220 protein-coding genes, 2 tRNA genes and 2 pseudogenes (2 of these 224 cut by a window edge) are annotated in these 228,412 nt (G+C 62.0%); 94 read left to right on the top strand and 130 right to left on the bottom strand.

Translation table 11 applies throughout. From position 1 onward, the window contains the following. The 3 genes from BM083_RS00860 to BM083_RS00870 all read right to left on the bottom strand — a co-directional run. Positions 1-12: the start of a hypothetical protein gene (locus BM083_RS00860; protein WP_089864531.1), read on the bottom strand. It extends 1,341 nt beyond the left edge of the window; 12 of the gene's 1,353 nt are visible here — the first part of the coding sequence; the start codon lies at positions 10-12; its stop codon lies off the left edge, out of view. Between the two features lie 183 nt (positions 13-195). Continuing rightward, positions 196-267: transfer RNA gene (locus tag BM083_RS00865), tRNA-Thr, on the bottom strand. A 158-nt stretch (positions 268-425) separates the two neighbouring features. Next, complete coding sequence (locus tag BM083_RS00870; protein ID WP_089864534.1) at positions 426-1,085, bottom strand: DUF7114 family protein; 660 nt, start codon at positions 1,083-1,085, stop codon at positions 426-428. A gap of 60 nt (positions 1,086-1,145) precedes the next feature. Here BM083_RS00870 and BM083_RS00875 point away from each other — a divergent pair, with 60 nt between their 5' ends. Further along, positions 1,146-1,838 carry an enoyl-CoA hydratase/isomerase family protein gene (locus BM083_RS00875; RefSeq protein ID WP_089864537.1) on the top strand — a complete coding sequence of 231 codons (693 nt, stop codon included), beginning with the start codon at positions 1,146-1,148 and terminating at the stop codon, positions 1,836-1,838. Between the two features lie 24 nt (positions 1,839-1,862). Here BM083_RS00875 and BM083_RS00880 read toward each other — a convergent pair whose 3' ends face one another. Then, positions 1,863-2,696 carry an NAD+ synthase gene (locus BM083_RS00880; RefSeq protein WP_089864540.1) on the bottom strand — a complete coding sequence of 278 codons (834 nt, stop codon included), beginning with the start codon at positions 2,694-2,696 and terminating at the stop codon, positions 1,863-1,865. A gap of 118 nt (positions 2,697-2,814) precedes the next feature. Between BM083_RS00880 and BM083_RS00885 the strand changes: the two genes are divergently transcribed. The 3 genes from BM083_RS00885 (at position 2,815) to BM083_RS00895 (ending at position 3,914) form a co-directional block, all read left to right on the top strand. Next, a tRNA-Gly gene (locus BM083_RS00885) sits at positions 2,815-2,885 on the top strand. A 409-nt stretch (positions 2,886-3,294) separates the two neighbouring features. Next, entirely contained in the window at positions 3,295-3,477 is a 183-nt protein-coding gene (locus BM083_RS00890; protein WP_009733040.1) for a hypothetical protein, read from the top strand. 56 nt (positions 3,478-3,533) lie between these two features. Then, entirely contained in the window at positions 3,534-3,914 is a 381-nt protein-coding gene (locus BM083_RS00895) for a secondary thiamine-phosphate synthase enzyme YjbQ (protein ID WP_009733039.1), read from the top strand. Positions 3,915-3,995: 81 nt separating this feature from the next. Here the strand turns inward: BM083_RS00895 and BM083_RS00900 are convergent, their stop codons facing one another. From BM083_RS00900 to BM083_RS23045, 5 genes are all read right to left on the bottom strand, one after another. Further along, on the bottom strand, positions 3,996-4,604 hold the full coding sequence (locus BM083_RS00900; protein WP_089864543.1) for a hypothetical protein: 609 nt from the start codon (positions 4,602-4,604) through the stop codon (positions 3,996-3,998). Between the two features lie 38 nt (positions 4,605-4,642). Continuing rightward, on the bottom strand, positions 4,643-5,371 hold the full coding sequence (locus BM083_RS00905) for an Nmad3 family putative nucleotide modification protein (protein WP_089864547.1): 729 nt from the start codon (positions 5,369-5,371) through the stop codon (positions 4,643-4,645). Between the two features lie 68 nt (positions 5,372-5,439). Further along, on the bottom strand, positions 5,440-5,751 hold the full coding sequence (locus BM083_RS00910) for a DUF7577 domain-containing protein (protein ID WP_089864550.1): 312 nt from the start codon (positions 5,749-5,751) through the stop codon (positions 5,440-5,442). Positions 5,752-5,898: 147 nt separating this feature from the next. Further along, a complete protein-coding gene (locus BM083_RS00915; RefSeq protein WP_049894198.1) occupies positions 5,899-6,819 on the bottom strand; it encodes an acyltransferase in 921 nt (306 codons plus the stop codon). 121 nt (positions 6,820-6,940) lie between these two features. Next, positions 6,941-7,108 carry a hypothetical protein gene (locus tag BM083_RS23045; RefSeq protein WP_177197503.1) on the bottom strand — a complete coding sequence of 56 codons (168 nt, stop codon included), beginning with the start codon at positions 7,106-7,108 and terminating at the stop codon, positions 6,941-6,943. 82 nt (positions 7,109-7,190) lie between these two features. Between BM083_RS23045 and BM083_RS00920 the strand changes: the two genes are divergently transcribed. Further along, positions 7,191-8,249, top strand: coding sequence for an aldo/keto reductase (locus tag BM083_RS00920; RefSeq protein WP_089864554.1), 1,059 nt, complete (start codon positions 7,191-7,193; stop codon positions 8,247-8,249). Between the two features lie 8 nt (positions 8,250-8,257). Next, on the top strand, positions 8,258-8,446 hold the full coding sequence (locus BM083_RS00925; protein WP_089864557.1) for a hypothetical protein: 189 nt from the start codon (positions 8,258-8,260) through the stop codon (positions 8,444-8,446). Between the two features lie 9 nt (positions 8,447-8,455). Here the strand turns inward: BM083_RS00925 and BM083_RS23050 are convergent, their stop codons facing one another. Beyond that, the gene (locus BM083_RS23050; RefSeq protein WP_009733030.1) at positions 8,456-8,602 is read right to left on the bottom strand and encodes a hypothetical protein; all 147 of its coding nucleotides are present in this window, start codon (positions 8,600-8,602) and stop codon (positions 8,456-8,458) included. A gap of 61 nt (positions 8,603-8,663) precedes the next feature. Beyond that, entirely contained in the window at positions 8,664-10,193 is a 1,530-nt protein-coding gene (locus tag BM083_RS00930) for a heme-binding protein (RefSeq protein ID WP_089864558.1), read from the bottom strand. Between the two features lie 92 nt (positions 10,194-10,285). Between BM083_RS00930 and BM083_RS00935 the strand changes: the two genes are divergently transcribed. The 4 genes from BM083_RS00935 to BM083_RS00950 all read left to right on the top strand — a co-directional run bounded on the left by BM083_RS00935 (position 10,286) and on the right by BM083_RS00950 (position 14,026). After that, positions 10,286-11,137, top strand: a complete 852-nt coding sequence (locus tag BM083_RS00935; RefSeq protein ID WP_089864561.1) for a formate/nitrite transporter family protein — start codon at positions 10,286-10,288, stop codon at positions 11,135-11,137. 50 nt (positions 11,138-11,187) lie between these two features. Beyond that, the gene (locus BM083_RS00940) at positions 11,188-11,718 is read left to right on the top strand and encodes a PadR family transcriptional regulator (RefSeq protein WP_089864564.1); all 531 of its coding nucleotides are present in this window, start codon (positions 11,188-11,190) and stop codon (positions 11,716-11,718) included. A 70-nt stretch (positions 11,719-11,788) separates the two neighbouring features. Next, on the top strand, positions 11,789-12,208 hold the full coding sequence (locus BM083_RS00945; RefSeq protein ID WP_089864567.1) for a hypothetical protein: 420 nt from the start codon (positions 11,789-11,791) through the stop codon (positions 12,206-12,208). A gap of 153 nt (positions 12,209-12,361) precedes the next feature. Further along, positions 12,362-14,026 carry a bacterio-opsin activator domain-containing protein gene (locus BM083_RS00950; protein WP_089864570.1) on the top strand — a complete coding sequence of 555 codons (1,665 nt, stop codon included), beginning with the start codon at positions 12,362-12,364 and terminating at the stop codon, positions 14,024-14,026. 120 nt (positions 14,027-14,146) lie between these two features. Here BM083_RS00950 and pan2 read toward each other — a convergent pair whose 3' ends face one another. Then, entirely contained in the window at positions 14,147-15,373 is a 1,227-nt protein-coding gene (pan2, locus tag BM083_RS00955; RefSeq protein ID WP_049894195.1) for a proteasome-activating nucleotidase Pan2, read from the bottom strand. A 102-nt stretch (positions 15,374-15,475) separates the two neighbouring features. After that, on the bottom strand, positions 15,476-17,278 hold the full coding sequence (gene pepF, locus BM083_RS00960) for an oligoendopeptidase F (RefSeq protein WP_089864573.1): 1,803 nt from the start codon (positions 17,276-17,278) through the stop codon (positions 15,476-15,478). Positions 17,279-17,406: 128 nt separating this feature from the next. Here pepF and BM083_RS00965 point away from each other — a divergent pair, with 128 nt between their 5' ends. Next, complete coding sequence (locus BM083_RS00965) at positions 17,407-18,741, top strand: M28 family peptidase (RefSeq protein ID WP_089864576.1); 1,335 nt, start codon at positions 17,407-17,409, stop codon at positions 18,739-18,741. Positions 18,742-18,842: 101 nt separating this feature from the next. Here the strand turns inward: BM083_RS00965 and BM083_RS00970 are convergent, their stop codons facing one another. From BM083_RS00970 to BM083_RS01020, 11 genes are all read right to left on the bottom strand, one after another. Beyond that, the gene (locus BM083_RS00970) at positions 18,843-20,846 is read right to left on the bottom strand and encodes a hypothetical protein (RefSeq protein ID WP_245756810.1); all 2,004 of its coding nucleotides are present in this window, start codon (positions 20,844-20,846) and stop codon (positions 18,843-18,845) included. A gap of 492 nt (positions 20,847-21,338) precedes the next feature. Continuing rightward, positions 21,339-23,252: a midas domain-containing protein gene (locus BM083_RS00975; protein WP_089864582.1), complete on the bottom strand. Its 1,914-nt coding sequence runs from the start codon at positions 23,250-23,252 to the stop codon at positions 21,339-21,341. Positions 23,253-23,568: 316 nt separating this feature from the next. Further along, positions 23,569-24,411, bottom strand: a complete 843-nt coding sequence (gene truA, locus BM083_RS00980; RefSeq protein WP_089864584.1) for a tRNA pseudouridine(38-40) synthase TruA — start codon at positions 24,409-24,411, stop codon at positions 23,569-23,571. Between the two features lie 87 nt (positions 24,412-24,498). Continuing rightward, positions 24,499-24,936 carry a universal stress protein gene (locus BM083_RS00985; protein ID WP_089864588.1) on the bottom strand — a complete coding sequence of 146 codons (438 nt, stop codon included), beginning with the start codon at positions 24,934-24,936 and terminating at the stop codon, positions 24,499-24,501. Positions 24,937-24,979: 43 nt separating this feature from the next. Further along, positions 24,980-25,411, bottom strand: a complete 432-nt coding sequence (locus BM083_RS00990) for a universal stress protein (RefSeq protein ID WP_009733014.1) — start codon at positions 25,409-25,411, stop codon at positions 24,980-24,982. A gap of 80 nt (positions 25,412-25,491) precedes the next feature. Further along, a complete protein-coding gene (gene hisS, locus BM083_RS00995; RefSeq protein ID WP_089864592.1) occupies positions 25,492-26,790 on the bottom strand; it encodes a histidine--tRNA ligase in 1,299 nt (432 codons plus the stop codon). 117 nt (positions 26,791-26,907) lie between these two features. Further along, positions 26,908-27,789 (bottom strand): DMT family transporter, encoded by an 882-nt coding sequence (locus BM083_RS01000; protein ID WP_009733012.1) that lies wholly within the window; start codon positions 27,787-27,789, stop codon positions 26,908-26,910. A 181-nt stretch (positions 27,790-27,970) separates the two neighbouring features. After that, on the bottom strand, positions 27,971-28,561 hold the full coding sequence (locus tag BM083_RS01005) for a DUF7411 family protein (protein WP_089864595.1): 591 nt from the start codon (positions 28,559-28,561) through the stop codon (positions 27,971-27,973). Beyond that, positions 28,561-28,914: a DNA-binding protein gene (locus tag BM083_RS01010; protein WP_009733010.1), complete on the bottom strand. Its 354-nt coding sequence runs from the start codon at positions 28,912-28,914 to the stop codon at positions 28,561-28,563. Before BM083_RS01010 ends, BM083_RS01005 begins: the two co-directional genes overlap by 1 nt. A gap of 96 nt (positions 28,915-29,010) precedes the next feature. Further along, positions 29,011-29,466 carry a 30S ribosomal protein S19e gene (locus BM083_RS01015; protein ID WP_049894344.1) on the bottom strand — a complete coding sequence of 152 codons (456 nt, stop codon included), beginning with the start codon at positions 29,464-29,466 and terminating at the stop codon, positions 29,011-29,013. 39 nt (positions 29,467-29,505) lie between these two features. Further along, positions 29,506-30,543 carry a lysylphosphatidylglycerol synthase transmembrane domain-containing protein gene (locus tag BM083_RS01020; protein WP_089864597.1) on the bottom strand — a complete coding sequence of 346 codons (1,038 nt, stop codon included), beginning with the start codon at positions 30,541-30,543 and terminating at the stop codon, positions 29,506-29,508. A gap of 233 nt (positions 30,544-30,776) precedes the next feature. Here BM083_RS01020 and BM083_RS01025 point away from each other — a divergent pair, with 233 nt between their 5' ends. The 3 genes from BM083_RS01025 to BM083_RS01035 all read left to right on the top strand — a co-directional run bounded on the left by BM083_RS01025 (position 30,777) and on the right by BM083_RS01035 (position 32,435). Beyond that, positions 30,777-30,974 (top strand): hypothetical protein, encoded by a 198-nt coding sequence (locus BM083_RS01025; RefSeq protein WP_089864600.1) that lies wholly within the window; start codon positions 30,777-30,779, stop codon positions 30,972-30,974. Positions 30,975-31,084: 110 nt separating this feature from the next. Beyond that, positions 31,085-31,969, top strand: a complete 885-nt coding sequence (thiL, locus tag BM083_RS01030; RefSeq protein WP_089864603.1) for a thiamine-phosphate kinase — start codon at positions 31,085-31,087, stop codon at positions 31,967-31,969. 73 nt (positions 31,970-32,042) lie between these two features. Next, a complete protein-coding gene (locus tag BM083_RS01035; protein ID WP_089864606.1) occupies positions 32,043-32,435 on the top strand; it encodes a hypothetical protein in 393 nt (130 codons plus the stop codon). Here the strand turns inward: BM083_RS01035 and BM083_RS01040 are convergent. The 3 genes from BM083_RS01040 to BM083_RS01050 all read right to left on the bottom strand — a co-directional run bounded on the left by BM083_RS01040 (position 32,421) and on the right by BM083_RS01050 (position 35,275). Then, positions 32,421-33,647 carry a site-2 protease family protein gene (locus BM083_RS01040; protein WP_089864609.1) on the bottom strand — a complete coding sequence of 409 codons (1,227 nt, stop codon included), beginning with the start codon at positions 33,645-33,647 and terminating at the stop codon, positions 32,421-32,423. The two genes, BM083_RS01035 and BM083_RS01040, sit on opposite strands and share 15 nt — an antisense overlap. A gap of 222 nt (positions 33,648-33,869) precedes the next feature. Beyond that, the gene (locus BM083_RS01045) at positions 33,870-34,133 is read right to left on the bottom strand and encodes a DUF7123 family protein (protein WP_009733004.1); all 264 of its coding nucleotides are present in this window, start codon (positions 34,131-34,133) and stop codon (positions 33,870-33,872) included. Between the two features lie 338 nt (positions 34,134-34,471). Beyond that, entirely contained in the window at positions 34,472-35,275 is an 804-nt protein-coding gene (locus BM083_RS01050) for a molybdopterin synthase (RefSeq protein ID WP_089864612.1), read from the bottom strand. Positions 35,276-35,404: 129 nt separating this feature from the next. Here BM083_RS01050 and pyrH point away from each other — a divergent pair, with 129 nt between their 5' ends. After that, positions 35,405-36,124 (top strand): UMP kinase, encoded by a 720-nt coding sequence (gene pyrH, locus BM083_RS01055; protein ID WP_089864614.1) that lies wholly within the window; start codon positions 35,405-35,407, stop codon positions 36,122-36,124. Next, entirely contained in the window at positions 36,121-37,809 is a 1,689-nt protein-coding gene (gene lysS / locus BM083_RS01060; protein ID WP_089864617.1) for a lysine--tRNA ligase, read from the top strand. Before pyrH ends, lysS begins: the two co-directional genes overlap by 4 nt. Before the next feature lie 114 nt (positions 37,810-37,923). Here lysS and BM083_RS24090 read toward each other — a convergent pair. Continuing rightward, positions 37,924-38,568: pseudogene (locus BM083_RS24090) on the bottom strand (helix-turn-helix domain-containing protein); the annotation flags it as partial. 40 nt (positions 38,569-38,608) lie between these two features. Then, on the bottom strand, positions 38,609-39,448 hold the full coding sequence (locus BM083_RS01070) for a TrmB family transcriptional regulator (RefSeq protein ID WP_245756811.1): 840 nt from the start codon (positions 39,446-39,448) through the stop codon (positions 38,609-38,611). Between the two features lie 248 nt (positions 39,449-39,696). Between BM083_RS01070 and BM083_RS01075 the strand changes: the two genes are divergently transcribed. Next, a complete protein-coding gene (locus tag BM083_RS01075; RefSeq protein WP_089864623.1) occupies positions 39,697-40,494 on the top strand; it encodes a TrmB family transcriptional regulator in 798 nt (265 codons plus the stop codon). Positions 40,495-41,079: 585 nt separating this feature from the next. After that, positions 41,080-41,484: a nuclear transport factor 2 family protein gene (locus BM083_RS01085; protein WP_089864629.1), complete on the top strand. Its 405-nt coding sequence runs from the start codon at positions 41,080-41,082 to the stop codon at positions 41,482-41,484. 62 nt (positions 41,485-41,546) lie between these two features. On the opposite strand, the gene BM083_RS01090 is transcribed toward BM083_RS01085, so the two are convergent. Beyond that, positions 41,547-42,092, bottom strand: coding sequence for an LURP-one-related family protein (locus BM083_RS01090; protein ID WP_009732999.1), 546 nt, complete (start codon positions 42,090-42,092; stop codon positions 41,547-41,549). 209 nt (positions 42,093-42,301) lie between these two features. On the opposite strand from BM083_RS01090, the gene BM083_RS01095 reads away from it, so the two are divergent. From BM083_RS01095 to BM083_RS01110, 4 genes are all read left to right on the top strand, one after another. Continuing rightward, complete coding sequence (locus BM083_RS01095) at positions 42,302-42,511, top strand: hypothetical protein (RefSeq protein WP_049894189.1); 210 nt, start codon at positions 42,302-42,304, stop codon at positions 42,509-42,511. 66 nt (positions 42,512-42,577) lie between these two features. Further along, positions 42,578-44,389 carry a site-2 protease family protein gene (locus BM083_RS01100; protein WP_089864632.1) on the top strand — a complete coding sequence of 604 codons (1,812 nt, stop codon included), beginning with the start codon at positions 42,578-42,580 and terminating at the stop codon, positions 44,387-44,389. 72 nt (positions 44,390-44,461) lie between these two features. Then, entirely contained in the window at positions 44,462-44,968 is a 507-nt protein-coding gene (locus BM083_RS01105) for a pyruvoyl-dependent arginine decarboxylase (protein ID WP_089864635.1), read from the top strand. A 77-nt stretch (positions 44,969-45,045) separates the two neighbouring features. Beyond that, a complete protein-coding gene (locus BM083_RS01110) occupies positions 45,046-45,429 on the top strand; it encodes a DUF5811 family protein (RefSeq protein WP_009732994.1) in 384 nt (127 codons plus the stop codon). Between the two features lie 96 nt (positions 45,430-45,525). Here the strand turns inward: BM083_RS01110 and BM083_RS01115 are convergent, their stop codons facing one another. Both BM083_RS01115 and infB read right to left on the bottom strand, forming a co-directional pair. Then, a complete protein-coding gene (locus tag BM083_RS01115; RefSeq protein ID WP_089868267.1) occupies positions 45,526-45,774 on the bottom strand; it encodes a DUF8015 family protein in 249 nt (82 codons plus the stop codon). Positions 45,775-45,882: 108 nt separating this feature from the next. Continuing rightward, on the bottom strand, positions 45,883-47,694 hold the full coding sequence (gene infB / locus BM083_RS01120; protein ID WP_009732992.1) for a translation initiation factor IF-2: 1,812 nt from the start codon (positions 47,692-47,694) through the stop codon (positions 45,883-45,885). Between the two features lie 194 nt (positions 47,695-47,888). On the opposite strand from infB, the gene BM083_RS01125 reads away from it, so the two are divergent. From BM083_RS01125 to BM083_RS01135, 3 genes are read left to right on the top strand one after another with little or no spacing between them, the layout of a single operon-like run. Further along, positions 47,889-48,137 (top strand): PRC-barrel domain-containing protein, encoded by a 249-nt coding sequence (locus BM083_RS01125; RefSeq protein WP_009732991.1) that lies wholly within the window; start codon positions 47,889-47,891, stop codon positions 48,135-48,137. Between the two features lie 4 nt (positions 48,138-48,141). Continuing rightward, positions 48,142-48,600, top strand: a complete 459-nt coding sequence (locus tag BM083_RS01130; protein ID WP_009732990.1) for an NOB1 family endonuclease — start codon at positions 48,142-48,144, stop codon at positions 48,598-48,600. Between the two features lie 9 nt (positions 48,601-48,609). Further along, positions 48,610-48,840 carry a hypothetical protein gene (locus tag BM083_RS01135; protein WP_089864638.1) on the top strand — a complete coding sequence of 77 codons (231 nt, stop codon included), beginning with the start codon at positions 48,610-48,612 and terminating at the stop codon, positions 48,838-48,840. Between the two features lie 19 nt (positions 48,841-48,859). Here the strand turns inward: BM083_RS01135 and BM083_RS01140 are convergent, their stop codons facing one another. Then, on the bottom strand, positions 48,860-49,594 hold the full coding sequence (locus BM083_RS01140) for a CPBP family intramembrane glutamic endopeptidase (protein ID WP_089864641.1): 735 nt from the start codon (positions 49,592-49,594) through the stop codon (positions 48,860-48,862). A gap of 237 nt (positions 49,595-49,831) precedes the next feature. Between BM083_RS01140 and BM083_RS01145 the strand changes: the two genes are divergently transcribed. Together BM083_RS01145 and BM083_RS01150 are read left to right on the top strand one after the other, a co-directional pair. Next, complete coding sequence (locus BM083_RS01145; protein ID WP_089864644.1) at positions 49,832-51,253, top strand: FAD-binding oxidoreductase; 1,422 nt, start codon at positions 49,832-49,834, stop codon at positions 51,251-51,253. A 49-nt stretch (positions 51,254-51,302) separates the two neighbouring features. Beyond that, positions 51,303-51,593 (top strand): hypothetical protein, encoded by a 291-nt coding sequence (locus BM083_RS01150; RefSeq protein ID WP_089864648.1) that lies wholly within the window; start codon positions 51,303-51,305, stop codon positions 51,591-51,593. 39 nt (positions 51,594-51,632) lie between these two features. Here BM083_RS01150 and BM083_RS01155 read toward each other — a convergent pair whose 3' ends face one another. Next, positions 51,633-52,919, bottom strand: a complete 1,287-nt coding sequence (locus BM083_RS01155) for a glucose-6-phosphate isomerase (protein WP_089864651.1) — start codon at positions 52,917-52,919, stop codon at positions 51,633-51,635. Between the two features lie 261 nt (positions 52,920-53,180). Here BM083_RS01155 and BM083_RS01160 point away from each other — a divergent pair, with 261 nt between their 5' ends. Continuing rightward, positions 53,181-53,723 (top strand): DUF8056 family protein, encoded by a 543-nt coding sequence (locus tag BM083_RS01160; protein ID WP_089864654.1) that lies wholly within the window; start codon positions 53,181-53,183, stop codon positions 53,721-53,723. Positions 53,724-53,808: 85 nt separating this feature from the next. Beyond that, positions 53,809-54,288 (top strand): DUF5812 family protein, encoded by a 480-nt coding sequence (locus BM083_RS01165; protein ID WP_089864656.1) that lies wholly within the window; start codon positions 53,809-53,811, stop codon positions 54,286-54,288. Positions 54,289-54,304: 16 nt separating this feature from the next. Here BM083_RS01165 and BM083_RS01170 read toward each other — a convergent pair whose 3' ends face one another. Continuing rightward, the gene (locus BM083_RS01170; protein ID WP_089864658.1) at positions 54,305-54,679 is read right to left on the bottom strand and encodes a DUF7968 family protein; all 375 of its coding nucleotides are present in this window, start codon (positions 54,677-54,679) and stop codon (positions 54,305-54,307) included. A 209-nt stretch (positions 54,680-54,888) separates the two neighbouring features. Here BM083_RS01170 and secF point away from each other — a divergent pair, with 209 nt between their 5' ends. The 5 genes from secF to BM083_RS01195 all read left to right on the top strand — a co-directional run bounded on the left by secF (position 54,889) and on the right by BM083_RS01195 (position 58,474). Continuing rightward, positions 54,889-55,797 (top strand): protein translocase subunit SecF, encoded by a 909-nt coding sequence (secF, locus tag BM083_RS01175; protein ID WP_089864662.1) that lies wholly within the window; start codon positions 54,889-54,891, stop codon positions 55,795-55,797. Next, on the top strand, positions 55,797-57,383 hold the full coding sequence (locus BM083_RS01180; RefSeq protein WP_089864665.1) for a preprotein translocase subunit SecD: 1,587 nt from the start codon (positions 55,797-55,799) through the stop codon (positions 57,381-57,383). The genes secF and BM083_RS01180 overlap by 1 nt, the downstream gene beginning before the upstream one ends. Positions 57,384-57,429: 46 nt before the next feature. Further along, positions 57,430-57,708 (top strand): hypothetical protein, encoded by a 279-nt coding sequence (locus tag BM083_RS01185; RefSeq protein WP_089864668.1) that lies wholly within the window; start codon positions 57,430-57,432, stop codon positions 57,706-57,708. A gap of 178 nt (positions 57,709-57,886) precedes the next feature. After that, entirely contained in the window at positions 57,887-58,129 is a 243-nt protein-coding gene (locus tag BM083_RS01190; RefSeq protein WP_089864670.1) for a DUF7511 domain-containing protein, read from the top strand. A gap of 93 nt (positions 58,130-58,222) precedes the next feature. Then, entirely contained in the window at positions 58,223-58,474 is a 252-nt protein-coding gene (locus tag BM083_RS01195) for a hypothetical protein (protein WP_089864673.1), read from the top strand. Positions 58,475-58,477: 3 nt separating this feature from the next. Here BM083_RS01195 and rnhB read toward each other — a convergent pair whose 3' ends face one another. Both rnhB and BM083_RS01205 read right to left on the bottom strand, forming a co-directional pair. Then, on the bottom strand, positions 58,478-59,134 hold the full coding sequence (gene rnhB / locus BM083_RS01200) for a ribonuclease HII (RefSeq protein WP_089868269.1): 657 nt from the start codon (positions 59,132-59,134) through the stop codon (positions 58,478-58,480). Between the two features lie 144 nt (positions 59,135-59,278). Next, positions 59,279-60,568 carry a tRNA pseudouridine(54/55) synthase Pus10 gene (locus BM083_RS01205; protein ID WP_089864676.1) on the bottom strand — a complete coding sequence of 430 codons (1,290 nt, stop codon included), beginning with the start codon at positions 60,566-60,568 and terminating at the stop codon, positions 59,279-59,281. Positions 60,569-60,775: 207 nt separating this feature from the next. Here BM083_RS01205 and BM083_RS01210 point away from each other — a divergent pair, with 207 nt between their 5' ends. Further along, entirely contained in the window at positions 60,776-61,792 is a 1,017-nt protein-coding gene (locus BM083_RS01210) for a DMT family transporter (protein WP_089864679.1), read from the top strand. 703 nt (positions 61,793-62,495) lie between these two features. Here the strand turns inward: BM083_RS01210 and BM083_RS01215 are convergent. The 4 genes from BM083_RS01215 to BM083_RS01230 all read right to left on the bottom strand — a co-directional run bounded on the left by BM083_RS01215 (position 62,496) and on the right by BM083_RS01230 (position 64,447). After that, positions 62,496-63,137 carry a class I SAM-dependent methyltransferase gene (locus tag BM083_RS01215; RefSeq protein WP_089864684.1) on the bottom strand — a complete coding sequence of 214 codons (642 nt, stop codon included), beginning with the start codon at positions 63,135-63,137 and terminating at the stop codon, positions 62,496-62,498. Between the two features lie 103 nt (positions 63,138-63,240). Next, the gene (locus BM083_RS01220; protein WP_089864687.1) at positions 63,241-63,765 is read right to left on the bottom strand and encodes a DUF4112 domain-containing protein; all 525 of its coding nucleotides are present in this window, start codon (positions 63,763-63,765) and stop codon (positions 63,241-63,243) included. A gap of 62 nt (positions 63,766-63,827) precedes the next feature. Next, positions 63,828-64,019 (bottom strand): hypothetical protein, encoded by a 192-nt coding sequence (locus BM083_RS01225; protein ID WP_009732968.1) that lies wholly within the window; start codon positions 64,017-64,019, stop codon positions 63,828-63,830. A gap of 116 nt (positions 64,020-64,135) precedes the next feature. Next, a complete protein-coding gene (locus tag BM083_RS01230; protein ID WP_245756812.1) occupies positions 64,136-64,447 on the bottom strand; it encodes a hypothetical protein in 312 nt (103 codons plus the stop codon). Positions 64,448-65,212: 765 nt separating this feature from the next. On the opposite strand from BM083_RS01230, the gene BM083_RS01235 reads away from it, so the two are divergent. From BM083_RS01235 to BM083_RS01255, 5 genes are all read left to right on the top strand, one after another. Next, positions 65,213-66,358, top strand: coding sequence for a PstS family phosphate ABC transporter substrate-binding protein (locus BM083_RS01235; RefSeq protein ID WP_049894183.1), 1,146 nt, complete (start codon positions 65,213-65,215; stop codon positions 66,356-66,358). 96 nt (positions 66,359-66,454) lie between these two features. Beyond that, entirely contained in the window at positions 66,455-67,525 is a 1,071-nt protein-coding gene (gene pstC / locus BM083_RS01240; RefSeq protein WP_089864690.1) for a phosphate ABC transporter permease subunit PstC, read from the top strand. Further along, a complete protein-coding gene (gene pstA / locus BM083_RS01245; RefSeq protein ID WP_089864693.1) occupies positions 67,522-69,144 on the top strand; it encodes a phosphate ABC transporter permease PstA in 1,623 nt (540 codons plus the stop codon). The genes pstC and pstA overlap by 4 nt, the downstream gene beginning before the upstream one ends. Continuing rightward, on the top strand, positions 69,141-70,061 hold the full coding sequence (gene pstB / locus BM083_RS01250; protein WP_089864696.1) for a phosphate ABC transporter ATP-binding protein PstB: 921 nt from the start codon (positions 69,141-69,143) through the stop codon (positions 70,059-70,061). Before pstA ends, pstB begins: the two co-directional genes overlap by 4 nt. Before the next feature lie 6 nt (positions 70,062-70,067). Beyond that, positions 70,068-71,072, top strand: coding sequence for a phosphate signaling complex PhoU family protein (locus BM083_RS01255; protein ID WP_089864698.1), 1,005 nt, complete (start codon positions 70,068-70,070; stop codon positions 71,070-71,072). Between the two features lie 21 nt (positions 71,073-71,093). Here the strand turns inward: BM083_RS01255 and BM083_RS01260 are convergent, their stop codons facing one another. Then, complete coding sequence (locus BM083_RS01260) at positions 71,094-71,678, bottom strand: hypothetical protein (RefSeq protein ID WP_089864701.1); 585 nt, start codon at positions 71,676-71,678, stop codon at positions 71,094-71,096. A gap of 192 nt (positions 71,679-71,870) precedes the next feature. Between BM083_RS01260 and BM083_RS01265 the strand changes: the two genes are divergently transcribed. Beyond that, positions 71,871-72,821: an ABC transporter ATP-binding protein gene (locus tag BM083_RS01265; RefSeq protein ID WP_089868271.1), complete on the top strand. Its 951-nt coding sequence runs from the start codon at positions 71,871-71,873 to the stop codon at positions 72,819-72,821. Then, positions 72,818-73,603, top strand: a complete 786-nt coding sequence (locus BM083_RS01270) for an ABC transporter permease (protein WP_009732958.1) — start codon at positions 72,818-72,820, stop codon at positions 73,601-73,603. The genes BM083_RS01265 and BM083_RS01270 overlap by 4 nt, the downstream gene beginning before the upstream one ends. Positions 73,604-73,678: 75 nt before the next feature. Here BM083_RS01270 and BM083_RS01275 read toward each other — a convergent pair whose 3' ends face one another. Continuing rightward, a complete protein-coding gene (locus BM083_RS01275; RefSeq protein WP_089864705.1) occupies positions 73,679-73,867 on the bottom strand; it encodes a DUF7501 family protein in 189 nt (62 codons plus the stop codon). Positions 73,868-74,130: 263 nt separating this feature from the next. Here BM083_RS01275 and BM083_RS01280 point away from each other — a divergent pair, with 263 nt between their 5' ends. The 4 genes from BM083_RS01280 to BM083_RS01290 are packed head-to-tail and all read left to right on the top strand — an operon-like array spanning position 74,131 to position 80,586. Continuing rightward, positions 74,131-77,013 carry a transglutaminase domain-containing protein gene (locus tag BM083_RS01280; protein ID WP_089864707.1) on the top strand — a complete coding sequence of 961 codons (2,883 nt, stop codon included), beginning with the start codon at positions 74,131-74,133 and terminating at the stop codon, positions 77,011-77,013. Then, complete coding sequence (locus BM083_RS22660) at positions 77,010-77,651, top strand: DUF7269 family protein (RefSeq protein ID WP_143085646.1); 642 nt, start codon at positions 77,010-77,012, stop codon at positions 77,649-77,651. Before BM083_RS01280 ends, BM083_RS22660 begins: the two co-directional genes overlap by 4 nt. Beyond that, positions 77,648-78,964 (top strand): DUF58 domain-containing protein, encoded by a 1,317-nt coding sequence (locus tag BM083_RS01285; protein ID WP_143085647.1) that lies wholly within the window; start codon positions 77,648-77,650, stop codon positions 78,962-78,964. The genes BM083_RS22660 and BM083_RS01285 overlap by 4 nt, the downstream gene beginning before the upstream one ends. Continuing rightward, positions 78,961-80,586 (top strand): DUF7519 family protein, encoded by a 1,626-nt coding sequence (locus tag BM083_RS01290; RefSeq protein WP_089864711.1) that lies wholly within the window; start codon positions 78,961-78,963, stop codon positions 80,584-80,586. The genes BM083_RS01285 and BM083_RS01290 overlap by 4 nt, the downstream gene beginning before the upstream one ends. Positions 80,587-80,592: 6 nt before the next feature. Here the strand turns inward: BM083_RS01290 and BM083_RS01295 are convergent, their stop codons facing one another. Beyond that, positions 80,593-81,549 (bottom strand): AAA family ATPase, encoded by a 957-nt coding sequence (locus tag BM083_RS01295; RefSeq protein WP_089864713.1) that lies wholly within the window; start codon positions 81,547-81,549, stop codon positions 80,593-80,595. Between the two features lie 225 nt (positions 81,550-81,774). Continuing rightward, positions 81,775-82,212, bottom strand: coding sequence for a DUF7504 family protein (locus BM083_RS24200; RefSeq protein ID WP_449404997.1), 438 nt, complete (start codon positions 82,210-82,212; stop codon positions 81,775-81,777). Between BM083_RS24200 and BM083_RS01305 the strand changes: the two genes are divergently transcribed. Continuing rightward, a complete protein-coding gene (locus BM083_RS01305) occupies positions 82,143-82,721 on the top strand; it encodes a histidine phosphatase family protein (RefSeq protein WP_089864720.1) in 579 nt (192 codons plus the stop codon). The two genes, BM083_RS24200 and BM083_RS01305, sit on opposite strands and share 70 nt — an antisense overlap. A gap of 119 nt (positions 82,722-82,840) precedes the next feature. Here BM083_RS01305 and BM083_RS01310 read toward each other — a convergent pair whose 3' ends face one another. After that, positions 82,841-83,632 (bottom strand): DUF2270 domain-containing protein, encoded by a 792-nt coding sequence (locus BM083_RS01310; RefSeq protein WP_177197504.1) that lies wholly within the window; start codon positions 83,630-83,632, stop codon positions 82,841-82,843. Positions 83,633-83,781: 149 nt separating this feature from the next. On the opposite strand from BM083_RS01310, the gene BM083_RS01315 reads away from it, so the two are divergent. Then, a complete protein-coding gene (locus BM083_RS01315; RefSeq protein ID WP_089868273.1) occupies positions 83,782-84,741 on the top strand; it encodes a transcription initiation factor IIB in 960 nt (319 codons plus the stop codon). A 187-nt stretch (positions 84,742-84,928) separates the two neighbouring features. Here BM083_RS01315 and BM083_RS01320 read toward each other — a convergent pair whose 3' ends face one another. Continuing rightward, entirely contained in the window at positions 84,929-85,834 is a 906-nt protein-coding gene (locus BM083_RS01320) for a DICT sensory domain-containing protein (RefSeq protein WP_245756813.1), read from the bottom strand. 408 nt (positions 85,835-86,242) lie between these two features. On the opposite strand from BM083_RS01320, the gene BM083_RS23055 reads away from it, so the two are divergent. From BM083_RS23055 to BM083_RS01335, 3 genes are all read left to right on the top strand, one after another. Next, on the top strand, positions 86,243-86,701 hold the full coding sequence (locus BM083_RS23055) for a hypothetical protein (protein WP_089864725.1): 459 nt from the start codon (positions 86,243-86,245) through the stop codon (positions 86,699-86,701). 113 nt (positions 86,702-86,814) lie between these two features. Next, positions 86,815-87,168, top strand: coding sequence for a hypothetical protein (locus BM083_RS01330; RefSeq protein WP_218148915.1), 354 nt, complete (start codon positions 86,815-86,817; stop codon positions 87,166-87,168). A gap of 85 nt (positions 87,169-87,253) precedes the next feature. Continuing rightward, positions 87,254-88,075 (top strand): undecaprenyl-diphosphate phosphatase, encoded by an 822-nt coding sequence (locus tag BM083_RS01335; protein WP_089864732.1) that lies wholly within the window; start codon positions 87,254-87,256, stop codon positions 88,073-88,075. A 15-nt stretch (positions 88,076-88,090) separates the two neighbouring features. Here the strand turns inward: BM083_RS01335 and BM083_RS01340 are convergent, their stop codons facing one another. Further along, the gene (locus BM083_RS01340; RefSeq protein WP_009376966.1) at positions 88,091-88,324 is read right to left on the bottom strand and encodes a DUF7120 family protein; all 234 of its coding nucleotides are present in this window, start codon (positions 88,322-88,324) and stop codon (positions 88,091-88,093) included. A gap of 199 nt (positions 88,325-88,523) precedes the next feature. On the opposite strand from BM083_RS01340, the gene BM083_RS23710 reads away from it, so the two are divergent. Together BM083_RS23710 and BM083_RS01350 are read left to right on the top strand one after the other, a co-directional pair. Continuing rightward, positions 88,524-88,733 (top strand): hypothetical protein, encoded by a 210-nt coding sequence (locus BM083_RS23710; RefSeq protein ID WP_089868276.1) that lies wholly within the window; start codon positions 88,524-88,526, stop codon positions 88,731-88,733. Next, a complete protein-coding gene (locus tag BM083_RS01350; RefSeq protein WP_089864735.1) occupies positions 88,733-89,056 on the top strand; it encodes a DUF8028 family protein in 324 nt (107 codons plus the stop codon). Before BM083_RS23710 ends, BM083_RS01350 begins: the two co-directional genes overlap by 1 nt. An 83-nt stretch (positions 89,057-89,139) precedes the next feature. Here BM083_RS01350 and BM083_RS23060 read toward each other — a convergent pair whose 3' ends face one another. The 13 genes from BM083_RS23060 to BM083_RS01410 form a co-directional block, all read right to left on the bottom strand. Then, on the bottom strand, positions 89,140-89,301 hold the full coding sequence (locus BM083_RS23060; protein WP_177197505.1) for an HVO_A0556 family zinc finger protein: 162 nt from the start codon (positions 89,299-89,301) through the stop codon (positions 89,140-89,142). A gap of 102 nt (positions 89,302-89,403) precedes the next feature. Continuing rightward, positions 89,404-90,102, bottom strand: coding sequence for a helix-turn-helix domain-containing protein (locus tag BM083_RS01355; protein WP_089864738.1), 699 nt, complete (start codon positions 90,100-90,102; stop codon positions 89,404-89,406). 331 nt (positions 90,103-90,433) lie between these two features. Further along, complete coding sequence (locus BM083_RS01360) at positions 90,434-91,153, bottom strand: urease accessory protein UreF (protein ID WP_089864742.1); 720 nt, start codon at positions 91,151-91,153, stop codon at positions 90,434-90,436. Beyond that, a complete protein-coding gene (locus tag BM083_RS01365; protein ID WP_218148916.1) occupies positions 91,146-91,793 on the bottom strand; it encodes an urease accessory protein UreE in 648 nt (215 codons plus the stop codon). The genes BM083_RS01360 and BM083_RS01365 overlap by 8 nt, the downstream gene beginning before the upstream one ends. Further along, positions 91,790-92,764: an urease accessory protein UreD gene (locus tag BM083_RS01370; protein ID WP_089864745.1), complete on the bottom strand. Its 975-nt coding sequence runs from the start codon at positions 92,762-92,764 to the stop codon at positions 91,790-91,792. The genes BM083_RS01365 and BM083_RS01370 overlap by 4 nt, the downstream gene beginning before the upstream one ends. Next, entirely contained in the window at positions 92,765-93,382 is a 618-nt protein-coding gene (ureG, locus tag BM083_RS01375) for an urease accessory protein UreG (RefSeq protein WP_089864748.1), read from the bottom strand. Then, positions 93,379-93,696 (bottom strand): urease subunit gamma, encoded by a 318-nt coding sequence (locus tag BM083_RS01380; RefSeq protein ID WP_009376956.1) that lies wholly within the window; start codon positions 93,694-93,696, stop codon positions 93,379-93,381. The genes ureG and BM083_RS01380 overlap by 4 nt, the downstream gene beginning before the upstream one ends. A gap of 18 nt (positions 93,697-93,714) precedes the next feature. Then, the gene (gene ureC, locus BM083_RS01385; protein WP_089864751.1) at positions 93,715-95,421 is read right to left on the bottom strand and encodes an urease subunit alpha; all 1,707 of its coding nucleotides are present in this window, start codon (positions 95,419-95,421) and stop codon (positions 93,715-93,717) included. Between the two features lie 2 nt (positions 95,422-95,423). Beyond that, complete coding sequence (locus BM083_RS01390; RefSeq protein ID WP_089864754.1) at positions 95,424-95,804, bottom strand: urease subunit beta; 381 nt, start codon at positions 95,802-95,804, stop codon at positions 95,424-95,426. A 275-nt stretch (positions 95,805-96,079) separates the two neighbouring features. Next, a complete protein-coding gene (locus BM083_RS01395; RefSeq protein WP_089864756.1) occupies positions 96,080-96,901 on the bottom strand; it encodes an energy-coupling factor ABC transporter ATP-binding protein in 822 nt (273 codons plus the stop codon). Further along, entirely contained in the window at positions 96,898-97,722 is an 825-nt protein-coding gene (gene cbiQ, locus BM083_RS01400) for a cobalt ECF transporter T component CbiQ (RefSeq protein ID WP_089864759.1), read from the bottom strand. The genes BM083_RS01395 and cbiQ overlap by 4 nt, the downstream gene beginning before the upstream one ends. Next, positions 97,719-98,030, bottom strand: a complete 312-nt coding sequence (locus BM083_RS01405; protein WP_089864762.1) for a PDGLE domain-containing protein — start codon at positions 98,028-98,030, stop codon at positions 97,719-97,721. Before BM083_RS01405 ends, cbiQ begins: the two co-directional genes overlap by 4 nt. After that, the gene (locus BM083_RS01410; RefSeq protein ID WP_089864765.1) at positions 98,027-98,668 is read right to left on the bottom strand and encodes an energy-coupling factor ABC transporter permease; all 642 of its coding nucleotides are present in this window, start codon (positions 98,666-98,668) and stop codon (positions 98,027-98,029) included. Before BM083_RS01410 ends, BM083_RS01405 begins: the two co-directional genes overlap by 4 nt. 92 nt (positions 98,669-98,760) lie before the next feature. Here BM083_RS01410 and nikR point away from each other — a divergent pair, with 92 nt between their 5' ends. Further along, positions 98,761-99,171: a nickel-responsive transcriptional regulator NikR gene (nikR, locus tag BM083_RS01415; RefSeq protein WP_009376949.1), complete on the top strand. Its 411-nt coding sequence runs from the start codon at positions 98,761-98,763 to the stop codon at positions 99,169-99,171. A gap of 62 nt (positions 99,172-99,233) precedes the next feature. Here the strand turns inward: nikR and BM083_RS01420 are convergent, their stop codons facing one another. The 3 genes from BM083_RS01420 to BM083_RS01430 all read right to left on the bottom strand — a co-directional run bounded on the left by BM083_RS01420 (position 99,234) and on the right by BM083_RS01430 (position 102,712). After that, positions 99,234-99,668, bottom strand: coding sequence for a universal stress protein (locus tag BM083_RS01420; protein WP_089864768.1), 435 nt, complete (start codon positions 99,666-99,668; stop codon positions 99,234-99,236). A gap of 479 nt (positions 99,669-100,147) precedes the next feature. Then, positions 100,148-100,294: a hypothetical protein gene (locus tag BM083_RS23065; RefSeq protein WP_009376947.1), complete on the bottom strand. Its 147-nt coding sequence runs from the start codon at positions 100,292-100,294 to the stop codon at positions 100,148-100,150. Between the two features lie 312 nt (positions 100,295-100,606). After that, positions 100,607-102,712, bottom strand: a complete 2,106-nt coding sequence (locus tag BM083_RS01430) for a bacterio-opsin activator domain-containing protein (RefSeq protein WP_089864775.1) — start codon at positions 102,710-102,712, stop codon at positions 100,607-100,609. A gap of 203 nt (positions 102,713-102,915) precedes the next feature. Between BM083_RS01430 and BM083_RS01435 the strand changes: the two genes are divergently transcribed. Next, the gene (locus tag BM083_RS01435; RefSeq protein WP_089864777.1) at positions 102,916-103,296 is read left to right on the top strand and encodes a hypothetical protein; all 381 of its coding nucleotides are present in this window, start codon (positions 102,916-102,918) and stop codon (positions 103,294-103,296) included. A 421-nt stretch (positions 103,297-103,717) separates the two neighbouring features. Next, the gene (locus tag BM083_RS01440; RefSeq protein WP_089864780.1) at positions 103,718-104,485 is read left to right on the top strand and encodes an HFX_2341 family transcriptional regulator domain-containing protein; all 768 of its coding nucleotides are present in this window, start codon (positions 103,718-103,720) and stop codon (positions 104,483-104,485) included. 34 nt (positions 104,486-104,519) lie between these two features. Here the strand turns inward: BM083_RS01440 and BM083_RS01445 are convergent, their stop codons facing one another. Further along, a complete protein-coding gene (locus BM083_RS01445) occupies positions 104,520-104,789 on the bottom strand; it encodes a hypothetical protein (RefSeq protein WP_089864783.1) in 270 nt (89 codons plus the stop codon). Between BM083_RS01445 and BM083_RS01450 the strand changes: the two genes are divergently transcribed. Continuing rightward, positions 104,790-105,497 (top strand): SprT-like domain-containing protein, encoded by a 708-nt coding sequence (locus BM083_RS01450; RefSeq protein WP_245756814.1) that lies wholly within the window; start codon positions 104,790-104,792, stop codon positions 105,495-105,497. Here the strand turns inward: BM083_RS01450 and BM083_RS01455 are convergent. From BM083_RS01455 to BM083_RS01470, 4 genes are all read right to left on the bottom strand, one after another. Beyond that, positions 105,443-105,664: a DUF8147 domain-containing protein gene (locus tag BM083_RS01455; RefSeq protein WP_143085648.1), complete on the bottom strand. Its 222-nt coding sequence runs from the start codon at positions 105,662-105,664 to the stop codon at positions 105,443-105,445. The genes BM083_RS01450 and BM083_RS01455 overlap by 55 nt on opposite strands. A 65-nt stretch (positions 105,665-105,729) precedes the next feature. Beyond that, a complete protein-coding gene (locus BM083_RS01460) occupies positions 105,730-106,641 on the bottom strand; it encodes a DMT family transporter (RefSeq protein ID WP_089864789.1) in 912 nt (303 codons plus the stop codon). A 59-nt stretch (positions 106,642-106,700) separates the two neighbouring features. Then, entirely contained in the window at positions 106,701-108,521 is a 1,821-nt protein-coding gene (gene ggt / locus BM083_RS01465) for a gamma-glutamyltransferase (protein ID WP_089864792.1), read from the bottom strand. Between the two features lie 115 nt (positions 108,522-108,636). Then, positions 108,637-109,674, bottom strand: coding sequence for an NADP-dependent oxidoreductase (locus BM083_RS01470; RefSeq protein WP_089864795.1), 1,038 nt, complete (start codon positions 109,672-109,674; stop codon positions 108,637-108,639). 210 nt (positions 109,675-109,884) lie between these two features. Between BM083_RS01470 and BM083_RS01475 the strand changes: the two genes are divergently transcribed. Both BM083_RS01475 and BM083_RS01480 read left to right on the top strand, forming a co-directional pair. After that, entirely contained in the window at positions 109,885-110,319 is a 435-nt protein-coding gene (locus tag BM083_RS01475; RefSeq protein ID WP_218148917.1) for a response regulator, read from the top strand. A gap of 82 nt (positions 110,320-110,401) precedes the next feature. Beyond that, entirely contained in the window at positions 110,402-112,150 is a 1,749-nt protein-coding gene (locus BM083_RS01480; protein ID WP_089864802.1) for an ABC1 kinase family protein, read from the top strand. A 106-nt stretch (positions 112,151-112,256) separates the two neighbouring features. Here BM083_RS01480 and BM083_RS01485 read toward each other — a convergent pair whose 3' ends face one another. Beyond that, entirely contained in the window at positions 112,257-112,604 is a 348-nt protein-coding gene (locus tag BM083_RS01485; RefSeq protein ID WP_049894169.1) for a hypothetical protein, read from the bottom strand. A 210-nt stretch (positions 112,605-112,814) separates the two neighbouring features. Between BM083_RS01485 and BM083_RS24045 the strand changes: the two are divergent. Further along, positions 112,815-112,913: pseudogene (locus BM083_RS24045) on the top strand (sporulation protein); the annotation flags it as partial. Between the two features lie 85 nt (positions 112,914-112,998). Here the strand turns inward: BM083_RS24045 and BM083_RS01495 are convergent. Beyond that, positions 112,999-114,420, bottom strand: coding sequence for an MATE family efflux transporter (locus BM083_RS01495; protein WP_089864805.1), 1,422 nt, complete (start codon positions 114,418-114,420; stop codon positions 112,999-113,001). Beyond that, positions 114,417-115,037: a TetR/AcrR family transcriptional regulator gene (locus BM083_RS01500; RefSeq protein WP_089864808.1), complete on the bottom strand. Its 621-nt coding sequence runs from the start codon at positions 115,035-115,037 to the stop codon at positions 114,417-114,419. Before BM083_RS01500 ends, BM083_RS01495 begins: the two co-directional genes overlap by 4 nt. 207 nt (positions 115,038-115,244) lie before the next feature. Between BM083_RS01500 and BM083_RS23070 the strand changes: the two genes are divergently transcribed. Continuing rightward, complete coding sequence (locus tag BM083_RS23070; RefSeq protein ID WP_089864812.1) at positions 115,245-118,217, top strand: hypothetical protein; 2,973 nt, start codon at positions 115,245-115,247, stop codon at positions 118,215-118,217. Between the two features lie 45 nt (positions 118,218-118,262). Here BM083_RS23070 and BM083_RS01510 read toward each other — a convergent pair whose 3' ends face one another. Continuing rightward, positions 118,263-118,805 (bottom strand): DUF7282 domain-containing protein, encoded by a 543-nt coding sequence (locus BM083_RS01510; RefSeq protein ID WP_089864814.1) that lies wholly within the window; start codon positions 118,803-118,805, stop codon positions 118,263-118,265. A gap of 195 nt (positions 118,806-119,000) precedes the next feature. On the opposite strand from BM083_RS01510, the gene sod reads away from it, so the two are divergent. The 5 genes from sod to BM083_RS01530 all read left to right on the top strand — a co-directional run bounded on the left by sod (position 119,001) and on the right by BM083_RS01530 (position 122,820). Continuing rightward, on the top strand, positions 119,001-119,603 hold the full coding sequence (gene sod / locus BM083_RS01515) for a superoxide dismutase (RefSeq protein WP_089868282.1): 603 nt from the start codon (positions 119,001-119,003) through the stop codon (positions 119,601-119,603). Positions 119,604-119,753: 150 nt separating this feature from the next. Next, positions 119,754-120,611, top strand: a complete 858-nt coding sequence (locus BM083_RS01520; RefSeq protein WP_089864817.1) for a hypothetical protein — start codon at positions 119,754-119,756, stop codon at positions 120,609-120,611. Between the two features lie 139 nt (positions 120,612-120,750). Further along, on the top strand, positions 120,751-120,912 hold the full coding sequence (locus tag BM083_RS22680; protein WP_143085649.1) for an ArsR family transcriptional regulator: 162 nt from the start codon (positions 120,751-120,753) through the stop codon (positions 120,910-120,912). Positions 120,913-121,190: 278 nt separating this feature from the next. After that, the gene (locus tag BM083_RS01525) at positions 121,191-122,462 is read left to right on the top strand and encodes an RNA-guided endonuclease InsQ/TnpB family protein (RefSeq protein WP_089864820.1); all 1,272 of its coding nucleotides are present in this window, start codon (positions 121,191-121,193) and stop codon (positions 122,460-122,462) included. Positions 122,463-122,601: 139 nt separating this feature from the next. After that, positions 122,602-122,820 carry a hypothetical protein gene (locus BM083_RS01530; protein ID WP_089864824.1) on the top strand — a complete coding sequence of 73 codons (219 nt, stop codon included), beginning with the start codon at positions 122,602-122,604 and terminating at the stop codon, positions 122,818-122,820. A 6-nt stretch (positions 122,821-122,826) separates the two neighbouring features. On the opposite strand, the gene BM083_RS01535 is transcribed toward BM083_RS01530, so the two are convergent. Together BM083_RS01535 and BM083_RS01540 are read right to left on the bottom strand one after the other, a co-directional pair. Then, complete coding sequence (locus BM083_RS01535) at positions 122,827-124,131, bottom strand: polysaccharide deacetylase family protein (RefSeq protein ID WP_089864826.1); 1,305 nt, start codon at positions 124,129-124,131, stop codon at positions 122,827-122,829. A gap of 109 nt (positions 124,132-124,240) precedes the next feature. Then, positions 124,241-125,845, bottom strand: a complete 1,605-nt coding sequence (locus BM083_RS01540) for a coiled-coil domain-containing protein (RefSeq protein ID WP_089864829.1) — start codon at positions 125,843-125,845, stop codon at positions 124,241-124,243. Between the two features lie 228 nt (positions 125,846-126,073). Between BM083_RS01540 and BM083_RS01545 the strand changes: the two genes are divergently transcribed. Further along, positions 126,074-127,216, top strand: a complete 1,143-nt coding sequence (locus BM083_RS01545) for a PrnB family protein (RefSeq protein ID WP_177197506.1) — start codon at positions 126,074-126,076, stop codon at positions 127,214-127,216. Positions 127,217-127,294: 78 nt separating this feature from the next. On the opposite strand, the gene BM083_RS24205 is transcribed toward BM083_RS01545, so the two are convergent. The 4 genes from BM083_RS24205 to BM083_RS01560 form a co-directional block, all read right to left on the bottom strand. Continuing rightward, complete coding sequence (locus tag BM083_RS24205) at positions 127,295-127,441, bottom strand: DUF7563 family protein (RefSeq protein WP_449404998.1); 147 nt, start codon at positions 127,439-127,441, stop codon at positions 127,295-127,297. Positions 127,442-127,594: 153 nt separating this feature from the next. Next, entirely contained in the window at positions 127,595-127,945 is a 351-nt protein-coding gene (locus tag BM083_RS01550) for a DUF7344 domain-containing protein (protein ID WP_089864834.1), read from the bottom strand. A gap of 58 nt (positions 127,946-128,003) precedes the next feature. Further along, positions 128,004-128,369: a DUF7344 domain-containing protein gene (locus BM083_RS01555; protein WP_089864837.1), complete on the bottom strand. Its 366-nt coding sequence runs from the start codon at positions 128,367-128,369 to the stop codon at positions 128,004-128,006. Between the two features lie 182 nt (positions 128,370-128,551). Then, positions 128,552-132,442: a PAS domain S-box protein gene (locus tag BM083_RS01560; RefSeq protein WP_089864840.1), complete on the bottom strand. Its 3,891-nt coding sequence runs from the start codon at positions 132,440-132,442 to the stop codon at positions 128,552-128,554. Between the two features lie 330 nt (positions 132,443-132,772). Between BM083_RS01560 and BM083_RS01565 the strand changes: the two genes are divergently transcribed. Then, entirely contained in the window at positions 132,773-133,354 is a 582-nt protein-coding gene (locus BM083_RS01565; protein ID WP_009376883.1) for a helix-turn-helix domain-containing protein, read from the top strand. Between the two features lie 424 nt (positions 133,355-133,778). Here the strand turns inward: BM083_RS01565 and BM083_RS01570 are convergent, their stop codons facing one another. The 3 genes from BM083_RS01570 to BM083_RS01580 form a co-directional block, all read right to left on the bottom strand. Next, positions 133,779-134,120 carry a DUF7964 domain-containing protein gene (locus BM083_RS01570; protein ID WP_089864843.1) on the bottom strand — a complete coding sequence of 114 codons (342 nt, stop codon included), beginning with the start codon at positions 134,118-134,120 and terminating at the stop codon, positions 133,779-133,781. Positions 134,121-134,184: 64 nt separating this feature from the next. Further along, complete coding sequence (locus tag BM083_RS01575) at positions 134,185-135,438, bottom strand: digeranylgeranylglycerophospholipid reductase (protein WP_089864846.1); 1,254 nt, start codon at positions 135,436-135,438, stop codon at positions 134,185-134,187. Between the two features lie 161 nt (positions 135,439-135,599). Further along, on the bottom strand, positions 135,600-136,826 hold the full coding sequence (locus BM083_RS01580; protein ID WP_089864850.1) for an RNA-guided endonuclease InsQ/TnpB family protein: 1,227 nt from the start codon (positions 136,824-136,826) through the stop codon (positions 135,600-135,602). Positions 136,827-136,960: 134 nt separating this feature from the next. On the opposite strand from BM083_RS01580, the gene BM083_RS01585 reads away from it, so the two are divergent. Beyond that, positions 136,961-137,335 carry a CBS domain-containing protein gene (locus BM083_RS01585; RefSeq protein WP_089864852.1) on the top strand — a complete coding sequence of 125 codons (375 nt, stop codon included), beginning with the start codon at positions 136,961-136,963 and terminating at the stop codon, positions 137,333-137,335. 211 nt (positions 137,336-137,546) lie between these two features. Here BM083_RS01585 and BM083_RS01590 read toward each other — a convergent pair whose 3' ends face one another. The 17 genes from BM083_RS01590 to BM083_RS01670 form a co-directional block, all read right to left on the bottom strand. Continuing rightward, entirely contained in the window at positions 137,547-138,908 is a 1,362-nt protein-coding gene (locus BM083_RS01590; RefSeq protein ID WP_089864855.1) for a PQQ-dependent sugar dehydrogenase, read from the bottom strand. A gap of 90 nt (positions 138,909-138,998) precedes the next feature. Further along, positions 138,999-139,472: an FKBP-type peptidyl-prolyl cis-trans isomerase gene (locus tag BM083_RS01595; RefSeq protein WP_089864858.1), complete on the bottom strand. Its 474-nt coding sequence runs from the start codon at positions 139,470-139,472 to the stop codon at positions 138,999-139,001. 88 nt (positions 139,473-139,560) lie between these two features. Then, positions 139,561-141,867, bottom strand: a complete 2,307-nt coding sequence (locus BM083_RS01600; protein ID WP_089868284.1) for a pentapeptide repeat-containing protein — start codon at positions 141,865-141,867, stop codon at positions 139,561-139,563. A 154-nt stretch (positions 141,868-142,021) separates the two neighbouring features. After that, positions 142,022-142,972 carry a DUF8108 domain-containing protein gene (locus BM083_RS01605; RefSeq protein WP_089864861.1) on the bottom strand — a complete coding sequence of 317 codons (951 nt, stop codon included), beginning with the start codon at positions 142,970-142,972 and terminating at the stop codon, positions 142,022-142,024. Further along, positions 142,969-143,457 carry a DUF2617 family protein gene (locus tag BM083_RS01610; RefSeq protein WP_089864864.1) on the bottom strand — a complete coding sequence of 163 codons (489 nt, stop codon included), beginning with the start codon at positions 143,455-143,457 and terminating at the stop codon, positions 142,969-142,971. The genes BM083_RS01605 and BM083_RS01610 overlap by 4 nt, the downstream gene beginning before the upstream one ends. Positions 143,458-143,459: 2 nt before the next feature. After that, entirely contained in the window at positions 143,460-145,217 is a 1,758-nt protein-coding gene (locus BM083_RS01615; protein ID WP_089864867.1) for a spermidine synthase, read from the bottom strand. Between the two features lie 117 nt (positions 145,218-145,334). Continuing rightward, complete coding sequence (locus tag BM083_RS01620) at positions 145,335-146,027, bottom strand: hypothetical protein (protein ID WP_089864870.1); 693 nt, start codon at positions 146,025-146,027, stop codon at positions 145,335-145,337. A gap of 116 nt (positions 146,028-146,143) precedes the next feature. Beyond that, positions 146,144-146,521: a hypothetical protein gene (locus BM083_RS01625; RefSeq protein ID WP_089864873.1), complete on the bottom strand. Its 378-nt coding sequence runs from the start codon at positions 146,519-146,521 to the stop codon at positions 146,144-146,146. Next, positions 146,518-148,920: a penicillin acylase family protein gene (locus tag BM083_RS01630; RefSeq protein ID WP_089864876.1), complete on the bottom strand. Its 2,403-nt coding sequence runs from the start codon at positions 148,918-148,920 to the stop codon at positions 146,518-146,520. The genes BM083_RS01625 and BM083_RS01630 overlap by 4 nt, the downstream gene beginning before the upstream one ends. A 481-nt stretch (positions 148,921-149,401) precedes the next feature. Next, the gene (locus BM083_RS01635) at positions 149,402-150,172 is read right to left on the bottom strand and encodes an IclR family transcriptional regulator (protein WP_089864879.1); all 771 of its coding nucleotides are present in this window, start codon (positions 150,170-150,172) and stop codon (positions 149,402-149,404) included. A 71-nt stretch (positions 150,173-150,243) separates the two neighbouring features. Continuing rightward, positions 150,244-151,629, bottom strand: a complete 1,386-nt coding sequence (locus tag BM083_RS01640) for an MmgE/PrpD family protein (RefSeq protein WP_089864881.1) — start codon at positions 151,627-151,629, stop codon at positions 150,244-150,246. A 153-nt stretch (positions 151,630-151,782) separates the two neighbouring features. Then, complete coding sequence (locus BM083_RS01645) at positions 151,783-153,171, bottom strand: MmgE/PrpD family protein (RefSeq protein ID WP_089868287.1); 1,389 nt, start codon at positions 153,169-153,171, stop codon at positions 151,783-151,785. Between the two features lie 10 nt (positions 153,172-153,181). Further along, positions 153,182-153,886: an ABC transporter ATP-binding protein gene (locus tag BM083_RS01650; RefSeq protein ID WP_009376860.1), complete on the bottom strand. Its 705-nt coding sequence runs from the start codon at positions 153,884-153,886 to the stop codon at positions 153,182-153,184. Continuing rightward, positions 153,879-154,640: an ABC transporter ATP-binding protein gene (locus tag BM083_RS01655; protein ID WP_089864884.1), complete on the bottom strand. Its 762-nt coding sequence runs from the start codon at positions 154,638-154,640 to the stop codon at positions 153,879-153,881. Before BM083_RS01655 ends, BM083_RS01650 begins: the two co-directional genes overlap by 8 nt. Then, positions 154,640-155,725 (bottom strand): branched-chain amino acid ABC transporter permease, encoded by a 1,086-nt coding sequence (locus BM083_RS01660; protein ID WP_089864887.1) that lies wholly within the window; start codon positions 155,723-155,725, stop codon positions 154,640-154,642. The genes BM083_RS01655 and BM083_RS01660 overlap by 1 nt, the downstream gene beginning before the upstream one ends. Continuing rightward, the gene (locus BM083_RS01665; RefSeq protein WP_089864889.1) at positions 155,722-156,687 is read right to left on the bottom strand and encodes a branched-chain amino acid ABC transporter permease; all 966 of its coding nucleotides are present in this window, start codon (positions 156,685-156,687) and stop codon (positions 155,722-155,724) included. Before BM083_RS01665 ends, BM083_RS01660 begins: the two co-directional genes overlap by 4 nt. Before the next feature lie 137 nt (positions 156,688-156,824). Then, complete coding sequence (locus tag BM083_RS01670) at positions 156,825-158,150, bottom strand: ABC transporter substrate-binding protein (RefSeq protein WP_089864893.1); 1,326 nt, start codon at positions 158,148-158,150, stop codon at positions 156,825-156,827. A gap of 137 nt (positions 158,151-158,287) precedes the next feature. Between BM083_RS01670 and BM083_RS01675 the strand changes: the two genes are divergently transcribed. After that, positions 158,288-159,073, top strand: coding sequence for an SDR family NAD(P)-dependent oxidoreductase (locus BM083_RS01675; protein ID WP_245756818.1), 786 nt, complete (start codon positions 158,288-158,290; stop codon positions 159,071-159,073). Positions 159,074-159,116: 43 nt separating this feature from the next. Here BM083_RS01675 and BM083_RS01680 read toward each other — a convergent pair whose 3' ends face one another. Next, complete coding sequence (locus tag BM083_RS01680; RefSeq protein ID WP_089864899.1) at positions 159,117-160,547, bottom strand: FAD-dependent oxidoreductase; 1,431 nt, start codon at positions 160,545-160,547, stop codon at positions 159,117-159,119. Between the two features lie 107 nt (positions 160,548-160,654). Here BM083_RS01680 and BM083_RS01685 point away from each other — a divergent pair, with 107 nt between their 5' ends. The 8 genes from BM083_RS01685 to BM083_RS01720 all read left to right on the top strand — a co-directional run bounded on the left by BM083_RS01685 (position 160,655) and on the right by BM083_RS01720 (position 168,229). Continuing rightward, positions 160,655-161,026 carry a nuclear transport factor 2 family protein gene (locus BM083_RS01685; RefSeq protein WP_089864902.1) on the top strand — a complete coding sequence of 124 codons (372 nt, stop codon included), beginning with the start codon at positions 160,655-160,657 and terminating at the stop codon, positions 161,024-161,026. Beyond that, positions 161,023-162,018: an LLM class flavin-dependent oxidoreductase gene (locus BM083_RS01690; protein WP_089864905.1), complete on the top strand. Its 996-nt coding sequence runs from the start codon at positions 161,023-161,025 to the stop codon at positions 162,016-162,018. The genes BM083_RS01685 and BM083_RS01690 overlap by 4 nt, the downstream gene beginning before the upstream one ends. A gap of 63 nt (positions 162,019-162,081) precedes the next feature. After that, entirely contained in the window at positions 162,082-162,741 is a 660-nt protein-coding gene (locus tag BM083_RS01695; RefSeq protein WP_009376838.1) for an isochorismatase family protein, read from the top strand. Then, on the top strand, positions 162,738-164,147 hold the full coding sequence (locus BM083_RS01700) for a dihydroorotase (protein WP_089864908.1): 1,410 nt from the start codon (positions 162,738-162,740) through the stop codon (positions 164,145-164,147). Before BM083_RS01695 ends, BM083_RS01700 begins: the two co-directional genes overlap by 4 nt. A 104-nt stretch (positions 164,148-164,251) precedes the next feature. Continuing rightward, on the top strand, positions 164,252-165,457 hold the full coding sequence (locus BM083_RS01705) for a CaiB/BaiF CoA transferase family protein (RefSeq protein WP_089864911.1): 1,206 nt from the start codon (positions 164,252-164,254) through the stop codon (positions 165,455-165,457). Further along, on the top strand, positions 165,454-166,422 hold the full coding sequence (locus tag BM083_RS01710; RefSeq protein ID WP_089864914.1) for a hydroxymethylglutaryl-CoA lyase: 969 nt from the start codon (positions 165,454-165,456) through the stop codon (positions 166,420-166,422). The genes BM083_RS01705 and BM083_RS01710 overlap by 4 nt, the downstream gene beginning before the upstream one ends. Further along, positions 166,419-167,732: a 3-isopropylmalate dehydratase large subunit gene (locus BM083_RS01715; protein WP_089864917.1), complete on the top strand. Its 1,314-nt coding sequence runs from the start codon at positions 166,419-166,421 to the stop codon at positions 167,730-167,732. The genes BM083_RS01710 and BM083_RS01715 overlap by 4 nt, the downstream gene beginning before the upstream one ends. After that, a complete protein-coding gene (locus BM083_RS01720; RefSeq protein ID WP_089864920.1) occupies positions 167,729-168,229 on the top strand; it encodes a 3-isopropylmalate dehydratase small subunit in 501 nt (166 codons plus the stop codon). Before BM083_RS01715 ends, BM083_RS01720 begins: the two co-directional genes overlap by 4 nt. A gap of 143 nt (positions 168,230-168,372) precedes the next feature. Here the strand turns inward: BM083_RS01720 and BM083_RS01725 are convergent, their stop codons facing one another. Further along, positions 168,373-169,497 carry an MFS transporter gene (locus BM083_RS01725; RefSeq protein WP_089864923.1) on the bottom strand — a complete coding sequence of 375 codons (1,125 nt, stop codon included), beginning with the start codon at positions 169,495-169,497 and terminating at the stop codon, positions 168,373-168,375. Positions 169,498-169,890: 393 nt separating this feature from the next. Further along, entirely contained in the window at positions 169,891-170,556 is a 666-nt protein-coding gene (locus tag BM083_RS01730; protein ID WP_089864926.1) for a helix-turn-helix domain-containing protein, read from the bottom strand. A gap of 133 nt (positions 170,557-170,689) precedes the next feature. On the opposite strand from BM083_RS01730, the gene BM083_RS01735 reads away from it, so the two are divergent. From BM083_RS01735 to BM083_RS01745, 3 genes are all read left to right on the top strand, one after another. Continuing rightward, positions 170,690-172,036, top strand: coding sequence for a cytochrome P450 (locus tag BM083_RS01735; RefSeq protein ID WP_089864929.1), 1,347 nt, complete (start codon positions 170,690-170,692; stop codon positions 172,034-172,036). A 209-nt stretch (positions 172,037-172,245) separates the two neighbouring features. Next, positions 172,246-173,652: a GntP family permease gene (locus BM083_RS01740; RefSeq protein ID WP_049894325.1), complete on the top strand. Its 1,407-nt coding sequence runs from the start codon at positions 172,246-172,248 to the stop codon at positions 173,650-173,652. A gap of 151 nt (positions 173,653-173,803) precedes the next feature. Next, positions 173,804-174,157, top strand: coding sequence for a hypothetical protein (locus BM083_RS01745; RefSeq protein WP_089864932.1), 354 nt, complete (start codon positions 173,804-173,806; stop codon positions 174,155-174,157). A gap of 192 nt (positions 174,158-174,349) precedes the next feature. Here the strand turns inward: BM083_RS01745 and BM083_RS01750 are convergent, their stop codons facing one another. The 5 genes from BM083_RS01750 to BM083_RS01770 form a co-directional block, all read right to left on the bottom strand. Beyond that, on the bottom strand, positions 174,350-175,618 hold the full coding sequence (locus BM083_RS01750) for a DUF6498-containing protein (RefSeq protein WP_089864935.1): 1,269 nt from the start codon (positions 175,616-175,618) through the stop codon (positions 174,350-174,352). A gap of 106 nt (positions 175,619-175,724) precedes the next feature. Continuing rightward, positions 175,725-177,170: an ethanolamine ammonia-lyase reactivating factor EutA gene (locus BM083_RS01755; RefSeq protein ID WP_089864938.1), complete on the bottom strand. Its 1,446-nt coding sequence runs from the start codon at positions 177,168-177,170 to the stop codon at positions 175,725-175,727. Positions 177,171-177,181: 11 nt separating this feature from the next. Then, complete coding sequence (gene eutC, locus BM083_RS01760; RefSeq protein WP_089864941.1) at positions 177,182-177,910, bottom strand: ethanolamine ammonia-lyase subunit EutC; 729 nt, start codon at positions 177,908-177,910, stop codon at positions 177,182-177,184. Next, a complete protein-coding gene (locus BM083_RS01765; RefSeq protein ID WP_089864944.1) occupies positions 177,907-179,313 on the bottom strand; it encodes an ethanolamine ammonia-lyase subunit EutB in 1,407 nt (468 codons plus the stop codon). The genes eutC and BM083_RS01765 overlap by 4 nt, the downstream gene beginning before the upstream one ends. Before the next feature lie 1,342 nt (positions 179,314-180,655). Continuing rightward, positions 180,656-181,858, bottom strand: a complete 1,203-nt coding sequence (locus BM083_RS01770) for an MFS transporter (RefSeq protein WP_089864947.1) — start codon at positions 181,856-181,858, stop codon at positions 180,656-180,658. Positions 181,859-182,075: 217 nt separating this feature from the next. On the opposite strand from BM083_RS01770, the gene BM083_RS01775 reads away from it, so the two are divergent. Continuing rightward, positions 182,076-182,849: a YihY/virulence factor BrkB family protein gene (locus BM083_RS01775; protein WP_089864950.1), complete on the top strand. Its 774-nt coding sequence runs from the start codon at positions 182,076-182,078 to the stop codon at positions 182,847-182,849. A gap of 173 nt (positions 182,850-183,022) precedes the next feature. On the opposite strand, the gene BM083_RS01780 is transcribed toward BM083_RS01775, so the two are convergent. Then, positions 183,023-185,215, bottom strand: a complete 2,193-nt coding sequence (locus BM083_RS01780) for an alkaline phosphatase PhoX (RefSeq protein WP_089864955.1) — start codon at positions 185,213-185,215, stop codon at positions 183,023-183,025. A gap of 102 nt (positions 185,216-185,317) precedes the next feature. Then, complete coding sequence (locus BM083_RS01785) at positions 185,318-185,746, bottom strand: hypothetical protein (protein WP_089864958.1); 429 nt, start codon at positions 185,744-185,746, stop codon at positions 185,318-185,320. Positions 185,747-186,622: 876 nt separating this feature from the next. On the opposite strand from BM083_RS01785, the gene BM083_RS01790 reads away from it, so the two are divergent. Then, a complete protein-coding gene (locus BM083_RS01790) occupies positions 186,623-187,267 on the top strand; it encodes a bifunctional 4-hydroxy-2-oxoglutarate aldolase/2-dehydro-3-deoxy-phosphogluconate aldolase (RefSeq protein ID WP_089864961.1) in 645 nt (214 codons plus the stop codon). 81 nt (positions 187,268-187,348) lie between these two features. Here the strand turns inward: BM083_RS01790 and BM083_RS01795 are convergent, their stop codons facing one another. The 7 genes from BM083_RS01795 to BM083_RS01825 form a co-directional block, all read right to left on the bottom strand. Beyond that, the gene (locus BM083_RS01795; RefSeq protein WP_177197507.1) at positions 187,349-188,140 is read right to left on the bottom strand and encodes an SDR family NAD(P)-dependent oxidoreductase; all 792 of its coding nucleotides are present in this window, start codon (positions 188,138-188,140) and stop codon (positions 187,349-187,351) included. After that, positions 188,134-189,282, bottom strand: a complete 1,149-nt coding sequence (dgoD, locus tag BM083_RS01800) for a galactonate dehydratase (RefSeq protein ID WP_009376791.1) — start codon at positions 189,280-189,282, stop codon at positions 188,134-188,136. The genes BM083_RS01795 and dgoD overlap by 7 nt, the downstream gene beginning before the upstream one ends. A gap of 4 nt (positions 189,283-189,286) precedes the next feature. Continuing rightward, positions 189,287-190,405 carry an ABC transporter ATP-binding protein gene (locus tag BM083_RS01805; RefSeq protein WP_089864967.1) on the bottom strand — a complete coding sequence of 373 codons (1,119 nt, stop codon included), beginning with the start codon at positions 190,403-190,405 and terminating at the stop codon, positions 189,287-189,289. A gap of 2 nt (positions 190,406-190,407) precedes the next feature. Continuing rightward, positions 190,408-191,292 (bottom strand): carbohydrate ABC transporter permease, encoded by an 885-nt coding sequence (locus BM083_RS01810; RefSeq protein WP_089864970.1) that lies wholly within the window; start codon positions 191,290-191,292, stop codon positions 190,408-190,410. Continuing rightward, complete coding sequence (locus BM083_RS01815; protein ID WP_089864974.1) at positions 191,285-192,295, bottom strand: carbohydrate ABC transporter permease; 1,011 nt, start codon at positions 192,293-192,295, stop codon at positions 191,285-191,287. Before BM083_RS01815 ends, BM083_RS01810 begins: the two co-directional genes overlap by 8 nt. Before the next feature lie 10 nt (positions 192,296-192,305). Continuing rightward, a complete protein-coding gene (locus tag BM083_RS01820) occupies positions 192,306-193,664 on the bottom strand; it encodes an ABC transporter substrate-binding protein (RefSeq protein ID WP_089868289.1) in 1,359 nt (452 codons plus the stop codon). A 113-nt stretch (positions 193,665-193,777) separates the two neighbouring features. Continuing rightward, a complete protein-coding gene (locus BM083_RS01825; RefSeq protein ID WP_089864977.1) occupies positions 193,778-195,799 on the bottom strand; it encodes a beta-galactosidase in 2,022 nt (673 codons plus the stop codon). 98 nt (positions 195,800-195,897) lie between these two features. Here BM083_RS01825 and melA point away from each other — a divergent pair, with 98 nt between their 5' ends. Both melA and BM083_RS01835 read left to right on the top strand, forming a co-directional pair. Continuing rightward, a complete protein-coding gene (gene melA / locus BM083_RS01830; RefSeq protein WP_089868291.1) occupies positions 195,898-197,205 on the top strand; it encodes an alpha-galactosidase in 1,308 nt (435 codons plus the stop codon). A 467-nt stretch (positions 197,206-197,672) separates the two neighbouring features. Continuing rightward, positions 197,673-198,422 carry an IclR family transcriptional regulator gene (locus BM083_RS01835; RefSeq protein WP_089864980.1) on the top strand — a complete coding sequence of 250 codons (750 nt, stop codon included), beginning with the start codon at positions 197,673-197,675 and terminating at the stop codon, positions 198,420-198,422. Positions 198,423-199,684: 1,262 nt separating this feature from the next. Here BM083_RS01835 and BM083_RS01840 read toward each other — a convergent pair. The 4 genes from BM083_RS01840 to BM083_RS01855 all read right to left on the bottom strand — a co-directional run bounded on the left by BM083_RS01840 (position 199,685) and on the right by BM083_RS01855 (position 205,380). Then, on the bottom strand, positions 199,685-200,920 hold the full coding sequence (locus BM083_RS01840; RefSeq protein WP_089864983.1) for an ABC transporter permease: 1,236 nt from the start codon (positions 200,918-200,920) through the stop codon (positions 199,685-199,687). Then, positions 200,920-202,029, bottom strand: coding sequence for an ABC transporter permease (locus tag BM083_RS01845; RefSeq protein WP_245756819.1), 1,110 nt, complete (start codon positions 202,027-202,029; stop codon positions 200,920-200,922). Before BM083_RS01845 ends, BM083_RS01840 begins: the two co-directional genes overlap by 1 nt. Positions 202,030-202,144: 115 nt before the next feature. Beyond that, positions 202,145-202,906 carry an ABC transporter ATP-binding protein gene (locus tag BM083_RS01850; RefSeq protein WP_089864988.1) on the bottom strand — a complete coding sequence of 254 codons (762 nt, stop codon included), beginning with the start codon at positions 202,904-202,906 and terminating at the stop codon, positions 202,145-202,147. A gap of 194 nt (positions 202,907-203,100) precedes the next feature. Continuing rightward, positions 203,101-205,380: a PGF-pre-PGF domain-containing protein gene (locus BM083_RS01855; RefSeq protein ID WP_143085650.1), complete on the bottom strand. Its 2,280-nt coding sequence runs from the start codon at positions 205,378-205,380 to the stop codon at positions 203,101-203,103. Positions 205,381-205,518: 138 nt separating this feature from the next. On the opposite strand from BM083_RS01855, the gene BM083_RS01860 reads away from it, so the two are divergent. Both BM083_RS01860 and BM083_RS01865 read left to right on the top strand, forming a co-directional pair. Further along, positions 205,519-206,604, top strand: coding sequence for a hypothetical protein (locus tag BM083_RS01860; protein ID WP_143085651.1), 1,086 nt, complete (start codon positions 205,519-205,521; stop codon positions 206,602-206,604). A gap of 77 nt (positions 206,605-206,681) precedes the next feature. Beyond that, positions 206,682-207,224 carry a metal-dependent hydrolase gene (locus BM083_RS01865; protein ID WP_089864998.1) on the top strand — a complete coding sequence of 181 codons (543 nt, stop codon included), beginning with the start codon at positions 206,682-206,684 and terminating at the stop codon, positions 207,222-207,224. 390 nt (positions 207,225-207,614) lie between these two features. Here the strand turns inward: BM083_RS01865 and BM083_RS01870 are convergent, their stop codons facing one another. Together BM083_RS01870 and BM083_RS01875 are read right to left on the bottom strand one after the other, a co-directional pair. Then, positions 207,615-208,676 (bottom strand): DUF1616 domain-containing protein, encoded by a 1,062-nt coding sequence (locus BM083_RS01870; protein WP_089865001.1) that lies wholly within the window; start codon positions 208,674-208,676, stop codon positions 207,615-207,617. A gap of 122 nt (positions 208,677-208,798) precedes the next feature. Next, positions 208,799-210,919, bottom strand: a complete 2,121-nt coding sequence (locus BM083_RS01875; RefSeq protein ID WP_143085652.1) for a hypothetical protein — start codon at positions 210,917-210,919, stop codon at positions 208,799-208,801. Positions 210,920-211,101: 182 nt separating this feature from the next. Here BM083_RS01875 and BM083_RS01880 point away from each other — a divergent pair, with 182 nt between their 5' ends. Genes BM083_RS01880 through BM083_RS01890 form a run of 3 tightly spaced genes read left to right on the top strand, consistent with a single transcriptional unit; the run spans position 211,102 to position 213,871 of the window. After that, positions 211,102-212,499 (top strand): DUF58 domain-containing protein, encoded by a 1,398-nt coding sequence (locus BM083_RS01880; RefSeq protein WP_177197508.1) that lies wholly within the window; start codon positions 211,102-211,104, stop codon positions 212,497-212,499. Further along, on the top strand, positions 212,496-212,984 hold the full coding sequence (locus tag BM083_RS01885; protein WP_143085653.1) for a DUF8163 family membrane protein: 489 nt from the start codon (positions 212,496-212,498) through the stop codon (positions 212,982-212,984). Before BM083_RS01880 ends, BM083_RS01885 begins: the two co-directional genes overlap by 4 nt. Continuing rightward, on the top strand, positions 212,981-213,871 hold the full coding sequence (locus BM083_RS01890; protein ID WP_089865012.1) for a DUF7982 domain-containing protein: 891 nt from the start codon (positions 212,981-212,983) through the stop codon (positions 213,869-213,871). Before BM083_RS01885 ends, BM083_RS01890 begins: the two co-directional genes overlap by 4 nt. Positions 213,872-213,924: 53 nt before the next feature. On the opposite strand, the gene BM083_RS01895 is transcribed toward BM083_RS01890, so the two are convergent. The 6 genes from BM083_RS01895 to BM083_RS22685 form a co-directional block, all read right to left on the bottom strand. Then, positions 213,925-214,356: a VOC family protein gene (locus BM083_RS01895; protein WP_218148918.1), complete on the bottom strand. Its 432-nt coding sequence runs from the start codon at positions 214,354-214,356 to the stop codon at positions 213,925-213,927. 174 nt (positions 214,357-214,530) lie between these two features. Continuing rightward, complete coding sequence (locus BM083_RS01900; protein WP_089865018.1) at positions 214,531-215,505, bottom strand: AAA family ATPase; 975 nt, start codon at positions 215,503-215,505, stop codon at positions 214,531-214,533. A gap of 73 nt (positions 215,506-215,578) precedes the next feature. Continuing rightward, entirely contained in the window at positions 215,579-216,514 is a 936-nt protein-coding gene (locus BM083_RS23720; protein ID WP_089865021.1) for a DUF4350 domain-containing protein, read from the bottom strand. A gap of 1 nt (position 216,515) precedes the next feature. Beyond that, positions 216,516-216,791 carry a DUF8044 family membrane protein gene (locus BM083_RS01910; RefSeq protein WP_089865024.1) on the bottom strand — a complete coding sequence of 92 codons (276 nt, stop codon included), beginning with the start codon at positions 216,789-216,791 and terminating at the stop codon, positions 216,516-216,518. A gap of 66 nt (positions 216,792-216,857) precedes the next feature. Next, complete coding sequence (gene tnpA, locus BM083_RS24095) at positions 216,858-217,274, bottom strand: IS200/IS605 family transposase (RefSeq protein ID WP_089865026.1); 417 nt, start codon at positions 217,272-217,274, stop codon at positions 216,858-216,860. 222 nt (positions 217,275-217,496) lie between these two features. Continuing rightward, complete coding sequence (locus BM083_RS22685) at positions 217,497-217,979, bottom strand: DUF7282 domain-containing protein (protein WP_143085654.1); 483 nt, start codon at positions 217,977-217,979, stop codon at positions 217,497-217,499. Positions 217,980-218,197: 218 nt separating this feature from the next. On the opposite strand from BM083_RS22685, the gene BM083_RS01920 reads away from it, so the two are divergent. From BM083_RS01920 to BM083_RS01930, 3 genes are read left to right on the top strand one after another with little or no spacing between them, the layout of a single operon-like run. Beyond that, positions 218,198-218,950 (top strand): glycosyltransferase family 2 protein, encoded by a 753-nt coding sequence (locus tag BM083_RS01920; RefSeq protein ID WP_089865029.1) that lies wholly within the window; start codon positions 218,198-218,200, stop codon positions 218,948-218,950. Continuing rightward, positions 218,902-220,428, top strand: a complete 1,527-nt coding sequence (locus BM083_RS01925) for a sulfatase (RefSeq protein ID WP_245756821.1) — start codon at positions 218,902-218,904, stop codon at positions 220,426-220,428. Before BM083_RS01920 ends, BM083_RS01925 begins: the two co-directional genes overlap by 49 nt. 59 nt (positions 220,429-220,487) lie before the next feature. Next, positions 220,488-222,212 carry a hypothetical protein gene (locus BM083_RS01930; protein ID WP_143085655.1) on the top strand — a complete coding sequence of 575 codons (1,725 nt, stop codon included), beginning with the start codon at positions 220,488-220,490 and terminating at the stop codon, positions 222,210-222,212. A 4-nt stretch (positions 222,213-222,216) separates the two neighbouring features. Here BM083_RS01930 and BM083_RS01935 read toward each other — a convergent pair whose 3' ends face one another. Both BM083_RS01935 and BM083_RS01940 read right to left on the bottom strand, forming a co-directional pair. Continuing rightward, positions 222,217-223,368: a glycosyltransferase family 4 protein gene (locus BM083_RS01935; RefSeq protein ID WP_089865038.1), complete on the bottom strand. Its 1,152-nt coding sequence runs from the start codon at positions 223,366-223,368 to the stop codon at positions 222,217-222,219. Positions 223,369-223,411: 43 nt separating this feature from the next. Continuing rightward, complete coding sequence (locus BM083_RS01940; protein WP_089865042.1) at positions 223,412-224,581, bottom strand: glycosyltransferase family 4 protein; 1,170 nt, start codon at positions 224,579-224,581, stop codon at positions 223,412-223,414. 300 nt (positions 224,582-224,881) lie between these two features. Here BM083_RS01940 and BM083_RS01945 point away from each other — a divergent pair, with 300 nt between their 5' ends. Beyond that, positions 224,882-228,412: the 5' portion of a heparinase II/III domain-containing protein gene (locus tag BM083_RS01945; RefSeq protein WP_089865045.1), read on the top strand. The gene runs 369 nt beyond the window's last position; the window shows 3,531 of its 3,900 coding nt (coding positions 1-3,531); its start codon is at positions 224,882-224,884; the stop codon falls past the right edge of the window.

Genomic DNA, 228,412 nt, shown 5'->3' on the forward strand with positions numbered 1-228,412 from the left:
GTCGAGGGTCATGGGTCGTCAGCACCCGAGTTCGGGTGTGGTGTGTTACCACTACGCGAGGAATCAGTATAGTTCAGTCGGGGGGTGAGAGTGTCGACGTTCGGCTCACAGGTGTAGTCTTACGACCGGTTTGGTGTCGGTCGAAGCCGACGCTGACGAGTCTCGGTCGTCGGCGAATTCGAAGAGAACGGAAGAAGCCTAGGCCGGGATTTGAACCCGGGCTCTCGTCCTTACCAAGGACGCGCTTTACCGCTAAGCTACCCAGGCACGTCGGGCGTTATTCCCGCGTACCGCCTTCTGCATCCAACGATACTGCAGTACGGTATATATATGTGGTGAAATGCGCCGCGGATGGCGTGAGGTGGCGTACCACAACCCGGCCGCTGGAGGCGACTTTCGTGCACTGTCGACTACCGCGAGAAGTGTTACTGGTCTGTCGCCGACGACGGCACTCGGTCGTCACCGGAGAGCGTGGCAATCTGTTCGGCCGTCGTCTCGGGGAGCGCAACTGCTGCTGGCGGGAGGTCACCCTCGTACTCGCGGGCGAGACTCGCGACGTACTCCAGCAGGGCAGTCGGTGCGTCGGTGCCGACGGCAGTCGTCCCGGCGACGACGGCGAGTTCGAACACGTCGGCTTCGAGATTCCGGTCGAGCGTCTCGCTGTCTCCACCGCCCGTCTCCCGCCGCGTCTGGTCGCGACCGAACGCCCGAACCGTCTCGACGGCGCGGGCCGCCGCTTCGGTTCGAGCGAGGAGGTAGAAGCCGCGAGAGACGAGTACGTCGGCGGCGAGGATGTCGAGGTCGGCGTCGATATCGTTGCCAGCGTCGTCGACCCACGGTTCGTCGTGTGCCAGCGTTCGCGTCAATCGCAAGCCTTCGTAGATGAGCTGCACTCCGGCGGCCCGCTCGGCGATTCCGTCGAGGTCGACCCCCGACTCCAGTGCTCGCGCGCTCGTGAACGTGAGGACACCGGGAGACATGGAGGCGTCGACGAGTCGGTCGTCGAGTGTCTCGTGTAACTGTGGGGGTTCGATGTCGGCGAGTGCCTCACGCGCGGCATCGCGGGCCCGCACGGCGTCTTCCATTAATCCGCTCTAGCGACGGCAAGGGCAAAGACCTTTGGAAAGTGGGCGACAGGTCGCTCCATGATTCGCACCACGGACGCGGGGTTACTCCGGGTCGTCACCATCGACCGCCCGGCCCGCCGCAACGCGCTCCGACCCGCCGACCTCGACGCGCTCGAAGCCGCCGTCACCGACGCCGACGCATCCGTCGTCTATCTTCACGGCGCGGGCGACGCCTTCTGTGCGGGTGCTGACCTCGACGTCGTCGCCAGACTCGACGACCCTGCGGCGTTCGCTCGGCACGGCCAACGCGTCGCCGAAGCCATCGAGGCGTCTTCGAGCGTCGTCGTCGCCGGAGTCGACGGGGCGGCCCGCGGCGGTGGCGTGGAACTCGCGCTCGCCTGTGACCTCCGTGTGGCGACGCCCGACGCGACGTTCGCGGAACCGGGCGTCAAGTTCGGGCTGTTCGGCGCGTGGGGCGGGACCGTCCGCCTCTCGCGAGTCCTCCGCGACGGCGACGCGATGGACTTCGCACTCTCGGGTCGCGTCGTCGACGCCGAGGAAGCGAAACGAATCGGCCTCGTCTCTCGCGTCGTCACCGACCCGAAGACGGTCGCCGAGGACGTCGCCGCCAACAAACCGGACGCCCTCGCCGTCGTCAAAGCACGGATGCGCGACGACCGTCCCCGAGAAGAGCAAGAGGCCGCAGAGGCGGCGGCGTTCGACCGACTGGTGAGCGCCTACGCTTCCGACATCGCCGCCGACAGAGAGTAAGGAGCGCGCTCCGACCGGCCTGTTCTACAGTCGCAGTGAGTCGGGTGCAGGCGGCATGTGTCGTTTGTGTTCGCTCGCTTCGACGAGTCCGACGACACGGGCGACCTGTTCTTCGGTCACGTCGAGGGTTCGCATCGTCGCCGACGTCGACAGCGGGCCGTCGACGTGCAGTGCGAGGATGGCGTCGAGCGTGTCGTACGTCAGGCCCATCTCCTCCTCGTCGGTCTGGCCCATCCACATCTCGGCGGAGGGCGTCTTCATCACGAGGTCCTCGGGGACGCCGACGTGGCTGGCGAGTTGGCGCACCTGCTGTTTGTAGAGGTTGCCAATGGGGTTGCAGTCGACCGCTTGGTCGCCGTACTTCGTGAAGTAGCCCGTCATCGCTTCACTGCGGTTGCCGGTGCCGAGGACGATGCGGTTCTCGTGGTTGGCGACGAAGTAGTTCAGGATGCCACGCGCTCGAACGCGGACGTTGCCGGCGGCCATCTGGTCGTCTGCGCCCTCGGGGTAGGCCTCGAAGAACGAGTCGACGATGGGGTTGATTTCGACGACGTCGTACTCAATTCCGAGGTCCTGTGCGACGCGCTCGGCGTCGCTCATGTTGCCCTCGGTGTTGACCTCGCTGGGCATCACGAGTCCGTGGAGGCCGTCCTCGCCCAGCGCTTCGACGGCTAAGTAGGCGGTGAGCGTGCTGTCGATGCCGCCGGAGAGACCGAGGACAGCGCCGTCGGCACCGGCGTCCTCGACGGTGTCACGGATGAACGCCGTCAGATGGTCACGCGTCGCGTCGAGTTCGGCTTCGGAGAGTCGCAGGTCCAGGGGAGCCACGTCGGAAAGAACGGAGGTGTCGTTGCTCATCGCCCAGTCGTAGGGAGGGAGGGAACTAATAGCCACCCTTTGTGTCGGGTTCGGTGGACGTACGTGCAGTAGTGGGAAACGCCACGTTGAAGTGGGGTCGGATAGTAGACAGGTGTGCGCGCCGTTGGTCCAGTGGTAGGACAGAGCCTTCCCAAGGCTCTAGCCCGGGTTCAATTCCCGGACGGCGCATGACTGTCTCGAACGCCAGTGAGAGACGTCATCGGAACTGCGGGAATTGAAGCAGAGAGCGAACATCGTGAGCGACCGTGGTTCAATTCCCGGACGGCGCATTTTTCGAGCGAAGCGAGGAAAATCACCGGAGGAAAGTTGAATCCTGTGAGTCGCAGCCCGCAAGCGTAGCGAGCAGGAACGTCTCACTCCGGTTCGATTCCCGGACGGCGCACTCCTCGGTCGTGCGCCGCCGACGTTCACCTCGCTACTCTCGGTGAACTCCCGGACGGCGCATGACTGTCTCGAACGCCAGTGAGAAGCGTCATTCGAGGATGACAGGACGCTCGTTCTCTGTTCGAAGAGTACTCAATGCGGCGAGGGGTGAGCGAACTTATATCGCCCTATACTCCGATATACACTCAGGACAATGCTCAGTGGTGAACTCCTGAGGGAGAGTGAGGGTGAACCGACCGACGAACTATCGACCTGCCCGCTGTGTGGTCTGTCGCACGGGGCGCGTACGGACCTCCGTGTCCACCTCATGACGACCCACAGCAAGAGCGAGCTCACTATCGAACTGCTCCAGGCGTACGAAGAGTCCCGCGCCTAATCTCCGCTTTCTCTATCCGGGACTACCTTTTTGCGAATTCGTCTGCTTTCGGTCGTATGAACGTCACCGTCGAGACGGACGACCGCCTCTGTGTCGTCGACGTCACCGACCGCGTCGCCGACGTTGTTCCGGCCGATGCGGACGGCCTCTGTACCGTCTTCGTTCGACACACCACCGCCGGTATCTGTCTTCAAGAGAACGAGCGCCGACTCGTCGGCGACATCGAACGGTTCCTCTCGGAAACGGTTGCCGACGAGGGGTGGGACCACGACGAACTCGACGGCAACGCCGACGCACACCTCCGAGCGATGCTCGTCGGCAACAGCGTCACCGTCCCCGTCTCCGACGGCGAACTCGACTGCGGAACGTGGCAGTCGCTGCTCTTCGTCGAGTGCGACGGCCCGCGAACACGACAGGTGTCGGTCCGTGTGGTCTGACCCGACAGACGGTCGTCTGTCGTCGTTTCGACCTCACGAACCCACGAACTCACAGACTCCCGAATACGCGAACTCGCGACCTCACTGCACCGTGTATCCGTCTTCGTCGAGCGCCTGACGGACGGTCTCGTCGAGTTGTCGCTGGAGTTCGGAGTCGAGACGCTCGATACTCGCGTCCTGGTCCAGTAGTTCGATACGGGTGGTTTCGCCGGGTTCGACGAATCGGTAGCGTCGGCCGTACTTCTCGCCGTTGTTCCCGAAGACGACGACGTTGACCGACGGCTCTCGGGTGGGTTTGTCTGCGTCGGTCGCCGCCTCGTAGCTCTCCCAACTGCCCACCGGATGAACGGTGAGCGTCGCGAACTCCGAGAGGTTAGTCGCGTACTGACGAGTGACGAGTCTCTGTTCGAGGTCGCGGCGGTCCCACTCGGTCCGTTCGCCGTTCTTCTGGTTCACACCGACGACTGTCTCGGGTGTAATCTCGACGACTTCCCACTCCGTGATGTGGGCAGATTCGACGTCGCGGTCGGCGTCTTTGATGTGGTCGCCGACTCGGACGCCGAAGTAGACCGGTCGCCCTGGTCGCCACTCGACGTATATCTCGTCGGGGATAGTGCGTACTCGCGTCTCTCGACCCTGAATCGTTCGATACTCGACGTTAGTGCGCCGGTCTTCGGGCGTTGCGGACATCGGTCGATAATGGTTCTCTGAGAGAATAACCCCCTCTGTCAGCAAACCGAAGAGGTCGGCCACCCGTCGACGATGTCGCGGAGTTCTCGTGTCGCGTCGGCGTCGTACCACAGTCGGCGTCGCCACCACGGCCCCTTCCCCGAGTCGTTCGACAACTCCGTGACGAGTCGATTCGCCGTCGCGCCCGCTTCCGAACTCGACAGCGGGACGGCGTACTCGAAGAGTCGCGAGGTGTCCTCGCCTTCGACCAACACCTTCGCGTCGACGGGGTCGCGTTTGACGTGGGCGTTGTTCGAGAAGGCCGCTCGGTCGTCGGCCGAGAGTGCCGCATAGTCGTCACCGGTCACGGCACGTGCGACGCGGAACTCTCCGACGAGATACGCTCCCCAGTCGGGCGCAATCCAGTCGGCGGCGGTGTCGGCGTTGCCGTGAAACGTCAGTGTCGCGTAGAACAGCAGCGAGTCACCCGGTTCGAGTTTCGACAACGGTCCGGCTTTGACGCCGTGGTCGTCGCCGTAACTGTAGTGCTCGCAGGTCGGATACTCGGTAAACTCCGGGTCGAGGTGGACTGGCGTGTCGCGTACGTCGTCGGGCACGTCGAATCCGAGTTCGAGGTCCCCGTAAGTGGGTACGGCTTCTCGAGTCGACTTCTCCTCCGGGATGGGGACGTACTCGAACCGGCCGTCCGGATACACCGGCCCACGAAATCCGGGCATGTTCGTGTTCGCACCGACGTTGATAGCGATGCTTCGAGGCTGGCGAGACATACGAGCGGCTACGCCGAGTGGACTGAAAACGTCGTGCTTCTGCGTTTCTCGTTCTGTGGACTGTCGCGTCAGGCTAGTCGCCCGGTACAGTTCCAGCAGAACGTGAACGCTCGGTCGGGTTCGTTCTCCTCGCCACAGTGGGGACACTGGCGGTCGCTCGTCGACATGGGTCCGGTGTTGACCCAGAGGCCGGCAGCGGCGTCCGTCCGAAGACGTTCGTGTCGTCGGCCGTCGTCGATAGCCTCACCGTCGCTGTTCGGTCGGGCGTGCGGTGCCGTCCGCTCGAACGGTTCCTCACGGGTCCACAGGTACCGGTAGACGAGCACCTGGAAGACCACGAGAGCCACCGCATAGAGGAATATCCAGGCCAGCCAATCCATACCATGTTCTATGTTGTCAAGGAACTTCGTTGCTTCGATTGTTTCACTTATACGTGTCGGCCGATTTCGTCGTCACGAGAGACAACAGTTCGTTGCAGAACACCGTCGCTCACGTTCGTCTCTGCGAGGTAGTTGAGTCGCTGCGAGTTACGGCCGCTTGTGGGGATGGATGGGACCGTCGATGTCACGCTGGAACTCGTCGAAGACGTCGAGGTCCTCGGGGAGGTCGTACGGTATCTCTCGTTCGTCTTGGTGGCTCTCCAGTCGGCCGTCGCCGATGTCTTCGGCTTCGTCTTCGTAGCCGGGTTTGATCTTCACACTCTTGGCTGGCGCACCGACGACGATGTGATGGGCGGGAACGTCGCCTTGGACGTTCGAGCGCGCGCCGACGATGGCGTTCTCACCGACGTGCGTCCCGGCGCGAATCATCGCGTCGTAGGTGATGCGGACGTCGTCCTCGATGACGGTGTGGAAGTTTCTGACCTCCGTCTGGTCGACGACGTCGTGGTCGTGGCTGTAGATGTGGGCGTCGTCGGAGATAGAGACACGACTTCCAATCGTCAGTTTCCCCCGGTCGTCGAGGTGGACGTCGTCGTGGATGATGGTGTTGTCGCCGACGGTGATGTTGTGCCCGTAGGAGAAGGAGACGCCCTTGAAGATGCGGAGGTTCTCGCCCGCCTCCTCGAAGAGGTGGTTGGCGAGCATCTGTCGGAACCGGAGCGCGAACTCGACGTTGTCTGCCATCGGCGTCGCGTCGAACTGCCGCCAGAGCCACTGGAGATGTTTCGAGCGTCGATAGCGCTCTTCGTCTTTCTCGGCGTAGTACTCCGACTCCAGCGTCGAGTTGCAGGGGTCGTACCCCTGCAGACGGACGCGTTCTGCCGGTGTGACCTCTTCGCCTTCCTGCCAGCGTTCGTAGGCGTCACGGTCGCCGAACAGGTCGACGAGCGTGTCCTGTACTACCTCACAGGTGCTCTCGTCGGACGACAGTCGCTCGTCGACTTCTTCGAGAAACGCCTGGAGGCCGGACTCAGCCTCCACCGGCAGGGAGACGTGTCGCTTGGTCATGCAACCTCGTTCGGCGGGAGCATTCAAATGGATTCGGGTGTGTGAAAACGACGTCAATCCCCGTGCTGGCATGTGATTCTCCCACACAATTTCTGGCACGAATCGCTCCGTCACCCGACGACTATCTCCCTCGCTGGACGATTCGATACAGGACGAACACGACCGTACCGAGCGCGAAGAGCGTCGCGAACGTCTCGACGACGCCGCCGACGAAGAGTCCGAGGCCGACGACTGCGACTAGTACCGTGAGGACGTCGAGTTGCGACTGGAGGGGGTCGTCGCGGGTCATCGACAGAGAACACCCCGCCAGCGGGCAAGGGCTTTCCGGTCGAACCGGTTCCGATAAGTGCGCCGACTCCTATCACGCACGTATGAACTATCGCACGCTCGGCGACTCCGGCGTCGAAGTGAGTGAAGTCGGCTTCGGTGCGTGGGTCGTCGGCACCGACTGGTGGGGCGACAGAAGCGACGAGGAGACCATCGAGATGGTCCAACTCGCGCTCGACCAGGGCATCACCTACTTCGATACGGGTGACGTCTACGGCCACGGCGAGTCGGAGAAACTGCTCGCGCGCGCACTTGACGAGTACCGCGACGAGATTACGCTCGGGACGAAAGTCGGCTACGACTTCTACAACCACCCGCAAGCCGGGCACGGCGAACTGCCGAAGAACTTGGAACCCGACTGGATTCGGACCTGCGTCGAGCGCAGTCTCGACCGCCTCGACACCGACCACGTCGAGTATCTCCAACTCCACAACGCGAACGTCGACGAAGTCACGCCCGACGTGATGGAGACGCTCGAAGAACTGAAAGAAGAGGGTCTCGTCGACGCTCTCGGCTGGGCAATGGGCCCCTCCATCGGCTGGCTGGCCGAACACGAACGCGCCGTCGACCTCGACTTCGACGGCATCCAGACCGTCTTCAACGTCTTCGAGCAGACACCGGGCCGACACGCACTGGACCACATCGAGGCGACCGGCGCAGACACCTCCGTCGTCGCCCGCGTCCCGCACTCTTCGGGCCTCCTGAACGAGCACGTCCGTCCGGACACCGAACTCGAAGCGGGCGACCACCGCGGGTTCCGCCCCGACGCGTGGTACGAGACTGGCTGGGAGAAACTGGAGACGCTACGCTTCCTCGAACGCGACGGAGAACGAACGATGGGGCAGGCCGCCATCCAGTGGCTCCTGAGCCACGACGCCGTCGCGTCCGTCACGCCGACGTTCTACACCGCCGAGGACATCCGTGAGTGGGCCGCCGCCTCCGAGACGCCGCCGCTGTCGGACGAGGAAGTCGAACGCGTCGAGGAACTCTACCAGACGAACTTCGGCATCGACCGCGACGACGGGATGGACAGTCTCCGTTCCTCGATGGACGGCGACGACATCCGCGCCGCCAACATCGACAAACAGGTCGCTGACGACTGAGTCGAGCCATGAAGCGCTCATTCCGACGACTCGGCGGACTGTTCGCCGTCGTCACGCTCGTCGTCCACTCCGTGCTCGCCGCCGCCCTCGTCGCTCACGCCCGTCTCACCGGTCGTGACGACGGTCGGAAGTGGGCCGTCGCGACGCTCTTCGGGGGACTGCTCGGCGTCGTCGGCTACGTTCGCGCCGGCGACTGAGCTAACCTGCTACTTCTCGTCTTTGTCCGGAACACCGCGTTTCCCGCGCTCGTATCGGTCACGAGCAAGCGCAGGAAGGGTCTTGAGTACGTAGAGGAGGAATCCGAGTAACCCCAGTATGGCGAGGGCTTGATAGACCGTTTCGAGGGCGACCATGGCGCTGGCTACGCGCGAGGTGTGCTTAACAGTTCAGCAAAAAAGCAACTCCGTGCCGGCTTCAGGCCAAGAAGACGTGTCGCGGTCGGTCGGCGAGCACGTCGCGTCCCCACGAGACCGTATCACGGAAGGCCTCAGAGCGGAAGAAGCCCATCGCGTCGTCCTTCGAGCGCCACTGGCTGGCGATGAACATGTCGTTTTCGTCCTCCTGATTCACCATCAGGTCGGTGTCGTGGTGGCCCTCCATGTCGTCCAGCAGACCCCCGACGACGCCGAACTTCTCGACGAAGTCCTCGCGGTGTTCGGGTTTGACGGTGTAGAACATCCCCATCGTGCCGAACCCGGACTCCTCGCCCGCGCGTTCGACGATTCCCGGTAACTCCGAGAGGAATCCTGCCGCTGTGTCGGCGGCGCTCGCCGTCTCCCAGATGCTGACGACGGCCGAGCGGTCGCGTTCGTTCGCGCCGTATACGGCCGTCTTGACGTGCGTGCCGTAGTGGTCGAAGTTCTTGCGCAGACCGTCGACTTCCTCGAACAACTCGTCGGCGTCGGCCTCCGAGTAGAGCACCGTCGCGTACACGTCCTCGCCGTGCGGCTTGCCCGCGTAGATGTTCAGGTCCGACAACTCGCCGCGGATGTCCTCTTCGTCGTCTTCGTCGCCGTCCTCTCCGCCGTGGGGGTGGCCCGCCTCGTCGCCGTGGTCGTGGTGACCCCCGCTCTCGCCGTGGTGGCCTCCTTCGTCGCTACCGTGACCGTGATGGCCGCCCTCTCCGTGGCCGTGTGCGTGTGCATGCGCACCCTCGTGTTCGCTCGTCGGCACCGACTCGCCGTCGAGGTACGCGCCGAGGTCCGACGGCGGGAAGCGTCGCCCGACGTAGAAGTCGCCGAACTCACCGTAGCGCGAAGAGGCCTCGTCGAAGCGCATCTCGTAGACGATGTCCTTGATGTGTGCGGGGTCGTCCGAGAACAGCGTCACGCCCCACTCGTGGTCGTCGAAGCCGACGGAGGAGGCGATGACCTGTTTGATCTTTCCGGCGTACTCTTTTCCGACCTCGCCGTGACCGGACATCAACTCGGCGCGCTCCTCGAAGGAGAGGTCGTACCAGTTGTCCTGTTCGCCACGACGTTTGCTCATCGGGTAGAACGAGACGTACTCGTCGTCCGGAATGTCGGGTTTGAGTTTCCCCTCAATGTAGCGGCGGAGGCCGGTGTCGATGTCGTCTTTGTTCCCTTCGAACCAGTCGTCGGAGACGTAGCCCGAGACTTCGGTGACGGAGACGTAGGAGGTCGGTTGCTCCGTGACCGCGGCGAGCGCCGTCTGTTCGAAGCGGCGCTCTGCGGTCGACAGTGCGTCCAGCGTCGGGCGGAAGTGCACGACGAGCAGGTCGGCTTTGTGTCCGAGCACCGAGAAGACCGCGGAGGCACCCTCGTCGGCATCGGCGACGGCCTCGTGGTCTTCGAGGTAGGTCACACCTTCGTCGACGGCCAACTGTCGTTCACGCTCGGGCGCGTCGCGCCAGGCGTCCCAGTCGATGCTGCGGAAGTCGTGCAGCACGTACCACCCTTCGTCCGTCTGGGGTGCATTCGGCATGTGCGGCCCTTAGGACCCTCCGGTAAAGGGGTTTGCGTGTTCTCTCTTTCGGCCCCAGCGGTTTTTTCACAGGATGGTGAACCTTCCGTCTGATGACCAGCGACGACCCACAGGGCGCGAGTCTCTCGTACGAAAAGATACTCGAGCGCGAACTCGAGAACGCCCTCCGAGAGATAAACCGACCCTCCAAGGGGGTCTTCCTCTCGGGGGTCGCCGCTGGCCTCAACGTGAGTTTCGGCGCGCTGTTCATGGCGATGGCGCTCACCTTCTCGCCGAGTTTTCCCTCGCCACTCGTGAAACAGGTCACGCTCGCCCTCCTGTCGTCGGTCGGGTTTCTGTTCGTCGTCCTCGGCCAGACCGAACTGTTCACCGCCCACACGACGATGGCCGTTCTGCCGGTGCTCGACGGGCGAACTAGTGTCCGCAAAGTCGGTCGACTGTGGGGGAACGTCTACGTCTCGAACCTCCTTGGTTGTGCCGCCTTCGCCGCATTCATCGCCGTCCTCGGTCCCGCGTTCGGCATCGTCACCCCGGCCGCCGCCGAGTCGCTCGCGACTGCCCTCGTCGACCACCCGTGGTGGGTCGTCCTCTTGAGCGGCGTCGTCGCCGGGTGGCTCATGGGGCTGATGACGTGGCTCGTCGCCGCGACGCGGGATACGGTCTCTCGAGTGCTCATCATCGTCATCGTCGCCGCGGCTATCGGGTTCGCCCCGTTCCACCACGCACTCCTCGGTACGACGGAGGTGCTCACCGGACTCTTACTCGGACAGACCGTCTCCGTCGCCGACTACGGCCACTTCCTCCTGTGGACGACGCTCGGCAACGTACTCGGCGGGAGCGTTCTCGTCGCCCTCGTCAACTACGGCCACGTCGCACTCGCCGGCGACGTCGTCGACGTCGACTTCGAGGCGTCTACGGAGACAGAGAGAGACGAGAAGGCCTGAGACGGCCACAACCGAAACCCTTTCACGACCACCACAGGAACGGACGGGCAATGCGGAAAAGTGGACCGCCGAAAGGACTCATCTCGTACCTCGTGTTCGAACTCTTGGAGGAACGACCACGGTACGGCTACGAGATTCTCAAAGAGATTCACGACCTGAGCGGTGGTCACTGGGAACCGTCCTACGGCTCCGTCTACCCCATCCTCTACAAGTTCGAGGAGAAAGGCTGGGCCGAACGCGTCGAACGAGAGGACGAACCCGACCGGAAGTACTTCGCTCTCACCGACGCCGGTCGTGACGAACTGGAGGCCAAACGCGGCGAGTGTGGGACCAAAGCCCACGAGTTCGCCGACGTCATCCTCGGGTTCTACCACGTCTACGTCACGTTCTCGACCGACGAGCGGTTCGACGTCGACTGTCCGGACGGCGACTGGTCGTTCGACGAACAGTTCAGCTCGTGGATAATCGAGCAGATGATTCGCCACCACGAACGCGACTTCGGTCGGTTCGAACGAATCGACGACACACCCGAGGAGTTCTACGAACGCTGCGGCCTCGACCCGGCCGACCTGGAGGAGTGACACTGTCACACCGATACCTGTCTCATTAGGTAGTCGACCTATGCCGATAGGTTACTTCTACTCTTTCAACATGTCCCCCACTGCTCCAGAGTCCATCTCCGTCGGACCGTCGATTCAGGACCATCCCACCGAAAGCGTCGTCGCTATCGGGACGAACCAGACCAACGCCGACCTACTTGAGGCGACCGCTCACTCGGCCGGGTGTCTGTTCGACTCGGTGACGTCCAGCGAGGGAATCGACGAGGTGCTCGCCGACCCGCACGCCGTCTCGCTCGCCGTCGTCGACGTTCGGTCCGTCACGAGTCGCGTCCAGCGACTCTGCCGCCGCCTCCACGAACAGGATATCTCGGTACTGTTGTTGACGACGCATCTCTCCCCGACGTTCGAGTCGGAACTTCGACACACGCCGGGTCTCACCGTCCACAAGAAACCGACAGAACGGGCGGAACTCGAGCAAGTCGTTCGTTCGCTCACGCTCGCACACCGGTAACGCGAACACCCGCGAACCCCGTCAAACACACAGTGGGGCCCCCGGCAGTATCCGCGTTCTCAGCCGTCTGACGTCTAGTCAGTCGGATAACTATTCCTTCCAAATTATTTATCTGTCGTCTGTTCTAACACCTGCCTCTAGAGCCGGAATGCCATGAACGCTCCACACGACAACCACTCATCCGCTCCCGAGCGCAGTCGGGTCGACGGGGTCTCCGGGTCAACCCCCGAACGGTCGCTCACGGAAGCGGGCTTCGACGCACTGCCGACACAGGTCGCGATACTGAACACCGACGCCGAAATCGTCTACACCAATCAGGCGTGGCGACGCTTCGGCGACGAGAACGGGATTCAAGGCCCAGCCCACACACTCGGTGTGAACTACCTCCAAGTGTGCAAGTCGTCCGACGACGACGACGCACAGACCGCCGTAGCGGGAATCGAACGTGTCCTCCGTGAGGACCAAGACGAGTTCTCTTTCGAGTACCCCTGTCACGGGCCGGACGAACAGCGCTGGTTCACGATGCGTGCCATCCGCTTTCCGTTTCGGGATACGGAGTTCGTCCTCGTCGCCCACCTGAACATCACCGACCGCAAGGAGTCGGAACTCCGCGTCGCCACACAGAACGACGAAATCGAGACGTACAACCAGGTGAACACGCTCGTCCACGACGTCGTCGACTCGCTCTTGGACGGCGTCACCCGCGACGAGGTCGAGTCGACGGTCTGTGACCAACTCGCATCCTCGCATCTCTACGGGTCTGCGCTCGTCGTCGCGCCGACACTCGACGGCGACGGTCTCTCGGTGCGAGAGGCATCGAACGCCGACGGCGACGCGTGGGTTGACGCCCTCAGTGGCGACCGGACGACCCTCCCCGAACTCGACACGGCGCTTACCGACGCGACTGTCGAGGCAGTCCAGTATCTTCACGACGTACCGTCCGTCCCGGACGGTCTGAAGGACGTCGCTCTCGACGGTGGCTACCGCTCTTTCGCGCTCATCCCCATCTCGTATCTCGGCCACACCTACGGCGTCCTCGTCGTCAACGCACTCCGTCCGGAGGCGTTCGGCGAGAGCGAGCGACACGCCTTCGAAGTACTCGGCGAGACTATCGGCTACGCCATCAACGCCGTCGAGAACCGACGTCTCCTCTTTGCGGACACGCTGACCGAACTAGAACTGACCGTCGGTGCTGGCTCGACGCTCGCCGGTCTCGCCTCGGCAGCAGAGTGCACGCTCGACGTCGACGGCGTCATCCCCAGTCCCGCAGGACTCCACTGCTACCTCCGGGTCCGCGAGGCCGCACCGAGCAACGTCGTCGATCACGCGGAGACGACCGAGGGTATCGAACGAACGCGAATCCTCGAGGACGGTGCTACGGGCGGAACCGTCGAGTGTACCCTCACGGAGTCGCCGCTTCGCGTCCTCCTCGATTCGGGGGCGACTGTCTCGCCCGTCCGGGTGACGCCCGGGTCGATGCACATCCACGCCGTCGTCCCACCGGAGACGGACATCCGGTTGCTCGTCGAGGGGTTCACGATGGCGCACCCCTCGGCCGAACTCGTCGCAAAGCGGGAACGAGACCGGACCGTCCGGTCGGTCGAAGGGTTCCGTGAACATCTCCGAACGACGCTCACCGACCGTCAGCGGCAGGTAGTGGAGGCCGCCTACCGCGGCGGCTACTTCGCCCAACCTCGGCAGAGTTCCGGCGGGGAACTCGCCGAGACGTTCGACATCGCCGGGCCGACGTTCCACCAACATCTCCAAGCGGGGCTCAACAAACTGACCGGTCTCGCGTTCGACGAGAGTCGCCACTGAACACGGTTGGAGTCGAAACGGCACTGGCAATCGTCGCGTACCGAAAAAAGCAGCGGGCGGTTCCGTTCGAAGCCGTTCGAATCTGTCCGAGGCCGTTCCAGTCCGTTTGCGTCCGGCGACTCAGTACTGGTAGCTTCGAGCGGCCGCGTCGGAGTCGTCGTCGCTCGCCTCTATCTTCTCGCGGGCCTGCTCGAAGTCCTCGTGGGTGACCGTCGTCCGCTCGTCGCGGATGGCGTACATCCCCGCCTCCGTCGTCAGCGACGCGATATCTGCGCCGCTGTAGTCGTCTAACTCCTCGGCGAGTGCCTCGAAGTCGACGTCGTCGGCGATGTTCATGTTCCGCGTGTGGATACGCAGAATCTGCTCTCGACCTTCGACGGCGGGTTTCGGCACTTCGATGAGACGGTCGAACCGACCCGGTCGGAGGATGGCCTCGTCGAGCATGTCGAAGCGGTTCGTCGCCGCGATGATGCGAATCTCACCACGGTCCTCGAAGCCGTCCATCTCCGAGAGCAGTTGCATCATCGTCCGCTGGACTTCCGCGTCGCCGGAGGTCTTCGAGTCCGTCCGTTTGGCGGCGACGGCGTCTATCTCGTCGATGAAGATGACGGCGGGTTCGCGCTCGGAGGCGAGTTCGAACAGGTCGCGGACGAGCCGTGACCCTTCGCCGATGAACTTCTGGACGAGTTCCGACCCGGCCATCTTGATGAAGGTGGCGTCGGTCTCGTTGGCGACGGCCTTCGCCAGCATCGTCTTCCCGGTGCCCGGCGGCCCGTGGAGGAGCACACCGGACGGCGGGTCGACGCCGACTTTCGCGAACTGTTCGGGGTTGACGAGCGGGTCCTCGACGGCTTCGCGCACCTCACGCACCTGCTCGTCGATACCGCCGATGTCGCTGTAGGTGACCGTCGGCGACTCGTCGACTTCCATCGCCTGCGCTCGGGCGTCGGTCTCGTTGTCGAGCAGCCGCTGCACGGCGAAGGAGTCGTTGATAGCGACACGGTCGCCCGGTTCGAGGTCGTCCTGTAGCTGCGGCGAGACGTCAGTGAGTACCTCTTGGTTGTTGCCGTGTTGCTTGATGACGACGCCGTCGTCGGTGACCTCCTCGACGCTGGCGATGTAGAGAGAGGACGTCTTGAGCACTTCGTTCCGTCGCTTGAGGTGGTCGACTTCCTCTTGCAGGTCGTCACGGCGGTCGTCCGCTTCCTCCAATCGCTCGTCCAGTTCTTCGTTTACTTGCACGATGCGTGCGTAATGCTTTCGCATCGCGTCCAGCCGCTCGGCGTCCGACATATCGGGGTCGAGGTCCAACCGAGGTCGGTCTGGAAGAGACGGGCTGTGTGACATTCGTTACGTCCACGTTTGGTATCCGCGTAAATGTGCCTTTGGGTCGCGGGACGCGTTCGGTGGCCGACAGCCTCAAGACGCTCGAAATGGCGGATTCGAAACCTATTCGAGGTCCAATAGCTCGGCCATCCGGTCGAGGTAGTCGCCGTAGACCGAGAGGGCGTCTTCGATGGGTTCCGGCGAGGCCATGTCGACGCCGGCCGTCTCCAGAATCTCCATCGGGTAGGCACGGCCGCCCATCTCCAAGGCGTCGAGGTAGTCGGCGGCGGCGTCGTCGCCCTCCTCGCGGATGCGCTCGACGATGGAGACGGCGGCGCTGATACCCGTCGAGTACTGGTAGACGTAGTAGGAGTAGTAGAAGTGTGGAATCCGCATCCACTCGCGACGAATCGCGTCGTCGACGACGGCGGGTTCGTAGAACTCCGCCTTCAGGTCGCCGTACAGTTCGTCGAACGTGTCGGGCGTGAGTGCGCCGTCACCCTCGGCGACTTCGTGAATCTGCTGTTCGAAGTCGGCGAACATCGTCTGACGGTAGAGCGTCGACCGGACGCGTTCGAGGTACTCGTCGAGGACGTGGGTCCGCAGTTCGTCGTCGTCGACGTTTTCGAGTAGATAGTGCGTCAGAAGCGTCTCGTTGACCGTTGAGGCGACTTCCGCGACGAAGATTTCGTAGCCCGAGTACTGCCACGGCTGTTCCTCCTTGGCCAACTCCGAATGTAGCGAGTGACCCAACTCGTGGGCCAAGGTGAACATCGAGGTGATGTCGTCTTGGTAGTTCATCATGATGAACGGCTGGGTGTCGTACGTCCCCGAGGAGAACGCACCCGAGCGCTTCCCGCGGTTCTCGTAGACGTCGACCCAGCGGTTCTCCAGCCCGTCGGCGACGCGCTGTTGGTAGTCCTCGCCGAGCGGCGCGACGGCCTCGACGATGTACTCTTTGGCCTGCTCGTAGGGGATTTCGGGGCCTTCGTCGCCCGTCAGCGACATGTAGAGGTCCCACATCTGGAGTTCGTCGACGTCCAGCGCCTGTCGCTTCAAGTCGGCGTGGCGGTGAAGGTAGTCCAGGTTGTCGCGGACGGTGTCCAGCAGGTTGTCGTACACTTCGACGGGGACGTTCGGGCCGTTCAGCGACGCCTCGCGGGCCGTCTCGTAGTTCCGGGCACGAGCCAGCTTCACGTCCGTCTTGACGCTGTTCTTCAGCGCCGTCCCGACCGAGTTGCGCACGTCGGCCCACTCGTCGTAGAACTCCTCGTGGACGGTCTGGCGGAACTCGCGGTTCGGATGCTTCAGGAGCTTCGTGAAGTTGCCTTGCGAGATTTCGACGTCCTCGCCTTCGGGGTTCTCGACGGTGGGGAACGTCATGTCCGCGTTCGACAGCATGCTGTAGATGTCGCTCGATGCGCCCGTCACTTCCGAGAGTTCTGCGAGCAGTTCTTCGACTTCCGCCGAGCGGGTGTGCGGTTTCATCCGCAGCACGTCGTCGAAGTACTGTTCGTACTCCCCGAGGTCGGGTTCGTCGTCGACGAACGAGGCCAGTTCCTCCTCGTCGAGGTGCTGCTGGAGTTCCGGTTCGATGAAACTCGCCGCACTCTGGGCCTTCGAGGCGAGGGACTGCGCTCGTGCCGACAGCGCTTGATACTCCTGGTTGCGGGTGTCCTCGCTACTGCGAAGCTGCGCGTAGGAGGCGACTTTCGAGACGTCGCGCATGACGGCTTCCTCCAGTTCGAGCGCGTCGAGCAGTGTCTCGGCGTCCTCGGTGAGGCGCCCCTCGTACGCGCGGATGTCGTCGACACGGCTCTCGACGTCCTCGTAGGCCGTCTCCCACTCGTCCTCGTCGGCGTAGATGCTCTCGAGGTCCCACTTGTACTCCTCGTCGATGTCGCTCCGTTCGGGAACCGAACTCATTGGGAGAGGGTCGGTCGTCGTAGTGGTAAGTCTTGTCGAACCGGTTGCGTACACGACACAGGAACAGCACAGTAGCTCGCTTCTGACGCGACCCACGCGCCTTTGTCACCCCCACGTGAACACGCCCCATGGACGACCACATCGCTGCTGCACTCGGCCGAGCGTGGCTGGCCGACCCAGACGACGTCGCGTGGAACCTTCTCTCCGACCTCACCGCCATCGAGAACCGGATGGGCGGGAGCGACGGCGAACGCCGTGCGGCCGAACGCGTCGCGACGGCCTTCCGCGACGCCGGGGCCGACGACGTTCACCGCCAGTCGTTCGAGACGGAGCGCTGGACACGCGGGTCGGCGACACTCGACCTACTCGAACCGGACGAACGCTCCTTCGAGACCATCGCGCTCCCCTACTGTCCGCCGGGCGAGGTCGAAGCACCGCTCGTCGACGTCGGCTACGGAACGCCGGCGGAAGTCGACGACTGTGACGTCGACGGGAAGATTGCCGTCGCCAGTACGACCACCCCCGACGGTGGGCGGTTCGTCCACCGGATGGAGAAGTTCGGCCACGCCCTCGAAGCGGGAGCCGTCGGCTTCGTCTTCGTCAACCACATCCCCGGACAACTGCCGCCGACGGGCGCGCTCCGGTTCGACGAAGAGGCCGACGCCATCGCCGTCGGCGTCTCGAAGGAGACGGGTGCGTGGCTGACGGAGTACGCCGACCGCGGCGGTCGAATTCGACTCTCGGTCGACGCCCGAACCGACCCGGCGGAGAGCCAGAACGTCCTCGGACGGGTCGGCTCCGACGGAGACACCGTGGGCGACGTCCTCCTCCTCGCCCACTACGACGCCCACGACGTGGGTGAAGGCGCACTCGACAACGGCTGTGGCGTCGCAGTCGTCGCCGCGGCGACCCGCCTCCTCGCGGCGATGGAACCGGCTCTCGACTGCGGTGTTCGAGTCGCAGCAGTCGGCTGTGAGGAGACGGGACTCGTCGGTTCAGACCATCTCGCCGGCGTCGTCGACCACGACGAGGTTTCGGCCGTCGTCAACGTCGACGGCGCAGGTCGGTTCCGTGACCTCGTCGCGATGACGCACACCTCCGAGGCGACGGGAGACGTAGCGCGAGCGGTCGCCGACGACACGGGCCAGCCGATACGCGTCGTCTCGGAGCCACACCCCTTCAGCGACCAGTGGCCGTTCGTCCGCGAGGGCGTCCCCGCACTACAGTTACACAGCGACAGCGGCGAACGCGGTCGCGGGTGGGGACACACGTCGGCCGACACGCGCGACAAAGTCGACCGACGGAACCTCCGCGAACACGCGATGCTGACGGCGTTGCTCGTGCAGGAACTCGCCACCCGCGAGATTCCGCGACTCGACCGAAGTCACGTCGCCGAGGCGTTCAGAGAGGCCGACTTCGAGCGCGGGATGCGTGCGGCAGGGCTGTGGCCGACCGACTGGTGAGGAAAAACAAGTACCGTCGCTCGTCGGTCGAGAACTCGAATAAAGAAATCGCGGTGTAGTCGGAAGTCGGTTCGGTCAGCGGGAAGTGAGGTCGCTATCGGTTAGCGTTCCTGTTCCTGCTCGACCGTGGTCGAGAGGTTGCCGTCGTCGCTGGTGACGGTGACGTCCTGGTCCATCTCGTCGTCGCCCGCACCGGAGTCGGTCTCGGAGTCGGCGGCGAAGCTCGCGTCGTCGCTCGAACCCGACATCGAAGCCTGGCTCTCGGCGCATTGGCTGTCCGTGCACATCGCCGATGCGGCGGTGTGTGCACCGTCAGACGAGGAACCGGTCTCGGCGTCGTGGGTCACGGAGGCGCCCTGCATCCCCATGCCACCGATGCCGTCAAAGCTGACCTGAACCTGCGTCGAGCTCGCGCTCTGTGACTGGCTCTGGTCGTTGTTCTCGCCGTCTTGGTCGCTCTCGGCGGACTGTTCGATGTTCTGCGTCTGGCTCTGGTCGACGTCGTCACCCTGGGCGTACTGGTGTGCCTCGGCCTCGGCATCCTGCGTCTGGCTCTGGTCGTTGCCGTAGCCCGATTGGGTCTGTTCGGCGTCTTGGTCGATGTCCTGTTCTTGGTCCTGAGTGATGTCGTCGCCGTGTGCGGCCTGGCTGGCGTCAGCGTCGGCGTCCTGGCTCTGGCTCTGGTCGTTGTGCACGCCCTCCTGGCTCTGCTCGGCGTCCTGGGTCACACCCTGGGACTGCTCCTGGGAGTTGTCGTCGCCGGTGGCGATCTGTTCGGCGGATTCGGTGCTGTCCTGGGACTGGCTCTGGTCGTTGCCGTGGCCGTCCTGGTCCTGTTCTGCGTTCTGTTTGTTGCTCTGGGTCTGTTCTTGGCTGCTGTCCGTTCCGTCCTGGCTCTGGTAGGCGTCCTGGCTGGAGTCAGCGTCCTGGTCCTGGTCGTTGTGGACACCGGACTGGGTCTGGTCCTGCTCTTGGACTGCCTGTTCGCGCTGCTTCTGGTCGTTGTCGTCGCCGAACTGCTGCTGGTACTCGGACTGCTCGGCTTCGGCGCTCTGGTCCTGGCTGCTACCGGCTGCGTGCTGGGACTGGTCCTGCTTCTGTTCGACGGATTCGGTCTGGACCTGGGTGTTGTCCTCGCCTTCGAGGTACGCCGTCTGGTCCTGGTCGGAGGTTGCGCCCTGAGTCTGCTCGACGTACGCACCGGTCTGCGACTGCGTCTGGTCGGCCTCGGCGCTTTCCTTCTGGCGCTGTGCGTTGTCTTCGCCCGTCTGGCTGGCGAACTGGTTCTGTTCGGAGGATTCGCCCTGGAACTGCTCACCGGCGAGCGTCGACTGGCTCTGTTCTTGGTGGGTGTCGACGGTCTGCTGTTGGTTCTGTCGGCTGTCGACGGAGGAGAGCTGACCGCCCGCCTGCGTCTGACTGTCGTCCTGCAGTTGCACCTGGAGGCTCGTAGCCGATTCCTGGTGCTGACTGGCGCTCTGGTCGACGCCCTGGTTCTGGTGCTGGTCGTTCTTGTAGCCGACCTGGTAGCCTTCGCTGAACTGCTCGGCGTTCTGGTCTTGGTACTGCTCGCTCAGCACGGAGTGCTGCGACTGCGTACCCGTCTGGTCGACGTCCTGCGTCGACGTCTGGTCGTTCGCTTTGCCGTCCTGGCCAGCGAGACGCTCCTGGTCGACCGTCTGGTCTTGACCCTGGAAGCTGAAGAGGCTCTGCTGGAGGTTGGTACCGTACTGGTAGACGTCCTGTGCGACCTGCTGCACGTTGCGGACGCCGTACTGGCCGGTGTTGCCAGCCTGCGAGGACTCCTGAGCCTGTGCCTGGCCGTTGCCAGCGCCAGCCTGTGCCTGACCTTGCATCTGCGCGATGTCTTGGTCGGAGGTCTTCTCGTTGTTGATGCCGTCCTGGTCGTCTGTGAGCGACTGGACGAACTCCTGTACTTGTGATTGGGAGTTGCCGAACGATGCCGAAGTCGCGCCGGCGGCGCCGACGATACTGCCCGAGACGACGAGCATAGTGATCGCGACGACGAACAGTCGAGAGATGACGCGCATCCCGCGACGTCCGGAAGCGGAGTCGGAATCGGCTGATTGATTGTTGTCTGACATTGGTTGGGGACGTTGACTTTCACGTAACGTCATCCATCTATCATGGTGGAACGGGTTTGGGTATGACCCCGTTGTCGGTTCGAAAACGGCTATTAACGTCGTTTAACGGTGGATGAAGCCACGGGTACGCTTCCCGAACCGTCGTCGAGCCTCCCGCTTTTCCCCAGATTGATCGACGCTCGTCTCTTCGGTGACTGTGACTCCTATCGATTCTAACAGTCAGACATCCCGCCGACTCGACCGACACTGACGAGACGGCGACTCGTCTCCTCTCTACTACAAGCGCGAGCCGAAACAGTGTGTCCGACTCACGTGTGTCGTTCTGTCTCTCTGGCTGGGATACTACTCGTGTCTCCGACTCGACGGCTGCTGTCGCCGAGACGAGACTGCTCGTCTGTTCGAGAGGCCGCAAAAATGTGTTCGTTCGGTTTTGGTTCGTCACGTGTGTGACTGATAGTGGTACTCGATCCAGTGACCGATTCGACTACTCGACTACTCTGGCGTCGGCGTGGTAGTCGACTGTGGGGTTGCCGTGGGTTCGGACGTCGTGGTTGGCTCGGGCGTCGTCGTCGACTCCGAGGTTGTCGACTCGGGCGTCGGCGTCGTGGTTGGCTCGGGCGTCGTCGTCGACTCCGAGGTTGTCGACTCGGGCGTCGGCGTCGTAGTTGGCTCGGACGTCGTGGTCGGTTCGGGCGTCGTCGTCGTGGTCGGTTCGGGCGTCGTCGTCGTGGTCGGTTCGGGCGTCGTCGTCGTGGTCGGTTCGGGCGTCGTAGTCGGTTCTGGCGTCGTCTGCGGTGTCGCCGTCTCGTTCTGTGGCGTCTCGTCCGACTCGTTCGTTTCGCCCGATTCACTCGATTCACTCGATTCGTCCGATTCGGTCGATTCTAAGGACGCGAGGTAGTCTTCGAGAGAGCCCTGGTTGATGACGACTTCTCTGACGACGACGATGCTGCCGTCACTCTGGACCTCGATTTGCTGGACTGCCTGTGCTTGTTCCTGACCCGTATCGCCGGTCATGAACTGGTTGATGATGATGTTGAGGACGACTGTCACGTCACCGTCGGACTGCACGAGCACCTGCTGGACTGCGAGTGCCTGTTGCTGGTTCTCGCCACCGACCTGCACTTGCGATTGGTTCTGGTTCTGACTCTGGTTCTGCGTGTTGCCGTCGCCGGACTGCGATTGGTCCTGCGACTGACTGCTGTTCTGCGTCTGCGTCTGGTTCGCGTCGTCTGCGGTCTGGTTCTGGTACTGTGACTGCGTCGTGTCTTGCGTCTGCTCTTGGTCGTTACCCGTGCCGCTCTGGGTCTGGTTCTGTTCTTGGTCGACCGTCTGTTCTTGGTCCTGTGCGCTGTCGTTACCGGACTGGCTCTGTCCCTGGTCCTGGTCGACTGTCTGGTCTTGGTCCTGTTCGTTGTCCGTGCCGGACTGTGACTGATCCTGCTCTTGATCGTTGACCTGCTCTTGGTCCTGTGCGCTGTTGTTTCCGGACTGGAGTTCCTCTTGCGACTGGTCGCTCGATTGGTCCTGCGTCTGGTCGTTCGATTCGCCGGACTGGTCTTGGCTCTGGTCCTGACCGTTGGTCTGGTTCTGACCCTGCTCGTTGTCCGCGCCGGTCTGGCCTTCGGTCTGGTACTGGTCGTTGCTCTGGTTCTGCGTCTGGTTGTTCGCGTCGCCGTCCTGCGTCTGGTTCTGCGTCAGGTCGCTGTCCTGGTTCTGGTCCTGTGCGCTATCGTTCGCGTACTGACCCTGCCCCTGCGCCTGGTCCAGTTCTTGGCCCTGGTCCTGGTCGTTGTTCGTGCCGGACTGCGATTGGTTCTGGTCGGTCGACTGGTCTTGGCTCTGGTCTTGCGACGACCCGCTCGTGTCACCGGCGTAGTTTCCATCACTGTCGTCGCCGTCGTCGCTGTCGTCAGCGTCGTTCGAGTCGTCGCTCTTCTCGTCCGAACCGTCGCTCTCGTCACTGTCGTCGGACTTGTCGTCCTTCTCGTCCGCGTCGTCGACGCCGTCGGCGTCGTCGTCGCTGTCTTTCTTGGACTTCTTGGACTTCTTCGAGTTCTTCGACTCCGCGGATGAGTCGTCACTCCCGTCTGACGAGTCGCCGCTACTCGTCGCTGTCGTCACGTTCTCGTCGGGGACGGAGTTACTGACGGGGTCCGAGACGACCACGGGTGCGTTCGACGCACCGTCGGGGCCGGCCTGTGACCCGCAGTCACCGACACAGTCCGCGACTGCCGGTTGTGAGGGTCCGAGTATGCCACCGCCGAGGACAACCGCAATCATCCCGCTGACGACGAGGACAGCGAGTATGGAGGGGAGGAGGAAACTCTGCCCCGAGATGTTCAGACTGGTCCCACCGTCGGTTCGAATGGAGGATTTATCGTGTTTACCGCTGGATTTAGACATGGTTGCTTCCAGAGGAAAACCACGAGATTCATCTCGTTAGTTAGATGTTGGTTGCCGGATTTCCCGCTCGTGGCAAGGGAAGCCTGTGCTGCGACGGTGTCGTGTCGTGTGTGACCGTACCGGTTCGAAGACGCCCTCACTCCGCACCCCTCACCAAAACGCGGATTCGGACGCTTCAGGCGCTCCTGTGGCCGTTATCCTGTACTTACTCGGTGTACAGAGTGACTCTGGAACTGCCAACTGCTCGAAAACGGACAGTCCCGAATCTCTATCTCTCCCGACACTCGCTCACAGAAGCAACGTGCGAGCGTCGCGGCTACGTCTCGTCGGTTCTCGTGCAGATGTCGGCGGCGACCCGATGTCGGACGTGTCCGTCGACGGCGCGTTCACCGAACACCGCTCGCGTCGACTCGGCCGCCATCTCGTCGCGCTCGAAGGTGACGCCGGGGTAGTCGACACCCGTCAGGACGAGCGGCGTCGGTGGGGCCGAGGGGATACCCTCACGGCCTTCGAGTACTTCGGGACCCAACACGTGCCCGACGGTGTCGAGTGGGGCGTCACCGCTTCCGATACTCTGGACCACGGAGACGAGTCGCCGGACGAGTTCCCGTGCGAACCCTCCCGACTCGACGTGTATCTCCAGAAAGTCGCCGTCGCGAACGAGTTCGCCCGACACGTCTCGGACGGTTCCCGTCTCGTCGAGCGTGAGGTTGTGAAAGTCGTGTTCCCCGGAGAGTGCGTCGAGCGCCTCCCGAGCGCGCTGGTCGTCGACCTGCGGTCGTCCATCGAGCGATTCGGTTCCCGCTCTCGGCGCGTAGAGGTGGTAGGTGTACTGTCGCCGAATCGCATCGTGTGTCGCGTGGAAGTCGTCGTCGACGTCGGCGGCCGCCCACGCGCGGACGTTTCCCGGGAGTTCGCTGTTCAGCGCCCGCGGCGTACACCACTCCGGACACTCGAACGCGACTGTCTGAGCGACGGCTGAGACGCCTGCGTCCGTTCGTCCGGCGGCGGCGTATCCCGTCGGTCTGTGGGCGTCCTCGTCGAGAACGTCGAGGCGACGCAGCGCATCGAACAGGGTGTCTTCGACGGTCGAGACCGATGGCTGCCGCTGGAACCCGAAGTACGGTCGCCCGTCGTAGGCGACACGGAACGCGCGCATGCCGAGAGATGTTCGTCGCGTCGATTAACCGCTTTCGCTCGACGGAGACCCATTCATGTCTCCTCGCCCTCGCCTCACGTCCGGACGCTACTCGTCGGACCGAACGGTCAACACGGGAACGGAGGCGTGACGGACGAGTCGCTCGGCGACGCTCCCGAGGAGGAACCGTTCCAGACCGTGGTGTCCGCGTGTGCCGACGACGACGACGTCGATATCGTGGTCGTCGACGAAGTCCAGAATCGTCTCTGCGACGTGTCCGCGGACGATGGTCGTCTCCACCGGAACGCCCACTGTCTCGCCCGCGTCGACGGCGCGAGACACCGCCTTCCGTGCGTCCGCTTCGAACCCGTCGACGATGACACTGGTGTCGGCGTCGATTCCTTTGAAGTGACTCACGTCGACGACTGCAACCGCGTGGAGCGTCGCGTCGTACCGTGAGGCGAGTTCGACTGCGTGGGCGAGCGCTGCCGCCGCTTCGGGGCTACCGTCGGTGGGAATCAGCACTCGCTCGTACTGCGTGTCCATACGCTCTGTACGCCGGAAAACGAGATAAACGCCCGCTCGCCGCTCACTCGTCGTCGAGGCGGACGGTCAAGACGGGGACCGAGGCGGTTCGGACGACGCGCTCGGTCACACTTCCGAGGAGGAAGTGGTCGAGTCCCGTGCGGCCGTGCGTCCCCATGACGACGAGGTCGATGTCGTTGTCGGTCGCGTACGTCGTAATCGTCTCCGCGGGGCGGCCGCGGACCACGGTCGTCTCGACGCGGAGACCGGCGGCTTCGGCGTCGGCTTCGACTCGGTCGACGGCCTCGCGCGAACCCTTCTCTACGGCGCTCAAGACGCTACTCGGGTCGACACCGACCGTACTGAACCGTGTCGGGTCGACGACCGACAGTACGTGGAGTGTCGCGCCGTACTGCTCGGCGAGGTCGATAGCGTGTTCGACCGCCTTCGCGGCGGTGTCGCTTCCGTCCGTCGGCACGAGGATGTTGTCGTACATCGTTCTCACTTCGAGTGGACAGACGGTTCGAAGCCCGTTAAGCGCCACCGACGATTCCCACGGCGTGAGAAGAGGGTCTCTTATTCGGCGAAGTCGTCGTACGTCGGCGCGTCGAACTCGCCGGGGAACGCGTCGACCGGAGCGGTGGTCTGCTCGCCGCTCACCATGTCTTTGACGGTCACTTCGTCGTTCTCGAGGTCCTGCTCACCGACGATGACAACCGTCTCGGCGTTGACGCTGTCGGCGTAACCCATCTGTGCGCCGAAACTCCGCCCCGAGACGTCAGTCTCGACGACGTTGCCGCGCTCGCGGAGGTCGCGAGCGACGCGGGCGGCTGTCTCTCGGGTGTCACCGACCGTGAGCACGTAGTAGTCGGTCTGAAGTGCTTCGTCGGGCCACGCGTCCGCGCGCTGGAGAAGGAGTTGAAGCGTCGCGTCACCCAGGGCGACACCGACGGCCGGCGTCGGTTGGCCACCGAAGTCCTCGATGAGGTCGTCGTAGCGTCCGCCCCCGAAGACGGCGCGGGAGACTTCGCCGGTCGTGTCGAAGCACTCGAAGACGACACCGGTGTAGTAGTCCAGTCCGCGGGCCGTCGTCAGCGAGAGCGTACAGACGTCGCCCGCGCCGAAGTCCTCGGCCGCGCTCAGGACGTTTCGGAGGTTGTCGACAGCAGCGGTCAAGTCTTCGTCGCCGAAGTCGGCGATGGCGTCGAGGTCGCCCGTCGTGATGAGGTCGTCGAACTGCTGGGCCTGCAAGTCACTGAGACCGGCGTCTTCGAGCAGACCGATGTACTCCATCTCGTCTATCTTCGCCCGTTTGTCGACGGCGCGGATGGCGTTGCGGGTGTCGACGTCGGCGTCGAAGGCGTCGAGCAAGCCGGAGAGGATGTCGCGGTGACTGACGCGGAACTCGAAGTCGTCGGCGGTCATGCCGAGTCCACGAAGCGTGTCGGCGGCGAACGCGAGAATCTCGGCGTCGGCCTCGGGTTCACTGGAGCCGAAGATGTCGACGTTGGTCTGGTAGAACTCGCGGAACCGACCCTGCTGGACCTGCTCGTAGCGCCAGAACGGCCGAGTCGAGACCCACTTGACGGGCTTCGACAGCTCCTGCTGTTTGGCGACGAACATCCGGGCGACCGTCGGCGTCAGTTCGGGTGTGAGCGTGACCTCACGACCACCCTTGTCTTCGAAGGCGTACAGTTCGTCGACGATTTCCTCGCCCGACTTGTCGACGTACATCTGCGTTCGTTCGAGTGTCGGCGTCGCAATCTCGCGGAAGCCGTAGCGGGCGGCCGTATCCTCCATCGCGTCAAAGACCTGTCGACGCGACCCCATCTCCTCGGGGTAGAAGTCGCGGAATCCCTTGAGTCGGTCGTACATGGACGGGGCTTGGACGACGGTGCGCTTCAAGCCTGCCCTTTCTCGGTCGGTGTCTACGGCTGTCTCACTCGCAAGCGACGGCGACGCCGTCTCTCGGTATGGTGCCCGTACCGCGGCTCACAGCGCGATGAGACCCACGCCGACCACGGCGAGCAGTGCGGCGACGAGTCGGATACCGAGATTCTCTTCGCCGAGGAGGAGGCCGCCGAGGACGACGGCGACGACGGCCTGCGTGTTGATGACCGGCGAGGCGATGCTGGCCGGGATGAGTCCGAACGCGAGCGACGTCACGTACTCTGCGGTGGCGACGAGTGCGCCGAGTGCGAGGAACTTCCGGAGGTCACCGCGGAGTCGGTCCATGGACGGAAGTGACCGGTACGCCACTGGAAGCAAAACGAGCGCGACACTGACCTCCAAGAGCGGAACCCAAAGCTGTGGCGGCAGCGAGAGCTCTTGCAACGCGACTCGCTTACCCACGTCGCCGACGCCCCATCCCGCGGCGCTCAAGAGCGCTAACTGCGCGGGTTTCGAGTACGCGGCCCGTTTGATGGGTTCGACGAGTTCGCCGGGTTCGTAGTTGGCGACGTAGACGGCGAGCGTCGCGGCGCCGACACCCAACAGTTGGAACGGACCGAGATGCGCACCGAGGAGCGTTATCTCGATGGGGAGGACGAACACCGGGGCGAGTTTGTTGATGGGGGCGACGTAGGAGACTTCGCCAATCTCCAGCGCTTGCAAGAAGGTGATGAACGCCGCACCGATGGCGACGACGGTGAGGAGAATCGCGCCGATAGCAATGGGCGTAAAGGTCGACGCCGACGGGAGTTCCCCGGGCGACGTCGTCGCGACGGCGAACGGCGTGAAGACGAGTGCGGCGAACCCGTTGATGAGGACGGGCAGCGCAAGCGCCGAGTAGCCGTCGAAGTACCGTTTCAAAGCGACGATTTGGAGGCCCCACAGGAGCGCGGCGACCAGCGAGTAGAGGATTCCGGGGTCCACACGTGAGCGTGTGATTCGCCGCCCTAAGAGCGGTTCGACTTTCGGGGCCAGTGAACTCCGTGAACGCGTCTCGTGGCGGTTCGTGAGCGTTGGTGAGAGTTCGTCGAGTTCGTCTGTCGGTCGAGAACGGCCGGAGGCGGCGATTCACTGCCGCCTGCGGACAGCGGTCGAAGCCGACGAGTTACTGTCGGCCTCGTACGTACGTCTGCGTGTGTGGCGGGAACACGTCGCCGACGGCCGCAGAGCCGAACTCCTCGGTCAGGAGGACGCGGAGTTCGCCCTCGTAGTCGGCGCGCGGAATCTCCTCGCTCGGTCCCGTCTGCACGTCGAGTGCCGTCTCGACGACTCGGTCGACGGCGTGGCGACCGAACCCCGAGAGCGGTGCGAGGTAGTCGACGTCGTGGCGGTCTTCGAGGCTCTGTGCCTGTGCACGAGAGATGGTCGGAACCCGGTCGTCACGGCGAGTACCGTCGGCGATTGCGTCGACGTCCCACGCCGCGACGGCCTCCAGTGCGTGTTCGTGAACGGCTTGAATCCCGTTGCGCGGATAGCCGTCGTCGTACATCTCCGCGGCGGCCGACTCGGCGACGTCGCGGTCGAGTTCGACCGTCTCGAACGGAAATCCGAGCGTCTCTGCGGCACGTTCTGCGTGTTCCCAATCGTCGGTGATTCCGAAGTGCGCAGTGACGAGTCGGACGTCGTAGAACGAGTCAAGCAACAGTGCTGCGAGCGAGGAGTCCTTCCCACCGCTGTAGAGGAGCGCGAGCTCCATCACCGGCGACGGATGTTGAAGCTCTTCGAGTCGGGTTTGAGTTCCTGCAGGATGCTCTTCATCTGGTCTTCGTCGATCTGACCCTGAATCCGGCCGCTCTGGGCGAGTGCGACGACCTGTCTCTCGACCTGTTCGGCGAAGTCGGGTTTCGACATCTGGACGGCGTTGAGTCGCTGGCGCGCGCCGTCGGTCAGGAACTTCCGGAGCAGAGCGTCCTTCTGCGCCTCCTGCTGTTGACGCGCGGCCTCTTCGGCCTCACCGCCACCCTGTTGCTGTTCGGCTTGGTCCTGGAGTTCCTGCATCTTCTTCTGTCGAAGCTCTTCGATTCGTTCGTCGTCGGAGTTCCCACTCATACGTAGTGGTTTCTGCTTCGGCAGGAAAACGATTACGGACGTGAGAGCCGTCGCTGGCCGAAGTAGGTCGAAGAAAACGAATCCGAGCGAAAAACTCTACGCGTAGCGTTCGAGTTCGGGGCGGTCGAGTCGTTCGAAGACGTCGTTGGCGGCGTCGTCGAGGAAGCTGCGACCGTCGGCGGTGATGCGTCGACCCTCACCCTGTGCCGTCTCGACGAGGCCTTCCTCTTCGAGCTGCTGCAGGATGACGCGGTTGATCTTCTTCGCACCGGTCGAGGTCTTGGCCTTGGCGACGCGGTAGCGGTTCGAGCCACGCTTCTTGCTGCCGTACTCGACGGCGAGCGTCTCCAGACCGATTGGGCCTTTCGTCGCGACCTTACGGAGCAGACTGCCGGCGCGGACGAACCAGAAGTCGTCGTCCTGCGGCGGGAGCTCTTTGGCGGAGCCCGTCTTCGTGAACTGCGACCATTCGGGTGCCTCGATTCGGTCCTCGAGTCGGTCGGCGAGCTCCTCGATGAGCTCGTCCGCCGGAACGTCGTAGAGGGTTACCATGTCCTGCATTTCATGGTATCGCTGTAAAAACCCATCGTATTAGCCCTGTCCGCGGACGCTGAGAACGCCCATCACGGCGCCGCCGATGAGCGTCGGGACCCAGTAGACCGACCCGCGATAGACGATGACCGCCGCCGTCGCCGTCGCGAACCCGATGACCGGTCCCGTCGCGGCAGCCAACAGTGTCGCCAACACCCACTCGATGCCGCCAGCCCCACCGGGGAGCGGCGTCACACCGGCAATCGCCCCGATGGGAACGACGAACATCGCCAACGAGAGTTTGATGGGGACGCCGATGGCTTGAAACGCCAGCCAGAGCCCGACCATCTGGAAGAACCAGCCGAGTGCGGACAGACCGAGTGCCAGCGCCAGTCCGCGCTGGTTCGTCGCCACACGCTCGATGGCCTCGAAGAAGCGACTCACCCGTTGTTCGATGCTCTCGGCGGTCGGTACCGACAGCCGTGGGAGCACTCGGGCGAGCCACTGAATCGTCGGCGTGATTCGCTGGATGACTCGGTGTTCGAGTTCGTAGCGCTTCTGCCACCCGAGATAGAGCAGCCCCGGAACGGCGACGGCGAGTGCAGCGATGGCGACGACGGCCATCTCGATTCGCGAGTTCGTCTGGACGAGCGTCGTCTCCGTGACGAAGTAGCCCGCGCCGAACAGCGCGATGGTGATGGAGGGGACGAAGTTGAGCGTGTCGACGCTCGCGATAGCGGCGAGACCCGTCTCGTACTCGGCGTCGGCCGTCCGCGAGATGAGAAGCGCCGTCACCGGTTCGCCGCCCGCCTGTCCGAACGGGGTGATGTTGTTCGAGAACATCGCCCCCGAGAAGACCAAGAACGACTTCACCGGCGAGATGTCGACACCGAGCACGTCGAGGACGGTTCGGAGCGAGAGACTCCACGACGCCAGCCACAGCAGCGTCACACCGACGACGACGAGGACGATTCGCGTGTCGGCTCGCTCCAACTGTGCGACCAGTTGGTCGCTCCCCGCGAAGTAGAACAGCGCCGCGAAGACGAGAAGCGTCACTGCGAACCCCAGTACGGTCGTCCGCAGTCGCTCACCTGCCATATCTCCACGGTCGGTGAGTGACGGCTTTAAGCCACCGAAACCGTCTCTCTGCCTTCAATTAGCCGTAGACGCCTCGCTCGCGTATTGCCCCTTCGGCCGGTTCTGTTGAAACTCTCGGTCGCTGATAGTTTACCGAGACCGTGTTGAATAGAGGGCGTTCGTCGGCCAACGATTGGCGGAACGATTATTATTGATGGAGTGACACGTATCAACTACGTTTCGAGACAGTATCTATGGATTCGTACCTCAAATTCGTTCTCGTCGCCTCGGCCAGCATCCTGGTCGGGATGCCTCTCTGGATAGCCATCATCGCCCCTGATGAGTTCTCTCTCACTCTGTTTACAGAGGTCGGATTTTGGGTTGTAGCGGCAGTTGGAATGGCTATGCTGTCGTTTGGATTTTGGCTCGGAGAGCGCACCAACCTCAAATAATTCGCGCGCTTGTCGACAGGTGATTTCGTGACTCGCGGTGTGAGGAAGACGTCCTCTGTCTGTTGCGAGTCTCTCGGAGGCTTTAGGGAGACGGAGAGACTGTCCCACGCATGGACGAGCGCACGGCGTTGCAGATGCTCGCTGCGGACCTCTCGGGCGCCGGCGACGACGCCGCCGTCGTCGGCGACACGGTCATCACGACCGACATGCTCCACGAGACGACGGACTTCCCCGACGGGACGACCCGCTACACCGCCGGGTGGCGTGCGGTCGGCGCGTCGCTCTCGGACGTCGCCGCCATGGGAGCGACGGCGACGGCCGCCGTCGCTGTCTACGCCGCCCCCGAATTCGACGAGTCGGATTTGCTGGCGTTCGTCAACGGCGCACGCGATGTCTGTGAAGCCGTCGGTGCCGAGTACGTCGGCGGCGACTTAGACGGACACCAGGAGTTCACCGTCGCCACGACGGCTATCGGCGACACCGACGACCCCGTGCGCCGAACTGGTGCGAGTCCGGGCGACGCCGTCTGCGTGACCGGTACCCTCGGTCGAAGCGCCGCCGCCCTCCGCTTCTTCGAGAGCGGCGACGTCGAACGCGCCAACGACCTCTTTCGGTTCACTCCGCGCGTCGCTGCCGGCGAAGCGCTCCGTGACCACGCGACGGCCATGATGGACTCCAGCGACGGCCTCGCTCGTTCGCTCCATCAACTCGCCGAGGCAAGCGACTGCGGGTTCGACGTCGCATTCGACGAGGTTCCGGTCGACCCCAGCGTCGACGACGTCGCTCGCGACGAGGCCGACCGGCGGGAGTGTGCCCTCCACTTCGGCGAGGACTTCGAACTCGTGTTCACGCTCCCCGAAGCCGAGTTAGAGACGATTCGACCGGCCATCGACGTCGACGTGACGCAGGTCGGGACGGTCACCGAGTCCGGTTCCGGCGTCGTCGCCGACGGCGAACCGCTCTCCGACCGAGGCTTCACGCACGGCGGCGAGTAGACCGGAGGGGCCGACCCGACGGCTAAGACTAGACAACGCACTTACGTTTCCGCTCCGACTCTCTCGGCGAGCCATGTCCGACGCCAGCACACCCCGCCTCGCCGGTTTCATCGCCACTACCCTCGCCGGTGCACTCGCCCTCTCGTTTCCGACCGGTCTCGGATTCGCCGTCGTCTTCGCCGTCACCTACGGCGTCGGCGCGTGGGCGTTCGCCAACCGGTGGGACCTGTGGCGGAGCGGCAACCGGTGGTCCGGCGTCCTCGGTGGTCTCGTCACCTTCGCGGCGCTCAGCGGTGTCCAACCGCTCGACATCGACCCGTCGATTCGGTTTCCCGTTGGACTGCTTGTCATCGGCCTCGGGTTCGCGAGTGCCGGCGTCGCCGCCGAGTACGTCTTCAGGGCGGTGGAGACGGGACAGATTACGGCCCCGACGGCTCCGGCTTGCTCCGATTCAGATGGTCAGTAACTGAATCGGCACGAGCATGAAGCACAGCAGGCCGAGGAAGAACGTGAACACGCCGACGGCCAGTCGCCGCCGGTCGAGTCCCGCCTCGTCGATAGGGTTGGCCGGGCCGTTGAAGGCGATGAACGTCGAGAACAGCCCCCAGAACGCCCACAAGCCGACGGACTCGTTGATACTCAAGCCACGACCGTAGTAGAGGTACGCCGAGAGGCCGAAGAGGGCGAACGGCACTAGCGCCGCCACCGTCTCTTGGCGCTCGCCGATCATCGCTCGGAGCATGTGGCCGCCGTCGAGTTGGCCGACGGGGAGCAGGTTGAGGACGGTGAAGAACATCCCGACCCACCCGCCGATGATGACGGGGTGAACGGTCACACCGGTCTGTGAACTGACCGCCGGTTCGCCGATGAGGTCGATGATGGCCGCACCGAGCGGGTTGAGCGGTACGTCGGTCGAGGGCGAGGCGCCAGAGCCGTAGGCGACGGGTTGGTCGATGAGTCGTGCGATGATGTCGAGCAGCGGCGGGTTGTTGAAGATGATGACTTCGCCACCGCTCGACAGTATGTAGTCGGGAATCGGCATCGGGTCGAGCGAGAGGCCGATTATCGTGACGACGATGGTGGCCGCCAGCCCCGCCAACGGCCCGGCGACACCGATGTCGAACAGCGCCTTTCGCCCCGGCATCTGTCCGCGCATCCGGATGATTGCTCCCATCGTTCCGAACGGGAAGATGAAGGGAATGACGTAGGGTAACGAGACGTCGACACCGTGGTAGCGGGCCATGACGTAGTGGCCGAGTTCGTGGACCAGCAAGACGCCGAGGACGGCGGCGGTGAAGGGCCACGCCTGCAGGACACTGAACGGGTTCGCCACAATCGTGTCCACGGGGACGTAGTACCACGCGTTCGCGCCGACGAACAGCGTCGAACAGACCGTCAGGAGGAGGAGTAAGAGGTTCTTCCACGGCACGGTGTCCACGCTATTGTCGAGCGGTCGAGCGACGAGCACGTCTTGGGGACCGTTCGTGCGAGCGACCTGCACCTCGTAGCCCGCCTCGCGGAACGCGGGCCAGACCTCACGGAGGAGCATCCGCTCGGGGACGAGTGCGTCGCCGTAGTAGAGCAACCGGTCACCATCACGGCGGACCTCGTAGAGGTGAAACACGGCGGATAGCGCGTCCGTCGGCGGCGCGCCGTCCGACGGGTCGACCGAATCCATTGTTCGAGCGGTACGCGTCGCGTCTGTATAAAGGCCGTGACAGTATCGTTGAGTTCAGAACTGCCTCTCGTCTCCGTTTCTCACTCTCGGCGGGTTCGAAGAAAATGGGGACCGTCCGATGGCTGGAGTGACCATCGGGGAGATGCCGCCGAGGGAATCGAGAACCGGCGACGACTGGTGAGCGAGCGGGGACCGATGTCGTCTCTCTACGCGCTCGTTCCCTTACGCCATCTCGGCGGACTCGATACGCCACGTCGTCGCGCTCGTGTACGACCACTTCTCGACGGTGAGTTCGGTCGCGGAGTCGCGGAGTTTGACCATCAGCGCGCCGATCTCTTTCGGGGACAGGTCCACTTCGTCGGCGATGAACTTGCTCTTGAAGTAGAGTTCGCCGTCCTGGGCCTTCTGCAAGAGGAACTGCTTCAGGCGCTCTTCTTTGGACTCGGTGGACGGGCGGTCGGTGGAGGGGTGTGCTGTTGCGCTCATTGGGTGTTTCCTCGATTCTTCCTAAGCAGCGTATGGAACATATAAACGGAGGAACGTTAGTGGTGATTCGCCTTCTTTCAGCCTAAATACAGGGAAACCACACCTTTCATGACGCTTCGAGAGACGCTTAGAAAATTTAGAACGGCTGCTATGTATTTCTTTCAGAAAGAATAAGACAGATTGATAAACTCAGTTTTGCGGCAATATGTTCTGCAAAATCAGCGCTGATACTGTCGATTCCGCCCTACCAGCGGGTCTGTCGGACTCGCCCGCGCGATTCGGCCGCCGAGAGCGTCTGACGACTGTCGTGCGCCCGTCGTCTACCGTGGTACCGGCACTCACTGCCGGTCGTGGACCCAGAACTCTTCGTCGACGGTCGTCTCCTTCTTGAATATCGGCACCTCGTCTTTCAGCCGGTTGATGCCGTCTTCGACCGCCCGGAACGACTCGGTGCGGTGGCCCGCCAGCACGACGACGAAGACGATATCCTCGCCGTCTTCGATGACGCCGGTCCGGTGGTGCATGACGACTTCCTCGACGCCTTCGCGCGTGGTCAGTTCCTCGGAGATAGTCGCCATCCGGTCTTCGGCCACGCCCGCGTACTTCTCGAAGGCGAGATGCGTCGTTCGCGAGTCGTCGTCGCCGTCTTTCGCCCGCACGCGGCCGGTGAACGTCGCGATGGCTCCCGCGCGCTCGGCCCGGGGTGACTGCTTGACCTGCTCGACGAGCGTGTCGAGCGTGATGTACGGTTCGCCGTCGTCGGCGTGGCGGGTGAGCGTCTCGAGGCCGTCGGCGTCGATGTCGTCGACGGTTTCGACAGTCTCGACTACTTCGCCACGGACCTTGGTCGACTGGTCACCGACGACGACGGTCGGCGCGCGCGCCTCGGGGAACCCCGAGAGGAGCGCGTAGTCGTACTCGGGCGCGAGTGCGTCGAGCAGGTCGGTGAGCGAGCGGTCGTCGCCCGCGCCGACCCACGCGCCGTCGTCTGCGAGACCGAACGCGCCGTCGACGCCGTCGGTGTCGGTTCCACCCTCCCGGTTCGGGAGTCGTTCGACCGTCGCGACGCGTCCGTCGAGACGGGGGGCCAGTCGCTCGGCGAGACTGTCGGCCGCGGGACCGACGAGCGAGAGCAGTTGCATGTGTCGAACGCGGCGACGGAGAGGCTTTAGTGTTGCTTCGGCCTGTCGCTGCTCGTCGCCTGTGAACTACACACACGGCCGTCTTCGACTTGATAACTCTTAAGCCCGAAACCGGGCAATTCCGCTGCAATGAGAGTCGTGATTTCTATCGGCGGCAGTGTGCTCGCGCCGGAACTCGACCCGTGTCGTGTCGAAGGGCACGCGGCCGTCGTCGAGTCGCTCGCGCGAGAAGGATGCGAACTCGGCGTCGTCGTCGGCGGCGGTGGGGTAGCCCGCGAGTACATCGGAGCGGCCCGTGAACTCGGTGCCAACGAGGTCCAACTGGACCAGATCGGCATCGACGTGACGCGTATCAACGCGCGTCTGCTCATCGCCGCCCTCGGACCGGGTGTCGACCCGAAAGTCGCAGAGAACTACGAGGCGGCGGGCGACTCCATCCGTCGTGGCGACATCAGCGTGATGGGCGGCGTCATGCCCGGGCAGACGACGGACGCCGTCGCCGCCGCACTCGCCGAGTACGTCAGCGCCGACCTGCTCGTCTACGCGACGAGCGCCAACGGCGTCTACGACTCTGACCCGAAGACGAACCCCGACGCCGTGAAGTTCGACGAGATGACGCCCTCCGAACTGGTCGACATCGTCGCGCCGATGAGTCGCGATGCGGGGTCCTCGGCACCGGTCGACCTGCTGGCGACGAAACTCATCGAACGCGCGGGGATGCGCACCATCGTCCTCGACGGTAACGACCCCGACCGCGTCGAGGCGGCGGTGCTCCACGGCGACCACGACGGCACCGACGTCATCCCCGAAGGAAGCAGCGGCGAACCGAGTTACTGGGCACAACGATGAGTGCGGACGACAGTCCGAAGTCGACCGACGTGAACCGTGCACAGACGACCGGTGCCGACACCGTCGACCCCGACGAGGACGGCGAGAACCACCGCGTCTTCTGGGCCGACGAGATGGCCGACCGTATCGAGGAGCGAGACCCCGACGAACCCATCGTCATCAAGGGCGGCGTCTCTCCCTCCGGCATCCCGCACCTCGGCCACTTCAACGAGATTCTCCGCGGCTTCTTCGTCGCCGAAGTGCTGCGCGAGCGCGGTCACGAGGTCCGACAGGTCTTCACGAGCGACGACAAAGACGCGCTCCGGAAGGTCCCCCGCCAACTCGCCGACTCCGACTGGAACATCGTCGGCCTCGGCGAGGTGAACGCCGGTGCACTCGGTCGAAATCTGGGCAAGCCCTACACCGACATTCCGGACCCGTTCGACGACCACGACTCCTACGGGGCCCACTTCACCGACCTCTTGCACCAGAGCGCCGAGATGCTCGACGTTCCCGTCGACATGCTGTCGAACACCGACCTCTACGCCGACGGCACGTTCGACGACGTCGTGAAGTACGTCCTCGAACACCGAGACGAGGCGCGGAAGATTCTCTCGCAGTACCAAGACAAGATAGACGACGACTACGTCCCGTTCCAAGCGCAATGTTCGTCGTGCGGCGTCCTGACGACGAACATCACGGGCGTCGACGTCGAGTCAGAAACCGTCGACTACGTCTGTGAGGGCCTCGAAGCCGGCGGCCAGCAGATAGACGGCTGTGGCCACGAGGGGACGGCGACGTTCCGCGAGGGGAAACTGCCGTGGCGATTCGAGTGGCCCGGCCAGTGGCAGGCGCTCGGTGTCGACTTCGAACCGTTCGGTAAGGACCACGCCGAGGGGTCGTGGCCCTCGGGCAAGGACATCGCCGAGAACTTCCTGCACATTCAGCCACCGGTGCCGATGACGTACGAGTGGTTTACACTCAACGGCGAGGCGCTCTCCTCGTCGTCCGGCAACGTCGTCACCGTCCACGAGGTGCTGGAACTCTTAGAACCCGAAGTCCTCCGCTACTTCTTCGTCCGTAACCCGATGAAGGCGAAGGACTTCGACATCTCGCGTCTGGACCAACTCGTCGACGAGTTCGACCGCTTCGAGGGTATCTACTTCGACGACGTCGACGACGAGAGTCTGGCGGCGCTCGCCGACCGAGCCTACCCGTTCACCGTCGACGAGGTTCGCGAGAACCGCGTCCGTCTCCCCTACACCTTCGCGGCCGTCTTGGGTATGACCGACGACGAGGACCTGCGCGAGCAGATGGCGCGCAACGAGGGTCACATCACCGACGACACGCCCGAGTGGGCCATCGAGGAGGCGATGAAGCGCGTCGAGAAGGCCCGTAACTGGGCCGAACGCCTCGACAACGAGTACAACTACCGCCTGCAGGTAGCGATGCCCGAGACCGACTTCGACGACGACGTCGAGACGGCGCTCGCGGAACTCGCCGACTTCGTCGAAGAGGGTCACTCTGGCGAGGAGATCCAGGGCGAAATCTACGAGACGGCCAAGCGCAACGACGTCGAGACGGGTGACTTCTTCCAAGCCGGTTACCGTCTCTTCTTCGACGCGACGCAGGGCCCTCGCTTGGGAACCTTCCTCGGCGAACTCGACGCCACGTTCGTGGTGAAGCGACTGCGCCGCGAGGAGTGACTCGAGAGAGACATCTGAGTACGCGCTCCCGATGCAGACGCGAGTCGAAACCTGCCTTCTGTTCTCGAAGAGAGAGAAATAATTTCAACCCTGCCTTTCAGAGGAGCGACAGTGTCAACGAGACGAGTGCGACTCTGGCGTCTCACTAGTGGAGAGCGACTCTGTCAGCAGTGTTCCGAGGCCACGTCGGAGTCGCTCTGACATCGCTTGAGACGAAACGCCCGAACGCTGTTCCAACTCTGCTAACGTCGTCTTACGAGGGATGTCGAAGTAGCCGAGTCTGAAGGCCTCGTACAATGCTTCACGCTGGGCGTCGGTGACCGCTGACTGATCCTCTCCGCTGCACCACGTGGCAGAGTTCTGGACGCTTCGAACCGAGAGATCGGTTCTGCGGTCGATACGTCGCTGATGAAACGCCGAGAGTTGGCTGTGGCCGGGGAATCGAAGTGTAAGCTGCCACTGGGTTGCAGTTCCAATCGCTTCGAGTATTGTACTATCGGCGGTCAAGATAGCCTCGGTGAGACCGTCAGCTTCCTCCTTCCAGACGAGGCGAACGAGGGCTTCGGTCCCGACTGTCGCGAGCAACTCGACTGTTTCGATGCCAGGTTCCGACCGAAGCGTTCGCGCGATGGCGTCGATATCATCGGCCGTAATCCAAATGTATGGAAATCTTCCATCGTCAATCGGGACGAGACGCTCTAGTTGAACAGTGGTCTCTGGATGCGCTGAAGGTTTTCCTGAGAACAAACTCCTCTGTTGGCACCTGAACTGTTAGTATTGCAGCCATTGTTCGGTCTGCCTACTTCGGCGTTTGCTCGTCGAGTCCAGCCTGCAGCAGTCGTCGAGCGATTACGACTAGCCCGTTCGTGAGTCCTTCTGCCCAGATTGCAGACTCAGGCTTCGGACTGCCGGAGGGACCGAGCGAACTCACCAACAACACGTTCCGGTCGGCGAGAAGGAAGCGTCCGATTCGGGTCTCGCTGTCCCCGTGATTTTGTAACCAACTCAGTCCGGACTTGAACACCTGTGCCTGCGGGACTTGCTCCTCGAACTGTCTCTGAACTGTTTCGTCTAGTACCCCGACGAACACTTCGACTCCACGTGCCGTTGCCTCAGCCAGGACGTCCATTAGCTCTCTGGTGAGAGTCTCTTCGTCAGCAACCAAGAGCACGACCTCCTCGTCGGCAGTTCCAACGACAGAGAGCGTTCGGCTCGATACTGCCTCTCGGCCCTCGACTGTCCAGACTTCCTGTGTCGACTGTTCTGCGGTTTGTGGTATCGTTTTGACGGTACCGAGTGCGTCACCGAGTTTGTCGAACCGTGAGTCGTACTGTTTTCGGAGCGTTTGGATAGCTTCCTCGGCTGCGATCGCTCGAAATTTCTGTGGAGAGGTATGCCGCGTTTCGATCAGCCCTCTCGACTCGAGAACGTCCATCGCGTCGTAGACGCGGGGACAGGGTATCTCTCCCCACTCGCTCACCTCTCGTGCGGTCCCTTCAGGAAGTCTTGTCAGCGCAACGAACGCTCTCGCTTCATACTCTTTGAGACCTAACTGCTTGAGCAACTCGACTGCCTCGTCACCGTCGTCGGCACGCTCCTCACCCATGAGATGGTGCTCCGGGACCGAAATCTTCGCCATCAGAGAGTATTGACCGCGATAACTCTCTTTTCTGCGAAGTGTTCATATTCGTCCAATGACGCCCTACGGGTTTAGGCTTTCAGGTTTGTCACGACTCTAGTGACGACGACCTCCACACGAGCAGATACCTGCCTGTTGTTACTCGAATAATCACAAATTCCAAATACCGGGCAGCCAAAGGGTACACGTCTTGACTCCGGGAGAAGCACTCCTTCGCCCCGAGACAACTGCGCAGAGTCACCGAACACATGACAGACACCGACCCTCACGAGAACGTCACCCCCGCTTCTCTGGATGAAGGAGTTTCCTTGTTGGAAAAGCTCGGATTGACCCAGTATGCTGCACGGACGTTCTTGGCACTGCATCAACTCGGTAGCGGAACTGCACGGGAGGTCAGCGAGGCGTCGTCGGTACCGCGGACGAAGGTGTACGACGTCATGGAGGAACTACAGCAGTTGGGACTGGTCGAAGTCCGTTATACGAGTCCGCGACAGTACGCTCCCGTCTCGAAAGAGGCAACAAAGCGGAGATTTCAGCGAGAGTACGAACAGTCAATCACACGCCTCTCTACGATTCTCTCCGAACTTCCTTCGTTCTCCAGAGACGAGAAAATCGATGCGCTCTCTATCCTCAACGGTGAGGATGCTGTTCTGGACCGGACGACACAGTTGATTCAGTCCGCGGACAAAGATATCGTCTACGTGAGCGTCAGCGGTAGCCTCCCCGATTTGGTTCCGAACCACCTTCAAGCGGCGGCCGAACGCGGGGTAGACGTCTTTCTGGGGGGACTCGGTGACGAATCCCGCGAACAAGTCACTAGTACCCTCTCTTGTGTGGTGTTGAACTCTTCTCCAGGAATTTGGGACGAGTCAGAAATCGACTCGATACTCGTCGTAGACCATACGACCGTACTCGTAACTGTCCCCAACGAAACCGACCTAACGAAGAAGTCCGGAATGTGGGGCCGTGGCAAGGGGAACATGTTGGTCGCCACATTCGAACCAGTGGTTCGCTCGTGGTTGGAGTCCGAGAGCGGGCGTTGGTGACGGAAGTCTGTCCAGAAACTGACCGAGCTGTCACTCGGATAGTCACAAACGACTATTAGGAGTGAATACCTGTTTGCTCTCAGATACCATATGCGAGCAACTGGAATCAGAACACAGAGAACGCTCCTCTGTCACTCATGAACGCTGCACAGATCGACTCCGAAACAGCCTTTCGCACTACCCTTCGCGAAGTTGTCCGAGAAGCGCAACAGAACGGACTGTCCGTCCAAGGAGGGTGGGTCCTCATGTTTGACGGCGAAATCAACGACGTAGAAGTCGAAATCGTCAACATCGATGTCAAACGTGGGCAACAACCCCACTCCGACATAACCGGCTCAGAGACTGAAAGATAGGCCGGAGAGTGTCATCGGTGTGGAGTCGTCCGTCATCAGCGACCGGCTCACGATTCCGGCACCCACAGACGGCCCTATTCACCTCCCGACCTCGCTCATTAACTGAGTCCGAACATGTCGTTTCGGGCTGTGTGTTCCGTCACAGAACTGACCCGTTCGTACGTGACTCCGACAGTCGTTTCAACCCCCAGAGCGAGCGGCTATCTCCTCTTGACGCGTCTAGACGAACGCGATGGCAGCAACCGCGAAGCGCAACGTCGAGATGGTCGAGGAGATGTACGATGCGTTCAACCGCGGCGACGTCGACGACGTCCTCGCGGGGATGGCCGACGACGTCACCTGGGTCGAACCCGAGGGCGACCCGCTCTCGGCCGGGACCTATCGTGGCCCCGCTGCGGTCATGTCGAGGGTGTTTGCGCCGCTCGACGAGGCGTACGAGACGTTCACGGTGACGCCAGCACGGTACATCGACGCGGGCGACATCGTCGTCGCCGAAGGAACGATGGTGGGGACGACGCTGGACGGCACGTCGTTCGAAGTGCCGTTCGTGCACCTCTGTGAGTTACACAACGGAAAGCTCCGGAAGTTCACCAACTACATGGACACGGCGCTCTTGCAGCAGGTACTCGAACCGTAGTCGAGCTTCAATCACGACTCACTCGTTCTCACCGACGCGACAGACGCCGACAGCTTCCGCGCTCAGTTCTCCTCGATTGCGTCGATGACGACGGTTCCGATGACGACCAGTCGGGGGTCCAACTGCCCGTCGCCCGACAGGTCGATGGTGTACTTGTCGCGGACGGGCGTGAACTTCTCGGAGACGTCGCCGAAGTGCTCGCCGCTCGGCCCCTCGATGTCGTAGGAGAAGGGGATGAGCGTCGTGAGATTTCGGCGGAGAATCGCGCGGAGCCACCCGTCTTCTTTGACCGTCGCGACGACAGACCCGCTCGCGTCGACGAGTGCGTACTCGTGTTTGAAGAACGACTTGACGCTTCGTTTGACGGAGCCGATTCGGTCGCCGGTTCGACTGTCGACGATGTCGTAACTGGCGGCGACGTCGAGGACGCTGTCGGCTTTGACGCGGAACCGCTCTTCACCCGTCTCGGGGTCGTTGAAGCGGAAGTCCTCCTTCAAGCGGAACTTCTTCTGTGCGGATTCGAGGATGTTCTCGTCTCCTTCGTAGACGTTGTACTTGTTGCCGATGCGGAGTTTCTGTCGGACCTCGTACCGGCTCGCGTCGAACATACGGTTCTGATTACCAGACAGTCGGACAAAGATGCTTTGGGCACGAGGTCAGTCGCCTCGTTCGAACGGTCGTGCCGAACCTAACGAAGAACGTCTATAGTTTTATATCGCCATACTCCTTACTACGCCTGTCTAGGTCGAATCGGGCCAGACAGGGCGGGTCGAACCACGCGCCGCCACGAAGCGCGAGAACCGACCAGGAGACCTTTATGCAACTCACTCACCACATCGGGCAGCCAGCGGACGAGGAAGTAGACGCCGAGACCACCGGCGGTCGTCGACTCGGTCGATATCTTCTCGCCGGTGGTGCCGTACTCACGGCTGCTGCAGTCGTCCGCCGTCGTCGCCGCCGTCGACGTGACGACAGAGAGATGGTAACGATCGAAATCCGAGACGAACCGGCGATGCTCGGTCGATAGCCACGCTTCGGGGAACCCCCCGCGTAACCCGAATGCCTTTTGCGCGTCGTCCCCTCCACTCGGCCAATGAATCCGCTGCTCTGGGTACTCGCCGGTGTCCTCCTGTACTCAGTCGTCGCAGTCTCGCTGCAGTCTCGTGGCCTGATTCCCGACTCTGTCCGTATTCAGGGACCGCTCACGACGATCCACACGAAACGCGGCCGCGCCTTCCTCAACTGGCTCGCCCGACCGAAACGCTTCTGGCGCGCGTGGAGTAACGTCGGTGTCGGCGTCGCGCTCGTCGTCATGGTCGGGTCGTTCTTCCTGTTCCTCCAGGCAGCCATCCAGACCGTCCAGAGCCCACAACCGACCGCCATCAACCAACCCCGGAACTTCCTCGTCATCCCCGGCGTCAACGATTTCCTCCCGCTGTCGATGGCTCCAGAAATCGTCTTCGGCCTGCTCGTCGGCCTCGTCGTCCACGAGGGCGGTCACGGCCTGCTCTGTCGTGTCGAAGACATCGACATCGAGTCGATGGGTGTCGTCCTCCTCACGATTCTCCCCATCGGGGCGTTCGTCGAACCGAACGAAGAGAGTCAGCGGAAGACGAACCGCGGCGCTCGGACTCGGATGTTTGCGGCCGGCGTGACGAACAACTTCGTCGTCACCATCATCGCCTTCGCACTCCTGTTCGGTCCGGTCGTCGGCGCAATCGGCGTCGCCCCCGGCGTCGCAGTTGCCGGGTCGTACGACGGGTCGCCAGCGAGCCAAGCCGGAATCGGCGGCGGTGATCGCATCGTCGGCGTCGCCGGCCAGTCGGTCGAGAACCAGTCGACGTTCGACACGGCGTGGGACACGAGCGAGGGCGAATCGGTCCAACTCTCGGTCGCTGGCTCCGACGGCGACACCCGCGAGGTGTCCGTCGAACGCTCGCTCGTCGTCGTCGGCACCATTGGCGGCAACCCGGCGAACCTCACACTCCAGCAGGGCCAAGACCCGATCGAGATTCGCGCCGTCAACGGAACCGCCGTCTCGACGCAGGCCGAGTTCCGCGAGGCAGTCGGTAACGACACGTTCGCACGTCTCGACACCTCGCGCGGCGAGCGAGTCGTCCCGGTCGGTGCGTACGTCACCGGAACCCAAGAGGGTCGACCGATGTACGACGCGATGGAACAGAACGGCGACGACCCCAACGAGAGTTTCATCATCACCAACATCGGCGGTGAACGCATCACCTCCGCAGACGACCTAAGCCGCGTCCTCGATGGCTACAGCGGCGGTGACACCGTCGACGTCGACGCCTACGTCGACGGTCAGATGCGGTCGTACACGCTGACGTTCGACTCCGACCTCGACGAGGCGTTCCTCGGTGTGAACCTCTTCTCCGGGACCAGTGGTCTCTCCGTAACCGACCTCGGTATTCAGAGCTACCCCGCGTCGACGTACCTCGCACTCCTCGGCGGTGACGCCGACGCGAACGCGCTCAGCGGACCGCTCTCGTCGACGATAGACACCTTCCGCGGTCTCGCGTTCGTCGCGCTCATCCTGCCACTGGCGAGCGTCTTCGGCCTCCCCTACAACTTCCCCGGCTTCACGCCCGAAGTGATGAACTTCTTCGTCGTCGAGGGGCCGCTCTCGTTCCTCGGCGGCGGCGTGTTCCTCGCCGCGAACCTGCTGTTCTGGACGGCGTGGATCAACCTCCAACTCGGTCTGTTCAACTGTATCCCCGGCTACCCGCTCGACGGTGGCCGCATCATGCGGACCAGCGTGGAGGCAATCGTCTCTCGACTGCCCATCAGTGACCCGTACCCCGTCGTGCGCACCATCACCACCTCCATCGGCGTGACGATGCTCGCGGCGCTCGTCTTGATGGTGTTCGGCCCGCAACTGTTGGCCTGAATCGAGCGAATCGAACGCGTCGAGTGAACTGAATCCGTAACTGCTTCTTTTCCGCATCACGCTTCTTCGGTAATGGGCACCTCTGGAACTGCTGGGACTGCTGAAACTGCCGGCACCATCTACGTCGTCACCGGGTCGGCCACCGCACCGACGGCGATGGCCTCCTACGACGCCGCACTCGCCGACGCCAACATCCACAACTACAACCTCGTCGCCGTCTCCTCGGTGATTCCGGCCGACGCGACGGTCGAACCAGTCGACACCGCCCCGGACCTCGGTCCCGCGGGCAACCGCTTGACTGTCGTCGAGGCACGAGCGACGACGAGGGAAGAAGAGACCGTCAGCGCGGGTCTCGGCTGGACGACCGGCGAGGGTGCGGGACTGTTCTACGAGGCCAGCGGCACCGACCCCGAAGCCGTCGAGGAAACAGTCCGGGCAGGACTCGATGCAGGCCGCGACCTTCGCGAGTGGACGTTCGACGACGAGCAAGTGGTCGTGACGACGGCGGACTGCGACGGCGACGGCTACACGACGGTGCTCACAATCGCCGCGTACGGCCGTAGCGAACCGATTCTCTGAGCCGAAAACAGCGGCGATTTCCGTATGCTCCGACGGCTTTATACTCCGTGTTCACTTATGGCAGGTAGCATCTCCTTATGAATGGAAACAATCCGTACGCGGGTGCACCCGGCGTCGTCGATGCCGGTCAGCCGTCGCAAGACGTCGAACTCACACCCGACCAAAAACGGATGCTCCGACGCGCGGTCGCCGGTATCGTCGCGCAAACTCGTACCTATCTCCCGGATAGCTACGCCATCGGCTCTGAACTCTCCTATGGCTCGAACGGACCGCAGGCCACCGTCGCGGTCCACCCCCCGGCGGGACACCCCGTCAGCGCCGGGTTCACGCCGGACCTCGAAGACCTCGAATCCGGACTCGACGACGACGACCGACGCGAGGTCGCTCGTGGTCTCGCCGCCAGCGCGGCACTGCAGGTCATGAACGCCGTCGGCGACGGCGTCTCTCAGACCGCTCGGTAACGACCCCGTTCTCGTGCGTTCGTTCCGACGCAACATCGATAGACAGCGCAGTCGCTGTCTCTGGGCGTAGTCCTTCTCCGAAAGGTGCCGTCGTCGTTACGTCTCTGTCTCGTCACGCCTCGGAGACTCGACTGTCTCCGGCGCGTCGACGAAGAGACCGTACCCGACGACGAGTGCGGACGGGAGTCCACCGGCACCGGCACCGAGGGCTGTCGGCACCGACGTCAGCAGCCCTCCCACAGCGCCGAGAACGACCGGCACCGGGAGTACCGCCAGCATGAGGTCGTACCGCGAGACGGTTTCTGGGTCTGTGCGACCGGCCGAGAACGCGTCCCGCACGCTCATCTGTGAGTCCTCCACTCGGAGCGGACTCCCGGACGGTTAAAAGGGGTTATCGCCGTATTTACAAGCAGTGCGTCGCCGTGCCACGCCGACTGTCTCCTGAACGCTCGCTTACTTCCCCCAGAAGGGGTCACGACGCCGATGTTTGTCGAGGTAGCTCTGGAGCGCTTCGAGTTCGTCACCCGGAATCTCGCCCGATAGCTCCTGTTCGAGAATCTTCGCGTGTTTCTCGGGGAGGTCTATCCAGAGTTCGTCGCCCTCCTCGATTTGGCGACCGACCGTCGGACCGTCGATGGCGACGCTGACGCGCTTGCCGGCACGGGCTTCCTTCACGTCGTCGCCCTGCTCTTGAATCCCGTTGAGTTGGCCGACGCGTTTCGGTTCGTTGCCCTCCCACTTGACGACGTACTGGTTGTTCTTGATGGTGCCTGCGAGCACCTCGACGCCGACGACGGCCGGGTTGTTCTGCCGGAAGACGTGGTCTTCGAGGATGCGGAAGCGACACGGGCGGACGATTTTGTCGAGCACCGTCTCCTGTTGGGCGCGTTTGCGCTCCGTGACGAACTCGTCGTAGTCGTCGATGAGTTGGTAGATGACGTCGTGTTTGAACAGGCGGACGTCGGACTCCTCTATGTCCTCTTTGGCGTCCGGAAGCACGTCAACGTTGAAGCCGAGGATGACCTTGTGTTCGTCCTCGCGAGCGGTGCCCGCGATGGAGACGTCGCGTGGGGCGACGTCGCCGACCTCTGCGCGGAGGATGGGTACTTCGGCCTCCTTCAACGCATTTGCCATCGCCTCCAGCGACCCGAGGGTGTCGGCTTTGACGACGACGCCCTGTTCTTCCGTCTCGACTTCGATGCCGGCGAGTTCGGCTTCGACCTCCGCGACGACGTCGTCGACGTCTTGGTCGCGAACGACACGGACCGGCGCGCCGGCCATCGCGTGTTCGAGGTCCGGTGCGGCGATTTTGATACCCGTCGCCGCCGACACCGAGTCGACTCGGTCGAAGCGCTTCTCGGTTCGAATCTCGGCGTTCGGTCGCGGTTGGAGGAGCGCCCGAACCTCCGTCACGATGGGACCGTTCGCGCCGCCGACGACGATGGTCTCGTCCTCGCTCACGGTGCCGTCGAAGAGGACGACGTCGAGCGTCGCGCCGAAGCCGCGTTCCTCCTTCACTTCGAGGACCGTCCCCTTCCCGGGACCGGTCACGTCTATCTCCATCTCCTCTTTCATGTAGCGCTGGGAGAGGCCCATGAGAACTGCGAGAAGGTCCGGAATCCCCTCGCCGGTCATCGCCGAGAGGGGGACGACGCCGATGTTCTTCGTGAAGTTCTGGACGCGCCAGTAGAGGTCCGCAGAGAAGCCGTTGTCCGAGAGGTGGCCGATGATCTCGTAGAGGTTCTCGTCGAGGCGTTGGCGCGCCTGCTTGCTCTGTGCGTCGTAGGTCTGCTGGATGGGCGACCCGTCCTGTGGGTTCCACCCCGGTGTCGTGTCTATCTTGTTGGCGGCGACGATGAACGGCGTGCCCGTCCGCTTGAGAATATCGATGGCCTCCAGCGTCTGCGGTTGGAAGCCGTCGTTGACGTCGACGACGAGGACGGCGATGTCCGCGAGTGCGCCGCCGCGCGACCGAAGCGTCGTGAACGAGTGGTGGCCCGGCGTGTCGATGAAGAGCAGTCCCGGTAGGTCGAAGTCGGTGGGGTCGACGAGGCTGCCCGCCATCTGCGAGACAGTGTCGAGCGGCACCGCCGTTGCACCGATGTGTTGCGTGATCGCTCCGGCCTCACCGTCGCTCACGGCCGACCCACGAATCTTGTCGAGCAGTGTGGTCTTCCCGTGGTCGACGTGTCCGAGGACGGCGACGATCGGCGTCCGTAGCGTTCCCGTCTGGCTGTGTGTATCTGTTGTGTCTGAGTCCGACATCCAAAATCACCCGGTAGAAGTGTTCTTGTGTGAGTTGAGCGGTGGATTGTAGTTAAGTCTTTCAACTCGGCGGAGCGTCTCGTTGGCACGTTCAGTTGCCGCGCACCAAGCACAGTTCTGCACGGGCCGACGGGGTGAGCCACGTGTCAGACGGTCCCCGTGGCGTTTATGTAACGTCACACGAATACCGATGCATGGCCGACATACTCGCCGAAAACCTCTCCGGCAAGGCCGTCATGGGCTCTGACGGCACGGAACTGGGGATGTTGTACAACATCACGATGAACCTCAAGTCGGGCGAACTCCACGACCTCGTGGTCGAACCACACGAGGGCGACCTCGCTCCGAGTCAGTCGTCGTACGATACGGACGAAGACGGACACCTCCGCGTGCCCGTCGGTCGCGTCCAGGCAGTCAAAGACTACATTGTCGTTCAGCGCTAGGTTGATGCACGTTCTCGATTCTTCCGCGTTCATTCACGAGTACCACACCGACAACCAGACAGCGTCTATTCCGATGGTCCAATCGGAACTCGAAGGCGAACACGCCTTCCGCTTCGACGCGATGGAGGGCGCCGGGATGCACATTCACATCCCCGCCGAGGGAACCGTCGAGAAGGTCACCCGCGCCGCCGGCGAGACGGGCGACGCCGACGTCCTCTCGGACACCGACACGCGCCTCATCGCCGCCGCCTTCGAACTCTCGGGCACGCTCGTCACCGACGACTACGCGATGCAGAACGTCGCGGACCACCTGGGCGTCACCGTCGAAGCCATCGCACAGGACGGCATCAGCGAACAGCGCAACTGGACGTTCCAGTGTGCTGGCTGTGGTCGCGAGTTCGACGAACAGAAAGACCGCTGTCCCATCTGCGGGAGCGACCTCTCGCGGAAGAACCCCGCCTGACAATCCACGATGAGCACTGACGAGGGTCACACACAGACCGACGCCACAGACACCGTCGATACGGCTGACAGCGACGACCCCGTACTGGGGTGGCGAGTCGCCGGTGTCGGGATGGTCCTCGTCGGCATCCCGTACGTCGTCTCGCTGCCGGGACTGGTCGACGGCGTGTTCTCCGTCGTCGGACTAGCGTGTCTCGTGTGGGGCTGGTACCAGATTTATCAGTCGAAACGTCGACAGTAGAGCGGCGCTCGACTCCCTTTCAGAGCATCCCGGTCTGTGTCGCGTACTGCACGACGAACTGCACCGCGTTGAACAGACCGTGGACGACGATGGGGACGAGGATGTTGTCCGTCAGTTCGTAGAGCACGCCGAGCAGTGCGCCCAGCGTGAAGATGATGGCGAGCGTCGTGAACTGGCCGTCGCCGAGCAGCGAGGGCAGGTGGATAGAGGCGAAGACGAGACTCGCGCCGACGACGCCGACGACGGGACCGTAGGCGCGTCGAATCGTCCCTTGGACGATGCCGCGGAAGATGAGTTCCTCCGTCGGCCCGACCAGGAAGATGGTCACGGGGACGAGATACAGCAGGTAGGCGGGACTCTCGCGACCCGTCGAGACGATCGAACTCTCGGCCGTGCTGACGCCGAGGAGACTGATGAGCGCGCTGAGTCCGAAGAGGACGCCGAAGAGGACGACGAGGCCGCCGACCATCCAACCGATATCTCTGAGCGTCGGGAGTCGCCAGCGGATGAGTCCCCAGTCGTCGCTGAGTTGGAGGAACGCCGCGATGGCGACGGCGAAGCCGACGAACTGCATCGCGCTGATGAACGCACGAGGTCCGGGGGCGGTCGACGACAGGCCGAGACTGCTGAGTAGACTCGACCCGAGCGTGATGGCGAGTGAAGCGACGACCAAGGACCCGGCGACGATGCTGACGACTGCACCGGCAGTCTGAAGATGGACCTGGAAGTCGGTCGCGGAGACGTCAGTTCCCATTGATTCGCCGGAGATAGTCGCTCACGGCGAATAGATGCACCGATTACGGCGACTCGCGACACGACGTCGTCACTCGAAGTGGCTCGACGTGACTCGCGAAGCTTCGACGATTCGACGACTTCGAGACGTTCGACAACGCCGGTTGTGTCCACGCTTCGAGACGCTTTTCTGACCTGTCTTCCGGCGAGAATACGCGATTATGCAGTTCTCGGGCGTACTCTCTTTCGGTGCCGAACCGTGTCTATCGACGAATCCGGAGAGACTGGCGTACCGCGTGGTGAATATCTCCTCGAAACCCTCGACGAGCGAGTCGTCGGCCAGGTCATCCGACCCGGCGACGCCGGCTACGACGAGGCGCGGTCGGTCTGGAACGGCCTCATCGACCGCCGACCCGCTGCAATCGTCCGGTGTACCGGAACGGCGGACATCGTCGCCTGCGTCGACACGGCCCGTGAGCAGGACCTCCCCATCTCGATTCGCGGTGGCGGTCACAACGTGGCGGGGACGGCCGTCTGTGACGACGGTGTCGTCGTCGACTGTTCGGAGATGCGTGGCGTCTGGGTCGATGCGGATGCGCGCCGGGTCAGAGTCCAAGCGGGAGCGACCATCGGCGACGTGGACCGCGAGACGCAGGTGTTCGGTCTCGCCGTCCCGCTCGGCGTCGTCTCCGCCACTGGTGTCACAGGACTGACGCTCGGCGGCGGTTTCGGCCACCTCAGTCGGAGCTTCGGTCTGTCGTGTGACGCGCTTCGTTCCGTCGACATCGTCACCGCCGCAGGCGATTCGATTACGGCGAGCGCCGAGGAGCATTCGGACCTGTTCTGGGCGCTCCGCGGCGGCGGCGGCAACTTCGGCGTCGTGACGAGCTTCGAGTACGAAGCCTACCCGGTCGGGCCGGAGGTGATGGCGTGCTTCGTCGTTCACCCTGCCGACGACGTCCCCGACCTGCTTCGGCAGTACCGTGCGTTCTGCGAGGACGCGCCCGACGAAGTCGGTCTCCTCGCCTTCACGATGTGGGTTCCCGACGACGACCTGTTCCCCGAACACGCACGCGACAAGCCCGGTGTTGGCTTCCTCGGGACCTACATCGGTCCCGTCGACGAGGGTGAGAAGGCGTTCGAACCAGCGCGCTCTTTCGCCACGCCGCTCGTCGACTTCAGTGGCGTGATGCCCTTCGCGGAACTCCAGCGGATGCTCGACGAGGACTACCCGGACGGTCGACGCTACTACTGGAAGTCGCTGTACCTCTCGGAACTCTCGGACGACGCCATCGACCGCATCGCCACCGCAGCGCGAGAGGCCCCATCGAAGCTCTCGACGGTCGACGTCTGGCAACTCGGTGGTGCAATCGCCCGCGTCGACGACGACGAGACGGCTATCGACTGGCGTGAGATGCCCCACATGCTCGGCATCGAGGCCAACTGGGAGGACCCGGCCGCCGACGAGGCGAACGTCGCGTGGGCGCGGACGCTCTGGTCCGACATGAAGCAGTACTCGCCCGGCGGACTCTACGTCAACTTCCCGGGGTTCGGCGAAGAGGGAGAAGAACTAGTTCGGGCAGTCTACGGCGACAACTACGAGCGACTCGCCGAGGTGAAAGCCCGGTACGACCCGGAGAACCTGTTCCAGTCGAACCAGAACATCACGCCAGCGGCCTGAGTCCCCCGGCCACAGCGGCTATGTGCGTCTCCGGTGAACGCGGCACACGATGAAACGACCCGAAACCCCGACACTCGACCGTCGACGACTGCTGACTGTACTCGGAGGAACTGCTCTGACGCTTCCGCTCGCTGGCTGTGCGTCACCGGGTGAGGGCGGCGAAGGAGAGGAGGGCGGCGAGGATGGAGAGGGAGAAGAGGGAGGGGAAGGTGGCGAAGGCGGCGAAGAAGACGGTATGGATAGCGAGGGCGGTGAGGGTGGAGAAGGCGGCGAAGACGGCGAAGAAGGAAACGTCGACGCCGACGCTGCCGCGCTCACCGGCCCGGAACAGTCGTCTTGAGGCCCGGCGGTGCAGGTCGCTCGCTACTTGTCGCGCTACTCACTCGACTTCGAGTCGGACCTTGTCGCTGACGGCGTCGGCTTCCTCGAAGTCGCCGCCGCCGAGCAACCCGCGGGCGGCTTTCTTCCCCCATTCGACGGCGGGTTGTGTGAACGTCGAGACGGTGTCGAGTTCGCCGTAGAGCACGCAGGCCGCCTCCATCCCGTAAAGAAGTTCGCCGAGACCACGCTCGTCGACACGGTCAATTTCGACGCGGATGTTCGGGCAGTCCGCGGCGGCGAGGGAGGCTTCCGTCGCTTCAAACTCGGCGTCCAGCAGGTCGCCGAGTGACGACCCGCCGAGGTAGGAGAGACCGTCGAGGTCCGTCTCGGGAATCTGTGTATCCTGTTTCTCGCGTGGCCGAACGAGCGTGACGAGTTTGTCACGGGGGCCAGCACGGTAGAGTTGCAGTTGCGAGTGCTGGTCGGTCGCGCCGAGTGCGCGGGCTGGCGTCTGGCCGACGCCGTCCTTGCCGAGGCTCTCGGCCCACAGTTGGGCGAACCACTCGGCGAAGTACTCCAAGGACTCGGCGTAGGGCATCATCGCGTTGATAGAGGCCCCACGGCGGTCGAGTGCGTAGGTCGTCGCGCCGTAGGCGTATGCGGGTGACTCGAAGAGCGAACCGGAGAGGCGGTCGGCTTCGTCGGCAGCGCCCGCCAGCAGGGCGTCGAGGTCGTGGCCCTGAATCGCGGCGACGGCCAGCCCGACCGTCGAGAGCGCCGAGAACCGGCCCGGCACGCCGTCCGGGACCGGAAGCGCCGGGAGGTCGTGTTTGTCCGCGAGGTCTCTCAAATTGCCCTCCTCGCCCGTCGTGACGAACGTTCGCTCGGTCCAGTCGACGCCCGCCGAGTCCATCGCTTCGCGGACGACGAGGAAGTTCGCGAGCGTCTCGGCCGTCGTACCCGAACGCGAGACGACGTTGACCACGGTGTCGTCGAGCGGGAGGTCGTCGAGCAGTCCCGAGACCCACTCGGGGTCGACGTTGTCGAGGTAGTAGGCGTCGACGTCGGAGTCGAGCGCCTCCGAAATGGTGGCCGCGCCGAGTGCGCTGCCGCCGATACCGACCGTCAGGACGGCCTCGGGGTCTTCGAACCGCGAGACGGCGTTCCGAATCTCGTCGGGGTCGGTCGTCTCCGGCAAGTTGAGCGCGGCGTAGCCGTGTTCACTGTCCGCGCGGCCCTGTTCGATTCGCTCGTGGGCGTCGGCGACGCGCCCGTCCAGTCGCTCCAGCGCCTCCTTCGAGACGCCAGGTGTCGTGCCGAGAACGTTACCGAGGTCGACGTACATGCGTGAACGCGCGTAGGGCGGGAGTAAAGTCGTTGTCCTCACACGTCCTCATCTGTCCCGAAACGTCCACGAGGTCCGATGGCTGTGTGTCTTCTCCGTTGGCACTGACGACTCTCGAAAGTCCCATTGAGAGAGTAAGTCCTCGCACGCCGACTGTCGACGTACAGTGGCGTCGCTAGCGTGCGCCACAGTAGTCGTCTCGCCCCGCATCTCGACAGCCGAATCGGGCAGTTTAATCGCCCCAACCCCTAACCTCGACCAATGGCAGATGGGTATCGCGGGCTGTTCGGGGCGTTCCCCTACGCGTTCGGGCGGACCGACTCCCGACTGTTCAAGTCCTACGTCGTCGTCGGCGGCCTCGCCGCGACCGTCCTCTCACTGTTCGTCGCACTCAGTCTCGTCGTCCTGTTCGGGCAGACGGCTAGCGTGCAGGGCGGGTCGCTGACGCTCTCGCGGGCGTTCTACATCGTCGTCGGTCTGTTTCTCGTCGCGCCCGTCCTCGCACCGGTGCTCCTCGTCGCGCGTCGCCACCGGCGGGGGCTGGCACCCGACGCAGGCGTGCGCTACGACCAGTTGCTCGCCGTCGCGGGCTACGTATTCATCGCCTCGCTGTACGTCGCGCTCGTCATCTCCATCCCGGAGTGCTTCACACTCGACGGCGAACAGGTGTGTCAGGGACAACCGACCGGTCTCTTCGCGCCCGTCATCGCCGTCCTGTACGACCTCCCGCAACTCGCCGCGCTCCTCCCACCGGCACTCGCGGGTGCGCTCATCTGGGTCGTCCACCGCGTCGTCGGCGAGTAGGGGACGCGAGCCTGTCGTGTGCGAGCGACTCCCGTACCGCCTACGCGACGAAACCGGGAAAAGGCCCGACACAGTAGAGAGGCCAATGACCGACGAGCAAGAGCACAAGGAGAGTACGTTCCTCGTCACCGCTGCCGACGAGGAGTCGGCGGTACTGAAAGACGTCCACGACGGGCAGGTCCACACGCTGTCGTCGAACCCCGGTGTCGAGGTTCACGACGCCGTCACGGGCACCGTCGCCCCCGACCCACCGATGAACGTCTCGTGGCAACTCGTCGAAATCGAGCGTCGCTGGTCGATCTCCATAGAGAAGAACGACGAGTCACCGACAGCCCACGTCACAGACCTCGCCGCCGAGCAGGAGACAGGAAACGTCCACCGCGAAGAACGCGCAGGGACCGGTGAGATTCACGTCCTCACCGTCCCCGAGGAGTTGACCGAACAGGCCGTCGACGACGTCGCCGACGACGTGGAGACGACGCTCAGTCGGGCGGCCCGTCTCGGCGTCAACCGCGTCGAGATTCGCTGGACACCGGGCGTCGTGAGCGTCCGTTACATGCCCTAAGCGATTCCGACGAACGCTACCGTTCGCACTCGTCCGGTCCTGCCGCACTCTGGACGCGCCATCCGCCCTCCATCGGTGCGTCGCGTTCGACGAACTCGACGACGGTGTCGGGACCGACTCTCGCGCCGTCGTCGACGGCTTCGACGCGGAACGGCACGTCGAGCGTGTTGCCGCAACAGCCGACGTCGGCGAACTCTTCGAACTCGTCGCCGACACGCACCTCACCCAGTGTCTTCCGGAGATAGTTCACGTAGCGGCTACTGGTCACTTGGTCGCGTCCCCACCTGCTCAGAGCCGTCGGGTAAGAGACGACGACGCGCGTCGCGAGTTTGGCACTCTCGGGACTTTCGGGACTCTCGGAACCGTCTGAACGCTCGTGAGCCGTCTTCATACTCTCTGTATGCTTTGTGCTCCCAAATGCCTCACGGCAGGAGCCGAACCGCCGCCACCGGCCGTCTCGGCCTGTCTCGGCCCGTCTCGACCCGTCACCCGGTGTGATAGTCCGGCGTGCAAGATATCTGTAAAGAAGAAGGCTTATTCGGCGTCCAGAACGACCCGAACGCATGATGCAGTTCGCAGTACTGGAGGTGGCCTGACACCGTGTCCGGTACGTCGAATCTTCCGTTCGACCTCTTCGAGGTCGACTACACGCGGTATTCGAATCGCCAACTGGCGGCCGTACCGCTCGCGGTGCTCGCCATCGCGCTCCTCGTCATCGCGGCGACGTTCGCGTTGACGGGTGCGCCGGTCGACCCCGGTGTCGAGTTCACCGGCGGGACGGAACTCCGCCTCGCCGTCGACGCGCCGAACGACGCGGCGGCCCGTGACCAGATCGGACAGGCGTTCTCGACGACTCCCGAGTCGATACGCTCTGTCGCCGCCGCCGACAACACCTACATCGTCACTTTCGAATCACAGGACGGTGGTGGCGCGCCGACCACCACGCAGCTAGAGAATCAGGCCGAACAGGCCGGGTTCGAGATTCGCTCTATCGACGCCGTCGGCCCGAGTTTCGGTGCCGACACACAGATACTCGCACTCGGCGGCGTCGGTCTCGCCTTCCTCGGCATGAGTATCCTCGTGTTCGCGATGTTCCGGACGTTCGTCCCCTCTATCGCCGTCGTCATCTCGGCGTTCTCCGACATCGTCATCCCCGTCGCCTTGATGAATCTCTTGGGTATCGAACTCTCGCTCGGAACCGTCGCCGCCTTGCTCATGCTCATCGGGTACTCCGTCGACTCGGACATCCTGTTGAACAACCACGTCCTCCGGCGCAGCGGTGACTTCTACACCTCTGTGGCCAGCGCGATGCGGACCGGTGTGACGATGACGCTGACGTCGCTCGCGGCGATGGTCGTCATGACCATCACGGCGACGCTGTTCGGGATTCAACTGCTCGCCTCCATCGGTATCGTGCTCGTCTTCGGTCTCACGGCCGACCTGATGAACACCTACATGCTCAACTTGAGTCTGCTTCGCTGGTGGAAGTTCGAGGGGGTGGCTCGCTGATGGGGTTCCTCCGCGACAACTGGCGCGTCATACTCCTCGTCGTCGTCCTCCTCGGCAGTACGTTCGCGCTGTTCGCACCGCCGGGGTTGACGTCCGGGTCGTCTCCGCCCGCGGGCGGTGACAACGCCACCCGAGACGGACCGACGAACCTCCAGTTCGGTCTCGAACTCTCCGGTGGGACGCGTATCCGCGCACCGCTCGTCGGCGTCACGGCCGAAGAGGTAGAGTTCGGCAACGAGAGTCTCGCCTCAGTCGAGGACAACGTCACCGCCGAACTGGACGGCGTGCCAGTCACCGACGTGACTGCCCAACGTGCCGGTCCCGACCAACCGACCAACGCCGTCGAAGTGACCGCCGAGAACGTCTCGACACAGCAACTCGCGAACGCACTCGACGCGGCGGGCTACCAACACGGCGACGTCCGCGAGGGTGTCACCGAGACGACCCGCCGACAGACCGTCGCGGTCTTGGAGAGCAAGATCAACGAGGCCGGACTGAGCGGCGGGACGGTCCAGCAGGTGACCACCTCGACGGGTGAACACTTCATCCTCATCGAGGTGCCCGGACAGGACCGCTCGGACGTGCTCGACCTCGTCGACTCCCGCGGGAGCGTCCGCATCGACATCTACTACCAGACCGAGAACGGCACCTACCAGACTCGCGAGGCCGTCCTCGAACAGGGTGACTTCCGCCGCATCGGTGCGGCAGAGCAAGGTGAGGGTCAGTTCCCGCCGAACGTCCCCGTCGTCGTCGGTGAGGACAAAGCCGAGGAGTTCCGGCAGGACGTCGTGGAGACCGGTGTCGCTCAGCCCGGTGGGACGACCTGTCGCTACGAGGACTCGCCCAACAACACTGACCCGTGTCTCCTGACGAAGGTGGACGGTGAAGTCGTCTACGCGGCCGGCATGTCGCCGTCGCTCGCGTCGAGCATGCTCAGCGGCGAGTGGACGCAGGACCCGCAGTTCATCCTCGCCACGCAGAACTTCTCGGAGGCACAGACGCTCGCCATCAACCTCCGCGCCGGTGCGCTCCCGGCACAACTCGACATCGGCGAGGGCGGCGAGGGAACTTCCTCATTCATCTCGCCCTCGCAGGGTGAGGACTTCAAGCGCGACTCGCTCATCACGGGACTCATCGCCGTCCTCGCGGTCAGCGCGGTCGTCTTCGTCCGCTACGGCGAGGCGAAAGTCGCGCTGCCGATGATCGTGACGGCGCTCTCGGAGGTGGTCATCCTGCTCGGGTTCGCCGCCGCCATCGGCTACCCAATCGACCTCTCGGTCATCGCGGGGTTCATCGCCGTCATCGGGACGGGGGTGGACGACCTCATCATCATCGCCGACGAGGTGATGCAAGAGGGTGAGATTCGCTCGCGGAAGATCTTCCAGTCGCGCTTCAAGAAGGCGTTCTGGGTCATCGGTGCCGCCGCCGCGACGACCATCATCGCGATGAGTCCGCTCGCCGTGCTCTCGCTCGGCGATTTGCAGGGCTTCGCCATCTTCACCATCCTCGGCGTCATCGCGGGTGTGTTGCTCACGCGGCCCGCCTACGGTGACATCCTCCGTGCGCTCCTGACGGACGACCGGTAGTCGAAAACGCAGAACGCTTTTCTTTCGACTCGCTGATTCGGTAGCTATGCCCTCCGACGACGAACTCTCTCCAGACGACGTCCGTTCCATCGTCCGTGAAGAGACGGATGCCGCACTTCGATACCAGCGTACCACGCTCTTCGGCGGTCTCGCCGTGTTCTGCGGCGGGCAACTGCTCTTGATTGCCGTCGTCGTGGGCGGCTATCCGCTCGTCGCCCTCGCCGCCGGTGGTCTGTTCCTCCTCTTCGGTCTCGTCTCGCTGTCCGGTCAACGGCCGTTCGCAGAGCGTCGAGCGTCTCGAACCGACGCTTCGTCGACAGAGTGAAACGCCGCTTCGTCCCGAAATGACGGGACTTTTCAGGCCAGCACCCCTCTATTTACTCGTCTTATCAGGTTTCGGAGACCGCCGGCCTGGTGTGTCCTACTCGTCGACTTCGACGAACTGTTTCCTAATCGAGACGATATTCGCCCGTCGGACACCGACGGGACGCGACGATACAACCATGGTAACATCTACATCTCCCAGCGCCGACTCGACCGACGCGGATACTGACGGAAGCATGCAGGTGCCACCCTTCTACGGGTCCGACGCCACGCAACCGACGTACGACGCCGAGATCGCTCGGTACGAGGACGCGCCGGACGAGTGTACCATCTCTCCGACTGCGACCGAGGGCGAAGAACGGTTGACGACGTGGCTCTCCGCACAGGACGGCTCCTACGTCGACCTCGACGGGATGTGCTAGACCGACCGAACGCTCACGAGGCCGTTTCTCGCTACGAGACGGGACAGTAGTCGACACGGAACGCTTTTCTCTGAATTTACTGACTCGATAGCTATGCCCTCCGACGACAGTCTCTCCGAAGCAGAAGTCCGACAGGTCGTTCGCGACGAACTCGACGGCGCGGTCCGTCACCTCCAGACGACGATTCTCGGCGGGTTCGCCCTCTTCACCGGCGTCTACGCGCTTCTCGGAGGATTCGACGCCGGCGGACTCGGTCTCTTCGTTGGCTTCGTCGGTGCGGTGGTACTCGTCGGCCAGTTCAGATTGCCTCCACCCGGCGAACCCGAAGATGGTCCACGCTGGTAACACTCAAAACTCGCCCAGCGACGACTGTTCTCGCGCCGCCAAGAGGTCCGCACAGGTCGACCACGACCGGCGGGCACAGTCCGGCACGTCGCCGTGGTCAGCGACGTACGCTTTCAGAAACCTGCGCGTCTTCGGGTCGCTCGGATAGCCGCTGCCGACGTCGCCGTAGGCGTCGTACTCCTCGGCAATCGCCTCCACTCTCGAATCGCGCTCTACCTTGGCGACGATGCTCGCCGCGCCGACGATACCGTGGGTCTCGTCCGCGCCGTGTTCGGAGACGACGTCGATGTCGACGCCTATCTCGGCGACGCCGTCGCGGACTCGCCGGCCGAACCGTTCTTCGCTCACGTCGCCTGCGTCGACGACGACGGTGTCGCCGTCGCACGCGATGGCGGCGACGGCTTCGACCTGTGCGGCGACGGTGAGCGAGTTCATGTCCGTCTCGGGGTCGTCGATACGGTCGGTCGAAATCACGCCGACGCCGACGTCGACGTCGTCGTGTGCGCGGAGGGCTGTCGCAATTTCCTCGCGGCGTGCCGGGGCGACCTGTTTCGAGTCGTCGATGTCGTCGGGAAGGAGCGTCGGGTCGGCGCGGACCGCTGCTGCGACCATCGGCCCGAGCACCGGCCCTTTGCCTGCTTCGTCCGCGCCGACGCGAATCATTAGGTGGGTTGTCTTCGGGTGACGACTAAGTGTTTGCTTCTGCGGTCGGTCGACCCAGACAGCACAGCCGCGAAGCCACGCGCCAGAGCGACTGTAGAAGTCAGTGTAGAAGAGAGAGTAATCGACCGTCGCCGGACCCGCCTACTCGCCTTGCTTGAAGAACTCCTCGTCCTCGAACGTCTCCTCCTCGCCCTCGACGGCGACGACGTCGAGTGCCGTCACGACGGCGTCGACGCCGAGGATGCCCGCCAGACTGGGGTTCGTCCGGCCCTCGTCGCCGGAGACGAGTTCCTTGATGTAGAGGCCGCCCGCGCCGTGGATGTCGACGGTGGCGTGGCGAGCGTCGTGGAGTTCGCCGGTCGCACTGTAGACGTCACGCGTGCGCGTGAGGCTGGCGCGTCGGTGGTCGACGCGGTGCGGCGTGTACTGTTCGACCGTCGCGCCGTCGAGTTCGGCGAGTGCTTCTTCGAGTGCTTCTTCGGTCACGTCGTCGCCGAACTCGACCTCCGCACGGTAGGTCTTGTTGGCGTCGAGTTCCTTCACGCGTTCGACCATGTCGTAGGTGGCGAGGCGGAGTCCCTCGACTTCGACCTTCCCCTCGGCGAAGGCGTTGATGTCGCCCTCCAACTGCTCGACGTCGATGCTCCGGCGACGGGGCTCTTTCACCTCGATGACGAACGGGCGACCCGTCCCGAGCATCAGCGCGTCGACGTCCTCGCGGCCCGCACCGTGGAACAGCGCCTCCACGCCGTCCATCACGTCGAGGACGACGGGGGCGCTGAGTTGCTCGACGCTCTCGTCGTAGAGGTAGCCCGACCCGCCGCAGTAGTCACAGGTCTGTTTGCCCTGATACCCACTGCCGTCGCACTCGCGGCAAGGCCACTCGGTCTGCGGGATGTCGCGTTCGAGCTTTCGATACCGGCCGTAGACGAACGCCGAGTGGACGCGCGTCTCCACGTCGTCGTCTTCGAGGTTCAGCGTGAACTGGACATCTGGGCGAGAGAAGTCGACTTCCGTCTCGGTGAGTTGGCCGACGCGTTTGCCGACTTCGCGGTTGAACTCCGATTTGAACAGTTCACCGGCGTCTTCGTCGAGTCCGGCCCCCTCGCGTAGGAGCAGTTCGTTCTCCTCGATGAGCGGCGGGGTTCGCGTCCCGACCTGGTACGTCCCGAACTCCACGCCGTCGATGCTTTCGGCACATCGCTCGGCCCACTCGTCGAACTCCGCACAGCGGCCTTCACAGACCCAACAGTCCGTCGTCTCTACGGGTTCGAACGGTTCGTCGGCGTCGAGTGCGGCGGCGACGCGGAGACTGCGTCCGCGCTCGGCGTTCGTCAGCCCGAAACTCTTGTCGGCGAAGACGCGGCCCAAGCAAGCGTCACAGAGCGGGCCGCTCTCGGCGAGTGCACGGGCGTCGTCGAGGATGCTCATGCTGTATGGCAGTGAGCGCGGATGTAATTGCCTTGCTATTCGCGCGGTGCCAGTCCCGACGACAACCCGTCTCGGCACGCCCGACCATTATATATTTTTTTGGAGCTGTGCCCCCAATTCACACCCGTGCTGTGTGTTACCGTGACCTTAAGAATATTCATGTGTACGGGGCTATTACGTCGTTTCACTGACTGAGACACGTAATTCATGAAAGCTATCTCGAATCTGACCAAACATCGTAACACACTGCTGTTCGTCACACTCGCATTCGTCTGGGGAACTTCCTTCATGGCCATCAAATCCGGCCTGGCGGAACTCCCACCGGTCCTCTTTGCGGCCCTCCGCTACGACATCGCCGGCGTGCTTCTCCTCGCACTCGCGGTGGTACGGACCGCTCATTGGCGTCCCCGCGGACGCGACGAGTGGACACTCGTCGGCGTCGGCGGCGTGCTGGTCATCGGTCTTCACTTCGGCCTCCTCTTCACCGGCCAGCAGTACGTGACGAGCGCCACCGGCGCAATCGTCCTGAGTACGACACCGATGCTGACACCGCTGTTCGCGTGGTTTCTCCTCCCCGACGAGCGAATTGGCCTTCCAGGGATGCTGGGCGTCTTGCTCGGCCTCGCGGGCGTCGTCGTCGTCGCCAACCCCGACCCGTCGGCGCTCGGCGGCCAGTTCGTCGGCGTCGCGCTGATGTTCCTCTCGGCCGTGAGTTTCGCCTTCGGCGCGGTGCTCACCGACCGACTTCCCGCCAAACTCCCGCTGGCGACGACCCAAGCGTGGACCATGCTCCTCGGTGCGGGATTGCTCCACGTCCTCCACGTCGTCCTCGGCGAACCGTCGATTGGTACCGTTCGGTGGTCTCCCGACGTCCTGCTCTCGCTGGCGTACCTCGCCGTCGCCGCCGGCGCAGGCGGGTTCCTCATCTACTTCCACCTGCTGGACGAACTCGGACCGGTCGAAATCAGCCTCGTCAACTACGCCGTTCCCGTCTTCGCGGCACTCGCGGGATGGGCACTCCTCAGTGAGTCCATCACCGCCACCACCGTCGGCGGATTCGCGCTCATCTTCGGTGGCTTCTCGCTGATGAAGTGGGACGTCGTCTTCCCCCGTCTGGTTCGACTCGAAGCACGACTCAGCCGTGGGCGTTCCGCGGAGAACGTCTACGTCCCCGACTCGCCGGCGCAGTCGACGACGACCCACGCCTACCCGAGCGACGACTGAAGTCGAGTTCCAGAGGCTGGCGAAAAGAGTCAGACAATCACTCGGTCTATTCTCCTGAGGTTGTCAGAAGGTGCGTGCTGAATATAGGGCTCTGTAGCTTCGCTAGACTGCGCTGCAATTGGTGGAAAGTGGGCCCAAAATAGTCAGTAGAGAGACTCGTTCGTCAAATCAACCGGAGTCTCTCGGTTTGTGCGAAAAACAAAGGAACGAACGGTCGGTACTGGCAAAAGATTCACGAGATTTACTGTGAGAACATCGGCTGAAATATAGCCAAATTGGCCGCAGTCTAGCGAAGCTACAGAGCCGAATATAGAGGGTGAGCCTATCAGGCTTGAATCGCATTCTTCGCAGGACTGCGTCGATACGCAAACACAGCTAAACTGGCCCCAAGAAGGATAGCAAGAACCCCGGGAAGGAGATACACGATATTCGGAGCGCATTCTCCACCCCCAGAACACATCTGACGCTGGAATGCGTACCAAACCGAGATACAACCGAGAAAGAGACTGAGACCACCGAATCCCTGAAGAACGCGAGACCGATTCATACCGTACAATCACTCTGGGATTGGAAAATAGCTACCGCAGAGACAAAGGGCAGTTTGACCGACTTGCGCCCTCTATTCGGCACGCTCGCTGAAAGCTACCCACTCGCTGTCAGAACTCGTGTGCTGAACTCTCGTTGGAAGGCTGCTGACGCGGTGCTATCGGGTGGCGATGATGACACCGACCGACTCGGTGATGATTTCGATATCGGTGAGCGTGAAGCCTGCATCCATGAGGAGATTTGCGACGGTTCCCATCGGTGGGAGCGTCTCGTAATCGCTTGGAGACTGTGCCGGCTCGAAACGCATCTTGTCAGCGACCACTACACACCGCGAATTCAGCGACGCGAGACTATCGATAGCGGCGCGTAACTCGTCCTCGCCTCCTTCGTCGTAGGCCATGTAGAGGGCATAGCTGGCGACGATGACATTCACCGGCTCGTCGACGTTCGGTTCACGGAAGGATCCGTGGCCGAACGAGACGTTCTCGATGCTGCGCTGCTCTGCCTTCTTACGGGCGTGTCGGAGCCATTCGTCGTAGATGTCTCGTCCTATCACGTGGTCACACTTCGACGCAAGTTCGAAAGCGACGATGCCAGTACCCGTACCGATATCGAGCACGACATCGTCGGGCTCGATGGGCGCGTGTGTGAGGAGAGACGACAGACACCTCTGGTACACCTCGTCTGTCTCGCTGTCCGCATCGTAGTCCATCGGAGTGTAGCCGTGAGAGTCACGTTCCGTGTCGGTCATCGATACGGCGAATACGATGCGCTGAAAGATAAGGGTCTCAAGAATCATCGCTGACAGGTACTCGCGACTTGTACCCTCTATCCAGCACGCAGATTTCAGAAGGCCGGAAGCGTGTGACGGTAACGAGTACGAAGACGTCCGCTACTCGCTACTAGAACCCGACCCCGAGTTCGCCGAGCACCCACACGGCCAGCAGTGTCGACGCCGCTCCCAGCGCGAGCAGAACGCCGAGCAAGCAAGCGGTTGCGACGAGGAGGAAGCGTCTATCTTCGGCCCCGCCGTCGGGGTCCAGTCGCCGGGCTTCCAGTAACTGGACGTTCCGCGCGTTGGCCTTCCAGACGGCGTCGAACACGTCGCCGACGACGGGTATCGACCCGAGCGTCGCGTCGACGACCAGGTTGAACAGCATCCGTAGCAGCGTCTCTCGTGGCACACCGAGATACGCCGCTTCGACGACGATGTACGCCGCCATCGCCGTCGTCGGTGCGTCGCCGACGACGGGCAGAAGCCCCAAAAGCGGGTCGAGACCGATTCGGTAGTTCGTTCCGGGAATCCGAATCGCGTTGTCGAGGAGGTGGCTGATGCCGTGGAGTCGGTCGAGCGTCTCTGTGGTCTCTCTGGCGTCGACGTCCTCGGTAGCCGGATACCACGCCTCGCTCGACTGGGTGTCACTCACAGTACACCGAACGGCGGCTATCGGCTTGAGTCTCGCGGCAGAAAACGCGGGCGAGAGTCGCGCTACTCTCGACGGACGCCGACGACCGCGACGGCGGCGACGACGGCCAAGAGGACCGAGAGCAGCGGGTAGGCGACCACGAACACCACGGCCGGTGCCACCAGCGTGAGCGCCAGTGAGACGTGGAACGGGGGTGCGGGTCGGGAGTCGTAGGGCTGTGCAGTGTCGTGTCGGGTGACGCGATGTCGTTTCATGGGGACTGGATGGTGTGGGTTCGTCGAGCGATACGAGAGCCGACGAGCGTCGCGAGGTGGGAGGGCCGAAGGTGGCGTCACCGACAGGGGCAGACAGACGTGCGGATCTGCACCTGTCAGCTGATGCCGGTGTCCGAATCGACCGTCGCCACGGCGCGCTTGATACCGAACCCGTCGGCGAGTTGTGCGGCGATACTGTCGTCGTCGAGCGCGGTCGGTCGGAGGCGAAGCACCGCCTGAACCTCGACCGTGAGGTCGTTGAGACCGGGGCGGAGCCCGCGGATGTCGGCCGTCTCGACGCGCTGGACGCCGTCTATCTTCTGGAGTCGTTCGTGGACGCCGTCGTGGAGGTCGCCGCGAGCGTGTCGCGAGACGAGCACGGTCAGTTTCGCGTCGACCGTCACGTCGGGTAATTTTTGGACTGACATGAGGCCCCTGTCGCGGTTCGAACGCGACACGCCGAGACGGGTCGGCGCGCACCACGGGCGGTACCCGCAGGGGTAGATGGGTAGTGATGCCTCTCACTGGGAGTGCTGGTGGTCGACTCGACAGACACCGACGACGCGGTTCGTGTCGGTCTGTTCCGTGTCGGCCACCGAGACAGTCGGCTGACTCTCGGGTGACTGTCGTCGGCGTGAGGATGCGGCGGAGAAGGCGAGACCCGCGTCGGGTCGACCGATAGCGTCAGCCCTCTCCTCTCGTCGGATTCAGAGAAGCGGGTCGACGGCCGCCGCGTCCAGTCCGTGGATTAGGCGACGACGAGGTCGAACCGAGTGCGTGGGTGAGAGCCCACCCCGACCGCTCCGTTGCACTTCATGCAACGAATACTCCCGGCGTCGCCACCATAGCGAGCGGACGGCCGGGAACTGTTGGTCAGAGTGGTCATCATGTTCACCGTTGCGTACTCTACCCGATTCGGGGCAGGAACTTAAACATTGTTCAGGTGTGACATTTGATGACACTGTTTGGGCGAGAGGGTTCGAAAGCTGTTCGACGCATATATTTCTCGATAATTAGCAAAAGAAATAAGTTAAAACGTTCTGGTAGTCTTATCGTCGAGCGAACCACACGGTCAATAGAGATATATATGCGTCAGTTGCAGCTCTGACGACTACTACCACTCCATTAATCTCCTAACTCCTGTATATAGGTATTAGCAGCCCTCTTACGTGTGAACTGTCGATGTGCTGGTGATGGCGCGTGACTCAGAGCGACAAGACGAATCGGCAACACGACGCAAGTTCCTCCTCGCCTCCGGTGCAGCTGGTGTGACGGCCCTCGCCGGCTGTTCCGGCTCCAGCTCCGAAGACGGCGGTTCCGGCGAGAGCTCGGCAACGTCGAGCGGCGGCGAGTCCACCGAGGAAGCCGCGAGCGGCGAGACGGAGACGCAGAGCTCCAGTTCGTCCAGCCCGCTGACGGCTGACGGCTCTTCGACCGTCTACCCTATCACGAGCGACGGTGGGTCCGTCTGGAACTCCAACCCGCCCGCGGACGACGAAGAGTACTGGGGTCCGGGTCAGTACGACATCGACACCGACAAACCGCTCGCCGACTACTGGGCCGGCCTCTACGGCTTCGAGCCGGGGAGTGAGGGTCAGCCTCCGTTCTTCGTCAACGTCGGTCTCTCGCACTCCGGAACCGGTGTGGAGAAGGTCATGAACGGACAGGTCGACATCGGTGACTCGTCGGCCCCCGTCGAGGACGAACTCCCCGAGCGAGACTCCTACGAGCAGTTCGTCGACCACGTCGTCGGCGTCGACGGCCAGCCTATCGTCGTCAGTAAAGCTATCAAAGACGCTGGCGTCACGAAGCTGACCGGTGACCAACTGCGTCAGATCTACAAGGGCGAGATAACCAACTGGAACGAAGTCGGCGGCCCAGACCGCGAGATTCAGGCACTCGGCCGCGCCGAAGGCTCCGGAACCGACACCGCGTTCCGTGCGAACCTCTACGACGACCCCGAGGCGTCGATGCCGGGTATCGACGGCCGTTACGGCCAGAACCAGCAGCTCCAGCAGGCCATCGCCAACTCCGACAACGCTATCGGGTACATCGCACTGGCGTTCGTTCAACCCGACGGCGCGGTTCCGCCGATTGCACTCGAACTCGAAGGGACGACGTACGAGTACGGGAAGAACCTCGGCGCGAAGGGATACCCGCTCTCGCGTGACCTCCACTGTTACACGTGGGAAGGAACCTCGAAGAAGGAGTCGGCGTTCCTCGCCATGCTCCTCAGCGAGTTCGGCCAGACGAACTTCGTCGAGCCGAACAACTACTTCAAGCTCCCGCCGGAGCGACGCGAAGAGGAGATGGCCAAACTCGCCGAGCAGTCGAACTGAGCTCGCGGGTTCCCGTCGTTACAACCGCTGAGTAGCGTGCAGGGGTACACCACCCCACGAACCTCACATTCATTTCACACTATACGGTCACAACAAATGTCACAACGTACTGGGATTAGTAACGTCTTCGACGAGCGGCTCGGGGACTCTACGGCGTTCACCGCTGTCGCCGCAGTCGGTGCGCTGTCGCTTCTGGCGACGTTCGTCCTCTTCGTCGTCGAGTCGGACCTCGCTTCGGTGGCGCTCGTCGTCTTCGTCGCCGCGGCAGCCTACGGCTGGCTGTTCCACCAAGCGGAGACGGCGTGGGGGCTCTCGGTTCTGACGACGCTCGTCGGCATCGTCGTGCTCGGGCTCATCTTGGTGTTCCTGTTTCTGGAAGCCGAGAAGGCGTTCGAGACTGCAGGACTGAGCCTCCTGCTCCGGTCGGCCGTCCCCGTCTGGTCTCCCTCACAGGGAATCTACGGACTCCAGGTGGCGATTCACGGCACTATCGTCACGACGGTAATCGCGACCCTCATCGCCGGACCGCTCGGCGTCGCTGGCGCACTGTTCATCAGCGAAATCGCCCCCGAGCGTGTCGGCGAACTCGTGAAACCGGCCATCGAGATGCTGGCCGGTATCCCCTCTATCGTCTACGGGTTCATCGGGTTCGCCATTCTGAATCGATACCTGTTCTACGAACTCCAACTGAACACGCAGGGGTCGCTGTTCCTCGCGGGCGGGGTAATCGGACTCATGGCGCTTCCCACCGTCGTCTCGGTGGCCGAAGACGCCATCACGTCCGTCCCGGAGTCGATGAAGAGCGGGTCGCTCGCGCTCGGTGCGACCGACTGGCAGACGATGAAGGGTATCACGCTCCCAGCAGCGTTCTCGGGTGTCTCGGCCGCTATCATCCTCGGTATCGGCCGTGCCGTCGGCGAGACGATGGCCGCCACGGTCATCCTCGGCAACGTCGCCGGCGAGTTCCCGAACCCTATCTTCGACGTCTTCGCGAGTACCGCGACGCTGACCAGTCTCATCGCCAGCCAATACGGCGACGCCGCCGAGACGCAACTCAGCGCACTGTTCGTCGCTGGTGTCGTGCTGTTCGTCATCGTGATGTTCCTCTCACTCGTCTCGCAACTCATCGAGCGACGGATGCGGCGACAACTGGAGGGTGACTCGTGAGCAACGCGAGCGAACGGGGCGTCCATCGGGACCACTCACCCCTCCTCCCCACCGTGAGCGCCGGTGTCGTCGGCCTGTCGTTTCTCACGTTCGTGCTCGCGTGGCTCGTCCTCTTCCCCATCCTGACGCCGTCGACGCAACTCGTCGGCGGAGTCACGTTCTACGACGTCTTCGGTCTCGCGATGCTTCTCTGTGGTGTCGCACTCGTCGGTTCGGGTGTGGCCTCACGAACGGGATACGTCCCGGCCACCCCGAGTGCGACTGCGGGTGTCACGACTGGCGTCGTACTCGGTGTCCTCGGCTTCGTCGTCACGGGACTGTTCGTCTCACAGACGCTCGGCATCGACGGCCCGATGGGTCTCGGCTGGTTCCTCGCCGCGTTCGTCGGCGGTGCCGCGGTGTTCGTCGCGACGGTCGCTCCTCGTGAAGACGTCGGGTCGACGGTGCCCATCGGTGCCTTCGCGCTGCTCGCGGGACTCGTCGTCCTCCTCGGCGTCATCGGTGACTCGTGGACGTGGAACCCGTCCGGGCTGGCGGCGACGTTCAGCGGCGACATGGCTGTCCCGGTCGTCGCACTCGTCGTGAGTCTGCTCACCGCGTGGGCCGGGGCGAAGGCCTACGAAGGGTTCGGCGCTCGTGGCCGCCAACTCGGCGCGTACATGTTCGTCAACCTGAACGCGGCGCTGATGCTGTTCGTGCTGTTCGTCCTCATCGCGTTCATCGTCTACCGCGGCCTCCCCGGCGTGCTCCGGGGAGCGGCCGTCGGCCTCGGAACCGGCCCGGAGGTGGCCTTCGGGCTTCACCTCCCGTTCGACGTCCCGTTCGTGACGAACAGCTACGGACTCCGAAACGACGTGAACGGCGTCCTGCCCGCCGTCTTCGGGACGATTTGGCTCGTCGTCGGTGCGGTGGTTCTCGCCGTCCCGACGGGCGTCGGTGCGGCCGTCTTCCTCACCGAGTACTCGCGTGAAGGTCGGTTCACCCAAGTCGTCGAGATCGCGACGAACGGGCTCTGGTCCACGCCGAGTATCGTCTACGGGCTGTTCGGCCTGGCGTTTCTCGTGCCGCGGTTCGGCAACAGCGCCTCGCTCTTGGCGGGACAGTTGGTGCTCGGCTTCATGCTCCTCCCACTGGTCGTCATCACGACCCGCGAGTCCATCAAGGCCGTCCCGGACTCCTACCGTGATGCGAGTGCCGCACTCGGCGTCAACCAGTGGCAGACGATTCGGAGCGTCGTCCTGCCGGCGGCGCTCCCCGGAACGGTCACCGGAATCATCCTCGGCGTCGGCCGTATCGCCGGTGAGACTGCGCCGATTCTGCTCGTGACGTCCTCGTCGATGTCGCCGTTCCCGGCTTCGCGGTTCGTCCCCCGAGTACTCTCGGGCTTCCAGTTCACGGCCCAACCACCGTTCGTCACCAACACCGAACTCCTGCAGGCGTCGAGTGCCCTCCCGTACCAGTTGTACGCGCTCATCACTGCCGGTGTGGGTGCGGGTGCTGGCAGCGACGCTGACATCGACCCGTGGAGTACGGCGCTGGTCCTGCTAATCGTGGTTCTGACCTTCTACGCGGTCGGTATCGCATCGCGCAGTTACTTCCGACGGAGGCTACAAGAATGAGTAAAACCGACACAGATTCTCGAAGCGACACGCAGACCGAATCGCAACCCCTCGTAGACCACACGGTCGAGGGTGAGACGTCAGAGGAGATTCGCGACGAGTGGACGAACTACGACTTCGACGGTGAGGCGAAGCTGTCCGTCTCGGAGTTGAACGTCTACTACGGCGACGACCACGCGCTCAAGGACATCGACATGGAGATTCCCGAGCAGAGCGTCACCGCGCTCATCGGCCCCTCCGGATGTGGGAAGTCGACGTATCTCCGGTGTCTCAACCGGATGAACGACCGTATCAAGGCCGCCCGAATCGAGGGAAACGTCGAGTTCGAGGGCAAGAACATCTACGACGCAGACGCGAACCTCGTCGAACTCCGCAAGCGCATCGGGATGGTGTTCCAGAGTCCCAACCCGTTCCCGAAGTCGATTCGGGACAACATCTCCTACGGCCCGCGCAAACACGGCGACATCGACACCGGCCTACTCGCACGTGTTCTTGGTCGGGACGACGGCGAGAGAGAAGAACGACTCGTCGAGCGCAGTCTCAAGCAGGCGGCGCTGTGGGACGAGGTCAACGACCGACTCGGCGACAACGCACTCGGTCTCTCCGGCGGGCAGCAGCAACGACTCTGTATCGCGCGTTGTCTCGCCACCGACCCGGAGGTCATCCTGATGGACGAACCCGCGTCGGCGCTGGACCCGATTGCGACCTCGAAGATAGAGGACCTCATCGAGGAACTCTCCGAGGAGTACACCGTCGTCGTCGTCACGCACAACATGCAGCAGGCACAGCGTATCTCCGACCAGACTGCCGTCTTCCTGACCGGTGGTGAACTCGTCGAGTACGACGACACGGAGAAGATATTCTCCGACCCCGAGAGTCAGCGCGTCGAAGACTACATCACGGGAAAGTTCGGGTGACTGAAGATGGAGCGCCGGAAGGTCCAGCAGACCGGCAGTTCGACTTACACCATCTCGCTGCCGAAGCAGTGGGCTAGTCGCCACGGTATCGAACCGGGGATGTCGCTCGCGCTCTGCCCCGTCGAGGACGGGTCGCTCGTCATCGGCGCGAACCAGACGGCCGACGGTGGCACCCAAACCGTCGACCTGACCGGTAAGTCGGCGGCCGACGTTCGCCGCACGGTCGAGCGGTGCTACGCGTTCGGGTTCGACCACGTTCGGTTCGTCGCCGACGACCTGACGACGGAGCAACGCCGCGCGATAACCACTGCCGCGAACAGCAGAACCGGCCTGCAAGTCGTCGACGAGACGGACTCGGTGGTCACGGTCGACTGTCTGCTCGATGCCACAGAGATGTCTCTCGACCGTTCGGTGGTGCAGCTGCAGTACGTCGCACTCTCGATGCAAACCGACGCGACAACCGCGCTGACGACGGGCGACGACGAACTCGCCGCGCACGTCATCGACCGCCAGCGCGACGTGGAGCGTCGGGCGGCCGTCGTCGAACGATACTTCGAGCGGGCGCTCACCGACCACGAGGTGCTGAACGCACTCGGTCTCACCCGTCCGAGACTGTTCGACTACCGAGTCGCCGCCACTCGACTCGGCCGCGTCGCCACCGAAGCGGCGACTGTCGCCGACGTCGCACGCCGCCTCGACTCGGCACCCAACGAGTGGCTCGCCTCGACGACGGCGTTGGCGCGACGGACTCGGTCACACGTCGAAGACGCCGTCGCCGTCTTACTCGACGGAGTCGACAGCGGGCAGGCCTCTGTCCTCGAGGCGACGGGTACCGACCTCCGCGACGAACTCGCCGTCTTCGACCGAACGCTCTACGAACAGGGTGGCTCCGACGCGGCCGAGTTCGGTCGTCTCGTCGAGAGCCTCCGTCAGATCGTCGACCACGGCGACGCAATCGCTGCTCGGGCGGGTGCCGCGGCGCTCAGACAGCCAACACCGGTGAAGAAATAGACCTCGTTCGGCTCGGTTCGCTTAGGCCGACTCGTTGCCGGTCGTCGTCTCGTTACCGGCCATCGTCTCGTTGCCAGTCGTGGTTTCGTTGCCAGTCATCGTCTCGTTACTCGCCGTCTCGTTACCCGCCGTCTCGTTACCCGCCGACTCGTTGCCCGACGGCGTCTCCGTGGTCTCGGCTTCGACCGTGTGGGTCGCGACCGTGTTCTCGGTTCCGTCTTGGCTGACCCAGACGACGGCGACTTCGTCGCCGTTGGCCGTCTCGACTTCGACGTAGTTCCCGATGGAGACGGGATAGGAGCCGGCGGGTTCCTCGGCGTCGTCCGAGACCCAGGTGACGGCGCGCTCGTCGTTGACGGTGACGTACAGTTCACTCGTGCTGTCGTCGGTCACTTCGTCGCCGCCCATGTGGACGACACGCGTCGTGCCCGGTGCCGTCGACCGGAAGGAGAACTCCGGGGCGGGGCCGTCGCCGGACATCGACTCGTTGCCGGCAGATTCGTTGCCGGTAGAAGAGTTGTTCGCAGTCGAATCGTTGGAGGGTGCGCCGGCGCAACCGGCGACGAACAGGGTACCGAGGCTTGCGATGAGGGTGCGTCGCTGCATATCCCGGACGTTTGGCCGGGGAGTATAAATGTCTTTTATTTTACAACTCTGTGGGGTGGTGGTTCGAGACACGGTGACGAACACCGTGTGACTATCGCGCCGGTCTCGGCCGTCGTTGCCGGTATGCGTAGTACAGGCAACGTCGCCGTCGTTCACGCCGCTTAATGCGCTGTGTCGTCCACCTTCGAACGAATGACTGCTGCGATAGAGGTCTCCGACCTCCGCAAACGCTACGGTGACGTGCAAGCGCTCGACGGCGCGTCGCTCACCGTCCCCGAGGGTTCTTTCTTCGGCCTTCTCGGACCCAACGGGGCGGGCAAGACGACGTTCATCAACATCCTCGTCGGACTGGTGCGGAAATCCGGCGGCGAGGCGCGGGTGTTCGGCCACGACGTCGAAACCGACTACCAGGAGGCGCGCGACGCTATCGGACTCGCGCCACAGGAGTTCAACGTCGACCGCTTCTTCCCCATCAAGGAGGTGCTCGAACACAAGGCGGGCTACCACGGCATCCCGGCCGACGAGGCCCGCGAACGCGCCGACGACGTGCTGCGACGCGTCGGTATCTACGAGAAACGAAACACGCGGTTCGACTGGCTCTCCGGCGGGATGAAGCGACGGTTCGTCCTCGCGCGTGCACTCATCACCGAACCCGACCTGCTCATCCTCGACGAACCGACCGCCGGTGTCGACGTCCAACTCCGACGGGACCTCTGGAACCTCATCACCGAACTCAACGACAACGGGACGACCATCCTGCTCACGACCCACTACATCGAGGAGGCCGAACGCCTCTGTGACGAAGTCGCTATCCTCGACTCGGGCAGCGTCGTCGAAGTCGCCAGCCCCGAGGACCTCATGGACCGCGGCGTCGACAAGATAACCATCTCGTTCCGCGAGTCGCCCACGTCAGCGCCGGCGCTCACCGCCGGCAACGGCCACATCGAGGACGTGGAACTCGTCGACGGCCGCCTCGTCGTCACCGCACGCCAGGGCGGCGTCGTCGCACCCGACATCGTCCGCGAACTCGACCGCGAGGGCCACGAAATCGTCGACCTCGACATCTCCAGAACCTCGCTCGAAGAGGTGTTTGTCGAGATGACGGAGGGCCAATCCTCGAACATCGAGGGGGCTACCCAATGAGCTATCTCCCCACTGGATTCAAGACGCTCGTCCGACGCGAGATTCTTCGGTTCGTCCGTCGTCCGCGTAACACCTTCGCGCCACCCTTCATCACGAATATCCTGTACTTCTCGGTGTTCGGCGTCATCCTCGGCGAACGCATCCGCGAGATATCGGGCGTCCCCTACATCGTCTTCATCCTCCCCGGTCTCGTCGTCCTCGGGGCCGTCTCGAACGCCTTCGAGAACGCCTCGTTCAGCATCTTCCACGGCCGCTGGAACGAGTACATCCACGAGACACTGACGTCGCCGCTCTCCTACGGGCAGATGGTCTGGGCGTACATCGTCTCCAGTGCGACGCGCGGCGTCATCGTCGGCGTGCTCATCGCCGTCCTCGGCCTCGCCATCATCAACCCGTTGTACGCCGCCAGCGTCGGCGTCTCTCGACCGTTCTATCTCGTCGCGTTCATGCTCGTCATCACGCTGTTGTTCGCGAGTCTCGGCGTCGCAGGCGGTCTCTGGGCGGAAGATTTCGACGACCTGACGATGATGAACCAGTTCATCCTCCGGCCGTTGGTGTTCTTCGGCGGCGTCTTCTACTCGCTGTCGGACATCCCGCCGCTGCTCCGTGACGTGTCGCTCATGAATCCGATGATCTACATGGTCAACGGCGTCCGCTACGGGTTCATCGGCCGTGCAGAAGTGAACCCGAACCTGTCGCTTCTCGTCTTGCTCGTGTTGACGGGTCTGGTCGCCGCGCTGGACGTCTACCTGTTCAAACGCGGTTACGGACTGACAGAATAGGGTGCGCCGTTTCGGCCGACGCGGGCCGTGACATCGAGGTTCGCAGGTTGTCCGAAGAACTGGTATTCGTCCCTATCAGCCACCCCACTCGCCACCGATGTCCGAGGCGACCATCGAGCGCCAGTCGCGGAACTCGTTTTCACACCCGGGATACTCGTCGATGTGAGCGATGAATCCCGCACCCGCATCTGTCAACTTCCCACCACAGAACGGGCACGTCTCGGGACTATCCCAGTTTCGTGTGGTTGTCGGTCCTACACTCATACAGGTGGCCAAATGTTCCCCTCGATAATAAAACTTTGGTCAAACGTAGGGACATTGGCCAAATCACTTCCGGTATCGAAACCTAAATACTGGTCGTTTGTCCGTAATCGTGAACGATGCCGACGAAGAACTGGCCGTTCGTTCGGAACGTCCCGTTCGCTGTCTCGATGGAACGTCGCGACAATCGTCGCGCGCGGTGTGATACCGTTCACCGGAACCGAGGCTATTTTGTTCGGCGGTGATATATCCAGTGTATCCGACTGATGCCCGATAGGAGCCCTCCACCCAAGTCGCGTGGCCGTGAGTACGGGCGCGCACTCCTCGTTCTCTGCTGTGCGGCCGCGCTCGTCCTCGCTGCATCGCTCGTCCCTGCACTGGCCGGCAGCGCCCCCGCCGACGCACTCGTCTTCGTGGAAGGCGGGTCCGACGGCGACAGTTCCAGTGGGGGTCGCAGTGGACTCGGCGCACTCGACAACGGAAACCGGACGGACGTCGGCGGGTCGCTCGGCAACCAGAGCGACAACGCCTTCCAGTCGCTCGGCACCGAGACACACTTCACCGTCCAGAGTACGACAGGCGCGTACTGGCGCACCGGCTCCTACGACCGCTACACCGGCAGTGGCTGGACACAGACCGGCGACTCTCGACCCTACGACGGGTCCGTCGACCTCGACGGTCTCCGCGACACCGAGGTCAGCTACGAGGTGACGCTCGAACGCTCGGCGACGTCGCTCCCGACGGTCTGGATGCCGCAACGTGTCTCACTCGACGAACAGTTACGGGTCACGCCCGGCGGTGCACTCCGTGCGACCGAGTCGGTTCCTGCCGAAACGACGTACACCGGACAGAGCGTCACGCCACCCAGCGACCCGGCACTCCTCCGGTCGGCCGGCCGCGACTACCCTCCCGATGTCGCAGACCAGTACACTCGCCTCCCCGATTCGACGCCCGACCGCCTGACGGCGTTCACCGACGAGTTGACCGCCGACGCGAACTCGCCCTACGAGAAAGCCGTCCGAATCGAGCGCTGGTTAGAGGCGAACAAGACGTACTCGCTGGACGCCAGCCACGACACCGGAGCGGACGTGGCCGACCAGTTCGTCTTCGAGATGGACGAAGGCTACTGTGAGTACTTCGCGACGACGATGGTCACGATGCTCCGCTCGCAGGACGTCCCCGCCCGCTACGCCGTCGGCTACTCAACCGGCCAGCAGACCGACGAGAACAGCTACACCGTCCGAGGGATGAACGCCCACGCGTGGGTCGAAGTCTACTTCCCCGACGTCGGGTGGGTCCAGTTCGACCCGACACCCGGCGCGGCACGCCTGCAGGAAGAACAAGAAGCGTTCGAGGCGTCGAACGAGAACGGAAGCTACGCGCCGACCGAACAGGGAAGCCCGGGTGAGACGTCCTCGATAAACGAGAGCAGTTCCGAGACGCCCGGCGAGGGCAACGGACCGAACGCGGCGGAGACACCACCGTCGGAGCCATCGACACCCGCCTCGGGCGAAGGGACCGCAACCGAGTCGCCGGAGACGACAGACTCGGCCGACCAACCGCAACCGTCGGGGTACGCACTCGACCTCAACACCACGCCCGTTCCCGGTCGCTCGGTGAACGTCACCGTGACGAACGACGGCGTCCCGGTCTCTGGCGTGACCGTACTCTTCAACGACGAACCGGTGGGGACCACCGATAGACACGGGAGCGTCGTCGCCACCGTCCCGTACACGACGGAGTTCACCGTCTCTCTCGCCGGACGAGACGTGGAGCGACAGGCCGCTCTCGGCGCGCCGCCGCGTGGTGACCTCCGATACGCACTCGACGCACCACCGGTGACGCTCCTCGAGAGCGCCCAAAGCAACCAGAGCGCACCCGAGGGAAACACCTCGCAGTCGTATCGACTCGACACGAACGTCTCGCTCTCGCTCACAGGTGAACCCGTCACCGGCAACGAGATTACCCTCGCGGCGACGATTCGCGGCGTTCCCGTCCGCGACGCGGCCGTCGAACTGGACGGCGAACAGGTCACGACGACAGACGACCGTGGCCGCGCACAGGTGACGCTTCCCGACGAGTCAGGAAACGTCACGCTCGCCGTCAGTCGAGACGAGGCCGCCGGTGCGGAGACGCTGACAGTCCGTGGTCTCGGCCTCGCGGTCGAACCGGCGCTCCCACTGTCGCTTCCGCTTCAACCGGTCGTCGTACAGGCCCGCCTCGGCAACCAGTCACTCGCAGGCGCGACTGTCTCCATCGACGGCGAGTCGGTGGGTGAGACGACTGTGAACGGGACGCTTCGGCCGGACCTCCCGTTTCGCGACAGCGTCACCGTCTCGGTGAGTAAGTACGGCCAGACGCGTGAACAGCAGGTGACGGGACTCTACACCAACGCGGCGCTCGTCGCGTTCGTCCCCGGACTTCTCCTCGTCGGCCTCGGAATCAGCGTGGTTCGTCGCGGTGTGACGCCTCGTTCGGCCCTCCGTGTCCTGTCGAGACTCGCCGACCGACTGCTCCGAACGACGCTCGCGACGCTCGTCGGTTTCGCCGCAGTCGTCGACAGCGCACTCCACCGCGCCGTTGACGCCGCCCGCCACGTCGTCGCCACGCTCCGAGCGCTGCTCGAACGGCGACGCGCGCTCGACGAGGTACTCGGGAGTCTTCGCGCGTGGCTACTCGCCCTCGTCGCCTCGAACCGAACGCGGATTCGGGAGGCGAGTCGACGCGTGACGCCGACTTCGGGCGGGCCGTCTACCCCCGCCGAGGAGGACTCCCGGACGATACGCGAGGCGTGGGGGCGGTTCCTCGCCGTCGTCTCCATTCCGCGTGCACGGACGAAGTCGCCGGGAGAGATTGCGACACACGCGATTACCGTCGACGAACTCCCGAGCGACCCCGTCGAGACACTGCGGGACGTCTTCCGCGAAGTCGAGTACGGCGGCCGAGACGCCTCCGAACGGCTTCCCCGGGTCGAAGCGGCGATAACCGCCATCGAAGCGCATCTAGCCGCCCGTCGCGACGGACCTGACGCGGAGACGGTCGAGCGGAGTGACGAGACGAGTGACACGCCCGAAGCGAGCGGTTCGACCGACGGGACCGATTCGACCGAACCGGTCGACCCGGCTGGTCCCACGGGAGGCTCTCGATGAACGGACGAGTCGGATGGAAAGCGCTCGTCTTCGGCGCACTCGGTGTCTTCGTCACGCTCGTTTCGGCCGCCTTCGCCGTCGCTCCCGAGGCGGCCGTGGGGTCGCCGCTCGGGTCGGTCGCCGACACGGTGGCCGACGCCGACACCGAACAGCTGTTGTTGGTCGTCGCCGCCGTCGTCGGTCTCGTCGGTCTCTGGACCGCGCGAAACCACACTCGGACTGACCCCGACGACGCCTTCGACACGTTGACCGAGTCGCCACCGGAGGCCGTCTCCGTCGACGGCGACGTGGTCGCGGGTCGCCAGCTGGACGAGCAGTTCGCCACCGTCGCCGCGGGGAACGCTTCGATACACGACGCGCGGGTGCTGTCGACGCTTCGGTCGACGGCCGTCGACGTTCTCTCGCTTCGGTCCGACGTCGACGACGCGACACGGGCCGTCGCCTGCGGGCGGTGGACCGACGACACCGTCGCCGCGGCGATGCTCGCGGGCCCGGACGGTCCGCGGCCGTCGCTCTGGTCACGAGTTCGACTGTGGCTCGACCCGGTCGCCGAACGCGAACGCCGACTCCGGCGGACGGTCGAAGCCATCGAGACGGCACTGGACGACCGCTCGGAGTCGACGGGTGGTCGGCCGTGACGCTCCACCGGAGCCGTCGCTGGGACGTCGGACTCGTGGGGACGCTCACGTTGCTCGTGGTCGGTCTCGTCTACGCCGACCCGTTGCTCCTCGTGGCCACCGTCGTTCCCCTCGCGTACGTCGTGTTCGGCGCACTCTCGTCTGCGCCGTCTAGCGTCGACCTGTCCGTCGAACGCTCGTTCTCGCCGTCGACACCGGCACCCGGCGAACCGGTCACCGTGTCGCTCACGGTACAGAACACGAGCGATACGACCGTCTCGGACCTCCGCATCGTCGACGGCGTCCCCGAGGAACTGCCGGTGACGACGGGGTCGCCTCGCGGGGCCGCCTCGCTCCGTCCCGGCGGGTCGACGACCGTGACGTACGGCGTCGTCGCCGGCCGTGGCGACCACACTTTCGACGACCCGCTCGTCCGTATTCGGCCGCTGGCCGGGACGAGCGTTCTGACCGACCGACTTCCCGTCGGTGGGTCGGCGACGCTCGCCTGTCACGGCCGAGTCAGCGAGATACCGACGCTACACGCCGTCTCGCGCGTCGGTGCGTTGCCTCGCTCGACCGGTGGCGAAGGACTAGAGTTTCACTCCACCCGCGAGTACCGCGCGGGCGACCCTATCAACCGCATCGACTGGCGACGATACGCCAAGGGCGAGGCGCTCACGACGGTGAACTTCACCGAGGAACAGGTCGCCCGCGTCGCCCTCGTGGTCGACGCTCGCCCCGTCTCACGTGTCTCGTCTCGTTCCGGGTTTCCGACGGGAACCGAACTCGGAGCCTACGCCGCAGAACGTGTCTACGATGCGCTGACGGCCGCCGGCCACGTCGCCAGCGTGTCCGCGCTGGGACTCGACCGAGAAGCGGTCGCGCCGGAGGTACCAGTCGACCCGGACGGGATACCGTGGGTCGACGCGGGGACGGCCAGTGGAACCCGAGCACAGGCCGCCGCCGTATTCGACGCCGTTCGAACGGCCCCGAGGGCGGCGACCGACCGTGTCGACGAGAGGGACGACGAGTACGTCACTCGACTCGACTCACAGCTCCCCCGAGATACGAACGTCGTGCTGTTCTCGCCCGCCCTCGACGATACGCCCGTCTTCGTGGCGCAGCAACTCGCGCTCCGCGGCTACGACGTCCTCCTCGTGAGTCCGAACGTCATCGGCGACGACACGCCGGGCCAGTCGCTCGCGGGCGTCCAACGTCGTGTTCGACTCCAGAAGGCGAGTGGTCGAACGCTGACCACCGCCGACTGGAATCCGACCGACCCGCTCGAACTCCTCTTGCGACGACACCTTCCACGGGTGCTCTCTTCATCATGACCACAGATACCCGCTCCGCCGCTGACCGGCACGCTCCTTCGACTGACGCGCTCGACGGCGACGTCGACAGCGACGCCGCCGAGTCGAACTGGGCACCAGCGCGTCTGAGCACCGCACTCGTCCTCCTCGGAACGCTCGGTCTCACTGCCGTGCTCGTGGCCGAGACGGGGCTCGACACGCCCGTCTTCGTCGGCGGCGTCGGTGCTGTCGCACTCGCGGCGACACTCTGGTTGGCCGACCGCGACCGGTGGCGACTCCCGGCGACGCTCGGCGCCAGTCTCCTGTTACTCCCGGTCGGTGCCGGTCTCGCTATCGGCGTCGGCTACACGCTGTTGAAACAGTTGGCCGGGAGCTACGCCGTCGGCTCCGTCTTCGTCGTCATCGGCCTCGTCGTCGCGGTGTTCGGTGCGGCCGCCGCCGTCCGCGACGTGCTCACCGTCGCCGCACTCCGCCGGATGGCCACCGTCGCCGTCACGACACTCGCGGTACCGTTGGCGTGGTTCGCCGTCCTCGCCGCACTCGCGTTGACGCCTGCTGGCGACCTGCTCGACGAGGGCGTTTCGCTCGCCGAGACGGTGCTCTTTGCGCCGACGCCGGTCGGCCAGCCACATCTCACCACGTTCTGGCTGCTGGTCCTCGGGGTGGCACTCTCGACGCGGACGGTCCTCCGTGCGCTCCCGCTCGTCGAACTCGTCGACGATGACACGACGGCCTCGGTCGAGTCGACGCTGGCCACCCTCGATACGTTCCTCTCTCGACTCGTCCGCTGGGGTGCGCCACTCGTTTTCGTCTTCCTCGTCGTCGACTACCTCGCTCCCGACGCGGTGCTCGGCCGACTGCCGGCGGCGGTGGCCGCACTCCTCCTCGTCGTCTCGAACGCGACGGTGCTCCGAGAACTCCTCTTCGCTCTCCTCGTCGTGAGCGGCCTCCTCGGTGCTGCCCTCTGGGGGCTCAAACGACTCTACCGCGTCTCGACGCACGGAACCGCCGTGGCGTTCACCCCGCTCGTCGGCGGAAGCCTCGTGACACTCGTCGCGTTCATCGACCCACAGGCTATCCTCGATACGCTGCTCACGACCGTCACTGACCTCCTGCCGACCGCGATGGGTGAGGAGTTCAGCTACCTCTCGGGAACCGTCGTCGAGTTCTACGGTCCCGAGACGGTCGTTCTCGGTCTCGTCACGGGGACGTTGTTCGCCGCGACGCTCGTCGTCGGTGGGTTGCTCCTCGGTGCGTGGCTCGGACTCCTCTCGGGTCGTGCGGCCGGTGCCTCGACGGCGAGCAGTGGCCTCCTCGTCGCGGTGGCGCTCTCGAAGACGGTGGGTGTCGGTGCACCGGTCGTCCTCGCTGGTCTCGTCGTCAGCTTGCTCGTGTGGGACGCGGGCGACTACGCGGTGACGATGGGGCGAGAGGTTGGCCGCCGCGGGTCGACGAGTCAGACGGAACTCGTCCACTTCGGCGGGTCGCTCCTCGTGGGGGTTGTCGCCGCCGGAACGGCCGCCGTGCTCGCCGGGCCGATTCGTCGCGGTGTCGTCGACACGAACGTTCCACTCCTCGTCGCACTCGCGGGGGCCGCCGTCGGTGCAGTCTGTTTCGTCGTCGCGCTCCGTGTCGCCGATTGAGTCGCGTTACGAACTGGCGACGGCGGGCACGTCGACGCTATCGAGCACGTCGCGAGCGACGTCGCGAGGGTCGGTGTCGCGGACGGCCGCCTCGGTTCGCAAGACGAGTCGGTGTTGGAAGACGGGGACGGCGACTCGCTTCACGTCGTCGGGGACGACGTAGTCACGTCCCTGGAGGACGGCGACGGCACGGGCCGCCTCGAACAGTCGTTGAATCCCACGTGGTGAGACGCCGACTTCGACGCGCTCGTCGACACGAGTCGCTCGACCGAGGTCGACGACGTAGTCGCGGAGTTTGCCGTCGACCCGTACCGTCTCCGGGACGGCCTGCAACTCGGCGACCACGTCGCCGCGGATAACTGCCTCGACGCTCGGCGACTGGGCGGAGCGACTCGCCCGTCGGTCGATGAGTTCGCGTTCTCCCGCTCTCGACGGATAGCCCATCTCCGTCTTGACCACGAACCGGTCTCGCTGTGCTTCGGGGAGGGCGAAGGTACCCTCCTGTTCGACGGGGTTCTGCGTCGCGATGACGAAGAAGGGGTCCGGCAGGAGGTGGGTCTCCCCGTCGACGGTCACCTGCCCTTCGCCCATCGCTTCGAGGAGCGCCGCCTGCGTCTTCGGTGGAGCGCGGTTTATCTCGTCGGCGAGGACGATGTTCGCGAACACGGGACCGGGGTTGAACTCGAACGCACTCGTCTCTTTGTTGAACACGTTCGACCCCGTGATGTCCGAAGGGAGGAGGTCCGGGGTGAACTGGATGCGTTTGAACGAGAGACCGAGTGCGTCGGCGAAACTTCGGGCGGTGAGGGTCTTTCCCGTGCCGGGGACGTCTTCGAGGAGGACGTGGCCGCGCGAGAGGACACCAGTCAGGACGGTTTCGAGGAACGCTCGGTCGGCGATGACCGCGCCACCGACTGCGTCGAGTACGTCGTCACAGGTGGCTGCGGCCTCAGTGACGTTCATGCGCGTGGCATCACAGAACGGACAGTTGAACGTTGCGCCGCCGAGTGGCGAGAACGGTCTCAGATAGCCTGTCCGCTACGAACGCGCCCCGATAAACCACTATTGGCGATACGAAATGTGGCTGTCTGTCGAATCCATCGAATTCGCGCTCTGTTTCGGACTCTTGCGTGATACGGTGGTAGGGAGGAAACGAGGCTACAACCGCGCTTCAGAACAGAGAGGATGTCAGCCGTCACTCAGTAGTAGGTCGTCTGCTGTCGTTATCGTGAGGTCGAACTGCGAGTGGACGAGGTTGAGTTCGACCGGCGAGTGCCGTTGTGGGTTGAGATGGAAGTGCGCGACGGCGTCGGTCTTTGCGATCTGTCGAGTCAGGATGTTCAGAAAGCGGAAGACGACCTTCAACTCGAACTTCCGGATGACCTCTGAGAGGATGTCAAACCCGATGGCGACTTTCCGCGTCGAATCGGCGAGCGACTGGAGTGCACGTGCGATCGTCACCGAGAGATAGAGACGCTGGCTCTCGTTCCTTCGTCTGCGGTAATCGTTGGCGACGAACAGAACGGCTTTCTCCGCGACGCGAGTCGAATTCGGCGATGACGACCGTCTACTTCGTCCGCCACGCGCACTCGCCGTGGGTTCCCAATCGAGAAGCCGAACGGCCACTCTCCGAGGAGGGTCGTGAAGCGGCCGACCGAATCGCAGATCTCCTCGCCGACGAGGCAGTCGACGCGGTAGTGTCCAGTCCCTTCGCACGCGCACGCGAGACGGTCGCTCCCCTCGCCGAACACCACGGCCTCGACGTCGCTATCGACGAGGGGTTCCGCGAACGACAGTTGACCGACGGTCCCGTCGAATCCATCGGGGAGACGTTCGAGAGTGCCGTCGCTGCAGTGTGGGAAGACTGGTCGTACGCGTGGCCCGACGGCGAGTCAAGTCTCGATGCGCAACGACGAGGACTCGCTGCCCTCGACCGAGTGTTGTCGCGATACGAGAACGGGGCTGTCGTCGTCGGTACACACGGTCAACTGCTCACCTCACTGTTGAACTACTACGACGACCGGTTCGATGCCGACTTCTGGCGCGACAAACTGACGACGCCCGACATGTACCAAGCTGAGTTCGTCGACGGGGAGATAGTGGCCATCGAGCGCCGGTACTCGCCGGATGCGTAAGTCGACCGGTTGAGAGTCCGCACGTGGCAGTCGATTCGACCTGAACAGCACTAAACGTCGACAGCATCTGATTTGCTATCGCATAATACCGTTTACGAAGATCTTGATTGAGCGTGTGCCTACTCCATCTCGTCCCACGCGCCGATGTCGCAGTTTCGGAGTTCACCGTGTGCCTGCCAGCGTCGGGGGCGAAAGGTAATCGAGACGAGACCGAGATACGCTGTGATGACGAGACCCGTCACGACGGCGCCGGGAATCATCCCGATGGCAGCACTGGCTGGCCACCCCGTCGTCGGCATCACCGTGATACGGAACAGCCACGCCGCGCCTAACACGGTGAAGAGCGGGAGGTAGACACGTCGGAGGCGGTGAGCGATGGCCTCCTCGTAGGTAATCTTCGTCGTCGGCGTTCGGTAGTCGCGACTGAGTTTCCGTCGCCACTCGTCGTCTTCGATACCCTGTGAGGGGTCGAGTGCGTACGCGAAGACGTTCTCTTGCAAGAGTCGCACACGCGAGCGCCAGATGTCGTAACCCCGGTACCGACGCGCTTCGATGACGAGAAAGATGCCCACCATGAGGGCACCGACCAGGATTACGTAGTGTGGGTTCGAGGCGTCGGCGAACGCCCAGGTCAGGATGGCGGCCATCACTGTCACCGCCCAGTTGCTACTTCGATCCAGTCGTTCACGCCACATCTTCATGCGGTGAATCTCTCCACGGTAGAGGTGTGCCATCGCCGAACCGGGCGCACTCGTCTCCTCGAAGAACCCCCGTCCGAGAGTCCGTGCTTGCTCGTCGCTCGGGTCGAACGTCGTCTCTGCCGACGACGGTTCAGCGTGACCGGCGACGTCGTCCGACGACGAGTCGGTCGAATCACGCTCGGACGAACGGCGCTGGTCGCTTCGGTTCATACGTGTACTGACTCGGTTGAGCGCAAAAAGTATTGTGCGTCAAGCCCACAGCTATACACGACCTCTTCTCGAGAGTTGCCCTCGAACACCGAGTGGTCCGTGTCATCGTCCGACAGACAATTAAACACCGACGAAGTGAGTTGTTGTCGATGACAGATTCGTTTCGCGGACGACAGCACGAACGTCAGCGTCAGCGCGAGACAGAGAACGAATCGGAGGACGAACACCACGCCTGTCCTGAGTGTAACTCCGACAATCTCGTACACAGCGAGGGGGAGGTGATCTGTGACGACTGTGGACTCGTCCTCGACGAGCAGAACATCGACCGGGGGCCAGAGTGGCGCGCGTTCAACCACTCCGAGCGGCAATCGAAGTCGCGCGTCGGCGCACCGACGACGAAGACGATGCACGACAAAGGACTGACGACGACCATCGACTGGCAGAACAAAGACGCCTACGGGCGGTCGCTCTCCTCCGAAAAGCGCTCACAGATGCACAGACTCAGAAAGTGGCAGGAGCGTATCCGCACGAAAGACGCGGGTGAGCGGAACCTGCAGTTCGCGCTCTCGGAGATGGACCGGATGGCCTCTGCACTGGGTGTCCCCGACTCCGTCCGCGAGGTGGCGTCGGTCATCTATCGGCGCGCACTCAACGAGGACCTCATCCGCGGGCGCTCTATCGAGGGTGTCGCCACGAGTGCGCTCTACGCCGCGTGTCGACAGGAGGGTATCCCGCGTTCGCTCGACGAAGTCGCGGAAGTCTCGCGCGTGCCACAGAAGGAGATCGGACGAACCTATCGCTACATCTCTCAGGAACTCGGTCTCGAACTCAAACCCGTCGACCCCAAGCAGTTCGTCCCCCGGTTCGCGAGTGAGTTGGAGTTGAGTAAGGAGGTCCAATCGAAGGCGAACGAGATTATCGACGTCTCCGCCGAGAAGGGACTGCTCTCCGGAAAGTCGCCGACCGGGTTCGCCGCCGCCGCCATCTACGCGGCGTCGCTGCTCTGCAACGAGAAGAAGACCCAGCGCGAAGTCGCCAGCGTCGCACAAGTCACCGAGGTCACCATCCGGAACCGGTATCAAGAACAGATCGATGCGATGGGGTTGTGAGTCTGCCGAGGCGTCTCGCCGTCGACAGCTTTCGAGTTCGACTCGACTCCACCACGGTGGCTGTGTCGTCGACATTCCGCTCGTTCGAACATATATCACCCTGAAAGCGAAGGGGAAAGATGGAGGCTGATAGGGTGACTACTGATAGTCGCCACCGAACACGACCGATTTCGTCTCGTGTCGGTGCCTACTCTGACACACTGTTGTGGGTAGCTCTGCCCGAACTATCCACGTGGACCCCTCTGACGTCGGCCCTCCTGCCCGGTGGCCGACACTGGGTCCGTTTACGACCGTCCTCTACGGAGAGAGCGGTTCGCTCGTCGCTCGCTTCGGACGTCCACCCGCCGCCGTCGGTCTCGGCGAACGCGTACGTCCGGTTCAGGTGGTCGACGATGGTCTCGACTGTCTCCGAACTGTACGTCCAGAACCCGTAGAACTGTCTCGGCTCACGCTCCTCCGCGACGAGGGCACACGCGTTTTCCCTCGTGCCGCCGCCGTCGTAGACGACGAACCACGAGCGTTCGAGTTCGGTCGTCGATTCGAGATGAAGACGAAGTTCGTCACAGGTCGTCTCGGTGCCGTCGGGCGTCGCGTAGGCGTGGACGCCGAGTCTGTCGCGCGCTCCGAGTCGTTCGTACACGTCGCGTTGCGTCTCGAACGACGAGACGGTCTGGAACCCGGCGTGGAGTTGTCCGCGCCCTGCCCGCCACGCGCGGTCTTCGATTTCACGTGAGGCGGCGACCATCCGGCCCGTGTCGAAGGAAGTGAACGTCGTCTCGTCTACCGCATCGAGAATCGGCTGGTACGACCCTTCTGCGAACTCCGGTCGCTGGGGGTCGTCGTCGTCCAAGAGTTCGGCGACGCTCGCGGCCGTGAGAAAGCGGCCGTCCTCGCCGAGGACGACGTAGGTTGCCGGTGTACTGCTCGACTGTTCCTCGACGATACGGACGTTTCGGTCGACGAAGTACTCGCGAAGTTCGTCGGCCACCTCTGCGTCGGCGTTGACGACGGTGAGTGTCTGCTCGCGACATTCGACGCCCGAAATCAGTTCCGAGAGCGACATTCGGTTGGTATGGAGAAGGGCGACACTCACTTGTGTGTTACGTCCTCTCAGCGATGTCTTCGTACCAGTGACCCCCACATCGGTGCCGAACGATTCGACGCGGCCATCGGGTAAGCGAGCGGCTGGTCGTGTCGTTTTACCCCTGCGCATTATATGTATAATAGCTACTGATCAGAGGGGGTTTCTATCTAACCACTACGCTATTACAGACAGAGGCCGTTCGATGAATTGCAATTCGATCTCCTGCCCGGAGGACGTTTCGAATTGTGGCATTCCGGATTCGTGACCGGGTGTGAGCCATAGCCCCCGGCGCGATTCTTCGAACCAACTCTCTCGACTCAGAGCACCTCCTCGACGAGATACCTCACTCAACTTGTGAAGAGTTGTCTGACGAACGACTGACGGAGTTTCTTACCTCCCCCGCCGAAACCACATGCCATGCCTGGATTAGGTGACGCCCGGGGACGGTCACCGGCGAACGACTCGCTCCGTGAGCGGTGTGTCGCACTCTTCTCTTCTCGTGACGGTCAGACTCGTCAGGGTCCGCTCGTGACGCACGAACTCGTCAACGGGTTGTTGCTCCTGATGGGAGTTCGACTGCTTCTCACCGGTGTGTTCGTCTATCTGGTCTCGTCGAATCCGCTCCTCGTCGTCTTCTTCCACCTCGTGTTGTCTATCCCGCGACTCGTCCGTCGCTTCTCGGCCGACGATGGGCGAGTCGCCAACTGGCGCGACGAACTGACCGACCGACTCCCCGTCCTGCAGTCGTCGGAGTCGGAGCGCACGGCCCGTTCGTCGCGTTCATCTCGTTCGTCCCGTTCGTCCCGAATGTCTCGGACGTCACGTTCCCGTTCGTCTCGCTCGTCGCGCTCTCGCTCGACGAAAGAACGACTCTGAGGCGACGCCGTCGGTTTGATAACGGTGACGGGTGTCGACTCAGTCGGTGAGCGGTTATCTACTCACATCAACACTTCCTCATCTCGGTCGTCGTCGGCGCCGCTATCGCACTTGTGACTGTCTCTGTGTATCCGTGGTGGTTCCTCGTCGCCTACGCCGTCGTCCTCGGCGTCGGTATCGACTTCGACCACTTCCTCGTCGCCCGACTCAACACCGGCGAGTGGACCGCAGTACGACGGTGTCTCCGCGACCCGCGTATCGTCTTCGCCGACCAGAGCCAGATTTTCGACGAGGGCGACGTCGGCACCCTCCGACGACTCCTGAGCCACGTCGTCCTCGGTGGTCTCGCCGTGGGTGTGCTCCTCGCGTTCGACGTCTTCCTCGCGGTGTTCACCGCCGTCGTCCTCTACACCCACCTCCTGTCGGACCTCGTGTGGGACGTGCTCGCCGAAGCGGGCCGCGTCTGACGTCTTTCGCTCTCTTCGTCCGCTTCGCCCTCTCCGTTCTTTTCGTCCCGAACCGCTTTTATCACTGCCCGAGAGCGGAGAGGATATGGACCGCACGTTGCTGATTGCGCTGGTCGCGGGTGTGTTGCAGGGCGTCTTCGAGTGGCTCCCTATCTCCAGCGAAGGCAACATCGCAATCGTTCTGACTGCGCTCGGTTCGTCGCCCTCTGCGGCCGTCTCGTTCGCCCTCTTTCTCCACGCGGGGACGGCGCTCTCGGCGACGGTCTACTACCGCGACGAACTCCGCGACGTACTCGGACTGCTCCCGGCGTGGCGACCGGGGTCGGCGTTCGACGGCGAGACGGCGACGCTCTCGTTTCTCGCCGTCGCGACGACGGTCTCTATCGTCGTCGCACTCACCGCCTACAGCCTCCTCGACGACCTCGTCTCGGCACTCACCGGCGGCGCGTTCGTCGCACTCGTCGGCGGACTCCTCGTGCTCACCGGCCTACTCCAGCGGTTCGCCGGAACGCTGACGCTCGGTGACCGCTCGGAACCGGACGTCGTCGACGCTGTCCTCGTCGGCGCGCTGCAAGGGATGGCAGTGCTCCCCGGTGTCTCTCGCTCGGGGACGACCGCCAGCGCACTGCTCCTCCGCGGTCACGACGGGCCGGCGTCGTTTCGCCTCTCGTTTCTCCTCTCGATTCCCGCCGCACTCGGCGGTGGCGTCCTCGCCGTCGTCGACAGCGGTGGACTGCCGGGGCTCACGGTGGAGGCGGCACTCGTCGCACTGGTCGCCGCGGCGCTCGTCGGTTACGCGACGATTGGAGCACTGATGCGACTCGTCGAAAAAGTCCCCTTCTGGGGGGTCTGCGTCGGTCTCGGTGGACTCGCCGTCCTCGGCGGTCTCGGGCTGACGATACTGTAGTCGGTTCGTCGTCGGTTACAGCGTGTCCCGTCCGCTCGGGTCGCCCTCGTCGGTGTTGAACAGGTTCCCTTCCATCCCCTCTTCGAATCCGCTTCGGTCGTCGGGTGTCCCCGACCCTGCGTTGTACGCTTCGAGTCCGGCGGTCAGTAGTTCCTCGACTGCCTGCTCTTCGGTGACGAACTCTTCGTCGACCATTCGCTCGAACTGGAAGTGTACATCGTCTGAGAGAGAGACTTCGACTCTGGGCATACACAGAGGTTCGTCCGCTGGCCGTAAGAACGCTTGGGATTCGCGGCTTACTGCCGGGTAAGCGCGGTGAGTTACACCTCTGTTATCTGACTTTCATATAGGTGTATTCGATAGTAATAGTTGATGACGACGACACACGGCTTCCCTACCCACGCTCACAGTGCGCGACCGACCGAACTGGCAACCGAGGTGGCTCAGCGTGAGTAAATCGCAGTCTCGCGTCGAGCCAAGTACGGAGGAGTGGCCGGAGTTCGGTATCGACTACACGTTCAACCCGGACCTGGACGGCATCGTCGGCGACTTCGCACCCGACGAAGTCGTCCTGTTCGACCGGAAGAAAGGCATGAACGGAAGCCGGTGGCTCTCTGCCAAGCGAGACTCCTACGTCTCGCTCGACGAGGTTCGCTGATGCCGAACTCGTCGTCCGTCGACACGACTTCGTCGACGTCCTCCGGCGCGGCGAACACGTCAGAGCGGGCGTGGCGATTCAGCTACACGACGCCGCGAGGCGTGGGGACGAGGGTCCTCAGAGGGGGTGCTCGTTCGGTTCGAACCGTCGCGTTCTGGGCCGCCGTCGCGCTCCCGTGCTACGCCGTCTGGCTCCTCCTCGGCGGCCTCCTCCCGGCCGAGGTACCGCTGTTTGCGGCGACGGTACTCTTCGACTGCTGTGCGCTCATCGTCGGTCACAACCACCGGTCGCCGTCGGTCACGACTGGCGGCTTCGCTCACTGAGGCGCAGTCGTTCGGAAAAAGCGAGTCGAGTCGTAGCAGCCGGTCGTCGTCGCCAACCTCGCCGTGTGTCGTCTTTCTCTCCGTTACCAGAGCTGCAGTGCGGGTGTCTCGCACTCGTCGCACAGCACCGCGTCGTTGTCTTTGTACGTTCCTTCTACGAGTGTCCCGTTGGAACAGTGCTGACAGTCGCGGCTCCGGAGTTTCTCGACGAGCGCGTCACGACCGGTTACAAGTGCCTGACTCATGGCTGTACCAATGCGTCTAGACGACGGACACAAGTATCTGTTGGCGAGTGCAATAAGTCGGTCTCGTCAGTCAGTCTCCTTCGTCGATGGTGTCGAGTGGCGTCAAGAACGCGGGGAAAAGTCGACTGTGTCGGCGTCCGCGTTCGCTATCTTCGCGGCACCTTGCGAGGCGAACGTCGCGGCGACGAGCGACCGAGTCGCGCGTCGAAGTCGCTCGGAGACAGCTTGGTCGGAGATTCCGAGTTTCTCGCCTAACTCGTCGAGCGAGATTCCTCGTGGGATGTCGTAGTAGCCGCAGTCGAACGCCAAGATGAGCGTCTCGCGCTGTGCGTCGGTGAGGACGGACTCGTCTTCTCGCCCACCCACTTGGGACGTGTAGAGCGCTTGTAGGTCGAACCTCACGTCCAACGCGGTGCCTCGAGTGTAGAACTCCTCGAAGGCGGCCCGACTCGGAAAGCGCATACGCATCTCGTATCGACCGTCGTTGGCCGTCGCATCGAGGATGAGCCCTTCGACCTCGCCCGCGATGTGATACAGTTCGAGGTCGACGATGTCCGGCGCGTAGGTGATACGGTACAGTCGGCCGATCTCTGTCGTCTCCAAGCGGACCCAGTCGGTGATACTCGGATCGGACGGGAGTGCTGCTTCGAAGGCGTCCGCGCCCGTCCCCGTCGCCCAGAAGACGTTCCGAAGTGGGTCGTCGGGTGTGCTGTACAACTGCTCCAGTCGGACGGTGAGTTCCGGCGCGGCGCGGAGACTCTCGCGAAGCACCTCGGCGTCGAGCGTAAACTCAGCAATCATACGCTCATCAAGTAACCGACCGCCATGAATGCACCGACCGTTGACATCTCTCCTGGGTTGTCGAACGAGCGCTTACGATTCACTCGTCGAGTCTGTGGTAGAGGGGGCGAAGAATGGTGTCAGAGGCTTCGTCGACCCCGAGCCGGCTTCGCGTGAAAGCCCGCTACTAGAGAACAGTCTGTCGACGTGTATGTATTAGTAGCTTGGTCACTCATGGTCGACTACGCTTCGGGAGCAGTCTTCACAACTCTTCTAGACAGACGCCACGTTTCCACCGACGGCGAACGCGTGTGAGGTGGGTGGCCGCTGTCCGTCGCGACGACTGTGCGCTTCAACTCACGAACAGTCGCCGCTCGGCCCGTTCGTGCTGCATCGACATCACGTCGACCATCGGCGCGAACGACTGGAGGTCGTCCAACGGTCGTGACGCACACTCCTCGACCACGTCGACGATGACGGGTTTGACCTCGTGAAGTATCCGCTGTGTGTCGGTGTGGCCGATGCGCATCAACCGCTGGGCGGCCCCGAGCAAGCCGACGACGAACCCGTATCCCTGCGCGAGACAGGCGCTCTCTCGGGGAATCTCTGTTCGAGCAGCGACCGCCCCGAAGACGGCCGCGTAGTTCCCCGGCGTGTCACCGTCGTCGACGCGTTCGCGGTAGGTCTGCAAGAACTCGTCACTCTCCGTCTCCGCCATCAGCGAGAGCAACTGCCCGCCGGACTTCGTCGAACTCTCGCGGAACTCGGCGGTGAGCGTCACCGACTCCTGTCTTCTGTCTACCCTGACGACGCCGTCGAGGTCACCCTCGGCAGCGGCGTCGTACGCTCGGGCGAGAACCACCGTATCGCACGGGCCAATCTGCTGGGCGAGGTAATCTTCGAGGACCGTCTGGAGACTCTCGACGTCGTCGACGACGTCGGACTCGACGAACTGTTCTAACCCGTAGGAAGCGGTGTACGTTCCGACTGGAAGAAACGAATCTGCCAGTTGGAACGCCGTCACCGTCGCCAGCGGGTCACTGTTCACTGCTCCACCGCCGTCGTCACTCATCGTTTCCCTCCGTCGGGCGCGTGAGTGAATGTGTGTGACTGCCACCATCGTGGCTGTGGTTGTGGCCGTCGTGTGCGTGTGAATGCGTGTGGTCGCCGTGGCTGTGGTCGTGGTCGACACCCCCACCGCTCGTGTCGAACAGCGTCGGGTCGACCTGTTCGTGGTGGAGCGTCGCCCCATCGAGGAGATGTTCTCGAAGTTCGTCGGCGACTCGTGGGCCGTCTGCACCGACCCGGACGTACACGCGGCCCCCGTCGACGGCGAGGTCCCAGTGTTTGTTGCCGACGACGTGGCCGAACGCCACCGCCGCGGCGAGCGTCTCTGTATCCGTCGCACCGTCGGGTAACTCGACGACGACGGCCGTCTCCTGTTCGAACTCGACGACGAACAGACGGTCGCTGTCGTCGACGGCGAGCACGTCGCCGGGTCGAAGGCCGTCGGAACTGTTGACGACGACGCCGAGGTCCGTTCCGCTCTCTGTCGTCGTCCGGAACCGTGACCGCCGTCGCGTCGTCGCGTCGACGACGACGCGTTCGAGCGTCCCCGCCGCGTCGTGGTCGTGATACGCCTCGTGCAACGTGTCGTCCTCGTGGACGTTCCCCTCCACGCCGTTCGCGACGAGCATTGTCTTCTCTGTCATAGTTTCCGTGGCTCCGGTGCCGAGACGCCGAAACGCGCCTGTCTGGTCTCGTCCCACGCGGCGAACAGCGCCGACGTGACCGCGTCGGTTCGAGAGCCGAGTGCACGGACGACGACACCGTTCTCTCGGGGGAGCGTCGACGCCGACGCCGTCGCGTCGGTGTCGGCGACACGCTCGTGAATCCGGTCGCTCAGTTCCGCAGATTCGCCGTCTTCGAACCCGGTGCCGACGACGTAGAGACTGCCGAGCACCCGGTTCTCGCCGAACAGTCCGGGTCGGCGCATGTCGTCCTCGCCGGAGAGATGAACCACGTCCTCGAACAGTCGTCGTCCGGGCTCCTCGTTCTCTCCGCTCTCTTTGCTCTCTTTGCTCTCTCCAACCTCACTCCGCTCTCTCCCCACGACGCGCGAGTAGTACCGGTCGTACTCGAAGGCCTCGCCGCGGGCGAGTCGGCCCGGTACGACCGTCTCGCCGAAGACGACAGTGGCGTCGTCTCCCAGTTCCATCTGGACGCGCTGGAGTAGTCGCGAGTTCGGAAAGAGGATGACCGGTTCGGGGAGGAACTCCAGATAGCCGCCGTCGTCGACGGTCAGCGAGACGTCTGAGCGACCGTAGTTGCGCTCCATCCCGAGCACTTGCGTCGCGCTTTGGGTGGTGACGTGTGCCTGCGCACCCTCTCTCACCTCGATGTCCATCCGGTGGCGGTCGCCTTGTGCGATGCCGCCCGTCGGCGACTGGACGAACAGGCTGGCCAGTTGTGGCAGCTCTTGGTCGTGGCTCAGGTCGCCGGTGACGTGGAACGGCACCTTCGCGAAGTCGCGGACCAGTCGGGTCTGCCCCGTCGAATCCGCGGCGAACGTCGCCTCCAGTATCCCGTTCTTGCCGGCAGACCCGGCGGCGGCTTGCGGAACCGATTCGGTCGCATAGCCTTCGAACGGAGTCGGTCGATTCGGCCGAAATTCGCTCGCCATCTACGCGAAGAGCACCTGCTCGCGGATGTGTTCGACCACGGCGTCGATTCCTTCACCCGTCTTGCAGTCGGTGAAGACCACCGGGCCGTCGCGGACCTCGTGTGCGTCGCGGTCCATCACCTCCAAATCGGCGTCGACGTAGGGTGCGAGTTCGGTCTTGTTGATGACGAGCAGGTCGGCTTCGACGACACCCGGCCCGCGCTTGCGGGGGATGTCGTCGCCCTCGGCGACCGAGATGACGTAGATGAAGTAGTCGGCGAGTTCCGGGTTGAACGTCGCCGCGAGGTTGTCGCCGCCGGATTCGAGGACGACGAGGTCCAACTTGGGTTCGATGTCGACGAACTCGTTTATCTTCTCTAAGTTCATCGAGGGGTCCTCTCTGATTCCGGTGTGCGGACACGCACCCGTCTCGACACCTTGCACGAGTTCGTCGGGGATGTCGCCCGCGAAGGCGGCTTTCAGCGCCTGCGCGTCTTCTTGCGTCAAGATGTCGTTGGCGATGATGCCGACGTCGAGTTCGTCCTCTAAGAGGTGGGGGACGATCTCCTTGATGAGCGAGGTCTTGCCCGACCCGACGGGACCGCCGATGCCGACTTTCGCCACGTCGCGGTAGTTCATTCGTCGCCCTCCAGTCGGATGGGGTCGTGGACGGTGACGAGTTTGGTGCCGTCGGGGAACGTCGGTTCGACTTGAATCATGTCTATCATCTCGGGGACGCCTTCCATCACGTCGGCGCGGGTGAGTTGCTGGGTCGCGTCAGCGCGCAGTTCGGCTACGTCGCGGCCGTCGCGGGCACCTTCGCAGACCCAATCGGAGATGTACGCGACGGCTTCGGGGTGGTTCAACTTGACGCCGCGGTCCTTTCGGCGGCGAGCGAGTTCGGCGACCATGAATATCGTGAGTCGTTCTTCGTCTTTCGGTGTGAGTTTCATTGGCTGTATGTTCGTGCGTTAGAGTGTGTACCGTTGTGCGAGCGGAATCTCGTCGGCGGGTTCGCTGGTGACGATGTCGCCGTCGACTTTCACCTCGAACGTCTCGGGGTCGACGTCGATGTCGGGCAGATACTCGTTGTAGTGCATGCTCCCCTTGTCGAGGTTCCGCGTCCCTCTGACCGGGACGACGGTCTTGTCGAGACCGTACTCCTCGCCGACTTCGCGCTCGGCGGCGGCCTGACTGACGAACGCCAGCGACAGCGCGTGTTTGGCCTTGCCGATGGCACCCGCTCGTGGGCGTTGCTTGACCGGTTCACAGGTCATCAGCGAGCCGTTGGCCTCGCCCATCTCCGAGAGGACGGGAAAGCCGCCTTTCATCACGAGGTCGGGTTTGATGCCGAAGAACGCGGGGTCCCACAGACAGATGTCGGCGAGTTTCCCTCGCTCTAAGGAACCGACGTAGTCGTCGATACCCGCCGCGATGGCCGGGTTGATGGTGTACTTGGCGACGTAGCGCTTGATGCGGAAGTTGTCGTTTTCGTCGCCGTCTTCGGGCAACGGCCCGCGCTGTTTCTTCATCTTGTCCGCCGTCTGCCAGGTGCGTGCGACCACCTCGCCGATACGACCCATCGCCTGCGAGTCGGAGGTCATCATGCTAACTGCGCCCTCGTCGTGAAGCACGTCCTCGGCGCCGAGCGTCTCCGCGCGGATACGCGACTCGGCGAAGGCGACGTCCTCGGGAACGTCGGGGTTGAGGTGGTGACAGACCATCACCATGTCGAGGTGTTCGTCGAACGTGTTGACCGTGTAGGGCATCGACGGGTTCGTCGACGACGGCAGCATGTTGGGTTCGCCGACGAGTTCGAGGATGTCCGGGGCGTGACCGCCGCCTGCACCCTCGATGTGGAACATGTGAATCGTCCGGCCGTCGATGGCGGCGAAGGTGTCCTCGACGAATCCGGCCTCGTTGAGCGTGTCCGTGTGGAGACACACTTGCAGGTCCATGTCGTCGGCGAGTGCGAGACAGGTGTCGATAGTCGCGGGTGTCGCCCCCCAGTCTTCGTGGAGTTTGAGGCCGCACGCGCCCGCTTCGGCCTGTTCGCGCAGCGACGCGGGTTTACTGCTGTTGCCCTTCCCGTAGAAGCCGACGTTGACGGGCCACTCCTCTGCGGCTTGGAGGTAGCGCTTGATGTTGACCGGGCCCGTCGTCGCCGTCGTCGCGCCGCCGCCGTAGCCGCCACCCATCATCGTCGTGATGCCCGATGCCAGCGCGTGCTCGGCCAACTGGGCGCTGTTGAAGTGGACGTGGATGTCGAGTGCGCCCGCGGTGGCGATACGACCCTCCGCGGGGTAGACGTCGGTGCTCGCGCCGACGACGAGGTCCGGGTCGACACCTTCCATCGTGTTCGGGTTCCCGGCCTTGCCGATACCCGCTATCTCGCCGTCTTTGATGCCGATGTCGCCCTTGATGATGCCGTGGATCGGGTCGATGACCGTCGCGTTCGTCAGCACCCAGTCGAGTGCGCCCTCTTTGGACGTCGTGCCGGGTGCCATCCCGAGGCCGTCGCGGAGCGTCTTCCCGCCGCCGAAGACGGCCTCGTCGCCGTAGGTGGTGTAGTCCTCCTCGACTTCGGCGAACAGCGTGGTGTCGCCGAGTCGTACCTTACTGCCCGTCGTCGGGCCGTAGAGGTCCGTGTACCGTTTCTTGTCCAGGTCTTTCGCCATCGTCAGGCCCCCTTGAACCCGGCGTCGCGGGCGCGTTCCAGTGCGTCTTCGCGTACGCCCTTACTCGTCGCCCCGTTGACGAGGTTGTTCATCCCCGTGATACGCTGTTTGCCCGCGTAGGCGACGAGGTCTACTTCCCGTTCGTCGCCGGGTTCGAACCGGACGGCGGTGCCTGCAGGGATGTCGAGACGCATCCCAAATCCTTTCTCCCGGTCGAAGTCGAGCGCCTTGTTCACCTCGAAGAAGTGGAAGTGCGACCCGACCTGTACCGGTCGGTCGCCCGTGTTGGCGACGCTGACCGTCGCCGTCTTTCGCCCCTCGTTGATAGTGACCGTGCCGTCACCGGGGATAATCTCACCCGGGACGAGTGGGTCGTCGCTCATCGCAACGTCCTCGCGGGCCCGTCGCCCCTCGTCGCGTCTCCGGCGACGGAGACACCTCGCTTGCGTGTGCGCTTGGTAACCATGCCCGCCATCAGTCTCACGATGTGATAAGGATTGGGCGAGATAGCAATAATTGCCCGGTCGAACCTGTCGCTCGTCGTACGCTCTGGACACATACACAGAATAATTGGCGTATTCCCCTCGAAAAGTGCCGAATCGAAACCCGCCACGTCGCTGGTTACTCTCACCGACTGACCACTGACGCTCCGACGGCGTCACTCGGTTTCGCGCCAGCGACGGAGCAGCGCGTCCGCCTCCGAGAGCGACACCGGCAGGTCCTCGCCGTCGACACCGTCGAGGTCACCGAAGAGGCGGACCAGCGTCGGCGGGCGGAGTCCGGCGGCACGCAACCGTTCGCGGTCGGTCAGAATCTCTCTGGGCGTGCCGTCGGCGACGACTGTCCCACTCGGACCGAGGAGACAGACGCGGTCTGCGACCGCTGGCACGAGGTCCGGGTCGGGCGTGGCGACCACCGTCGTCACACCCTCACTCGCCAACTCGTCGAGTGCATCGAGGATGCGACGGCGGTTCTGCGCGTCGAGGTGGCTCACCGGTTCGTCGAGCAACAGGGCCTCGGGGTCCAGCGAGAGCGCGGCGGCGAACGCGGCACGGCGTTTCTCGCCACCGCTCAGACGGAACGGCGGCCGGTCGAGGAGCGATTCGAGGTCGAACCGCGCTGCCAACGTCGCCACTCGCTCGTCGACTTCGTTCGCGGGGAGACGAAGTTGTCGCGGGCCGTACGCCAAGTCCTCGCGGACGGTCGGGTTGAACAGGTAGTCGTCGGCGTCTTGCAGGAGGACGCTGAGTCGGTCTCGAACCACGTCGGCGTCGCGTTCGCCGAACCACCGGACCGTCCCCTCACTCGGGTCCAGTAGACCGCCGAGCAGTTGCAGAAGGGTGCTCTTCCCCGCGCCGTTCGCTCCGAGGAGGGCGACACGGGTGCCGGGTTCGATTCTGAGGTCGACGCCGTCGACGGCGACTGTGCCGTCCGGATGGCGGTAGGTCACGTCGCGGGCGTCGACGACGGGGTCGCTCACGCGACTACCACCATCCCGACGATGGCGAGAAGAGCCAACGTTGCGAAGGCGACGTTCGACCGCCGACGAGACACGGTGCGGTGCGCTCCGCCGACGTCGATTGCTCGCCGGCCACCGCCGCGGGCGGCGGCGGCCATCTGCACGCGTTCGCTCCGTTCGAGCGTCCGGACGAAGAACGTCCCGAGCAGCGTCCCCGACGCTCGCCACGACTCGCGGAGCGAGACGCGTCGGTCGTGAACCGTTCGCGCGCGACGGGCGACGACGAGTCGCTGCAGTTCGGCGAAGAAGACGAGGAGATACCGGTAGGTGACGGCAACGATACCGACCAGCAGCGTCGGCACTCGAAGGCGACGGAGTGCGGCCAGCAGGTCCGAAAAGCGGGTCGTCAGGAGGACGAGCGAGAGCAGTGCGACGCACGCGGCGACGCGGGCGACGAAGGTAGCGACGTAGGCGGCACCCGCTTCGGTCGGCGAGAGCGGTCCCAGTGTCAGCACCGGGGTTCCGGGCGTGAGGACGAGTCGGGGGGCGACGACGACGAACGCCAGCACTGGCGGAAGCCACACGCGAGCGACGAGTACGCGCAGCGGAATCGACGAGAGGCGCGCCAGTCCGAACGCGGCGACGAGAAGCGCGAGCAGCGTCAGTAGGTCACGGGTCGCGACGGCAGTCACGACGACGGCGGTGACGCCGACGAGTTTCAGCGTCGGGTCGACTCGCTGGAGAAAGCCATCGCGAGCGGGGTACGACTCGCCGAGGAGGAGGAGACGGGCGTGTGCACCGAGTTCGGCAGTCGTTCGGTCGAGCACGCGGCCTCGCGTCATCCGTCGAGGAGACGGCCGAGTCCGAGCGTCACGCCGAGCGTGAGGGCGGTTCCGACCAGTCCGGCGACGAACGTCCCGAGGTGGGGATGGACGCCGGGGACGCCGTAGTCGGGGAGGAGTCCGGCGTTGAGCGTCGTCGCGTGTTCCGCTGCACCGGTCGCTTCGGCGGCGTTTTCGAGGGGTTCCGCGTAGCCGACTGCGCCGGCGGCCCATCCGAAGGCGGGGGCGAGCACGACGAGGACGAAGACGAAGACCAGCGCGCGCCGGACCCACGGTTTGGCGAGGAGTCCGTCGGCGTGTTCGCTCATGCGGCCGCCTCCGGTTCGGTCGTGGTCGCGAGGACGTCGGGGCGTGCCTGCACGATGTAACGGTAGACGACGAGCGTGATGGCACCCTCCACGAGGCCCAAGAGGAGGTGGCCGACACCCATGATGGTCACCGTCGTTCCGAGTTGGTACGCGAACGTCGAGGAGAGACCGAGTTCGACGGCGGCGGCGAGCGCACCGAGCGTGATACCCAGCCATCCAGCCGCGAAGACGGCGACCGACTCGTCGACGCCACGAAGTGCGCGGTAGATGGCGTATCCGGCGTACACCTCGACGACGGCCATGTTGAGCACGTTCGCACCGATGGCCGTGAGGCCGCCGTCACCGAAGACGAGACTCTGGATGATGACGACCGAGGCCACAGAGAGCGCGCCGAGATGTGGACCGAGGACGATGGCCGCGAACGCGCCGCCGACGAAGTGTGCGCTCGTCCCGCCCGGTATCGGCCAGTTGAGCATCTGTGCAGCGAATATCCCTGCGGAGACGACGCCCAGCAGTGGGACACGAACGTCGTCGAGCGTCGACTCCGCTCGGCGAGCGGCCAGCGCGAGGACAGCACCCGCGAGGACGAAACAGCCTGCGGCGATGGGTACGTCGAGAAACCCGTCCGGAATGTGCATACAGTCGCGTCTGTGGCAATCGAAGTAATACTTTGCCCATATACAATATTACCAAACGAAGGTTGATGCGTGGACCTCTCGAAGGCGACAGTATGACCGACGACTTCGACCGTATCAGCCTCACCCTCCCGAGTGAGATGGTCGGCCGCCTGGACGCTATCGTCGACGACTGGGAATACGACAGTCGTTCGAAGGCGATTCGCGACGCGCTCAGAGATTTCTTCGTCACGTACGAGTGGGAGAACGAGGCAGGTGGGAGACATTACGGCACCATCGTCGTCACTCACGACCACCACGCCGACGGTATCGCCGACCGCCTCCAGCAGGTCCAACACGAGTTTGCGGACGCAATCATCTCCGTCCAGCATATCCACCTCTCACACGACCGCTGCATGGAGACGTTGGCCGTCGACGGCGAGACGGCCGTCATCACCGAACTGTCGAATCGACTCCGGTCGATGCGGGGCGTTCGGCAGGTGAAAGTCGTCGTCGTCGACGAGTGACCGACGACCGTCGAGTCCGGTAGTCCGTCGACGGACCGGTGTGCTGTCTGCTGCGCTGTCAGTCACTCTGCTTTCTTCTCTCGAACGACCAACACGGGAACGTCCGCGGTTCGGAGGACGCGCTCGGCGACACTTCCCAAGAGAAGTCTGTCGAGTCCACGACGCCCGTGTGTCCCGACGACGACGAGGTCGGCACCGTGGTCGTGTGCGTAGTCGACGATGGCACGGTGTGGCGTTCCGCGAACGACTGTTCCCTCGACGCTGGTGACACCGGCGTCGTGGGCACGGGCCGTGATGGTGTCGACTGCCTTCTGGCCGCGTCCTTCGAGGTCTTTCAACATCTGTTCGGAGATGGTCTCCGAGAAGGAGACGTCCATCTCGATGACCGAGAGAGCGTGCAGGGCGGCGTCGTACTTGTGGGCGAGGTCGATAGCGTGGGCCGCGGCGGCGTCGGAGTATTCGCTCCCGTCGGTGGCGATTAGAATCGTACGGTACATACCACTCGTACGCGGGCGAGCGACGTAAACTGTCGACCTCGTCGTCGGCACAGTACGCTGGTGTCTACGGCGTCTCGGCGACACGTTCGGCGAGAGCGCTCACGGTCGAGAGTAACGACTGGGTCCGTTCGGCGACGCTCTCCGCGGTCGGTTCGTCAGTTTCGACGGACCGACCGTGAGACACACGAGGGAAGTGTGGGAAGGGATGGATGGGGGTACGTGCGCCCACGGTCGAAACCGATCCGCATGGCAGTTGGACTGTGAACAAGCGCGTGCGGCCGAAGACAGAACGTTGCCTTCTGCCCGCTGCTCACACGCAACCCTACACAGCCATCGGAGATAGCGGTTCTATCTACGTGGATTGACCCAGTCGAATCGCGAGGCTATCAATCTAGAGTCGGCCGGAGTCGTGTCTGTCCGTGAGAAGACGCCGCTGTCTCTGTGATGCACCGAGAGAAACGGAATCGGGGGTGGGGTGGTTACTGTTCGACGACCGTCGTGACGTCGGATTTGAGCCACGCTCGGGGATTGTCCGGGTCGGAGATGAGACTGATTGTTTTCGTTCCCAGGGTGAACTCGGTGTACTCTACGGCGGTCGACGGCTTCGACTGTTGGTTGTCGTTCATGGTTCGTTGCAGGTTCGTAGAACGTGGACGAGCGGTACCATACTAGCCACGAGATTGGTCGGCAGCGTCGACGAGACGGTCGACACCGTCGACGACGGAGCACTCCTGTCGGTGGCGAACGATGAGAATCGTCGAGTGAGGGAGAACCCCGCTCGCTGCCCACAGATGTGGCGCAGTGGCCCGTGTAAACCGACGCAACTCTCTCGTCGCGTTCGGTTCACATCCTCTCGCGTCTCGTTCACGTAGCTTCGTAGCAGTGGATGCCGCAAAGCCATAGCCTCTTCATAGAACGAATGGCGTCTCGAGGTGGGGCTATCTATCTAGAGGCGAGGTGGCTCGCTCTTCGTAGAGCAGTTCGAAGAGTTTCCGCTGTCCGGTGCGGAGGTGGTGGTTGAACGTCGGTTGCGTGATTCCCAGCGAGGCACCGATCTCTTCACCCGTGCTCGCTCGCGGTGACTCGAAGAACCCACCGAGGTAGGCGGCCCGCATCACCTCGGCTTGCCGGTCGGTGAGTCGCTCTCGGAGTTTGGCTGCGAACGTCTGGTCGGCGTCGGTGTCGTCCGTCTGGGCGCGGTCACGCCGTGCGACGAGTTCGGCACCGGGATACTTCGTCTGCAACATCTCGACGAACGCACGGACGTCGGTGTCGTAGGCGACGTGAACGATGGCCGTGAGTTCGTCCCCCCCCGCGACGATGGACTTCGGGACGGCACCGTATCTGGAGAACGTCCCTGCCAGCGTCGGGTCGGTCGAGACGACTTCGACGAGTGCGTCGGTCTCTCGGTCGGCGACGAGTCGAACCGACTGGACGGAGACCAACTCCTCGAACGCCGCGAGGACGACGTCTACGTCGGCGTCGCTGACGGTGACGAACAGGACCGTAGTGTCCGTCTCGGGGACGACACCCTCCAGTTCGAGTCGACACGAGAGCTGTCGAGCGACACGGGCGAGGAGGTCGTCGGACTCTGACAGTCGCAAGTCGAGTTCGAGCGTTCCGTTCGTCAGCACGCCGCGTTTGGTCTCGACGGCGTTGATGGCGTAGCCGATGGTCTCACCGAGTTCGCCGAAGACGGCCGTCGTGGTCTCGTCGAAGCCGTCGAGTTTCTGTGCGTAGACGGTGACCACCCCGTAGAGGAACTCTTCGTACACGATTGGAACCGCGAGCACCGACTGATAGTCGCGCGAGAGCGCTTCTTTCCGCCACGGGGCGGTTCGGAGGTCGTCGGCGACGTTGTCGACGACGACGACCTCCCGAGTCTGTGCCGCCACGCACGCCGGTTCGACTGCGGTCTCGTCCGTGAGCGACAGCGAGACGCTGTCGAGGTAGCTGTGGTCGCTTCCGCCCCACGCTCGCGGAACGAGTTCTTCGCGGGTGATATCGGGGTCGCCGACCCACGCGAACCCGTAGCGGTCGACCGTCGTCAACTGCTCACAGACCGCCCGTTCGATACCTTCGCGAGTGCTTGCACGGACGAGTCGTTGGACCAGTTCACGGATGGTTCCGTTGAGTTCGTTGAGTTGGCCGAGTTGCTCGTTTTGCTGTTGCAGTACTCGGTCACGGTCACGGAGTTCCTCCTCTCGGTCGACACGGTCGAGTGCCACCTCCGCGTTCGTCGCGAAGAGACTGACGAGTTCGACGGTCTGGTCGCTGAAGGCGGCGCACTCCGGCGAAATAGCCACCAAAACGCCGTGGCTTCCCAGTGGAATGTACAACCCGCTTCGGACCTTCGTTCCCGGGTTGTCGACGTATTCGGAGTCGCGAACGTCCGCGAACACTTGAGTCTCACCTTCGGCGAACACCTGCCACGTGATACTGGAACCGGGTCGGTACGAGGGTGGGACGCCGACGAACGGCGGGACGTCAGGAGAGAACGAGACCGGACGCAGTTGGTTCGCCGTCTCGTCGAGGAGAAACACGACCACGCCGGAGAGATTGAGGACCTCCGTCGCTCCTTCGACGATACAGTCGGCGACGTCCTGTCTCGTCTCTGCGTCCAACAGGTCACGCGTCGACGTGTGGAGCGTCGTGAGCATCTCTTGGTAGTGCTGCCGCTCTGTGACGTCGACAGAGACACCGAGGACCCACTTGACAGTCTCGTCGTCGTCGAATACGGGTCGGAAGGTCGACTCGAAGGTGCGCCCGTTAGCGTCGGCAGTCGAAACGAACGACTCACCGTCGAGTGCCTGGTGGACGTTGTGGAGCACGTCGGGGTTGTCACTGTAGAGGTCGAAGACAGACATGCCGACGAGTTCGCCGGGTTCCACTCCGAGTGCTTCCAGCCCTTCCCCTTCTGAGAGGAGGACTGTCCCTTCGTCGTCTAGCGCGAACAGGACGACCGGCGCGTTGTTTAACAGTGTCCGTAACTGGTCGTCGCTCTCGAAGAGGTCGGCGTACGGCTGGTAGTGTGTCTTGTCCATCAGTTTCCCTAACCTATGCCCCTTGTCACCACCCTTGGTAGGGCAAGACTATGAATCGAACGTCGCTACGTTGACAACTACGTCGATGTGCGTCGTTCCGCTCTGTTCTCGGTTCCCACGCTACGGCGACCGGACACCAATGAAAAAGGCTACAACCCTCACCGGGTGACCCCCAGACGACTGCTGTCGGAGTGGACCCTCAGATGTTCGAAGATACGAACGACTGGCGCTCGGTAGTCACCGAAGCGCAGGCGCTGAACAGACGCCGCCTGAAGTACGTCGGTATCGCGACCTACTTCGGCGTCTACGCGCTCATCGCACTGGGACTTCGCCGTAGTCTCAACACTCTCCTCCAGTCGCTTCCACCGGCCATCCGTCCCGGACCGCTCGTCCCGCTCGATGCGCTACTCGGACTTCCGACCAGTGTCGCCTGGGGGTTGACTAGCCTCTGTGCTGCCATCCTCGCCGTCGGCACCGTCGCCGGTTACTCGGTCGCCCAGTCGTTGTCGACTCCCGACGAGGGCTCCACCACTACCGACGCCGGAACCGAGGTCGATGCCGACACCGACACCGAGACCGATTGACGACTTCTCGCTCCTCTCGATATTCACCCTCACCGTCCGCACCGCGTCTCACACTCCCGAGTCGTCGCTCACACACGCTCCCCCACGCCGATACTCTTGATTCTCTCGTTCGTATCGATTGTCTCGATAGTAGCGTGTCAATGTTCAATATCCAACTGCACCTTGTCGAAAGTACACGTGCCCCACGCGGGTCGTCGCCGCCGCCCTTCCCCGCTGCGGCGACCGGCCCGTCGTGTGCCGTTGTCCACTGCACGCCGCCCTCCCAGGGCACGTGTACCCGTCCACCCTCCCGCTGACGCCCGCCCCTCCATCGCTCGGACGCACTCTGCCATCTGCGTCCCGCCATCGCTGCACCGACGTGTGTCGGTTTGCGGCGAGTCGCTCCGAACGATTCAAGACGCCTTTTCGTGTCACTCGATGTATGGCTGACTCACGCGGACTCCGGTCGATGCGCCGCGTCCACATCGCCCCGCTCGGCTACGAACGCGACCGTATCTTCGTGCCCGCGACACGGTACAACGCCGACTCTCTCTACCTCCTCGGTCCGACGACGCCGTCGTCGTCGACGCCGACCTACCACGCCGACCTGCTCGCGGACCTCGACGACGCCGGTATCGCCGTCGAACGTGTCGACGTCGACCTCAACGACATCTACGACGTCCTCGGCCAGACGACGACGCTCGCCGCACGCCACGGTGGCGACGAAGTTCTCGTGAACGTGTCGAGCGGACCGACGCTCGCTGGTGTCGGTGCGGCAATCGCCTGTATGAGTACCCACGCGACGGCCTACAGCGTCGAACCCGAGTCTTACGCCCACGACGTACAGAACGAACCGCTCACCGAGGGCGTCGCCTCGGTCAGCGAACTCCCGAACTACCCCATCGAGTCGCCGACGCGCGACCAGATTGCCGTGATGGACTACATCCACTCGCGCTCCGAACGCGGCTACACCGTCCGCAAGCGTGACCTCATCGAGTTCGCCGAGGAGTCGGACCTCTCGTTCATGACCGACCCGCCGACCGAGAGCAGGCAGTCGAAGTACCGCCGACTGAGCAGCGCCGTCATCGACCCGTTGACGGAGAAGCAGTACCTCCACGTTCGGACGGCCGGCCGCCGAAAGCTGGTGACGCTCACGGACACCGGCCGGAGCGTCTACGTCGCCTTCGCGCACAAACTTCAGTTCGAGTAGTCTCTCGTCTTCTCGTCTTCTCGTATGCGAATAGTCACTCGTCGCCGTCGTCGACTTCGACGGCGAGAATCCCGGTCCCACAGAAGGGACAGTAGTAGATGGGAATCGCACTGTCGAACTCGCCCTCGTCGGTGCGTTCGTAGGCGACGACACAGACGAGCGGAACGGACTCGTCCGTTTCGACGTCGACGCCCGCCTCGAAACTGAACGTGTCGCGCTCCCACGCGGTCAGACACTCTTCACAACACGGTACCGTCTCCACCGCTTCGTACTCCTCGCCCTCGACTCGGTACTTGACTTTCACGTGACGCTCACACGTGTCGGGTCGTCCGCAGACGGTATGAATGGTCACCTCTCGGGAACCGAACCACTGATGAGGCGAGTCGTGCGACAGTGGATAACTGTGACAGACGGGGAGGATGTACCGATATCGCCGACTCAGACGACGTTCGATCACGTCTCGACGCACACCGACCTCGTCGCGTGGTCTCGGCGCTACGCTCGACAGGTCGTCGACCGTGACGACGTCGCCGTCGACCTCTCACTCGTCGACTGGGAGGTGTCGACGCGTGCGAAACGGCGAGCGGCGGCGGTCAAACGCCCTCGGATTCCCGAGGCGGCTGTAGGGACACCGCTGTCGTGGTCCGACCTCGACGCGACGAGGGGCGCGTCTGTCCGCCGTTGTACTGTCTCGTTGACGTGGGCCGCCGCGGAGGCGTTCGACGTCGACGAGTGGCGGGCGACACTCCGCCACGAATTGATTCACGTCGAGCAGTTCCAGCGGTTCGGGACGACGAACCACGGTCCGGAGTTCGAGCGCCGCGCCGACGCACTCGACACGCCCGTTCGATGCCGTCGCTTCGCGACACCGAAGTTCGTCCTCTCGTGTACCGCGTGTGAAGCGACCGTCGCCCGTCGCTACCGCGAGTGTTCACTCGTTCGCGAGTACGAAGACTATCAGTCGTCCTGTTGCGAGGCGGCGCTTCGCTGCCGACGGCTCAAGAACCAGTAGGAAACGACGGTGACGAGGACACCAGTGACGACACCGGCCGGGATACCGACGAGCAGCGAGGGCCAAACGTAGGGGTCGAGCAACGCTGTGACGCCGAAGCCGACGACGAACAGCGTGACGAGTCCGAGGAGGGCGGCGACGGCGGGTGCTCGGGTCGTCGAAGTCATGTCTGACGAGAGGTATCCGAGGAGCATAAACTGTTTTCCTCGACTACTTCTGGTTCTCGGTCCACTCACACCGCGAGTCGAATCTCGGCGGCCAGTTCGGCGAGTTCGTGGCGCTTCAGTAGGACGAACCCCGAGAGGACGACGAGAAAGCCGACGACGGTCAGCAGGGTGATGGTCTCGTTCAGAAAGACCACGCTCGCAACCGTCGCGACGACGGGGACCAGATACGTGACGAGCGAGGTTTCGAGTGCCCCGCGAACGTCGAGGAGGGTGAAGTAGATGAGGAAGGCAATCGCCGTCGCGAACACGCCGAGATAGAGGACGGCGACCTGCGCGTGGAGCGTCGCGGGCGCGACGAGCGGTTCGCCGATGGCGAGACTGGCCGTGTGGAGGAGTACTCCTCCGACCAGCATCGACCACCCCGAGAGGGCGGCCCGGTCGAGCGTCGGACTGGCCCGTTGGACCAACACGCCACCGAGTGCGATGCTCACCACCTGTCCGAGGACGAGGAGGCGTCCGACGCCGTCCGCTCCGAGGAGGTTCGCCGGGTCGGGACGGACGATGAGGCCGACACCGAGAAAACCGAGGAGGATGCCGACTGCACCCATCGGCGTCACCCGCTCTTCGGGGAGGAGGCCGAGCGCCCAGAGACTCGTCACGATGGGGACGAGACTCTGCATGATGGCCGCGACGCCGCTCGGAACGGTCTGTTGGCCGACGAAGAGCAGTCCGTTGCCGGCGACGAGGAACGCCCCACCGGCGAGGACGGCGGTGAGGTTCGCTCTGTTCGCGGGCAGCCACTTGCTCGTCCGGGTGACGGCGTAGACGAGGAGGAGGACCGCGGCGACGTCGTAGCGAAAGGCGGCGAAGAGAACGGGTTCGAGCGACTCCAAGCCGACGTCGATGGCGGGAAACGAAAAGCCCCACAGGGTCGCGAGGAGCGCAAAGAGACCGACGGTGACGAAACGGTTGTCCACGAGACCGGTTGTCCGTGCGGTCTGTTAGTGCTCACGGTTGCGGCACGGGTCCCCGCCGACTAGATACCGACGACCGACCCGTCACGGCGAGCGTCTGCCGCTCCCAGATACTCACCGGACTCGGGGTCGACGAGTATCGCCTGCACGTTGCCCAACTGCGCTGGTTCCTCGGCGAACTCGAACCCGGCGTCCGTCAACTCCGTTCGGACGGCCTCGGGTACACCCTGTTCCCAGATTATCTCGGGGTCGGTGTCTTTGTAGACGCGCGGTGCGGCGATGGCTTCCGGGAGGCTCATCCCGAACTCGACGACGTTCAGGATGACCTGCGCGACGGTGGTGATGATGGTCTTCCCGCCCGGCGACCCGACGGTCATGTAGGGGTTGCCGTCTCTGAAGACGATGGTGGGACTCGTACTGCTGAGGGGTCGCTTCCACGGTTGCACCTCGTTCGGCCCGCCGGGGACGGCGTCGAAGTCGGTGAGTTCGTTGTTGAGCATGAACCCGTAGTCGGGCACCATCAACCCAGACCCGAAGAACTGCTCGATGGTGCTCGTCCACGACACCATGTTACCCTCGCTGTCGGCCGTCGTGAAGTGCGTCGTCTGTCCAGTGTCTTTCTCCGGGCCGCCGCCGAGTTCGGCACGTCCGAGCGGTTCAACTCGATAGGGTTCACCCGGTTGGTAGTCCCACGGGTTGCCGGGGCCAGGCGACCCGTTCGCCGACCCGTCGGGGGCGATACCCGCACGCCGGGTCTCTAAGTACGCCTCGTCGAACAGTCCCTGCCACGGCGCGTCGACGAACGCTTTGTCGCCCATGTACGCGCCCCGGTCGGCGTAGGCGTGGCTGAACGCTTCGAGGAGCACCTCGTAGGTCGACGACGACTGTCGCCCCTCGCGACACAGGTCGAACGGTTCGACGAGTTCGAGAATCTGACCGATGGTCAACCCGCCGGAACTCGGCAGCGACTGGGTCCGGACGGTCACGTCGTCGTACTCGACGTACTCCGGGTGGTCGATGGTGACGTTGTATCGGCCGACGTCCGAAGGACGCATGCTCCCGCCGGCGTCCTGGACCGTCTCCGCCATCGCCTCTCCGATCGGTCCCTTGTAGAACGCGCCGATACCCTCGTCACGAATCGTCCGGAAGGTGTCTGCGAGGTCGGGTTGTGTGAGCGTCGCTCCCTCCTCTAGTGGCGTCCCACCGGGAGCGAACACCGACTGCGCGGCGTCGTTGAACACCTGCGAGTTGCCCACAATCGCCTCCGCCAGCGACGCATCGACGGTGACTTCGGGACCGCTCTCTGCGGCGAGACCGACCGCCGGGTCGATGAGGCTCGACAGTTCGCGCGACCCGAACCGCTTCAGGGCGACGTCGGCGGCCCGGAGCGTTCCGGGAACACCGACTGCGTCACCGCTCGCTCGCCGCGTCTGGAACGGAATCGGTTCGCCGTCGTCGTCGAGAAACATGTCCGGAGTCGCCCCGAACGGCGCTCGCTCGCGGTTGTCGACGCTGTACAGTTCGTCCTCGTCGGCATCGTAGACGACCATGAACCCGCCGCCGCCGATACCCGACGCGTGCGGTTGGACGACGTTCAGCGCGAACTGAACGGCGACCGCCGCGTCGATGGCGTTGCCGCCGTCTCGGAGCACCTCGGCCCCGATTTCAGTCGCCTGTGGGTGGGCGCTGGACACCATCCCGTCAGCCCCGCGTGCAGTCGGAACGTCGCCGGCGGTCGGCCCATCTCCTTCCTGTCCGCGGACCGCGCCGGTCGAGACGGCACCCGTGCCGAGGGCGGCCATCGATCCCTTCAAGAACGTTCGCCTATCCGTCCGAAATCCGGACAGTCTGTCTGCATCGAGTGATTTGTTATCCTGGGACATGCGACTCTTCGGACTCTCGGACCGTCCTTAACATTTCGGCGAAAAAACATAAGAGGGATACTCCCGAAATACGGTCCGTCGGTACTGTTCTGTCGGTTCGAAGAGCGACGCGTCTCTACGCCGACCGCTCGCCGACCTTCACCAACTGCTTCCCGATGTTCTCGCCTTCGAACAGGCCAAGGAAGGCGTCGGGTGCGTTCTCGAACCCTTCCGTCACCGTTTCGCGGTACTGAATCGTCCCGTCTGCGACCCACCCGGCGAGTCGTTCCGTCGCCTCCTCGAAGCGGGGCGCGAAGTCGCCGACGAGCAACCCTTCGACGCGAGCGCGCTTCTCGATGAGCGTGCCGAGTTTCCGCGGACCGGTCGGGAGTTCGGTCGCGTTGTACTGCGAAATCTGTCCGCAGACGGCGACGCGGGCGTCGACGTTCAACTGACCGAACACGGCGTCTGTAATCTCTCCACCAACGTTGTCGAAGTAGACGTCGACGCCGTCGGGTGTGGCGTCGTCGAGTGCCTCGCCGAGGTCTTCCGTCGTCTTGTAGTTGATTGCAGCGTCGAAGCCGAGTTCCTCCGTGAGCCACTCGGTCTTCGTATCCGAACCGGCGAAGCCGACGACGCGACAGCCAGCCTCGCGGGCGAGTTGGCCGACGACGGAACCGACGGCACCGGCCGCACCCGAGACGACGACGGTGTCACCGGGCTTGGGCTGTGCGACGTCGAGCAGGCCGAAGTAGGCCGTCCGGCCTGGCATCCCGACGACACCGAGTGCCGTCGAGACAGGCGCAGCGTCGGGGTCGATACTCGTCAGTTCGCCACCGTCGACGGCGGTGTACTCCGACCAGAGGAGGTTGCCGACGACGACGTCGCCCGCTTCGAAGCCCGCGTGGTTCGACTCGACGACTTCACCGACGACGCCCGCACGCATCGGTTCGCCGACGTCCCACGGCTCCGCATAGGACTCGGCGTCGCGCATCCGGCCGCGCATGTACGGGTCCACGGAGAGATAGAGCGTCTTCACGAGCACCTCGTTCGCGTCGGGGTCGGGCGTCGGTACCTCGACCAGGTCGAAGCAGTCCATGTCGGGTTCGCCGGTCGGACGCTTCGCCAAGTGATACTGTCGGGTGGTCTCGGGGACGGTAGACGACTCAGTCATAGAGACAACCCCCACTTAGGCGAGCACGTGAAAGGGCGTTCCGCTGTACGGCGGCTTTGCCCCTTCTTACCGCACCGACCGCTGGTAGTCACTCGAAATAAAGAACTTCTTTAATTCTTATTATACCTGGACATATGTCGGATAAAAGAAATCTATTCTGGTAGATGGTCAAAAAAGCCAATACCTCCCGGGTGTATTACTCTTTCCTTGATGAGTTCTGCCGAACGGACGATCCTGCTCGTCGAAGACGACCCGGCAGCACGGCGACTGTTCGAAGAGGCGATGTCGGAGTCGCAAATCGGAACGCTCGACGTCGTGACGACGGGAAATGCGGCACTCATGTATCTCGACGAGAGGGGAACCGACGGGACTGACCCGTATCCGGACCTCATCGTCCTCGACATGCATCTCCCCGACGTGAGCGGACTCGAAGTCCTCGAAGCGCTCAAGTCGAGTCCCACGCCGCTCAAACGGATTCCAGTGCTCGTCCTCTCCTCGTCGACGGAGCAAGCGACCGTCGACCGAGCCTACGACCTCGGCGTGAACGCCTACCTGCAAAAACCCGAGCGCTACGACGACCTCTTGGCGCTCATGGACGAACTGCGGACCTTCTGGCTCCGTCGTCTCGTGTTCCCGAGTCGGTGACGGTCTCTGTTCGAGACGAGAGCCACCGTTGGCGTGGGGTTCTTGTCCTCGCGGTGTGGTACTGGACGTAAGACCGAACTGGATGGAGACACCGAACACCGACCGACAGTCGACGGCCGCAGAGACGACAGACGAGAGTCCACACGCCGAGACGACCGACGCCCGCTGGGTCCGCCTCCGCGCACTCGTCCGTATCTGGGTCGTCGTCTACGAGTTCCTCCCGCTCGTCGTCACGTATCTCCGTGACCGTCGGCGATTCCTCCTCGTCGGCGGCCGCCGACAGGTCACCGTCGACCAGCAGACCGCTCGCGCCGAGCGACTCCTCGACTCGCTCGTCTCGCTCGGGCCGACGTTCATCAAACTCGGCCAGGTGTTGTCGACGCGGCCCGACGCCCTCCCCGGTGCCTACATCGACGTCCTCTCGCGACTGCAAGACCAGGTGCCACCGGACGACTGGCAAGAAGTGAGCACCGTCGTCGAAGCCGACCTCGGCCCCGTCGGCGACGTGTTCGAGGACTTCGACACCGACCCCATCAGCGGCGCGAGTCTCGGACAGGTCTACACCGCTCGTATCGACGGCGAGAAGGTGGCCGTGAAGGTGTTACGACCGAACATTCGGCCGCGCGTCGAAGCCGACCTGCGCGTCATTCAGATACTCTTGCCGCTGCTCTTGGCCTCGGCACCCGAGGGACAGGCGTACACCCTCTCGAATCTCGCACGGGAGTTCACCGAGACGATTCGCGAGGAGATGGACTACGCCCACGAAGCGGCGATGCTCCGCGAGATTCGCGGCAACTTCGCCGGCGACGACGACGTGGTGATTCCCAGCGTCTACGACTCGCACTCCTCGTCACGGGTGCTCACGATGCAGTACGTCGACGGTATCAAGATCGACGACGTGGCGGCGCTCGACGCGGCCGGTATCGACCGAACGGCGCTCATCCGTCGACTCGAATCCGCCTACATCCAGATGATCATCGAAGACGGCGTCTTTCACGCCGACCCGCATCCGGGAAACCTCGCGGTCAGACCCGACGGAAGCGTCGTCTTCTACGACTTCGGGATGACCGGACAGGTCTCGGAGGCGCTCCAGAACCACATCCTCGAGTTCTACATCGGCATCGCACAGGACGACATCGACGCCGTCATCGACGCGTTCGTCGCGATGGATGCGCTCGACCCGGCGGCCGACCGTGAGTTGATGCGCGAAGTGTTTGACATCGCAATCGAGAGTTTTCGCGGGAAGGACCTCGACGACTATCGCATCCAACGACTGGTCGGCGAGTTTCAGGCGAACATCTACGAGTTCCCGCTCAGACTGCCGCAGAACGTCGCACTCATCGTCCGCGTGACGACGGTACTCGACGGCGTCGCCCAGACGCTCGACCCCGAGTTCGACGTCATCGCACTCATCACCGAGTACGTCCGCGAGGAAGGCTACGGCGAGGAGGGTGCTCGTCGGGTCGTCGAGTCGGTGTCGAACCAGATTCAGGCGTCGGCGCAGTCACTGGTGCGTGTCCCGCCGAAACTCGACCGGGCGCTCTCGCGGACGGAGCGCCAGAATCTGAACGCCGCAATCGTGTTGGCCGGTGGGCGAGACGAACCGTACGAGACGCTCGCGAGACAACTGGTCTACGGTCTCCTGTTCGGCACTGGTGTCGTCACGACGCTGTTGCTCCTCGCGACGACGGGTGACTCCGTCTCTGTCGTCGCCGGTGTCGGCACCGCCGTCGTCGGACTCCTGTTCGTCCGGTCGTTCAGACGCCGTGGCGGACTCGGTGTCACGCCGCAGTTCACCCGACAGGGACTCCGCCAGCGTCGTCGTGAGTGACCGCGAGCGCACGAGATACACGAGATACACGACATCCGGAGAACTCGTCGATGCGACGAACCACCGAGAGAGCAAACAGTAGTGTTCTGGAGGGACGAAACGCGTCTCAGTCGGCGAGCGGAAACTCGACGCGGGTCAGTACGGGGATGGTCTCGGGTGGCAACTCGTCGATTCGGTATTGGAGGTTGGTCGACCGCTGGATGAACTCCGCACCACCGACGAGTGCGGCCGACAACTGTTCAGTAGAGTACATCGGCGACGGCCGCCAGAGTGGCCGGACGACGTCGTCGTCGACGACCCACAGGGTGTCGATGGGTCGGTTCGGTGGGTCGACGACCACCTCGACGGCGAGGCGGTTCGTCACGAAATCGACCAGATAGCTCTGCAGTGTCACCGTGTACGTCGTCTGTTCTCCTGCTTCCTCACCGACTGTGTGTCCGTCTATCACTGTCATCTTCGAAACTCCACGTTCCGTGGTTCCGACCGTCGTCTTGCCGTCGATCCCGCCAAAAGCCCGACTCTAACGAGTCGTTAACGACGCTCTGAACGAGTGGAGACTTAAAAAAGCTATCTCGGATACGTAACAGGTCTCTGCCGTGATGGTCAGCGGCGCGATATGCAACACAAAGTACACGACGACAGTGTCCGAGCCCACACCTGTCAGATGAAACGAATCCTCGCGAGCGTCGGCATCGGTAACGCCAGTGTCGACACCGTTCTACCCTCCTCGACTGTCACGCCCGGCGAATCCGTCGACGCCGATGGTGAGTTCGCTCGTTCCCGTGTTCGCCGCTACCGCCTGTTTCGTCGGTGCGGCGACGTGCCGAAAGTCGTGAGAAAGCCGAGAATCAGTCGTCGGCAGCGGTTCCGACGTCCGCGCCGGGGCCACGAGTCGCGTCGGCGTCACGCCACGTGCCGCGTTTGTACCACGCGACGGCGATGAGTGCGCCCGCGACGTTGGAGACGGAGAACGCGAGCCAGACACCGTTCGACCCCAACTGCTGTGCGCCGACCCACGCCACCGGGAGTCGAATGAGTCCGAGCATCGTGATGGCGACGACGGCGGCGACCATCGTCTTGCCTGCCCCACGGAAACTGCCCGTGTAGGCCCGCATGATACCGATGAATCCGAAAGTGGGCGCGACCCACCGGAGGAACGACGCTCCGACTTCGACGACTTCGGGGTCGGTCGTGAACAGCGCGGTGATGGGGCGAGCGGCGACGAAGGCGACGACGCCGAGCAGCGAGAGGACGACGAACATCACCTTCGCGGCGAAGTCGGCGGCCCCCTCGGCCCGGTCGGGTTTGTTCGCGCCGATGTTCTGACCGGTCATCGTCTCGACGCCGCGGGCGACGGCGATAGCCGGGAGGAAGATGACGGAGAAGACCCGGACACCGATACCGTAGCCAGCGACGACGGTGGTCGGGAAGAGGCCGACGATGATCAAGAGGAGGTTGACCGAGAGCGCCCGGCCCGTCCCCTCGATGGAGGCCGGGACACCGATGGCGAGCAGTTTCTTCGCGTAGGGGAAGTCGGGTTTCATCTCCGAGAGGTGAATCTGCACCCCTCGGCTCCCGTCGAACATGATGTAGAGGCCGACGATGAGTGCCAGCGCTCGGGAGAACACCGTGGCGATGGCTGCGCCCTGGATACCGAGTTCGGGGAACACCCACCAGCCGAAGATGAGGAACGGGTCGAGCGCGATGTTGAGCGCCACGGACCCGAACATGACGAGCATCGGCGTGATGGTGTCGCCGTAGCCCCGCATGAGCGAGACGAAGACGAAGAAGCCGAACATGAAGACGAGGCCGAGCGAGATGACGCGCATGTAGTCCGTCGCGAGCGGTAGGACGTCGGGCGAGGCACCGAGGAGGCCGAGGAAGCGGTCGACAGAGAGGAAGCCGATTCCGCCCAGTATGAGTGCTGCGAGTAGCGAGAACGCGACCGTCTGCGAGGCGGCGTACTCGGCTTGCTCCTCCTCGTCGGCACCGGTGTGTTGGGCGACGAGAACGCTGCCGGCGACGGACAGTCCCATCCCGAGGGCGATGAGGAGAAAGACCATCGGGAACGCGAAGCTGATTGCGGCGAGTTCTTCGGTCCCGTACTGGCCGAGCCAGAAGGTGTCGGCGAGGTTGTACGCCGTCTGCAGCAGGTTCGTGACGACGATAGGGAGCGAGAGATAAAACAGCGGCTTGGCGATACCGCCTTCGGTCAGGTCGACCTCGTCACGACCCTTGAACAGCGAGCCGAGTCTGTCGAGGACACTCACGCTGGGACCTCCGATACGTCGACGTTCACACCATCGACGAGCAGTTCCGTTCGGATGTACTCCACCAGTAGTCGGTGGCTCTCCTCGAACGGTGCTCCGGTCGCGACGAACCGCGTCTGTGCGCCCGTCAGATATGTCTTGATGAACGTCGCGACGTCCTCGGGGTCACGTTCGGCGACGACGAGGCCCTCGTCGATGCCGTCGGCGACGAGCGTCTCGATACGAGCGCAGAGATATTCGTCGAACGCCGTCAGTCGCTTCCGGTAGACCGATTCGTACGGCGCTTGCGCCTTGAGTTCGAGGATGGCCGTCTTGAACTCCGCGTCGGGCGTCCCGTCGTCGTCGGCTGGCGGCGTCAACACGTACTCGATGAGGTGGAACAGCCGTTCGACCGGGTCGTCGCCGTCGAGGTCGGCGATGTTGTCCTCGAAGTTGTCGAGCAACGCGTCGAGAAACGTCTCCAACAACGCCTGTTTACTGTCGAAGTGGTAGTGCAGCGCCGCCTTGCTCTTGTCGCACTCGTCGGCGATATTCTGCATCGTCATCTCGGCGTAGCCGTGCTTGCAGAGCGCGCAGTACGTCGCATCCACGATGTCGTCGACTGGCTCTTGTGTCATATATTGGGACTCGGAAGTAATCGTACTCTAACTTACTGACTGGTCAGTCAAAAACGTTCGGAAGCGCGATTGCGCCGTCTGAGATTCGACTGTTTCAACATCACATTGCTGTTCCCATATCCTGCAAAATCGGGGATACACTTCCGAGCGAGACTGTTTACGCACTCTATAGTAATGTGTCTGTTAGTCAACTCTCACGTATTGTCTATGCGTTTCACCCTCCCCGCTGGTCTGTGGCCCACACTGGTCGTCGGGTTGTTGTTGGTCTCCGCACTACCAGTTGCGGCGGCCCCCGCTCTCGAAGACTCGACTGTATCCGACGCTCCGTCTGTCGTCCTCCAGTCGAACGAGACACCGACGGATTCACCGACACCGGAACCGACAGCGACAGAGTCACCCACACCGGAGCCAACGGCGACAGAGTCACCCACACCGGAACCGACAGCGACCGAGTCGCCGACGCCAACTGATTCGCCGACACCGGAATCGACGCCGACAGAGTCACCCACACCGGAACCGACGCCAACGGATTCACCGACACCGGAACCGACAGCGACAGAGTCGCCGACACCGGAACCGACGCCGACAGAGTCACCCACACCGGAGCCAACGGCGACAGAGTCGCCGACGCCGGAACCGACAGCGACAGAGTCACCCACACCAGGCCAAACCACGACGACTGAAACGACCACGCAGTCACCGGCCCCGACGTCCAGTGACGGTGGTAGTGGTGGCGACGGCGGCGATGGAGGAAGTGACGGCGACGATGAGGACTCGGGAGACTCGGACGACGGCGGCAGTGCTGGTGACGGCGGTAGTGGCAGTAGCGACGACTCGGACGACGACGACGACAGACGCCGCGGGGCGGGGAAAGCTCGGCAACTCGGCGACCGGCTCACCGACAGTGTGGACGCGACGGGTGCAGGCGAGTTCCAGCGTGCACAGCGACTCATTGGCGAGAACTACACACAGACGCTCTCGACGTACGAGTCGCTGTCGAACAAAGGCGGTGCAGTCGACGCGTTCGCCGGAGCGCAGTCGAGCCAACAGACCTACATCACCATCATCCGCGAGTACGAGCGGACCCGCCAACAGTACCGGACGGCCGAACAGAACGGCAACGACAGCGGCACGCGACAGCTCTCGCGCAAACTCACTCGGTTGGCCGACGCGTCGAATCTGACCGCCGCACGACTCCAGCAGAACTACTCCCGTATCGAGGGGCGAACCTCGGTGAGCCTCGATTCGGCCTCGTCGACGGTTCGAGCGGGCCAGCAGTGGGTCGCCGAGCAACAGGCGCAGATAGACCCCGCCGAACTCACCCGAACCCGGTTGCAGGTCGAAACCGACGCCGACCGCGTCTCGTTCAGTTCGCCAGCGACGATTCGGGGGACGCTCACCGCGGCCAACGGGTCGGCTATCGCCGACCGAACGGTCGCCTTCGAAATCGACGGGCAGCGAGTCACGACGGAGACCGACGGCTCCGGACAGTTCGCCTTCGAGTACCGTCCGACGACGGCCAAACCGACTGATGGCGTCACCGTCACGTACGTTCCGTTGGAGACGTCGCCGTACACGCGGGCGAGTTCCGACCTCTCGCTCCGCGTCGAGCAGACGACCGGCACTCTCTCACTCTCGGAGGCACCGTCGGACGCGCGGTTCGATGACGGAGTGACGGTGCGTGGCCGCGTCGTCGTCGACGGGACGCCGGTTCCTGGGGTTCCAGTCGAGATTCGCCTCGGAAACACGACGCTCGGGACCAACGAGACGGGCGCAGACGGCCGGTTTGCGGTGACGACGCGACTGCCAGCCTCGGTGCCTTCGGGTGAGCAGCCACTCACTGCGTCGCTCGCGATGCAGGACCGGGCAGTGACCGCCGAGACGGCCCAAGCGCGCGTCTCCGTCGCGAAGACGTCGACGGCACTCACCGTCGCTGTCGAAGAGACGACCCAAGAGCGGGTGTTCCTCTCGGGGACGCTGTTGACCGACGACGACACGGCTGTCGACGGCCAGCAGGTGCAGTTCCTCGTCGAGGGGACGGTGGTCGGAACCGCGACGACCGGGTCGAGTGGCGCCTACGAGACGAACGTCTCACGTTCCGACCTCCGCGCCGCAACCGACGCTGACGAAGCCAGCCTACAGGCGGTCTACCCGGCAGAGAACGCGAACCTCGAAGCCTCACGTACCAACGTGACAGTCCCCGTCGGTGGCGGTGGTCTCGGGTCACTCGTCGACTTCGGCGGTGGGAGTTCTCTCCTCATGGCCGTCGCTGGCGCGGTGTTGCTCCTCTTTCTCCTCCTCGCTGCGTGGGGCATCCTGCGATTCGGGGCGGCTGGCGTCGACACCGACGGTGAGGATGGAGACGACGGCGACGGCGGCGACGACGACCCGTCCAGCATAGGTGCGGCGACGACGGTCTCCCAGAGCGAGGTGACCGACGACGCCACCACGACTGACGACACGACCACTGCGAGTGACCGACCCGACGGCAACCAGTTCTCGTGGTCGGACGTCCCCGACAGTGACGATTCCACGACGGCAGACGCTCAGTCGTCGCAACGACCGGTGACGTTCGACGACTCGACCGGCAACAGTGCCACGTCCTCGGCTGCCGCGGCGTCGGGCGCGGCAGCAGCGTCGGCAGAGTCCGCGGAGTCGACGGAGTCGGTCGAGTCGTCGGAACCATCGGCGTCGGCCGAGTCACCACAGACAGCCGAGACATCCCAGTCACCCGACGCCGCCGAATCTCCCGAGCTATCGGCGACGACCGACGAGTCAGCCGAACCAACCGACTCGGTGGACTCGGTCGAGTCCCCCGATTCCGGCGGTGTCGACGACGTGGGACAGCAACTGACGCTCGCGCGGGAGGCGCTCGCCGAAGGTGAGTACCAGACCGCCGTCGGCCGCGCGTACGAGACGGCCCGCGAGTACGTCCAGACGCGCTACGACTTCGACGCGGTGGACTCACTCAGTTCGTCTTCCTCGCCGGAGGCGTTCTACGAGACGTGCCACACGCACGATACCATCGACGAGGAGACGCTCTCGCATCTCGACGACCTGACACAGCTCCAAGACAAGGCGCTGTACGGTTACGGCTCTGTCTCGGAAGAAGAAGCGGAGAGTGCGGTGTCGCACGCGGCGGCAGTGGCGGGGAACGATCGGACGAACACCTCGTCGTAACGTCGAGAGCGGTTCGTCCGAACACTCGCGCCCAGTCGATTTCGACTACTCTGGTTGCAGTGTTGCGGTGTCGTGGACGACGCCGTTCTCACCGACGAACGGGTTGTCGCCGTCCTCGGGATGGGTGAAAGTTCCGTCCGAGGGTGTGTCCTGATGCGGAATCGCCGAGACGGTCAGCGGCTCGTCGGGCATCTCGTCGAGGACGACTGGGAGGTTCTGATACGTTCCCGCCGCCAACGGAGCGGAGACGCCGAGTATCTGCCCTTCGAGGAAGAACGACGCGTCGTGTATCGCGACGAACCCGGCTTCGGGGACCATCACCTCCTCGACGTACACCGTTCCGTGGTGCGGCGATTGGCTCTCGATGGAGACACCGATCGTCTCCACCTGCTCTTCGACGGCGGCGGTAGCCTGCGGCGCCGCATTCGAGCTCGGAGAGCGCTCTGTCGCGGCGTCGGCCGCCTTCGAAGACGACCCACGCTCTGCGAGACCGACCGATGACCCGGCAGCGACTGCAGCGAGTCCGGAGCCGACCAGCTTTAGCGCACTGCGCCTGGATGGCCCGTCCTCGACGGAAGATTGTGGCATTACAGACACTAGTGGTGCGGGGGTGCGGTATGTCTCTTGTGGCCGAATTTACAGATAAAGAACAATATCTCCTGTAGTGTGGAATCAAACATAGAGAGAGGTGGTGTGTGACACCCATACGATCGTGTCATACTAGTTACTAAAGAGCCGTTCAGGGAACGTTTACCCGGCTCGCGGCTCTCGGTTCAGATGCACATGTCCGAGTACACGCTGGACCCACTACCGTACGACTACGACGCACTCGAACCGCACATCTCTGAGCAGGTGCTGACGTGGCATCACGACACCCACCACCAGGGCTACGTCAACGGCTGGAACTCGGCCGAAGAGACGCTCGCAGAGAACCGTGAGAACGGTGACTTCAGCTCCTCCGGCAACGCAATGCGCAACGTGACGCACAACGGAAGTGGTCACATCCTCCACGACCTGTTCTGGCAGAACATGTCACCGGAGGGTGGCTCCGAGCCTGAAGGCGACCTCGCCGACCGTATCGCCGAGGACTTCGGCTCCTACGACGCCTGGAAGGGCGAGTTCGAAGCCGCCGCGTCCGCCGCGAGTGGCTGGGCGCTGTTGGTGTACGACAGCTTCTCGAACCAGCTTCGTAACGTGGTCGTCGACAAGCACGACCAGGGCGCGCTGTGGGGCAGTCACCCGATCGTCGCACTCGACGTCTGGGAACACTCGTACTACTACGACTACGGTCCGGCCCGTGGCGACTTCGTCGAGGCGTTCTTCAACGTGGTCGACTTCGAGGAACCGTCGGCGCGCTACGAGCAGGCCGTCGAACTCTTCGAGTAACGACGCACCGTCCTCCACTTCTTTCCCCCGTGGGCACCTGAGGCGGTAGGCGGTCGTCCCGCTCTGGGAGCCGCCGCTTGCGACCGCCCTCTTTCGTCGGCGTTGTCGTAGCCTCCACCTTCATTGTCGTCGGCGTTCTCACCAGAAGCGATGCAGGCTCCTCGTGACGTTCCGCTCCTGTCGACGGTGGCCGACGACTTGCTCGACGGTGGCCACCTGTGGCTTCAAGAACTCCTCGTCGGCGGTCCCTTTCGGTTTCAACTCCAGTCGTCCGGTCGGCTCCGCGTCGGCGACGACGAGCAGGAGTACGACCCCGAAGACGTCCCGCCGCAGTACCGCCACACCGTCCGGTACGTCCGTGAGTCGTGCGACTGGAGTGCCCTGCGGTCGGCCGTCGACGACGTCGAGTCTATCGTCTTTCTCGGGCAGTCGATGCACCAGGCTGGTCTCGACTACGACTGGTCGCGGACGCCGTCGTTCCTCGGGACCGACATCTGGTCCGACGAGAAAGGGGCGTTTCTCGGCGTCGACGCCGTCGAGCACATCTTCGAGCGTCTCGGCCTCGCTCCGATCAACACGTTCGCCAAGGAGGTCAGAGCAGTCGACTTCGACCCTGACTCCTACACGTTTCCCCAGTCGGCGTGGTACGACGGTCCTGCGGCGGGCGTCGTCGTTCGGAACAAGCGAGGTTCCTGTGGACTCCTTTGCAACCCCGAAGTTACGGTCGACGCCGTCGACGCTCTCGACCCGTCGGAAGCCCGACCGACAGCCGAGGAACTCACCGCCAACGCAGTGACCGACCAACGTGTTCGACAGACCGTCGGGACGCTGGAACAGACGGGCCGACCGGTGACGTTCGACGCCGTCTACGAGCGAGTGCTCGACGACCTCTTTCGCGAACGACGACCCGCACAGTTCGCTGGCATGGACAACCGGGCGTTTCGGTCTGCCGTCGCGGCACGGACGCAAAAGATACTCGACACGAGTGGTGCTCTGGACTCACAGTAGTAGTCTAACTCACACGCGAGTACGGCGTCCTGTGTGACGATGAGCCACTTTTCGGGCAGGCGTCACCCGAGAGTGTGACAGATGTGCAGAAAGTCGACACACACGACATACTTTTCACCGATAACGGAAATTCCAACGCGTGACCGAGACAAAAGAGCTTCTCCGACTTCTCTTTCATCGAGAGGACGTCGTCTCTCAGATTCGAGACGGTCCGATCGACATCCGTTCGCTGACGGAGGCCGTCGACGTCTCGCGACCGACCGTCCATCGGAGTCTGAAGTCGCTTCAACTGATGCGGTAGCGCGGAGTCCCCTTCCTCAAGGAACGAAAGAAGGGAGTGAGTAGGGAGGGGAGGAGCGCGTTCGTATCGGTTATAACCTCCTACGCTCATGTGTAGCACATTGTTGATGGAGAGCTGTCTTGCGATTCGGTGTGAACTGGAGCGATTCGAGAATCAGTTCCTCACGGGCTCAAACCGGCAGTTACCGTTCTCCCTCCGAGTCGGATTCCTGTATCAACAATCTCCCACAGATGAGCGAACCTCCTATCTATTAATAGCCACACGATTACATTGAAATTGTGGCAGACGACTACGTGCGTCGGACGGCAATCACTCGTCTCGAAGTTTCCGACGAGCAACGCAACTTCCTCGAAGACACCATCTCCGAGTGGAAGCGTGGTTGTCAAATCGCTACAGACATGGCGTGGGGCAAGTGCAACGCCAAAAGCGACGTACAGCCCCTCGCCTACGACGACGTGCGCGGAAAAACCAACCTCGGGAGTCAACACGCGATTCTCGCCACCCACCAATCCGCACAAGCCATCACCGGCTGTATCGAACGCCAGTCCAACGGCAAGAAGGTGAGCAAGCCGACCTTCACCGCACCCACGGTGAAGTACGACACCCGAACCATGACGCTGTTCGATGACGATACAGTGTCGCTTTCCACAACGCAAAGTCGCGTCCGGTGTGAACTTGCACTTCCTGACGCCGACGATGGCTACCAACGGCAGTACCTCGATTCGGACGCATGGAGCGTCACGGAAAGCACTCTCACCGCCCGTAACGGCAACTACTTCTTGCACATCGGCTTCCGCCGCCACAAGAACGATACTGAACGGAACACCGCCGAGGACGGAACGGTCCTCGGGGTTGACCTCGGCATCGAAAACCTCGCCGTCACCAGCACCGCCTACTTCTTTAGCGGGCGGGAGTTAACCCACGACCTCCGCGAGTTCGAGAAAGTACGCGCCGGACTCCAACAGACCGGAACACGAAGTGCCCATCGGACGCTCAAACAGTCGAGTGGACGCGAACTACGATACGTCCGTGACGTACTCCACCGAGCGTCGAACGGCATCGTAGACGAAGCACTCCGATTTGAGTGCGACGTGATAGCGTTCGAAGACCTGACGTATATCCGTGACCGCACGAGTGCGTCGTGGGGTCACAAGTGGGCGTTCCGAACGCTGTACGAGCAAGTAGAGTACAAAGCCGAAGCAGTCGGCATCTCGGTGAAGCAAGTCGGGTCGGCGTACACGTCGAAGCGGTGCGCCGAATGTGGATTCACAGCCGACGAGAATCGCCCGACTCGCACCGACTTCCGGTGCGTGAAATGCGAGTCGGAAGCGAACGCGGATTACAACGCGTCGAAGAATATCGGTATGCGGTACGTCCGCCGAGGCCAACAGTCGTCTCGGCGGACGGGCAACAGTCAGCTTGCCCTAAAGTCTGGAACTGTGACGCCGAGCGGCGGATTCACCGCCCACTCGGACGGGTTCGAGGCCGAGTTCATGGACAAGTCCCGTCCTCAACGAGCGTCGAAGACGCGAGTAGGGCGGGGTAGTTGACCAGCACGACGTCATCGAGGAGGCGAGTGAGGGGTATCTTCTGACATTCTACGGTGAACTCGTCTTCGAGCGATATCGCACGACTATCGAGGAGTTCGACGACGTCCGTGAGAACCGATCGTTGCTGTTGGTACTGGGAGTGACGACGGCCGTTTCGGAGGCGCTCTTGGATGGCGCCCGCTACATTCGAGCGCTGCCGTTCGCTCCGGAACAGCCCATCGGTGAAATCGAGTCCGTCGTCCGTGATGCTACCGTCGTTCGACCGTTTTCGCCGGTCGTCGTCGGTCGGTACGTCTCGCTGTGCTCGCTCGTGGCTCTCGGCGGCGTCGTGCGTCGCGTCGACTCTGGGTCGACGTGAGCGACCTTACCCGTCGAGCAGAGCGGAGGGTGCGACGACTTCGAGTCCGGTCTCCTCCTCGATGTGGTCGAGGACGTTCCTGAAGTCCTCCGGCGTCGTCTCGTACTCGTCACCGTAGCCGATGGTGTGCCACGTCACGACGACGAGTTGGTTGTACGCGTCGGCGATGTTGAGGATGCGACGCGTCCCTTGCGGGTCTCGGCCCATCACGCGGGAGATAGCGTACATGTTGCTCGGCTGTTGGGCGTTGTTCGGACACGCGCCGAACATGTAGCCCGCGTCGTGGTACTCCGAGACGATGTCGAGCGTCGTCTTACTGACGCGGTTGTAGGGGGCGACGAAGTGACGTGCACCCTCGGAGAACCCTTTCAGGTCGAGATAGTTGTACGCCTGCTGGATGAGTTGCTGCTGTTTCGCCTCCGAGTACTGGGGTAACGGTTTCGAGGCCTGCGGGTGCGACATCATGTCCCACCCGGCGTCGCGCATCTCGCGCATCTGCCCCGTCGTGAGATAGCCGTCGCTGTTGATGGAGTTCGGGATGATGGCCGACCCGCCCGCCCAGCCACGGTCTTGGAGTTCCTCGAACGCGACGTCGTAGTGCGACGCCCGACTGTCGTCGAACTGGAGGACGACCTTCCCCGTGTCGGGTTTCGGAATCTTCCGCAGGTCGTCGATGTGGACGTCTATCGGCGTCCCCTCCTCGGTGAGCACCATCAACCGTAGTTCTTGAATCGCCTCCATCACCGGTTCGCCCTTCTTGCCCGTGTAGCCGAGGTCGATGCGAATCCAGTCGTTCAACTCCTTGGGGATGAACCGCTTGCTGGTCAGCATATCACTCCGGGCGGGCGCGATGAACTCGGCGGCGAACCGCCCGCGGACGGGTTTCTCCAACTTGACGGCGAGAGAGAGGTCGTGACTCGTCAAGTCGAGACCATCCGGAAAGGACTTGAAGATGCCCGCGGCGTCGCCGTTCTCGTTCGACATCCGGACCGACTGCGTCCCGGCGTACACGTCGTCGGTGTCGGCTTCGGTGGTTCCGCGGATGGTTCCCCATCGGGACTCCTCGGACCCGAACGCCTCGAAGTCGTCGACGAGCGTCCCGCGGTCGAACGGGGATTCGACGGCCGAGGAACTCGGTGTCCCTGTTCCCGCCTCACTCGTCTCGTTCGCCGCTGTCGTCGATGGCGTACTCGTCACGACATTCGTCGTCTCCGTCGCCGGGTCTGCGCCGCCGGAACAGCCAGCCAGGCCGGCGACACCGGCGACGCCTGCTGCAGCGAGAAATCTTCGTCGGGTCGCTGGTTCTTTCATGCTCTCTGTTCACACATGTCGCTCGGTGCCTTAATACCTCATGCGTTTTGCGGCGACGACTAGCGGTTCTTCTCGCTTTCTCGTCTTCTCGGTCGCCGAAGTCTCACGCTCACACGGGAACCGTGTCGCGGATCGTCTGCGTCTCCTCGTCCGAACGGACGGTGATGAGTACGTCCACGGTCCCGTTCGACCGAGCCTGCAACGCCTCACCGAAGCCCAGCACGATTCGCTGCGAGACGGTGCGCGTCTCGCCTGCTGGCACCGTACCGAGTGACTGGGTGCCCGTCCAGAGAACCGACCCGTCGACCGAGAGCGCCATATCGACCTCGACGTTGTGAGCGTCCCCGGTGCCGACGTTTCGGAGCGTCCCGGTCACGTCGCGACAGGTCGTCCCGCACTCGTCGACGCCGTCGATGCGGATGACGAATCTGACCGTCTCTTCTCGCACTGGTTGCTCCACTCGGTCGGTTTGCGCACGTTCGGGTTCCGCCGTCTCCTCGCGCTCGACCGTTTCGTCACGTTCGGTTGGCGTCCGCTCGCGCTCTGGTGTTCGCTCCTGCTCTGGCGTCTCCTCGACGTCGTCCGCGACCTGTTCGTCCGGTTCCGACGGGACCGGTGTCGTGACTGCCTCTGCGGTGAAGTCGAGCGGCGTCACCGACGGCGTCGGTGGCGCGGCCGTTACCGAGACCGGCGAGACGTCGACGACGACGAGCGTCGGTGGATGGACGACTGTCGTCGACGCAACGGTGTCGTCACCGAATCCCGGCACCACCGCTCTAAGCGTGTCGTACACAGCGTCGACCGTCTTCGCGAGAACGTTGGCTTCGAGCGTCGACTCTACGCGGCGCGTCTCGCTGTCCGCCGCCGTCTCTGCCGCCTCCGCGGCGCGACACGCGGCGTCGTACTCACCGCGTTCCAGTGCATCGTACCCCTCCTGTTGTGCCGCCGTCGCGGCCGTCAGGTCTGCGGAGACGAGTACCGACGACGTCTGGTCTGCCCGCTCGATAGCGAGCGTGGCCGCGTGTAACTGTCGGACACAGACGTCCGCTCGTTGCATCGACTGTCGGAGTTGGCTCGCCTCTCCGGCGTCCAGTGTCCCGCTCTCGACTGACTCGTCGAAGGCGGCTACCTCGGCGTCGAGTGCGACGAGGTCGAGTCCCTGCGCGGAGAGGTTCTGGAGATATGCCTCGTAGTGTGTCACCTGTGCGGCGTGTTGTGCGTACAGGAGGTCACGTTCGACGGCGTCGAACTGGCCGTCCGCTCGGTCTGTCTCCGCTCGCTGTAACCACTCGTCGGCCGCTGGCGACGACAGGCGCGCCGTCTCGCGCTCGATAGCCTCGTCGGCGAGCGCCTGCTGTGTGGCGACAGTGGCGTCTTCTTCGACGGCGAGCGAGAGGCGTTCGGCCCGTGTTGCGGCTTCGAGAGCGCGCTCGGTGTTCGGTGGCGTCGCTCGAACGGCGTCGACGCCGTCGGTGAGCGCTTCGTTGGCTTCGTCGAGTCGTGCGTCGAACTCTCGCGTCTCTACGCCCGCCTCGTACGCCGCGTCGACGGTGACGAGGGCCGTCTGGTAGGCACGGTTGGCCGCTTGCAGTCGCTCTTGTGCACGCTCTACGTCCGTCGTCTGTGCGGCGACGACAGTCGGGTGGACCGTCCCGACGAGGAGGAGCACAGCGAGGAGACAAGCGACGAGGACCGGCCGCTTTCCCGAAATCATCGACTAACAGATAGGCGACAAGACAGCTTAACGGCCCGCACGCCTTTTCCAGACAGTCTCCCCACGCCGACTCTCTGACGCTCGATGCGCGAAGAACAGCCACGTCGTCTCCCGCCACCGACTCTGGTGATTCGTGTTCACATCCCCGGTGTCGACCCCAGTTTCGTTCGCTACTGGCCACCTCGAAACCCACGTCAATTATCTCACTCGCGAGTCGACTGTGAACCGATGAGCACACGCGTCCCCACGCTCGACTACGGCCGATTCGACGTCAGTCCGACCCGTGGGTTCGTCCCCGACACTGACCCGCTTCGGTCGTTCGGTGCCGACGTAGACGACTCGCTCCGGACGCTCGACGAAGTCGCAGACTCCCTCCCACAGCGGTTGGAGAACGACACGTTGCGAGCGACGGTTCGCGGTCTACAAGCACCGCCGTCCGACTGTTTCGACGACCTGTCTCACGAACAACTGCTTCGGCTCTACTCGCTCACGGGCTTTCTCGCGAACGCGTACGTCCACAAACTCGACGGCCCGTCTGTCGACTCGATTCCCTCCGGTGTGGCGATTCCCCTCTACGAGTCGACGGCACGACTCGGCCGGACACCCGTGCTCTCCTACGACGGGTACGTCCTCTACAACTGGGCCCGACTCGACGACGGTCGCGGCCTCGACCCCGCGAACGTCGAGACGCTCACAAAGTTCGTTTCGTTACAAGACGAACAGTGGTTCGTCGCCATCCACGTCGCCATCGAGAGCACGGCCGGGCCGGCGCTCGGTGCTATCGGCGAGGCCCAACAGGGCGTCCGCGACGGCGACGACGAGCGAGTCGCCGCGGCCCTCAACCGGATGGAGGGGTCGCTCGCGACACTCGAACGTATCCTCGGTCGGATGCCCGAGCGGAACACCCCCGAGAACTACGGACGGACCTTCCGTCACTATCTGAAACCACTCTCCGAAGTCGAGTACGAGGGCGTCCCCGAACTCGACGGCCCGCAGTCCTACCGGGGCGCGTCGGGCGCACAGTCGTCGCTCCTGCCGGCGCTCGACGCCGCACTCGGCGTCGACCACGGTGACAACCCGCTCGTCAGTCACCTCCGAACGCTGCGAAAAGATATGCCCCCGTCCCACCGGTCGTTCATCGAGGCGGCCGCCGACGGGCCGAGCATCCGCGACTACGTCGCCGACGACGAACGTCTCCGCGCGACGTACAACGACTGTCTCGAACGGATGGTCGCGTTCCGTGACCTCCACACCGACATCGTCACGCAGTATCTCACCGTCCCACTTGGCGAGACGACCGGGACGGGTGGCACACCGTACGGTGACTATCTGGAGATGTTCACGCAGGATACCCGAAAGACGCTGCTCTGATACTGTCACTCGAGTTCGTTCGTCACGCGCTGCTCGGTCGATAGGTGCGGTCGGCGGCTAAAAGCGGTTAGCCGCAATTCACGCTGGTTGCCGACCGGCCGCACCCGACGTCAACTGTTCGTAAGGAGCACAGTTCGGACACGCGTACACGATATCGCCGTTCGTTCCGAACACTTGTGCGAAACGCACTGTCACCATACTGCCGCAGTTGTTACAGTTTTTCATTCTCTTTCCTCTAGGTCGTTCCCCGTTCGAACGTCCGACGCGAATCGAACGTCACGGCACGTTCTCCCCTGCCGTCTGGGGACGCCCGGAGAGAGGAACGCTTCGGATACATAGCCCGACGCTAGGTGACTAGAGATAGAAACTCTGGAGTAGTCACGAGGACTCCGAATCGTCGGTCGACGGGAGCTGACACTCCGAAACCGGAACCGACGTATCCAGCCCGCATCCCGGCCGTGAGACGAGTTCGTGTTCTTCGTCGTAGGCGACGAGTGACGCACGAGCCAGTTCGGGCAGATGCGTTCGACAGAGTTCGGTATATATGTCGACGACGGCTGTCGGCGGGACGTCGTCGAGCGGCGCGTCGTGTTGGTGGACGGCAATCTCGTCGGCGAGGTCGGCCACCGTGAGCGTCGTATGCTCACACAACCGGTCGACGATGAGACGGCGGTACTGGGTGAGACGGCTCTCCGAGTGGTCTGTCGTGTCGTCGGTGTGTTCCGTCATCTCTGGGCTTCGTGTCGGTGGTGTTGGTGAAACGACGCGTCGTTGGTCTGAGAGACGACTACACGTTCGGGCGAGTGTCCGTCCGGAAGTCGTCGCTCGCGGCGAGTTCGAGGTACGGAAGAAGGTCGGTGGCCGGAGAGAGTAGCTCCACGACGTCGGATGCAGTGTAGTACGCCAGAACACCTGCTGCCTCGAACTTCGGGAGCTGTCTCTCGCGCAGGTCTGCCTCTATCGTCTCGCCGTCGGTCCCGTCTTCCCACCGTTCGATTCTCGTTCGTACTTCACGCATCGTCGCGACTCCTTCCTCGCGGAGGAGCGCGTGTAGCACGAACCGTCGCCGCCGTTCGCTCAGGAGCGCGAAGGCGGTGTCTTTCGGGAGCGCTTCGCGGGACTGACTCGACCGACTCGAATGCGACGGAGTCATTTCACTCAGGTGTTTCCGTGTTCCACCGAAAGCTGCTACCCTAGTCAACTAGTGACTGAACTCAGAGACGAACTGCGAGACGCTCACGCTCGAACGTCTCTATTCGTCACCAGTGACGTCGGCTCAGCCTCTCGAAGGCTGGTCGCGTCGTGCGACTGTCCACGTGTAGAGACACTCGCGAGTCACCGTCGTCGGTCGTCAGGTGTCCGCTCCCCGAAGAGTTGTTGGAGGAGTTTCTGCTGTGCGTTTCGCACGTGGACGTAGAAGGTCGGCGAACTGATTCCGAGCGAGACGGCGAGTTCCTCGCCGGTCGACTCCCGCGGTGACTCGAAGAACCCTGCGTGATACGCGAGTTTGAGCACTTCGTGTTGCCGGTCGGTCAGCGTCTCACTGAACGTCTGTTGATTGGCCACTAACTCTCGTACCGGCCGGTCGATGGTTCGTTTGGCGACGAACGTCGTATCCGAGTAGGTCGCCTGCATCCCGTCGATAATCTCGTGGATGTCCGTCTCGGGGGCGACTTCGGCACGAATGGTCTCGACGCCGTCTTCGGCGACTGCCGACCGAATCGTCGCACCGTAGTTGATGAGCGTCGTCGCGGGCGACGCGTCGACGACGAACTCGATCGTCCCGACCGTCCCGCACTCATGGACGACGCGGGCCGTCTGAACCGACGACTCTTCGGTGAGACGGTCACGAACCGTCCGTGGCTTCGCGCCGTCGACGCCGAGATAGCCGACGAACTTGTTCTCCGACGTCGGAATCATCGCGTTGAGCGTGAGTCGGCAGTCGAGGGCTGCAGAGACCGTCGTGCAGGCGGCGTCTGGCGCTCGCGTTCGGAACTCCAGTTCGACGGCCGTGTCCGTGTGGAGCAGTTGCTTGTTCTTCGCGGCGTTGAGCGCGTGGCCGACGCGCTCGCCGAGTTCGCCGAGCAGTGCACGTTCGTACTCGTCGAACGCGTTCTGTCGTGCGGAGTAGACGCCGACGACGCCGTAGACCGTCTCGTCGAAGACGATGGGAATCACCGCTGCTGTCTCGACGCCGGGCTTCGGTCCCGCCGACGGCCACGGTTCGAGTCCGTGTTCGGCGTCGAGCATCACGTCGGCGTGCACGTCGCCAGTCTCGACTGCCTGACAGAGTGGTTCCCACTGTTCGACGTCCACCTCGACGAGTTCCTCTCGGTCGTCGAGACCGCTCCCACACCACGTGCTCGGCGTGATGCGGTGGACGGCAGGGTTGTAGCTCCCGTACCACGCTGTCCGATACGCTCCGGACGTCGACAACTGCTCACAGACTGCCTGCTCGATTTCCGCTCGCGTAGACGCGCGCGAGAGTGCTCGATTGAGCGGCCGAAGGCTCTCTGTCACCTCACGAACCCGCTCTAGCGACCGGCGTTGCCGTTCGAGCGTTCGTTCACGCTCCTTCTGTGCGGTGATGTCTGCGTTCACCGCGACGAACCGCTCGATGTCGCCAGCGTCGTCGACGACGGGGGCGATAGTCTGGTTGACGGTGAACTGCTCACCGGAGCGCCGCTCGTTGGTCACCTCGCCGTGCCACACGTCGCCACCGAGGATGGTGTCCCAGAGGTCGGCGTAGAACGCCTCTGGATGGACACCCGACTGAAGCAACCGGGGGTTCTCGCCGACGGCTTCCGCCGCTTCGTACCCCGTCATCCGCTCGAACGCCGGGTTGACGTACTCGATTGTTCCGTCGACGTCAGTGAGGTAGATGGAGTGACCCGCCTGTTCGACCGCCTCGCGGAACGCCCGCAGCTTTCGGTCGATTGTCTCGCGTTCGATGGCAGCGGCGAGCAACGTCGCGACGGTCTGGACGAACGTGCGGTCGTGCTCGGAGAACGTGTGGGGGTCGGCGGTGTAGGCTCCGAGCACCCCGTGGACGTGGTCGCCTGCACCGATGGGGACGGTAATTCCCGTCGTGATGGTCGCCGTGTCGTCCGGTCCGTTCGGACGTGCCGAGTCCTCTACTGTCGGCGGTGCGGGCCATCCCCACGCGCCGGTGACGACGAGTGGTTCTCCGGTCTGAAGCACGTAGCCGACTTGTGTGTCGAGTGTCGTCCCGTCGAGAGAGACTCCGTCTTCGTCCACGGATGCGAGCCATCCCGTGTCTGCTTGGACGTGTCGTTCGTCGTCGAAGACGAGACAGGTGTCGGTGTCGAGTGTCTCTCTGACGGCAGCGACGGTCTCGTCGAACAAGTCGTCGACGTCCGTTCTGTCGAGAGCGGTCTGTCCGAGGTCGGTGATTACCTGCTGTTGGCTGAGTCGACGTTCGAGTTCCTGCTGGTAGCGTTTTCGGTCAGTTACGTCGCGAATCGCCGCGACGACCTGCTCGACGTCGCCGTTCGCCGTCCGGACGGGTGCGGCACTGACCGACAGCCAGCGGTATGTGCCGTCGAATCGAGTGATGCCGAACTCGTAGTCGAACACGGGTTCGCCCCGTTCGAAGACGCGTGTGATGGGGAACGTGTCGGCGGTGAGTGGGTCACGCTCGTCGTCGAAGACGTCGTCGGCCAACTCGACGTACTGCCGACCGAGAATCTCGTCTGCTGAGAGCCCGAACAACTCCTCGGTATGGTGGTTTACGCGCGTGACCGTTCCGTCTGGGGCGGCGACGGCGATGCCGACCGGACTCGTCTCGAGTAGTTGATCCAAGAACGCGCGTTCACGTTCGAGGTCGGTCTCCACTCGCTTCCGCTCGACCATCGCCCCGAGCGAACTCACCGCGACACCGACCGTCGCTTGTACCTCCTCACGCTCGGAGACGCCGAGTGCGGTGGTCCCGTCCGTCTCGTCGGCGAGTGTGACGACCACGACGGCGACGACGTCACCGTCGCTCTCGATGGGAACCCCGAACGCAGTCGGCCGAGATTCCCTTGCCGATGCTGTCGACGGCGTCTCGGCCAGCCACGCGGCGTCGCCGCTCGCTCGTACTCGCTCGGCGAAGTCGCCGAACCGAGGAGTCGACTTCGACTGTGACTTTGACTTTGGCTTTGGCTTTGACTTCGGCGCCCCGTACGTGTCCGCGTCGACTGTCGCGGCGTGTTCGAGCGACGTGGTCGATTCGGACGCTGTCGTCGAGAGCCACGCTTCGCCGCCGTTGAGCGACGTCTGCGCGCAGAGCGTCGACAGGGCCTCTCGAAGGCCGTCTTCGGCGGTTTCGGACTCGGCGACCACCCGGCTGACGTCGGTGAGAAGCTGCTGGCGACTCTCTGCACGACGGCTGTCGGTTCGGTCCTGGACGACATTCGCGAACCCCGCCAGTTCGCCGTCGGCGTCGCGGATGGCCGTCAGCGTCACGCTGGCCCAGAAGCGCGTTCCGTCGCTCCGTCGCCGCCATCCTTCGGCGTCGACTGTCCCCTCGGCCGCGGCTGTCGCGAGTGCCTCGTCGGGGACGCCGGCTTCGACGGCGCTCTCCGGGTAGAGTGCCGAGACGTGCCGGCCGCGTATCTCGTCTCTGTCGTAGCCAGTGATGGCGACGGCGCCCTGGTTCCACGTCTCGACGTGACCGTCCGGGTCGAGTCGGAAGATAGCCTCGGTCTCGACGGCCTCGACGAGCGACTGATACTGTCGTTCTTCTTCGGCCCGCTCTCCGAGTTCGTGCTCTCGTTCGAGGCGTTCGCTTCGCGCCGTGAACACTCCCGTGAGCAGGTGCTTTCCATCGTAAGTGTGTTCGGCGACCCGTATCGACACGGGCACGTCGTGACCCGCCTTGTGCTGGACGTAGCTGTCGACTTCGTCCCACTCTCCCCCTCGGTCCTCGGGGTCGATGTGCCGTTCGAACGGCTGAGCGAGTCGGTCGGGGAGCACTGCTCGGAGCGATGAACCGACGAGTTCGGCGGGGCAGTAGCCGACGAGACGTGCCATCGCCGGGTTGACGAAGACGATGGTCCCCACCTCGTCGACAGTGAGAACGCCGTCGGGGACGCTGGCAACGAGTGTCTGTACGAATGTCTCGACCGCTTCGACGTCGTCGCCGAGTTCGAGCGGTGAAGCTGCAAACACCCCTGCGAGCGACTCCACGTCGTCGGTCTCAGTGTGGTTAGTTCCCCCGTCCATTCGTGTCAGACACTGCCATGGTGGTTGATATAGTTGTTGACCGTTCGTAGCTGCCCACTCGCTGACGCGAGTGGCCGAGCGTTCTCCTCTCTCCCTTCGAAAATTGGCCGACGTGGACGTGTTCAACCGACGACGGCCGCGCCGCGAGCGACGAGCAGTTTATCTCCTCGGGAGTCCTACGATACGGTAATAGTTCGTTGCGGAGCACCTGCTCTGTGTACGGTTCGCAGCGTTCGACGACGGCCCGCTCGCTCACACGAGCGGTTCTGTCGCTCGCCGTGCGGCTTGCATCCAGTCGACAGAGACTGCTCCGAACGAGTTACTCCATCTATGACGACCAAGACCGACGAACTCCGTGAGATATTCCTGAAGATGAGCCCCGTGACCACCTTCACCGACCGACAGGAGACGGCTACACACGTCGGTGACGTTCCGAGCGAGCACGAAATCGAGGAGACGCTTACGCGCCTCGTCGGCGAGATGCGCGAGCGCTTTCCCTTCCAGTCGGACCTCGACGACGAGACACTCGTCGACGTCGTTCGAGGCTTCTACGCGGGCGAGAGCGACGCCGACATGGCCCGCGAACTCGGTGTCGACACCGACACCGTGACGCAGGGCCGTCTCGACGTCCATCTCTTCCGCCCGGCAGACTCGGAGGCACCGTTCGACCTGCGTCAGCTACTTCGACTCGTCGAAGCGGGGAGTGACGATGCGACCTGTGCGGCCGAACTCGACGTGAGCGAGTCGACGGTTCGCTCGTACCGACGGATACTGGAGGCACGCCAGCACGCTCGATGCGACAGCTACCACTACCCGCTGGAGTTCGAGTCCCTGCTCGACGTCGACACCGACGAGGAACTGTCAGCGTCGCTGGAGGCAGATAGAGAGTTGTTCGCCGAGATCAAAGACTGAACACCGACACACCGACGCCGGGGTGGGGTAGCCTCGGCCCGACGCCGCGCGCGCCATCACAATGAACATCTCGTGTGTGTCGAGAACGTGTCTTCTCCGAGGCGATGTCGTCACTGAGTAGGTAAGAACGAAGCAGGGTCGTCTCCGGTATCCTACGTCGGAGACGCCTTACTTCACTCGACGATGCCGGTGACGAGGATATAAAGTCGTCGTCCTGCCGGTCGGACGAACGAGTGTCCTCCGAGAAGTGGCTATGGACCCACCGCTCGAACTGCTCTGTCGTGTCATCCAAAGGGTCGCTCTATCTCAGCCTCTTGGCTGGCCGCGTCCATGTGGCGGTGCTCGGTGGCGTGGCGCTCGTTACGATCTTTCCCAAGTTGAGAAACCCGCGTTTCAACAGGATGAACGCAGAGATTGACGACACCTACTCCGACTCTACGCCTCGACTCGCACGCATGTGTTCCTGTTCGACGTCACCGTAGTGCTCCTCGACGAACGCCGCGAGTGCCTCTTCTTGTTTCGTCGGCGTCCACTCGTCTTCATCCCACGAGTCGACGACGGTCCATCGCTGCTGTTCGGGGTGGAACCCTGCGACGAACGCCCGTGACGCCTCCGAACTCGTGACGAAGAGCGTGTAGACACCGCGCCGATGGCTGTCGGCGTCGGCAGTGAGAACAGTCAGCGGTGCGACAGTGTCCGAGAGAGCGAGGTCCTCGCCCTCGTCGAGTGTGAGAGGGCGCGCCGGAAGTGAATCGAGAAGCGTCATAATCGTGTTCGTGCGTCGCGGTTCGTAAGGGGGACGGAGGAAGATTGCGATTCGCGACTGGCGTTTAGAGGAAGTCGAACCGACGCTTGAGTTGCAGTTCGGCGTATCGTGCAAGCACCGGGACGTCTTCACGTTTCAGGAGGTGGAGCATCGACCAGAGTTTGCCACGGTTCGCGTTCTGTGCGATCTCGTTGCCGTTGCCGTTCAGGTCGCTGATGAGGGCGTCGTACCGGTCGTTCGAACTCAAGTAGAGCAGTTCCGTCATGACGAGACGCTTGCGCATGTCGGGGGCGACGTCACGGTTCCAGAGACGGTCGTAGACGGCCATCTGCTCGGCGCTGGTGTCGCGGCTGCGGTGGGTGAGACAGCTGTCGGCGGTGGCGGCGGCCGCCCGACCGGAGCGCATACACTTGTCGATACCTTCGCCCCACAGCGGGTCGAGCGTCGGCACGGTGTCGCCAATAGCCATGAAGTTGTCCGTCGACAGCGACGACGGCATCTGGATATGGGCCGACCCGCGGTGCTGTTTGCCTTCGATACGTTCGGCGTTCTCGAAGCGGGGGTCCGTGTCGAGCCAGTAGTCGAGATAGTCGTCGATGGTGAACCCCTCGCGGGCGTTCCCGGTGTGGGCCTCGTTCTGGAGGTAGCAGACGCCGACCTTCGCGGTGTCCTCGCCGGTGTGGAAGATCCACGAGTAGCCACCGGGAGCGATGTCGTGGTCGAGACGGAGCATCATCGCGTCGGTGACGTCGGCGTAGCCGTCGGCGTTGGTGTCGACGCCACTGAACTCGTACTCGATACCGATGGCCTGGTTCTGGCGTTTGAGGTCGACGACGCCGAGTTTCCGCGCGAGCGGGGCGCTCGGTCCCGTCGCGTCGATGACGACGTCGCCGCGGACCTCCTCGTCGCCGTTGTAGACGACGCCGACGATTTCACCGCCTTCCATCAGTGGCTTCGTGACACGAGCGTCGAACCGGTACTCTGCGCCCTCTGCGCGGCCCTCGTCGACCAGCCAGTTCTTGAAGTCCGCGAACTCCAAGACCGCACCGGTCTGACCGTACTTGTAGGCGTTGTTCGGGGACTCGATGACGACGTCGTCGGTGTAGTGCATCACGACGTCGTCCGGGATGCCGAACGTGGTCATCGTCGACGGGAACGTCCCTGCAGTCGACTTGTTGCTCGCCCGTGGGAACTCTGCTTCCGCTTCCGTTTCGAGGACGACGACGTCGTAGCCTCTGGTCGCGAGGTCTTGGGCACATTGCGCTCCTGCGGGACCAGCACCAGCGATGACGACGTCGTGTGGCTCAGACTGACTCATGGGTAGGGAGATGGAACGAACGAGAGTCCGCTCCGCTTTGTTGGGTAAACCGTCGAACGGGTTATGTATAATTCACCCTGTTTTCGTCGTGTGGCTCGTCGTCGTCTTGGGGAACAGACAAGGCCCTGCGTCACACTCCTCTGGATGTAAGTAACCACGGTCTAAAGGCCGTGGCATTCAGCATGGACTCCCGCTCTACCCAAACCTGGGACGGATGTAAGCCCGTTCGCGTTCAGCATCCCGCTGTTCAAGCGCACACCTACGGGTGCGCCTCCCTCGGCCCCGGTTTGGTTCCGAAGGAGTTTCAGACCGATGTTCTTCGCTGCGTTGTAGTCGCGGTGGTTCCGATACCCACACTTCTGACAACACATCGTATCGTTGCTGAGGTTGTCCTCGTGAGTGAATCCACAACTCGAACACCGACGACTCGTGTTTCGCGGATTTACCTGTGTGGTCGTGATTCCGTGTTTGGCTGCCTTGTACTCGACATACCCGTACAGGCGTCGGAACGCCCATACGTGTTGCCACGTTGCTTCGGGGATGTTCTCACGAATGTGGGTGAGGTTCTCGAAGGCGATGTACGAACAGCCGTAGTCTATGGCTTCGGTGACAAGTTCGTTCGCTACGCGGTGCAGATACTGCTCGAATCGACCTGTCTCCGACTGTCCGACCGACTGTACGTTCTCGTGTGCCCACCGCGTTCCGCACTGTTGAAGCGAGCCACGTCGCTTCTCGTACTCACGTCGCCAGTGGTTGAACTCGTTCGCAGTCCAAAACGTCCCTGTCGAGGTGACAGCGATGTTCTTGACCCCAAGGTCAACGCCGAGAACCGTTCCGTTCTCGGGAAGGTCGGGGGCATCCACGTCCGCCTTTGTTCGGATGTGGAGGTAGAACGAGCCATTGCGACGGTGCAAAGTTGCACCTGTCTTTTCCCACCCGTCGGAGTGCAGATACTCCGCGTGTGGCGTGTGACGAGTTTCGTCGGGCAACACATAGTTGACGGCGACGCGACCATCGACAGTCGAGAGAGTGGCGTGGTCGTCGTAGAAGGTCACGTTGCGATGGTTGTACTCACAGAAACGCGAAGTGAACGTCGGCAACGACACCTTCTCACCTCGCTTCCACGTGGCGATGACCGACTTAAGCGACTTAACCGCTTGGTTGCGAGCCGACTGCACGTGGTTGCTGTGAAGTCGTGTGGCGTCACGCACGTCATCATACGTCAACGATTGGAGTTGCGATGCTCGTGTTTCGACCCAATCACCCTCAGACGCGACACCGACGACGTAATTCGCAGCCCACAAAAATTCGTCAATCGTCTCGGAAAGAAGATTCGCGTCACTGTCACTCACGTCAAGTTTGACAGGGACAGTGCGACGAATCTCCATACAATCACAACAATCCGAATGCTTATAAGTGTCAACAAACGGTGGGGGAGTCAGCCCACCAACGAGCGTAGTATAGATAGCAAGTGTCGGTTTCCTCCCGCGCCTAAAGTCGCGGGTATCCACCTTGATTCTCTATGAACACAGAGACTCGAACCCGAGTGGAGGACATCATGTCTTCGCCCGTTGCGACGATTTCGGAGACTGCCACGGTCAGAGAGGCGGCTACGCGGATGCGCGAACAGGATATTAGCTCACTGCTCGTCACTGCTACCGAAGCGGGCATCGTCACCAGTACCGATGTCCTCGACGTCGTCGCAGACGGCCGAGACCCCGGTAAGGTTCTCGTCGGCGACGTGATGACGGCACCCGTCGAGACGGTCACACCCGACCTCTTCATGGAGGAAGTCGCCGCGATGATGACCTCCTTCGGTATCAAACATCTCCCCGTCGTCGACGACGACTACGTGGGGATGGTGTCGTCGACGGACGTCGCTGCACAGTTGTCCTGAGTTACCGGGAAAAATGGAGCGTGCACCGGGTGGCGGCCCAGTGCGAGCGGGGACAGCGGTAAGCCTGAGACCAATCGGGCATCGTGTGCCGCTGTCGTTTCTCCGTTTTGCACCACCCGTTAAGTGTTTTGTGCCCGAAAGTAGAGTGTACTGACACGTTCGACGAGGGAAACGAGACCCGTGTAGCCGCCCGAGACGTGGAAACTGGCTCTCAAGGCGAGACGAGACGGTAGACACCACCGCCGTCGGGGCCGACACCGAGGACGTACAGCTCTCCCGTCGGGTCACGCCCGAACGAGAGGAGTTGGTCGAGCGTTCCGCTGTCTCCTTCGGCGATGTCGACGATGCGCGTCGGCCACTGGCTTCGACTCCCGTCAACGGCCGGTGTCGCTGCGAACAACCGACCACGGAGTTGGAGGTCACCGAACAGATACGTCCCCTGTCCACCGGCGAGTTCCGACCCCCGGTAGACGTAGCCGCCGATGACCGAGATACCGCTCACGCCGTCGCCCGAGTGCGGGTACTCGACGACGGGGTCGACGAGCGGTTCGCCGCCTCGCACGTCGTCGGGCGTCTCGCTCGGGCACTCGCTGGCACCGTAGCAGTGTGTTCCCTCCCTGACGTTCCAGCCGTAGTTGCCGCCGCGCTCGACGCGGTCTATCTCCTCGTACTCGTTCTGTCCGACGTCGCCGACGAGGAGGCTGTCTTCGTCGAACGAGAACCGCCACGGGTTCCGGAACCCCCACGCATAGTGTTCGTCGAGTCCGTCCTGCCCGACGAGTGGGTTGTCCTCGGGAATCGCGTAGGCTCTGTCTCCATCCCGTCCGTCGACGTCGATGCGGAGGATGCTTCCGAGGAGGTTCTCGGTCACGTCTTGGCCGTTGCCGCCGCCGACGGCGTCGTACCAGTCCGAGACGTGACCGTTGCCTTGGTCACCGCCCGCACCGCCGTCGCCGACGGTGACGTAGAGATAGCCGTCCGGGCCGAACGCGACGTCGCCCGCGTTGTGGTTTCCCTGCGGTTGCGGAATCTCCAGTATCGTCCGCTCGCTGTCTCGGGTTATCCGCCGGCCGTCGTCCGTCGCCCGAAACTCCGCGAGGACGAACGTGTGACTGTAGTTCGACGGCGTGCCCGAGCGTCTCGGTGCGCTGTAGCGCACGTACAGCCGTCGGTTCTCGGCGAAGTCTGGGTGGAGGGCGAGTCCGAGCAACCCCTTCTCGCCGCCGAACTCGACCGAGTCACCCAAATCGAGCGCCGGTTCGTCTCGGAGACTCCCCGACTCGTAGACGGCGATTCGGCCGACTTGGTCTGCGATGTACGCACGCTCACCGTCGGTCGAGAACTCGACGGCGACCGGCGCGTCGAACCCGGTCGCCAGCGTCTCCAGCGCAACCGTCTCCAGCGGCGTCGACTCGGGCGTTTCCGTCGACCCGTTGTCCGTCGACTGTGTCCCAGCCGCCGACGTGGTGGCTGTCGTCTGGTTCGAGGGGGCTTGGCTACATCCGGCGACCCCACAGACGACACCGGCGACTCCCCACCCGAGAAGTTGGCGTCTGGTCGGCCTGTTCGTCATGTCCCACTACAGGAGTCTCCGACAGAAATACGTGTGTGTCGGCGTCGTCTTCGCCGTCTCGTCGTCAGCTGCGTCGGCGTCGAGACGTCGTCACCACGTGTCGGTGACTTCGATGTCGAGGACGAGCGTCTTGCCGGCGAGTTCGTGGTTGAAGTCGACTGCGATTTCGTCGTCACGGATGGCGGTCACGTCACCGTGGAGATCGTTCTCCGCGTGGACGTGGAGACCGACTTCGGGGTCCTGTCCGACCATCGCCTCGAACGTCTCGCGGTCGTACTGGCGCACGCGCTCGTCGTCCACCTCGCCGTACGCCTTCTCCGGCGGAATCGTCACGCTCGCTTCCTCGCCGACGTCCATCCCGACGAGTGCCTCGTCGAGGCCTTCGATGACCGCACCCTCGCCGACGGCGAACACGAGCGGTGTGTAGTCCTCGCGACTCGCGCCTTGCGCTTCGACCAGTCCGTGCTCCACCGCGACGTCGTATCGTGAGGTGTTGAAGACGTTACCGTCCTCGAAGCGACCTACGTACTCGACGGAGACGGTGTCGCCGGGTTCGATAGCCATGTGTGAGACTCGGGCCGACCGATGGATAAACGTCGTTATCGAGCGTCGTGGTCGGACGGGACGAAACGAACGACGGACGGTTCGTTCCTTAGCTGCCGCCGAGCACGCGCTTGAACAGCGTGAACGTCAGCAGGGTGAAGAACAGACCGTTCAACATCCCCTGACTCGCCGCGAGCACTCGGGCACCCGCACCGAGCGGGTTGATGTCGCCATAGCCGACGGTGCTGAAGCTGATGTAGCTGTAGTAGACGTTGTCGAAGAGCACTTCGAGCGCCGTCTTGTCCACCGCCCCCGGGTCGAGGACGCTCCCGGCCTGCGTCAGGAACGGCCCACCGAACGCGTACAGCAGACCGAACAGCGCCGGTAGGAGGAAGGTGAACGCGGCGATTCGAGGAAGTCGGTTGCCGTAGCCACAGGTGACCTGCATGAACAGGTTGAGACCGACGCTCGCGGCCTTCTTCCCGCGCCCCCATGCGTTCAGCGAGTACTCGTTGAGGATGATGTCGAGGTTCTTCTTTCGGTTGTAGTAGTAGTGTTTGAACTCGAACTCACGACTCGCCGGTGTGTCGCCGACGGCGTCGGCGCTATCCTGCGCTTTTCGGTACGTCTCCTCGACGATTTCGTTCGTCATCTCGACGGCGAACTGTCCCGTCGCCTCGTTCCCGGTGAAGTCGTGAATCGTCCAGTCGTTGCGTTCGAGATACGCGTGGTGGTTGCTAAAGTCGAAGTGGTCGAAGTCGGTGAGACAGAACCGAAAGCTGTCGAGCAGTTCGTGTTCGTTGCCTTCACCCTCCAGTTGGAGGTCACCGACCGTCGCCCGCGTGAGGTCGTACGGGATGGCGCTGCCGCCGACCTGTGAGATGGTCCCCCCGTCGATTGTCGCGTCGGTGAGGTCGACGTAGGTGTCGCGGTCACCGCCGAGCAGTCTGAACGTCGCCGTCTCGTGGAAGGCGGCCTGCCGGAAGTCACACCGCTCCTGGAACGTCGTCTCTCGAAACGAGACGTTGGTGAAGTTCGCCGCCTCGAACGTGGCGCTGTCGTGGAAGTCGGCCTCGTCGAACGAGGCGTTCTCTTCGAGATGTCGCGCTTCACCCTCGAACACCGTCCCACGGAAGGCGGCCATCCCGTGGAACGTCGCACCACGGAAACTCGCGTCCTCGTTGAACCGTGCCTCGTCGAAGCGGACGAGTCGGTCGAACGCGGCGTGTTCGAAGGTGACGTCGCCGTCGAACGTCGCTTCGGTGGCGACGACGTCGTCGCCGAAACTACTCTCCGTGAAGTCGACTTCGCCCTCGAACGTCGCGTGGACGAGGTCGAACTCACCGTCGACCTGCACGCGGTGGCAGTCCGCACGCGCGGTGAACGTCGCTCGGTCGAAGTTGACCGGCCCCTTGAACGCGACGTCCTTGAAGTCCGCGTAGCGGAACTTCGCGAGTTTGTAGTCGGCCTCGCGTTCGAACACCGCACCTTCGAACGTCACGTCGTCGTTCGTCGTCCGACTACCGCCGCGGAACTCGACGCCGCGGAACTCGGCCAACTGGACGAACCGCACGTCGGCGAAACTCACGTCGTCGGCGAAGCGCGCCTCGTCGAAGTCGGCCATCTGTTGGAACGTCGCCCCGTCGAACCGGGCGTCACCCTCGAACGTCGCGTGCTCGAAGTCCGACCCGGCGGTGAACTGCGTGCCCTCGAACGTGACGTAGTCGAACGTCGCCTGTCGGAAACTCGCGTCGTCGCGAAACGTCGCGTCGGCGAACGAGAGGTGGTCGTCGAGGACGTGGCTACTCCCGTTGGTCTCGACGTTTCGGAAGTGTACGATGCCCTGAAACGTCGCCCCGCGAAAGGTCGTGTCGCTCTGGAACGTCGTCTCGTCACAGTCGACGTCGCCCTGAAACACCGCGCCGTCGAAGTGGACGTCCTGTTGGAACGTCGCCTCGTCCGTCGTGACGTCGCCACGGACCGTCACCTCGTCGGCTTCGACGTCGCCAGTGACGGTGGCGTCTTCGAACTTGAGGCGGCCGACCGTCGCCTCCTGGAGGATGAGTCCCTGGTCGAGACGGCCGTGCGTGAAGTCCAACCCTTCGATATCGGCGTGTCGGAAGTTGAGCACGTGGTTGGTCGCCCCGTTGACGTCCTGATACGTGAACGAGAGGTGTGGCAAGTCCGCGCCGACGTACTCGTTGACGCGCGTGTCTGGCGACTGGAGGTTCGCCCGAAGCGACTCGACGATGTCCTCCGACCGAACGTCGCACGCGGCGCGTTCGTCTCGACTCATATGGAAGACGCAGTGGTCGCTGTCGGGGTGCGGTTCGTGTGGGCACTCCCACGTCGTCTGCAGTCCGGCGTCGGTCTCCGTCGACGGGTCGAACGTGTATCGACAGGTCGCCGACATCAGGGCTGGTTGTGTCTCATTTCTCGACATGGCTGGAGGTGGGCGTGAGACCCAGACTGGATACGGCCGAGTCCGGGCCTGGAGGTTGTCTGGCGTTCAGTTCCTCGTTCTCTAACATATATGTTCGGGAGAGTATCGCTCGCTTCGACACCCTCGCTCACTCCAGTACGGCACGACGCTCGTCTGGCGACAGTTCGGCGTGAACGGCGTTCGGCGAGCAGTGTTCACACTCGCAAGCCGGATTGGTGCTCTGTTCGTACGTCCACAGCGGTCGGCCAAAGAGGAAGAACGCCTCCAGTTGGTGGCGTTCGACGACGGCGTCGGCGGCCCGTCCGCAGTTCGGACACCACTCCTCGTCGTCGGTGGGCACCTGGAAGGTCACCTTCCGGCGGCCGAATCCGGCGTTAGAGTAGGCTTCGCGTCGCGACATCTCCACGAGGTCCTCGGCCGGGTAGGGTTTCTCGTCGACTTCGTTGTCGAACCCGGCCTCGCTGACGACGTCGGCGGTGAGATACGGCCCGACGTGGACGGTGTTCTCGTAGCCGACGAAGTGAATCGACAGTTCCGCGCTCCGGCCGTCGACGTGGACGTCGTGACCGTGACCGACGAGGTAGAGTTCGAGGTTCTGCCGCGTCTTCGTCAGTTCCACCTCGTGGTCCATCCCGACGGCGTAGACGCCCGTCGAGGGGTCGCTCGCCGACCCCGACTGTTGCCATCCGACCGTCGCGACGTCGTACTCGTCGGGCGTCGCATCGGGCGTCTTCTCGTCGGTGTAGACGTTCTCCGCACCGGGCGCGGTGAACGCGCTGTCGGCGGCGTCGACGGCGACGAACACGTCCTCGGCGTCGCTGACGACGACGTCACCGTCGACCCGTTCGACGTAGCCGTCTTCGAGGTTGCCGCCGATGGCCGTCTCCGCGTCGGGGACGGTCGTGTCGCTCTCGACGGCCTGATGCGTGAACACGTACTCGGCGTTCTGTACCGTGAGGTCGCCGCCGACGCTGTCTGACGTGACGAACACGTCTGCGGGGTCTCTGAGTTCGACTGGCGGCCGTTCGGAGCCAGCGAGCGTCACGTCACCGTCGTAGTGCTGTGGATTTGCGGTCATCGTTCTCGAAGGTCGAAAGTCGTCTCGGTGTAGAGTGCGAGTCCGTGCTCGGGGTAGGTATGGTACGTCTCGTAGCCCGCGTCGTCGACGCGGATGGTGGTCCACGCGTCGGGACCGAACTGGTAGGCCACCGTCGACTCCTCGGGGCCAGGGAATGCGGCGAGCGGCTTTCCGACGACTGTCGTCGTCGCCGCGATTCGGGCACTCTCGAAGCGGAACTCACGGTCGACGTCGGTCGAGAGCGGCGTCTCGTGGCTCTGCTCCGCCGACAGCGGCGTACACGAACAGAGTTCGTGGAAGTCGAGTTCGGGCAGGCCGACGTAGTGCGACTCGCCGATGACGGTGAACACCGCGGGCGACCCGAGCAGGTCGTCGGGGTGGACCGTCTTCACGTCGAGTTCGTCGAGCGCGGGCGTCTCGCGGGCGTACTCGAAGTACAGTTCCGCGGGCGTCTCGATGGGTTCAGGGGATGTGTTGGAGGACATGGTTAGGTGTCGACAAGAATGTCGTAGTTCGGGTGGAAGATGGAGTTTACCCGCACGCCGCGATAATGAGGGACCGGACGCCACTCGGCGTCGTCGTAGCGGTCACTGTACCGTCTCACGTAGTCGGTCCCATTTTCGGGGGCGAGCGGGTCGCGTTCGCCGGGCGCGAGGAGGTAGAACCGTTCGACGCGCTCGGTCTCGCCGTCGCTGTCGAGGTCTTCCCACGCCCAGTAGGGTAGCTGGTGGGTGAACCCCGCGGCGCGGACGGTGTTGGTGAACGCCTTGTGGTGTTCGGGGTAGCTGTCGGCGGAGTACGCCCACGCGACGACCATCCCGTCGTCGGTGAGTCGCTGGCTGGCCGACCGGTAGAACTCCGCCGAGTAGAGTTTCAGCAGGTCGTCGTCCGTCGCGCCGGGGACGTCGAGGAGGATGAGGTCGTACGTCTCGTTCGTCTGCTGGAGGTAGCGATAGCCGTCCGTGACTGTCGTGTTCAGACGGTCGTACTCGTAGGCGTCGTCGTGCCAGCGGCTGAAGAACGGGTCGTCTTTCGTCCGGTTCATGAACTCGGCGTCGAGATCGACGTGGTCGACGGTGACGTCGTACTCCCGAAGATGGTCGATGGCGACCCAGTCGCCGCCGCCGACGACGAGCACCTTCGTCTCCGGCCCGTGTTCGACCATCGACATCGGCACGTCGACGAGGCCGTCGTGGTAGCTGTCGGCCCAACTGTCGCACATCTGGACCGCCGCGCCGAGTCGCAGACACTGCTCGGACTCGCCGGTGAAGTGTGGGTTCGGTCCGGCCCCGGTCCACGTCCGCTCGTAGTGGACGACGTGCTGGTACTGCGTCGTCGACTGCGAGGTGACTTCGGCGCGCATCGCACCCGGCGGATACTCGTTCTCGATCCCCTGTTCGAGGTAGAGCTCTGACAGTCGCTCGTCGACCGTCTCGTGAGTGGCGACGACGCCCGCGTACGACGCCGTCAACAGCAGACAGACGACGAGGAGCGTCCGCGAGACGTGACTAACGAGCGGCGTCGATTCGCTCGTCGGCGTCCACGACCAGTCGCCGAAACGAGCGACGAAGACGAGCGCCGCGGCGGCGTTGAGTAGCGCGAGGACGAAGATAGTCGGGATGAGGCCGAGTTGTGGGTAGAGCAGTTTGGCGTAGACGACGGCCCCGAACAGGCCGCCGACGTAGTCCATCGCCAGCACGACGGAGAGTCCGCTCCGCCGTCCCTCGTTGCGTTCGACGTTCCAGAAGAGACCGACGCAGGCCACAGAGAAGTCGTGGACGCGCCCGCCAACGCGACGGACCCACGTCGGCGTCGACGCACTCTCGCCGTCGAGTTCGTCGACCATGTGGGTCAAGAGCGGGAGTTCGAACCCCGAGAGGAAGCCGACGACGACGACGGGGAGTCGTGCGGCGACCCAGAGTAGTTCCGCTGGCACTGCCTGCGGAATACGCACGCTGTTGAGTCCGACGATGAGCAGGAATCCCGCCGGAGCGACGGCGGCGAGCAGTACTTCCGTCCGGAAGAAGTTCTCGCCGTGGTCGTCGGCGTTCAGGTCGTCCGAGAGCGCGGCCCCGATACCTAGACTGAAGAAGTATAGGCCGACGGTGATGACGTACTGTGTCACCGTTCCACCGTACATCACGGTCAGCAGTTCTGAGTAGACGAACTCGTAGGCGAAGCTACAGAAGGAGACGACGAACGTGAGCACGAGCAGCGTCAGTGTCGCGGTTCGTCGCTCAGTCATCTGTGTGGGTCTTCACTCTCTGTGTCCGTTCCGTCAGCCGGTCAGTCGGTCGGATACGCTGTGCTCGTCGGTCCCGCCGCCGTCGACCGGCCGAGACGGCGGTGTGGTCTGACATCCTCAGATGCGCGGCGACACTTTCCACTGTTCGTCGATGCTGTAACTGTCGCCACCGAATCCGCGGTCGATCTCGAGGTCGAAACATTCCCAGCGGAAGTCGTGGTCGACGCTGTCACCGACGATGTGGGCACCGACGCGGTACCAGCCGTCGCCCGTCGACTGCTCTGCGACGTCGTACTGGACGGTGTCGTTGGGATTCTGGAACGTCTCGTCCCACGGGACCGGTCCCGCGTCGGGCGCGTCGTCTTCCATCTGCGACGTACTCCCGAGATAGGCGACGCCGAGTGCGGCCACGCCGACGCCGTACCGGGACACGTCGTCAGCGTGGTCCTCGTACCAGTCGTCGGCGTAGTCGCCGCCGTGATACCACGCGTGCCCGTATCGCGTTCGTGGTGCCGAGGCGTATCCGCCGGACCCGCGTCCGGTCGCACCGCGGCCGCCACCGCCGCCGCCCTTGCCTTTGGCACTGGCGACGCCGACCGGATTCACACTGGCGAGCGACTGTTGGTTGGCTTCGTAGCGAGACACGACCCACGTGTCGTCAGCGAGATCGACGGTGAGCGACCCGTCGGCCATCTCGAACTCCGAGACGACGCTGGACTTTCGTGGTGGAGGGGACGAGTTACCGAGGCATCCGCCCAGAGCGGTGAGCGCTCCGAAACCGGATGCAGCGATGAAGGTGCGGCGACGCATGATTCGATTCCTCTCCCGATGATTGGACAACTGGATTAACTATCTTGTGGTTCAGACTGACAGACGTACGCATACACACTCCCGACAGCCCAGAGCCAAACGAGCCGAACCGACGCTCACAGCACACCGCGAACCAGCGACCCCCACGTCGGTGCGAGAACCCCCGCAACCACCGCCACGTACGACGCGGGAGTCAACGCCACGAACTCGCTCGCGTTCATCGCGGGCGTCACGAACAGTTGGACGAAGAGAACCACGACGCCGAGAGCCACGCCAGCGACGAGTGCTCGTGGGAGACTCTTGCTGACGAGGCCGACGAGCGCTCCAGCGACGAACAGTCCGAGCCAGTGTATCCACGCGAGTCCGAGACCGACGAGTGCGACGAGTACGAGGGCGATGAATCGCCGACGTCGGTCAGCGCGAACAGTGGCGAGCCACTGCGGCGTCCAGTCGGTCGGTGGTGTCTCAGCGTTCTCGGTGCTTTCCTCGCTCATTCCGTCTCACCTTGGAACGTGATCTGTTCGCCCCCTCCCGGCACGTCGAACGACATCGGTTTGTACTCGCCGTCGGCCCAGAGTCGAAGTTGGTCATCGTAGTGTTCCGAGAAGTACGACCCGTCCTGTCCGCCCGGAATCACCGACAGCGACTCGCCGTCCATCGGCGAGATCTGTCGCCAACTGCTGCCGTGGTTCGCGCCGTCGCCGACGTTGCACACGGTGTAGGCCGTCCCGTCGGTCGGATAGCGAGGGTAGTTCAACGCCGGGAGTTGCCCGCCGAACTGGTGGTCGATGGTCGTCCGGTGGTAGTCACCGTAGACCGACCACCCTTCGGACTCGATGCGCTCTACTGCCGCCTCTGTCGCCTCGACGACGACGCTGGCTCGGTCGCCGCCGAAGAACTCGTCGTCCGGCGGGAGCGTGACGAGCACCCACTCCTGCGGCCACCAGTCTTCACTCAATCCGCTCGCCTCGAAGTCGTCGGTCCAAGTTAGTTCCCGAAAGTGCTCGTAGAACCAGTGAAACAGGAGCGCTGCTTCCGACTCGCGGTCCATCCGGTAGTTCCAGTCGGCCAGTGCGTCGACCCAGCGGTCAGTCGACTCCGAGAGTCGCTCGCGGACGTCGAGGATGGCCGGGACGAGCATCCGCGCACGGACGTCGAGCGTGTCACGCTGGACCGACTGCATGAACGCCGGTGTGACTGGCTCTCCGCTCTCGACGCGTTCGTCCAGTCGCTCGTAGATTCGTCGTCCTCGAAAGCCCGACGCGTATCGCTGACCGATGGGGTAGGTCGGGTCGTCGACCGGCCGCTGGTTCGCCGTCCCGATGTACGCCGGGTCGGAGACGCCCGGTTTCTCGTCGAAGGGGACGAACCCGTCCCACGTACTCGGGCCGAACGGTTCGAACCCCTCCCACTCGGCTTCGCCCGCCGACCCGTCGAACACGCGGTCACCGCGGACGACGTCGCCGTCGACCCGCCGAATCGGAATCTGTCCCGTGATCTTGTAGAAGACGTGGTCGTCGTCAACGTAAAGGGCGTTCTGCGTCGGCACGTCCATCTTTCGGAGCGCGGCGCGGTAGTCGTCGACGCCGGTCGCTCGACTGAACTCGTAGATTGCCTCGGCCTCGCGCGTTCCACTCATCCCGGTCCACGCGACACCGACGTGTCGCGTCTCGCCGTTCACCTCCCGGTCGAGGTAGGCTCCGTGGACCGTCTTTCGCACGTCGACCGCTCGATTCTCGCCGTCGGCAACCTCGATTGTCCGGGTCTCCGTCTCGAACTCGCGCCACTCGCCGCGGTAGTTGTACCGACTCCCGTCGGTCTCGTAGGTGTAGAAGTCGACGACGTCGGCCCCGGTGTTGGTGAACCCCCACGCGCCGTGCGTGTTCTCGCCGACGATGACGAACGGGATGCCGGGGAACGTCGCCCCGCGAACGTCGACGTCGCCGACGACGAGATGTTGTTCGTACCAGACGGGCGGTGCCATCAGCGTCAGATGGGGGTCGTAGGCGAGAATCGGCGACCCGCTGTCGGTGTGTTCGCCGGAGACGGCCCAGTGGTTCGACCCCCACAGCGGCGGTGGCTCGAACGCCGAGAGCCAATCGACGAACGCGCCGTCGATACCGTCGCCGACACTGCGGACTGCGTCGGGTCGGCCGACACGGCCGAACCCCTCCACTCCGTCGACGGTGCCGGTGGTCGATTCACGGACGATCGGCGCGCCGTGGTCGAACGGTGTCTCGTAGAGTCGCTCGTACGTCGACTCGTCGAGTTTCTCTCTGAGGACGGCACGACGCAGCGTCTCGAAACTCCCCGTCAGCCCCCACGCGATTTGGGTGCTGACGAGGAGGGTGTCGACAAACGTCCACTCCCGCGCCTCGTAGCCGAGGACGCCGAACTCGAACGGCTCCGGCCCCGACTCGATGTAGGCGTTGACGCCGTCGGCGTAGGCATCGGCGAGCGTCTCGGTCCGCGTGCCGGAGAGGGCCGTGGCCGACGCTTCGGCCGACCCACGAAAGTCCATCTTCGCGTGAAACCGGTCGGAGTCGACGGCCCGTTCGCCGACGGCGGCCGCGAGTCGGCCGTCCATCAGTCGCCTGATGAGGTCCATCTCGAACAGGCGGTCTGCCGCCTGTGTGTACCCGACGGCGAAGTAGGCCGCCGCCTCGTCGTCGGCCTCGATGTGTGGGACGTGATAGTCGTCGTACGTGACCGTCGCCTCCCCGTGTGGACTCGATACCGTCTCGGGGACCGACCGTGTCTGTCCGTGCCACGCCCGCCCGCTCAGCGGTGCGAACGAGTCGAGATACCCCGAGATGGGTGAGAGTGCTGCACCGCCGACACCAACACTCACGAGGGCACCGAGGAGGGCTCGTCGTGTGGTATCTCGGTTCATGACGTGGAAACTGCCAACGAACGAATAAATATTCCGGTGACAACCCCCCTCACACCGCCCACAGCCCCCACAGCTGATAGAGAGTTATCAGAAGTTATTAAACACGCCAATTCTGTACCTTCGATATCGCTCGGCCCGAGCCGAACGATTTCAGGAGCTATGAGACCCATACTCGACATCTGCACGCCGAATTATCTCGCCAACGACAGTGAGCATATACTTTCGAAGCCAACAAAGAGACGGATGAAATGAATTTATTGAACCATATCTGCCCAAAACATTGCAAAATCTTCGCATTAGCCATATATTTTGAATGTCTCTACAGATATAGCGTACGATGCGAATGCGAAAATTCATCCAAAAACTTCTATTTAGTATTGCTGTGGGCACACAACGGTAATTACAGTTCTAAGACTGTAACGCTTCTCGTCTCTCTCGTTGGAGTGGTCCATCGTCCGAACACATGTTCGGTAGAGGCGAACTACGAGTACGTCGCGCGGATTCCGATGATGCGGGCGGCCTGCATCACCATCTCTGGCACCTCTCGGCGGTACCACTCGCCTTTCATCCGCGTCGTCGGTCCGGAGACACTGATTGCGCCGAGAATCGTGTCGTCGTCCGAGAGGATGGGTGCGCCGACGGCGCGCATTCCCGTGATACGCTCCTCGTCGTTGAACGCGTAGCCTCGCTCGCGAATCGTCTCCAGTTCCTCGAGGAGCGTCTCGCGGTCGCTGATGGTGTTCGAAGTGAGTTCCGAGAGACTGTTCTCCAAGAGTCTCTCGCGCGTGTCGTCGTCACAGAACGCGAGGTAGGACTTCCCGACGGCCGTCGTGTGGAGGTCGACCGTCGTCCCGATGTGTGAGTCGGTCTGGACGCCCTGTTCGGTCTTCACCTGGTAGATGTAGACGCCGCGGCCGTTCTCCTCGACCATGACCTGTCCCCGTTCGCCAACGGCCTCCACCAGGTCGTCCATCTCGCTGATGGCGGCGTGATACAGCGCGTGCCGTCTACGGGCGTGGTCGCCTAAATCGAGGAACTTGAGACTCAAGTCGTAGCCCTCGTCGGTCTGAATCACGTAACCGAGCTCTGCGAGCGTCTGGAGGTGGTTGTGAGCCGTGCTCTTCGAGACACCGAGTGCGGAGGCAACTTCGGAGACGCCCATCGTCCCGTGATTCCGAAGGTGTTCAACGATGCCGAACGACGTTTTCGTCGCACCGATCTGTCCCTCTGTCGCCGGGTCGTTCGTTGTCATAGTGAACTGTTCGCACGAAGGTTCATAACGGTTAGTAATTTCGTTCGCCTCTCCAAAACAGCTGTTCTGTCTTACTGTCGAGAGAGTGCCTCGACCGTCTCACCGACTGGAACCGTCTCCACGTCGTCGAGAGCACGTCGCGCCCGTTCGACCGCTTCACTGTCGCTCTCGACGCCTAATCCGAGTGCGAGCAACGCACGAGTCCGTTCGTCGAACGCTTCCTCCGAGAGCGGGTCGCGGTAGTCACCGCTCGGATACGCGCGGCGACCGGTGTAGGTCGCTCCACTCGTCGTCGTGAGTTCGACGCTCGCTCCCCACGATTCGGGAAACGCGGCTTCTAACTCGTCGTCGACGTGGAAGTGAACGCGCTCACTCAGCGCCTGGACGTGCTCCTCTTCGAGTGCGTCGCCGCCGAAGTGGTCGAGCCGTAGTTCGCCGTCCGCAATCCACCGGGCGAGGACGTACGGTGTCGAGAACTTCGCCGCCGTCGTCGTCTGCGGCCGTGTATGGCTCATGTCGACGCCGTTGCGATACGTGGAGACGTCGATTCGCTCGATGTCGTCGACAGCCAGTCCGTCGACACCGGCCGCTCGAAGCGCGTCCAGCGGTGCGTGGGTGTACCGACACGAGGGGTACTGCTTGTGGTAGGCTTCGGTCAGCCACCAGTCGTCGCCGAGCGACGCGAACAGCGCGTCGAACTCACCGTCTCCCAAGATGTCCTCGAACGGGTCGTACACCGCTTCGATGGCCGCCGCAGACCCGCGAAGACCAGCGGCGGCGCAGGTGGCGACGCTCACACCGGCTTGCGCTGAGAATCCCGCGGTGAAGTTCCGCGACGGCGCGCCCTCGGCGTAGGGGTCGTGCATCGAGACGACGGCGAGGTTCGCGGCCGTCCGGAACGTCTCGCGGCACTGGTCGGCGTCGAGTCCGAGACACACGGCCGATGTCAACGCCGGACCGACCGTCGTCCACGTCGAGTGGGGGTTCCGGACCAGCCATGGAACGGCGTCGTTGATGCGTGCCTTCATCGCGAACAGCGCGTATTCGAGGCGAGTACAGAGTTCGTACGAGCGAATACAGGCGTCGACGAACTCTTTTCCAGCTACGTCGTTCGCCTCCGCGACGCCGACGGCCCCGGCGACGATGCTCGCCCCGACGTGACCGCCGCGGTTGTGTCCCTCTTCCATCTCTTGGGTGATGGCGGCCGTGACGTTCAGCAACGCCGCCTGTGAGGGGTCGACGCGGCGGTTCGTCCCGAGGACGGAGGCGCCTCCCTCGGCCATCGCAGCCTCGCGGAAGACCTGTTCGTGTTGCGGTGCGACGGCCCCGGCGACTGTCGCCGAGAGCACGTCGGTCACGAGGCGGCGTCCCTCCTCGCGGACCTCGTCCGGAATCTCGGTGGTCAGAAAGTCGTACACGTGTCGTTCCCAGTCTCGGACTGGTGTCTGTGGAATCATGATGAGTATGGTGAGTGGATGGTGCGTGTGGTGCGTGCGGTGAATCGTGGGTTTCGTCTGGTGGTCGGTAGTCGATGGTCGAGAGTCAGTCGTCGAACGTCGGTTCGTCTCGCCTCACTTCGCCTCGTGCAGTCGGCGTCGGCCGCCGACTGCTCACGCTCGCGTCAACGTACAGAGGACGCGCGGTGCGGCGGGTTCCCGGGCGGCGCTCCAGAGGTGGTCGACGTGTGACGACCCGACCACCGGGGCGACGAGTTCGTCGAACTTGGCTCTGAGTTCCGCTTCGGTGAACGGGTCGTGTTCGCCGCCGCGGGCGCTTCGAACACTCGCGTCGAGCGTCTCGCCGCTGTCGAGCGTGACTCGTACGCGCGCGCCGCGTTCGTCGGGCACACGTGCGGCAACGTCGTCGGCGACGGTCACCGTCACCCGCCGTGCCAGTTTGTAGGCGTCTTCGGTCAACGCCTCGTCGGTGAACGCTTCTTTCCCCGTCGTTCCGGTCGTGAGCACGGTGCCGACGGCGAACGGAATCGAGAACTTCGCTTGGAGCGCGTTCGTCGGTTCCGGATTCGAGAGGGTCGCAGCGGCCGGATACGTCTCGACGGTCACCGCGTCGACGTCGGCGGCCGAGACGTCGTGGTCGGCCCGTACCTGAGTCAGTGCGTCGAGCACCGGATGCGTGTACCGGCAGGCGGCGTGGCGTTTGAAGTAGCCGCGTTCGATCTCCCACAGTTCCCCGAGTCCTGCTGCGAGCGCGTCACGCTCGGGTTCCGCGTCGGCGACAGATTGGAGGTGGCGCGCCAGTCCGTCTGTGAGACCGGTGAATCCCGCCTGTGCTTGGTCGGCGGCGACGAGACCTGCGAGGTTGCTCATTCCGGTGTAGCCGTTTCTGACCGTCGCCCCTTCCGTCGCCGCCTCGAAGCGCGTGTGTTGGGCGTAGTTGGCCGCGATGCGCATCGCGTGCAGTGTCGTCTCGGCGTCGAACTCGCGGAGGCGGGCGACACCGGCCGCCGCACCGACCGCACCCCAAACGCCGTGTGGGTGATAGGCCGACGTGAGTGGGACGACCATCCGTGCGACACGGACGGCGGTCTCGTAGGCGGCGACGAAGGCGGTGAGGAACTCTTGGCCGCTCTTGAACTCGCTTTCCCCGTCTGCTAACAGGGCCGGGAGGACGTGTATCGCCGGATGACCTGCTGCGAAGCGGTGTCCTTCGTCGAGTTCGAGTACCGACCCTGCCGTTCCGTTGAGGAACGCCGCCTGATACGGCGAAGTGCGTTGGCCGGCAGTTCCGAAGAGCGTCGCGTTCCCGCCGTTTTGTGCGGCCCAGTCCGCGGTGAGCGCCGCGACGGCCGGGTCCGAGGTGCCGCCGAGAATCACGCCGACGGTGTCGGCGATGGTCAGACTGGCTCTGTCAGCGACGCGGTCCGGAATCGCCGACGTATCGAGCTCGGCGACGAACGAGGCTAGTGACCGTTCATCGAGTTCGGATTCGGACTCGGCGTTCGCCCCGGATTCGGCGGCTCGCTCCTGTGGTTCGTTCATCTTCACCACCTCACACTCCGAGGTAGGCTTCGACGATGCCGTCGTCTTCGAGCAGTTCGTCACCCGGTGCGGACATCGTGATGCGTCCGTTCTCCATCACGTAGCCTCTGTCGGCGAGTCGAAGCGTCTGCTGGACGTTCTGTTCGACCATGAGCACGGTCACCCCTTGACTGTGGACCTCCTCGACGACGTCGAACACCTCTTGGACGAGTTGCGGAGCGAGACCGATAGACGGTTCGTCGAGGATGAGCAGGTCCGGGTCGCCCATGAGCGCGCGGGCGAGCGTCAACATCTGTTGTTCGCCGCCGGACATAGTCCCTGCCCGCTGGCTCTTTCGCTCTGCGAGGCGGGGAAAGAGCTCGAGCATCTCCTCTAACGTCTCGTCGCGCTTGGCCTGCGCGTCGGCCGTCTGCGCGCCGAGGAGCAGGTTGTCCATGACGGTCATGTTCGTGAACAGGTCGCGGTTCTCCGGCACCTGCACGATACCGCGCTCGACGATTTCGTGTGAGGGTTCTTCCTGAATCGGCTCTCCACGGTAGGTAATCGTCCCGTGTGTCGCCGAGAGGATGCCGCAGATGGTTCGCATCGTTGTCGTCTTGCCCGCACCGTTCGACCCGATGAGCGCGACGATCTCTCCTTCGCCGACGGTCATGTCGACGCCGTGGAGTACCTCGATCTCGTCGTAGCCTGCACGGACGTTACTGAGTTCAAGCATCGACGTCGGACCCCCCGATGTAGGCCTCGATGACACGCTCGTTCGAGACGATCTCCTGTGGTCGCCCGAAGCCGATTCCTTTCCCTTGGTTGAGCACCTTCACGTAGTCTGAGATGTTCATGATTGCCTTCATGTCGTGTTCGATGATGAGGAGGCTCGTTCCTCGCTCGCGCAGTTGACGGAACAGGTCGAGCATCTGCTTCGACTCGGAGGGAGTGAGTCCCGCCATAATCTCGTCTAAGAGCAGAATCTTCGGTTTCGTCGCGATAGAGCGCGCCAGTTCGAGCCGTTTCTGTGCGCCGATGGTCAACTCGCCTGCCTCTTCGGTGGCACGGTCGGCGAGGCCGACGAACTCCAACTGTTCCATGGCGATCTTCTCCGCCTCGCTGCGGCGACGCGTGTGGATGTGTGCGCCGACCATCGCGTTCTCGACGACGGTCAACTCTTCGAGCGGCCGCGTGATCTGGAACGTCCGGGCGAGGCCGCGCCGAGCGATCTTGTGAGAGGGGAGCCCCGAAATCTCCTCGCCTTCGAGCGTCACCGTTCCCGATGTCGGTGGGAACGTTCCACTGATACAGTTGAACAGCGTCGTCTTGCCCGCGCCGTTCGGTCCGATGAGACCGATAATCTCGCCGCGTTTGACATCCATGTCGACGCCGTCGAGTGCCTGCAGTCCGGAGAAACGTTTGCCGACGTCACGGACCGAGAGGATAGTCTCTCCCTCGCGGTCGGCGTGCTGGTTCGTCTCAGACATCAGTTGTTCACCTCCTCGTTGGAATCAGTCGAGCGGACACGGTTCCAGAGCGCCCGTGCGCGACTCGGCCAACTCACCACACCACGCGGTGAGTAGATGACGATGGCGACGAGGAACGCCCCGTAGATGATGCGGTCCAACCCGTTGATGTTCGTGAACGTCGTCCGGGCGACTTCACTGACCGGCGTGACGATGAACGACCCGACGATGGGGCCGATGAGCGTCCCCGGGCCGCCGACGACGGCGGGCAGGAGTAGTTCGACGTTCTTGAACAATGCGAACACCGTGTCGGGGCGAATCGTGTTGAAGTACATAGACCAGTAGGCACCGCCGAGAGCCGTGAAGAACGCGCTCACGGCGACACCGAGCATCTTGTAGCGGAACGCGGGGACACCCACGCTCGCGGCGGCGGATTCGTCCTCGCGGATAGCGAAGAAGTAGAGTCCGATCCACGAGTTCTTGATGAGCCACGAGATAAGCGTGACGACGAGGAGGAACCCGAGGATGAGATAGTAGTACGGCAGGTCACTTTGGAACTGGAAGGCGAGGAGTCCGTACTCCGCGCCGTAGTCCCGTGGGAACGGTTTGAAGTACCCGTTCGCACCCTGTAGTTCGGACATGTTTACCACGACGAACCGGAGCAGTTCGGCGAACGCCAGCGTCGCCAGTGCGAAGTAGTGCCCCTTCAGCTTGAACCGGAAGGTGAGAAAGCCGATGATGAGACCATAGCCCGCCGCGATGACGCCCGCGACGAGCATCCCCACCCACGGGTTGAGCGCGAGGTCCGCGAGGAGCTTTTGGGTCGCATAGGCACCGATGCCGAAGAACGCGGCGTGTCCGAACGAGAACTGCCCGGTGTAACCGGACATGATGTTCCACGCTTGGGCGGTGTAGGCGTAGATGACGGTCAGAATCAGGACTTTGAGGCTCAGCGTCGCCGCCAGTTCCATCCCGGCGACGTCGATTTCGATGATGTACGGGAGCGCGGCGAGGAACCCGAACAGTGCCACTCCCTTCACGAACGGCGCGTACGTCTGGTCGTCGAAGTCGCGGTAACTCTCGCGAACCGACTCGATGGTGCTCATGCGTCGGCACCTCCGAAGAGGCCCTCGGGCTTGACCAGCAGCGTCCCGATGAAGAGGAGGAAGATGAGAACCTGTGCGGTCGTTCCGGGCAGGTAATAGCCGCCGAACACCTGAATCATCCCCACGATGAGACCGCCGACGAACGCCCCCGGGAACGACCCGAGGCCGCCGAGGATGACGATGACGAAGGCGTTGATGAGGTAGGTCTCGCCCGTAAAGGGGTCGAAGCGCTGGAAGAGCGCGATGGACGCGCCCGCGACACCTGCGAGCGCCGCACCGATGCCGAACGTGAGGTAGTTGATGCGCTTGACGTTGATACCGACGTAGCGCGCACCGTCACGGTTGTCCGCCGTGCCACGAATCCGTCGTCCGAGGTCGGTGCTGTTGAGAAACGCCCGGACGGCGAGCATCGTTCCGAGTGCGATGATGAGCGCGTACAGTTGACCCAGCGGGATGAACACGCCGCCGACTTGGAGAGACCCGAGCGAGAGTTGCACCTGCTGCGGGTCGGGCGTAAACACGATTTCGATAGCCGACTGGATGATGAGCAACACACCGAGCGTGGCGATGAGTTGGTTCTGTTGGGGTGCCTCCAGAATCGGCTCGACGGTGAGGACGTGGACGACCACCCCCAACACGAACAACACGACGGCGGCGATTGGAATGCCGACGAACGGACTGATGCCGAGTGATTCGGAGACCAACCAGACGGTGTACATTCCGACGACCAGAAACACACCGTGGGCGAAGTTGATGACGTCCATCACACCGAAAATCATCGTCAGGCCGAGTGCAGTCAACGCGTAGACTCCACCGAGCAGGAGTCCGAACGCTAGCAACTGCAACAAGACGGCATCGAGATTTGCGATATCGGTCAGGAACTGTACGAGCGGGTCTGTGAACCGGTCTAACCCGCCCCCCTGCAGTGGGAACGTAACGACGGATATGTCTATTTGTGGCATACGGGTGGCTTACACTCGGTGATAGTTGGCATGTCTCATAAAGGGTACCCTCGTCGTCTCAGTTCGTTGCTGCGAAAGAAAGCGGGGACGGGATGACGAAGTAGTCAGGTAGTCGCGATGAGCGCAGGTCGCCGAACTCAGATCTGCGGTGACGTCTCGGCGTACTCTTCGGGGTAGACCACTTTGACCGAGAGGTCTTGCACCTGGTTGACCGGCGCGAGCGCGTTGATGTTCTCGCCGGCGTCGTTGAACTCGATGGTCCCCATCGCGGAGATGTGGTCCTCGTACTGGAGTTGCTTCAGCGCGTTGTTGATGTCTTCGGAGTCGGCGCTGCCGGCCTCCTCGATGGCTTGGATGATGACCTCTCCGGCGGTGTAGGCCATCCCGACGGACGCGGAGAACTCCTGGTCGTAGTTCTCCGTGAACTGCGAGCGGACCTCGGCGGTCTTGTCGGTGGTCGGGTTCAGTGCGTAGTTGTTGTCCAGCACACCGTTAGCGAAGTCACCGATGTCGGAGACAGCCTTGTCGTCGGTGAACGTCGCCGAAGCACAGGCCGTCAGATGCGGCGGACGGTAGCTTTGGTCTTGCAGCGCCTGTGCGAGGAGGACGCCGCCGGCGACGTACGTCGACGCGATGATGGTGTCGGGGTCCGCCTGTCGGAGTCTCGAAACCTGCGTGTTCGCGTTCGACGCACCGAACTCGATGGCCGTCTCCTCGACGATTTCGACGTCCTGTTCGGGGAGCGTCTCACGGAGACTGTCGCGAATCGCCTGCCCGTAGCTGTTGTTGATGTAGAACAGACCGGCCGTGTCGAGCGTGCCGCCGTTGTCGCGGACGACCGTCGGAACGAGGTCGGCGTAGTCGCTCGCCATCCGTCGGGCCGGTGGCTGTGGACGGTAGACGTAGTTGAACCCGCGGTTCTCCAGGATGTTGTCGGCGGCCGCGATGGAGATGACGAACGGCACGCCCTGTCGCTCTGCCACCTGCGTCGCCGCCGTCGTGACGGGCGAGGAGTAACATCCGGTGAGGACGTTCGCCCCGTCCGAGAGCAGTTCTTCCGTGACCTGCCCACCGAGTTCCTGCTTCCCTTGGTTGTCGCCCTGGATGACGTTCACCTCTGCGCCGCCGAGCGATTCGATACCACCCGCCTCGTTCTTCCGCATGGCGGCGAGTTTGATGGCGTTGTTCATCCCGACGCCGGTGGCGGCGAGACTGCCCGAGAGCGGGTGGTTCGACCCGATGACGACTTCGTCGACGGAGCCACCACTCGACCCCGTCGTAGTCCCTTGGTTCCCGCCGGACCCGCCGTCCGAACCGTTGTCTCCACCGTCTCCGCCATCACCGCCGGACCCGGTATCGTCGCTGGTACATCCCGCGAGTGTCAGTGCCGCAACGCTCGCTCCAGTCGTCTTGAGAAAACGTCGCCTGTTGCTCGTCACCGAAGACTTGAGAGTCTTACCCATGGCAATCGATCACAGCTTTGGGGTTGATGATAATAAACACCAATAAAAGATAGTTGTCATGTACGGGTGAGAAATACCCGACAAAGTGTGTGAATCTAACGCACACGTTCAAGACACCGGTCGTCGTCACTCCGACTATGGACTCGGACACCAGTCTCGCTTCCGACACGAGCGAAGCGTTTCGACAGCAGACGGTCATCGTCACGGGCACCGCGAGCGGTATCGGACGGGCGTGCGCTCGTCTCGTCGTCGCTGGCGGCGGTACCGTCGCCGGTGGAGATATACGCGACCAACAGGCGACCGTCGAGGCGTGTGACGAGTATTCCGGGACGTTCGTCCCCGTCGACACCGACGTGACCGACGAAGCCGACGTCGCCCGACTCGTTGAGCGTGCCGCCGAAACCGGTGAGACTGGTGAGGTGGACGTCGTCGTCAACGTGGCCGGAATCATCAGTCGTGGTCCCGTCGAGAACCTGCGCGACGAGGATTGGCAAGGCGCACTCGACGTGAATCTCTCAGGACCACTTCGCGTCTGTCGAGCGGCAGCGCCCCATCTCCGGACGAACGGCGGCGCAGTCGTCAACGTCTCGTCCATCTTCGGGCAGATTGGGGCCGCAGAGCGCGCGAGTTACACTGCCTCGAAAGCCGGACTGGAAGGATTGACTCGGGCGCTCGCTGCGGAGTGGGGTTCCGATGGCGTCCGTGTCAACGCCGTCGCACCGGGATACATCCGCACGCGGATGACCGAACCGTTCGAGGACGACGAGGTCGCTCTCGACCGCTTCCGCGCGCTCTCGGCACTCGACCGAGTCGGCCGACCGGAAGAAGTTGCCTCCGTCGTCGGCTTCCTCGCTAGCGACGCCGCCAGTTTCGTCACCGGTGAGACGCTACTCGTCGATGGGGGTCGGGCGACTGTCGAGTGAGAATCGAGTAGGAGGTGAGAAGAACAGTGCGCTATTCGACCGACTAGAGCGACTGCCGAGCGTGGATACCGGCGAGTCGACCGTAGCCGAGTGCCGTCGTCAGGCCGTTGCCCGAGAGGTAACCGCCCGCGCCGTGGCCGCTGATGCCGCAGGCCGTCCCGCCGCCCGCGTAGAGGTTCTCCACGTAACTTCCGTCGGCCCGAAGGACACGCGCGTGTTCGTCGACGACGAGGCCGCCTTGGGTGTGAAACAGCGACCCGGTGACTTTCGCGCCGTAGAAGGGAGCTTCGAGCGGGTTCGCGCCGTCAGTGCGACCGACTTCGTCCGGTTCGCCCGCACGAGCGGCGTCGTTGTAGGCGGCGACTGCCTTCGCCGCCGACTCGCCGTCACAGCCGAGATGGTCACAGAGTTCCTCTATCGTCGCCGCCGAGTGGTACGTCCCGACGCTGGCCGCCTCGTCGAAGTCGTCGAACTCGCCGCGTAACTTCTCGAAGATACGCTCGTCGAACAGTTCGTAGCCGATTCCGCCCGACTGCTTCAGCACGTCGATGGCGAACTCGCTGTACCCCGCGGACTCGTCGCCGAAGCGCTCGCCCTCGGCGTTGACGAGGATTCCGCCGTTCATCACGACGGCGTACGTCGAGAGCATCCCGGTCTGGCTGGCGACGGTGGCGTGTCCCTGATAAGCGTCCATGTATGCGAGTTCACCGCCGAGTTCCGAACCGAAGCGGACGCCGTCACCGGTGTTGCCGTCCGCGCCGAAGTAGAGCGCACGTTCGATGTCCTCCTCACAGTAGTCCGTGATCATCTCGCGGTTGCCCGCGAAGCCGTCGGTTCCGAGGATGACCTTCTTCGCTTCGATGGCCTCCTCACGGTGAATACCGGCGACGACGCCGCGAACCGTCCCTTCGTCGGCGACGAGTTTCGTCACGGGCGCGTTCGTCAGGAGTTCGATGTTCGGCGTCGACTCGACGCGTTCGACCAGTTCGGCGACGAGGTTCTCACCGTTTCGTCCGTCGGGGGCGTGCATCCGGTACTCCGAGTGTTTGGGGTATTTGAAGTCGTCGACGATGTGGAGCGTGATGTCCCAGTCGTCCACCAACCAGTGGATGAGGTTCGCGCTCTCTTCGCAGAGGTACTGGACCCGGTCTTCGTCCGCTTCGTAGCCGTTCTTCTCTAAGATGTCGCGAGCCATGTCCGCGGGCGTCTCGTCGATGCCGACTTCGCGCTGGAGTCGCGTGCCCGCCGCGGGGACCATCCCCGTCGACAGCGACGTGTTGCCGCCGCACTCGGGGGCCTTCTCCAGAATCGTCACCTGCAGGTCGGGGTTCTCGCTGGCCGCGAGCGCAGCGACGAGACCGGTTCCGCCGCCGCCGGCGACGAGTACGTCCGTGTCGATGTCCCACTCGACGTCGTCGGCGGAGACGACTTCGGAGGCGCTGTCGCTGGGTGTCCGCTGAGCTAGTTCGTCCATAGTTCGTGCTAGGTAGTCTCTCTCGTAAATCTACCGTTCACGGTCGTCGTCTCTCGTTTCTCTCTGCCGGGGGTGAGAGCTATGGTGTCTCGGTGCGCGGATATGGTATGAACGCAGACTCGCCACGAGCAGTCGTCGAGGAGTTCTTCGACCGGATGAGCGACGACCGACGCGAGACGATTGGAGAGTTGTTCCACGACGACGCCGTCGTCACCCTCCCGGGTGTACAGTTCGAAGGACCGACCGCCCCTGCCGATTTCCTCGCCTTCCTCGAACCGCGCTACGAGTGGGCCGGCAAGGAGTTCGACCGGTGGATAGAAGCAGGCGAGACAGTCGTGAGCATCGGGACGCTCTACGGCGTCGACAACGACGGCGACGAGTTCCACGACGTCCGATACGTCGACGTCTACGAGGTCGAGGATGGGAAGATTAGTCGTCTCGACATCTGGAACGACCTCGCGGTGGAGGGCGTCGTATGAGTGCTGGAGGTGCCGAAAACGACCGAATCGGCGCCCTGTTCGCGCTCCGTGACGACCCGTCGCTCGTCGTTCGCGCCGAAGAGTTGGGGTACGAGTCGGCGTGGGCAGCGGAGGGGCAGGGAAAGACGGCGTTCGGGAAACTGGAGCGATGGGCGGTCCACACGGACGAAATCGGCCTCGCGACGGGCATCGTCAACGTCTTCTCCAGAACGCCCGCCACGCTCGCGGCGGCCGCAGCGACGCTCGACGACCACTCCGACGGCCGGGCCATCCTCGGTCTCGGTGTGGCGCATCCGGGTGTCGTCGAGACGTTTCACGGCGTCCCCTTCGAGCGTCCGCTCGCGCGCATGGACGAGTACATCGAACTCGTTCGTCGATATCTCCGTGGCGACGCCGACGGGTTCGACGGCGAGTTCTTCACGCCCGAGCGAACGAGTTTCTGGGACGCGTTCGAACCGCTACGTGAAGAGATACCCATCTACAACGGCGCGCTCGGGCCGGCGAACGTCCGACTGACGGGGCAGTTCGCCGACGGGTGGCTTCCGAACCTCTATCCGCGTCCCCAGTTCGAGGAGGCGATGGAGTGGCTGGCGACGGGTGCCGAGCGGGCGGGTCGCGACGTCGACGACGTGGACGTGGCGATGTACGTGCTCACGTCGGTCCACGAAGACGAAGCAGTCGCGCGTGAACAGGCGGCCCGTCACGTCGCGTACTACCTTCGCGACGTTCCGGGCTACTACGGGCGGGCGGCCGAACACGCCGGATTAGGTGACGAAGTCGAGGCGGCGCGGCAGGCCCCGACGATGGACGCCGCTATCGACGAACTCTCCGACGAGTTCTTGGACCTCGTCGGTCTCGTCGGCACGCCCGACGACGTCCGCGGGCGACTGGACGAGTTACGGGCGATGGGTGTCGACCTGCCTGTCGTCCGTGCGCCGTCGGGCGTCGACCGTGACTGGGTCGAACGGATGCTGGAGGTGTTCGCCCCGTAACAGGTGGTTGAGGAGAGCCGTACTTTTATGCTGGTTGCCAGCCCACCACAAACGAAACCCTGTATGACAGAGCGCATCTGGGAGGACCTGCTGTCCGAACAGGACCGACAGGTCATCTCGAAAGCCGGTTACGACAAGGAGGGCGCGTCGTCGTGGGAGTCGCGCGGTATGGGCGAGAACCCGATGGTCCTCGTCATCGACATGCAGCGACTCATCGTCGGCGACGACGTCCCCATCCTCGACGCCATCGAGGAGCATCGCACCGCGATGGGCGAAATCGCGTGGAACGCCATCGAGTACATCGACCCGTTTCTCGACTTCGCGCGCGAGCAGGACGTCCCCGTGACGTACACGCGCGTCGTCCCGTCGAGTTACGACGATTCCAATCATCCGGACCTCGACATCGTCGACGCCGTCGGCCCGAAAGACGGTGAGACAGTCGTCGACAAGTCCTACGCCTCGGCGTTCTACGGGACGGACCTCCTCTCGCGACTCGTCCGCGGCGGGCACGACTCGGTCATCATCGTCGGCAACTCCACCAGCGGGTGTGTTCGTGCCACCGCCGTCGACGCGAAACAGAACGGACTCAGCGTGGTTCTGCCGCAGGAGTGCATCTTCGACCGTATCGAAGCCTCACACAAAGTCGGCCTGCTCGACCTGTGGATGAAGTACGCGGAGGTCTTAGAGACCGAAGAGGTCGAGGAGTGGGTCGAGACGCTATGAGCGACACTGAGTACGACCTCGTCGTCTCCGGCGGCACGGTGGTCACGCCCGAACACGGCACTTTCGAGGCAGACGTTGCCGCCGACGGCGAGACGATTTCGGCGATTGCCTCGCCGGGGACGCTCTCGGGAGCGACAGAAATCGACGCGACGGGCAAGTACGTCCTCCCGGGCGCGATAGACCCGCACACGCACCACGGTATCTACCGTGGGCTGGAAGCCGACGCCGAGTCCGAGTCGAAGTCGGACCTCGTCGGCGGCGTCACGACGATTGGTAACTACTTCCGCCGGGCCGGCGCGTACGCCGACATCATGCCGGACTACTTCGCGCAGGCCGAACCCAACTACTACCACGACTACTTCTTCTCGCTCGGGCTCCTGTCGATGGAGCACGTCGAGGAGATTCCCACCATCGTCGAGGAGTTCGGCATCACGACGTTCAAGTGGTACATGAACTACAAGAACGCCGCCCGCGAGAAGTTCGGCGTCGACTGCGACATGCACGACGACTTCGGCGACGCGTTCATCCAGAAACTCGCCGAGCAGGACGTCCCGACGACGCTCGGCTACCACTCCGAGAACGTCGAGATCACGAACGCACTCGCCGGCGGCAACGTCTACGTCACCTCCGAATCGGAGGACGCGGGAGGGGATGAAGACGAAGGCTACGAGGTGATGGTCGAGGAGTTCCCCGGCTACGCCGAGACGCAGAGCATGGTCGCGGGCGCGTCGCTCGCGAAGGTCCACGGCTACGACGACCGGTTCTACGCCGTCCACATCTCGGCGGGCCAGACCGCCGACGAACTCGCCGCACTTCACGAGGCGGGCTATCGGACGTGGGGTGAGACCTGCATCCACTATCTGACGCTCACGACCGAGGAGTGCGACGAGCGGATGAAGGTCAACCCACCGGTTCGCTCGAAAGAAGACCAAGAGACGCTCTGGAAGCGTCTCGCCGACGGCACCATCTCGACTATCGGGACCGACCACTGTGCGAACCTCGCCGAGAACAAGTTCGGCGAGGGCATTCGTGACAGTCTCCTCGGCTTCCCGTCGACATCGGTGATGCTCCCGCTCATCCTCTCTGAGGGTGTCAACGAGGGCCGCATCTCGCTGGAACGCGCCGTCGAGGTGACGAGTACGAACGCCGCGAAGGCGTTCAACCTCTACCCGAAGAAAGGGACGGTGCGGGTCGGCAGCGACGCCGACCTCGCCATCGTCGACCTCGACGAGACGAAGACCGTCACCCCCGACTTGCTCCACAGCGTCTCCGGCTACTCGCCCTACGAGGGCCGCGAGGTCACGGGATGGCCGACACAGACGGTCGTGAAAGGGCAACTCGCCTACGACGACGGCGACGTCGTCGGAACGAAAGGACATGGAACGCACGTCGACCGACCGGTGTGAGGCCGTGGTGACAACGACCCGAACCACCGCCCGAACCGGCCGGACGCGACGAATCGAACGCTGACGACAGACGAACACAGCAGACACGAACACAGACAAGACACATGACAGACGACACTGACGGACCACTCGCAGGCCTCGTCGTCCTCGAAGCCGGGTCGATGATCTCCGGCCCGACGGTCGGGCGACTACTCGCCGACTTCGGCGCGACGGTCATCAAGATCGAACACCCCGAGTTCGGTGACCACATCCGGAACTTCGGCCCGAAGAAGGACGGCGTCGGCCTCTGGCACAAGTACCTCTCGCGCAACAAACAGTCCATCACGCTCAACATCTCCACCGACTCCGGTAGCGCGGTGTTTGAGGACCTCGTGAGTGAAGCGGACCTCCTCGTCGAGAACTTCCGACCGGGGACGCTCGAACGGTGGGGACTCGGCTGGGAGCACCTCTCGGACGTGAATCCGGACCTCGTGATGCTCCGGATGTCCGGGTTCGGACAGGACGGCCCGTACGCCGAGCGTCCCGGATTCGGCACGCTCGCGGAGGCGATGTCCGGGTTCGCCTACCTCAACGGCTTCCCCGACTCGCCGCCACTACTCCCGCCGACGGGACTCGCCGACAACATCGCCGCGCTGTTCTCGACGTTCGCGGTGATGTTCGCGCTCTACCACCGCGACGTCAACGACGGCGGCGGCCAGTACATCGATACGAGTCTCATCGAACCCATCTTCGGGTTGCTCGGGCCGCAACCGCTCCGCTACGACCAACTCGGTGAAATCGAGTCGCGGTCGGGGAACCGTTCGACGTCGTCGGCCCCGCGGAACGTCTACCGCACCGGCGACGACCGCTGGGTCGCCATCTCGGCGAGCGCCCAGCCACTGGCGATGCGTACGTTCGACGCCATCGACCGACCGGACCTGAAAGACGACCCGCGCTTCGAGACGAACGCGAAGCGATTGGAGAACGTCGACGAACTCGACGCCATCATCCAAGGGTGGATGGACGAGCACACGCGCGAAGAGATACTCGAATCGTTCGAAGAGGCCGACGCGACCATCGCGCCCGTGTACAACGTCGAAGACATCCTCAACGACGAGCACTACGCCGCCCGCGAGTCGTTCATCTCCGTCGACGACGAGGACCTCGGCGAGGCAACGGTACAAAACGTCTTCCCGAAGTTCTCGAAGACGCCGGGCAAAGTCGACCATCTCGGCCCGTCGCTCGGCGAACACAACGACGACGTGTACCGTGACCGACTCGGCTACGACGACGAGATGCTCGCGGACCTCGACTCGGAGGGTGCGATATGAGCCTCCTCGACGACCTGCCCGAGAAGGTTCACGTGGTCGAGATGCTCCCTCGCGACGGCTTCCAGCGACTCGACGAGTTCGTCGAGACCGACAAGAAAGTCGAGATAATCGACTCCCTTTCGGCCACTGGCGTCGACGAAATCGAAATCTCCTCGTTCACGCATCCGAAGGCCGTCCCCACACTCAGGGACGCCGACGAAGTCGCCCAGCAAATCGAGCGTCACGACGACGTGACCTACCGGGCGCTCGTTCCCAACCTCGTCGGGATGGAGCGCGCCGTCAAAGCGGAGGTGGACAAAGTGAACGCCCTCGTCACGAACAGCCAGGCGAACACCGAGAAGAACCAGAACCGCACTCGCGAGGAGGTGCTCGCGGAGATGGACGACATCGTCGAACTCGCCCACGACCACGGTATCGAAGTCGAGGCGGGGATGGGCACGAGTTTCTACTGTCCGTACGAAGGGCACATCGACCCCGCAGAGACGCTCGCCGTCGTCGACAGCGTGGTCGAGTCCGGCGTCGACGAAGTGACGCTGGCGACGACGATGGGCCTCGCCAACCCCGTCGAGATTACGGAGCGGTTCAGTGCCGCTTTCGAGGCGCATCCGGGTCTCGACATGGGGCTCCATCTGCACGACACGAACGGGATGAGCCTGGCGAACACGCTCGCCGCGATGGCCGTCGGCGTCGACCGGTTCGACGCCTCCGTATGTGGCCTCGGCGGCGGCGTCGTCCTCCCCGGCGGGATGTCGGGCGTCGGCAACACGCCGACGGAGGACCTCGTGCAGATGCTCACCCGGATGGGCGTCGACCACGGTGTCGACTTCGGGAAGATAGAGGCCGCCGCCCACGACGTCTCCGACGAACTGGGCCTCGGCGCGACGAGTCACGTCCTGATGGGCGGGACCGTCGAGCGTGTTCTAGAGACGGTCGCAGCAGACAAGAGAGGCGGTGAGAACGCATGACAGGAAAGACACTCGCAGAAAAGTTGCTCTCCGACAAATCTGGAACCGACGCCCGCGCGGGCGACTACGTCGAGGCCGAAATCGACGTGGCGATGGCCCACGACATCACGGGGCCGCTCGCGTTCCAGACGTTCGACGAGGTGACGGGCGAGGACGCCGACCTCTTCGCCCCCGACCGGACCATCTTCACCATCGACCACCACGCGCCAGCCGACGGCGTACAGGCCGCGAACAACCACAACGCGGTTCGGGAGTTCGCCGCGAAACACGGCGCACACCAGTTCGACGTCGGCGACGGCATCTGTCACGCCGTCCTCGTCGAGGAGGGGTTCGTCAAGCCGGGTGACCTCGTCATCGGCGCGGACTCGCACTCGACGACCTACGGCGGAATCGGCGCGTTCGGAACCGGCGTCGGGTCGACTGACCTCGGCACCGCGCTCGCGACGGGCGAGTTGTGGTTCCGCGTTCCCGAGACGATGCGCTTCGAGGTGGAGGGTGAACTCGCAGACGGCGTCTACGCGAAAGACCTCATCCTCCGGTTCATCGGCGACGTCGGCTTCGACGGCTGTACCTACATGGCCGCCGAGTACGGCGGCAGCACCATCGAGTCGCTGCCGATTCACGAGCGCCTCGTGCTCTCGAACATGGCCATCGAGATGGGCGGGAAGGCGGGGTTCGTCGAACCGGACCTCCGGACCATCGACTACCTCGAACGCCAGACCGGCGAAGTCGTCCCCTTCGACGACGACTTACACTCCGACGAGGACGCGACGTACGACTCGGTCCACACCTACCGTGCCGAGGACCTCGCACCGCAGGTGTCGAAGCCGTCGAACCCGGAGAACGCCGTCGACGTCACCGAAGTCGAGGGAACCGAAATCGACCAACTGTTCGTCGGGACGTGTACGAACGGTCGGTACGAGGACATCAAACTCGTCGCCGACATACTCGACGGCGAGGAACTCGCACCGAACGTCCGGATGGTCGTCGTCCCCGCCTCGAAGTCCGTCTACCAGTACATGCTGCAGACGGGCGTGTTCCAGACGCTCACCGACGCCGGCGCGGTCATCCAGAGTGCTGGCTGTGGACCGTGTGCGGGCTACCACCAGGGCGTCCTCGGTGACGACGACATCTGTCTCGCGACGGCGAACCGCAACTTCCCCGGGCGTGAGGGGTCGATGCAGTCGCAGGTCTATCTGGCGAGTCCGGCCACCGTCGGCGCGAGCGCGCTGTACGGCGAGATTACGGACCCACGCGGTGTGCAGACGGAGCGCTACGACGACACGGTGTTCGCGGAGGTGCTCTCATGAGCGACCCTTCTGAACCGGGCAGAGCGTGGGTGTTCGGCGACAACATCGACACCGACCAGATCACGCCGTCGCGGTTCATCGTCTCGTCGGACCCCGACGAACTCGCGACGCACGCCTTCGAGGACCTCAGACCGGAGTTCTCCGGAAAAGTCGAGACGGGCGACTTCGTCGTCGCTGGCGAGAACTTTGGGAGCGGCTCCTCGCGCGAGCACTCGCCGCTCTCGCTCGTCGGCGCGGGCGTCTCGGGCGTCATCGCGCAGTCGTTCGCGCGCATCTTCTTCCGCAACGCCATCAACCTCGGCCTTCCGGTACTCATCTGTCCGGGGGCGGACGCCATCGACGACGGCGACGAGGTCAGTATGGACATCGACGCGGGTATCGTCCACAACCACACGAAAGGCGAGCAGTACGACGCGGAGGCGCTTCCCGAGTTCCTCCAGACGCTCGTCGAACAGGGCGGGTTGAAGGCGTACACGAAGGCGAAACTCAGCGAGTAGACACTCGGGCATTCGGGCATTCGGGCAGTGGGTCGGCGGGCAGTAGACGGGCACGCGGTTCAGGGCAGCAGAAACGGGCACGTGGTTAGAGAGAGGCACCCGATTTACGCGCGACGTTCGACCCGACTTTTTCGAGGAATCTGCTAGAGGTCCCAGTAGAGCAATCCGGCGGCGACGAGGAGACAGACCGCGAGTCCGGCGAAGGCGACGACGTAGTTCGCGTACGTCGCCGTGATTCCGACGTAGGCCGGGCCGAGCGCGTTCGCCCCCAAGAAGAGCGCACGTGCCGCCCCGAGGTCGGCGCCCATGCCGCCGTCGGGGGCGTTGTCGACGATGATGGTGTCGGCCAGCGGAAACTCCATCTTGTAGCCGAGTGCGAGGACGGCGATACTGGCGTAGACGAGGAGCGGCGTCTGGACGAACGAGAGGATACCGAGGGCAACGGCGGCGACGAGGAGGCCGACGACGGCGATAGACTCTCGACTAAAGCGGTCGCTCACGTCGCCAGCGACGGGCTTGATGGCGAGACCGACCACGAAGACGATGGCGAACGACGCGCTGGCGAGTTCTTGGGAGAACGACTTGGACTCGATGAGAAAGGTCGGAAAGAAGTTGATGAAGCCGCCGACCATGAAGTAGAAGAGCGAGAAGGCGACGAGCGTCCGGCGTTGGGCGGGGCTGGCGACGAGTCGACGAACCGTCCCCGTCGCGTCGAGCGTCGGTCGTGCGACGGTGTAGCCTTCCGTCGACCAGTGGACGAAGAGGAGCGTGAGACCGACGAGGAGCAGCGCTACGGGGACGAACGGCGTTCGCCACGTGGCGTAGGTGAGTGCAAGAATCGCCACGCCGGAGGCGAGCAGACCACCGAAGTCCGTCCCGGCAGCGTAGAGGCCCATCGCACGCCCGCGGCGTTCGACGAAGAGGTCCGAGAGGAGTGCTCGCGACGGGATGGCGAAGAGCCCTTTCCCGAGGCCGGTGACGGCGGCGGCGAGGACGAACCCCGCGAGGCCACCGGCTAGCCCGAACGTCGTGAACCCGAGGACCAGGACGACGAGACCGGGGACGATGAGGGTGGCGCGGGTCCAACGGTCGGAGAACTCGCCGCCGGGGTACTGCGTAATCGCGTAGATGCCCTGAAAGAGCGCGAGTGCCACGCCAGCCGTCGCCTCGGTGATGCCGAGGTCGGCGATAATCGTCGGCAAGAGTGGCGACAGAAGGAATCGGCCCAACTGGAGGACGCCCCACGCGAGCGAGAGCGTCGCAAGCATCCGGCCAGGATAGCCAGCGAACAACCGTTCTGTCGACGCCGACACTCGTGTCACAGGCTTCGTTCGACGCGGGAGTATCAGTGGATTTCGGTTGCGGCCAGCGACCATCGGCTCTGTAGTCGCTCTCTCTCTCTGCATAGCTGTTCAAAAGTTACTGGACACACACTCTATCGTCGATAGATATCTCTGTGAGACCGGCGACTCAGTTAATACATAGATATCGTGTCTATGTGCTCTAACACGGCTTTTCAATTCTGTATGTCGAACTATATGGAGAAAAGCACGCCATTCAGCTGTTATTATAAATGTCATACAATTTATAGAAGAGTTCCCGTACGGTGTCTGTTCCAAAGAGTTCTAACAATTTTCTCAGTTATCATCATCTCTCTTCGCCTACTGCTGTCGAAGGTACGCTTGGGCGAGTTTCGCTTCGATGCGTTGGAGATGTTCGCTCACCGTTCCCGCCGCGAGGTCGAGTTCCGCGGCGAGTTCTCGGTGGGTCGTCTGGCGCGGGACCTCGTAGTAGCCCGCTCGAACGGCGAGGTCGAAGACTTCGTGTTGCCGGTCGGTCAGAAGGTCCGCGAGGACTCCCGTGTCGGGTCGGTACTCGCCGATTCGTTCGAGCGTGAACCCGATTACTGGCGGGAGGTTCGAGACGGCCTGCTGAATCGCTCGGTCGGTGCCGATGACCGTCAGATGGAGGCCGCGAACGTCGCCGTCGTCGAAGTAGTGAATCGGCCAGTCGACGACGATTTCGTGGTCGTGGAGCGTCCCGAGGAGGTCGTCGACGAGACCAGCACTCCGACACTGGACGTACGCGACGCCGTGGTCGTCCGCCCCCGTCACGTCGGAGGCGAGGACATCGGGGGTCTCGTCCAAGAGCGTCGCCGCTCGGTCGAGGTCGCCGCGGAGTTCGAGGAGTTCGACGTACTGTCCGGTCGGACCGGGACTGACATAGTGAATCGCCTCGACGGTGACCGTCTCGTCGTGAGCGAAGATGTCGTCGACCGGGTGGACTGCGCCGTCGGTCCAACTCAGGGTAACTGTCGCGTAGCGCATCGTGTGTGGGTTGTGTTCGTTCGCTGTCTACCCGCACTGTTCATCTTGACCGAAGGGTCACTCGGCGACCTACTTAAACACACCTAGCATGCTCGGAAACAGATAGAGGGACCGTGCGGACGAAGAGAGTGTAATGAGCAACGAGACACCGCCGGTGTCGACCGAGATGCCGCCCGGCCCCGACGGGCTACCACTCGTCGGCAACTATCCCGCGTTCGTACGTCGTCCGTTCGAGTTCATGACCCAGAACGCCGCCGAGTACGGCGACATCGTCGGCTGGGAGGAACTCGACGGCCCCATCTACCAGTTGAACCACCCCGACCACATCGAACAGGTGCTCGTCCAGAACAACCAGAACTACATCAAGGGTGACGCCTTCCAGCGGACGCTCTCGCCGATTACGGGCGACGGAATCCTGAACAGCGAGGGGGCCGTCTGGCGACGGAACCGCCACCTCATCCAACCTGCGTTCGGCCCGAGTCGCATCAGCGAGTACGCCGAGATGATGACCGACGCCACCGAGGAGTTGCTGGCAACGTGGGGCGACGGCGAGACACGACTCATCCACGACGACATGATGGACGTGACGCTCCGCATCGTCGCCCAGGCGCTCTTCGGCGTCGACATCGACGACTACGTCGACGAGGTGGGGCTCGCACTGGAGGAGTTCATGGAGGCTTCCGAGAGTCTCTCACACTACGTCCTCCCGGAGAACGTTCCGACGCCGTCGCGGCGTCGGATTCGACACGCCCGTGAACGACTGGACAACGTCGTCTACGACATCATCGAACAGCGACGGGAGAACCCCGGCGAGCGAGACGTCATCTCGATGTTGCTCTCCGTGAGTGACGACGAAGGCGACGGCCTCTCGACGGAGCAGATTCGCGACGAGGTGGTCACGCTCCTCCTCGCCGGTCACGAGACGACAGCCCTGTCGCTGACGTTCACCGCCTACGCGCTCGCACGCCACCCCGAAGTCGAGAAGCGACTCGTCGCCGAACTCGACGAGGTGTTGGACGGCGAGACGCCGACGATGGCGGACCTCGCCGAGTTGCCCTACACCGAACAGGTGGTCAAAGAGTCGATGCGTCTGTATCCGCCGGTTCCGGGTATCGTCCGCGAACCGGTCAAACCCGACATCATCGGTGGGTACGAGATCCCTGCCGGTGCGACGATTCGCATGCACCAGTGGGTCGTCCACCGCGACGCTCGATGGTACGACGACCCTCTCGCGTTCGACCCGAGTCGGTGGACGAAGGAGTTCGAAAAGTCGCTCCCGAAACTGGCGTACTTCCCCTTCGCCGCCGGACCGAGACGGTGTATCGGTGACCGCTTCGCCATGCTCGAAGCGCGACTGCTCTTGGCGACCATCTACCAACAGTACCACCTCGAACTCACGCCAGACACGGAGTTGAACCTCGCAGCGTCGGTGACGGCCCGCCCGAAAGACCCGGTGCGGATGACCGTCCACCGTCGGTAACGCCGACGAACGCGCCTCACCGACTGTTCGTCGTCCGACACTCGACGTACCCTCTTTTCGTCCGTCTCTCGTCGTCCGATAGGCTCGCCCGAATCTGCAGAAATGGATGAATGTTCAGTATATATCTGATTAACAATGAAAACGATAATGTAAATTGTTCCGTATAGAAATTATTTTCAATGCACTACCACACCGACAACACGGCACACATGGCGATCGAATTTGCACATAGTCCGCTTCTGACGTTCGGAATCGGACTCGCGCTGGTCGTATTACTACTCGTCGTCTGGGACCTCCCGGCGTTCGTCGGGTTGGCACTCGCTGCGTTCTCCGTCGGCGTCGTGAACGCAGTGTTCGTCCCCGACTTCGCACTCGCGCAAGCGGCGACGCAGACGGCAACCGCGTTCGGGAACGGGATGGCCGGTATCGGGATACCCATCCTGATGGCTGCCATCATCGGGAAGTCGATGCTCGAAAGCGGTTCTGCGCAACGCGTCGTCCGGACGTTCCAGTCGCTCGTCGGCAAGGAGAACTCGGACGTCGCACTCTGGGGCAGTTCGACGATTCTCGCGATTCCGGTGTTCTTCGACAGCGTCTTCTACCTGCTCGCGCCGCTCGCTCGCTCGATGCGCGCGCGGATGGGAAAGAACTACGCGCTCTACATCGTCGTCGTCGGTGCCGGTGCCGCGACGGCCCACGTGTTCGTCCCGCCGACGCCCGGCCCGCTGGCCGTCGCCAGCGAGATTGGGTCCGACCTCGGTATGACGATGGTCATCGGCGTCGCCGTCGCCGCCCCCTCGGCAACGATGGGCGGTCTCGTCTACGGTCGCTGGATCAACAAGCGACTCGACATCCCGCTTCGCGACTCGATGGGGACGACGCGAGAAGAACTCGAAGAACGCGCACAGCGCGATTCGAGCACGCTCCCGAGTTTCCTCGAAGCTGTCGGCCCAATCGTCGTCGCCGTCGCCCTCGTCGGCGCGTCGACGGCCATCGGCCCGCTCCAGCAGGTCCTTCCCGGCTTCGCAGGCTTGTTCGCCACACTCGAACCCCTCGTCGCGTTCCTCGGCGACAAGAACGTCGCGCTCACCGCTGCGGCCCTTCTCGCGGCGTACATCTACCTCCGCTGGACCGACCTCTCACGCTCCGAGTGGGAGGGCGAACTCACCGAGGCGCTGAAGAGCGGTGGCAACATCGCCGCCATCACTGCGATGGGTGGCGCGTTCGGTGCACTGCTCGCCGCCTCCGGCATCGGTTCGTACCTCGCGGGGAGTCTCCAGAACATCGGTATCGGACTCCTCATCACGGCGTGGCTCATCGCCGCCATCGTCCGTATCGCACAGGGTTCGGCGACAGCAGCGATGCTCACCGCCGCCGGTATCATGGCCCCCTTGACCGGCCAACTCGACGTTCACGCGGCGTATCTCGTGATGGCTATCGGCGCCGGTGGAAACATCTGCTCGTGGTACCCTGACTCCGGCTTCTGGCTCGTCAAGGAGATCGGTGGACTGACGCAGGCCGAGACGCTCAAGACGTGGACTGTGGTGACGACGATTATCTCCGTCACCGGTCTCGTCTCTGTCCTCATCCTCTCGACTATCTTCCCGCTGGCCTAACTGGGCTAGCGTCCTGCGGTCTTTCTCGGTTCTGTCGCTGACTCTTCTTGACTCTTCACCGCCTCTCTGTCGTTCTCGACGCCACATTCCCCGACCAGCCGTGCGTACGACGGCCACAGCACATACGTACGTCGCAGGTCTCCGTGTAGCCATGACAGACGAAGAACTCGGACAGGCCACCATCGTCTACGAAGACCCCAACGAGGGGACTGTCGAGAAGACGGTCGACAACGAACACATCGCGTACTTTCAAGACCACTGGATTCTCAAGACCGACGAACAGGACGACCGCGACATCGTCCGGCGGATTCCGCTCCAGAACGTCTACTACGTCGAGCGCTCCGTCGAGGAGTTCGAAGAAGAGGTGGCGACGGTCCGAAACCAAGTCGAGTCGTGCGCTGGCAACCTCCGAGAGCGACTGTTCGGGAGCGAACAACAGGACGACGGCGAGACGGAGAGTCTGACTATCGACGTCGGCGAGGACTCCGACGACGACAGTCGGTAGTCTCACTCTCAACCGACGGCAACGAATCGGCTCGGCTACGTTTGTACTGCTGTTGTCGCCTGTCTCTCGGTGCTGTCGAGCAGTGGGTGAGAGCCACGCTTCCGATGAGGTTACGGACTCATTCACGAGTTGCTGAGTGGTGACGATTCTCGCTGTCGCTTCGGGTGCCAGAACACATCGGCTGATAACTACTCATCTCTTCTCCAGTCGCCACCGCTCGCCAAGTGCATCAGCGACGGTCCCGGGTGCAGTCACGTGGACGACCGATAGTGGGACGTTCGTGTGTCTGTCCTCGTTGTCGACAGCCTCGGGGTCTGGAAGCGTGAACTGTATCTCTCGCGACTCATCACCGACCGTCTCGAAGGCGAGCGTCTGTGTCCCGAAGCATCTGTCTACCAAGTCCTTCTCGACGGAGAGTCCAGTGACGGCGTCACGTTCGAGACGTGCTTGTGGGGTGTCCAACACCGTGTCGTGGACGATGAGCACGTCGTCGTAACAGTGGTATTCGACCCAGCCGTAACGAACGTAGCGAGCAGTCGCCTGTAGCCCCACGAACGCACCGATGACAGCGAACGGAGCGACCACCAGCGTTGACGGCGCAAAGACGAGGAGCGACACGGCAATCGCGTAGAACAACAGCACGCCGCTGGTCAGCGAGTACAACACTCCCTGATAGAGTGCGTCGACGAGACGCACTCGCCGAGGTGTACGTACTCGATAGGTCGGTGCTCCCTCGGGGACGTCGATGGGAACAGGCTCGATCTCTGTCTCGGTGCTCCCGTATAGCCTGTAAAAGACCCCACGGGCGTCTTCGTTTTGCTGGACCTGCAACGCACGAAGGTCGTACACGAGTTTGCCACCGATAATCACCCACAGGACACCTGCACTCCCGAGTGCGTCACCAAACACGCCAGCAATGAGCAGGAGCGCTCCGATGCCGAAGAAGTGCTTGAACGAGGCCAACAGGACCGAACGCGGCGAGTGGTCGCGATATCCCCCGGCACGGAAGTAGTCGGTGGCAGTCTCGATACCCCGACCGACGAATACCCCAAGCCCACCGAGCAGTAGCTGCCTAGCCACGGGGTCCGTGACAACCGGGTCCGAGAGCGCAAACACGCCGAGGGCGACGGTGAGTTCGAGCGGGGCGAACAGGACAACCGCGACGATGAGCATGGGGAGATTTCGGAGATAGACTGGCGGGAGTGGACCGGGGACCGCCGTCGACCCGCGTTTTGCTTGCAACGGGGCCAACAGTCGCAGGTTCTCGACGGCGTTGTTCGGACGCTTGGCCGCAAAGGGAAGCTTGACCACTGACCAGAACAGCACGGCGACGAGTTCGAGAACGACGACTCCTAACAGTGCAGTCGTCGACCAGCCGAACGCGAGGACGCCGATAGGGGCGATAAGATTCGAGCCGAGTACGGCAACGACACCGAGTCGGTACGTGGAGGGCCGTCGCATACGTCCGGGAGTTACGCGTCAAATATATCACCTGTGACATCGCTCCTCGCAGACCCGAACTGGCGGTAGTGACACGAACCTCTGTCAGTTGTAGATCCGCTGTGGGCTACTGACCTCCAAAGACGAGAGATTTGACCACGACAGGAACCGTCTGACTCGACAACATCGGCTCACCGACGTCGAGATAATCGCCGTCACTCACAGCAATCTCGTCGATGACGATGAGCGGCGACAAGTCACTCGAACTCGCTCGCAGACATTGCGCGAGTGCTTTCGCACAGTTCTGTCTCGGAACGAGTACGACTGGCAACTGCGTGTCGACGTAGCCGGCGTCCACATAGCCCTGCGTGAGTGCCTGTGCAAGAGTCTGCATGCGGGCGTACGAGAGCGACCCAACGTCGGGGAGGGCTACTGCAAGCCCTGCTAACTGCTCTGTTTCATGGAGAGCAAGCCCATGTTCCAACTGCCGACACACCTCCGCAGCGAGTGACGTACAATCTGTGCCAGCGAGCGACACCTCGACGACGGGGAGGTTTCGCAGTGGGAGGACGTCTTCGTCGAGCGACACTGTGGTCCCACTGAAAGACGTCGTCTGTGTTCCGGCACCGATGACAGTCGCCCGAATCGTCTCGTTCGGCGAGCGGTACGCCAGCGGAGACGACTCGAGTCGGTCCCGGATTGCTGCGGCGAGGAAGTTGCCGAAGTCTCCGTACGCGAACGTCTCTGTATCTGTGTCCGATGCGATTAGCTGTCCGACGCCACCGCTGAAGCAAACCCCATCGAGCGATCGGGCGGCGTACTCGCCATCCCCGATGGTGAGTGCCTTCGTCGTCGAACTGCGCCCACTTCCGTCGATAGTCTCGAAAACTACATCAGCCATCAACGCGGCCAGTTCGTGGAGCTCTCCTTCTGTCGGACGAGACCCGACGTCCAGAGAGAGGCCTGCGGTTTCCAGCAACTGCGCCGCCGGGACAGAGACGTGCGTAATCGTCCCGCTCGTGTCAAATCGGAGCAGTCGACCGCCGACGTCGAGACACCGCGTTTCGACGACCGAGTCACCGGCGAACAGACACATGTTGGTCGTCCCGCCACCGATGTCGACGTTGAGAATCGTCGCCTCTCGCTCTCGTGCCCACGCCGCAGCCCCCGAGCCGGTACCAGCTAGCACGGATTCTAGTTCGGGACCTGCCGCAGCGACGACGAACTCGCCAGCGTCGGCCGCAATACGCGTCACCAACTCTTCGGCGTTCGTCTTGTACGAGGACTCGCCAGTGACGATGACGGCACCGCTGTCGATGCTCGCAGGGGTGTAGCCTGCGTTCTCGAACTCGGTCGTAACGAGGTCGGCAATCGCATCGACATCGAGCGTCTGGTGGTCCAAAAGCGGCGTCTCGTAGATAGTCCCTCGATAGACGATGTCGGTGTCCTCGATTTCGACGTTCACCGCACCGAGTCCTGTCGTCGAGAGGGTGAGTTCACTGATTATCAGCTGTGTCGTCGTGGTGCCGATATCGATACCGACGCTCGTGAGGGTGGGTGTCTCTGTGGCCATCGTTCACCCCGTCACTCCAAGTCGAGACCGCTTCCCTGCTGTTCGTGCATCGTCGCCACGAGTTCGACGATCTGTGCGCCCGCCTCAATCGCCGGCAGCCCATCCGGGTGGATGTTCGATATCACCGACTTTTTCGCCGTTGGCTTCCCTCGCTCGGGGCCATAGACCAGGTACGCGCTCAGACTTTTCGCGGTGTTCAGCCCTGGCCGTTCCCCGATGAGGTTCACCACGATCTCCGCCTCGAGTTCCTCGCCGATGGCGTCCATCACGTCGACACGGCCGAACTCCACGAACAGCGGTGTGCCGACGGTGAAGCCCCGTTCTTCGAGTCCATCGATGAGAATCGGCAGGAGGTCACCAACGTTCGCGTCGACGGCGGTCGAACTGAGGCCATCACAGACGACGAGTTGCACGTCTGGTGCGTGAATGCACGCTTCGCGGAGTTCCGTGACTGTCGCGTCGCTGATCTCTCGACCCAAATCTGGCCGGGCGAGATACTCGTCTTGATCCGATACACGGCTCGTGATCTTGTGAAGCCCTGCTCGTTCGATTGTTTCCTCGGAGACACGTGTGAGCACGGCGTCGCGAGCCCGCGCATGATCCGCCCGAAAGGACAGTACCGACGCCGTTCGTGGCCGGCGACCACTGCGGCCAACTCCGAGTCGAGATGGACTCGCCTCGAGGATTCGATCGAGTGCTGTCTCGTCGTCGCCGTCGGCACGCGATTCAGCATCGGTCATTGGGTTCCCTCCTGTCTCAAGTGTTCCTCGGGTTCGTCTAAGAAGACCGTCAGATCGCCCGCCTTCTCGGTCAACTGTCCATCTTCGACGATACCCATGGCCTCGAGCCACGACTCGAACTCCGGGGCAGGATGGACGTCGAAGATGTCCCACAGTGCAGCCGCGTCATGGTAGCTATTCGATTGGTAGTTGAGCATCGTGTCGTCACCCATGGGAACGCTGATGAAGTAGTTCGACCCAGCAGCCGTCAGTAAGACGGCCAAGTTCTCGATATCGTTTTGGTCGGCTTGGATGTGGTTCGTGTAACAGGCGTCGATGCCCATCGAAATCCCCGTCAACTGGCCCATAAACACGTCTTCGAGCCCCGCTCGAATGACCTGTTTCCCGTCGTAGAGATACTCGGGGCCGATGAAGCCGACGACGGTGTTCACGATGAACGGGTCGTACCGCTTTGCGAGGCCGTAACAGCGCGCTTCCAACGTTACCTGATCGACGCCTGCGTGGGCATCGCTAGAGAGCTCCGAGCCTTGGCCCGTCTCGAAGTACATGAAGTTCGGCCCAGCGGCGGTACACTCGTCTTCGCCAAATGCATACGCCTCGTCGAGCAGTTCCACATCGATACCGAAGCTCTCGTTTCCGGCCTCCGTTCCAGCCAGACTCTGAAACAGCAGGTCCGCAGGCGCACCGTTCTCGACCGCCTCCATCTGCGTCGTGATGTGCGAGAGGACACAGTTCTGCGTTGGGATCTCCCACGTCTCGATGAACTCCTTCGTTATTTCGAGGAGACGCTTCGTCTGTTCAGCGTTATCCTCGACCGGGTTGATGCCGATGACGGCGTCGCCGACGCCGTACGACAGCCCTTCTCGAATCGAGTTCCGGATGTTGTCGATGTCGTCGGTCGGGTCGTTTGGCTGGAGGCGAAACGAGAGTGTTCCCTCGCCACCGATGGTGTTGTTACAGCGCGCCGTCACGGTCATCTTCGAGGTCGCCTGAATCAGATCCAGATTCGACATGAGTTTTGCGACGGCGGCGACCATCTCGCTCGTCAGCCCCGGCCGAATCTCGGCAATCTCTCGCTCTGTCGTTTCCTCGGCGAGCAGGAACTCACGGAGCTCCGAGACGGTCCACTCACGAAGTTTCCCATATACGTCCTCGTCCACTGCATCTTGGATGACCCGTGTCACCTCGTCTTCGTCGTAGGGAATCACGGGATTCTCTCGGAGAGTCGCCAACGAAACTCGGCTGAGCGCGTCTTTGGCCGCGACCCGTTCTGCAGCGGAGTCCGCCGCAATGTCTGCGAGTTCGTCGCCGGTCTTCTCTTCGTTGGCCTTCGCTAACACCTCGGTGAGCGAGTCGAACGAATAGCGTGTCCCGGTGATTGTGGATTCAAAGTCACTGGTCATTGGTGCTATATGGGGCGGATCGGTCTAAGTGGTAATGGCTAGCATTTATGCTACGCGGTAAGGACGCTTTCAGTCTCGCAACCGCTCAGACGTCAGTCGTGTGACTAATCTCGGCACTGTCTAGTTAAGGCCAGTTTGAGAAACGAGCGGATCGTAAATCTAGTACTTTGCTTGACCTAGAACTGCTTACAGAGTCGTTGGAAACGGCGAATTATTACGCCTGATCGGCATATAACCAGGCGGAAAACCCTGAGGCGGCCGAAATTAGTTCTGTGGTTCAAACGAAGCGTGTATTGACGACATTGATATGGAGACACACCCCTCGTTTGGAGTGAAAAACAGTCGTACCTACTGGTTAAAACGATTGGCAAATTACACTTCTTGAACTGTAGAGGCGAGCAGACGCTCGGTTTGAAATCCCATGGCGGGTTCCTGCGTCTTTAGGCGTGGGAGGAGGTCAATGGAGTGTCTGAGCTGAGACGAAATCTCAGTATTCTAAGTGTTGCAGCCGACTGGATTTCAGTCAACGGAATCCGGCCCACTTAAATTCAAACAGGGTTGAGAGGATGTTATCTCATCTGCACCCTCTTTGCTCTGGTTTCGTTTCACTCAAAATGAGGGGTGGGTGTTACTCTACTCTCATTAATCAAGGGCACCCTTAAATCGACACGCAGATGGCTTTTGTGAGTAAAACCCATTGAGAGTCACTGTAACGGTATTATACCGGGTTTCTACATACAGGTGAAACCACCTCTGCCTATCATCAAGAACGATTAATTCAGACCCCGCGGTGCTTCTTTTGTAGTGGTGATCTTCCTTCGCTCACATCGACTACACAAACACAGACAGGCTTCAGAACACATATCTCGCACGAATGTGGCGCTTTTTCACTCCAAACGAGGGGGTGGGGTCTGAGGGTCGTCGATTATCAATAGTACTGAGTTATCCTGCCCTACCCAGTACCGACTCGGGGGTTAACAGGTCTATGCCGTCCATTTTCACCTGCAAGGGAGGTGTGTCTGAGATTTTCCTCCCTCACAAGTGTATTTCACTCGCAGCGGTGATGGTTCCGACTGATTCACCCAGCGAAAAGAGAGTCATAGGGCCCGAAACCAGACTTTTTTCACTCCAAACGAGGGGTGGGTGACACCGTCGGCCCCCTTAGTTGGTTCTCCAAAACATAGAGAGTACGTTTCGTGAGTCACTCCGCCTGGGAGACGCTCAGGACTCGATACAATGGAACTGCGCGTTTAGATAAAACTACCCACATCTCTCTGTCGAGAACAAACGAAGCACGTCTGAGACGTGTACGCCGGATTCACGATTGGCCTAGTTCGCGGAGCTACTTCGGCTCAGGCGCGCGCAGTGCGACGAGAACGCCGAGGAAGGCGACGCCACCGGCGACGAGAAACGCCGGCCCGTAGCCCGCCTGGTCGATAATGATGCCAGCGGCGATGGGTGCAGCAAACGCTCCGAGCAAGCCGATGCTCGTCAGCAGCGAGACAGCAGTGGCACGCACCGCGACTGGGACGAGTTCGGCGATGTACGAAAAGAGCAGTCCAGTGACGAGTTGGATGGCGAAGCCGACGGCGAGGACGGTGCCGACGACGACGCCAAGTTGCGAAACGAATGCGAAGGCGACGATGGCGGGGGTGGCGACGACGAACGACAAGACGACGACGGGACGACGCTTTCCATTGAACACTCTGTCGGAGATGACCCCGCTACTCGACCGTCCGACGGCTCCAATCGCCGGAAACAGTGCCGTCAGTAGGCCGCCCGTCGCCAGCGAGATATCGAATCCCTCGACGAGGTAGCTCGGTAACCAGGTGTTGACGAAGAGATACAGCGAGTAGGCGAGAAAGCAGAGCACGCAGACGGTCCAGACAGCTCGACTGGTGAACAGCGCCCGGAGCGCCGTCCGGTCAGGCGCAGCCGCGTCGACACCGGGGACGTGGCGACGAGTTGCGAGTAAGAAAATCGTGACGCCGACGACACCGAGAGCGGCGTACAGCGGGAGAATCGCCGGCCAACCAGCCACGTCCGCAACGAGCGGGCTACCGAACTGTCCGAGCGCGAACCCAACGGGTGCGCTCGCGGTGAACACGCCGACAGCGGTTGCTCGGTGTCGAGACGCGACGGCACTGCCGACGACGTTCGCACCCGCATTCCAGAAGATGACGTACGCGATACCACCCAGAACCCGAGACACGAGTAACCAGAGGTAGGCGCCGGCGGTGGCTGCGTACCAGCCCCACACACCGGCGACGACGAGTGCGACGGTACCGAAGCAGACCACCCGACGTACCGAGAAGCGATCGAGGACGATCCCGGTGGGGATGCTCGTGACGACCGCAGTCGCATACATGATACTGACGAGCCAGCCTGCCGTGCTCGCTTTGAGACGCAGCGTCTCTTGGATGAGCGGCAGAACGCTCGCCGGTGCAATTTCGTAGGCTGCGGCCGCCGTCGAGAGCACGAAGAACCCAACGACGAGACCGAGCGTTTCGAGGCGAGAGCCAGTGGTGTTCGTTTGGGTGCTCACTGTCTTTGTCCTCGGTTCTCTGAGCTATCGCAAACCCTTTGCTGTCTGTCCTGTGGTCGTCGCTCATCTCCACTTGACGAGTCTCTGTAGACGGGCGTGTGTACGAGGCCGAAGGGAGTTCTCCAGAGCAACGATACGGAACGTCGTCTAGCGAGTCCGCTTCGTGCTCGAAAGATAGTGTCTGAGGATATTTCCCTCAAGAGCACCAACCGTCAGTATGCTCCAACTCTTCGGATATCTCTCCCTCTTTCGAACCTCGTTTCGGGTTGCGCTCAAGCAGAAGATTCGCTATCCTGCGGCTGCGCTCGCGTACTACGCGTTCGTCTCTTTCGCCCCGCTTCTCGTGTTGACGTTTGCTGCAGTCGGCAGACCGCTCGCGGTAGAGTTCTCTCGGGTGGCCCCTTCGTTTCTGACCCCGCCAGTACGGAAGCTGGTCACCCAGTCGATAACGACGGCGAACGGTCGAACCGGTGCCGGAGTGCTCGCCGTACTCGTGTTGGGGTGGTGCGGTGCGAACGCCGTCGGTGATATCCGAACCGTTATCGAACAGATCGAAGGGACGGCCCAGAACCGACTCCGGGACCTCGTTCGCGATTCGGTCGTCATCCTGGGGAGTATCGGGCTCGCACTCCTCGCTGTCGCGACGACGAGTATCCTCTTTGCGCTGCCTCCCGCCGGCCCACTCGTCGAACTCGCCTCATTTTTCGGCCTCTGGGTGACGCTCGCTGTCGTGTTCGTCCCCCTCTACTACGTGCCGTCGCGTGTGGTAGCGACACCGCGCGCGGCGCTCCCCGGTGCGCTCACAGCTTCCTTCGGGTGGACGGTGCTCAACACTGCGCTTCACTTCTACTCGACTCACGCTGGCCAATACGCAATCTACGGAGTCCTCAGCGGAATCGTGATTCTCCTCACGAGTTTCTACCTGGCCGCGTCGCTCCTTTTGACCGGCATCATCGTCAACGACCAGCGTCAAACTGAGTCGTCCCTCTGAGCGGGGTTGCTTCGAACAGGATGTATGTGACCTCGTACTCTACTCCACGGTGACACCGCGAAACAGCAGTGACCGCTCTGTCGGCGTGCTCTGCTCAGTCGGCCGAGTCGACCCACCGACTGTGTCCGCGTGACACGACTCAAAAAACGGCGTCGTTCGACTGCTTTCCGGGTTTACTCTTCGCTCTCTGTCTCCGCCTCACTCTCCTCGGGGTTCTCGTCGCCCTTTCCGGGGTTCTCGTCGCCCTTTCCGGGGTTCTCGTCGCCTTTTCCTGGGTTCGCGTTGCCTTCGGGTTCGAAGACGTAGAGACAGTCGTTCGGATACGACCGCTGGGACTCGTTGAACCCGTCCTCACAACAGAGGACGCGGCCGTCGTCCATCACGTAGACGTTGTCGACGTTACGAAGCGCGTCGTTCGCCACCTTTGGACCGTCCGTGAAGTCCGGCCCGACGATGACGGGTTCGAGCGTCGAGATGTTGTACTGCTCTTCGAGTTTTCCGCGATAGACGACACCACCGTCGACGCGGTCCATCTGGATGTCGCCCGTCTCGTCTGCGAGGTCGTCGTTGAACTCGGAGATGCCGAAGTAGACGTAGTCACCCGGCCGAGCGTTGGACTCGCTGTCGACGCCTTCGGCCTTGTTGAACTCGATGGAGGCCCCGATCTCCTTTGCGGCGGCGCGAGTCTCGATGAACGGCACCTTGCGGAGTTCTTCGTCGACACCGTCCGGTCCGTCCGCCTCGTACTGGCTGGCCCACTCGACGATCTCCTCGTTGCTGACGTAGTTGGGGTTGCCGTACTCGATGACGTACAGGTCGGCGGCTTCGATCTTGTCTTCGAGTGAGGCGTCCGCGTCGACGGCGAACTCGTGGTCGTCGACGGCAGGATGGGACGCGTCGCCGATGGAGACGTAGTCCGCCTGCGTCACGTCGTCGTACTCGGCGATCCACGTCTCGATTTCGGCGTTGGAGGCGTGTCCGAGCTCCAGCCACTCGACGTCGAGGTCGGTGTTGGCGGGTGACGCTCGTGGCTCCGTAATCGGCGCGGAGATCTTCGGGGCGTAGAGCGTCCCCGCGATTTCGGTCGGGTCGTCGTAGCTGGTCATCGGGCGGTCGGCGACGAACTTGTAGATACCCTTGGAGTCGCCGTCCGAACAGCCGTAGACCGTCTTCTTGTCGTTCTGGAAGTCCGGGCACTCCCACGCGGCGCGGCCCATCACGTAGTGCTTGATAGGTTCGATGTCGTCCGGGTCAGCGGCGTCGCCGTTGCGGAACTCGACGTGGTAGCCGTAGCGGTAGGGGTTCGGATAGACGTCGCTGATGAGTTCGAGACTGTTCTCACCAGTGTCCTCGTTGACCCGCTCTGCACCGAGGTAGTACGCGAGGAACTCGACGCCGGTGAGTGCGAAAGCACCCTGTGGAGTCCATCCCTCGTCGAGAGCGCCGTCGTCGACGTAGTCGCTGATGACACCCGAAATATCGGCGGGGTTCGGTCGATTCCAGAAGTGCGCGGCACCGAGAAGCCCCGCACCCGTCCCCGCGTCGACGATGTCGCCGACGGTGTTCGTCAGCGAGACGCGTGGGTGTGCGTAGTGTTCCTCGGAGGTGACCATCGTCTCCCACGGCGTCGTGTCACCGTAGCAGTTGATACGTGTCCCCCCGAGACTGCGGAACGCCTCCGTGTTAGCGAGGTTTCTCGCGTTCTCGAGGTCCGAGTGCCACTCGCCATCGTCGCAGTAGATGGGGATGCGCGAGACGTTTCCGGGACTGTTCTCCCAGTTCGTGAAGAGATAGTGGTCGTACTCCGACTCACGAGGGGCCTCGACGAGGCGGTTACAGTCGGGGTTCGTCGCCGCTGCGCCGTACTGGGTGCCTGCGAAGTTGTCACGCGTGACGTTCGTACCGTCGGGTGTCTGGGTCACTCCGAGGAGTCCTGCACCGTCGTCGACCGAATCACGACCCCGGGCGAGATACGTGTACTCGCCCGCGCTACTCCGAATCCGTGTCTGCTCGTCCTTCGTATTGGGAATCGGTAGTTCTTCGAAGTCGTCGTTGTTGCCGTCGTCGGCGAACTGGAACCCGCTGAAGTAGCCGACACCGGGCTGGCTGTACTTCCCTTGGTTCTCGTCGCTGGGGTGTTGATTACTGAAGAGAAGCGTCCCGTCGTCGAAGACACACGGTCCCGTCACTTCGGCCCCGAACGCCGTGTTCGCGAACCGCTTGAGTTCGCCTTTGACACTCGGGGCACCCGGCGTGTCCGATTCGTCGATTTCGCTCTCGCTCGCGTTCGCGACGCCGCTCACACTAGCGCCAAGCGCGACGGCCGCGGACGTCGCCATCAACTGTCGTCGGTTGATATCTACCATCCAGAAGAAATTGTATCTATATCATTAAAATTATTGGCATAATCTAATTTATGAATTAGATAGTATATCTCCAACTGCGCAGTATTTTCACGCACCCGACTGCTACCCCAGCCCCTGCTCGACGACACCGGTTCGAATCTCTTCGGCCTGCCCCTGCACCCACTCGACGTACTTGCGGACCCGGTGGGGTTTCTTCCCGAAGAACGAGGCAACCCAGTCACGGTCGGTTCCTGGTTGGGTGAGGAAGTACGCTGCCAGCACCGCGCGCCCTGCGCCGATGACTTCCGGGGGAACCCCGCGTTCACCCGTCCCTTCTTCGACGAACCCGTTTGTACAGAAGTAGATGTCCGCGTACAACTCCGCCATCTCGGGGTCGTCGAAACTCATCGGCGTGTGTTCGGGTGCCTCGAACCGATATTGGGGACGGTCCACGTCGGGTCGAACGCACTCGACGATGCGGACATCCAGTACGTACTGTTCGTGAATCGACTCGCGTTCTTCGTTCGGGGTTTCTTCGTTTAGCTTCGACATGGGTGGTGGTCGTCTGATGCTCGTCTCACCACTTCCGTGGCGGACGGAGGAGCCGGGTGCATTTCGGTCGTACCCCTCCTGATGTTCTCTTGTTACTTCACAATTGTGTGTGATAGTCTCGTCGGCCGGTCTCACCGACGGGGATGCTGAGGCGGAGACACCGCGTGAGACTATAATGACCGACCGCAGCGGCCGGGGGGCAGGCGACCAACGGACGCAGAGAGCATGTTGAGTCGGAGGACCGATCGTGAAGTACCCGGGGGTCAAGCTCTAGGCACTCTGCCTTGATTTCTGTGGACCGTTTTTCCGGAAGCATCCGAAGGAGTTTCCGCCGTCACCTGATCCGGCACCCGTTCGCTCAAGGTTAGAATTATAAACTTTTATCAACATTAGTCAGGAGAAGATGGTGTAGTCGACAATATTTCTGGGACGAAAAGAACGGTCAGTCCCCGTCTTCTAATCCGAAGTTGAATTTTGTTTATCGCTCATTTTCACGGTGGAGTCAGTATATTCTCCGTCAAAATGGCCAGATCAGAACTAAAAAGGCACACACACATCTCGGAAAGGAGGGATGAATCAATCTCTTCAACAGAGACCATTGGGTTCGGGTCAGATCCAACCAGATCCGTACATAAACTATTTCGAGAAGCTCTTTCTCGCGCACTCTTGTGTTCTGAGGACAATATAATTGCTCGGGGTTGAGAAGCCAACTTCACCTCGGAGGCAGGGATCGGCGACCACGTCGGTCGGACTCCGAGTGGAGTCGACTCGACGGCAACCTCGTTCGCGTGAAGTAGCGTCCGCCTCTCAGTAGTGTTCACTGAGCGCGCGGCCCGGTACCTTAAAACTAAGAGGCGTGTCCTCCTGATAAGAGTCGTGACCGCCGATATCGCCCAGCGAGTCGTAGAGACGGGTGTCGTCGCCATCATCCGTGGGACCGACCCCGAAACAGCCATCGAAACCGTCGACGCGCTTCGACGCGGTGGTGTCGACGTCGTCGAAGTGACGGCGAACACCAACGGCGTCCTCGATATGATTCGAGACGTCTCCTCGACGTTCACCGCCGAAGAGATTACCGTCGGGGCGGGGACGGTCCTCGACAGTGAAACCGCACGTGCAGTGCTACTCGCTGGTGCAGAGTTCGTCGTCACGCCGTCGTTCGATGCGGAGACGGTGGAGACGGCGAACCGCTACGGTGCGACGTCGATTGTCGGTATCGCCACGCCGACGGAAGCGTTGGAAGCCTACACCACCGGTGCCGACATGGTGAAGGTGTTTCCCGCGTCGACGCACGGCCCCGAGTTCGTGTCGGCGTTGGGGGGCCCGCTCGGTCACATCCCTGTGGTCCCGACCGGTGGTGTCTCGCTCGACAACGTCGGTGCGTTCTTCGATGCTGGCGCGTCGGCCGTCGGTGTCGGAAGCTCGATCGTCGACAACGCGGCCATCGCCCGTGGCGACTACGAAGCGATCACAGCGAACGCACGGGCCTTCGTGGACGCCGTCGAGACGGCGCGCGACTGAAGCGAAGCAGTCGCGCCCTCAATTCGTTATACCCGAAACGCCGGTGTGGTCGCGCTCGACGAGAGAGAAGAGTACCGACGCTCACTCGGTGCGACGCGCCCGGTAGTCAGGGAGCATGTCGTCTTGCATCACGGCCGTTCGGCCACCGTCGGCGAGGACGTAGCTTCCGGTGACGAACGCTGCGTCGTCGCTCGCGAGAAACGAGACGACGCCAGCGACGTCGTCGGGCGTCCCGAGTCGGCCGACCGGGTGGATCGACTCCAACTTCGCACGATACTCGGGGTCCATCTCGTCGGTCGTCCGGTCGATGGCAATCCACCCAGGATTGACGGTGTTGACACGGACGTGCGGACCGAAGTCGAGCGCCATCGCCCGCGTCATGCCGTTGATGCCCGCTTTCACCGCGTTGTAAGGGAACATCTCCGGCATCGTCAAACACGCGTGGTTCGACGAGATGTTGACGATGGCTCCGTCGTCCATGTACTCCAGGGCGTGCTTCGCACAGAGCCAGTACGATCGAAAGTCCGTCTCGAGGACGAACTCCCAGTCGTCCATCGTCGCCTCGTCAGCGGCCGTATTCGTCTCGACACCCGCATTGTTGACGAGGACGTCGAGACCGCCGTAGGCTTCCGCAGTCGCCTCGACGAGCGCCGCGATAGCGTCCGGGTCACGCATGTCCGCCCGGACGAACGTCGCTTCTCCGCCCGCCTCGGTGATACGGTCGACGACCGTGCGGCCGTCGGCTTCGGTTCGTCCCGTCACGACAACGTTCGCCCCTTCTGCGGCGAATCGCTCGGCCGTTCCGGCACCGATACCGCGAGTCGACCCAGTGACGAGCACCGTTTGGCCTTCGAATCGTTGGGCCGCTACCACTCGGCGACACTCCCGTCGGCGTGGCGCCACACCGGGTTATGCCACTCTCCGTGACCTGCCCGTTCCTCGATGGCCTCGAGATCGGGTTCGATACCGAGTCCCGGTCGGTCGGGGATGTCGACGTATCCCTCGTGATACTCGAAGACCGAGGGGTCTGCGAGGTAATCCAGCACGTCACTCGTCTCGTTGTAGTGGATGTCGAGACTTTGCTCTTGGATGAGCGCGTTCGGTGCGACGGCGTCGACTTGCAAACAGGCAGCCAGTGCAATGGGACCGAGCGGACAGTGCGGTGCCATCGCTACGTCGTACGCCTCGGCCATCGCCGCGATCTTGTGCACCTCGGTGATTCCGCCTGCGTGTGACAGGTCGGGTTGGATGACGTCAACGACGCCTTGTTCGAAGACCTCCTTGAAGTCCCACCGTGAGTACATCCGTTCGCCCGTCGCGATGGGAGTCGACGTGTGCTCGGCAATCTGGGGTAACGCGTCGTTATGTTCCGGGAGTACTGGCTCTTCGAGGAAGAACGGGTCATACTCTTCGAGTGCGGTAGCCAACCGCTTGGCCATCGGTTTGGTGACTCGCCCGTGGAAGTCGACGCCGATGTCGACTTCGGGACCGACGGCCTCGCGGACGGCCGCCAGTCGGTCGCGGGCCTCGGTGACGGCCGCCGGGTTGTCGACGCGCTCGAGTTCTGCCGTCGCATTCATCTTCAGGGCGGAGAAGCCCGCTTCGACCTTCTCGCGGGCTTTGTCGGCGACGCCGCTCGGTCGGTCACCACCGATCCACTGGTAGACCCGAATCCGGTCGCGAGCGCGCCCACCGAGCAGTTCGTAAACCGGCGCGTCGTAGTGCTTGCCTTTGATGTCCCACAGCGCTTGGTCGATGCCTGCGATGGCGCTCATCAATACCGGCCCACCGCGGTAGAAGCCGCCACGGTACATCGTCTGCCAGTGGTCTTCGATGCGCATCGGGTCTTTCCCGAGCAGGTAGGTTTGCATTAGCTCTTCGACAGCCGCACGTACCGTGTGGGTGCGCCCTTCGACGACCGGTTCCCCCCAACCGATGAGCCCGTCGCTCGTCTCGATTCGGAGGAACAGCCATCGCGGTGGCACCGCGTACAGTTCGTAATCGACAATTTGCATGATACTACGATTGAATCTCCTTCACACCGACATCCACATCGTCGGTCTTTGTCTTTATCGCATCACCGCTCTCCGCATCGAAGAGGTACAACGCGTCCTCGTCGAACGCGAACTGTACCGTTTCGCCGGCTTGCGGGCGCATCGAACTATCGACTCGGGCGGTCATGTCGATGTCACCCATCGTCAGATAGAGGAAGTTTTCGTTCCCCATTGGTTCGACGACGGTCACGTCGACGTTGTTTCCCCCCTCGGAGACGAGTCGCATATCCTCCGGGCGAATTCCCGCGCGGATACGGTCGTAGCCCTCGACGTAACTGGGGTTCTCTAGCGTGTAACTGAACCCACCTGGCCCGACGAGTGTGTCACCATTCACTTCGGCGGTGAATAGGTTGATGCTCGGACTGCCGATGAAGTTCGCGACGAACTCGTTGGTTGGCGACCGGTACACCTCCTCGGGTCTCCCGACCTGTTGGAGTCGGCCGTCGTTCATGACGGCGATGCGGTCACCCATCGCCATCGCTTCCGTCTGGTCGTGGGTGACGTAGACGGTGGTGACGCCGAGTTCGTGCTGGAGCTCCTGTAGCTCGGTCCGCATCTGCGCACGGAGCTTGGCGTCCAGATTCGAGAGCGGTTCGTCCATCAAGAACACCTCGGGTTCGCGGACGATCGCACGACCGAGTGCAACCCGCTGTTGCTGGCCGCCCGAGAGTTCCTTGGGCTTGTCACCGAGCAGATCAGAGATGCCGAGCATGGCGGCAGTCTCCTCGACGCGCCGGTCGATTTCCGCGGAGGTGAGCTTCGTCGATAACTTGAGCCCGAAGCCGATGTTGCTTCGGACGTCCATGTGCGGATACAGCGCGTAGTTCTGGAACACCATCGCGACGTCTCGTTCTCGGGCTCGGAGGTCGGTCACGTCGGTGTCCCCGAACTTCAGGGTCCCCGAGGTGACGTCTTCGAGACCGGCGATACAACGAAGCGTCGTCGTCTTCCCACAGCCGGAGGGGCCGACGAGGACGAGAAACTCCCCATCCTCGATTTGGAAGTCGACGTCTTCGACGGCGACGACAGCGTCACTGCCCTCACCGAACTCCTTTCGTAGTGTGTTGACGTTGATTCGTGCCATAATTACTCCTTGACGGACCCCGCGAGAATCCCGCTGACAAACTGCTTTTGCAGGAACAAGAACAGCAGGAAGATGGGGATAATCGACAGCGTTGCGGCGACCATGATCTGGTCGTAGTAGACGCGCTGTGCACCCACGAGTTGGTTGATTGCGACCGGAATCGTGTACTTGTCACCCTCAAGAATGACCAGCGGGAACAAAAAGAGGTTCCACTGGAACAGAAAGAGGATGATCGAGAGCGCCGCCAGCGACGACTTCATCGTCGGCAGCGCGATGCGGTAGTACAGTTGGAACTCCGTCGCTCCGTCCATCCGCGCCGACTCGAGCAGCGCGTCAGGCAGCGACTTCATGTTCTGCCGCATGAGAAAGATGCCGAGCGGATTCGCCGCCCACGGGAGGATAATCGCCCAGTAGGTGTTGGTCATCCCGAGTTGGCTCATGAGCAAGAACAGTGGGATGACGAGCAGTTGGATGGGCAACACCAGCGTCGCCAGGATGGTGTAGAAGATGGGCTCTTTGAACCGGAACTCGTATTTCGCGAACGCGAAGCCAGCCATCGAACAGATGACGAGCGAGAGCAGGGTGTAGACGACGGCGATGAAGACGCTGTTGGCGATGGCACCGAGGAACCCGAAGTCGGTGCCGAGCAACTCGTCGAACATCAGAAAGCCGATGTTCAGACGGTCTTGCAGCGCCGAAAAGTTCGCCCAGAACTCGCCGCCGGGGAAGAGCTGTGGGGCTGTCCCAGCGGTGAGAAACGCCTCTTCGGGGAGCGTCGATGCGATGACGATCCAGTAGAGCGGGACGATGGTAAGTACGATCATCACGAGGATGAACGTGTACGTGAGGAACTTCCAGACGCCCTCCCTGCGGTCGGCTTCACGCATCGTTCTCACCACCGAGGCGAATCTGGACGATAGACAGCACGCTCACGACGGCGATGAGGACGTAGGTGAGCGCGCTAGCGTAGCCGAGGTTGAAGTCGATGAACGCGGTCATGTAGATGTACTGGACGATAGTGATGGTACTCTCCAGCGGCGCGCCGCCGCCGTTGATGATGATGGGTTCGGCGAACAGTTTGAACGTGCCGATAGTCGAGGTGACGAAGACGAACAGGAGCACCGGTCGGAGCTGTGGAATCGTCACATACCGGAACTTCTCGATTCGGTTCGCTCCGTCGATTTCGGCGGCCTCGTACAGCTGTTGGGGGACGTTCTGCAAGCCGGCGAGTAGGATGATCATATTGTACCCGGTCCATCGCCAAGTCACCGCACCGACGATGGTCATCCGCGACCAGAAGTCACTGGAAAGCCATGGAATCGGTTGGAACCCGAGCGTCGTCAACACGAAGTTGACGAGACCAGTCTCCTGCATGAGGAGGAGAAAGACCGTCGAGTAGGCGACGAGGTTCGCTGACACCGGTAGGGCCAGCATCGTCCGGAAGAGTCCCTTGAAACGGACGAACGAGGCGTCCAATGCAACCGCGAGCAAGAGCGCGATGCCGACCATCAGCGGTACCTGCAAGAGCAGGATGAACACGGTGTTGAACATCGCTTGATGGAACATCGCATCCGAGAGGAGTCGCGTATAGTTCTCGAATCCGACGAACGCCAGTTGCATCTCGTTCAACTCAATGACGTGGAACCCGAGGTCGAGCCAAAAGACTGTCTCCTGTGTCACACCGTTGAACTTGAAAAACGACAGGTACAGCGTGAAGACGATGGGGAAGGCGAGAAACAGCCCGAACAGGACGAAGAACGGAGCGAGAAACACGTACGCAACCCGCCCGCTCGACGTTGAGGGGAGCGCCTTCGAGAGCGACTGCCGCCAGTACCGGAGGGTATCGGTGACAGTCGGACTCGTCTCGCGGTTCGAATCGTGTGTGGCCATGACGGAGACTCTATGCGACCTCGCGGTCGGTCCGGTCTGCGACTTGCTTGGCGGCCTTGTCGACCGCCTCTTTGGGCGTGTTCTTCCCGTTCATCATGTCGCGGAAGTGCTTGTTGACCGCCTTCGTGACCTCCGGCGTATCCGTGGTGAAGCGATATGGTTTGATCTTCGGGGCGATTTCGGCGAACATCCGCCCGGCTTTCTGCCCGCCGAGGAACTCGTTTTTCTTGTCGAATGCGTCGCTCTCGTAGGCGGACTTCAGTGCCGGGAAGATACCGTACTCGTTGTACATCTTCACCTGCATCTCCTTCTGTGCGAGGGTGAACTTCATGTAGTCCCACGCACGGCGAGCGACGGGATCCGACGTCTGCGCTGCGATGGTGAGATTCGAGCCACCCCAGTTGGTTGCACGCGACCCCCCGGACTCGATGGCTGGCGGTTTGATGACGCCCCACTTTCCAGCCGTATCACTAAGTTCTGCTTTGAGCGTTCCCTCCATCCACGCACCCGCCGTTAAACTCGCCGTGGTACCGTCGCCGAAGGCACTGAACCAGTTGCTCGACCACGAGGCGAGATCGTTGGCCACACCCGAGTCACGAATCTTCTTCAGGATGCGGGCGACCTGCAGACTTTTGTCGGAGTTGATGTTGACCGCGCCGTTCTCGGTGAACGGCTGGCCACCGATCTGCCGGTACATCATCCGCCAGAGGCCGTCGTAATCGTTCGGCGGGAGGTTCAGCAGGTACTGACCGTCAGGGAGCTTCTCCCCCTCCTCGATGAACTGGTCCCACGTCTCGATGCTCGAGGCGTCGATGTCGTGGTTCTCGTAGACGTCACGGCGGTAGAACGTCCCGACGGGGCCGATGTCCCACGGCAACGCGTACACCTTCCCGTCTTTGGTCAGCGGCTCCCACTTCCCCGAGACGAACTGATCTTTGATCTGTGCCTCGTCGAGCCACCCCGAGATATCTCGGAGTCCGTCGGTAGCGACCCACGCGGCGGCGTCAACTGACTCCATCATCGCCGCTCCGGGCGCACCGGACCCCGACAAGAGCGTCGATTTGAACTTGTCTTTCATATCAGAGCGGCCGATCTGCGTGATCGACACCTCGCCGCCGTTCTGCTCCATGTAAGGGTCATTCGTCAGGTCCATCGACTTCGCCGCGACGTCCCACCCCCACACCTCGATGCTGTCCGCCATGTTCGCGCCGTCGCCGGCAGTCGAACTTCCGTTCCCGGATCCGCCGTCGCCCTGCGTCGTCTCTCCCGCGCTCGGGTCTCCTGTTCCCGCACAACCGGCCAGTCCGGTCGCACCTGCGAGTCCAGCGTATTTCAGTATCTGTCGCCGTCGGAGTGATGTGGCATCCATACTCATAGCTCGTGATCTACACTGTACATTCGACAAACGATACTTATAGATAACGATTAAACGAGATGATGCAGAACGATACTGCGAGCGAGTGTAGTAAGAAATACCGGAGGTTACTCGACGGCTACGTCGTCGACTCGACACTCGACGACGGCGACGCCGAAGGGGTCGACGTCGACCGTGTCGTTCCGTTCTGTCTTCGATTCACCGACGTGACATGGAGTCCCCTGCGGGACGTCGAGCGTGACCGCGTCGCTCGTGAAGTTCGTCACCCAGACGTGGCCGTCGCGTTCGGCCACGCGGAGGCCGTCGGGAAGCACGTCGGTCGAGGTCACGCCTGCTGTCTGCAGTGCGTCGCCGACGATGGTGTTCGCGAGCTCCGCCTCGGGCCAGACGCCGACGTAGGTGACGGTCCCGCGCCGAGCCTCATTACGTATGATTGCGGGCTTCGCTTCGGTCACACCCGCCGTCGTGTGTTCGGCGACAACGTCGGCCTCATCGGGGTTGAGCCACTCGCTCCACGTTCGATAGTCATACGCATCACCGTCGTACATCAGCGAGAGGTCGACCGAAGCGGGGAAGCTCTCGTGTTGGTCCACCGTCGCACCGACGAGGTTCGAGAGGGCTCCGGGCTGTCGAGCATCGGGAAGCCGGTTGTACGAGTCTTTGTAGCCGGTGCGGGCACCGAGAAGCAGGTGTCCACCGTCGGAGACGTAGTCGCTCAGGTGGTCGGCTCGCTCCTCGCTCATGAGATGGAGCGTCGGGGCGACGACGAGCGCATAGTCTTCGAGGGACGTCTCGGGGTGGACGATGTCGACTTGGACCCCACGCGCACGGAGTGCTCGGTAGTACGTCCGGAGGTGTTCCCAGTAGTCGAAGTCGGGCGCGTGCGGTTGGCTGCTGATCGCCCACCAGTCGTGGTAGTCGTGGAGGAGCGCGACAGGTGCATCGACGTGGGCGACGTCGAGGCCGTCGAGTTCTGCCGCCGCCTGGGACGCGTCGTGATAGCCGCGGTCGGCCGAGCCATCGTGCTTCCGCAGTCCCGCGTGGTACTGTTCCTGTCCGCCGCGGCAGCGTCGCCACCGGAAGTACAGCACGGCGTCAGCGCCGTGAGCCGTCGCGTGGTGTGCCCATAGCCGCATCGCACCGTCCCCTGGTTGTGGACACGTCGGCGGCCAGTTGACGTCACCCGGTTGTTGCTCCATCACCCAAAACGGAGCGTCGTTCGTCCCGCGGTAGAGGTCGTGATTCATGCTTACCTGGTCGGGGTCACCCGCCCGCAGTTCGTCGAGCGTCGGGTCGTCTTCACGGCGGTCCTGGACGAACCCGGTCGGATAGGAATCCCACGTCACAAGATCGAGATCGTCGGCGACAGCGTGAGCGTCGAGCGTCTCGAAGTCCCCCATGAAGTTGTGCGCGACGAACCATTCGTCGTTGACCTCCCGAAGCAAGTTGGCGTGCAGACGATTGTAGTCGACGACGCTGTCGTTCGCAAACCGATAGTAATCCAGCAGCAACGAAGGGTGGTGGTCGGCGGGCGTCGGCTGCGGCGGATCGACAGCTTCGAAACTCGGGTACCGCTGGCTCCAGAACGTCGTCCCCCAGCGTTCGTTCAGCGTTTCGATAGTGTCGTACTTCTCTGCGAGCCAGTCGCTGAACGCGGCACTACAGTCTTCGCAGTAACACCGGACCGTCCGGTGACAACCGAACTCGTTGTCGGTTTGCCAGCCGACGACGTGCGGGTTGTCGCCGTAGCGCTCGGCCAGTCGCGAGACGATTCGGTCGGTCTCCTCTCGATACGCCGGCGAGTTGAAACAGTAGAAGCGTCGGCTCCCGAAGTGACGAGGCGTCCCGTCGATATCGGCTTGGAGAATCTCGGGACGCTCGTCGACCAGCCACTTCGGCGGCGTCGCGGTTGGCGTACAGAGTACAACTTTCAGGCCCTGTGCGCCGAGTACCTCGATGGCCTCGTCGAGCCAGTCGAACTCGAAGTGACCGCGTTCGGGTTCGAGGACTGCCCATGAGAACTCCGCGAGGCGAACGTATTCGATGCCTGCCTCGGCCATGTTCGTTGCGTCGGATTCCCACTGTTCGCGCGGCCAATGCTCCGGGAAGTAGCAGACTCCGATTGTCATTGTGTACCACCGTGGTTTCGGTATCAGGATAAAAGTCCTTCTCCATCGTTCCTGAAGTAACCGGCACCGTTATTACATACGGCATGGTGTTCGGAGCCATGCCAACGGTTGCCTTCATCGGAGCTGGAAGTATGGTCTTCGCGAGCAAACTCGTCGGCGACATTCTCTCGTTTCCGGCACTCGACGACAGCGAAATCCGGCTGATGGACATCGACGAATCTCGACTCGAACAGACGACACGCATCGCCGAGGCGATGGTCGAAAACGAGGGAGTCGACGCCACCATCGTCTCTACTCTCGACCGGCGCGAAGCGCTCGAAGGGGCGGATTACGTCCTCAACATGATCAACGTCGGTGGGACCGAACCGTTCGAAAACGAGATCCGAATCCCCGAACAGTACGGTGTCGAACAAGCGATTGGTGACACCATCGGACCGGGCGGCATCTTCCGTGGGCTACGGACGATTCCGACGATGCTGGACCTCGCCGCCGACATGGAAGAGTTGTGTCCGGACGCGCTTTTGATGAACTACACGAATCCGATGTCCATCATCTGTCAGGCGCTCTTTGAGGCGACCGACATCGAAACCGTCGGACTCTGTCACTCCGTGCCCCACACCGCCGAAGCCATCGCCGATTATCTCGATATCCCGCAGTCTGAACTGGACTACTGGGTCGCCGGTATCAACCACCTCGCCTGGTTTCTCGAACTGAAACGCGACGGCGAGTCTCTTTATCCAGCACTCCGCGACGCCGCCACCGACGAGAGTATCTACCGGAAGGACACGGTCCGATTCGAGTTATTCGAGCACTTCGGCGCGTTCGTGACCGAGTCGAGCCATCACGCAAGCGAGTACGTCCCCTACTTCCGAACCGACTCCGAGGTCATCGAGACGATGGAGGGTGAGGGATACGCCGAGCGGATGGCGACTGCGACCTATCTCGAGGGATGGAAGGCGCGTTCGGCCGAGCGCGACGACCCGAAACGCGACGTCGACCTCGAGACGGTCGGTGCGGAACGCTCTGAAGAGTACGCATCCCGTCTCATCCACGCCATCGAGACCGACACACCTCGGCGGTTGAACCTGAACGTGAGCAACGAGACGAGTGCCATCGAAAACCTCCCCGAAGACAGTTGCGTCGAAGTCCCGTGTCTCGTTGATGGCTCCGGCGTCCACCCCTGTTCGGTGGGGGAGCTACCGACCGAACTCGCGTCGCTCGACCAACAGCACGTCTCCGTCCACAAGTTAGTAGTCGAAGCGGTGCTCGAAGCAGATCGTGACGCCCTTCATCGAGCGGTGAAGCTCGACCCGCTGACGGCCGCTGCCTGTACGCTGGACGAAATCCACGAGATGACCGAAGCACTGCTCGAAGCGAACGAGGCACATCTCCCAGCACTATCCTGAGACCAGTATCCGAAATCGTTTTCTATCGGTGAACGAAAGCTTCTCTGTCGTCTTAACCTCCGTTTCTACCGACTTTAGTGAATACCCTCTATCCCCGTGTGTTAGTGAGACCGATACCCTCCCACCGATTGTGGAAACTACTCTCTGCGGAACCGGACACTAAGGACGGCAACCCCGACGACTTGCAACCTTTGTCCTGAAGGGGGCGGCTGACAGACGGTATCCGAACCGCCACAGAGCAGGATTGCCCGAAGAACCACCGTTCGCTACTCGTAACCGACCGACGAGTGGACTGAATTCCTCTCGTACCCGGGTCGTATTTCAAAGCAAAAGCTGTGAAACACTGATGTGGTTCCTGAGCCGATGTTACACCACCAAAACGTCTTTATTTGACAACGGTAACATGCACGCATGTTTGCTACTGGCGAACGATTGTGTTCGAGGTCTCATCGGGGTGTCGGCGTCCGATGAGTGACGAGTATCCGATCAAGGCTGTTCACACCTGTTTTCGCATCCTCACGGAGATTCACAACCGAGAGGGCGCAGGGGTCTCAGAGTTGGCTCGGTCGCTCGACCTCTCGAAGGCGGGAGTCCACAAGCACCTACAGACGCTCTCGCAGTTGGGATATCTCTCGCGTGACGGCGACGAGTATTGTATCGCGCTCGGTTTTCTTGGATTAGGGTTGACTGCACGCTCGCGCTTCCGCGTCTATCAAGTCAGCACCTCGCTGCTCCGAGACCTCGCCGAGACATCGGGATACGTTGCCTCGCTGAGCAGTCACCAAAACGGGAACGGTATCTGTGTCGCTCAGACGTGTGCAAACGACTCACTCACCTACCCGACCCGGGAGGGAGACCGAATCTCGCTTCACGCCACTGCGGCAGGTAAAGCGATGTTAGCGTATCGACCGGTCGAGGAAATTGAGCGCTATCTCACGGACGGTCTTGATCCAATTACTCCGAAGACCATCACAAACAGCGACGAGTTTCGTCGCGAACTTCAGTCTGCACGGGACCGGCGAGTTGTCTTCGACCGGGAGGAATCACGCGAGGGATGGCAAAGCGTCGCATCACCGATCACCGACTTGGACCAAGTTGCTATCGCTGCCGTGAGCGTCTCGGGTCCTGTCGATAAGTTGACTGGCAAACGGTTAGAGGAGGATATCACTGGTCTCGTCGTCAGCACAGCAAAATCTATCGAGAACCGACTATTGTGACATCTTTCGTTCGCTACTGGTGAACACCGATGACCATTACAGGAATACGGCTGTAACGCTCTAGAGAGACGAATCGTCGCGATTTGCGTCAGTTTCTCCACTGGGTCAGTGACCCACGAGTGAACTCGTGGGCTTCCTCCTTGCATCTCTGTGACAGATTGACCAGACATAATCACAGATGAGGTTGTAATAGTGCCTATCGTCGGTAACCGAGATATTGTTGCGCTCTCGTCACAAGTACAGAAATACTGACAGTAGGTTTATTTAGTATAGAAAGTTCCCAATCTAGTCTAAAAGTAGCAGAATTTTTGTAGCGACCTCTTCGATAGTCTGTCTAAGTGTTCTAATCAAATATGCACAGTAAAGCAAGGTGTCGTTAAGTTAGTTTAAACTTGAAACTAACGTAGTACAAGCAAAGTTTATGTCCAAAAGAATATCATAAATACAGGATCCCGCTTTTGAAATTATAATATTCGGGAGGGCCTCCAGACTCGGATACAAGTGTATTTGATTGCGGTTCCCATTCGAGAATCTCCCCTTCGGCACAAATCACGACGTTGTACACGTGACTCCCTGCAAAATTGTGTGCTATGCCAACCATGTTGCTCGCGGGAAACTCTCCTAACCCACCAGTTAAGAACATCCACCGAAGGCCAGTCGCATATTCGTCACAATCAAACCGTTCTTCGTGACCAGAGACAAGCAGAGGCTGATAGGTTTGTGCAAGCTGTAAAAATGCATCTTTTCGGAGTAAGTCGTATGTCTGATCGGGATAGTGGTGGAATATCCCCCGCGTTGGCTGTTTGTAAAAACGACTCCCATAGTACTTTTTGAGACGTTTCTGTACCCACGAGAGCGATCGTCGTGTAGGCTGATGTACAGTCTCACCTTGTGCTACACTTTCGGCATCTGACTGAGCGTAGTGTTCTTCAAAGGGGGAGGTGAGGTCTGGGTCCCGTGGGAGTCTAAAGAGGGTTCCACCAATCGGCGTTATTCCTACCCATTTCAAGAACGACCTTCGGTTTGGGTCCATCGGCTATGCCCTCAAGAGCACACCGACGAACAGTCCGAGTCCACGAATGACTGTCTCGCGAAGGAAATTAGCATACGCTCCGGAGAAAGTACAGTCATTAGTGTCATGCAACATAGAAGAGTTCTTGGACCCGACTCGAATTAGTTAAAAGCTAGATAACGCCGTTAATATCGGTCTTAACCCGGTTTAACGCTGGATTTGGATTGCCCGCTGAAATCGTCTCTTGTGATTAGTCTGCCAATTGTTTGAGTGGGGACAATCGAGCAAGCCGCCAACTCGCTGTGAGAGCACCAGCTAAACTCATACCGATACCAATCATTGCACCACCACCCAGTATGGGGATCGACACCTGCACGAGGTTCTCGAACCCAACGACTGAGAGTGCAATGTAGTTCAACGCTTTCACCAGTGGATAGGTCAGCCCTGCTCCAAGTACTCCAGCGATCGTGCCGTAGAAAAGTGACTGTACCACTGTGATTCCGACGAGTGTTGAAGTCTTACTCCCAGCTGCCTTCAGCGCAGCTAATTCACGGCGCTGGTGATAGACGATCGAGAGGGACATATTGACCGTCAGTGCAAGCCCAGCAAGAACAGCTAACAGTACGAGACTGGTTCCACTCGCGATGACTACGGCCTGTTGTTGGAGTGTTGCTTGAAGTTGTTCTCGATTCGTGCGGATCTCATAGCCCGGATACTGTTGTTCAAGCTCTGCTTTTACGGCTGTTGGATTTGCGGTTGCGTGCAGATCGATAGTGATCAATGTCGCTCGGTCGGAGCCTGTGGTCCCTGTGATCTCTTGGAGCTCACTCAGATGCATGATAACTGTCGGTGCACCCAAAAACTGTGAGAACGTTGAGGAGACACCGACAATGGTGAACTCGTTTTGTCGGGCACTGCTCAACGTGCCACCAACATAGAGTGTATCGCCAACACCGACATCGAAGCGGTCTGCAACGCGAGGGTCAATTACCAGTTCATGAGTCATCGGTCCCGAATAGTTTCCCCCTGCATAGTGAACATCGCCTTGTACGAACCCTGTGCCCTGTTCAATACTGACTGCACCGCGTCCATGCTGTGGAATACCCGTTCCGACGATTGTCTCAAATTCAGAAGTATTTGTACTCACATATACTGTTTGAAATGACAGTGGACTCGCTTGCTTGACGTCCTCACGTGCTTGGATTTCATCGGCAACGCGGTGTGAATCGACGACCGTGTTTTCGAACCCACCAACCGAGCTTGGATTCAACCGAACGGGCCCACCAGTCACCCACAGGTCGCGGCCGGATGCATCAAACTTCTCTTGGCCCGTTTGTACGACACCCACGCCAACACTGGCTAGGAGTGTACTTGCAAGGACTGCAAGCGTAATGCCCAAGATCGCGAGGATTGTTTGGGTCCGATCGTGACGAAGTTGCGCAAACGCAATCGCGACAATTGCGCGGAGTCGTGAGAGACCCCACATCACCCAAGCACCTCCGAAACGCTGGTCCGCTGGCTAACCAATATCGGATAGGGGGCTGCAATAAGTCCAATCAATAGTGCAACTAAGACGCCATAAAGAAGCAAGAAGGGGGAGAACGCCGCGACTGATTCGACGCCGAAATACTGCGTTGCAAACTGATTAAACAGGACCATCCCGAGTCCACCCAGTCCGACACCGACAATGCCCCCGACGAGTGAGACAGTAACCGTCTCTGTCAAGACGAGTACTGCCCGAGACCGACTCGAATACCCAATCGCCGCCAGTACCGCGAGTTCATTACGATCTGCCATTACCTCGAGACCCATCATCGTCCCAACAAAGAGGACGCCAACGACGATTGCGGTCACAAATGCAGTTAGTCCCACTGCCAGCGACAGATCCGATGTCGAGAGATCTGGGCTCGAGACTCCGCTTCGAGAGACAACTGTCGTACCGGGAACCAACTGTTCGAGATGCGGTTTGAGACGTGCATCATCGGTACTCACGAGGATTTGATCGGCGAGGTCGGCGTCCGTCCCACCTGCAACAGCTTGCAGCTCGCTGAGATGCAACACTACTACTGGAATCGGTCCTGCTCCAGACGAAAGGTCAGCTTGGCTGACGTTGAGTGCCTGCAATTCTCGAGTCGTCCCTCCGCTTCGAATCGTCAACTCGTCATTGCGTGAGACACCCAAGAGCTCTGCGGCGGCATCACTCAATATCGCCTCTCCTGTCCACTGGCCATTGTACGAGCCGTTTGCATAGTAGGGATCACCAGGTGTCATCCCACGGAGCGGAAGCCCAGCAATTGAGTTTGACTCGTGTTGTGGAATCACGCCAATTGCCAATACGTATTCCTCAGTCCCTGTTGCTTTGTTCTGTAGGTTAACGACTCGTAGTTGGACTGGGGTTGCAAACTCAATTCGTTCATCGGTCTGGAGTTGAGCTGCAGTGCTGTGAACATCGCCGAGTTGGGCACCACCAACAGCGAGCGCTGCTGTGGATTTCCCGTTGTCATCAGGAACGATCCAGTAATCGACATCGTCACTCTGGACCGTTCCTTGAGTGGCTAATCCGAGTGCCACGCCCGAGACTGTCGTCATGAGCATGACTGCGAGTGCGACACCGGCTGCGCTGAGAAGTACCCGTGTCGAGGCGGTGATGGTCAGTCTGCCTAGGACACGGCGGATTCCCAGCTGAATAACCGCCGTGAATCGTCGTCCACTACGCATCTGCGATCAACTTTCCGTCCTGAAGGCGAATGACGCGATCCGTCCGTGCGAGCGCTCGCTCATCGTGAGATGCCATGATAACGGCGTGGTCGGTCGAGAGTTCTTCGAACAGATCGAGAATGGAACCGCCTGTCGCTGTATCCAATTCACCGGTTGGTTCGTCCGCAATGAGGAGATCTGGCTCGGTTGCGAGTGCTCGTGCGATGGCTACTCGCTGTTGCTCTCCACCACTCAATTCGCTTGGTTTGTGTGTGATGCGGTCGTCAAGCCCAACAGTGGTGAGTAGAGTGGTTGCGCGCTCTCTCCGCTTTCGCTTACTCCAGCCTCGCTCAACGAGCGGAATGGCCACATTTGCCCGCGCAGAGAGTGCAGACAGGAGATAGAAATGTTGGAAGATGATTCCAATCGTTTCGAGACGAAGCCGTGTTCGTTGCTTTGCAGAAAGCGTCGTCACGTCTGTTCCGTCAATCGAAAGCAACCCACGTGTGGGCGTGTCGAGACCAGCCACGAGGTGGAGCAATGTCGATTTCCCACTGCCGCTTGGACCAGCGATACCGACGAACTCACCGCGGTCAATAGCTAGTGAAACGTCGTCGAGGGCCGTGACTGTCTGCGTAGCCTTTCGCTGTCTTAACACCGACTTCTTTCCACGAGTATATTGGCGTGTTACATTCTGACAGGAGACGAGTGGCTGAGGGGATGCGGTCGAATCTGAGCGTTTCTCGGCCACCCTGGAGGGCGTGTTCGTTTTCATGACTACGTGCTACTAATGTAGACGCTTTCTTGCACCTACATATAATCCCGGCCTCCATATCTATTGACAAGAGACGAATATGATAGCAAAATGCCACAGCGAGTCTCTCAGCTAGAGAACCGTCAAGCAGAGCGTCCTCTCTATTTCGATTGAGAGTCAAAGAAGATCGGAAAGAAATAGCCGGGAATCAGCGCTTACTGCAGTCGATCTTGCAGATCGTCGCGGAAGTAGAAGATGCTGAGACCAACTGCAAGCAGGGCAAGTACGAGAAGCACGGGGACGGCGATTGTCCCGATGCCACCATCATTCCCACCTGGTGTCTCTGGCGACTCCTCAGGTGATCCTTGGTTGTCGCCTGGCTGCTCATCTGGATCTTGGTTGTCGTTTCCGTCACCCTGCTGGGACACTTCGATTGTTCCGGCGTCGTTCCCGTTGATCGCCAGTTCGTACGTACCAGCTTCAGAGAAGGACACATCGAACGAGACTATAACTGATTCACCAGCATCAAGTTCGACGCTCTCTTCGCGGACCATCTCGCCGTTACTCGTTAGCGTCACGGTGTGGAAACCGGATGCGCTCCCGTCGTTACTAACCGACGCTTCAACGACTATTTGTTCACCAATTGAAGCGGATTCAGCATTAACCGAGATGTCGCCTAACTTGAAGTTTGGTTGGCCAGCCTGTGCCTTTCCGACTGCGAAGTACGAGAAGCCAGGCGTGTCGGCTTTGTACTTCTCGCCGTTCACATGTGTCGTTTCTAACGTTTGCCACTCACCATCGTGGAAGCGGTACATTGTCACCTCATCACGCGAGGCATCGATCCGTTGGCGCGTTTCGTCACTGAGTGTGAATCGGAACGTTCCACCCGACACAGAACTGTCGTCAAAGCCACTCAACTGCACGTCGTAGAATGCAGCGGTCGAGAAGCTCGGAGCTGGAATGTTACTCGGACGGTCGGCGAGTGGCACGACCTGCACGTTGACGTCTTTAAGCGTCTTGTTTGCCGTGAAGTCGAATTGCTGGAGTGCGACACCATTGACAGTGACGGTGCTGTCGAAGCTCTTGCGGACGGTCTGTCCGGCGTCAACTTGTTTGATATTGAGGATGTAGCGACCGTCTTTCACATCCGTGTCGACGTTGTTGACTGGGCCGGCACCGCCGCCGCCGCCGCCGCCACCGCCGCCACCACCGCCGCCACCGCCGCCACCGCCGCCGGCGTTACCGTCGTCAGTATCTGCTTCTGCAATGGTCACCTTTCCAGTGTTTGTCGAGATCTCGTCGGTACTCTCTCCAGTTGCGTAGTGGACGTAGCGATAGGACCCAAGAGACCAATTCTCAAGTGTTTCAACCGTAATCTCAGTTGTTCCGTCCTCTGAGGTGACCGTCGTCACGGACGCATCAATCGTACTTGAGTCGGTTGCTTCTGTCTCTGGTTTGTCGGTACCGACTTCATCAGCGAGAAGTCCAATGACGTCTTCTAGCTGGGATGAGCCACTGAAGCGGCCGTCATCGAACTCTTCGGCATCTGAAACCGAATCCGGGATGTTCGCGACGCCGTTGACACGTTCTAAGGAATGTTCAACTGTGATCTGATCCGAAGAGATACTCCGGTCAATCTCTCCTTCAACGACGATGTTGAACTCCTGTGATTGGAGTTGCCCCTCGCGGTAGAGCACGACCGTGTGGTTCACTTCGCCCTCGAGGTCAGTCTCAACCTCAAAAGTGAAGGAATCACCAGGCTGTCCTTTCTTCTCTACGTTAACTTGGGAGGGTGCCTGTTGGACGACAGTAGCGTCCATGCCAATTACGCGAGTAGGTCCATCGACGACGAGGTCTCCCTCAGAGGTAGTGACGTCATTGGAGTTGTCGCTCTGAACGAGAAAGAACACATAGTTGCCAGATTCACTCGGTGTGTAGCTGATTTCACTATTTTCTCCGTTGTCATCCAGCGAAATCGTGTCCGCAATCTCGAAATAAGCGTCGTCGTTCGAATCTTCACTGACCAAATCCGATAACTCTGTCATTTTCATGTTGCCGAATCCCATTCCACTGGTTGCTTCTGGATTGAGACGAGCAACAAGCAGCTCAGCATCAGAGTTGCTGAATGCTTCTGTTCCCGCTCCAGTTCGGGTCTCGTATGAAAGTTGGATCGGCTCCCCTGCTGTATGAACACCCATAGCCCGCTTGTTAAGCGGAACCTCTCCGGTGTTCTCTGATAGCAAGTTCGCGTTGACCGATGGACCGACAATTGAGGTCGCTGCATTGCTATTTTGCACTCGGAGTGGGAGGACTGATCGCTTCCAGACTTTAACGTCTGATGACGTCTCGAAGAAATCATCATCATCCATTGCCTGCGGTACCGCTGAACTCTCTCCAGAAGAGAGTATGCTCCCGCTCACGGGAGCAGCCGTTGATAAGAGTAGTACAACAACTAGTGTTGCCACCCCTATCTGTTTGGAGCGTTGATGTGTCACATTCAGATATCCACAAGCGAGACAAATAATTGTTCCGAGGGTTCAGTGGCTCATAATTACTGCGTGCCTCCTGTATTTCCTCCTTGGGATCCACTAGAAACGACCGACCATCGCAAGCAACCGGTCGGTGCAGATTCGATGAACATACTTGGCTTCCTTCATTGTCTATGGATATGTTTCTCTGTGCGAACTGTGACAAGAATTATTTACCTCCCATTTGCTCACTTAGACATGGGACATCACCCCGCTCGTTCTCGCCTCGCACTTGTGGTCGCACTAGTACTGCTCTGTAGCACCCTTTCGTTTGGTGTCGCTGCACAGTCACAGTACTCACTCACGGTAGATGGTGGAATCGATACTCCAGATAAGACGGTCACTGTCGAAGGACAGTCGTTCGACGTCTCTGAGACGGTGAGAGTCGAACCTGGCGACGAGATTGCTGTAGAGACGTCTGGACCGACTGACAAACAGTACCGTGTCAATCTACTAAACAAGAAAAACCAGATTGCCGCGTACAACAACACGCTCTCCGGTGAAGAGTCGTTCTCCTTCGAGACAGAAGGGTTGACCCCGGGTTCGTACGTCGTCGCAGTCTACGGTGCTGATGGCAACTACAAGATGATTCAGCCGGTCGTAGTCTCTGGGTACGACGTGAGCACTGACGTCGATAACACGGTTGAAGAAGATTCAGAATCGACGATTACTGTCGACGTCGAGCCAAAGCAAAACGCACCAGAGCTTGAGTCGGTCAAGGTCATGGTCTCCAACGACGATGACGACATCCGGACGCTGACTGCATCGGAAACCGACGATGGAACGTACACCGCGACGACGACGTTCGAGACGTCCGGTGAATTCGATGTCTTCGCTACTGTTCGCGGCACGGATACGTTCAACGGAGAGAAGGAAATCCTTGGAATCAGTGACGTGCAGTCAATCACTGTGGACGATGATTCGTCGGACTCTTCTGGCTCCGATGATTCATCCGGCGACTCCAACACCGAAACGCCGACGATGACCACGACAGCGACGATGACGGCGACGCAGCCCGCAGAAACGACCGAACCCTCCGACGCGTCACCGACTGACTCACCCGAAACGACTGAGAGCGCTCAGACACCCGCACCGACGACAACGAATACGACGAGCCCGCTTCACGCCGTTCAGCTGCTCCTGTTCGTCCTCGTCGTTGTCGGGTCGGTGTACCAACTCCGGAACCAGTAACGTCTCTTCGTTCATCGCTTCGTTTTTCGCGAATGTAAGCACTCAGCTATGGCCTTCCCACGCGTATCTTTGGTACAATGATGCCTTGGGGTCATGCTGCGGTCGGATACCTCTGCTTCACAATACTGTCTCGGCTGCGCTACCGGCGCTCCCCAACGGGAGCAGAAGTCGTCGCACTCGGCCTTGGCACACAGTTTCCGGACATCATCGACAAGCCGTTAGCGGCGATTGGTGTCCTTTCCTACGGACGTTCACTTGCACACTCACTACTCTCAATGGCGCTGTTGTTCACGGTGCTCTTCGTTTTGCTTCGTGGGTCTGACAATAGCCGTCTCCTGTTCCCGTTTGCAGTTGGAAACGTCTCACACGCGTTTGCCGATATTGGTGGTTCGCTACTCCAAGGGCAGCATTTCGGGACGACGTTTCTCGTGTGGCCGTTTTACTTCGAGACACCAGCGTATACTGTTCCAGCGTACTTCCAAAACGAGTACGTCCTCTTTGTATTCACGAACCAGAACGCACAATGGGGGCTCGCGCTCGTAGTCGCCCTACTCTGGCTGTTGGAAAGTGGTCCGCGTATCGGCCGAGAACTCCGCCTCAAACGGGTGGCGAAGCGGTAAGGTCGAGATGCGCACGCCTCTGTTATGATAGAGAGTCAAGCACATACCTCCGTCTTTAGGCGGAGGTCAAGCGACACTTAACTTCGTTTGTGACCACAATCTATTTGCTGTGGCGTAGTGTACCACAGTGTACTACTAAATCGGTGAGATGCCGTCCCCGAATCACAAGGGGTAGTTGACCATCGGTGGTTGACACGGCGATGACACGGATTCAGACGGGGCGTCTTTGACCGCGCCACAGCCCTATACAAGGGATTCAAAACGACAGTTCCCCCCGTATGTTGCGGGTTCCCTTTGAGTGCGGGTTGGAACCGAAGGACGACGGCTGTTCGAATCCTATGGTAGGATTTCACGGTCTTTAGGCCGTGGAGGAGGTCAAGTCGTTCTAGGCTACGAGCCACGCGCGGTGACGTTGACCCAGAGATGGACTTCACGATACGAGTTGTTCACCGTCGGGTCAGCTGGTGCGTCTCCCTTGTACAGTAGGTATGTCAGCCGGAGACGTTCGCCCGTCAGTTGTGGCGTGACATTGTGCTTTCGCTGCCAAGTCTCGTTTGCACCGAGCCGTGTTTGAAACTGTCGTAGCTCCTGTTGCTCAAGTACCTCTGTCGAGTTATTCTGTACTTGCACACGATGGAGCTCAGTAACGACGGTATAGTTGACAGCTTCGTGTTCGTGATTCCCGATACCGACGTAGAGCTGTTTGCTCTCACCTTGTGTGAACTCGGTTGGATAGTTGTCGGCAACGCGTTCGCCGTCGTCGGATTCGGTCAGCAGATACAACTCGGAGAACGATTCACCGTCTTTCGGAACCGTAGTCGCATAGCCAACACTTCCAGCAGCGAGTAACAAACTCACTACGAGAACAACGTTGAGAACACCGTCTGTCTTCGACTGTGGCTCAAACAGCTCTCGCTTCCCAGCACCGATCCATGTGCGATACGGGACACTGAAGCGGTCCGCTGTCGGGACGCGTTGGCGCCGCGATGAGGCAACTGCTGCTGCGATGACAGTGAACCCACCAACCGAAGCCACGATTGGAAGCGTCCGAATGCCCCACGGCGTGAAATTGAGGATGAGCCCGATGAGGGGAACGATCGCGATACTCGTCCCAAACGAGAGTGCCACACGTTCTAAGCCATCTATACCACCACGAGACTCGACTGCACTAATCTCTTCTTCGGAGAGAGATTCCCCGGGCTCTGCAGCAATGGCGACGTTTTCGTCCGGCTCCTCACCTGCCTCTGGGAAGAGCGCAGCGATGAATGCATAGCCAGGAAGGAAGAGCACAAACGGGAGACCGATGATCACACGAAGGACCGAATCGTTGACGCCTGGAATGAAGACAGCACCTATTGTAAGGAGGACAAAAGCGATGACCGCTGCGAGATCTGCTGGGAGATGGCGAACGGCTGGTGGCAAGAGGAGCTGCCACGTCCCGCGGTCAGTCATATAAATCCGAAACAAGTCCCGAGTGAAAAAGGAGTCGATTGAGACTATCTTTTTTCGAGGAGAGAACCTCGCCGTTCACCTACAGTTACGAACTGCGGTTCAGGGCGCTAAAGTCTCGTCCTTCAGTCGTCGTCACTCGACGAGCGTGTTTCTGACTCGAGAACGGTCGATGAGAGCGAAACCGCTTCGGATGCCTCATCAGGCGAGGGCGCGTCTCGACCGTACGTTGCGCGTTCGTATCGTTCGACGAACTCCCGTAGCGTGGTTGTATGCTCTCCAATCTGTGCTTGATACGCGCGATACAGTTCCCAGTGCGTCGCCGCCGAACTCAATCCGAGCGGTGCTGCAAACCGAGCTCGAAGTGCTTCATACGCCGCCTCGATTGCGGTTTTTGTCTCACCACTCGCAACTCGTGTCTGTGCGAGTTCGAGCAGTGACTGATCCGCTTCCAGTGTGCTATCCGGTTGGTCTGGTGTTGTCGCGAACGTATCTTCCGTGTCCGTTGGCTGTGTTGGCTCTGCTGTAGTACGGCGAAGATAGAGAAGCCCACCGCCAGCGAGGAGCAACACCACAGCCAGCCCCCCACCGATCCAGTACAGCACAGACGAATCGTCTCCCGGGAAGAACGTGTTGGCCACATCTCCATTGCCGGCGGTTGTGACAGTAACGAGGGTCTTGGCTCGAGTACTCGCTAGATTCGTTCTCTCACCAGTGTAGACCGCGGTAATCTGCACTGCAGTGGCCTCGCCAGAGAGTTGCTGTTTCGGAATCTGGAGCTGTGTGCGATAGCGACCTTCGGAGGCTGTTGTCGTCGTCCCAACGAGGGTGCCATCAACCACGAACTCGAGTTCGTGGCCGCTGAGCGGACGGCCATCTGCTGTTTGGAATTGCCCAGCGACAGTCACCGATCGACTCGAACTGTTGTTGGCGTCGACGGTAAGCGACGTCGGCGTCTCTTCGATCTGTATCGGTGTCGTTGCCGGCGTCGCAGTCACTGCTCTGTCTTGCCCGCTCAGCCGGACACGTAGTTCTTGAGAGCCGGCCGAAACATTTGCCGGGAGTGTCGTCTCGACTTGGAAGCCACCCTCAGACGTTGTTCGTGTCGTCGCAATCGGCGTCGAACCAACGGACACTATCAGTGGGGCGTCTGCGACGGCCACATCGTCGACGGCGACGCTCCCCGTGACGGTTAGTTCATCGCCGTATGCAACCGCTGTGGGCGACTCCGTGACTTGGAGTGTTGCGTCTGTTTGACTGACGGAGACGTCGACTGTCTCGTTCGCTCCGAGATAGATCGACGAGGCTTCCGGAACGTAGCGGACAGTGACGTTCTCTGTCGAGAGAGGGAGAACTGTTGGTCGGTAGGTAAGCGAGAACTCGCCGTCAGCGTCCGTCGTCGTTGTGACGTTGCGTCCGGCTGTCTCGAGCCGAATCGTCTGGTCGGCAAGCGCAGACCCGTCTTCGGTCGTCAACTGCCCACTTACCTGCAACGGCTCTCGAAACGAGATCGTCGATGGCTCGGCGTCGACGGCCAACGTTGTGGGCGTGAACTCTTCTTCGAGAACCGATTGCTCCTGTGTAGAGATGTTCTGTTGAATTTCGTCGACCGATTCTTGGGCGTCGGTAAAGTCCGCCCCTGTCTGATTCGAGAGCGCCGTATACGACTCGTTGAGCTGTGTCGATTGGCGATTCGACCGCTGAGCAAGGGTATTGAGCTCACGGGCCAGTTCGCGAGCTCGCTGTTCGTTGCCGTTTTGTTTGGCCTCTTGATACTCGTCGTACGTTTGACGGAAGTTCTGGACAGTGTCCGTATACCCTTGCTGGGTCTCTTGGGTCTCTTCGAATCGATCGGCCGTTCGCTCGTTGCCCGTGTCGCCGGCGACGTCGATGTACTTCTCCAGATTCTTCGAATAGTCGTCGCCGACAAGCTGCCGTGCTTGTTCGTATTCGCCTTGATTTAATTGGATGCTGCTGTCTCCCAGTCGCTCTGCGAGGATGCGTGCGAGATAGGACTCGACGGCGTCGAGATTGCCGTCTTGGTTCGCTGAATCCGGGTTTTCGTGTTGAACGGTCGAATTGTTCTGTTGTTGGTAGACTCCGGATTCGAGTGCAGTGGGCGCAGACGATGAAAGTGAGAGTGACGATGACGACCCCAGTGCGGCGGCAGGTGGTGCGCACAGCGAGATGAATACTACCGCTGTGAGTATCACCACCCGCCAGTTGGAGTTAGACCACGGGGTCACACCACAACGATATCGAGGAGTGCATAAAGATACTTTCGTCTCCAACAGAGAGAAATTCGAACGAATTTACGACTATCGCAACCGAAAGATATGCGCAAGCTTCAACTGCATACCTCCGATTAGTTCGGACAATGCACCCCTCACGCCGATATTGGGCACTGGTTGGAGTTGGGGTGTTTTTTGTGCTGCTTGCGGTCGTCCTCGAACGACCGCTCGTACTCAGTGGTGCTGCCGGTATCGGTGCAGTGTTGGTCGTCTCTCAAGCAACTACCGTGAGTGCCTTCACGGACACAGACGACAGTCTCGACGTCGAGTATACGCTCTCGCAGTCTCGAGTCGCCGTCGACGACACGATGTTCGTAACGATGAGTGCACAGCGACCAACGGAAAGTGATGTCGCTGTCACGGTGACAGCCCAACCGCCACTCGCTGCCGATCCAATCGACGAATCCGAACGGCAACTGCGGCTTGCACCAGGAACGACGTCAGCAACCACGTCATTCGAGATGACGGTGCCGCTGGCTGGACGTGTGGAGCTTAGCGAGCCAACGGTTACGTTGGCCGACCGACAAGGACTCTTCAAAGAGACGTATCAACGTGGACCGACTGAGACGCTCACCGTCGAACCGCGGACACCACGCGATATTCACATCGGACAGGGTGGTGACCGGATGCTTGCTGCCTACGGTGACCACCCACAGAACCAGTCGGGTGCTGGTCTCACACCCGCTGGGCTTCGACAGTATCTCCCGGGTGATGCACTCAATCGAATCGACTGGAAGGCCACCGCTCGACAAGCCTCTCCATATATTCGTGAGTTCGAAGTCGAAGCAGAGCGGACGACGTTACTGATTGTCGACCAACGAGCAGCGATGGGCGTTGGCCCGACTGGGCGAACAATGCTCGATTTTACCCGTGAGGTTGGACTCGGTCTCGTCCAATCAGCGGCCGAATACAACGATGCTCTCGGTCTTTACGGCGTCGGCGACGACGGACTGACTGTAACCCGTGCACCCACCGCAACGTCTGCGGGCTACCAACAGATTCGGCGAGCACTCCACGAACTCGAACCAACGCGACCAGAATCCCAATCACCTGACACAGAAACCACCGCTCATCCCGCTGCTGCTCGTCGTGCCTTACGGCTGCTCAGCATGGACGACTCCGTACTCAGCGAACGCATCAGCCCATTTCTCGATGCCAGCGATGCCTACGTGCAACGGATCCAAGGCGACCCCTTATTTGAGGCAGTTCGTCGCGCACAGATGAATGAGGTTGGCCAGACGTGGACGATGATTCTCACCAACGATAGTAACAGAGACCAGCTTCGTGAGACGGCTCGTATCGCGTCGAAACGCGGGCACAGTGTACTCATCTTTCTCACCCCTGCAGTGTTGTTTGAGGAGAGGAGTCTGGCTACTCGGAGTGAGACCCACCAACGCTATGTCTCATTCGAAGAGTTCAGACGTGAGCTCCACGGCCTCCCCCGTGTAACCACGTTCGAGGTTGGCCCAAGTGAGCAGCTCAAGACCATTCTCAACAGCGAGTCAGTATCCCCACCTTCGGAGTCCAGCTCATGAAGACAGACTCCCACTCGGATGTACGTGGCCCAAGATCGTGGTCACGACCATCACTACTCGCACTCTGTGGGTTAGTACTCACATCCATGGCTGCAGTGTGGCTCGCTGGGCCGATTGCACTCGTCTTTGTTGGGGTGCTTGGTCTCGGTGTGGTTGTGCTTTCATCACCGTTTGCATTTGCTCTCGGGCAGGTTCTTCTGCTTGGTCTACCGACCGACGGGGCAGTCATCGCGATTGTGATTGTTGAGTGTGGACTCTGCTGTATCCTCCTCTCGGAGTATTCACTGCTGGATAACTCGGGCCGGTACCAACTTGGAACCGTGATGGCGCTCGCCATCCTCGGTGGTATTGGTGTTGCAGCACTCGTCCTCAGCGAACAGCTATGGGTCGTCGCCGCAGTATGGACTGCACTTATCGCGTTCGTTGCGTACGGACTGCACCGAGTGGAACTCGTACAACTCAATCTCGTTCGCCAAGAAACATGAGCCAACAGCAACCTACTCAAAGCGACACAGGCACGGAGACGCAGACAGACCTCTCTGCGGAGAATCTCCGCGATGAACTGCAACTGCTTCAGGCCGAAAACAGCCGTCTTCGCGAACAGTACGTGAGGGCACGGCGCACTAGCTATCGGCGAAGTGCACTCGGCCTCGGTGCGATCGGAGCGGTTGCTGCAGCCGGTGCACTACTGTTCCCTGCCGCACAGACCGTCTTGTTCGCATTGGCAGGGATCGGCCTCTTTGCGGGGGTGTTAACGTACTATCTCACCCCGGAGCGATTTATCGCAGCTGACGTTGGTGAGCGCATCTATCGAGCGCTTATGCGCAACGAAACGGCACTGATTCGTGAGCTTGGGTTGTCCGATACCCGCCTATATGTTTCACACGAGACAGAGACTGCTCGGCTGTTTATTCCCCAGCATGCAGAGTACGACATTCCCTCAGCTGATGCTCTCATGTCGACGCTCGTCATCACCGAAAACGAACGCGAGCGTGGCGTTGCGCTCACCCCAACCGGGCAGACGCTTTTCAACGAGTTCGAGCGAACCGTTTCTGGCCCCCTGGGATCAACACCCAGTGAGGTCAGCACGCAACTCACTGACGCACTCGTGAACGTCTTCGAGCTAGTTGATACGGCAACCGCAGACGTGGATCGCGAAGCGGGCCGGGCGACGGTGGCTGTGACTAACAGTGCCTATGAACTCGATAGCGGCGTCGACCATCCGGTTGGGTCGTTCCTTGCTGTTGGACTTGCAGTCGGGTTGGAAACTCCCATTGGGACTGAAGTAACACACAACCCAGAGGACACTACCAGTGCTGATTTCCGTGTCACATGCCGATGGAAGCCTGAAGCATCAGCCGATCAGAATTAAGAACGGTGAAGACCGTGGCTCGGGCGGTGACCGCCACGAACATGGGGTGCCCGCTAGGCTCCGTCGATCTCCTCGGCCAACCCGACGATGATGCCTTCGGGGCCGCGCACGAAGCAGAGGCGGTACACGTCTTCGTACTGGGCGACTTCGCCTACGAGTTCGGCTTCGTGAGAGTCGAGGCGGTCGAGGACTTCGTCGATGTTATCGACGGTGAACATGATACGGCGTATCCCCAGCGTGTTCACTGCCTGTCTCTCAAATCCATCGCAGGTGGCTTTGGGCGTGACGAACTTCGAGAGCTCGACGCGGCTGTGGCCATCGGGGGTCCGCATCATGACGATATTGCTCTGGACGTTCTCGAGGCCCACGACGCGATCCACCCACTCTCCCTCGACGCGTGTCTCGCCCTCCAACTCCATGCCGAGATCCGTAAAAAACGCCTTCACAGTTTCGAGGTCCTCGACCACGATGAGGACGTTGTCCATTCGCTTGATCGCCATAGTCCGAGAAAAATAGGTGCGGGATGCGAAAATAGGCTTCGCTGGCGGGGAGTTTCATCGCAATCTTAGATCGACCCCGGCTAAGTCGAGCGGGGCTTTTTTTGTACACCCGTGAACTGATCGGAGGCACCTCGATTCTTCTGTGTGGTCTGTGAGGCACTACCCGACTGTCGCTTCATCAGCATCGAGGTCCTGTTGTGGGATTGAGACGCTCCCAAGAATCTCGTTGACGATTTCTTTCCGTGAACGGCCACTGAGCTCCGCTTCGGTCCCAAGAATCAACCGATGGATAAGGACGTTTGGTGCCAGTGCTTTGACGTCATCCGGAGTAACGAAGTCACGACCACGAATCGCTGCCCGTGCTTTACCGGCGTTCAAGAACGCGAGTGACGCACGCGGCGAGGCACCGTGTTCGACAGCTTCAGACTCTCGCGTCGCGGCGACGAGATCCAAGATGTACTCGTGGACCTTCTCGTCGACGTAAATCTCGTTAACGACCTCTCGTGCAGCGAGGAGGTCACCGGCCGTGACGACGCGTTCAATCGAATTGGGGCCAAGCGCTGGACTTGAATCGAATCGCTTGAGCATCTCTTTTTCTTCGGCACGCTGGGGAAGATCAACGACGTACTTGAGCTGGAAGCGGTCGCGTTGTGCTTCCGGCAGCTCGAACGTCCCTTCCTGCTCAATCGGGTTCTGCGTTGCAACGACCATAAATGGCTTCGGGAGTTCCAGCGTATCTCCCTCGATCGTCACGTTCCCTTCCTGCATCGCCTCCAGCAGTGCACTCTGTGTCTTCGGCGTCGCCCGATTAATCTCGTCAGCTAAGACGAGGTTCGCGAAAACCGGGCCGCGTTGTAGTTCGAACTCGCCGAGATTCTCTCGATAGATGTGTGTTCCCGTAATGTCTGCAGGGAGCACGTCAGGCGTCATTTGGATACGTTGGTACTGGAGCCCGGTACTTCGTGCAAAGAGAGTCGCGATTGTCGTCTTCGCGACCCCCGGAACGCCTTCGAGCAAAGTGTGCCCACCAGTAAGCATAGAGATAGTCAGCCCTTCTATGATGTCTTCGTTGCCGATGAGGACCGTGCCAGCCTCTGCACGGATGGCCTCGAAGACTTCTTGGGGAGAACTCATTATTCGATTGCTCTGTCTACTGGACTAAAACACCTGCCATTCGCTATATCTGCGCGACATGTCGTCTTAAATCTCAATCGTCTGGTTTAGCGCCGAACAGGTGCCGCACTCGTTGCGGTGGGCGAAGCCACACGATAATTGCTCCCAGACCCAGTGCGCCGAGAAGTACCTGTAAGAGCGGCGACTCACGGACAGTCAAGAGCCCGACAGCGAGTGGTGGCTGTTTGCCTGCATGTGAGTAATCCAGAAGGACACGCTCGTGTGCCCCAAAAAGATTCTGTGTGAACTGTTGATTTCCTGGGCGCTCAAGCATCGCATTGATGAACAGACTCGGGTCGCTGACGACGACAACGCGACCGTCGCCAACAGATTCTGTCGTGACGACAGGGTACTGTTGTAGCGATTCACTATCGTCCAGCTGCTCGTTGCGGTTAGCGTCAAGATACGAGAATTCCGAAGAGCGAACGAGGACGTCTGCACCGTTCGGTTCAACAACCGTCCCGTGATTAATTGTGAGCTGACTCACGTTTGCCGTCAGTGAGTCGTTCGTTACGTTCGTCGCAATAGGCATCGCGGGAGATCGGTAGCTGTTGCGTTCATCACGGAGGGGTTGTCCTGTGACAGACGCGCTCGCACCGACTGTAGCCAACAAGTCGTTACTATGTGTACCATAGTCCTCGGCGACGACGAGTGTTCCACCAGATTCGACAAACTGCTGGACGCGCTGCGTGTCCGTCGCGTTGTACCGTGTCTCGGGTGAGAGGACGACCGCTACTGTGCGGTTTGCGTCGGCTGTCTCGTATGCTGTCGTATTGAGTGCGATTTCGCTTTCAGTCCCAACTGCGTCTGCCTCTGCTTGGAGTCCGGAAGCGCCGTCCCACGCACTGTTGTACACACCGAACGCTGCTGTCGAAGTACTTGCCGCGACGATGATAGCAAGCGCGACAACGCCAATAAGCGAGACGAGTAGAAGGCGTGGATAGTCGTTCCGCAGTGAGCGCCAGTCCATCTCAGAGCACCCCTTCTGGCAGTATTTCGAGGATGCGTCGGACGACGATATAGCCAAACACGGCTAAACCGAGACCGATAATCCACTTGAGTCGGGCTCGCCATGTCGGTGTCACGCTGAACGGGGCTGTCAGTTCGACGACGACGAGAAAGCCGATTAAACAGACGACGAAGAACAGCTCGAGAGTGAGTGCGTCGAGCAGTGCAAGCACAAGGAGTGCTGCAGTCATCCACGCAACCTGTGCGCGGATGAACCGCTCTCGACGCGTCGTAACCATGACGAGTAGTCAGAGATGTGGGCTTACTAAGCTACCGGACTGTCGTCGAAATCAAAGAGTGACGCCTCAGTTCAACGACGAGTTAGTCGGACCTTCGACGTACGTGATAATTTCTTCAATTGTCACAGAGCCAGTCGTCGAGAGATAGTAGCCTGACTGCCATACTCCTCGTTCGAAACGGGTTTCAAGATGGGGAAACTCTCCACGCAGTCGTCGTGAAGTAACTCCTTTGAGTGTCGTGAGAAACTCGTTGAGGTTGGTCGTCGGTGTCGCAGTGAACTGGAGATACAGGTGGTCTGTAGCACCCTTCGTGAATTCGATAGTGACGTCGTATTGTGGGGCAACGGTTTCTGCCAACTCGTGGAACCGAGTAGAAACATCGTCGTCTAACAAATCTGCGTGCTGTTTCGTGATGAGTATGGCATGATACTCAAGCGAAAAGCGCAGGTGAGTGTCTGACCCGGGGGGACCTCGTTGTGACATTCCGCCTCATACGTTCATGCTACTAGAATAAAATGTCTTCTATATTGAACTTATTACAAAATTATAGTTTTCTCAGCGTTTGCTGTGCGGGACTCACTTTGTGTAGCAGATTATCGAGAGAGAGCTGTCTCGCGATCGTGTGGTGCAGCCGATGAGGCGAGAATTGAGTCGTGAGGAGGTCAGCCGGTCAACCTCTCTTGTGGTCCGATGGAGAGACGGGTATCAACAACCTCCGCCAAATTCAGGATTCATCTGTGCGGAATCGTACGTGAGGAGTCCATCATCAACTATCGAGTTATCACCATCTTCAGGGAAAGTGAACACACCGTCAGAGGGTGTATCCCGATGGACGATTGCTGCGACAGTTAGGGGCTTGTCTGGGTACTCGTCCAGTTCGATTGGGAGACGCGAATAAGATCCTTCTGTGAGTGGGGCAGAAACACCGAGAACGGGTCCTTCAAGGATGGACGATGCATTGTGGAGCGCTACAAAGCCATCTTCTGGGAGCGTAGCTTCCGAGATGTAAACCGTGCCATTGTGTAGTGATTGATCTTCAATAGTGACTGCCGGTGCTTCTTCCGAGCTGGACGTATCTTGATCGGCAACAGCTGTGGTTGATCCAATGCCAACTGTAGCGACTACTGCGCCAAGAGTTTTGAGCGCTTGCCGTCTGGAGGGACGTATGCGAGCAGGGTCTGGTGTCATGACGGATACAAATGTCTGCTTCTCATGTATGTACTTTTTGCCCTGGGATTATTATCACCATTTTGAGCGCTTCGAGCGCATATCTCGTCTTCAAGCGGGGTCACGCGGACAATAGCGAATATTGGAAAGAAACACCGATTCGTATACACTGATATACGACGATAAACTACGTATGAGACGTCTTCGATTAACGAGCGTTCTATCAAACTGAAATATATATGGGCTCGAATAGCACCGATACACACACATCTGACTCATTGCTCGTTCCAGAGCAGAGCTCCCGATCGCCGACACTCAGTGTCGTGTTGCCAACGTTGAACGAAGCACAAGGGATTGCCACGTGTATCACCAAAGTAAAGCGTGCAATCGCGACGCTCGGTGTCCAGGCGGAAATCATCGTGAGCGATAGCTCGAGCGACAGTACACCACGTATCGCAACTGAAATGGATGCGATTGTTGTGACACCAGATAAGCCAGGCTATGGGTCTGCGTGTCGCTACGGGTTCGAGCGAAGCAGAGGAGACTATCTCGTGATGGGCGATGCAGATACGACCTATGACTTCGAAGAGATTCCTCCACTCGTGGACTGTGTGATGAGCGACAACGCAGACATCGTCCTTGGGAGTCGATTTGACGGAACCATCCTTCCAGGAGCGATGCCACCACTGCACAGGTATCTTGGCAATCCCTTGCTGACGAAACTCCTCACCTGCTGTTATGACCTCGAAGTCAGCGATGCACACAGTGGCCTTCGGGTTCTCTCTCGAGATGCCTATCAGACATTGCAACTCGACAGCAATGGCATGGAGTTTGCCAGCGAGATGCTTATGGCTGCACAAGCTGAAGGGCTGCGGATTGAAGAGCTCCCAATCACCTATCATGAGCGCGTTGGTGAGGCAACACTGGAGAGTTTCTCTGATGGATGGCGTCATCTCAAGTACATCGTGAGCAATCGCTCGGAGTATCAGTGACTACCCGACCGAACGTCGTCCTCCTCGTGTTGGATACCGCCCGAGCTGATTGTGTCGATACAGTTCAGCCAGCGGCTGTGACACCGAACATCGCTGCTATTGCAGAATCGGGGACTGCTTACACAGAAGCGTTCAGTAGCGCCCCATGGACAATGCCATCGCACGCGTCGCTTTTCACAGGCACCTACTCATCGACACACGGGGCCCATGCCGGTCATCGACGCCTCGGACCTGACCTCATCACACTACCAGCGGCATTCGCTGACCATGGCTATGAGACCGTCGCCGCCTCGAACAACGCGTGGATAAGCGACGCCTTCGGATTCGGTCGTGGTTTTGAGACCTTCTACCGGGGGTGGCAACTGGTTCAATCAGAGACGGATCTCGGCGAAGTCGGACTTACGAACAACGGGCGAGCGTTGTGGCTTCGGTTACTGCATCGACTGTTCGATGGGAATCCACTTACGAACACACTCAATGCAGCCTACGCCAAATTCCGGTTCAGCTCTCGAGGCGATAGCGGTGCTGCTCGAACAACTGAGTGGGTCCAAGAGTGGCTGCAGACCCGCTCACAGGATCGCCCGTTCTTCCTCTTTGGAAACTATCTGGAACCACACCTCGAGTATCAGCCGCCGAAATCCTATGCACAGCAGCATCTTCCAGACGACGTGTCATACGACGAAGCGATGGCTATCCCCCAGAATCCATGGCGCTATCTGACGAACCAACTCTCGTTGTCCGAGCGTGACTTCGAGATTCTCCGAGGGCTCTACAAGGCAGAACTCTCCTATCTCGATTCCCACATCGGCGCACTCTGTGAGACCCTTCGCGCGACCGACCAGTGGGAGAACACACTGTTCGTCATCGTCGGTGATCACGGCGAGAATATCGGTGAACACGGATTGATGGACCACCAATACGGGCTTTTCGACACCCTCCTGCATGTCCCACTCGTCATCACGGGGGGGTCGTTTACCAACGGGGGACAACGGGATCAACTCGTCCAGTTGCTCGATGTAGTGCCGACGCTGCTCGACGAGACAGATCTCGCTGCGCCTGCCTTGCGGGATCAACTGGCTGGGACGTCACTGCCCCACCCTTCCGAGCAAGGTCGGACGCACGTCTTTGCGGAGTACAAAGCACCCCAACCCACTCCAGAGACGATTGAACAGCGGGTTGGTGACCCACACGATGTGATGTCGACGTACGACAGAGCACTCCATGCAGTTCGGACCACCGAGCACAAACTCGTTCGAGACTCACGGGGAGAGACTGAGCTGTACGATGTGACTGACGGTGAGAGCGAACTGTCGTGTTCAAATCACCCGACGACGACGGCACAGCTTAACTCGAAACTTGAGCAGTGGCAGTCGTCGCTGGACTCTGCTGAATCGGCGACGCAGGTCAAACCTGATGAGAACACAGCACAGATTTTAGACGCACTGGGGTATCTCCAAGTGGACTCTGACTCGAAGTGATCCGTTCGCAGGGACAACTATTTCGTAGATACGCGATTCTGCTAAAATAACGAGACAGTATGCCGGGAGTATCTATTCGCCGTCGCGCAACGACGACGCCAGCTGTTGCCCTCTCATATCTGCTGGTAGTGTGCAGCATTGGCGCGCTTCGAATCGGGTCACTCCCGGTTGGGCCGTGGGAGGACATCTATACACAGCTCGCTGGGTTCTGGTTGTTTCTCTTTGCGGGTCACCTACTGATGCTGTGGGCCGTGCGCTGGCGACGGCTTGGGTGGGCGACCGTCTCGACGTTCACACTCATTGCAACGCTGGCTATCGTCAGTATGACGCTACAGTGGGGCTATCCGTTCGGACTCCACGACCCATGGGTCCATCTCGATACACTCACCACAGCCCAACTGAATCCGGTGAACAATCCCTATCCGCTCTTCCATGCACTCCTCCTCGCTGTGACAGCGCTCACCGAGCTTAGTAAGCAGCAGGTCCTCATGGGCGTGCCCATCATTGCTGTGAGTGCTGGCATCGGGTTTCTCTCCATGCTGATGCGACGAATTCCCCTCTCGGCTGTCGCTGGACAGACACTCCTCATCGTGGGTGCTCCGGCATTGCTCCTCGGCGTCATCGCACGGCCATTCACCCTCGCGATGCCGTTCGTGTTGGTCATTTACTGGGTGGTCTATGCGTTTACTCCACGTCGGGCGATGGCGGTACTCGCTGTTGTCCTCACCTTTCCACTGCTGTGGCTCCACCCCTTTGTTGCGTTCTGTGCACTCGTCATCATCACGACTGCCTTCGTCGCTCGTCTATTCTGGGTGGATGACCAGCAGTACAGACCGGGCTGGAAGCTCACAGCCATGCTGTCTCTTTTGGCTGCTGCGTTCGTCGTCTATGTCGCCTTCGTCTCGTCGATTGGACAGCAGGTGATTGCGTCGATCATTGAAACGGTTGGCTCGCTGCAGACGCAATCGCCTCCAGCGGCCACAGACGGACCCACGCAGACGCAGCCATCCCTCTTCGCAAAGCTACTCACCCCACGGGGAGCGGTGGAAGCACTCGCTCGGTTAGCCTACGTCCTGTCGCTTGGGTTTGCAGCTGTCGTCTCACTGCTTCTTCCCTCGCCGTCGCGTCGGTTCTGGCACAACTCGCTGGTTGTCATGGTCGCTGGGTCGCTGATTGGGACGGCGCTCCTTGTGGGGGCAGTACTCTCAACGAAGGGGATTACAATCTATCGAGTCGTCCAAGTGGCTCCGCTGCTTGTCCTCCCGCTCGCAATCGGTGTATTTCGACAGTACTCGAAGCGACCCCATGAACTCCTCGCTGTCGGGTTTGCTGTCATGATTCTCATTGCGGGTCTCGGAACTGCATTTGGCTCTCCCGTGACTGGGAAGGCCACCTACTCGGCAACCGAGCCACAGGTTACAGGGGTGCAGTGGGTCGCACAGCACCGGACAACAAACATCATCGGGACGTGGATGACGTTCTGGATCATCGAAGGCATGTATGGAAAGCCAGCGAGTTACCGCTGGTCTCCGGGCGACATGATTGGGAAGCAACGCTACGAAGAGCGTTCGGCGGCATATTCGTGGTTAGTAAACGATCAGGAACCAGATGCGCTCTATGTCGTCGATCGGGTCGAACGGACCCGTGCACAGCTGGAAAAGCGAGAATCGAATCGTCGCCAGCCGCTCAACTGCCTGCACCAGTTTCGACAGTTCGGCAACCGTATCTACGACAATCGAGGCACGAGAGTGTATCTTCGAGGCGAGGCGTCGGTATGTACGTAGCGTATCACGACGGCCGAGATGGTGATTTCTCTGCGAGTGTGCTGAAGAGTGCGTCTGCGCGCTGTTTGAAGCTCGAATACGAATGTGCCGCAGCGAGGGCACGACCACGTTCAGCCAATGGTTCGAGCCCAGCAGGGTCCGACAACGCTGTAGCGAGGGTCGTCGCCAATGCAGCTGCATCGTCGGATTCGAAGAGAAGACCGGTCTCTCCATCGACGACGTAATCGTGAATACCGGGCACATCCGCACCAACAACGGGTGTCCCCGAGGCTAGTGCCTCTAAGCCCGTCGTGACATAGCCCTCCAGAAGCGACGGCAACACGAAGACGAGTGCATCCCGGTACAAACGGTGTTTCTCTGTGGGGCTGACGAACCCACGGAATGACACGCGTTCAAGACCAAGCGTTCGTGCTGTCTCTTTGAGATAGTCTTCTTGTGGGCCAGTTCCTGCAATCGTCAGCGAATGGTTCGGATACCGACGCTCGATCTCTTGCCACGCTGTGAGCAGTAACTGGGCGTTCTTCCGCTTGCTCAGTCGCCCGAGATACAGCACCTCCGTCGACTGCGGGTCGAACTGATAGCTGAATGCATCCAGTTCGACACAGGGGTTGAGCACGTGTGTCGCCGTGTGTCCGAGACGGTCACGAAGCGTCGCTTCGGTGCTTTCACCTGCACAAACGATTTCAGGCTGGTTGAGGTACGGGAGCGTCCGGTCGATTGCCTCGACAACACGACCCCTGAGTGGGCCGCTGAACCGACGTGCCGTCTCGAAGAATGCGGTATGCATGAAACAGGCATTCACCGTCTCAGATGGACACAAGAGATGGGCCGGATAGAAGGGAATATGAGAGATGTCGTCGAGGATGACATCGAACGAGTACGCCTTCATTAGTCGGCGGAATTGCTGGAGACCGCGCACTGAGTGTAGCATTTTGGTGGTCGCTGTCGTTGGGGTCTGGTAGTCGAATGTATGGGCTGTGACGCCCGCTGGAGTCGAGAGTGAGCGATCGGCCGCTGGACAGAGAAGGTGTATCTCCCACCCCGTTGCGCCGAGCGCAGCAGCGAGATTCTCCATGAGATACGGCGCACCCCCATTGGGTTCGCCGACATAGAGTGGCGTATGCGACCGCAGCAAAACTCGAGAGTGAGTTACCATCGATGCGCCTCTATTGGAGAGGTCACGTTGTTTGGAAGGTCTCTCATCGATGAGTGTTTTTCTCGAGGGTCGATTCGTAGACGTCCAGCACTGACGAGGCTCGTTGTGCCCAGCCGTAACCGTTCGACGTAATCGCTTCCCGTGCTTGTGAGCCCATCTGCTGTGTGTGGTCGTCGTTCTTGAGGAGCGTCGTGAGTGCAGTCGAAATAGCGGACGCGTTCGGCTCGACGAGGAGCCCGGTTCGCTCGTGGTCAATGACCGTCGGCACGTCTGCAACAGGCGTCATGACCGGTGGAATCCCACTCGCCATTGCCTCGAGTAACGTCAACGGCAATCCCTCTGTGAGCGATGGCCGACAGAAGATATCTGCGTGTCGCATCTTTCTGGCCACACTATCGACGACGCCATGGAACTGCACTCGATCAGCAATTCCTAACCGAACCGATTGCTGTTCTAACTCGGCGCGCAACGGGCCGGTCCCGACAAACGAGGCTACGGTATCGGAATGTGACTCGAAGACGGCTGGAAGCGCCTCTAGAAGTCGATCCGGTCCTTTGTTCTCGACAAGTCGGCCCACAAAGAGAATTCGCGGGTGCTCGCTGTGAGTTCGATTAGAAGGGGGCCGGAATGTGTTCGTATCGACGGCGTTCGGGACAGTCGTAATCTTCGCCGGGGAAACACCGAGACGACGGGCGTGTGCCGTTGCAGACTCACTCACGCCGATGAGTGTATCTGCCCATGAGCAAAGTGACCGTCCCAGTGTTCGTTCGAGTGAGCGGGCTGTGACACCGCCGATCCCGTTCAACTCCGAGAGTGAGCCGAGATGGACTGTGAGTATTCGAGATGCCTTCGGAGCCCATCCGGCTGTTGCTGCGACTGCTGTGAGGTAACTCGTAAAGAAGAATCGATTGTGGACATGGATGACGTCCGGACGATGAGTTTTGATCACACGGCGAAGTTCACCGAGTGCAGTAACTGAGATACGCGCTTGCAACCCTATTGTGTCAGTCAAGTCTGTGGCTGAAATCCGGTGGAGGGTGATATTCTCGTGCGTAAACGGCGAGACAGCTTGGTCGTTGGTTAGTGCGAACACGACGACGTCGACACCACGGCTGGCGAGATGTGAGGCAAGCTCTGTGACGACAGTCTCAGTACCCCCACCGGGAGGCAGATAATCCGTACAGAGCAGTACGGTGAGGTTCTCTGAGTCCATTTACTGCTCCTCCATCGCTGTCTCTGCTGGCCAGCCTAAGCAACCGATGGCCCCGCTTCGAAACTGACTATGAGTCCATTGGTTCGGACGTCCCGTACATGCCTGTGTCGTACCGCGCTGAGTACGTGGAGTCCGCGAAGAGTCGACAGAGACCACGAGAGTCACTTTCTCTGACTGGTCTGTAAATCTACTGTAGCATACGCTGCTGTCCCGTGAGCGCCTTGCTCTCTATTTCCTTCTCGTTCATATTTAGACAGACAGTCAGCATTTTTATACAGTTCAAGAACAAACAAAGACGTAATGTCCCCGAATGACGACGAGCCCACCGATAGTGGTGCATCCAATTTTCTGGACCCCCTCGGTCCTCGCTTCGGACGGCGCACGTTTCTGAAGGGAACAGGTATTGGAATCATGGGGACGCTCCTCTCTGGGACCGCTGCTGGAGACGACTCCGCTCGAAAAACCCGCGCGAGTTTCTACACTGACGAGAAGCGGCAGGCTGCTCGCGAGAACATCGAGACCTACAGCTGGGCGGCATCGGCTCGGAATCGTGCAGTGAACAAAGCAGAGACCATCATCGAAGAGTATACTCTCGATGAATTGTGGCACTATGTCGGCTCCCAACACATCCCTCGGGCATCCTATCTTGCCAATGGGGATGCGGGCTACTATCCATGGTCAAGCGAATGGGAAGTGAAATCCCCTGTCTCCGGGGTGGCGTATGCAGCACAGCCCGGTCAACAGTGGAAGATTACGAACGGAGAGTACACGCTCCCAACAAACGACTTCGAGGCATATCGACAAAGCGGTCGTGACGAAACCGGGCAGTTCGACCCCGAACGAGCCGATGATTCCTTGCTCGTCAACGAAGAACACCCCGAGATGGGACCCCAGTGGGGCGTCGACGACGGGCTCGGCTGGGTCGACGAAGCGGGTGATTTGGGATCTCCAGGGCAACAGTGGGTCCCCGTTGCGTGGGCGCACCACTGGTATGGTGTCTACGGGGTTCGCTCACTAATCGACTCTCTCGCGCAGGCATATCTGTTCACAGAAGACGAGCGGTATGCACGTGCGGCAGCCGTCCTGCTCGACCGACTCGCTGACGTGTATCCGGAGATGAGTCTCCAAGAGACGGTCTACTTCGACGAAGGGGGATACACAGAGTGGAACGGATTCCCAAACAAATCTCACGGGGGGACTGGGAAAGGAAAACAGGTCGGGTCGATTTGGGAATCCTACTGGGTCAAAGCGGTCATGAAAGCCTACGACGCGATCTTCCCGGCACTTGACGCTGACGTGACGCTCTCGACGTTCCTGCAGGCGAAGGCAACCGAATTCCCTGGCCTCTCGACAAAGGAAACGATGGTCGACACTCGAACAAACATCGAGGAGGGATTCATCAAGCAGATGCTTCCGGGAGTCAAGCAAGCACAAATTCGTGGGAACTTCGGGAGCCACCAACAGACACTCGCGTTATCAGCGGTTATCCAAGACGATTCAGATGGCTACACTGACGAGACCCTCGAATTCCTTTCTCGAGCAGGTGAATTGATAGAAGAGGACGACGGAACCCCATACGGACATTGGTATCTCACCGGTGGTGGAATCCTCGCTCGGCTTCTCTCAGACTTTGACCGCGATGGGTTCCCGAACGAAGAGAGTGTCCACTACAATTCACTCGTCGTGAGTGGCGTGCAATCAACCGCTGATACCTTGAACGGGTACACTGGGGCCCCGAACTTGGATCTATACCAAACCCCGATTTTCAAACGAACATTTGAGACACAATCTCGGTTGACCTTTCTCAACCAGTATGTCCCACGGCTTGGTGATACCTCGGGGGCGGGGCAACCTGGCTTTGAGGATATGATCGATCCGGATGACCTCGTTCGTGCCTACCAAGCAAACAACAACGAGGAACTCATCAAATGGACGTATCTCCGAAATGGAAATTCGACGAGTGGCCTCCGTGGAACTATCTTCGAAACAAATCCAGAGGTCGTCAGTGAGCGTATCGAGACAGCGCTTGAGGCATCCGGACCGCTCGAACTCGACAGCACCCAGCTTGCTGGCTTTGGGTTTACTGCACTCCGATCGGGGTCGGTTACGCAAGGGACCGGACGAGGCGTTTGGACCTACTACGGGCGCAATGCGTTCGGGCCGGACGCCGGTTATGGGACGAGCCATACCCATCGCGACGCGCTCAATATCGGACTCTTCGGGCATGGATTGAACCTTTCACCGGATCTTGGGTACCCCGAAGACACGGGCAACTGGCCGAAGCGATGGAACTGGACCTCAAATACCATCAGTCACAATACGGTCGTTGTCAACGAACGCCAACAAGATAGACAGTGGATTGGCATACCTGAATGGTTCGACCACACTGATCGCGTCCAGTTGTCTGCTATCGAAGCAGATGAAGCATACGACGAGGCGAAACGGTATCACCGGACCACTGCACAGATTACCGTAGACGAGGAGAACTCCTACGTCACTGATTTCTTCCACATCTACGGTGGTGAGGACCATCACTTCAGTTTCCACGGGCCAGCTGTACCAGCCGACCAGTTCGAATACGAACTCCGAGATGAAGTCTCTGAGCTCACCATTCGAGCAGGGGCGGGTGGAATCGGTGTCTCTCCTGACGCTGCCACTGCAGGAGAATGGTCGACGCGCATCTTCGACCCATCCAGCAACACACACGAGTGGCGCGGACTGACCCTACCCACCGAGAGCAGCGACGTCGATGTGCAACTGGATATCAACTCGGCGGTCACGGGGGAGCAAGACTACTGGCATCACGTCCAAGCCGTGTATCTGGGTCAGGACACCGATGGACGGCACGTCTGTGCCGGTGTTGGGAACCAAGGCGCTGAACAAGACCCGCGCATTGGACTGTATTATCCCGAGTCGAATACGTGGGACTCCTCCGACACGATGGATGATTGGGAGAAACGAACCTGGTACTCGCTTTCGGTCTCCACACGTGGGTCAACGGTCGACATCACCCTCCAAACAACCGACGGAACAGTCCATGCAAGTGGCACCTACACCCTCCCGAGCGAGACCGACCAACGAGTCGGGATTTTCGGTGGGGTTGGGGAAGGACAGACCGGTGAGCTCTACTTTGACGCGTTTATCTTGAACGGGACTCCCAGAGAGTTCCTTCGCACTGATCTCGTCGAACAATCAGCCGTCTCGACGCGATATCTAAATCTCACAGAGCAAGACTCCGGCACCTATGCTGGTCCAGACATCCCAAAACCGGACTACGGGGAAGACACGCAATACAACAACGACGTGGGCAATGGGTTCAACTATCTGTACGATGTGGAGCGAGAAGCAGATCCCAATTGGCGGTTCAGTGTCGAATGGGACAGCCGAGACCATTGGGGCGTACGAACGGCCACTGACGAAGATGTGAAATTGCGGCTGACGATGCTCACGAAGTGTGACGACGTCGCTATTGCTAATGGCAACCCGCCACAGCGGTGGAACAACCCAGAGACACTCAAGTATCTCATCGCGCATCGGAACCCCGAAGGACACGGATCGCTGTTCCGGTCAGTAATCGAGTCATATGAAGGAGAACGGTTCATCGAGCATGCGACTGGAATCCCAGTCGACAGTGCAGACCACACTGCCCGCGCAGTGCGTGTCCAACTCAAAAACGGCCGGACAGACTACATCGCCAGTGCGACCGTCCGCCCCGGTGATGACGTCTCAGAACATACCGTCGACGACGTCTTCACCTTTGATGGAGCATTCGCGGTCTATTCAACGGATGCTGAGGGGACCCACGAGCATGCTTACTTGCTCGATGGGACG

The sequence above is a fragment of the Halogranum rubrum genome (assembly GCF_900114455.1).
GTDB classification, from domain to species: Archaea; Halobacteriota; Halobacteria; order Halobacteriales; family Haloferacaceae; genus Halogranum; species Halogranum rubrum.

Excerpts from the sequence above, each read along its gene's own strand:
- BM083_RS01005 (WP_089864595.1), bottom strand. The coding sequence starts at position 28,561 with ATGGAGCTCGCGCTCCTCTACAGCGGTGGGAAGGACTCCTCGCTCGCA.
- BM083_RS01265 (WP_089868271.1), top strand. The coding sequence starts at position 71,871 with ATGACTGCTGCGATAGAGGTCTCCGACCTCCGCAAACGCTACGGTGAC.
- BM083_RS01310 (WP_177197504.1), bottom strand. The coding sequence starts at position 83,632 with ATGAACCGAAGCGACCAGCGCCGTTCGTCCGAGCGTGATTCGACCGAC.
- BM083_RS01290 (WP_089864711.1), top strand. The coding sequence starts at position 78,961 with ATGACCACAGATACCCGCTCCGCCGCTGACCGGCACGCTCCTTCGACT.
- ureC (WP_089864751.1), bottom strand. The coding sequence starts at position 95,421 with ATGGCGAAAGACCTGGACAAGAAACGGTACACGGACCTCTACGGCCCG.
- BM083_RS01575 (WP_089864846.1), bottom strand. The coding sequence starts at position 135,438 with ATGAGTCAGTCTGAGCCACACGACGTCGTCATCGCTGGTGCTGGTCCC.
- BM083_RS00890 (WP_009733040.1), top strand. The coding sequence starts at position 3,295 with ATGCTCAGTGGTGAACTCCTGAGGGAGAGTGAGGGTGAACCGACCGAC.
- BM083_RS01645 (WP_089868287.1), bottom strand. The coding sequence starts at position 153,171 with ATGAACGAACCACAGGAGCGAGCCGCCGAATCCGGGGCGAACGCCGAG.
- BM083_RS01560 (WP_089864840.1), bottom strand. The coding sequence starts at position 132,442 with ATGGACGGGGGAACTAACCACACTGAGACCGACGACGTGGAGTCGCTC.
- BM083_RS01130 (WP_009732990.1), top strand. The coding sequence starts at position 48,142 with ATGCACGTTCTCGATTCTTCCGCGTTCATTCACGAGTACCACACCGAC.
- BM083_RS01825 (WP_089864977.1), bottom strand. The coding sequence starts at position 195,799 with ATGACAATCGGAGTCTGCTACTTCCCGGAGCATTGGCCGCGCGAACAG.
- BM083_RS01550 (WP_089864834.1), bottom strand. The coding sequence starts at position 127,945 with ATGACGGAACACACCGACGACACGACAGACCACTCGGAGAGCCGTCTC.
- BM083_RS01710 (WP_089864914.1), top strand. The coding sequence starts at position 165,454 with ATGAGCCTCCTCGACGACCTGCCCGAGAAGGTTCACGTGGTCGAGATG.
- BM083_RS01595 (WP_089864858.1), bottom strand. The coding sequence starts at position 139,472 with ATGGCTATCGAACCCGGCGACACCGTCTCCGTCGAGTACGTAGGTCGC.
- BM083_RS00935 (WP_089864561.1), top strand. The coding sequence starts at position 10,286 with ATGACCAGCGACGACCCACAGGGCGCGAGTCTCTCGTACGAAAAGATA.
- BM083_RS01730 (WP_089864926.1), bottom strand. The coding sequence starts at position 170,556 with ATGCGCTACGCGACAGTTACCCTGAGTTGGACCGACGGCGCAGTCCAC.
- BM083_RS01545 (WP_177197506.1), top strand. The coding sequence starts at position 126,074 with ATGAGCACACGCGTCCCCACGCTCGACTACGGCCGATTCGACGTCAGT.
- BM083_RS01805 (WP_089864967.1), bottom strand. The coding sequence starts at position 190,405 with ATGGCACGAATCAACGTCAACACACTACGAAAGGAGTTCGGTGAGGGC.
- BM083_RS01765 (WP_089864944.1), bottom strand. The coding sequence starts at position 179,313 with ATGACCAGTGACTTTGAATCCACAATCACCGGGACACGCTATTCGTTC.
- BM083_RS01935 (WP_089865038.1), bottom strand. The coding sequence starts at position 223,368 with ATGGTAACTCACTCTCGAGTTTTGCTGCGGTCGCATACGCCACTCTAT.
- pepF (WP_089864573.1), bottom strand. The coding sequence starts at position 17,278 with ATGAGTTCGGTTCCCGAACGGAGCGACATCGACGAGGAGTACAAGTGG.
- BM083_RS00940 (WP_089864564.1), top strand. The coding sequence starts at position 11,188 with ATGCGGAAAAGTGGACCGCCGAAAGGACTCATCTCGTACCTCGTGTTC.
- BM083_RS01195 (WP_089864673.1), top strand. The coding sequence starts at position 58,223 with ATGCCCTCCGACGACAGTCTCTCCGAAGCAGAAGTCCGACAGGTCGTT.
- BM083_RS01750 (WP_089864935.1), bottom strand. The coding sequence starts at position 175,618 with ATGCGACGGCCCTCCACGTACCGACTCGGTGTCGTTGCCGTACTCGGC.
- BM083_RS01155 (WP_089864651.1), bottom strand. The coding sequence starts at position 52,919 with ATGTACGTCGACCTCGGTAACGTTCTCGGCACGACACCTGGCGTCTCG.
- dgoD (WP_009376791.1), bottom strand. The coding sequence starts at position 189,282 with ATGCAAATTGTCGATTACGAACTGTACGCGGTGCCACCGCGATGGCTG.
- BM083_RS01305 (WP_089864720.1), top strand. The coding sequence starts at position 82,143 with ATGACGACCGTCTACTTCGTCCGCCACGCGCACTCGCCGTGGGTTCCC.
- ureG (WP_089864748.1), bottom strand. The coding sequence starts at position 93,382 with ATGAACTACCGCGACGTGGCGAAAGTCGGCATCGGCGGTCCCGTCGGG.
- BM083_RS01675 (WP_245756818.1), top strand. The coding sequence starts at position 158,288 with ATGGACTCGGACACCAGTCTCGCTTCCGACACGAGCGAAGCGTTTCGA.
- BM083_RS23045 (WP_177197503.1), bottom strand. The coding sequence starts at position 7,108 with ATGACCCGCGACGACCCCCTCCAGTCGCAACTCGACGTCCTCACGGTA.
- BM083_RS01705 (WP_089864911.1), top strand. The coding sequence starts at position 164,252 with ATGACAGACGACACTGACGGACCACTCGCAGGCCTCGTCGTCCTCGAA.
- BM083_RS01775 (WP_089864950.1), top strand. The coding sequence starts at position 182,076 with ATGCTCCAACTCTTCGGATATCTCTCCCTCTTTCGAACCTCGTTTCGG.
- BM083_RS01100 (WP_089864632.1), top strand. The coding sequence starts at position 42,578 with ATGAATCCGCTGCTCTGGGTACTCGCCGGTGTCCTCCTGTACTCAGTC.
- BM083_RS01215 (WP_089864684.1), bottom strand. The coding sequence starts at position 63,137 with ATGATTCTTGAGACCCTTATCTTTCAGCGCATCGTATTCGCCGTATCG.
- pyrH (WP_089864614.1), top strand. The coding sequence starts at position 35,405 with ATGAGAGTCGTGATTTCTATCGGCGGCAGTGTGCTCGCGCCGGAACTC.
- BM083_RS01615 (WP_089864867.1), bottom strand. The coding sequence starts at position 145,217 with ATGACTGAGCGACGAACCGCGACACTGACGCTGCTCGTGCTCACGTTC.
- BM083_RS01605 (WP_089864861.1), bottom strand. The coding sequence starts at position 142,972 with ATGACCGCAAATCCACAGCACTACGACGGTGACGTGACGCTCGCTGGC.
- BM083_RS01715 (WP_089864917.1), top strand. The coding sequence starts at position 166,419 with ATGACAGGAAAGACACTCGCAGAAAAGTTGCTCTCCGACAAATCTGGA.
- BM083_RS01235 (WP_049894183.1), top strand. The coding sequence starts at position 65,213 with ATGGCGCGTGACTCAGAGCGACAAGACGAATCGGCAACACGACGCAAG.
- BM083_RS01685 (WP_089864902.1), top strand. The coding sequence starts at position 160,655 with ATGAACGCAGACTCGCCACGAGCAGTCGTCGAGGAGTTCTTCGACCGG.
- BM083_RS01230 (WP_245756812.1), bottom strand. The coding sequence starts at position 64,447 with ATGTCAGTCCAAAAATTACCCGACGTGACGGTCGACGCGAAACTGACC.
- BM083_RS01655 (WP_089864884.1), bottom strand. The coding sequence starts at position 154,640 with ATGTCTGAGACGAACCAGCACGCCGACCGCGAGGGAGAGACTATCCTC.
- BM083_RS01865 (WP_089864998.1), top strand. The coding sequence starts at position 206,682 with ATGATGCCTTGGGGTCATGCTGCGGTCGGATACCTCTGCTTCACAATA.
- pan2 (WP_049894195.1), bottom strand. The coding sequence starts at position 15,373 with ATGTCACACAGCCCGTCTCTTCCAGACCGACCTCGGTTGGACCTCGAC.
- BM083_RS01870 (WP_089865001.1), bottom strand. The coding sequence starts at position 208,676 with ATGACTGACCGCGGGACGTGGCAGCTCCTCTTGCCACCAGCCGTTCGC.
- BM083_RS01635 (WP_089864879.1), bottom strand. The coding sequence starts at position 150,172 with ATGACAACGAACGACCCGGCGACAGAGGGACAGATCGGTGCGACGAAA.
- infB (WP_009732992.1), bottom strand. The coding sequence starts at position 47,694 with ATGTCGGACTCAGACACAACAGATACACACAGCCAGACGGGAACGCTA.
- BM083_RS01940 (WP_089865042.1), bottom strand. The coding sequence starts at position 224,581 with ATGGACTCAGAGAACCTCACCGTACTGCTCTGTACGGATTATCTGCCT.
- BM083_RS01570 (WP_089864843.1), bottom strand. The coding sequence starts at position 134,120 with ATGACGCTTCTCGATTCACTTCCGGCGCGCCCTCTCACACTCGACGAG.
- BM083_RS01585 (WP_089864852.1), top strand. The coding sequence starts at position 136,961 with ATGAACACAGAGACTCGAACCCGAGTGGAGGACATCATGTCTTCGCCC.
- BM083_RS00870 (WP_089864534.1), bottom strand. The coding sequence starts at position 1,085 with ATGGAAGACGCCGTGCGGGCCCGCGATGCCGCGCGTGAGGCACTCGCC.
- BM083_RS01210 (WP_089864679.1), top strand. The coding sequence starts at position 60,776 with ATGAAAGCTATCTCGAATCTGACCAAACATCGTAACACACTGCTGTTC.
- BM083_RS01780 (WP_089864955.1), bottom strand. The coding sequence starts at position 185,215 with ATGGTAGATATCAACCGACGACAGTTGATGGCGACGTCCGCGGCCGTC.
- hisS (WP_089864592.1), bottom strand. The coding sequence starts at position 26,790 with ATGTACGACCGACTCAAGGGATTCCGCGACTTCTACCCCGAGGAGATG.
- BM083_RS01680 (WP_089864899.1), bottom strand. The coding sequence starts at position 160,547 with ATGGACGAACTAGCTCAGCGGACACCCAGCGACAGCGCCTCCGAAGTC.
- BM083_RS01455 (WP_143085648.1), bottom strand. The coding sequence starts at position 105,664 with ATGACTTCGACGACCCGAGCACCCGCCGTCGCCGCCCTCCTCGGACTC.
- BM083_RS01755 (WP_089864938.1), bottom strand. The coding sequence starts at position 177,170 with ATGGCCACAGAGACACCCACCCTCACGAGCGTCGGTATCGATATCGGC.
- BM083_RS01015 (WP_049894344.1), bottom strand. The coding sequence starts at position 29,466 with ATGGTAACCCTCTACGACGTTCCGGCGGACGAGCTCATCGAGGAGCTC.
- BM083_RS01485 (WP_049894169.1), bottom strand. The coding sequence starts at position 112,604 with ATGACAGTGATAGACGGACACACAGTCGGTGAGGAAGCAGGAGAACAG.
- BM083_RS01180 (WP_089864665.1), top strand. The coding sequence starts at position 55,797 with ATGGGGTTCCTCCGCGACAACTGGCGCGTCATACTCCTCGTCGTCGTC.
- BM083_RS01650 (WP_009376860.1), bottom strand. The coding sequence starts at position 153,886 with ATGCTTGAACTCAGTAACGTCCGTGCAGGCTACGACGAGATCGAGGTA.
- BM083_RS01810 (WP_089864970.1), bottom strand. The coding sequence starts at position 191,292 with ATGCGTGAAGCCGACCGCAGGGAGGGCGTCTGGAAGTTCCTCACGTAC.
- BM083_RS01275 (WP_089864705.1), bottom strand. The coding sequence starts at position 73,867 with ATGAGTGTAGGACCGACAACCACACGAAACTGGGATAGTCCCGAGACG.
- BM083_RS00900 (WP_089864543.1), bottom strand. The coding sequence starts at position 4,604 with ATGTCCGCAACGCCCGAAGACCGGCGCACTAACGTCGAGTATCGAACG.
- BM083_RS23065 (WP_009376947.1), bottom strand. The coding sequence starts at position 100,294 with ATGAACGACAACCAACAGTCGAAGCCGTCGACCGCCGTAGAGTACACC.
- BM083_RS01315 (WP_089868273.1), top strand. The coding sequence starts at position 83,782 with ATGACAGATTCGTTTCGCGGACGACAGCACGAACGTCAGCGTCAGCGC.
- BM083_RS01010 (WP_009733010.1), bottom strand. The coding sequence starts at position 28,914 with ATGAGTGGGAACTCCGACGACGAACGAATCGAAGAGCTTCGACAGAAG.
- BM083_RS01125 (WP_009732991.1), top strand. The coding sequence starts at position 47,889 with ATGGCCGACATACTCGCCGAAAACCTCTCCGGCAAGGCCGTCATGGGC.
- sod (WP_089868282.1), top strand. The coding sequence starts at position 119,001 with ATGTCCGAGTACACGCTGGACCCACTACCGTACGACTACGACGCACTC.
- BM083_RS01820 (WP_089868289.1), bottom strand. The coding sequence starts at position 193,664 with ATGGATGCCACATCACTCCGACGGCGACAGATACTGAAATACGCTGGA.
- BM083_RS01885 (WP_143085653.1), top strand. The coding sequence starts at position 212,496 with ATGAAGACAGACTCCCACTCGGATGTACGTGGCCCAAGATCGTGGTCA.
- tnpA (WP_089865026.1), bottom strand. The coding sequence starts at position 217,274 with ATGTCACAACGAGGTCCCCCCGGGTCAGACACTCACCTGCGCTTTTCG.
- BM083_RS00930 (WP_089864558.1), bottom strand. The coding sequence starts at position 10,193 with ATGCCGAATGCACCCCAGACGGACGAAGGGTGGTACGTGCTGCACGAC.
- BM083_RS01670 (WP_089864893.1), bottom strand. The coding sequence starts at position 158,150 with ATGGGTAAGACTCTCAAGTCTTCGGTGACGAGCAACAGGCGACGTTTT.
- pstC (WP_089864690.1), top strand. The coding sequence starts at position 66,455 with ATGTCACAACGTACTGGGATTAGTAACGTCTTCGACGAGCGGCTCGGG.
- BM083_RS01020 (WP_089864597.1), bottom strand. The coding sequence starts at position 30,543 with ATGGCAGGTGAGCGACTGCGGACGACCGTACTGGGGTTCGCAGTGACG.
- BM083_RS01900 (WP_089865018.1), bottom strand. The coding sequence starts at position 215,505 with ATGAGTTCTCCCCAAGAAGTCTTCGAGGCCATCCGTGCAGAGGCTGGC.
- nikR (WP_009376949.1), top strand. The coding sequence starts at position 98,761 with ATGACCGACGACTTCGACCGTATCAGCCTCACCCTCCCGAGTGAGATG.
- BM083_RS01440 (WP_089864780.1), top strand. The coding sequence starts at position 103,718 with ATGGCTGACTCACGCGGACTCCGGTCGATGCGCCGCGTCCACATCGCC.
- BM083_RS01050 (WP_089864612.1), bottom strand. The coding sequence starts at position 35,275 with ATGCAACTGCTCTCGCTCGTCGGTCCCGCGGCCGACAGTCTCGCCGAG.
- BM083_RS23055 (WP_089864725.1), top strand. The coding sequence starts at position 86,243 with ATGCCTGGATTAGGTGACGCCCGGGGACGGTCACCGGCGAACGACTCG.
- BM083_RS00920 (WP_089864554.1), top strand. The coding sequence starts at position 7,191 with ATGAACTATCGCACGCTCGGCGACTCCGGCGTCGAAGTGAGTGAAGTC.
- BM083_RS22685 (WP_143085654.1), bottom strand. The coding sequence starts at position 217,979 with ATGACACCAGACCCTGCTCGCATACGTCCCTCCAGACGGCAAGCGCTC.
- BM083_RS00985 (WP_089864588.1), bottom strand. The coding sequence starts at position 24,936 with ATGGACACGCAGTACGAGCGAGTGCTGATTCCCACCGACGGTAGCCCC.
- BM083_RS01920 (WP_089865029.1), top strand. The coding sequence starts at position 218,198 with ATGGGCTCGAATAGCACCGATACACACACATCTGACTCATTGCTCGTT.
- BM083_RS01350 (WP_089864735.1), top strand. The coding sequence starts at position 88,733 with ATGCCGAACTCGTCGTCCGTCGACACGACTTCGTCGACGTCCTCCGGC.
- BM083_RS01640 (WP_089864881.1), bottom strand. The coding sequence starts at position 151,629 with ATGATTCCACAGACACCAGTCCGAGACTGGGAACGACACGTGTACGAC.
- BM083_RS01160 (WP_089864654.1), top strand. The coding sequence starts at position 53,181 with ATGGCAGATGGGTATCGCGGGCTGTTCGGGGCGTTCCCCTACGCGTTC.
- BM083_RS01520 (WP_089864817.1), top strand. The coding sequence starts at position 119,754 with ATGCAGGCTCCTCGTGACGTTCCGCTCCTGTCGACGGTGGCCGACGAC.
- BM083_RS01480 (WP_089864802.1), top strand. The coding sequence starts at position 110,402 with ATGGAGACACCGAACACCGACCGACAGTCGACGGCCGCAGAGACGACA.
- BM083_RS01205 (WP_089864676.1), bottom strand. The coding sequence starts at position 60,568 with ATGAGCATCCTCGACGACGCCCGTGCACTCGCCGAGAGCGGCCCGCTC.
- BM083_RS01140 (WP_089864641.1), bottom strand. The coding sequence starts at position 49,594 with ATGGGAACTGACGTCTCCGCGACCGACTTCCAGGTCCATCTTCAGACT.
- cbiQ (WP_089864759.1), bottom strand. The coding sequence starts at position 97,722 with ATGACGCGAGGCCGCGTGCTCGACCGAACGACTGCCGAACTCGGTGCA.
- BM083_RS01555 (WP_089864837.1), bottom strand. The coding sequence starts at position 128,369 with ATGACTCCGTCGCATTCGAGTCGGTCGAGTCAGTCCCGCGAAGCGCTC.
- melA (WP_089868291.1), top strand. The coding sequence starts at position 195,898 with ATGCCAACGGTTGCCTTCATCGGAGCTGGAAGTATGGTCTTCGCGAGC.
- BM083_RS01910 (WP_089865024.1), bottom strand. The coding sequence starts at position 216,791 with ATGGTTACGACGCGTCGAGAGCGGTTCATCCGCGCACAGGTTGCGTGG.
- BM083_RS01115 (WP_089868267.1), bottom strand. The coding sequence starts at position 45,774 with ATGAGCGTGCGGGACGCGTTCTCGGCCGGTCGCACAGACCCAGAAACC.
- BM083_RS01370 (WP_089864745.1), bottom strand. The coding sequence starts at position 92,764 with ATGGCGAGCGAATTTCGGCCGAATCGACCGACTCCGTTCGAAGGCTAT.
- BM083_RS00970 (WP_245756810.1), bottom strand. The coding sequence starts at position 20,846 with ATGTCAGACAACAATCAATCAGCCGATTCCGACTCCGCTTCCGGACGT.
- BM083_RS00990 (WP_009733014.1), bottom strand. The coding sequence starts at position 25,411 with ATGTACGACAACATCCTCGTGCCGACGGACGGAAGCGACACCGCCGCG.
- BM083_RS01845 (WP_245756819.1), bottom strand. The coding sequence starts at position 202,029 with ATGCTCATGACGACAGTCTCGGGCGTGGCACTCGGATTAGCCACTCAA.
- BM083_RS00910 (WP_089864550.1), bottom strand. The coding sequence starts at position 5,751 with ATGGATTGGCTGGCCTGGATATTCCTCTATGCGGTGGCTCTCGTGGTC.
- BM083_RS01700 (WP_089864908.1), top strand. The coding sequence starts at position 162,738 with ATGAGCGACACTGAGTACGACCTCGTCGTCTCCGGCGGCACGGTGGTC.
- BM083_RS01185 (WP_089864668.1), top strand. The coding sequence starts at position 57,430 with ATGCCCTCCGACGACGAACTCTCTCCAGACGACGTCCGTTCCATCGTC.
- BM083_RS01735 (WP_089864929.1), top strand. The coding sequence starts at position 170,690 with ATGAGCAACGAGACACCGCCGGTGTCGACCGAGATGCCGCCCGGCCCC.
- BM083_RS24205 (WP_449404998.1), bottom strand. The coding sequence starts at position 127,441 with ATGAAAAACTGTAACAACTGCGGCAGTATGGTGACAGTGCGTTTCGCA.
- BM083_RS01815 (WP_089864974.1), bottom strand. The coding sequence starts at position 192,295 with ATGGCCACACACGATTCGAACCGCGAGACGAGTCCGACTGTCACCGAT.
- BM083_RS01630 (WP_089864876.1), bottom strand. The coding sequence starts at position 148,920 with ATGAACCGAGATACCACACGACGAGCCCTCCTCGGTGCCCTCGTGAGT.
- BM083_RS01040 (WP_089864609.1), bottom strand. The coding sequence starts at position 33,647 with ATGGATTCGGTCGACCCGTCGGACGGCGCGCCGCCGACGGACGCGCTA.
- BM083_RS01405 (WP_089864762.1), bottom strand. The coding sequence starts at position 98,030 with ATGAGCGAACACGCCGACGGACTCCTCGCCAAACCGTGGGTCCGGCGC.
- BM083_RS01150 (WP_089864648.1), top strand. The coding sequence starts at position 51,303 with ATGAAACGACCCGAAACCCCGACACTCGACCGTCGACGACTGCTGACT.
- thiL (WP_089864603.1), top strand. The coding sequence starts at position 31,085 with ATGGACGAGCGCACGGCGTTGCAGATGCTCGCTGCGGACCTCTCGGGC.
- BM083_RS01435 (WP_089864777.1), top strand. The coding sequence starts at position 102,916 with ATGTTCGAAGATACGAACGACTGGCGCTCGGTAGTCACCGAAGCGCAG.
- BM083_RS01565 (WP_009376883.1), top strand. The coding sequence starts at position 132,773 with ATGACGACCAAGACCGACGAACTCCGTGAGATATTCCTGAAGATGAGC.
- BM083_RS01165 (WP_089864656.1), top strand. The coding sequence starts at position 53,809 with ATGACCGACGAGCAAGAGCACAAGGAGAGTACGTTCCTCGTCACCGCT.
- BM083_RS01785 (WP_089864958.1), bottom strand. The coding sequence starts at position 185,746 with ATGTCGAAGCTAAACGAAGAAACCCCGAACGAAGAACGCGAGTCGATT.
- BM083_RS01840 (WP_089864983.1), bottom strand. The coding sequence starts at position 200,920 with ATGTGGGGTCTCTCACGACTCCGCGCAATTGTCGCGATTGCGTTTGCG.
- BM083_RS00875 (WP_089864537.1), top strand. The coding sequence starts at position 1,146 with ATGATTCGCACCACGGACGCGGGGTTACTCCGGGTCGTCACCATCGAC.
- lysS (WP_089864617.1), top strand. The coding sequence starts at position 36,121 with ATGAGTGCGGACGACAGTCCGAAGTCGACCGACGTGAACCGTGCACAG.
- BM083_RS01075 (WP_089864623.1), top strand. The coding sequence starts at position 39,697 with ATGACAGACACCGACCCTCACGAGAACGTCACCCCCGCTTCTCTGGAT.
- pstB (WP_089864696.1), top strand. The coding sequence starts at position 69,141 with ATGAGTAAAACCGACACAGATTCTCGAAGCGACACGCAGACCGAATCG.
- eutC (WP_089864941.1), bottom strand. The coding sequence starts at position 177,910 with ATGACCGATGCTGAATCGCGTGCCGACGGCGACGACGAGACAGCACTC.
- BM083_RS01720 (WP_089864920.1), top strand. The coding sequence starts at position 167,729 with ATGAGCGACCCTTCTGAACCGGGCAGAGCGTGGGTGTTCGGCGACAAC.
- BM083_RS01610 (WP_089864864.1), bottom strand. The coding sequence starts at position 143,457 with ATGTCCTCCAACACATCCCCTGAACCCATCGAGACGCCCGCGGAACTG.
- BM083_RS01380 (WP_009376956.1), bottom strand. The coding sequence starts at position 93,696 with ATGAAACTCACACCGAAAGACGAAGAACGACTCACGATATTCATGGTC.
- BM083_RS01355 (WP_089864738.1), bottom strand. The coding sequence starts at position 90,102 with ATGATTGCTGAGTTTACGCTCGACGCCGAGGTGCTTCGCGAGAGTCTC.
- BM083_RS00950 (WP_089864570.1), top strand. The coding sequence starts at position 12,362 with ATGAACGCTCCACACGACAACCACTCATCCGCTCCCGAGCGCAGTCGG.
- BM083_RS01860 (WP_143085651.1), top strand. The coding sequence starts at position 205,519 with ATGAACATACTTGGCTTCCTTCATTGTCTATGGATATGTTTCTCTGTG.
- BM083_RS00915 (WP_049894198.1), bottom strand. The coding sequence starts at position 6,819 with ATGACCAAGCGACACGTCTCCCTGCCGGTGGAGGCTGAGTCCGGCCTC.
- BM083_RS01695 (WP_009376838.1), top strand. The coding sequence starts at position 162,082 with ATGACAGAGCGCATCTGGGAGGACCTGCTGTCCGAACAGGACCGACAG.
- BM083_RS00880 (WP_089864540.1), bottom strand. The coding sequence starts at position 2,696 with ATGAGCAACGACACCTCCGTTCTTTCCGACGTGGCTCCCCTGGACCTG.
- BM083_RS01850 (WP_089864988.1), bottom strand. The coding sequence starts at position 202,906 with ATGAAAACGAACACGCCCTCCAGGGTGGCCGAGAAACGCTCAGATTCG.
- BM083_RS00925 (WP_089864557.1), top strand. The coding sequence starts at position 8,258 with ATGAAGCGCTCATTCCGACGACTCGGCGGACTGTTCGCCGTCGTCACG.
- BM083_RS01410 (WP_089864765.1), bottom strand. The coding sequence starts at position 98,668 with ATGCACATTCCGGACGGGTTTCTCGACGTACCCATCGCCGCAGGCTGT.
- BM083_RS00905 (WP_089864547.1), bottom strand. The coding sequence starts at position 5,371 with ATGTCTCGCCAGCCTCGAAGCATCGCTATCAACGTCGGTGCGAACACG.
- BM083_RS01135 (WP_089864638.1), top strand. The coding sequence starts at position 48,610 with ATGAGCACTGACGAGGGTCACACACAGACCGACGCCACAGACACCGTC.
- BM083_RS01280 (WP_089864707.1), top strand. The coding sequence starts at position 74,131 with ATGCCCGATAGGAGCCCTCCACCCAAGTCGCGTGGCCGTGAGTACGGG.
- BM083_RS01535 (WP_089864826.1), bottom strand. The coding sequence starts at position 124,131 with ATGAAAGAACCAGCGACCCGACGAAGATTTCTCGCTGCAGCAGGCGTC.
- BM083_RS01540 (WP_089864829.1), bottom strand. The coding sequence starts at position 125,845 with ATGATTTCGGGAAAGCGGCCGGTCCTCGTCGCTTGTCTCCTCGCTGTG.
- BM083_RS01740 (WP_049894325.1), top strand. The coding sequence starts at position 172,246 with ATGGCGATCGAATTTGCACATAGTCCGCTTCTGACGTTCGGAATCGGA.
- BM083_RS01660 (WP_089864887.1), bottom strand. The coding sequence starts at position 155,725 with ATGAGCACCATCGAGTCGGTTCGCGAGAGTTACCGCGACTTCGACGAC.
- BM083_RS01745 (WP_089864932.1), top strand. The coding sequence starts at position 173,804 with ATGACAGACGAAGAACTCGGACAGGCCACCATCGTCTACGAAGACCCC.
- BM083_RS22660 (WP_143085646.1), top strand. The coding sequence starts at position 77,010 with ATGAACGGACGAGTCGGATGGAAAGCGCTCGTCTTCGGCGCACTCGGT.
- BM083_RS01590 (WP_089864855.1), bottom strand. The coding sequence starts at position 138,908 with ATGACGAACAGGCCGACCAGACGCCAACTTCTCGGGTGGGGAGTCGCC.
- BM083_RS01475 (WP_218148917.1), top strand. The coding sequence starts at position 109,885 with ATGAGTTCTGCCGAACGGACGATCCTGCTCGTCGAAGACGACCCGGCA.
- BM083_RS01580 (WP_089864850.1), bottom strand. The coding sequence starts at position 136,826 with ATGGAGATTCGTCGCACTGTCCCTGTCAAACTTGACGTGAGTGACAGT.
- BM083_RS01070 (WP_245756811.1), bottom strand. The coding sequence starts at position 39,448 with ATGGCGAAGATTTCGGTCCCGGAGCACCATCTCATGGGTGAGGAGCGT.
- BM083_RS01930 (WP_143085655.1), top strand. The coding sequence starts at position 220,488 with ATGCCGGGAGTATCTATTCGCCGTCGCGCAACGACGACGCCAGCTGTT.
- BM083_RS01335 (WP_089864732.1), top strand. The coding sequence starts at position 87,254 with ATGGACCGCACGTTGCTGATTGCGCTGGTCGCGGGTGTGTTGCAGGGC.
- BM083_RS01025 (WP_089864600.1), top strand. The coding sequence starts at position 30,777 with ATGGATTCGTACCTCAAATTCGTTCTCGTCGCCTCGGCCAGCATCCTG.
- BM083_RS01835 (WP_089864980.1), top strand. The coding sequence starts at position 197,673 with ATGAGTGACGAGTATCCGATCAAGGCTGTTCACACCTGTTTTCGCATC.
- ggt (WP_089864792.1), bottom strand. The coding sequence starts at position 108,521 with ATGTCCCAGGATAACAAATCACTCGATGCAGACAGACTGTCCGGATTT.
- BM083_RS01620 (WP_089864870.1), bottom strand. The coding sequence starts at position 146,027 with ATGCGTCGCCGCACCTTCATCGCTGCATCCGGTTTCGGAGCGCTCACC.
- BM083_RS01295 (WP_089864713.1), bottom strand. The coding sequence starts at position 81,549 with ATGAACGTCACTGAGGCCGCAGCCACCTGTGACGACGTACTCGACGCA.
- BM083_RS01360 (WP_089864742.1), bottom strand. The coding sequence starts at position 91,153 with ATGAGTGACGACGGCGGTGGAGCAGTGAACAGTGACCCGCTGGCGACG.
- BM083_RS01665 (WP_089864889.1), bottom strand. The coding sequence starts at position 156,687 with ATGCCACAAATAGACATATCCGTCGTTACGTTCCCACTGCAGGGGGGC.
- BM083_RS23070 (WP_089864812.1), top strand. The coding sequence starts at position 115,245 with ATGCGTTTCACCCTCCCCGCTGGTCTGTGGCCCACACTGGTCGTCGGG.
- BM083_RS01365 (WP_218148916.1), bottom strand. The coding sequence starts at position 91,793 with ATGACAGAGAAGACAATGCTCGTCGCGAACGGCGTGGAGGGGAACGTC.
- BM083_RS23050 (WP_009733030.1), bottom strand. The coding sequence starts at position 8,602 with ATGGTCGCCCTCGAAACGGTCTATCAAGCCCTCGCCATACTGGGGTTA.
- BM083_RS01225 (WP_009732968.1), bottom strand. The coding sequence starts at position 64,019 with ATGAAACGACATCGCGTCACCCGACACGACACTGCACAGCCCTACGAC.
- BM083_RS01190 (WP_089864670.1), top strand. The coding sequence starts at position 57,887 with ATGGTAACATCTACATCTCCCAGCGCCGACTCGACCGACGCGGATACT.
- BM083_RS00965 (WP_089864576.1), top strand. The coding sequence starts at position 17,407 with ATGGACGACCACATCGCTGCTGCACTCGGCCGAGCGTGGCTGGCCGAC.
- BM083_RS01085 (WP_089864629.1), top strand. The coding sequence starts at position 41,080 with ATGGCAGCAACCGCGAAGCGCAACGTCGAGATGGTCGAGGAGATGTAC.
- BM083_RS00975 (WP_089864582.1), bottom strand. The coding sequence starts at position 23,252 with ATGTCTAAATCCAGCGGTAAACACGATAAATCCTCCATTCGAACCGAC.
- truA (WP_089864584.1), bottom strand. The coding sequence starts at position 24,411 with ATGCGCGCGTTCCGTGTCGCCTACGACGGGCGACCGTACTTCGGGTTC.
- BM083_RS01470 (WP_089864795.1), bottom strand. The coding sequence starts at position 109,674 with ATGACTGAGTCGTCTACCGTCCCCGAGACCACCCGACAGTATCACTTG.
- BM083_RS01690 (WP_089864905.1), top strand. The coding sequence starts at position 161,023 with ATGAGTGCTGGAGGTGCCGAAAACGACCGAATCGGCGCCCTGTTCGCG.
- BM083_RS01890 (WP_089865012.1), top strand. The coding sequence starts at position 212,981 with ATGAGCCAACAGCAACCTACTCAAAGCGACACAGGCACGGAGACGCAG.
- BM083_RS01045 (WP_009733004.1), bottom strand. The coding sequence starts at position 34,133 with ATGAGCGCAACAGCACACCCCTCCACCGACCGCCCGTCCACCGAGTCC.
- BM083_RS01390 (WP_089864754.1), bottom strand. The coding sequence starts at position 95,804 with ATGAGCGACGACCCACTCGTCCCGGGTGAGATTATCCCCGGTGACGGC.
- BM083_RS01170 (WP_089864658.1), bottom strand. The coding sequence starts at position 54,679 with ATGAAGACGGCTCACGAGCGTTCAGACGGTTCCGAGAGTCCCGAAAGT.
- BM083_RS01110 (WP_009732994.1), top strand. The coding sequence starts at position 45,046 with ATGAATGGAAACAATCCGTACGCGGGTGCACCCGGCGTCGTCGATGCC.
- BM083_RS01420 (WP_089864768.1), bottom strand. The coding sequence starts at position 99,668 with ATGTACCGTACGATTCTAATCGCCACCGACGGGAGCGAATACTCCGAC.
- BM083_RS00945 (WP_089864567.1), top strand. The coding sequence starts at position 11,789 with ATGTCCCCCACTGCTCCAGAGTCCATCTCCGTCGGACCGTCGATTCAG.
- BM083_RS01255 (WP_089864698.1), top strand. The coding sequence starts at position 70,068 with ATGGAGCGCCGGAAGGTCCAGCAGACCGGCAGTTCGACTTACACCATC.
- BM083_RS01725 (WP_089864923.1), bottom strand. The coding sequence starts at position 169,497 with ATGCTTGCGACGCTCTCGCTCGCGTGGGGCGTCCTCCAGTTGGGCCGA.
- BM083_RS01095 (WP_049894189.1), top strand. The coding sequence starts at position 42,302 with ATGCAACTCACTCACCACATCGGGCAGCCAGCGGACGAGGAAGTAGAC.
- BM083_RS01035 (WP_089864606.1), top strand. The coding sequence starts at position 32,043 with ATGTCCGACGCCAGCACACCCCGCCTCGCCGGTTTCATCGCCACTACC.
- BM083_RS00895 (WP_009733039.1), top strand. The coding sequence starts at position 3,534 with ATGAACGTCACCGTCGAGACGGACGACCGCCTCTGTGTCGTCGACGTC.
- BM083_RS23720 (WP_089865021.1), bottom strand. The coding sequence starts at position 216,514 with ATGGACTGGCGCTCACTGCGGAACGACTATCCACGCCTTCTACTCGTC.
- BM083_RS01260 (WP_089864701.1), bottom strand. The coding sequence starts at position 71,678 with ATGCAGCGACGCACCCTCATCGCAAGCCTCGGTACCCTGTTCGTCGCC.
- BM083_RS01090 (WP_009732999.1), bottom strand. The coding sequence starts at position 42,092 with ATGTTCGACGCGAGCCGGTACGAGGTCCGACAGAAACTCCGCATCGGC.
- BM083_RS23060 (WP_177197505.1), bottom strand. The coding sequence starts at position 89,301 with ATGAGTCAGGCACTTGTAACCGGTCGTGACGCGCTCGTCGAGAAACTC.
- BM083_RS01105 (WP_089864635.1), top strand. The coding sequence starts at position 44,462 with ATGGGCACCTCTGGAACTGCTGGGACTGCTGAAACTGCCGGCACCATC.
- BM083_RS01340 (WP_009376966.1), bottom strand. The coding sequence starts at position 88,324 with ATGCCCAGAGTCGAAGTCTCTCTCTCAGACGATGTACACTTCCAGTTC.
- BM083_RS01895 (WP_218148918.1), bottom strand. The coding sequence starts at position 214,356 with ATGGACAACGTCCTCATCGTGGTCGAGGACCTCGAAACTGTGAAGGCG.
- BM083_RS01925 (WP_245756821.1), top strand. The coding sequence starts at position 218,902 with ATGGCGTCATCTCAAGTACATCGTGAGCAATCGCTCGGAGTATCAGTG.
- BM083_RS01430 (WP_089864775.1), bottom strand. The coding sequence starts at position 102,712 with ATGGACAAGACACACTACCAGCCGTACGCCGACCTCTTCGAGAGCGAC.
- BM083_RS01500 (WP_089864808.1), bottom strand. The coding sequence starts at position 115,037 with ATGACACAAGAGCCAGTCGACGACATCGTGGATGCGACGTACTGCGCG.
- BM083_RS01625 (WP_089864873.1), bottom strand. The coding sequence starts at position 146,521 with ATGAGCGAGGAAAGCACCGAGAACGCTGAGACACCACCGACCGACTGG.
- BM083_RS01510 (WP_089864814.1), bottom strand. The coding sequence starts at position 118,805 with ATGCCACAATCTTCCGTCGAGGACGGGCCATCCAGGCGCAGTGCGCTA.
- BM083_RS01270 (WP_009732958.1), top strand. The coding sequence starts at position 72,818 with ATGAGCTATCTCCCCACTGGATTCAAGACGCTCGTCCGACGCGAGATT.